A 179,445-nucleotide genomic window follows, 5' to 3' on the forward strand; every position below is an offset into this window, starting at 1 on the left:
CTGGCCGACGGCGTGACCTTCACCGGTCGCGGCGAACCAGACGCCACCGTGCAGGTGCGTGATGCCGCTGGCACCGTCATTGGTACGGGTGTGGTGGGCGCCGATGGCCTGTTCAGCGTCACCCTTAACCCTGCCCAGGCCAATGGCGAAGCGTTGGACGTTCGGTTGGTGGACGCAGCTGGCAACACTTCTGCGCCGCTGCAATTCGATGCCCCGGATATCACACCACCTGCGGCGGTGAGCAACATCGTGGTCGGCAGTGGCGGCCTGGCCCTGAGCGGGCGTGGCGAAGCCGGCGCCACCGTCGAAGTGCGTGATGCCAACGGCACGGTGATCGGCACAGGCGTAGTGGGTGCCAACGGCACCTTCCTGATCGACCTTGACCCGGCCGCGCAGCCCGGCGAACAACTGAGCCTTGTGCAGACCGACCCCAGCGGCAACGCCTCCGAAACGCTGCAGTTCGAAGTCCCGGTAACCACCGCCCCGGCCAGCCCCAGCGACCTGGTGTTCGCCGAGGACGGCACCCGCATCAGCGGCACGGCGCCTGCCGGCACCCGCGTGGAAGTGCACGACGCCAACGGCACGCTGATCGGCAGTGTCGTGGCCGGCCCAGATGGCAGCTTCACCGTCGTTCTGGCCCCGGCCCAGGCCAATGGCGAACTGCTGGACGTCGTGGCCATCGACGATGCGGGTGTATCGTCACTACCCACGCAAATCACCGCGCCAGACATTACCGCGCCGACGGCCCCGAGCGAACTGGCCGTCAACCCCGATGGCACTGTCGTCACCGGCCGTGCCGAACCGGGCAGCACCGTGCGGGTACTGGCCGCCGATGGCACTACCGTGTTGGGTAGCGTCGTGGTTGGCGCAACCGGCAGCTTCAGCATCACCCTCAACCCACCGCAAGTCGACGGCGAAGTGCTGCAAGTCACCGCCACCGATGCGGCAGGCAACACCTCGACGGCAGGCTCAGTCACCGCGCCAGACATCGACGGTGGCGACATCACGCCACCCGACGCACCCACCAATCTGGTGGTCGGCCTGGCCGGCAGCCAGCTGAGCGGGCGTGGCGAAGCCGGCACCACCGTGCAGGTACGTGACGCCGCAGGTACTGTGCTGGCAACCGGTACGGTCAGCCCCGACGGCACATTTACGGTGACCTTGGCTCCTGCCATGAACAACGGCAGCACCTTGCAAGTCACCCTCACCGATGCCGCTGGCAACGTCTCGCAACCCGGTTCAGTCACTTCGCCGGACTTGCAGGCCCCTGCGCAACCTACTGACCTGGCACTGGCCGAGGGCGTCACCTTCACCGGACGCGGCGAACCCGGTGCCACCGTGCAGGTGCGCAATAGCGCCGGCACGGTGATCGGCACCGGCCTGGTCAACGCTGACGGTACCTTCAGCGTCACTTTGTTCCCCGCCCAGGCCAATGGCGAGGCGTTGGATGTGCGGGTGGTGGATGCCGCCGGCAACAGCTCGGCGCCACTGCAGTACGATGCCCCCGACATCACCCCGCCTGCTGCTGTCAGCAATGTCGTGGTCGGTGCCAATGGCCTGGTGCTCAGCGGTCGCGGCGAAGCGGGTGCAACCGTCGAAGTGCGTGATGCCGGCGGTACCGTCATCGGCACCGCCACGGTCGGCGCCAACGGCATCTTCACGGTCAATCTCGACCCTGCAGCCCAGCCAGGCGCCGTGCTGAGCCTGGTACAAACCGACCCGAGCGGCAACGCGTCCGAAGCCTTGCAGTATGAAGTGCCAATGACTACTGCCCCCGATAGCCCAAGCGGCCTGGTGGTTGCCGCCGATGGCACCAGCCTCACCGGCTCTGCCCCGGTGGGCAGCCGTGTGGAAGTGCGTGATGGCAATGGCATCCTGGTAGGCCGCGTGGTGGTGGGCGGCGATGGCACCTTCACCGTCATCCTCAACCCGGCCCAGGCCAACGGCGAACTGCTGGATGTAGTGGCCATCGACGGCACAGGGGCATCGTCGCTGCCGGTGCAGGTCAGCGCGCCAGACATCACCGCGCCAGCCGCGCCAAGCGAACTCGCGATCAATGCCAACGGCACCGTTGTCACCGGCCGGGCCGAAGTGGGCAGCACCGTGCGCGTGCTGGCTGCCGACGGCACTACGGTGCTGGGCACGGCGGTGGTGGGTGCGACCGGTAGTTTCAGCATCACCCTCACACCGGCACAAGTGGACGGTGAAGTGCTGCAAGTCACCGCCACCGACGCCGCCGGCAATGCCTCCGGCGCCGGTAGCGTCACGGCGCCCGACATCGACGGTGTCGATACCACGCCCCCCCTGCCACCGACCAACCTGGTCGTTGGCCTGGCCGGTGGCCAGCTGAGCGGCCGTGGCGAAGCGGGTGCCACCGTGCAGGTGCGCGATGCCCAAGGCAACGTGCTGGCCAGCGGCACGGTCAACCCGGATGGCACCTTCCAGATCGCCCTGACGCCACCCGTCAACGATGGCAGCACCCTGCAAGTGGTGCTGACCGATGCCGCCGGCAATGCCTCCACGCCAGGCACGGTGGCCTCCCCAGACCTGCAGGCGCCTGCTCAGCCCACCGGCCTCGAGCTGGCCAGCGGCGTTACCTTGACCGGTAGCGGTGAACCTGGCGCCACTGTGCAGGTACGCGACACCTCAGGCACCGTGATCGGCACCGGTGTGGTCAATCCAAACGGCAGTTTCAGCATTACCCTGTCCCCCGCCCAGGCCAATGGCGAAGTCCTCGACATCCGCCTGGTGGACGCCGCCGGTAATACCTCTACGCCGCTGCAATTCAATGCCCCGGACATCACCCCGCCTGCGCAAGTCAGCAATATCGTGGTCGGTGCCGATGGCCTGACCCTGAGCGGTCGCGGTGAGGCCGGTGCCACCGTTGAGGTGCGGGACACCAATGGCACACTGATCGGCACAGGTACGGTGACCGGCAACGGCACCTTCGTGCTCGACCTCGACCCGGCCGCGCTGCCGGGCGAACGCCTGAGCCTGGTGCAGACCGACCCTAGCGGCAACGCTTCCCAAGCCTTGACCTTCGACGTACCGCTGGTGACCACACCGGCCAGCCCGAGCGACCTGGTGTTCGCGGCGGACGGCACCAGCATCAGCGGTTCGGCGCCAGTCGGCAGCCGTGTGGAAGTGCACGATGCCAATGGGAATCTGGTCGGCAGCATCGTGGTGGGTGCCGGGGGCACCTTCACCGTTGTGCTCACCCCAGCCCAGGCCAACGGCCAGCTGCTGGATGTGGTCGCCATCGACACCAACGGAGCCTCGTCACTGCCGGCACAGGTGACTGCGCCGGATATCACCGCCCCAGCCGCACCAAGTGAGCTGGCCGTCAGCGCCAATGGCAGCGCAGTGACCGGGCGCGCCGAAGCCGGCAGCACCGTACGCGTGCTGGCCGCCGACGGCACTACCGTGCTGGGCAGTGTCGTGGTGGGCCCCAGCGGGGCCTTCAGCATTGGCCTCACCCCGCCGCAAGTGGCAGGCGAACAGTTGCAGGTAACCGCCACCGATGCCGCAGGCAATGCCTCCACGGCCGGTACCGTTACCGCGCCGGTCATCGATAACGGCGGCGATACCACGCCGCCGGCGCCAGCCACCAACCTGGTGATCAGCGCCGATGGCCGCATGGTTTCCGGCCGCGGCGAAGTGGGTGCCACCGTCAAAGTGCTCGACGACCAGGGCCAGGTGCTGGTGAGCGGCACCGTTCAACCCGATGGCAGCTTCAACGTGCAATTGCCAACCCCAGTGGTGGATGGCTCCTCCCTGCAGGTGACCTTGACCGATGCTGCCGGCAACGTCTCCACACCTAGCCCACTGACTGCGCCAGACCTTGTGGCCCCCCTGCAACCAACGGGCCTGGTGTTGACCAATGGCGATACCCTGGCCGGCACTGCCGAAGGCGGCGCCCGGGTAGAGGTGAAAGACGCCTTGGGCAACCTGATCGGCAGCGCCATCGCCCAGCCGGATGGCAGCTTCAGCCTGACCCTGAACCCGCCACAGGCCAATGGCGAAACACTGTCCATTACCGTGACCGATGCGACAGGTAACACCTCTGTACCGCTGAGCTATGTGGCCCCGGACATCACGGCGCCGACACTCGTCACTGACGTGTTAGCCGCCGATGGCAGCCTGGCCGTGTCTGGCCGTGGCGAACCCGGTGCCACGGTGGAAGTGCGTGATGCGCAGGGCACGGTGCTCGGCACCGGCACCGTCGCGCCAAATGGCACCTTCGTGGTCGACCTCGAAACGCCGTTGGTGGCGGGCGAAACCCTGGTGCTGGTACAGACCGATGCCGCCGGCAATACCTCGGTAGGGCTTAGCGTGACGGTTGCCGATGCACCGCTGCCTGAGAGCCCGAGCGGTGTCGTGGTGAGCGCAGATGGCGCCAGCGTCTCCGGTACCGCACCGACGGGCACGCAGGTGCAGGTGCGTGACGCGCAGGGCAATGTGCTGGGCAGCGCGCAGGCAGGCCCGGACGGCAGCTTCACCATCAGCCTGACCCCGGCTCAAGCCAACGGCGAAACCCTGGATGTGGTGGCTGTGGATGGTGCCGGAAACGCGTCACTGCCGACCCAGGTCACCGCCCCTGACATCACGCCACCCAATGAAGCCACCCAACTGCAACTGAGCGCCGATGGCAGCCTGCTCACTGGCCGCGGCGAGCCGGGCACCACCGTGCAGGTCATCAGCGCGCAGGGTGTCGTGCTGGGCAACGCCCAGGTCGGCGCTGACGGTGTGATCAGCGTGGCGCTCAACCCACCGCAAACCGACGGCCAGGAACTGGACGTGGTGCTGCGCGACGCGGCCGGCAATACCTCGACCGCCACCGTCATCGCACCCGATCTGGATGGCCCGCTGCAACCTTCCGGGATGGCCATCGATACTGCAGGCATTCACCTGACCGGCCTGGGCCAAAGTGGCTCCATCGTCACCGTGCGCGATACCAACGGCAACGTGCTGGGCACCGCCATAGTGGGTGCAGACGGACACTTCGATGTCACCCTCAATGCGCCACAGCGCAATGGTGAGAGCCTGAGCGTCGAGGCCACCGACAACCTGGGCAACAGCGCCGGGCCGGTAAGCTTCACCGCCCCCGATTCCACGCCGCCGCAGGCGGTCACCAACCCGACCATCGATGGCACAGGCACCACCGTCACCGGTAGCGGCGAACCTGGCGCCACCGTGACCGTACGCGGGCCGGATGGCAGCGTGCTGGGCAGTGCCGTGGCAGGGCCGAACGGTGCATTCGAAATCACCCTCACTCCGCCACAGACCAACGGCCAGGCGCTGACCGTGGAGCAGCGTGACCCAACCGGCAACCTGTCGGCGGCGGCCGACCTCCCGGCACCGGACACCGAGTTGCCGGCGACCCCGACCGGCCTGACCCTGTCTAGCAATGGCAGGACCATTACCGGCAGTGGCGAGCCGGGTGCGCAGGTGAGTGTGACCAATACAGCAGGTACCGTACTGGGCACCGCCACGGTTCAGCCAGACGGCAGCTTCCTGGTGAGCATCAACCCGCCCCAGCTCAATGGCCAGACGCTGTCTGTGAGCCAGGCGGACAGCGCCGGCAACGACTCGCCCGCCGGCACCGTGACCGCGCCTGACTTCGAGGCGCCGCTGCCGGCGCAAGGCCTAGGCCTGGATCCGACCGGTACCCTGCTCAGCGGCCAAGGCGAGGCAGGCACCACCGTAGAGGTTCGCAACGCGGCAGGCGACCTGCTGGGTACTATTCAGGTGGCGCCCGACGGCACGTTCGAAGTACTGCTCGCCCCCGCTCAGACCAACGGCGAAGTATTGTCGGTGGTCTTGATTGATGGCGGCGGCAATACCTCGCCATCGGCCAGCTTCACCGCCGATGACAGCAGCGCGCCAACAGCGCCGGGCGGCCTCACCATCACCCCAGGCGGCAACGCCATCCAGGGTACTGGTGAAGCTGGGTCCACGGTGGAAGTGCGGCTTACCGACGGCACCCTGGTAGGTACCATTGTCGTACCGACAGGTGGCAGCTTCACAGTGCCACTCTCGCCCGCCCAACTGGACGGTCAGTCACTCAATGTGACCCTGACCGATACGGCCGGCAATGTGTCCCTGCCCGGCCAGATCAATGCGCCGGACATCACGCCACCGGCAGCGCCCACGGGTGTGCTGGTCAGTCCGGACGGCAGCACCGTCACCGGCAATGCGCCTGGCGCCACCTCAGTGTCCGTGAACGACGGGAATGGCAATGTGGTTGTGGTGGCCGTCAATCCGGACGGCAGTTTCAGCGTACCGCTGAATACCCCGCTGACCAATGGCCAGACTGTCACCGTGGTGGTGACCGATGCAGCCGATAATGACGCTGCTCCGGTCTCCGTCAACGCCCCGGACACCACCAACCCGGATGCGGCCACCGGCCTGACCGTGAGCCCGGATGGCAGCACCGTGGGGGGTAGCGCGGAACCTGGCAGCACCGTGGAAATCCGCAATCAGGATGGTAGCGGCGTGCGCGGCACGATAACCGTCGGGCCAGACGGCACCTTCGTGGTGGACGTCAACCCACCGCTGACCAGCAGTGAAACCGTCGATGTGGTGGTGATCGACCCTGCCGGCAACGAATCCCTCGAAGTGCCACTTGCCGGCCCGACCGGCACCGAGGTGGCCACACCTTCGGCCCTGTCCATCAGTGCCGACGGCTTCCTGCTGACCGGCCAGGGGACGGTAGGCTCGCTGATTACCGTGACCTCCGGGGGCACCACCCTGGGCACCGCCACGGTCGGCAGCGACGGCACCTTCCGTGTGTTCTTCCAGAGCGCCCAGCTCAACGCCCAGATCTTGCAGGTCAGCGCCAAGGCTACCGTCGATGGCCTGCCTTCGGTGCCAGCCATTGTCGTGGCCAACGACACCACCGCGCCAAACGCACCGACCCAAGTCGTACTCAATGCCACCGGCAGCACGCTGACCGGCCAAGGCGAAGTGGGTGCTACCGTGCGCGTGACCGATGCGCAGGGCAACCTCCTGGGAACCGCGCCCGTCGGCAGCAACGGCCTGTTCAGCATCGATTTCTCGCCAGCTGTCGCCAACGGCCAGAACCTGATCGTGACCCAGGCCGACGCGGCGGGTAACGTCTCGCTCGCGGCCACCCTGCAAGCCCCTGACCTGCAGGCACCGTTGGCCGCCAGCAACCTCAGCCTCAACAGCGCGGCCACCGTGCTCAGCGGCGAGGGTGAAGCCGGCGCCACCGTGACCGTACGCGATGCCAGTGGCGCCATCCTGGCCACCGGCACCGTCAACCAGAGTGGGCAGTTCCAGATCACCCTGCCCAGCGCGCAAACCAGCGGCAGCGCGCTGCAAGTCACCCTCAGCGATGCCGCCGGTAACATTTCCGGCCCGGCCAGCCTGGCGACGCCAGACCGCACGCCGCCTGCCGCCATCACCAACCCGGTGCTGAGCCAGGACGGCCGGCAGCTATCCGGCAGCGGCGAAGTGGGGGCTACCGTGCAGGTGCGCAACGCCGCTGGCACTTTGCTGGGCACGGCCACGGTGGGCGCCGACGGTCGCTTCACCGTGACCTTCGACACCCCGCAAGCCACCGGCCAGGCCATCGGCGTGACCCAAGTGGATGCCGCCGGCAACACCTCGCCAGCCGTCAATGTGGCAACCCCGGACCTGACCCCACCGGCCCCACTCACCAACGTGGTGCTGAACAACAACGGCCTGACCCTGACCGGCCTCGGCGAAGCCGGTGCCACGTCACCGTGCGCGGCCCGGATGGCACCATCATCGGCACAGGCCTGGTGGCCGCCAACGGCAGCTTCACCCTCACCCTCAACAGCGCCCAGCTCAACGCCCAGCACCTGAGCGTTACGCAAACCGACGCGGGCAACAACACCTCTGCCGCCGTGGCCGTTACCGCGCCGGACTTCACCCCACCGGCTGCACCGACTGCACTGGCCCTCGCCGCCACCGGGCTGCAACTGTCCGGTAACGCCGAAGCCGGCAGCACCGTAACCGTGCGCGATGCCAGCGGCAATGTGCTGGGCACGGCGACCACCGGCAGCAACGGCACCTTCCAGGTCACCCTGAACAGCGCCCAGACCAACGGGCAGACCCTGCAGGTAACGGCTACCGACGCGGCTGGCAACGTTTCACCGGCCGCGCCTTACACCGCAGCCGATACCACGCCGCCGGCGGCCGTGACCAACCTGGCGGTGTCTGCCAGTGGCACCACCCTGACAGGCAATGGCGAAGCCGGTGCGACCGTCACCGTACGGGCACCCGACAACACCGTGCTGGGCACCGCCACGGTCGGCAGTGACGGCCACTTCAGCGTCACCCTGTCGCCAGCCGCGATCACCGGTGAAAACCTGAGCGTGGTCCAGGCCGACGCCGCACAGAACGTCTCCCCGGCACAAAACGTCACCGCGCCGGGCCTTCTGGCACCGGCGACACCGGACAACCTGGTACTGGCTGCCGACGGCCTGTCGGTGACCGGTACCGCTACGGTAGGCAGTACGGTCAAGGTGTATGGCCCCAACGGCGTATTGCTGGGCAGCAGCCCGGTAGCCAACGACGGTACCTTCACCGTCAACCTCGACAGCGCCCAGGCCAACGGCGAACGGTTGGAGGTAAGCGCCACCGGCAGCGACGGCGCAGTGTCGCTGCCGGCGACCCTGCAGGCACCGGACACCACCGCACCGCAACCACTGACCAACCTGGTGCTGTCCAACGACGGCCTGATACTCACTGGGCGCGGTGAGCCAGGTGCCACGGTCACCGTGATCGGCGAAGGGGGGATCGACCTGGGCGCCGCCTTGGTGGATGCCAGCGGCAACTTCAGCGTCAACCTCAGCGCCCCGCAGATCAACGGTGAACAGCTCAGCGCCAGCCAGTCCGATGTAGCCGGCAACGAGTCCAACAGCGTCAGCCTGACTGCCCCCGACCGCGTGGCGCCAGATGCGGCTGGCAACCTGGCCTTCGCCGGCGGTGGCAGCCTGCTCAACGGTACCGGTGAAGCGGGGGCCGCTGTTCGCGTGCTGGCCGCCGACGGCACGGTGCTGGGCAACGCAACGGTCCGCGCCGACGGCACCTTCCAGGTCAACCTCGCCTCGCCTCAGGCCAACGGCCAGCAGGTGCAGGTGGTGCTGACCGATGCCGCCGGCAACCAGTCCGCCGCCAGCGCCATCACTGCACCGGACACCACGGCACCCGCAGCACCCACCGCGCTGGCAATATCCAGCGATGGCGTGACCATCACCGGCCGCGGCGAAGTGGGCGCGCTGGTCACCGTCACCAACCCGGCAGGCCAGCCCATCGGCAGCGCCACCGTCGATGCCAGCGGGCACTTCACCATCACGCTGAGCCCGGCCTTGGGTAACGCCGAGCTGCTCAGCTTCACCCAGGCCGATGCCACCGGCAACGTGTCGGCCGTGGCCACCCTGCAAACCCCGGACTTCACACCGCCAGCTCCCCTTACCGCCGTGGTGATCAACGCCGACGGCAGTGTGGTCAGCGGCCTGGGCGAAGCAGGCGCGACGGTCACCGTCAGCAATGCCGCCGGCACCGTGCTGGGTACCGGCACAGTGCTGGCAGACGGCACCTTCCGCGTCGAGCTGTCGCCCGCGCAAATCAACCACCAGGTGCTGTCGGTGCAGCAGGCCGACCCACCCGGCAACATCAGCTTGCCGGTCACCGTTCAAGCACCGGACCATACGCCACCCGCCGCCGCAACCGCGCTGCAGCTCAGTGTGGCAGGCGATGAACTGGGCGGTGTCGGCGAAGCGGGCGCTACCGTGCGCGTGTATGTCGGCACCACACAGATTGGCACTGCCGTGGTGGCTGCCAATGGCACCTTCGTGGTCGAACTCAATACCCCGCAACTGAATGGCCAACTGCTGCAGGTCACCCTGACCGACAGCAGCGGCAACGTATCGACGGTCAGCACGGTCACGGCACTGGACATCACCCCGCCGGCCACCGTGATCGCCAGCCTCAACGACAGCGGCACCCAACTGATCGGTACCGCCGAAGCCGGCACCCGCGTCACCGTGGTCAACAACAACGGCGACCTGCTGGGCCAGGTGACAGTCGACCCGGACGGCACCTTTGTGCTCGACCTGAACAACCCGCAAATCAATGGCCAGGTACTGACGGTGATCGCCCAGGACGCCACCGGCAACCCGTCGGCGCCCTTGCAGGTAACCGCACCAGACCTGACAGCGCCGGTGCAGCCAGGCAACCTGCTGCTCAACCCGGCAGGCACGTCGATGACCGGTACGGCGGAAGCCGGCTCCACCATCACTGTTCGCGGCCCTGACAACAGCATCGTGGGTACGGTGGTGGTGGGTGGCAACGGCGAGTTCACCGTTGTCATCAATCCGGCACAGAACAACGGCCAACTGCTGACCGTGGTGTCTACGGACGCGGCCGGCAATGCCTCGGTACCCGCCAGCTACCAAACCAACGACACCTCGCCACCCGCCGTGGTGACCAACCTGGCGATCGACAATACCTATAGCTCGTTGACCGGCAGGGGCGAAGCCAATGCCACGGTCACCGTCAGAGTCGGTGGCCCTACTGGCACCGTGATCGGGACCGGCGTGGTGGACGCCGCTGGCAACTTCCAGATAAACCTTTCGCCGACGCCGGGCTCAGCCGCCTTCCTCTCCGTGAGCCAGTCAGACGGTACCAATACCTCTGACGCCGTGACATACGTCACCCCTCTGGTGCCGCCACCCGAACCACCGACCAATGCGATTCTGGGCAGCGACGGCCTTACCTTGACCGGTACGGCCGCAGCCGGCGCAAGCATTCGCGTCTACGATGCCGCAGGCAACTTGATAGGTTCAGGCCTCGCCAACATCGGAACCGGTAGCTTCAGCATCACGCTGAACGCGGCTCAACTCAACGGCCAGCACATCTCGGTGACGGCAGTTTCGCTGCTGGGCGGCGAATCGCAGCCGTTCTTCCTGCAAGCGGCCGACATCACCCCACCGGCCAACCCGGTGGTTACCAGCCTGTCGGCCAATGGCCTGGTGCTCACCGGTACCGGTGAGGCCGGAGCCACGGTGACCGTGCGCGATGCCAGCAACAACGTGCTTGGAACGGCGTTGGTGAATGGCGGTGGCGTGTTCACCGTCAACCTCAACGCGGCGCAGCTCAATGGCCAGGTACTGGGCGTGAGCCAGACCGACGCTGCAGGGAACACGTCTGGCAGCACCAGCTACACGGCCGTTGATGTCCAGCCGCCAGCCGTGCCGACCAACGTGACCATCAACAGCCTAGGCACGGTGCTGACCGGTAACGGCGAAGCAGGTGCTACCGTCACCGTGCAAGGCCCGAGTGGCCAGGTGGGTACCGGCGTGGTGCAAGCCAACGGCACCTTCAGCATCACCCTGACCTCGCCACAGAATGACGGGCAATTGCTGGTGGTGCGCCAGACCGATGCAGCCGGCAACCTGTCCGCCAGCACCAGTTTGACTGCACCGGACACCACGCCACCCGCAGCACCGGTGGCGGCCATCAATGCCAACGGCACCTCGGTCAGCGGCTCTGGCCAGGTCGGCAGCACCGTCACCGTGCGCAACAGTGCCGGCACTGTCCTGGGCACCGCAACGGTGGGCGCCAATGGTCTGTTCGTGGTCAGCCTCACGGCCGCACAAATCGACAACCAGGCGCTCAGCGTCACCCTGACCGACAGTGCCGGCAACGTGTCTACCGCTACCGCGCTGACCGCACCAGACCTGACCCCGCCCGCAGTGGCCGGCAACCTGCAGATCAGTGCCGACGGCAGTACCCTCACCGGTACCGGCGAAGCAGGCGCCACCGTCACTGTGCGCAGCGCCAGCGGTACCGTGCTGCAAACCGCGACCGTACAACCGAACGGCAGCTTCACCGTGACCCTGAGCCCGCCTCAGGACAACGGCCAGGTCCTTTCGGTCGGCCTCACCGACACGCGTGGCAACGTATCGGGCAACGTCACCATCACCGCGCCCGATGTGGATGCCAACGCCCCGGTCATTGCCAGCGACAACCTGGCAACGGCAACGGTCAACCTGGTACCGGTCACCGCGACCAAGACCTACACCGACAGCTTCACCACGCTGCTGTCGGGCCTCACCAAGACCTACACCTGGACCGTAGCCGCTGGCACCACGGTGGACCCGACCCTGACACTGACCACCAACAGCGTACTGGCGCTGCTCAACAACTCCACATTCACCCTGCAAGTGAAAGACGCGACGGGCGCTTGGGTGACGCTGGCTACCGGCAACACCCAGGGCCTGCTCGACCTGATCGTGCTGCCGCTGGGGCTGCAGGTCGATATCGGTACACTGCAAGCCGGTGACTACCGCCTGACCGTGGGCAGTGGCGGCATTGGCCTGATCACCAACGTGACCACTTCGCTGGACATCACGGCCACCAGCCTGACCCAGTTCACCGGGACTGGCACCGCCACCACCGGCAACGTCATCACCGATGTGGGCACCGATGGCACTGTGGACGCACGTGGCCCGGACAGCGCCGCCGTGCTCCAGGTGTTCAAGGACGGCAGTTATGTCGCGGCCGGCAGCGCCACCACGGTACAAGGCCTGTACGGCACACTGGTGATCCGTGCGGACGGCAGCTACACCTACACGCCAAACGGCAGCCCGAGCAGTGTCGGCAAGGTCGATGTGTTCAGCTATCAGCTGGTGCACGCGAACGGCCTGTCCGACTCTGCCAACCTGTATGTACGTATCGACAGCCCGCAGGCCACGGAGGTGTGGAGCAACATCAACTACGGTGCGCCGGCCACGGTGGTGGATGCCGTCAACGACGTCGGCTTCAGCTACCTGACCCTGGTCAACCGTGTGGACACCAGCAGCAGCTCGCTGGGCACGCTGAGCCTGCCGGTGATCGGCACGCGCCAGGCTACCTACACCACCTCGGTTGCTGCCGATACCACGGCCAACCTGCAGGTGGTGGTCAACTCCACCAACCTGTTGAGCCTGCTCAACGGCACCACCATCGAGTTGCTCAAGCTCAATCCGGCCACCGGCCAGTATGTGCTGGTGCAGTCGGTGCCTGGCAGCTCATTGGTCAGCCTGCTGGGTGGCGGTGCGGCTTATACCTTCCAGAACCAAGGGACGGGCACCTACCACATACGCGTTACAGCGGGCGGCATCGGCTTGCTCAGTTCCCTCACCACCAGCGTGAACGCCACCACCACGCACCTCACCGAGTTCGTGGTCAGCAGCGCGACCACGGCAACCGGCAACCTGCTCGCGGATGACACCGTGGGTTCAGCCTTGACCGTGCTGAGTGTGCTGACGGCAGCCAACACCTTCACCATCCCGGGCTATAACGGAGTGAGCGTGGCGGGCACCTACGGCACGCTGCTCGTGCATGCCGACGGCAGCTACACCTACACCCTCAACTCTGGGCTCACGTCGACAGCCGTCGGCCAGCACGACACCTTCACCTACGAGCTGACCCACCCCAACGGCACCACCGACACCGCTACGCTCACCATCAATCTGGACAACGCCGCCGGCCTCACCAGCACGATGTCGTTGCTCTCCGATACCGGTGACGAAGGGGTAGCACTCGCCAGTGTGGCCGCTTCGGCTTCCACAGAGGTGATCGCCGGCACCGACGGCAATGACCACCTCGATGGCAGCCAGGGTGGCCATATCACCCTGCAGGGTGGCGCAGGGGACGACACCCTGGTGGTGGTTGACCAGAACTTCGCCAGCGTCGAGGGTGGCACAGGGACCGACACCCTGCTGTGGGACGGCGGCGATGCCAGCATCGACCTGGGCAACCTGGCCGACCGGGTGCATGACATCGAAGTCATCGACCTCAACGACACCAGCGCGGTCGCGCTGACCCTGAACCTGGCGGACGTGGTGGCCATCACCGAAACCGGCAACGACACACTGATCATCAAGGGGGACGACAAAGACACGGTTCACATGACAGACAACTGGACGCTGGTCGGGAACCAAACCGCCGACGGTATCGACTATAACCAATACACGGCCCAGGAGGATCCGAGCCATCACCTGTGGGTGCAGAACGGTATCCATGTGGTCTGAGGCCGCTGCAAACCCGCCGGGCACGCGCCCGGCGGCATGGACGACCAGCAAGTAAGGGAACTATGTGAAGCGAAGCAGTCCGCTGTCACCGCTGTTGCTGGGCGCCTTCGGGTTCCTGGTGCTGAACTTCCACCCGGCCGCCCAGGCAGCCGACGACATCGACCCACAACTGCGCCAGATCGGGCCATCGCTGCTACGCGATGCGCCCGAAGCGGTGCCCGCCCGCCCCGCTATCGGCATGGCCCCAGTGGCCAGTGGCGAGCGCCTGGGGCTGACCGACGCGGTGCTGCAAGCCGCGCAATGGCACCCCAGCATCGCCGAAGCCATCGGCAACCTGTACAAGCAGGGTGAAGGCATCAACGTCGCCCGTGCGGGGTATTACCCGCAGATTTCCGGCGGTATCCGCACCGGTTATGACACCGGTTACGGCGGTGACCGGAACAGCCAGGCACTGAACCTGTCGCTCAAGCAGATGCTCTACGACTTCGGCAAGGTCGACAATGCCGTCAGCGCGGCCCAGGCCGCCGCCGCCCGTGCCCAGGCCAACATCCTGCTGGTGGTCGACGAACTGGCCCGCGACACGGCCTACGCCTGGATCGAAACCCGACGCTACGAACAACTGATGACTATCGCCCGCGACCAGATTCGCGGGGTCGGCGACATTGCCAGGATGGCCCGCCAGCGCAGCGACATGGGCGCCAGCACCCGCTCCGACGTGGTGCAAGCCGAGTCCCGCGTGGAAAGCGCCCGCGCCACGCTGGAGGAATACCAGTCGCAATACGAACGTTGGCGTTCCACCCTGGCGGCCCTGATGGGGCGCGTTACCCCGCCAGCGCTGACCGAGCAAGCACCGCCCGAGCTGAACCAGGCCTGCAAACGGCCCTCGCAGGGCGATGACCGCCTGCCCGCCGTGCTGATGGCCCTGGCCCAGCGCGCCCAAGGTCAGGCCGAACTGGCCCAGGCCAAGGCCGAAGCCTACCCGACCCTGTCGTTGCAACCCCAGGTCAACCACTACCTGGACGACGACTACAACCGCGACAACGCACGCCTGGACCGCACCCAGGCCGGCATCTACCTGAACGTCGAAGTGCCCATCTACCAGGGCGGCGCCATCAGCGCCCGCACCCGCGCTGCCGGCCATGCGCTGACCGCCGCCGACTCTGCCGAGGATGCGGCACGCCTGCAGGCCCGTCGCGGCCTGGCCGAGGCCATGGCGCAAACCTCCGGGCTCGGGCGACGGCTGACGTCGCTGGAGGCACGCCAGGTCAGCATCCAGGAGGCGCGCATGCTCTACGGCCGACAGTACCTGGACCTGGGCACGCGGCCCCTGCTCGACCTGCTCAACGCCGAGCAGGAGATCTACCAGTCACGCTTCGAACTCGCCGGCACCCGCTCCGACCTGCTCCGCCTGGATGTCGACTGCCTGTACAACACCGGCGCCCTGCGCACGGCCTTTGGCCTTGAGGGGCGCAACCTGCAAGGGGTGGAGATCCAGCCATGACCGATTCCATCAATGTGACCCTGCCCAACCAAGCGCCCGCTGCTGCGCCCGAAGCGGCTCACCGGCCAGACCTTGGGCCATGGCTGGAGGTGATGCTGCAAGTAGCGCATCACTACCGCCTGGACGTGTCGCCACAACGCATTCGCCTGGCCGCCGTCGAGGACGCCCGCCCGCTGGACGAAATCCTCCGCCACATGGCGCGCCAGGCTGGCCTGGCCCTGCGCTTCGTGCGCTTCGATGCCAAGGGCTTGCGGCAATGGCGAACCCCGTTGGTGCTGGAGCTGGACGATGGCCAGCTGGCGGTGGTCGAGTCGGTCACTGAAGAGGACGACCTGGCGGTGGTATTTGCCGGCGACCAGGGCCTGACCTCACGCCTGCCGCGTGACAGCCTCAAAGGCCGCATTAACCGTGTCGCCCTGCTGCGCCCGGCGCGGCCGCTGCGCGACGTGCGCACCGACGACTACACCGCGCCCTACGACCGCCACTGGTTCGCCCGCATCGTGCTGCGCGACCTGCGCCCGTATGGGCAAGTGATGGTCGCCTCGCTGGTGGCTAACGTGCTGGCCCTTGCGGGGGTGCTGTTCTCGATGCAGGTGTATGACCGGGTAATCCCGGCCGAATCGCTGCCCACCCTGTACGTGCTGTTTGGCGGTGTGGTGCTGGCGTTGGTGTTCGACTTCAGCATGCGCCTGCTGCGCCTGAAGGTGACCGACCTGCTCGGCAAGCGCGCCGACCTGCGGGTGAGCGACCTGGTCTACGGGCATGCCTTGCGCCTGCGCAACTCGGTGCGGCCGAAGTCCACAGGGTCGTTCATCTCGCAACTGCGCGAGCTGGAATCGATACGCGACCTCATCACCTCCAGCACGGCCACGGTATTGGCCGACCTGCCGTTCTTCCTGCTGTTCCTGCTGGTGTTCTGGTTGATCGGCGGTGTGCTGGTGTTCATCCCGCTGGTCGCACTGCTGGCCATGGTAGTGCCCGGGGTGCTGGCACAGCGGCGCCTGGCGCGGCTGGCCAACGCCTCCATGCGCGAGTCGGCGCTGCGCAACGCCATGCTGGTGGAAAGCATCCAGGGCCTGGACGAAATCAAGGCACTGCAAGCCGAAGCGCGCTTCGAGCGGCAATGGAACCAGTACAACGCGGCCTGCGCCCACACCAACCTGCGCCTGCGCACCCTCACCAATGGCCTGGTGACCTGGACGCAGAACGTACAGGGCGCCGTGTTTGCCGTGGTCATCGTGATCGGCGCGCCCATGGTGATCGCCGGCGACCTCACCACCGGTAGCCTGGTGGCGGCGTCGATGCTGTCGTCACGGATGATGGCACCGCTGGCGCAACTGACCCATGTACTGACCCGCTGGCAGCAGGCCAAGGTGGCCCTGCAAGGGCTGGACAAGCTGATGCAGTCCCCGGTCGACCACCCCGAAGGCGAGGCCCGCGTACACCTGCCAGCCATTCGTGGCGAGTACCGCCTGCGCCAGGCCAACTTCCGCTACAGCGAAGAATCGCCACCGGTACTGAATATCGGCCAACTGGACATCCAACCGGGCGAGCGCATTGCCGTGCTCGGGCGCAATGGCGCCGGCAAGTCGACCCTGCTGCAAGCCCTGGGCGGGGCCATGGACCTGGTGCAAGGCGAAGTCAGCCTGGACGGCATCGCGATGGCCCACCTCGACCCTGCCGACCTGCGCCGTGACGTCGGCCTGCTGCCGCAATACGCTCGGCTGTTCCACGGCACCCTGCGGGAAAACCTCACCCTGGGCGCCGGCCAGGCCAGCGACCAGGAACTGGTGGCCGCGCTGGCGGCCACCGGCGCACTGGACTTCGTGCGCCGCCTGCCCAAGGGCATGGACCACCTGATTCTGGAAGGTGGCCTGGGTTTGTCGGGCGGCCAGCGCCAGGCCCTGGTGCTGTCGCGCCTGCTGGTGCGCCAGCCACAGGTTTTGCTGCTGGACGAACCCACCGCCTCGCTGGACGACATGACCGAGCGCAAGCTGCTGGATAACCTCGAACGCTTCTGCCAGGGCCGCACCCTGGTGATCGCCACGCACCGCCTGAGCGTACTGCAACGGGTCGACCGCATCCTGGTGCTCGACGGCGGGCGCATTGTCATCGATGACACGCGCGATGCCGCGCTGGCCAAACTGCAAGGAGCCCAGGCATGAGCAACCATGAACTTCCGGCCTCCTATCTGGATGGGCAGGACGACCAGGCGGTGTTCCGCGCCGGACGTATCATCACGATTTGCGCAGTGATGCTGGCCGCGTTCCTGGCCTGGGCCGCCTGGTTCGAGGTGACCGAGGTGTCCACCGGCACCGGCAAGGTCATCCCCAGCTCGCGGGAGCAGGTGATCCAGTCCTTCGAGGGCGGTATCGTGGCGCAGATGAGCGTGGCCGAAGGCGACTTGGTCGAGCGCGGCCAGGTGCTGGCACAGCTCGACCCGACCAAAACCGCCTCCAGCGTTGGCGAAAGTGAAGCCAAGTACCGCGCCGCCAAGGCCAGCCAGGCCCGCCTGCAGGCGGAGGTAACCGGCAAGCCGCTGACCTTCCCCGACAGCCTGCGCGACTCGCCCGAACTGATCGACGCCGAAACCGCGCTTTACCAGACCCGCCGCCGCGGTCTGGAGCAAACCCTGGCGGGCATCCAGGACTCACTGCAACTCGTGCGCAGCGAACTGAAGATCACCGAAAACCTGGCCAAGATGGGCGCTTCCAGCCGGGTTGAAGTGATCCGCCTTAACCGCCAGCGTTCAGAGCTTGAACTGAAAGCCAACGAAGCCCGCTCCGACTACCTGGTGCGGGCCCGGGAAGAACTGGCCAAAGCCAGCGCCGAGGCCGACAGCCTGTCGGAAGTGGTGCGCGGGCGCAGCGACTCGCTTACCCGCCTGACCTTGCGTTCGCCGGTGCGCGGCATCGTCAAGGACATCGAGGTCAACACCCTGGGTGGCGTGGTGCAGCCCGGGGGCCAGGTGATGAAGATCGTGCCGATGGACGAACGCCTGCTGATCGAAACCCGCATCGCCCCGCGTGACATTGCCTTCATCCACCCGGACCAGGCGGCCAAGGTCAAGATCAGTGCCTATGACTATTCGGTGTACGGCGGGCTGGATGGCAAGGTGGTGGGCATTTCGCCGGACACCTTGCAGGATGAAGTGAAGCCCGAGATCTACTACTACCGGGTGTTCATCCGTACCGAGCAGGACAGCTTGCAGAACAAGGCCGGCAAGCACTTTGCAATTGTACCGGGGATGGTGGCCACGGTGGATATCCGCACCGGGGAGAAGACCATTCTGGATTACCTGATCAAGCCACTGAACCGAGCCAGGGAGGCCCTGCGCGAACGCTAGAGTACGACGTGATTTTTGTGTTGCTGGTGCGACCGAGCGCCGCCCGCGCGGCGCATCGCGAGCTCCTACGTTTGTTTCCGGCCAATTTTTTCTGTGGGATTTGTGCGCGAACGCCTTGGCGCATGGCTCGATATCGTGTCGCACAAACAAGGCGGGCGCGCGGGCCTGGCACAGCCATAACTGGCCCGAAAAAAACGTAGGAGCGAGCGCAGCTCGCGATGCGCCGCGCGGGCGGCGCTCGGTCGAGTCGACAACAAAAAAAAAAGGCGAACCCATCAACTTCCATCACCACCCTAAAGCCATCCACCAAAGGGCCGATAACCGGTTATCCCCCGTTCCCCACCGAAGGTCACCATGGCCACGCAAAATGCCCGCGCGGACTCGCTGTCCCTGCTGCTGTTCACCCTGCGCAGCGGCAAGCTGATGGCAATCAACCTGCTCAAGGTCAGCGAGATCATCCCCTGCCCGCCGCTGACCAAGCTGCCCGAGGCGCATCCCCACGTAAAAGGCGTGGCGACCCTGCGCGGCCATTCGCTGTCGGTCATCGACCTGTCCCGCGCGATTGGCGAGCGACCTCTTGCCGACCCGGACGCCGGCTGCCTGATCGTCACCGAGATCAGCCGGTCGCGCCAAGGCCTGCATGTGCAGGCGGTCAGCCGCATCGTGCATTGCCTGAGCACCGACATCAAACCGCCGCCCTTTGGTTCAGGCAACCGCTCGTTCATCACCGGCGTAACCCGGGTGGACAACACCCTGGTGCAGGTGCTGGACATCGAAAAAGTCATCCATGCCATCGCCCCACCCGTGGCCGAACCGCCCCATGGCACCTTGAGCGAAGAAGACGCCAGCCTGCTGGCCGCCGCCAATATCCTGGTGGTGGACGACAGCCAGGTAGCCCTGCAGCAGTCAGTGCACACCCTGCGTAACCTGGGCATCGAATGCCACACTGCGCGCAGCGCCAAAGACGCCATTAACGTGTTGCTGGAACTGCAGGGTACGCCGCAGGAGATCAACATCATCGTTTCCGACATCGAAATGAGCGAAATGGACGGCTACGCCTTCACCCGCACCCTGCGCGAAACCCCCGATTTCCAGCACCTTTACGTGCTGCTGCACACCTCGCTGGACAGCGCCATGAGCAGCGAAAAGGCAACCCAGGCCGGGGCCAACGCCATCCTTACCAAGTTCTCCTCACCGGAGCTGACCGATTGTCTGGTGGTGGCCGCGCGTACCGTGGTGTTCACCGAGCGCTGATATATTCAGCGACAACTTCCCCGGCTTGCCGCCGGGGGTGAGTCGGGCATAATTCGCGCCCCTCGTAAAAAAACTGCCGGAACCGCGTATGAAGTTCTTCAGCTCCATCCTGATCAGCTGCGTCCTTTTCAGCGGTAGCGCACAGGCCTCCAGCAGCCAGGCCTGGAACGAGCAGCGCCAACAGATGCTCAAGGCCTGCCTGGCTGCCAGCCAGTTCAAGGACGCCCACGCCCGTGGCAAGCCCGCCGAGTTCGATGACCAGGTGGGCATGAACGCCCTGCTGATCGAAGGCGTGTACCCACAGAAGCACATGCAGCAGCGCACCGGCACCGAGTTGTGCCTGTACGATCGCCAGCACCAGCGTGCCTTTGTCAGCGAGTGGAGCCCGGAGGCCAAGTGAGCGACAGCTTGCGATTCGGCTGTACCGGTTGCGGCAAGTGCTGCACGGGCCACCATGTACCGTTGACGCTTGATGAAGCGCGACGCTGGGCGGACGATGCCGGTCAGGTAGTGGTGCTGATCGAGGCGTTCATCACCGACGGCCCCGGCATGCCGGCTGATCAGCGCGAACATGTACTGCGCCGCTCCCATCCCGTGCACTGCGGCGACGGCGAAGCACGCGTGTCGGTGACCTTTGCCGCCTTCAACCCCGGGCGCTGCCGCAACCTCGACGACAACGACCTTTGCACCATCTACGACCAGCGCCCGCTGGTCTGTCGCATCTACCCGGTGGAAATCAACCCACACATTCCGCTGCGCCCGGACAACAAGGACTGCCCGCCAGAAGCCTGGCAGCAGGGGCCGGAACTGATCCACGGTACGCAACTGGTCGATGCGGAGCTGGAAGCGCTGGTACAAGCCTCGCGGCAGGCCGACCGGGATGACATTGCGGCTAAGGTGGCGGTGTGCCAGGCGCTGGGCATGACCACCAGTGCGCTCAAGGGTAATGGTTTTACGGCTTACCTGCCGGACATGGGGGCGTTTGCCACTGCGCTGGCGCAGGTGCATGGGGATGACGGGGGACAGTGGACCTTGCATGTGCAGGATGAGGCGCTGGTCGCGAGCTTGCAGGGGCTTGGTTTGCGCACTACCAGCGAAACTCCGGTGTATTACGCGTTCATTGGCTTCTAGCCTGACTCACTGCGAAAAGGCATACACGGTAATTGTGGGAGCGGGCGTGCCCGCTCCCACAGGAATCGCGCAAACTTTCACACAAGCCAGTGGCGCACTGACCTTAAGACCCGAAACTGACAGCGCTGTCAGCCAGCGGTCACGCTGCCGACCCGGTTCGGGGGCTATAAAATTGAGTACAGACTACCGTTCCCTCCCCTCAGGCCAAGGTGCCCGCACCGATGCGACGTCCGTCCCGCTCTGTCATCCTCGCTGCCCTGGCGCTTCTTGTCCTGGTGGTCGCGGGCAGCTGGTACAGCCAGCGCCAGCCTGCACCCGCTGCCCGTGCGCAGGCGGCCATCCCCGTGCGCGTGGTCAGCGTCGCCCAGCAAGACGTGCCGCGCTACGCCAGCGCCATCGGAACAGTTCAGTCACTGCACAGTGTTGAAGTACGGCCACAAGTCGAAGGTGTACTCACCCAGGTGCTGGTCAAGGAAGGCCAGTGGGTCAAGGAAGGCGACCTGCTCGCCACCCTCGACGACCGCAGCATCCGCGCCAGCCTCGACCAGGCCCGCGCCCAGCTCGGCCAGAGCCAGGCACAGATCCAGGTGGCTGGCGTCGACCTCAAGCGCTACCGCCTGCTCAGCAGCGATGACGGCGTCTCGAAGCAAACCCTCGACCAGCAACAGGCGCTGGTCAACCAGTTGCAGGCCACGGTCAAAGGCAACCAGGCGGCCATCGCCAACGCCGAGGTCCAGCTTTCCTACACGCAGATCCGTTCACCTGTCACCGGGCGCGTCGGCATCCGTAATGTCGACCCGGGCAACCTGGTACGCACCAGCGACACCCAAGGCTTGTTCAGCGTCACCCAGATCGACCCCATCGCCGTCGAATTCGCCCTGCCGCAGCAGATGCTGCCAACCTTGCAAAGCCTGCTCAAGGCACCCACCCCGGCGCTGGTGCAGGCCTACATGGACGCCGACGGCGACCGCAGCCTGCTCGGCGAAGGCCACCTGGCACTGATCGACAACCAGATTTCCGGCACCACCGGTACCGTGCGGGTAAAAGCCGAGTTCGACAACAAGGACGGCCACCTGTGGCCGGGCCAGCTGGTCACCCTTCGCCTGCGCACCGCCGTGGAAGAAAACGCCCTGGTGGTGCCGCCACCGGTGGTGCAGCGCGGCGTCGACGGGCACTTCGTCTACCGCTTGGACGGCGACAAGGTCACCAGCGTGCCGGTGAAGGTGCTGTACCAGGACAGCGGGCTGAACATCATTGCCGGGGTCAAGCCAGGCGAGCGCCTGGTGCTTGATGGCCAGTCAAGGCTCAAGCCGGGCGCGCGGGTCGAGGTCACGCCTGATGCTCCTGCGCCGTCGGAAATGGCCGACCGCCGGAGCCAGCCATGAACACGCGCAACGGTTTTTCCGCCTGGTGCATCGACCACCCCATCGCCACCCTGCTGCTGACCTTCGCCCTGGTGCTGCTGGGGGCCATCGCCTTCCCGCGCTTGCCGGTGGCGCCGTTGCCGGAGGCAGACTTCCCGACCATCCAGGTGACTGCCCAGCTGCCCGGCGCCAGCCCGGAAACCATGGCCTCATCGGTGGCCACGCCGCTGGAGGTGCAGTTCAGCGCCATCCCCGGCATGACCCAGATGACCAGCAGCAGCGCGCTGGGGTCGACCACCCTGATCCTGCAGTTCACCCTCGACAAGAACATCGACACCGCTGCCCAGGAAGTGCAGGCCGCAATCAACACCGCCACCGCCCGCCTGCCGCAAGACCTGCCCAACCCGCCGACCTGGCGCAAGGTCAACCCGGCCGACAGCCCAGTGCTGGTGCTGACGGTCAGCTCTGACCAGATGCCCGGCAACGACCTCAGCGACTACACCGAAACCCTGCTGGCCCGCCAGCTGAGCCAGATCGACGGGGTGGGCCTGATCAACATCACCGGCCAGCTGCGCCCGGCAATCCGCGTGCAGGCGCAGCCCGAGAAGCTGGCCGCCATCGGCCTGACCCTGGCCGACCTGCGTCAGGCCATCCAACAGACCAGCCTGAACCTGGCCAAGGGCGCGCTGTACGGCGAGCACAGCGTGTCGACCATCGCCGCCAACGACCAGCTGTTCCACCCCGAGGACTACGCGCAACTGATCGTCTCATACCGCGACGGCGCCCCTGTGCACCTGAAGGACGTGGCCAAGGTGATCAACGGCGCCGAGAACGCCTACGTCAAAGCCTGGTCCGGCGACCAGCCAGGGCTGAACCTGGTGATCTTCCGCCAGCCCGGCGCCAACATCGTCGATACCGTGGACCGCGTGCTGGCCGCCCTGCCCAAGCTGCAAGAGATGCTGCCGGCCTCGGTCGAAGTGTCGGTGCTGCAAGACCGTACCCAGACCATCCGCGCCTCGCTGCATGAAGTCGAACTGACCCTGATGATCGCCGTGGCCCTGGTCATCGGGGTGATGGCGCTGTTCCTGCGCCAGTGGTCGGCGACCATGGTGGTATCCAGCGTGCTCGGCGTTTCGCTGATCGCCAGTTGCGCACTGATGTACGTGCTCGGTTTCAGCCTGAACAACCTCACCCTGGTGGCCATCGTCATCTCGGTGGGTTTCGTGGTCGATGACGCCATCGTCGTGGTGGAGAACATCCACCGCCACCTGGAAGCCGGCGATGATAGCCGAACGGCGGCGCTCAAGGGCGCCGGGGAAATCGGCTTTACCGTGGTGTCGATCAGTTTCTCGCTGATTGCCGCATTCATTCCGCTGCTGTTCATGGGCGGTGTGGTCGGGCGGCTGTTCAAAGAGTTTGCCCTGACCGCCACGGCCACCATCCTGATTTCGGTGGTGGTTTCGCTCACCCTGGCGCCAACCCTGTGCGCGCTGTTCATGCGCCGCCCACCCGCTGAACACAAGGGCGGCTTTGGCGAACGCTTGGTCAAGTGGTACGAAAAGGGTCTGAACCGCGCCCTCGCCCACCAGCGCCTGACCCTGGGTGTGTTTGGCGTGACCCTGGCGTTGGCGGTGGCTGGCTACGTGGCCATCCCCAAGGGCTTCTTCCCGTTGCAGGACACCGGTTTCATTCTGGGCACCAGCGAAGCGGCGGCGGATGTCTCGTACCCGTCGATGATCGAGAAGCATCAGGCGCTGGCCAGAATCATCGGAGCAGACCCGGCCGTGCGCGCGTTCTCCCATTCGGTGGGCGTTACCGGCAGCAACCAGACCATCGCCAACGGCCGTTTCTGGATCGCCCTCAAGCCGCGCGGCGAGCGCGATGTGTCGGCCAGCGAACTGATAGACCGGCTGCGGCCTAAGCTGGCCCAGGTACCGGGCATTGTCCTGTACATGCGCGCCGGCCAGGACATCAACCTCAGCTCCGGCCCGTCCCGCACCCAGTATCAGTACGTGCTCAAGAGCAACGACGGCGAGGCCCTGAACCTGTGGACCCAGCGCATGACTGACCGGCTGCGGGAAAGCCCGGCGTTCCGCGACCTGTCCAACGACCTGCAACTGGGCGCCAGCGTTACCCGCATCGACATCGACCGCCAGGCCGCCGCGCGCTTCGGCCTGACCACCACCGATGTCGACCAGGCCCTGTACGATGCCTTCGGCCAGCGGCAGATCAGCGAATTCCAGACCGACACCAACCAGTACAAGGTGATCCTTGAACTGGATGCGCAACAACGTGGCAAGGCCGAGAGCCTCAACTACTTCTACCTGCGCTCGCCGCTGAGCAACGAGATGGTGCCACTGTCGGCCGTCGCCCACGTGGCGCCGCCCAGCACCGGGCCGCTGTCGATCAGCCACGACGGCCTGTTCCCGGCGGCCAACCTGTCGTTCAACCTGGCCCCCGGCGTGGCACTGGGTGATGCAGTAAGCATCCTCGACCGCACCCAGCGGGAGCTGGGCATGCCCGACACCATCAGCGGCAACTTCCAGGGTGCGGCCCAGGCGTTCCAGAGTTCGCTGTCGAGCCAACCGTGGTTGATCCTGGCCGCGCTGGTGGCGGTGTACATCATCCTCGGCGTGCTGTACGAAAGCTTCGTCCACCCGCTGACCATCATTTCCACCCTGCCCTCGGCCGGCCTGGGTGCGCTGATATTGCTGTGGGCCATGGGCCAGGACTTCAGCATCATGGGGCTGATTGGCGTGGTGCTGCTGATCGGCATCGTCAAGAAAAACGGCATCCTGCTGATCGACTTTGCCCTTGAAGCCCAGCGTCATCAGGACCTGACGCCGGAACAGGCGATTCATCAAGCGTGCCTGACGCGCTTCCGTCCGATCATCATGACCACCCTGGCCGCCTTGCTCGGCGCGGTGCCGCTGATGTTCGGTTTCGGCACCGGTGCCGAGTTGCGTCAGCCACTGGGCATTGCAGTGGTGGGTGGCCTGTTGGTGAGCCAGGCCCTGACGCTGTTCACCACCCCGGTCATATACTTGGCCCTGGAGCGCCTGTTCCATCGCCGCCAGGCTGCCCGTGCGGCAGCGCCAAGTGCCAGCTAGGACAAGACCATGCGTGTGCTGATCATCGAAGACGAAGAAAAAACCGCCGACTACCTGCATCGTGGCCTGAGCGAACAGGGCTTTACCGTGGACCTGGCGCGGGACGGCATCGACGGCCTGCACCTGGCCCTGGAAGGCGACTACGCGGTGATCGTGCTGGATGTGATGCTGCCCGGCCTGGATGGCTATGGCGTGCTGCGCGCCTTGCGCGCGCGCAAGCAGACGCCGGTGATCATGCTGACCGCTCGCGAACGGGTCGAAGACCGCATCCACGGCCTGCGTGAGGGTGCCGACGACTATCTGGGCAAGCCGTTCTCGTTTCTTGAACTGGTCGCCCGTCTTCAGGCCCTTACCCGCCGTAGCAGCAGCCACGAACCGCTCCAGGTGCAGGTGGCAGACCTGTGGATCGACCTGATGGCGCGCAAGGCCACCCGCGCCGGCCAGCGCCTGGACCTGACTGCCAAGGAGTTCTCGCTGCTGAGCGTACTGGCCCGGCGGCAGGGTGAAATCCTGTCGAAGACGGCGATTGCCGAGCTGGTCTGGGACATCAACTTCGACAGCGATGCCAACGTTGTGGAAGTGGCGATCAAGCGCCTGCGCGCCAAGCTGGACGGGCCTTTCGACAACAAGCTGCTGCACACCATCCGAGGCATGGGCTATGTCCTGGAAAACCGTGCGGGGTAATTCCATCGCCCTGCGTCTGTCGGCGCTGTTCATCCTGGTCGCACTGGGCGTGTTCGTGTTGATCGGTTCGGCACTTTACCGCCAGGTCGACCACAGCCTGGACTTGCTGCCGCAAGCCGAACTGGACGCACGCTTCAGCGTGCTCGAATCCACCCTCAACCGCTTCGGTACGCCAGACCACTGGGCCAAGATCAACAACAAGCTCAACCTGCTGAGCGAAGAAGACAAACGCATCCGCTTCTGGGTGGTCAGCAGCAACCCGGCCTACGAGTACGGCCACCCCAGCGAGCTGGTACGCGCCTTCGCCGAAGGCCCGCAGGGTATGCGCGACCTGCGCCTGCCGGACCGCCCCTACCCTTACAAGGTGCTGGTCAGCGAACTGCCAGCACTGGGCGAGCGGCCACCGCTACGCTTTCTGATCGGCATCGACACCGAAACCTTCTGGCAGGCGCAGCACAGCCTGCTGGTGGCGATTGTCGGGTTGGCGGTGCTTGGCGTACTGCTGGCCTCAGTGCTGGGCTACTGGGTGGCGCGCATTGGCCTGCGCCCGTTGCTGGCGTTGTCCAACGAGGCCCAGGCCCTGGCCCCGCCACGCCTGGACGGGCGCTTGAAGACCCACGCGCTGGCCCCGGAACTGGCGCAGTTTGCCGGCGCCTTCAACGCTGCGCTCGACCGTGTCAGCCAGGCCTACTCGCGGCTGGAAGCCTTCAATGCTGACGTTGCCCATGAACTGCGCTCCCCACTCACCAACCTGATCGGCCAGACCCAGGTCGCACTCACCCGAGGCCGCAGCGCCGAGCATTATTTCGAAGTGCTGCAATCCAACCTGGAAGAGCTGGAGCGCCTGCGCAGCATCATCAACGACATGCTGTTTCTGGCCAGTGCCGACCAAGGCAGCAAGGCCACTGCCCTGACCCAGGCCTCGCTGGCCGAGGAAGTGGCGACCACGCTCGACTACCTGGACTACATCCTCGAAGACGCACAGGTCAGCGTGAACGTAAGCGGCGATGCTCACGCCCCCATCGAAAAAGCCCAACTACGCCGGGCGTTGATCAACCTGCTGAACAACGCCGTGCAGCATACGGCGCCGCACCAAGAGATCCGCGTGCAGATCGATGCCGGGCCGGAGCAGGTCAGCATCGCCGTGAGCAACCCGGGGCCGGCGATTGACGATGAGCACCTGCCGTTGCTGTTCGAGCGCTTCTACAGGGTGGATGCGGCGCGCAGCAACAGCGGTGGGGGTAACCATGGGTTGGGGTTGGCCATCGTCAAGGCGATTGCGCTGATGCATGGGGGAGAGGTGTTTGTGCGCAGTGCAGCGGGGGCCAATACCTTCGGTATTCGCTTGCCGATCCATACCTGACTGCAGAACGCGGTCCCTGTGGGAGCGGGCGTGCCCGCGAACACGGGCGAAGCCCGTGCCATACACTGCGGTGCCTGCTTCGCGGGCTCGCCCGCCCCCACAGAGAACCGTGAAAGCGCTCTAGACTGCGGATTTGCGGCGAAAGTCCTATTGGTTTTTCATAGATCGTTACCTTTTGCGCAACAGTGCTTATCGCACTCAGGTCTGTTTCCAGTGCATTGAAAGGACTAACTTTACCCCCGTCCTCATTAGCACTTGCACCGCAAGAAGGTAGTTTCAAATGTCCAACAGTATGGGTATTGCCAGCGTCTTCGTCCTGTCTTCCCTGTTGTTGTCGCCCCTGGCCATGGCCGAAGAATCCAGCGCTTTCGTCACCCGTAATGCAGAGCTCGCCGCCGTCCACCAAGAAGCCCGCGACGTTGTAGCTGCAAACAAGGCTGACGCCGCCAAAGATGCAAAACAGACAGCTTCCAAAGTTTCTGTCGATGCCAATGCCGACAGCTGATCAAGCGCTGTCGCTGCTCCAGATTTCCCTTGGCTACGCCATGGGCACCACCGGTGCCGATATGTTAGCCTTTTAAAGCCGCTGCCAATCAGCGGCTTTTTTTATGTGCTTTAACGCTCAGCCCGGCTGTAACGTCTACTTATAAGAAAGACGCACATTCAAAAATAAAAACTGCCCCACCGTCACACCAAAGGAGCTAGTACCGGTGCCTTCCGCGTTTCGTTTTACCCCGCTGTTCATTGCGTTGACTGCAACGATCCCTTTCGCCGCCCAGGCAGATGAAGACAAGGCTGATGGCTTCATCGAAGGGTCGTCCTTCAACCTGCATTTCCGTAATGCCTACTTCAACCGCGACAACCACAACGCCGGCGTGCGCGACACCCGCGAGTGGGGCCAGGGCGCGGTTGCGCGCTTCGAGTCGGGCTACACCCCGGGTGTGGTCGGCGTTGGCCTGGACGCCCATGCCATGCTGGGCCTTAAGCTCGACGGCGGTGGCGGCCATGCCGGCACCAGCATCCTGCCCGAGCATATCAAGGATGACGGCGAGCTGGGCGCTGCCCCGCACTCGTTCTCCACGGCGGGCGCTGCAGTCAAGCTGAAAGCCTTCGACACCGAGCTGAAAGCCGGTGACCTGTTCCTGACCAACCCGGTGATCGCTGGCGGCGAAACCCGCATGCTGCCGCAGACCTTCCGTGGCGTGAGCCTGACCAACACCAGCATCGACGGCCTGCTGCTCGAAGGCGGCCAGGTGAGCTTCACCCACCCGTACAACCAGAGCGGCCATCGCCGTATCGACACCTACTACGGCGCGCTGAACGAACACGACAAGAGCAAGCACCTGAACTGGGCCGGCGCGTCGTGGAGCGGTACCGAAAACATCACCGCCAACCTGTACGCCGCCGAGCTGAAGGACATCTGGAACCAGTACTACGCTGACTTCGACTACACCTACGTGGTCAACGACCTGGTCAGCCTGAACCCGGGCGTGCACTTCTACCACACCCAGGACACCGGCCAGGCCCTGCTGGGCAAGATCGACAACAACACCTACAGCGTTCACTTCACCGTCAACGCCGGGTTCCACAGCGTCACCGCCGCCTACCAGCGGGTCAACGGCAACACGCCGTTCGACTACATCAACCTGGGCGACAGCGTGTACCTGGACAACTCGCGCATGTACTCGGACTTCAACGCGCCGAACGAGCGTTCGTGGAAGCTGCAGTACGACTATGACTTCGCCGGCGTCGGCGTGCCTGGCCTGACCACCTCGCTGTCGTACTCGCGCGGTGAAGCTGACCTGACCAAGGCGGTGAAAGACACCACCCACTACGACTATTACCGTGAAGATGGCAAGAACGCCATGCACTGGGAACGTGACCTGGACGTGAAGTACGTGTTCCAGGAGGGTGACCTGAAAGACCTGTCGGTGCTGGTGCGCTATGCCACCCACCGTGGTAGCCAGGGTTATGCGTCGATCGACAGCAACAGCGACAACGATGAAGTGCGGGTGATCGTGGATTACCCACTGAACGTGTTCTGATCCCGTTTTTTAAGCTTCATACATAACCCCTGTGGGAGCGGGTTTACCCGCGAAGAAGGCACCGCGGTGTTGGGCACCGGCTTCGCCGGTGTTCGCGGGTGAACCCGCTCCCACAGGGTCTGGTGTGAATCTGAAATACAGCACACCGTGATTCCGTCGGACAAATCTTGTCCGACAATCCGTGCTTCCCTAAAATGTCGCCGCCGCGAATGGCCCTGCCCACGCAGTAGCGAGCATGCCCACCCGATTACCGCGTTTCGCATTCCTCAGGTCGCACCCCGAGCTGACCCTCAATCTGGGCAGTTGCCTTGCCGTGCTCGCCATCGTCGCCATCGTCAGCTACCTGCTGGCGCGTGAACGCGATAGCGTCGAGCTGTCGGCCATTCGCTCGTCCAACAACATCGTTCAGTTGATCGAAAGCGACATCCTGCGCAACGCCGAACTCTACGATCAGTCCCTGCAGGGCCTGATCTGGGCTGTCGGACGCAAGGAACTGCCGGAAATCCCCGGCCCGCTACGCCAGCGCCTGCTATTCAATGAAGCCTTCGTCGACCGCAAACGCGGTGATGTGCTGTGGCTGGACAAACAAGGCAACGTAGTGGGCGACTCCACCAGCAGCGTGCCGCGCAAGGCCAACTTCGGCGATACCGGGGTGTTCAAGGCGCATCAGAACAACGCCAATCTCGGTTTGCTGGTGGGCCCGCCGTTCAAGGCCAAACTGGGCGACCTGGACTGGTGTATCAGTTTCAGCCGGCGTATCTCTGGCCCCAATGGCGAATTCGCCGGGCTGGCGGCAGGGGCACTGCGCCTGTCGTACTTCAGCGAATTGTTCCAGCGCCTGGACATCGGCGACGACAGCAGCATCAACCTGTTCAATACCGACGGGCAGTTGCTCGCCCGCCAGCCCTCGCGCACGCAAGACCCACTAATCGGCACCAACTATGCCGGGCGGCCCAACTTCAAGCGTATTCTCAGCGAACAGAGTGGCAACTTCACGGCACGCTCCGGGAGCGACGGCAACTCACGCATCTACACCTTTGCCCGTGTCGCGCAGTTGCCGCTGATCGTACTGGTGGTTCACTCGGCAGACGAGGTGTTCCAGTCGTGGCGACGTACCGCGATTCTAGTCAGCGTCGCTACCGGCGTGCTTTGCGTGGGCATTCTCTGGCTGACCCTGCTGCTGGGCCGCGAACTGCGCCGCCGTCAGGATGCCGAGCAAGGCCTAGCAACCCTGGCTGCCACCGACAGCCTGACAGGCCTGGCCAACCGTCGCCGCCTGGACCAGGTGCTGCGCCATGAATGGGCTCGCGCGCAACGCAACCGCAAGCCCCTGGCCGTGCTGATGGTGGATGTGGACCATTTCAAGGCGTTCAACCAGCGCCATGGCCATGCCGGTGGCGACCATGCCCTGCGTGAAGTGGCCAAAACCATCGAAGCGTGCATCCGCCGCCCGGCCGACCTGGCTGCACGTTATGGCGGGGAGGAGTTTCAAGTGGTGCTGCCGGAAACCGACCTGGCCGGCGCCCGACTACTGGCCGAACGCATACGCGCCAGTGTCGAGGCGCTAGCGCCGTTTACCGATGATGCCCACGCGGTGACGGTGAGCATCGGTATCGGCCTGTCCGGCACCCAGCACGACCTGGCCAGGGTGCTGGGCGCTGCGGACGAAGCGCTCTACCGGGCCAAGGCCATGGGCCGCAACCGGGTAGAGGGGCCTGAGGCTTAAGAACGGGCGCGGGCAGCGTTGCGCAGGGCCTTGACCTGGTCATGGTTGCGCTGCACGCCCTGCAGCTGTTTTTCCACCAGGCTGTAGGTCATGTCGCTGGCGGTGCGGCCCAGTTTCACCAGCTTTTCGCGGGCTTCCTTATAGGCTTTGAGCGCGTGATCCTCGCCCCGCTCCACCTCGTTGAGTACCGCTTCATCATCCTTGCCGGTGACCATCGACTTCAGGTTGACCCAGCCACGGTGCAGGTCGCCGCTGATGCTGGTGGAGGTTTCCGGGTCGCCGCCCAGACGGCGCACTTCGCTTTGCAGTTCGCCTGCGGCATTGGCGCACTCACCGGCACGCTGGACGAAGAACGCTTTCAACTCTGGGTTCTTCACATCATCGGCCGAGGTCTTGAAGCCTTTCTCGCCATCCTTGCTGTACTCGATCAGGTCGTTGAGCACATCGATCACGTCTTTGTTGGGGTTGCTCATGGTACGAACTCCTTGGCAGTTGATAGTCATCTGTAAGGGAGCAGTGTTCGTGCCAAGCCTTATACAAAAAATAATTCCATTATTTTCAATAAGTTATGCAATTAAGATGAACACTGATGAGGGCGTTCTGCATGATTGCCGCTTGGGCCCTCGTGCAGATTGCAGTATGGTCGGCGCTTTTCCACAGCCAGGTGCATCAACGATGAAGCCGGAAACCCTCGAACTGCTGGTGACCCGGACCATGCCGTTTGGCAAGTATCAGGGAAGGATCATTGCCGACCTGCCGGGGGACTACCTGGCGTGGTTTGCGCGCAAGGGCTTTCCGGCGGGGGAGCTGGGTGGGTTGCTGGCGTTGATGCATGAGATCGACCACAACGGGTTGGGTGATCTGTTGGTGCCTCTGCGGCAGAAACATCGGCGGTGACCTGTGCTGGCCCCTTCGCGGGCTTGCCCGCGAAGAGGCCAGTAATGCCTCCAGAAGTCTCTAGCCTTTTACAGGAGCCTCCGCCAACTCCACCCGCTCGCTCTTCTTGATCACCGCATACACCACCGCCGTCACCAGGCTACCCGCCACAATCGCCAGCAGGTAAAGCAGTGCATGGTTGATCGCATTGGGAATCAGCAGCACGAACAAGCCGCCATGCGGCGCCATCAGCTTGCAACCGAAGTACATCGACAGCGCCCCGGTCAATGCGCCACCCACGACACTGGCCGGAATCACCCGCAACGGGTCCTTGGCAGCAAACGGGATCGCCCCTTCGGAGATGAAGCACAGCCCTAGCGCCAACGCCGCCTTGCCTGCCTCGCGCTCGCTCTGGGCGAACTTGCGCCGGGCCAGGAAAGTGGCGATGCCCAGGCCTATCGGCGGCACCATGCCGGCGGCCATGGTCGCCGCCATCGGTGCGTAGCTCGACGACGCCAGCAACCCCACCGAGAAGGCATAGGCGGCCTTGTTGATCGGCCCGCCAAGGTCGACGCACATCATGCCCCCCAGCAACAGCCCCAACAGGATGGCATTGGTGGTGCCCATGCTGTCGAGGAAGTGCGTAAGCCCTTCGAGCATGGCCGCCACCGGCTGGCCCACCACGTAGATCATCACCAGGCCGGTGAACAGGCTGGCCAGCAGCGGAATGATCAGGATCGGCTTCAGCGCTTCCAGACTGGTAGGCAGGCGTGCCCAGCGGGCAATGGCCTTGGCACTGTAACCGGCAAGAAAGCCCGCGACGATGCCACCGATGAAACCGGCCCCCAAGGTGCTGGCCAGCAGGCCACCGATCATGCCCGGCGCAAGCCCCGGGCGGTCGGCGATGGACCAGGCGATGTAGCCCGCCAACAGCGGTACCATCAGCTTGAACGCGGCCTCGCCACCGATCTGCATCAACGCCGCCGGCAAGGTGCCCGGCTCTTTATACGCCTCGATGCCGAACACGAACGACAGGGCAATCAGCAGCCCACCGGCCACCACCATGGGCAGCATGAACGACACCCCGGTCAGCAGGTGCTTGTACACACCGGTCTTCTCGCCCTTTGTCGTACTGGCAGCCGCTGCGGCATCGGCGGTGCTTTCCACCTTGGCTTCGGCCAGGGCCTTGTCCAGCGTGGCGCGGGCTTGCTTGAGGGCGATGCCAGTGCCACAACGGTAGATCCGTTTGCCGGCAAACCGCGCAGTGGGCACTTCGATGTCAGCGGCCAGCAGCACCACATCCGCCTCTGCGATGGCCTCGGCAGACAAGGGATTGCGCGCCCCGACCGAACCCTGGGTTTCGACCGTGAGTTGATAGCCCATCTGCTGTGCCGCTTGCAGCAAGGCTTCTGCGGCCATGAATGTGTGCGCGACGCCGGTCGGGCAAGCCGTGACCGCAACGATTTGCGTGACAGCGCTGCCAACAACGACTGGGGCGTCTGATGCCGCCACCAACGGCTGGGCATTGGCGGCTGCCTCATCGAGGAAGCCTTCACGGTCGGCCAGCGCCTGGGAAGGTGTGCTCTGGTACACGCGCTTGCCGACGAAGCGGGCCAGGTCCACTGCGCCAGTGGTGACGACCAGCACCCAGTCGGCCTCGGCGATCTGCTGCGCACTCAGTTGCCGCTCGGGGTGCCCAGCCTCCTGCACTTCGACACTGGTACTCCAGCCACGCCGCTGGGCAGCGGCGGACAACAAGCGTGCGCTCAGCACACTCGACACCTGGCCGTTGGGGCAGGCGGTGACAATGGCAATGTTCATCGGCAACCCTCTTGTTGTTCTGTCAGTTGCACGGCAGCTTCCAGACGCGCCAGTTGCTCGCGGTCACGGATGCCGAAGCCAACCTGGGTGACGGCCTGGGCGGCAATCGCGGTGGCGCGGGTCAACGTCTGCGCAGGCAGCTCGCCCTGCAGCAAGCCATGGACCATGCCGGCTACCAGCGAATCCCCCGCCCCCACCGTGCTGGCGACCCGCACCTTGGGTGGGCTGGCGTGTACGGCCAGGTCGCGGGCGAACCAGCTGACCCCCTGCTCACCTGCAGACACCACCACATGTTCGACGCCGCTGGCCAGCAGGTGCTCGGCGGCTGCACGTTGCTGCGCCGGGTTATCCACAGCCAGGCCGAGTACCTCGCCCAACTCTTCGGTATTGGGCTTGACCAGCCAAGGTGCGCTTTGCAGGCCCGCACGCAAGGCTTCGCCGCTGCTGTCCAGCGCGACCTTCAGGCCCGATGCCTTCAACTGGTCGAGTAACTGGCGGAACCACTCGGCATTGATGCCACGCGGCAGACTACCGGCCACCACCACCGCATCATGGCCTTGGGCGACCTGTTCCAGGCGGCGCAGCAACGCGCTACGCGCTGCCTCATCCACCTCCGGGCCCTGGCCGTTGATATCGGTGACGCGGCCATCGGCCTCGACCAGCTTGATGTTGCTGCGGGTTTCGCCCGGCACGCGAACAAAGCAGTCGGCAAAGCCGCGCCACTGGATCAGCGCTTCGAATGGCTGCAGGTTGTCCTGCCCGAGAAAGCCGCCGACGGTCACGCTGTGCCCCAGGTCGGCCAATACCTGGGCAACGTTCAGCCCTTTACCCGCAGCGTGGCTCTGTTGCACCTGGCTGCGGTTGACTTGCCCCGGGCGCAGGGTGTCCAGGCCGATGGTGATATCCAGCGCCGGGTTCAGGGTGAGGGTAAGGATCTTGGCCATTTCAGAAACGCTCCACCAGCGCGCGAACCGCCGCAGCGCTGTCTTGTTGCAGGGCCTCGCGCGCCAGGGCGCGGGCCGTCTGGTGATCGGCCTGGCGAACCAGGGCCTTGACTTCGGCGATGCTGCGCGCAGACACGCTGAGCTCGTCAACGTCCAGCCCCAGCAGCACAGGCACCGCCTGCGGGTCGGCCGCCAACTCGCCGCACACGCCTACCCACTTGCCATGGGCATGGGCAGCGCGCACGGTCATGTCGATCAGGCTGAGCACGGCCGGGTGCAAGCCATCGGCCTGGGCCGAAAGGCTTGGGTGGCCACGGTCGATGGCCAGGGTGTATTGAGTCAGGTCGTTGGTGCCGATGCTGAAGAAGTCCACTTCACGCGCCAATTGCGGCGCCAGCAAGGCCGCCGAAGGCACTTCGACCATGATGCCCAGTTGCAAGTCGGCCACCGGGGTTTCTGCACGCAAGCGCTCGACCATGGCCCGCGCCTCGCGCCACTCGTGTACCTGGCCAACCATCGGGAACATGATACGCAGCGGGCGATTGTCGGCAGCCTGCAGCAAGGCACGCAGCTGGTCTTCCATGATGTGCGGGCGCTGCAGCGTCAGGCGCACGCCACGCACGCCGAGGAAAGGGTTTTCTTCGGCGGCGATCGGCCAGTACGGCAGCGGCTTGTCGCCGCCGACATCGAGGGTGCGCACCACCAGCGGTCGCCCGTCCAGGCCATCGAGCACGCGGCGGTACTCGGCTTCCTGGGTCGCCACGTCCGGGGCCTGGGGGTGTGCCATGAAAATCAGTTCAGTGCGTAGCAGGCCGACGCCTTCGGCGCCCTGCTCCACCACCTTGGCGATGCCATTGCTGTCCCCGATGTTGGCGAACACCTCGACAGCGTGGCCATCGCGGGTCACGGCGGGTTCGAGGCGGTTGGCCCAGGCGGCCTGCAGGCGTTGCTCGCGGGCATCACGCTCGGCCAGGGCGCGTTGCAATTCTTCTTCCGGCGGCGCCACGTTGACCACGCCGCGCTGGCCATCGAGCAAGAGCGGCGTGCCGGGCTCAAGCAGCAGGACCGCAGCCCCCGCGCCCACCACTGCAGGAATGCCCAGCGCACGGGCGACGATGGCACTGTGGGCAGTGGCGCCTCCTTGAGCGGTGACGATGCCGGCGACCCGGCTTGGGTCCAGCCGCGCCACATCGGACGGGCCGACTTCGGTCATCACCAGTACGTAAGGTTGCTCCGGCTCAACCTGGGCCTGCACACCGCACAATTGCGCCAGCACGCGGCGGCCGATGTCGCGCAGGTCGGCGGCGCGTTCGGCCAGCAAGGCATCGTGCAACGCCTCTTGCTGACGGGCTGCGGCTTCGATTACCGCCATCCAGGCTGCCGCAGCACTTTCGCCTTGGGCAAGGCGCTGTTCGACATCGTCGGTCAGGGCCGGGTCGGCGAGCATTTCCTGGTGGGTGACGAAGATCTCGCCAATGGCTTTGTCGCTGCGCGTCACCAAAGCCTGCAGGTCGCTGTCCACCGCCGCTATGGCCTGACGCAGCTTTTGCCGCTCCAGAGCACTGGATTCGCCACGTAGCGGATAATCGAACTCACGCTCGACACACACATGCGCCGGGCCGCTGGCAATGCCGGGGGCAGCGCCCACGCCCTGGATACGGCTACCGGCCACGGGGGCTTGCAGCACGTCGGCCTCAACGCTGGCAATGGTTGCTTCACGTTGCGCCAGCGGCTCAACCTCTTCGCCCAGGCCCTGTTCGATGGCCGCCAGCAGCACCGGCAAGGCATCGGCGGCGATGCCCGGTTCGGCCACCAACTCCAGCGTCTGGCCTCGGCGGGCGCCCAGGCTGAGCAGCTTGCTCAGGCTCTTCACCGACACCGCCGGCTGCGCACTGTCGACCACGCGCACGCGGATCTCGCCCTCGAAGCCTTTGGCCAGTTGCGCCAACACCTTGGCCGGACGCGCATGCAAGCCATGCGGGTTGGCCAGCACGATGCGCGCACTGGGCCAATTTGCTGGCGCCTCGCCCCCCAGCACTTCCAGTACCGCACGGCTGCTGGTGGCCTGGTAGAGCATTTGCCCACGCCCTTCGATCAGCACTTCGCACAGGCGCTCAAGCAAAGCCTGATGGGCCGCGCCGAGGCTGGCCAGGCAGAACAGGCCATTGAGCGGCTGGTCACGGTAACGCAGTGGCTGCTGCGGGGTGATGAAGGCCAGGCCCGGTTGGCGCACCTGACGCTCGCTGTGCAGCCACCACAGGCCCTCGCCCAATGGCAGCGGCTCGGCCTGTTGCAGCACGGCGGCAAAACCGCTGTCGACACAGTCGGCGCGCTGCAGCAGGCGGGCACCGCGCCAGGCCAGTTCGTCGAAATCCTCAGCGGGAACGTTCAGGCCGACCAACTGCGCGTCCAGCGCCAGTTCCTGAGGCGCACCTTGCAGCAACTTGAGCAGCGCTTCGGCAGAGCTGGCCCGGCGTAGCGCTTCGGCCAGGTCGGTCTCACCCAGGGCACGGGTGAGCAGCTGCAGCAGGCGCAGGTGTTCATCGGAGCGTGCAGCAATGCCAATGGCCAGGTAGACCCTTTGCCCATCCCCCCAGTCTACGCCTTCGGGAAACTGCAACAGGCGCACGCCCGTGGCATGCACCAGATCGCGGGTTTGTGGCGTGCCATGGGGGATGGCGATGCCCTGGCCAAGGAACGTTGAGCCTTGGGCCTCTCGGGCCTGCAGCCCTTGCAGGTAACCCTCGGCGACCAGGCCGTCAGCGACCAGCCGGTCCGCCAGCAGGCACAACGCCTCGGCCTTGTCGGCGGCCGTCTGGCCCATGGCTATCTGCTCCTTGGCGAGCTCGAGCATGACCTTCTCCTTTTGCAGTTCCCGGTCGGGTACTGGAGTATTGTTGTGAAATTCACATGAAGGGCCAGTTCACAAGCTTCAAGTCTCAAGCTACAAGCTGTATGAAAAAAGCGAACCATGCACAGGCCGCATCTTCTTGTAGCTTGCAGCTAGCAACTTGCAGCTGTTCCGCCGAGGCAGAAAATTCGGCTGCTGAAACGTTTAATCTGACCAGGCGGCCACGTTACTCGATAATCTGCCCGGTAAAAAGCCCCATCCTGTCGGACAATTGCGACAATGGTCGTCTGCGCGTGATGCCTGCGCTGGGTCAAAATGCCCGGTCCGGCCTTACAGCCAGCCCCGGAAATAACAAGGAAAATTCGGTGAAACTCAGCGATATCGCCCGCCTGGCCGGTGTGTCCGTGACCACAGCCAGCTATGTCATCAACGGCAAGGCTGAACAGCAGCGCATCAGCAACACCACCGTCGAGCGCGTGCGTGCAGTGGTCGAAGCCCATGGCTTTACCCCAAACCCGCAGGCCGCTGGCCTGCGCAGCCGGCACACCCGCACCCTGGGCTTCATTCTCCCGGATCTGGAGAACCCCAGCTACGCCCGCATTGCCAAGCAGCTGGAGCAAGGCGCCCGCGCCCGTGGCTACCAGTTGCTGATCGCCAGCAGCGACGACCAGCCCGACAGCGAGCGCCAGCTGCAGCAACTGTTCCGTGCCCGCCGCTGCGACGCGCTGTTCGTCGCCAGCTGCCTGCCACCGGAAGACGACAGCTACCGCGATTTGCAGGACAAAGGCCTGCCGGTGATCGCCATCGACCGCCGCCTGGACCCTGCGCACTTCTGCTCGGTGATCAGCGACGATCGTGATGCCAGCCGCCAACTGGCCGCCAGCCTGCTCAGTGCCGCCCCGCGCAGCATTGCCCTGATCGGCGCCCGCCCTGAGCTGTCTGTCAGCCAGGCGCGTGCCGGCGGCTTCGACGAGGCGCTGCAAGGCTATGCCGGTGAAGTGCGCCGCTATCAGGGTGAAGCGTTCAGCCGCGCGTGCGGCCAGCGCCTGATGCAACAGCTGATCGACGACCTGGGCGGTCTGCCGGATGCCTTGGTGACGACCTCGTACGTACTGCTGCAAGGGGTGTTCGATACCCTGCAGGCGCGCCCTGCCGATTCGCGCCAACTGCAGCTGGGCACCTTTGGCGATAACCAGTTGCTCGACTTCCTGCCACTGCCGGTCAATGCCATGGCCCAGCAGCATGGCCTGATTGCCGCCACCGCGCTGGAGCTGGCACTGGCCGCCATCGAGGAAAAGCGCTACGAGCCGGGTGTGCATGCCGTTGGTCGTACCTTCAAGCAACGCATCACTGCAGCCTGACCATGCGCCTGATTGACACCCATACCCACCTGGACTTCCCCGACTTCGACACCGACCGCCCGCGCCTGCTGGCCAATGCGGCGGCGCGTGGGGTGGAACGCATGGTGGTGCTGGGGGTGTACCAGGCGAATTTCCAGCGGGTGTGGGACCTGGCCTGCACCGATCAGCGCCTGTTCGCGGCACTCGGCCTGCACCCGGTCTACCTCGACCAGCACCGCCCGGAGCACCTCGTTCAGTTGCGCGAATGGCTGGAACGCCTGCGCGGCGATACACGGCTGTGCGCCGTGGGTGAATTTGGCCTGGACTACTACCTTGAAGACCTGGACAAAACCCGCCAGCAGGACCTGTTTGAAGCGCAACTGCAGATGGCCTGCGACTTCGAGCTGCCTGCGCTGTTGCATGTACGCCGCAGCCATGCGCAAGTGATTGCCACGCTCAAGCGCTACAAACCGGTGCGGGCGGGGGTGATCCATGCGTTTGCCGGCAGCTACGAAGAGGCGCGCGAGTACATCAAGCTGGGCTTCAAGCTCGGGCTTGGCGGCGCCGCGACGTGGCCACAGGCACTGCGGCTACGCAAGACCCTGGCGCGGCTGCCCCTGGAGAGTGTGGTGCTGGAGACCGATGCGCCAGACATGGCGCCGGTGATGTACCCGGGTGTGAGGAACAGCCCGGAGCATTTGCCAGAGATTGCCGGGGCGCTGGCCGAGGTAATGGGAATTGATGTCGGGGAGCTGGCAGAAGCTAGCAGCCGCAATGCTTGTGAGTTGTTCGGCTGGTAGATGCTTTGTTGCCTGTCATGGCCTCTTCGCGGGCACGCCCGCTCCCACAGAGACCGCGGCAACCCTGAGTTCGGCGCCGTACCTAAGGGAGCGGGCGTGCCCGCGAAGAGGCCAGCAAATTCAGTTCAGACCAGCACCGTCCACAGCGCAAACCCGGCATACCACAGCACCGCACAACGCAGCAGCAGTTCCCACAAGCTGTCCAGCCGCCCCAACCCGCGCAGGCTGTCTTCTTCCTCGGGAATATCATCGGCAATGCGCCCGACCCTGGCCACCAGGTGCGCGGCACTGATGTGCCAGTTGAGCACCTCGTGCAACATCACGCGGGTGACCGAGAGGAAGTTGCCCACCAGGGCAAAGCTCAACGCCAGTACCCGCACCGGCAGCCAGTCCATGACGTGCCGCAGCTGTTCGGCCCGCGCCTTCAACGCAGGCTGCTTGCTGTGCTCGCCGCACAGCGCCAGCAGGCGATAAGCCAGCGCCGCCCCAGGCCCCAGCACGAAATACCAGAAGATCACCGCGAAAAAGCCCTGGTACACCTGCCACAGCAGGTTGCCCTGCACCCTTACCAGCAAGCTGTGCGGCTCGTCGGCGGCCAGCCCCAGGTCACGCTCTGCAACATGCAGCGCCGCCTGGTCATCACCACGCCGCCAGGCATCGCGGAACGGCCCAAGCGAGGCCTTGGCATCACCACGGCCCAGGCTATAGACCAGCACCAGCAGGTGCACCGGCAACGCCAACAGCCCATACGCCACCGGCTCCAGCACGTGCAGCAGCAACACCAGCAGCATGACCGGTGCCAGCACCAGAATGGCCAGCGTCCACCACGGATGTACCTTGCCGCTACGCTCCAGGCGCACCAGTTCGCCAAGGAAAAACCCGTCGCGCTGAACGCGGTGGCGCAGGGCCGAGAACTTCTCGACCCACAATGCCAGCAACAACACCAGAAAACTCATGCCTTGTCCTCGTTGTGCAACAACGCTTCGCGGTAGCGCGGCCAATCGAAGGACGGGCCGGGGTCGGTCTTGCGTTGCGGGGCAATGTCGCTGTGGCCCTGAATGCGGCTCAGGTCGATGGCCGGCCAGGCGCTACGAATGTGCCGGGTAAGTTGTTCCAGCACGGCGTACTGGGCGTCGGTATAGGCCTGGTCGTCAGTGCCTTCCAGTTCGATACCGATGGAGAAATCGTTGCAGCCTTCGCGCCCGTCAAAACACGAAACGCCAGCGTGCCAGGCGCGATCGAGCAACGACACGAACTGGGTCACCACCCCGTCACGCTCGACGAACAGGTGCGCCGACACGGTCAGGTGCTTGATGCTGTTGAAGTAAGGATGATCATCGGGGTCCAGGCGGTTCTGGAAAAACTGCTGGACCTTGCCGGTGCCGAAACAGGCTGGAGGCAGGCTGATGTTGTGGATCACCAGCAGAGAAATCGATTCGCCTTCAGGGCGGGCATTGAAGTTCGGCGAAGGGCAGTGGGTGATTCCGGTTCCGTGAAACCAGCCAGTGGCACGGTCCAATTGCATGGGGCAGATCCTGAAAACGCCGTGAACAGGTCAACAGTATGCCCTGCGCTCAACACCGTTTGCATGTGAATCATTGTAATGTTGCCGTCTACTGCACCCAAGGTTGCCGCAACCCGTCTAGCACCGCCCCCAGCGCCCGCTCGAACAACAAACCGTCATCCAGCATCCGTACGTCCCCTCGGCGCAATGCCTGGGCCAGGGCGGTGCTGTTCCACTCGCACACTTTCATGCCGGTACGGTTGGCGAATACCAGCCTGTCGTGACTACCGACGTGCGCCACCAGTTTGCAACGCAACGGTTCGCCGTCATCCATGACTTCAACCCAGCTGCCGATGCGCAAGCGCTGCACATGCTGCAGCGCTGCCGCCTGCCCATCGGCAAATTGCAGTGGTGCACAGGCCGGTTCTTCGGCCATCGCCAGCACGATGTCCTCGTCCACCCGCACTTCGGCAAAGGGCTTGTCATGGCCCGCCGGTAGCTCAGTGCCCGCACAGGCATGCAGGTGCAACTGCTCCAGTTGCAGGAAGAACTCTCGGGTTGCTGCCGAATCCAGCGCCACGCTGGCCAGGCCATCGCGCAGCGCCTTGAGCAGGCCCGGCACCTGCTGCAACAGTTGTTGCGGCTCATGCCCCGGGGTGATGCTGGCCAGTAGCGCATCCACGGTCTGCAGGGCATCGCGCCAGCCCTGGGAGGCTTCACCCTGCTTCAGCCAGGCCAACTGCAGTACCTGGCTCCAGGCTTGCACCAGCATCTGCACCACCACCAGGGGCAATACCCGACCGCGCAGGCGCTGGTTGAGCACCTGCTGCACCTGGTGCAGCGCCTGCAAGGCACGGGCCCGCCCCTCTTCGGCGTCGCGGGTGCGCTGTTCAAGCAGCTCGTTGCGCCGCCGTTCCTCCTGGTTGGATGCAAGAAACTCATCGAGAAGATCGGCAAACAGGCCAGCATCTTCGGCAAAATCATTGAGCAGGCGCTGGACTGTGCTTTCTACCCGCAGGTGAAGGCTGTCACGCAGGCCTTCGCTGCCGCACGCCCAGCCAATGGCCGCGCCCGCAATCTCGTTGATCAGCCGGCGCCCAGGGTGGCTGGCCCGGCTGAACAGCCCCTTGTCCAGCAAGGCTACCTTGAGCAAGGGAATATGCAGGCGCACAAGCAGTGCGCGCAGGCTGGCGGGCAGGTTGTCATCACGCTGGATGAACGCGAACACCAGGCCGACCAGATTGATCACGTCCTCATCGTCCACGGCGATGCGCCGGCGCGTGCCGCTGCGCACACTGACCCGCAACAGCAGTTGCTCAAGCTGCTGGCCAAGCTCGAAGTCATCTGCCTCGTGAGTGGCGGGTACATAGTGTTGCAAGTGCGACAGCAGGCGTATCAGGTCGGCCGTGCTGATCGGCTGGGCAGCAGCCACCGCCTGCAATCGCGGTGCGAACTGCCCGCGCAGCGGGGCCAGCAGAATTTGCAATGAGGCGAAATACGCTTGCCCTGCCGCGTCTGCCCCAACGTCCTGGCCTTGGCTCAACGGCCCTCGTCGTGTGCGCAAGCGCCTGTCTTCGGCGCGCCGGCGCGGTGCAGGCTGCAACTCCGGCAGTACACCGGCTGCGGCCAATAGCTGGTTGGCGTCGGCATAGAGGATGTCGGCATCACGCAGCACATAGCGCTCGAACAGCTTGAGCAGCACCAGCTTGACCCGTAAACCAACCCCCAGGTTGCGCCCCGCGTCCAGGAAGTACCCGCACAAAGCGGCCGGGCCCAACGGGTTGTGCTGCTCATGCAGGGGGCGATCGAGCAGCGCCTGCAAGCGCAGGCGCAGTTGCTGCAGGGCAATACCATCGCGTGACAGCACCCGCGCAACCATGCCCTCCATGGCCGCAGCCCGTTCCCGTTGGGCCTTGCTCCGCAAGCTGCACGGTTCGGCCAGGTGCGCCAGCGGGTCGGGCTGGCCGATGCGTGCGTAGGTGTCATGGAAGGTATCAAGAAAGCCGCGTTCGATGCTTTTGCGCTTGAGCCTCAGATCACGCATGGCTTCGAAGTACAGATGCTGGTCATAACGGTCGAAGGCCTTGTCAGCCATTTCGAAGAGCGTGTCATCGGCGTTGTCGAACAGGTCCTGCAAGCCTTGGCGCAACTGCAAGGCAGCCTTGTCGCGCACCTGCAGCAACAACACCGGAAGGCAAGGAAGAGGCATACGCCCCCCTGGGTCGATGGCCGCCGCCAAGGGCACCACCTTGCCTTCTTTCTGCATCCTGGACTCCTTGCAGGGTGTCTTGCCCGACAGGGGCTGATGATCGTCAAAGCTATGACGCCAAATACTGGGCGCTATTATCGGTAAAAAATCGCATCGCTGCCAGCGCCGTTTCGCCGAGCGGTTAATGACCCGAATGGGCTTGAATGGCTCACAACGCCGACCAACGGACATCGCCAAGGCGGCTGTACACACCAGCCCCCTGCCCTATAATCGCGGGCATCTAGCTAGTGGAGCCGAACATGCCGAACCTACGCCTCGCCGACCTGACCGCTGAAATCGAAGCCAACGTGCGCCGTGCACTGTTGGAAGACATCGGCAGTGGCGATATCACCGCGCAGCTGATCCCGGCCGAGCGCCTCGCCAAGGCGACCATCATCACCCGCGAAGACTGCGTGATCGCCGGTACCGCCTGGGTCGATGCCGTTTTTCGTCAGCTCGACCCACGCGTGGCGGTGCACTGGCAGGTGGCGGACGGTGAGCGGGCGACTGCCAACCAGCCGCTGTTCCACCTCGAAGGCCCGGCCCGTTCGCTGCTGAGCGGTGAGCGCAGTGCGCTGAACTTCCTGCAGATGCTGTCGGGGGTAGCCACCCGTGCGCGCTTCCTGGCCGACCTGGTGGAAGGCACCCAGGTGCGCCTGCTGGACACCCGCAAGACACTGCCGGGCCTGCGCCTGGCGCAGAAGTACGCGGTAACCTGCGGCGGCTGCGACAACCACCGCATCGGCCTGTACGACGCGTTCCTGATCAAGGAAAACCACATCGCTGCCAGCGGCGGCGTGGCCGAAGCCGTGGCCGCTGCACACAGTATTGCGCCAGGCAAGCCGGTTGAGATCGAAGTGGAAAGCCTGGATGAACTGCGCGAGGCGCTAGCCGCTGGCGCAGACATCATCATGCTTGATGAGCTGAACCTGGACGAAATGCGCGAAGCAGTGCGCATCAACGCGGGCAAGGCCAAGCTGGAGGCCAGCGGCGGGGTCAACGAAACGACCCTGCGTGTGATTGCCGAAACCGGCGTGGACTACATCTCGATTGGTGCCATGACCAAGGATGTGAAGGCGGTCGACCTGTCGATGCGGTTGAGCCTGTAAGCTGATTGCGGGCAATAAAAAACCGGCTTTTCAGCCGGTTTTTTTAGGGGTGTTACCCGATCAGAACGAGGCGTTGGCCAGGCCGTCCAGGTAACGTTCTACGTCCAGAGCAGCCATGCAGCCGGCACCCGCCGAGGTGATTGCCTGGCGGTAAACGTGGTCTGCCACGTCACCTGCAGCGAACACACCCTCAACGTTGGTGGCGGTAGCGTTGCCTTCACGGCCGCCGTTGACCACCAGATAGCCGTCTTTCAGGGTCAGCTGGCCTTCGAACAGCGAGGTGTTCGGGGTGTGGCCAATGGCGATGAACACGCCGTCGACCTTGATTTCGTCGCTGCTGCCGTCGTTGTTCTTCAGGCGCGCACCGGTCACGCCCATGTTGTCACCCAGCACTTCGTCCAGGGTGGCGTTGAGCTTGAGCTCGATCTTGCCTTCAGCCACACGGGCGTTCAGCTTGTCGACCAGGATCTTCTCGGCGCGGAAGGTTTCGCGACGGTGTACCAGGGTCACCTTGCTGGCGATGTTGGCCAGGTACAGCGCCTCTTCCACGGCCGTGTTGCCACCGCCAACCACGGCGACCGGCTTGTTGCGGTAGAAGAAACCGTCGCAGGTGGCGCAGGCCGAAACGCCCTTGCCCATGAAGGTTTCTTCCGACGGCAGGCCCAGGTAACGGGCGCTGGCACCAGTGGCGATGATCAGTGCGTCGCAGGTGTACTTGCCGCTGTCACCCTGCAGGGTGAACGGCTTGTTGGCCAGGTCGACGGCATTGATGTGGTCGAAGACGATTTCGGTTTCAAAACGCTCGGCGTGCTCTTGCATGCGCTGCATCAGGGCCGGGCCGGTCAGGCCGTGGGGGTCGCCCGGCCAGTTGTCGACTTCGGTGGTGGTGGTCAGCTGGCCACCGGCCTGCATGCCGGTGATCAGCAGCGGCTTGAGGTTGGCGCGGGCAGCATAGACTGCGGCGCTGTAACCGGCAGGGCCGGAACCGAGAATGATGACGCGCGAATGACGTACTTCAGACATGTCGAACTCCTGTCGAGCGGGCCGCACGGGCCGGCATCGGTGCACCGGCTGCGCCAGCTGGAAATTTAAAACGGACCCACGCAGCACTTGGGGAAGGCTACAACGCGCAGGCCCGAAAAGCGGAAAGTTGAGCGCACTGTAGCGAGGTCGCAAAGATTAAGGAAATATCCTTAGACAATCCACCTCATAGGCACCGTCTATTCGTTGATTTCATCGATATCCCAGACCCCGGCGCTTTTGTTACAGACCGTTTCCCGCTTGCCAGCTGCCTTTCGTCGGAGCGGCAAACTCGGTAAGGTCAGCGCGTTTTCCTTCTCTGCGGAGTCTCCCGATGCAAGCCCCTGTCCTCTCCGGCCCCCAATACCTGCGCGAAGGCCTGAAACTGGTGCTGAGCCCCAACCTGCGGTTGTTCGTGCTGCTGCCGCTGGCGGTCAACCTGCTGCTGTTCGGTGGCCTGATCTACTTCGCCGGCCATCAGTTCGGCCTGTGGCTGGACGCGCTCATGCCTACGCTTCCGGACTGGCTGAGCTTCCTCAGCTACATCCTCTGGCCGCTGTTCGTGGCCTTGCTGATACTGATGGTGTTCTTCACCTTCACCCTGGTGGCCAACATCATTGCCGCACCGTTCAACGGCTTTTTGGCGGAGAAGGTCGAGGTGGTGGTGCGCGGCCAGGATAACTTCCCGGCGTTCAGCTGGGGTGAGCTGGTGGCCATGGTGCCGCGCACTTTCAGCCGCGAAATGCGCAAGCTGGGCTACTTCCTGCCACGGGCTATTGGCCTGTTCATCCTGTCGTTCATCCCGGTGGTGAACGTGGTGGCCGCACCACTGTGGCTAATGTTCGGGGTATGGATGATGGCCATCCAGTACATCGACTACCCGGCGGACAACAACAAGATGAGCTGGCAGGACATGCTCGCCTGGCTGCGCAGCAAGCGTTGGCAGAGCCTGGGCTTTGGCGGGATTACCTACCTGGCGTTGATGATTCCGGGGGTGAACGTGGTGATGATGCCGGCGGCGGTGGCGGGGGCCACGTTGTTCTGGGTGCGGGAGCGCAACTGACCCCCGCCCCCATCAGATCAATCATTGCCTGGCCGGGGCTTCACTGCCCCAACCGGCTGGAAAACTGCCCCACCACATCCACCACCCGTTTCGCCCCGTCCTGGATTTCGACAATCACGCTACCCGTCTCGTCAGCCAGTGCCAGCCCCTGCTCGGCCTGGCGCTTGCTGGTGTCGATGATCGCCACCGCCGCCTGCGCCAGTTGCTCGTTCTGCTTCACCACCCGGGCGATTTCCTCGGTGGCGGTGCTGGTACGCGAGGCCAGTTGACGCACTTCGTCGGCAACCACGGCAAAACCCCGCCCCTGCTCGCCGGCACGGGCCGCCTCGATAGCGGCATTGAGCGCCAGCAGGTTGGTCTGCCCGGCGATGTCGCTGATGGTCTTGATGATGGAACCGATTACCCGCGACTGGGTATCCAGAGCCTGAATGCCCTCGGCCGCCTCCTGCATCGAGGCTTCCAGGCCACGCATCACGCTGACGGTCTGGGTAACCACATCGGTGGCCTTCTGGGCGCTGACATCGGTACCCAGCGAGGTGTTGTAGGCAACATCTGCTGCCTCGGCCACCGCCTGTTCCTGGTTGACCTGGTCGGTAATCACCGTGGCGAACTTGACCACTTTGTACAGCACGTCATGGGCGTCGAAGATCGGGTTGTACGAGGCCTCCAGCCAGATCACCCGGCCGTGGGCGTCGATGCGCTTGAAGCGCTCGGCAACGTATTCACCACGGCGCAGCTTGTCCCAGAACGCCTGATAGCCGGCCGAATTGGCCTCTTCCGGCTCGCAGAACATGCGGTGGTGCTTGCCGCGAATCTGTTCCAGGCGATAGCCGACGGTGGCCAGAAAACGGTCATTGGCAGTGAGGATGGTGCCATCCAGGCCGAACTCGATAACGGCGGTCGAGCGCATCAACGCCTTGATCAGGCTTTCATACTCGCGTGAGGTCTCGATGGTGCGGGTAAGGTCGCTAGAATGCAGGGTGAAGTACTTGATACGCCCTTCGCTGTTCTTCACCGGCTGCAGGATCGAGCGCAGCCAGGCTTCCTGGCCATTGCCGCGCAGCAGGCGGAAGGCACCGTTCAGGTGCTCGCCACGGGTGATCGCGCTTTTCATGCGTTGGTAGAAATCCAGCGACTTCACATGCGCGGGGACGATGTCCTCGATGTTGCGTCCAAGCAATTGTTCGGCACGGTAGAGCATCTCGCTCTCGAAGTTGCCGTTGACCATCTCGATCCGTCCCTGGGGGTCGAGTTGAAGTACCAGCATCTCGTTGTCGAGGCTACTCTTGACCTGTTCCACGGACATCAGGTCTTCGCGCAGTTGCCGGATTTCTTGCTTGAGCTTGCTGTTGAACATCACCGCACTCCTGGAGCGCATCACCTAGTCGAATGCATCTTCATCGGCTGCCGGTTGCACCTTCTTGAGTGCCGCACCAGGAAATATTCAAAAAGGCGCAAGCGTCGGCGGTCGGGCGTCATCTGCATGTCACATGGCCGTCACATTGGCGCAATCCAGCAGGCGGAAACTTTTTGTCATGAATACACCCGCCCTACGCGTTACCTTGGTCAGCGAAACCTTCCCACCCGAAATTAACGGCGTGGCCAACACCCTTGGCCGCCTTGGCGAAGGGCTGCGTCAACGCGGCCATGAGGTCGAGGTAGTGCGCCCGCGCCAAGCCGGCGAAGCACCCGTGCACAACGACCCGCACCTGATGCTGTGCCGTGGCTGGCCGCTGCCTGGCTACCCCGGTTTGCAGTGGGGCGAGGTGTCGATGCACAAGTTGCTGCGCCGCTGGCGCCGGCAGCGCCCGGATGTGCTGTACATCGCCACCGAGGGGCCGCTGGGTCTCAGCGCACTGCGCGCGGCCAGGCGCCTGGGGATCGCGGTGGTCAGCGGTTTCCACACCAACTTCCCGCAGTACTCCGGCCAGTACGGCCTGGGTTTGCTGGCGCGCCTGCTCACCCACTACCTGCGCTGGTTCCATAGGCGCACGGCGATCACCCTGGTGCCCAGTGTCAGCCAGCGTCTGGAGCTTGAGCGCCGTGGGTTCGAGCGCCTGGAACTGCTCGCACGGGGTGTCGATGCCTGCCTTTTCAACCCGTCGCGGCGCAGCCAGGCGTTACGCGAAAGCTGGGGGCTCGCCCCGGACGATCTCGCCGTGGTGCATGTCGGTCGGCTCGCTGTGGAAAAGAACCTTGGCTTGCTGCGGCCTTGCCTTGAGGCATTGCGGAAGACTTATCCACAGAAACGCCTGCGTCTGATCCTGGTGGGTGACGGCCCGCAGCGCGCCGCCCTCCAACAGCAGATGCCGGATGCTGTGTTCTGTGGCGCCCAGCGCGGCGAGGTACTGGCCGAGCACTATGCCAGCGGTGACCTGTTCCTGTTCCCTAGCCTGACCGAAACGTTTGGCAATGTGGTGCTCGAAGCCATGGCCTCGGGGTTGGCGGTGGTTGCCTATGACGAGGCGGCGGCTGCGCAGCATATTCGCCATGGCCACAGCGGTGCGCTTGCCATGCCGGGGGACCAGGCAGCGTTTGTGGATGCGGCTTGCTGGCTGTTGGAAGAAGAAGAGACGTTGCGCCGGGTACGGCTGAATGCGCGACAGCATGCCAGCCGCCAAGGTTGGCCGGCGATTGTCGAGCAATTCGAAATCTACTTGGATGCAGCGTCAAAAAGGGATGCCATACGCCTACTGAGCACTGACTCAATGGCAATGAAGATCAAGCCTGAGTCACCCTCAACGCGCATCTAGACGAGTTTCATGCCTACCCGTTTCCTTGTAGGCTCTCAAGTTATCCCTTGCCTCCTCCAGTCTTACGATATTTCTGGCTTCTCGCACATGTTGATTGGTCAGCACATCAACAATATAGCTTTTGCCTTCAGCGAAAATTATCTTGCTGCCTTCACCGCCCCGCTCAGCGCTTTGTATCCGCGACTGCGTTATCTGGTTGTTCTGTTTTTGAAACTTCAGGCTCTCGTCTAACATGCGCTCACCGACTTTGACGTCCGCTGGGCTGAGTGTGTGTTTTGCCACCACGGCCCCACGGGAGCCTAGAGGTGGCTTTTCCAGCTGAGCGATTCCTTTAAAGATTCTTTCTCCATGCTTAGCTTTAACATATTCATACATTACAGAATCTGCCGCGCTCACGGCCTTTCTTCCAATATGGTTGAGCACACTCTTGAGCCGACTCAGGATATGGCCAGAAGGATCACTGTAGTTGACCGGATCACCCTTGCAATAGGCATAGGGGTTGACTCCAGCCGCCCCGAACGGGCTCCAGTCATCAGCGGCGGTGAAACGCATTAATACAGGGCTGAATAAACGATAGCCATTACCCAACAGATATCCGCCCAGCGCCGTCTCAGGTAGCTGACCCGCGAAACCAGGTATCCCGGGATGCGGCATGTCATGCCCGTACGGTGAATAGCAGCGCGCTTTCATATTCTGCTGCGGGTTAATCAAAAGAACGGATGCCAGCACATCACAGGCGAGCAAAACGGGCATTGGGGAATTTTCCAACAGCACGGCGTGGGCTTGTGCATCTGTACTTATCAGACGCCGCTGCGCTTGCACATCATGGATCAGCGCCAGACGGTCCTGTTGATAAAACAGCTTGATCGCCATCTTCCAAACCTCGTATCCCAGGTTACGGATCTAAAGTTTGGCGACACCTGCCCCCTGACGGCTACTGGCAAAAATGTCAGTGCGCCTGCGTATGCAGGAAGGGCCGCGACGCGGCCCTGGATACTTACCCCAACGCCTTCTCGATCGCCTGCACAACCGCTGGATCATCCGGCGCCGTACGCGGCGAGAAGCGCGCCAGCACCCGCCCATCCTTGCCCACCAGAAACTTCTCGAAGTTCCAGGTGATGTCGCCGGGGAACTCAGCCCCCTCACCCGCCAGCAGGCGATACAACGAATGGCGCTGCGGCCCGTTGACCTCCAGCTTGCCCCCCAGCGGAAAGCTCACGCCGTAGTTGAGGCTGCAAAATTCCTGAATTTCCTTTTCGCTGCCTGGCTCCTGCCCGGCAAACTGGTTGCACGGCAGGCCAAGCACGTTGAAGCCCTTGTCCTTGTAAACCTGGTAGAGGTTCTCCAGGGCCTTGTATTGCGGCGTGAGCCCACACTTGGAGGCAACGTTGACCACCAGCACCACTTGGCCCTTGAACGGTGCCAGGGGCAGTTCCCCGCCGTTCAGCGCGTCCAGTTTCAGGTCGTGAAATGCACTCATGATGACATCCCCTCTCAGGTTCCCGGTTGCCGCAGGCGAATTCCGCCCACTAAAAAGGCGCTCGTCCAAACCGTCCACCTCCCGTAGGAAGGCAAATCGGCTTGCCCGAGCGCCTGGCGGCTTTCTGAGCTTAGCGCAGAAAATCAGTGGTGATGGCCACCTTCACCGTGGATGTGACGGTGAGCGATTTCTTCGTCGCTGGCGTCACGCACGTTGACAACCTTGACCTTGAAGGTCAGGCGCTGGCCGGCCAGCGGGTGGTTGCCGTCAACAGTGACGTCGTCGCCGTCGATGTCGCGGATGGTGACGATCTGCATCTGGCCATCCGGCGCCGAAGCGTGGAACTGCATGCCCACTTCCAGCTCGTCGACGCCTTCGAACAGGCTGCGGTTCAGGGTGCTGACCAGTTCGGCCAGGTATTCGCCGTAGGCGTCTTCCGGCTCGATGGAAACTTCCAGTTTGTCACCGGCCTGCTTGCCTTCCAGGGCTTTTTCCAGGCCCGGGATGATGTTGCCGGCACCGTGCAGGTAAACCAGCGGCGCGCCACCGGCGGAGCTGTCGATGGTCTCCCCGGCGTCGTTGGTCAGGGTATAGTCGATGGAGACAGCCTTGTTGGCGGCGATCAGCATGGGGCAAGACCTTTTGCAAAAGAATGTAGAGCGCACAAGTGTAACGAAGCCATCGTCCGATTGCGAACGTGCGGCGGACGAGCAGCGGCCCATCAGTCGGATCACCGGCTTCCACCAGGACGAAGAAGGCCACTGGGTGGCCGAACTGTCTTGTGGCCATACCCAGCACCTGCGCCACCAGCCACCGTGGCAGGCACGCCCCTGGGTGCTCGACCCGGCCCAGCGCGCGCAGCACATCGGCCAGCCTTTCGCATGCGGCTGGTGCGCACAAGGGGCCGATAGCGCTACCCTTGGCCGTTAATTTCTTGCACCGCTTATTTCGAGAAGCACGCATGCAGACATTTTTCATTGCGCCGACCGACTTCGGTGTCGGCCTGACCTCCATCAGCCTGGGCCTGGTGCGCACCCTGGAGCGCGCGGGCCTGAAGGTCGGCTTCTTCAAGCCGATCGCCCAGCCCCACCCGGGTGACACCGGCCCCGAGCGTTCCACCGAACTGGTGGCCCGCACCCATGGCATCAAGCCCCCGGTGCCCCTGAGCCTGGCCCATGTCGAGCGCATGCTCGGCGATGGCCAGCTGGACGAGTTGCTCGAAGAAATCATCCGCCTCTACCAGCAAGCCTGCGTCGGTAATGACGTGGTGGTGGTCGAGGGCATGGTGCCCACCCGCCACGCCAGCTATGCGGCGCGGGTCAACCTGCACCTGGCCAAGAGCCTGGATGCCGAGGTGATCCTGGTCTCGGCCCCGGAAAACGAAGTGCTGAGCGAACTGTCCGGCCGGGTCGAGTTGCAAGCCCAGCTGTTCGGCGGCCCGCGCGACCCGAAAGTGCTCGGCGTCATCCTCAACAAGGTGCGCACCGACGAAAGTATGGCCGACTTCGCCACCCGCCTGCGCGAGCACTCGCCCCTGCTGCGCGGCAACGATTTCCGCCTGCTCGGCTGCATCCCCTACCAGCCTGAATTGAACGCCCCGCGCACCCGCGACGTGGCCGAGCTGCTCGGTGCCCAGGTGCTCAATGCCGGCGACTACGAGCAGCGGCGCATGAGCAAGATCATTATTTGCGCGCGCACCGTGGCCAACACGGTGCCGTTGCTGACCTCGGGTACCCTGGTGGTCACCCCGGGCGATCGCGACGACATCATCCTTGCCGTCAGCCTGGCGGCGATCAATGGCGTACCACTGGCCGGGTTGCTGCTGACCAGTGACAGCAAGCCCGACGCGCGCATCCTCGGCCTGTGCCGCGGCGCGCTGCAGGCTGGGCTGCCGATCCTGTCAGTCAGCACCGGCTCGTACGACACCGCCAACCAGCTCAATTCACTTAACCGCGAAATCCCTGTGGACGACCGCGAGCGCGCCGAGTTTATTACCGACTTTGTGGCCAGCCACCTCGACGCGGCCTGGCTGCACCAACGCTGCGGCACCCCGCGTGAAATGCGCCTGTCGCCAGCTGTGTTCCGCTACCAATTGATCCAGCGGGCGCAACAGGCCAACAAGCGAATTGTCCTACCCGAAGGCGCCGAGCCCTTGCTGGTGCAGGCTGCGGCCATCTGCCAGGCCCGTGGCATTGCCCGCTGCGTGCTGCTGGCCAAGCCCGAGGATGTCGACGCCGTGGCACGCGCCCAGGGCATTACCCTGCCGCCAGGCCTGGAAATCCTCGATCCCGAGCTGATTCGCGGGCGCTATGTCGAGCCCATGGTCGAGCTGCGCAAAAGCAAGAACCTCAACGCGCCAATGGCCGAGCAGCAGCTGGAAGACCCGGTAGTGATCGGCACCATGATGCTGGCCCTGGACGAAGTGGACGGCCTGGTCTCGGGCCTGGTGCACTCCACCGCCAACACCATTCGCCCTGCCCTGCAACTGATCAAGACTGCGCCTGGCTCAAGCCTGGTGTCGTCGGTGTTCTTCATGCTGTTCCCCGAGCAGGTGCTGGTGTACGGCGACTGCGTGATGAACCCGCACCCGAGCGCTGCCGAGTTGGCAGAGATCGCCCGGCAGAGCGCCGAGTCGGCGCAGGCCTTCGGCATCGCACCACGGGTGGCGATGATCAGTTATTCCAGCGATTCAGCCAGCGATGAGGAAGTGGAGAAGGTGCGCGAAGCGACACGCCTGGCGCAAGGTGCAGCGCAGGCGTTGCTGATCGATGGGCCATTGCAGTACGACGCGGCGGCCAACCCGGCGATTGCACGGGACCTGGCGCCGGACAGCCCGGTGGCCGGCCGTGCCACGGTGTTCGTGTTCCCCGACCTGAATACCGGCAACACCACGCACAAGGCGGTGCAACGCAGTGCTGACGGGGTGAGCCTGGGGCCGATGCTGCAGGGGCTGCGCAAGCCGGTGAACGACTTGCCGCGCGGGGCTCAGGTTGACGATATCGTGCACACCATTGCGCTGACGGCGATTCAGGCCAGCGTAGTACGCTAGAAACAGGGGCTGCTGCGCAGCCCCGGCGATCAATCAGGGATACTGCTGAACCTGGCCTTGCTGCTGGTCATACTGCTGACCCGGAATCGGCTTCAGGTTCACTTCCACACGGCGGTTCTGCGCACGGCCATTGGCGTCGGCGTTGCTGGCGATCGGCTGGTCCGGGCCCATGCCACGTACCGAGATACGCGAGGCATCCACACCCTGCGAGGTCAGGTAGGTGCTGACCGCCTGCGCACGGCGCTGGGACAGGTCCATGTTGTGCTGGCGGCTGCCGGTGCTGTCGGTGAAACCGACCACTTCGATGGTGTTCTGGTTGAACTGCTTGAACGAACCGGCCAGGTTGTTCAGCGGCGAGTAGAAGCTAGGGGCGATGTTGGCCGAGTCGGTGGCGAAGGTGATGTTGCCCGGCATGATCAGCTTGATCTGGTCACCCTGACGTTGCACTTCCACGCCAGTGTTGGCCATTTGCGCACGCAGCTCTGCTTCCTGCTTGTCGGCGTAGTAGCCGTAACCGGCAGCAGCAGCACCCACCGCAGCAGCGCCGATCAGCGCACCCTTGCCACGGTTGTTGTGGTCGATGGCGGCACCGGCGATGGCGCCGGCCAGCGCGCCCAGGCCGCCGTACTTGGCGGTCTTGCTCATCCCCGTGGAGCCCTGCGCCTGACCCTGGTTGTCATAAGGGTTCTGGCCGGCACAGCCGGTCATCAGGGCAGCGGCAGTTGCGACGATAATCAGACGACGCATGGTGAACATGGACAAGCTCCTACTGAAATTCATAAATGCGGCAGATCTCAAAGGGATCTATGCCAGCCTTGGATTGCCTCGGCAACGAAAAATTCCATGAAAGTGCCTTCATGTGCCATCAGGCACGTACGAAGGGATTTTCGCGCATTTCATCGCCCAGCCGAGTATCGGGCCCGTGGCCAGTCACCACGATGGCCTCTTCGTCCAGCCGGTACAACCGCTCCTTGATGGAACGCACGATTGCCCGCTGGTCCCCACCCCACAAATCGGTGCGGCCAATGCCCCGGCGGAACAGGGTATCGCCCGCAATCAACAGCTTGGCATCGGCGAACCAGAAGCTCATCGAGCCCGGGGTATGGCCTGGCGTATGCAGGGCCACACCGCAACCGCAGGCCAGCTCTTCATCATCGCCCAGCCAACGGTCGGGTGACGGCACCGGAGTATAGGGAACGCCGAACATCTGGCACTGCATCTCCAGGTTGTCCCACAGCACCTGGTCGTCCTTGTGCAGGTGCAAGGTAGCGCCGGTCAGCTCCTTGAGCTTGCCCGAAGCGAGGAAGTGATCGAAGTGCGCGTGGGTGTGGATGATGCTCACCAGCGTCAGGCCGTGGGCCTGCAGGCGTGCCAGGATTTTGTCCGGGTCACCGCCCGGGTCGACGACGATGGCCTTTTTGGTCAAGGGGTCGCCGATCAAGGTGCAGTTGCATTGCAGGGGGCCTACTAGGAAGGTTTCGCGGATGAGGGTGGTCGGGGCAGTGTTCATGAAGGGCCTGTCTTGGACGCTGCAGCGCCTGTGAGATCGAGCGCCGCCCGCGCGGCGCATCGCGAGCTGGCGCTCGCTCCTACGTTTGTTTCGGGCCAATTGTACCAGCGAGATTCGCGCGCGCCCCCTCTGGCGCATACGTTGATACCGTGTCGTATGAAAAAAGGCAGTCGCGCGCGCCTCTAGCAGGGATAACTGGCCCGAAACAAGCGTAGGAGCGAGCGCCAGCTCGCGATGCGCCGCGCGGGCGGCGCTCGATCTCAAAGGCGCCACACATCTTAAGGCAGGAACAACCTGAACAACCCGCCCCCCAGCGCCCCGCCATTGGAAATTTCGATCCGCCCGCGCACCCCGCCGCTTTCATGCAACGCCGCAATCCGCGCCGCAAAATACAGCCCCAGGCCGGTACTGCCGCTGGTCGAGTCGATGCCCTGGATGTACTCCTCCTGGCGCTCGAGCATGTGTTTTGGATAACCCGGGCCATCATCGTTCACGCAGATGGCCAGCTGGTTGTCGGCCTCTTCGATCGTGATCAGCAAAGCGTGCCCGGCATAGCGGGTGGCGTTGGTGATGACGTTGGCGATCACCGAGGCCACCAGTTCGCGGTCGAAGAAACCCAGCGGGTTGTCGGTGTCGATGCGCCAGGTGGCGAGGATGTCGTTGTGCTTGAGCACTTCCTGGTGCGCCGCCAGCTGAGCTTCGATGAAATCGTCCAGTTCGTGGTAGTCCGGGCACACCGGCAACTGGTTGATACCCAGTTTGTACAGGCCCAGCAACTGCACCAGCATGCCGTTGAGGTGGCGAAACTCATGCTCCATGATGCCCTGCTCGGCACCACCGCGCAGCGCTTCGGGCAGGCGTTCTACCCACTGGTTGTGGGACTGGATCAGCGCCGACAACGAACTCTTGAGGTCGTGCACGGTGGAGGCGATCACCGTGGAAAAATCCAGCCCCTGATTGTCTTGATTCATGCGCCGAACACTCGGATGTGCAGTTTGCGGTAACGGTCATAGCGATTGTCGCTGGCAGGGATACCGGCCACGCTGGTCAAGGCGTCCTGGCATTCCTGCATGATCGCGGGCTGAGGGTTGTCACCGCCAATACGCAGCAGCGCCTGGGCGGTGTTGAGGGCGATGCTGATGTTCTTCGGCTGCATACCCAGCGCCTTGCGGAACAGTTGCAACGCCTCGCCAAGCTGCCCTCCTTGGTAACTGCGCACACCCTGGCGATTGAGGGTGACCGCTTCGGTAATGGCGTTGAGCACCGTGGGGTCGTCGGTCAGCTTGCCCACTTTCTCCATGACCTTGGGGTCATCACCATAACTTTCCACACAGCTTTTCAGCACGCCGATGGCGGCAGCTTCCTGCCCCATTGCCTGCAACTGTGCGGCAACGGTCAGGGCCGAATCGACCGAAAAAAACTGGTTCATCTTGTCCAGGCGCTGGATCGCCTGCTCGGTCAGCTTGGCAGCCGTTTCCGGGTCGCCCGCCTGCTGCAGGCTGGCGGCTTTCATCATCCGCGCACGCACCTGCAAACCCTGGTCTTCGGGGTTTTCCTTGGCCACTTCGCTGAGCGTGGTGTTGATCTCGACCCGGGTACGGGCGTCCAGACCGAAGCCTGCATTCTTGCTCATCAGGGCCTGCACCAGGCCCAGGTTGTTTTCGGCGTCCTTGTAGCGCGAGCTCTGCCCTTGGTTCACCGCATGGCGGAACGCCTTCGACGCGCTCTCGAAGTCTTCGTTTTCCAGCGCCAGCTTGCCCAGTGTCGACTGCCGACGCACCGACAGTGGCGACAGGCGTACCGCCTCTTCCAGCAGGTTTTGCGCACGTCGGGTATCGCCCTGCGCCACCAGCACTTCGGCCATGCCGTCGTAAAGCCCTGGCATGATCGGGAACGCCTTGAGTGCCTGCTCGTACACGCCCTGGGCCTGGGCATTCTGGCCACGCTTGTGCATCAGGGCGCCCAATGCAGCGTACACCCACGGCTGCGGGCGACTGGCCAGGATGGCCTTGAGGAACTTTTCCAGCTCCTCGAAGCGGTTGAGGTTGCGCAAGGCATCGGCCCGGTAGCGCAGACACAGGGGTGCCAGGCGCGGGTCCTTCTTGCACAGTTCGGCACAAGCCGCCAGCACTTCAGCCGGGCGACTGCGGTCCAGGGCCTGAAGAATCGGCTTGAGCAAGGTTTTGCGCTGATACAGCTTCTCGACGCGCTGGGCCAGGCCAACCCGGTTGAACGGTTTGGTCAGGTAGGCATCGGGCTCGTGCTCGATGGCACTGAGGACAATGGCTTGGCTGCTCTCGGCCGTGACCATGATGAACACGCACTCATGGCTGATGTGCTTGTCGATGATCAGGTCTTCGAGCACCTGTTGACCGTTCTTCTTGCCATCACCCAGGTGAAAATCCTGCAGGATGAAGTCATAGCGTTTCTGCGCACACATGCGCAGCGCCTGCTCGCCGCTGTCAGCGGTGTCCACGTCGCGCACGCCCAACTCGCGCAGCATGGAACGGGTCGACGTGCGAAAGTCGGTAAAGTCGTCGACGATCAGAAAGCTTTTTTGCCCGTACTGCAGCATCAACACGACCTGCCTTGGAATGATTGAAAAATCGCGCGAGGCGATGCCACCGATCGCTGTATCGGCAGCCGGTCGGGAAAGATGAGGGTAGCGCATTGGCGGCCACAAACCATGGCCTCAGGCCATCACTTTAGCGGGCAACGACCGGCAGGGCCAGCATCATGCCAGCAACCCCAGGGATTTGGCCTTGGCCACCGCCTGCGTACGCCGCTCGACGCCCAGCTTACTGTTGATGTGGCTGGCGTGGGTCTTGACCGTGTGCAGGGAAATGAACAGCCGCTCGCTGATCTGCTGATTGGAGCACCCCTGAGCGATCAGTTCGAGCACAGCCAGCTCACGGCCACTCAACGTCTCGCCGCTGCCCGTGCTGGCGCTTGGCAGCGGTGGCAGGCGCTTGAGCAGTTCGGCCTGAACCGGGCACGCGGCACCTGCCTGCAGTTGCTCGTGAAGCCATTGCGGGTGTTTTTCCAGCAGTGGCTGGAACGGTTGCAGCACGCCGCCACGGGCGGCCTCAAGCAAGCCTGGCAGCAACTGCGCGGCCTGCCCTTCGCGGCCTTCGTCCATCAGCAGGGAGAGCCATTGGCACAGGGCGCTGACGGTGAGCATCATGCCGCCACTGGCCTGCCCGCGCTCGACCAGGCTGGCCAGGCGTTGCACGGCGTCGTCGCCACGTAACTGGATACGCTCGAGCAGCGCCTGCTGCAGCGCAATGTGCAACGGCAGCAGTGGGTGGAACTCCGGTGCTGCCGCTGGCTGCTCACCGCCGTAGGTCTGGCCCAGGCGCAGCAGCCACGACTCGGCCAGGTCGGTGCGCCCCTGGGCCAGCCAGAGTTCGCATTTGACCAGGGTAATCATGGCCAGGTAGTAAACCGGGGGCACGTCCCAGATATGCATCAGGCGCTCAGCCTCGGCCAGTTCGGCAAAGGCCTCGGCAAAGTGCCCTTCCCGCCCATCGAGCGTGGCGATCACGCAATGGCCGATGAGCACACTGATATCCCGGCAGGCCCGTGCCTCGCCCAGCCCCGCGCGCAACCGCGCACGGCCCTGGGCAGGCTGCAGGCGCGAAACCAACAGATAGCCTTCGTAAAGCGTCAGGCGTGCGCGCACGGCATACAGCCGCTGTGCCGAAAGCCCTTGCAGGCGTTGCAGCCCTTGGCGCACTTCGTACAGCGCCCGCAATACTTCGCCACGGGCGTGCAGTACACGCGCCCGGTCGTAATGGGCCAACGCCTCGAACAACGGGTTGCCGACTCGCTGGGCCAGCTCCAGGGCTTCCCGGTTCCAGCCGCGGGCCCGCCAGAAATCACCATCGGCGATGGCCAGGTTGGACAGCATCGAGAGGCACACCAGGCGCTGGCCATAGCGCTTGCTTGGCAGGCTCTGCAGCGCTTCGCTGCAATAGGCCAACGTGCGCTCGCGGTCACCACGGCCTCGGGCAATCACCCCACTCAGCGCCAGCCACTGGGCCAGCATCGACTTTTGCGCGGTCGCCGAAGGTGCGGGCAGGAAGCGGCTGAGGTAGCCGGCAAGCTCCTCGGCCGCGTCCAGTTGGCAAGCCAGGCCCAACGCCCAGCTGTACAGCACGATCAGCCTTGGCGTGCTGATCAGCAGGCTGTCGGGCAAGTCCATCTTCCAGCGCAGCAACATGCCGACGTTCTGTTCGGCCAGCAGTTGCTCCTCGGACAGGCTCTGCACCAGGTCGGCGGCCACATCAAGGTGGCCGGCACGCAAGGCTTGCTCCACCGCCTCGTCCAGCAGGCCCTGGGCTTCGAACCAACGGCTCGCCCGCAAGTGCAAGCCGGCCAGCGGTTCGTTGGCCTGGCGACTGCGCAGCAAGTCGGAGAACAAGTGGTGATAACGGAACCAATGGCCGTGCTCGTCCAGCGGCACCAGAAACACCTGGTGCGCCTGGAGGAAACGCAGGATCTCGGCGCTGTCGTGGCGGCCCCGCACAGCATCGCAAAGTTGGGCGCAGAAGCGCTCCTGGCACGCGGTTTCGTACAGGAAAGCCTGCACATCGGCGGGCAGCATATCGATGACTTCTTCGAGCAGGTAGTCGCGAATCAGCCCTTCGCCACCATGCAGCGCCTGGGGCAAGGCCTGCTCGTCGGCGCTGTCGCTGGCCGCCAGTTGCCAGAAACGCAACCCGGCCACCCAGCCATCACTGCGCTGGATAAGGTTGTCCAGGGCCTGGCCACGCAAGCCCGTGGGCTGGCGACCGATTACCGCCAGCGACTCTTCGGCGGTAAGGCGCAAATCCTGTTCGTTCAGCTCGACAAGCTGACGCGACAGCCGCAGGCGCGCCAGGTGCCAGTCCGGGCGCTGGCGACTGGTAACCAGCAACACCAGGCCGGCCGGCAGGTGGTTGAGGAAGAACTGCAGGCAACGGTCAAGTACAGGCCCTTGGGCCAGGTGATAATCATCCAGTACAAGCAGCAAAGGTGTATCCGCTTGCAGGTACAACGCCAGCTCGTCGAGCAGGCCGTCAAGCCACTCTTCGAAGGCGAACGGCTGATGGCGCTGGCGCATTTTCAGCAAGCCCATGGCCTGGCCACCCAAGGCCGGGCAGTATTGCTGCAGCCCTTCGAGCAGGTGCTCAAGGAAGCGGCCTGGGTCTGCATCTCGCTGGCTCAGGCCAAGCCATAGGCTGCGCCAGTGTTCGGGCAGTGCCTCGCAAAACTCGATGGCCAGGGAGCTTTTGCCGAAACCCGCCGGGGCGTTGACCAGCAGCAGGCGACCGGCGAGGCCGGTGTACAGACGCTGGCACAGGCGCGGACGCGGCACATGCCCCTCCGGCAGGGGGGGCCGAAAGAAACGCCCGTCCAGCAGGCCCAGGGCCTGACTGGCGAATCCATGCGTACGGGACAGGTCTGTCATGGCCGGCTCGTTCTGGTTGGAAGACTACGGCGATATGGATGCTTGCGAGACTAGCCGGTAACGCAGCGCATTTGAAGATGATGGGCGCATTTGCCCCGGGAAAGACTGCGACAAAAAGCGACAAGGCTGATGGACAAGTGCTGGGGCGGGGGTTTGGGTGGGTATTCAGCAGATTTATTGCCTGTTCGGGCCTCTTCGCGGGCACGCCCGCTCCCACAAATCCTGTGCTGGTTTCGGCTACGGCGCAATCCTGTGGGAGCGGGCGTGCCCGCGAAGAGGCCGGGGCAGGAAATGGAAACGCCCCGGCAAGCCGGGGCGTTCTGGGGATCACACGGAGTCTTTCAGGTTACCGAATACCCGACTGCCGCAGCGCTGCTGGCTGGAAGTCAGCCTTGCTGGCACTGAAGCCAAAGTCGTAGGCACGCTTTTCTTCGTTCTTCATGCCTAGGGCCAGGTAGCGCCCCGATTGCAGGTCGTAGATGGTCTCCAGGGTGTACCACGGTACCTCATTGTTGTAATACGGCTGGGAATGAGCTTCGGAAACGCGCCACAACTGGTTGCGACCGTCGTACTGGTCGATCACCGCAGCCTGCCAGGTGTCTTCGTCGATGTAGAAGTCACGCTTGGCATAGATGTGGCGCTGGCCTGGCTTCAGGGTCGCGACCACATGCCACACGCGGCGCAGCTCGTAGCGGGCAAGGTCCTGGTTGATGTGCCCGGCCTTGATGATATCGGTGTACTTCAGCTTGGGGTCGTCCAGCTTGAAGGCGTTGGAGGCGATGTACAGCTCTTTCTTGCCTTCCAGCTTCCAGTCGTAGCGGTCTGGCGCACCGTTGAACATGTCCAGGTTGTCGGAGGTACGCAAGCCATCGGCAGCGGTACCCGGGCCGTCATACGACACCTGCGGCGCCTGGCGCACACGGCGCTGGCCGGCGTTGTAGATCCACGCCTTACGCGGTTCCTTCACCTGATCGAGGGTTTCGTGCACCAGCAGCACGGTACCGGCCAGTCGCGCAGGAGCGGTCACTTCCTGCTTGAAGTAGAACAGGATGTTGCCCGGGTTGTTCGGGTCGTAATCCTTCATCTTGTCGCGGAAGACGAACTGGTCGGAGAAGTACACCGGGTTGAACGAGCCGTTCTGCTGTGGCGTGGCCTGGGTCACCAGGCGGCTGACGCTGCCACCGCGGTAGCGGGTAATGTGGTTCCAGATCACCTCCAGGCCGCTTTGGGGAATCGGGAACGGCACGGCCGTGCGGAAGTTGTTCAGGCCGTTGCCGCCTTCCACCAAAGTGGTCTTGGTGGCGTTTTCCTTGATGGCCGCAAACACATCAGCCGGGACGGTCGAGCCGCGATGGGTTTTGAATACTGGGATCTTGAAGGTGTCCGGGTAGCGCTTGAGCATGGCCAGTTGGCCTGGCGAAAGCTTGTCTTTGTACTGCTCGGCGTTCTGCGCGGTGATGGTGAACAGCGGCTTCTCGCTGCCATATGGATCGGACAGGAAGCCCTTGCCGTCGACACTGCCTGCGCTCTTGGACAACGGCTCCCAAGGGCCGATCGAGCCATCGGCGTTACCGGCCTTTTCGGCGCCCATCGGGGTCAGGGTCCTGCCCAGCTTGGCCGCCTCGTCGGCGGATACCGCAGCCATCACGCTGGTCGCCAGCAGGGACAGGCCCAGTACACCGGCTTGCAGCAGACTTCTGGTCTTGTTCATGTCGTGTCGTCCTGGATCTGTGTGCTTAGAAGTTCACGCCGAAGCTGAGGGCGACGAAGTCGCGGTCATCCACGGTGGTGTACTTGCCGTCAAAGAAGTTGGTGTACGACAGGCTCGCCGTGTAGGTGTTCTGGTACTCGGCGTCCAGGCCCAGGCTGACCGCCTTGCGGCCCTCCTCGAAGTTACCGCCAGGGCCTGGCGAGTAGCCGGAGACATCATGGGACCAGGCCACGCTCGGCTTGAGGTTGACCCCGGCGAATACGTCGTTGTAGTCCCAGATAGCGCGGGCGCGGTAGCCCCAGGAGGTGCTGGTGGTGAAACCATCGCTGTTGCAGTTGCGCGACAGGTTGGCGGTAGAGCTTCCCAGGCCGGAGCCATTGATAGTGGAGCCGTTGAGCACCGTACACATGCCACCGGGCAGTTCGCCAGGACCGTAGACCGGGTCACGACCATAGCGTGCCTTGCTGGTGCTCTCCAAGCCGCCTACATGGGTAACACCAACTTCGCCCACCACGGTGAGCCGGCTGGCGCCCATGACCTGGTCGAAGAAGTGGGTAAAGGTAGTCTGGAACTGCGTGATCTCCTTGCGCTTGTAACCATGCAGGTCCTGCCCCGGCGTACCTTGAAGCACGGAGGCATTGCCGAAACCAGTCAGGGGCGTAACGCCAGCAAAGAGGATATCGGTAGAGTTCAGCTGCACCGGCGCATTGGGGCGGTAGCTAAGTTCACCACTCCAGGCAGTACCGGTTGGCAGAGTTGTGGAGAAGCTCAAGCCGTACAGGCGAATATCCTCAGGATACTCGACGAAGTACTGAGAGTTCCCCGCAATGAGCAAGGGGCGAAGCCCCGAAAGCGCTGTCGGCGTGAGGCTGTTGGCAAACGCGAATGCGGCCGGGGAAGCACCGGTCGCACTGAAGATCGGCGCGCGACTGTGGTAGTTCATGAAGTACGCACCAAACTCGGTATCCAGCGGCTCGAACATATAGCGGAAAGCCACACCGAACTGGCCACTGTCGCGGGCATCACGATCAGCACCACGCCTTACCAGCACCCCCTCTTCGTTGTAGTTGACATTGTTGGCGGCAAGCACGCCCCTGGCGATTGCGGGCAGTGCGTTGAGGGTTCGGCTACTGCTCAGCACACGCAGGTTGTCGGTACAGCCGTCGGCAATGATGTCCGGCTGCGAGAAGAAGGTGCCGCAGTTGTCGACAACCGTCTGGTCCCATTCGATCTGGTAGAAGGCCTCGGCCGACAGGTTGTCGGTCAGGCTTTGCGACACATAGAACATGTTGACCGGAATCAGGCCTTCCTTGATTTCGGCCCCCGGACGGCGAAATGCCGATACGTCGATGGGGTTGATCGAGTTGATACCGCCGCCGATGAAGGTACTTTCACCCCAGCTCACCACCTGCTTGCCCAGGCGCACCGAGCCTGGCTGATCGCCGATGGAGTAGTTGTGGTAGACAAAGGCATCGAGCAGTTCGGCGCCAGACGACTTGGCGCCCTCCTTGCGGTTGGAGTCGCTGATGTCCTTGAACTCACGGCTTTCGTCCTTCAGTTCGAAGTCGTACCAGTACTTGCCGCGCACGAACACACCGGTATCGCCGTACTTGAGCTCCAGGTCATGGATGCCCTTGAAGATCTTCGAGAAGGTTTCGCCCTTCTTGAAGTTCAGGTGGCCATCGTCGGAGGTCTGCGACAGGCCCTTGCCGCCGTTGTTGACACCGATCAGGTTCTTGTTGGGGTTGGCCGTCGACCAGCTGGCGCCGATGGAGAGCGAGGAGTCGAACTGGCCTTCGATTTCACCAATGTTGAAGCTGACAGCGAAAGCAGGACTTGCGAGCGTGGAAGCAAGGCTGACGGCCAAGGGCAACTTGGCCCGGCGCCAGAACAGGTTTGCAGATTTCATCGACGCTACTCCATGTACTTTTTTGTTATGGCAGTGAGTCCTTTCAAGAACGGCCCGAGCGACCGGTTTGCAGGTTTGCACCTGCGACGACACGGCTTGCGCGTGTCGCCCTCCCCCATTCCTGAAAATCCCCTGGCCCCGACTATAGCCAGCAAGGCACAGGCGCTTGATCCCTCTAAAGTGTGATTTGCGCTCCATGCCGCCAACTCGCTGCATTGTTGTCCCGGTTGCGGGCTGGCAGTGCTAAAGGATGGCGCATTTCAGCCGTTTGGCAAGGCGTGAAGGCCTCTAGCGTGCGGGTCGCGTTCTGGCGTTCGCGACCCGCACGGCGGTTACAGCGTGGACAGGAAAGCGCTGTTGCTGGCTTGCCACTGGACGATGTCCTGGCGGATGCGTTTCTTGTCGAGCTTGCCGACACTGGTCTTGGGAACTTCAGTAACAACGGCGATCTGGCTAGGGATCGCCCACTTGTTGATGTGCCCTTGCTCGACGAACGGCTTGAGGTGTTCCTTGAGCGCCTTGGCATCGATGGCCTGGCCGTCGCGCACCACCAGCAGGGCAAACGGCCGCTCGCCCCACTGCGGGTCGGCCACCCCGACCACCGCCACTTCACGTACGGCCGGGTGGCGGCTGATCAGGTCTTCCAGATCGAGCGAGGAAATCCACTCGCCACCGGTCTTGATCACATCCTTGATACGGTCACGGATGTCGATGTAGCCCATGCCGTCGAGGGTGGCGACGTCACCGGTGTGGAGCCAGCCGCCCTGCCACAGCTCCTCGCTCTTTTCCGGCTCCTTGAAATACCCCATGGTCAGCCACGGCGCACGCAGCACCAACTCGCCCTGGGTCTCGCCATCGGAAGGAAGGAAGTTGCCGTCGCCATCGACAATCGCCGCTTCGACCAGTGGCACCGGCACGCCGGCCTTGATGCGGTAGGTGATGCGCTCGTCCTCACTGCCAGCCTGCAACTCGTCGTTAAGGTGCGCGGCGGATATCAGCGGGCAGGTCTCGGACATGCCGTACGCTGCGGTTAGCTGGATACCCCGGGCCAGGGCTGCCTGGTAGAGCGAACGGTTGAGCGCGCTGCCGCCGATGATGATCTTCCAGCCGCCGAAGTCCTGGCCCTGCGAGGTCGGGCAGTTGAGCAGCATCTGCAGAATGGTCGGTACGCAATGAGAGAAGGTGACCTTCTCCTCGCGCCACAGCTTGACCAGCATGTCTGGCTCGTAGCGCCCGGGGTACACCTGCTTCATACCGAGCATGGTGGCGGCGTAGGGAATGCCCCAGGCATGCACATGGAACATCGGGGTAATGGGCATGTACACGTCGTTGCTGCCCAGCAGGCGCACGCTGTCGATACTGCCGGTGACCGAAGCCTCGGCCAGCGTATGCAGCACCAGTTGCCGGTGGGTGAAATACACGCCCTTGGGGTTGCCGGTGGTGCCGGTGGTGTAGAAGGTGGTGGCCACCGAATTTTCGTCGAAGTCGGGGAAATCGTAGTGCGGGCTGGCAGCGGCCAGCAATTGCTCGTATTCGCCCACCAGGTTGGGTAGCTCGGCGGTCTTGTCCGGGCCATCGGTCAGCAGCAGGGTCTTGTCGACGGTGGTCAGCTGCCCGGCAATACCCTGGTAGAGGCCGACGAAATCGCTGTTGACCAGCACCACGCGGTCTTCGGCGTGGTTCATGGTGTAGAGGATCTGCTCGGGCGACAGGCGCACGTTGATGGTGTGCACCACGGCGCCGATCATCGGGATGGCGAACATGCATTCCAGGTAGCGGTGGCTGTCCCAGTCCATCACCGCCACGGTGTCACCGGCCTTTACTCCGGCCTCGGTCAGCACAGTGGCCAGGCGTGCGATACGTTCGTTGAGCTGTGGATACGTCAGCCGCAACTGGTCGCGATAGACGATTTCACGGGTCTTTTCATAGCGGCTGCCAGACATCAGCAGGCGCTTGATCAGCAGTGGGTAGGCGTAGGCGCCCTCGGCGGGCTTGATGATGCGGGTCTGCAACATGGGTATCCCTTTTCTGAAAAGCGAGCCGGACAAGTCTGACAACTACTGTAGTGCCGCAATGTGACGGCTAAATCAGCCGAAGGAATGATTTGCGAGCCAAAGGTATGAGTGGCAGGCGTTGACGGGCGGTAACCCCGGGCTAGACACTGCGCCTGTAGACGCGGGCGTGCCCGCGAATGGCCATAACACCAATATCCCGCCCAGCCACCGGAGCCCCCCATGCCCAGCCCGCGTCGCGCCGTGTTTCTTGATCACCACTCCCTGGACCTTGGCGACCTCGACCTTTCGCCCCTGAAGCAGCAGTTCGATGAATTCGAGCTGTTCGCCGCCACCCGTCCCGACCAAGTGGCAGAGCGCCTGCAAGGCGCGGTCGCAGTGATCAGCAACAAGGTCATGCTCGACGCCTCCACCCTGGCCGCAAACCCGCAACTGAAGCTGATCCTTGTGGCCGCCACCGGCACCAACAATGTCGACCTGGCAGCGGCGCGCGCCCAAGGCATCACCGTCTGCAACTGCCAGGGTTACGGCACACCGTCCGTCGCACAGCACACCCTCGCCCTGCTGCTGGCCCTGGCCACCCGACTGTGCGACTACAACCAGGCAGTAGCCGACGGCCAATGGGCCAAGGCCAGCCAGTTCTGCCTGCTGGACTTCCCCATCATCGAGCTGGAGGGCAAAACCCTCGGCCTGCTCGGTCACGGCGAGCTCGGCGGCGCGGTGGCGCGGCTGGCCGAGGCCTTTGGCATGCGGGTACTGAGCGGGCAGATTCCCGGCCGCCCGGAACGTGACGACCGGCTGCCACTGGACGAACTACTGCCGCAAGTGGACGCCTTGACGCTGCATTGCCCACTGAACGAGCACACCCGGCATATGCTCGGTGCCCGCGAACTGGCCCTGCTCAAGCCCAGTGCGCTGGTGGTCAACACTGCCCGTGGCGGCCTGATCGACGAACAGGCGTTGGCCGACGCCCTGCGCCAAGGCCACTTGGGCGGCGCGGCCACCGATGTGTTGAGTGTGGAGCCGCCGGTCAACGGCAATCCGCTGCTCGAACCGGGCATCCCGCGCCTGATCATCACCCCGCACAGCGCCTGGGGTGCGGTAGAGTCGCGCCAGCGTATCGTCGGCCAGCTCAGCGAGAACGCCCAGGCCTTCTTCGCCGGGCAGCCACGCCGCGTGGTCAGCTGAGCCCGGCGCCCGCCTCTGCTACACTGCGCCACTTTTTCCAGGAGGCGTCGTCCATGGACCCGCGCAGTGAAGTGTTGCTCCGCCAGGCAGAGCTGTTCCAGGGGCCGCTGCTGATCGCTGGCGCCCCCGCCGACGGCCTGCTCGCCCAATTGCCTCAGGCCAAGGCCTGGACTTGGCACGCCGGCGAGCAGGCCATGCTCGACAGCCGCTTCGCCGGCCGCAGCCATTTCGGGGTCGAGCCGCCTGAAATGGCATTCGACAGCGCCGTGCTGTTCCTGCCCAAGTCCCGTGAGCTGGCGGCCTACCTGCTGAATGCCCTGGCATCGCGCCTGGCCGGTCGTGAGCTGTACCTGGTCGGCGAAAAACGCGGCGGCATCGAAGGCGCGGCCAAGCAGCTACAGGCCTTTGGCAAACCGCGCAAGCTGGACAGCGCCCGCCACTGCCAGCTATGGCAAGTGACCATCGAGCAGGCACCCGAGGCCAAGCCACTGGCAAGCCTGGCCGAGCACTTCGAGCTGGCGCTGGAAGACGGCCCTTTGCAGGTGGTCAGCCTGCCGGGCGTATTCAGCCACGGCCGCCTCGACCGCGGTACTGCCCTGCTGCTCAAGCACCTCGACGGTCTGCCAGTCGGCCATGTGCTGGACTTCGGCTGCGGCGCAGGGATATTGGGCGCCACGGTCAAGCGCCGTTATCCACAAAGCCGGGTAACGCTGCTGGATGTGGACGCCTTCGCGGTAGAAGCCAGTCGCCTAACGCTGGCTGCCAACGGCCTGGAGGGTGAGGTGATCAGCGGTGATGGCATTGATGCGGCACCTGCCGATCTGAGCCTGATTCTGAGCAACCCGCCGTTCCATACCGGGGTGCACACCAATTACCAGGCCTCGGAGAACTTGCTGAAAAAATCTGCCGTTCATCTGCGAAAAGGTGGGGAAATGCGCTTGGTCGCCAACAGCTTCCTGCGCTACCAACCGCTGATCGAAGGGGCACTGGGCAACTGCCAGGTACGCGACGAGGCCGACGGCTTCCGTATCTACCGCGCAACCCACGGATAAAAAACAGCACTTGCCGAAAGCGTTTTGCCTAGGCAGAATCCGCACCGTCCTAGGGGAGTAGTCTCCCGCGAGCGCACTGCTCGCCCGGTACGCGTCAACATACTTGGTCCACAGACCATGGCGCGTGCGACCCACCATGCCAGCCTGCATGGAGAGATCCGCGTAGACGGATCCAGGGTTTGACAAGACCTATGACACGCACACCTTACCCGGGGCGGGGAGGCTGTACGTGTCATAGCCGTGTCGACCCGCCCCCGTAGGAATCCTGATGCTGGAATCTCTGTTGGTCCCCACCGCTATCGTTGCCTTGGCCGAAATCGGCGACAAGACGCAACTGCTCGCTCTCATTCTTGCTGCCCGCTTCCGCAAGCCTTGGCCAATCATCGCCGGCATCATCGCCGCCACCCTGGCCAACCATGCGGCGGCCGGTGCCGTGGGCGCCTGGTTTGGCAGTTTCTTCAGCGACTCGGCCCTGCACTGGATCCTGGCCGCGAGCTTTACCGCCACCGCGCTGTGGACACTGGTACCGGACAAGATGGATGACGAGGAAAACCCGGCACGTCGCTTCGGGCCGTTCCTGACCACGCTGATCGCGTTCTTCCTGGCCGAAATCGGTGACAAGACCCAGGTTGCAACCGTGATGCTGGCTGCGCAGTATCCGCACCTGATCATGGTCATTATCGGTACCACGCTGGGCATGCTGATTGCCAACGTGCCGGTGGTTCTGGCGGGTAACTTCGCGGCAGACAAGCTGCCACTGACGCTGATTCGTCGCCTGGCGGCCACGGCGTTCTTCGTGCTGGCGATCGTGGCCGTCTATTCGGCGATGAAGGCCAGCGGCTGGATCGGCTAAATGCTGAAGGGGCCGCTCTGCGGCCCCTTGCAGCCTTACTGCTTGGCCGCTGCCTGATACAACGGCATCACTTTCGGAATCGCTGCCTGCAACGAAGCGATACGGCTTTCAGAAGCCGGGTGAGTGCTCATGAACTCTGGCGGTGCGCCTTCGGAAGCCTTGCTCATCTTGTTCCACAAGGTGATCGCGGCATTCGGGTCATAACCCGCACGGGCCGACAGTTCCAGGCCGATCAGGTCGGCTTCGTTCTCGTTGGCCCGGCTGTTGGGCAGGGTCATGGAGTAGTTCACCACGGCATCGGCCATGGCCATGGTGCCCTCGCCCAGGCCCAGGAGGGCACCGGCACCCTGGCGGGCCATTTGCACGCCATAGGCCTTGGACATCGCCTCACGGCTGTGCTCACGCAGGGCGTGGGCAATTTCATGCCCCACCACGGCGGCAATTTCAGCATCGGTGAGCTTGAGCTGATCGATCAGCCCGGTGTAGACAATGATCTTGCCGCCTGGGCCGCAGTTGGCATTCAGCTCGTCGCTCTTGATCACGTTGACTTCCCAGTTCCACTGCGCGGCATCCGGGCGGAACTTGGGCGCCTGGGCAATTAGGCGGTTGGCGATGACCTGCACGCGTTTGGCATCGGCGCTGGACTTGTCGAGCACACCCTTGCTCGATGCTTCGCCCAAGGTCTGCTGGTACGACTGGGCGTACATCTGGTTGACCTCATCGGTCGAAAGCATGCTGAACATGTACTGCTGGCGCTGTACGCCGACAGCACCGCCGCTGGTGGTGTTCACCGCCTGGCAGCCGGCCAGCAGGATGCCAGCACTCAACAGGCTGACAACAAAAGACTTACGCATGAAAACACTCCCTATCCACATGCGGCGTATCCTAGGCCGACTCGCCTGTGGCTGCCATAGCCGCAGGGAAGATTTTATCGACCAGCGCATCAGGCTGGGGTCAGGCACTCCGGCGCATCCAGCTTCGGGTCATTGACGAAATTGGCCAGGGCCCGCTCGCGCAGCTGTGCCGCAGGGCTGGCCAACAACTCGTGCAAGCGGGTAACCGGCGTATCCGGGTCGAGCCAGGCCGCCTGCCCCGCCTCATCCAGTATCAGCGGTCGACGCTGGTTCATGGCCGCCTGGGTCACCACCGCACAGCTAAGCCACACCTGATCCTGCACGGGATAGGCCTCCCACACCGCCGCAAAGTACAGCGACGAACCCTCCCCCGGGGTCAACCAGTACGGGCGTTTACGCACGCTGCCACGCCACTCGTAAAAGCCGTTGGCCGGCATCAGGCAGCGGCGCTGGCGAAACGCCTCGCGAAACATGGGTTGCTCGGCCAGCGTTTCGGCGCGGGCATGGGCGGGGGTGCGGGACAGGTCGGTAAGCCAGGCCGGGGTCAGCCCCCAGCGCGCCTTGGCCAGTTGCAGCTGGCCGTCGAGCTGGCGCTGGATCAGCACCGTGGCACCGGGAGCAATGTTCCATTGGGCCGGCTGGCCTTCAGGAAAACCAGGCAGGCTGGCCAGCGCCTGGGGCCAGCGAAACAGGGCGTAACGTCCACACATGGGCGAATTCAGAACCTAGCAGATCAAGGTACCGGGGAAACTCTCCGGTTCGTCGCCAACCAGTGGCTGGGCATCATTGTACGCATCGATCAGTTGCCGTGCGTACTCGGCCTGCTCATCCGCTACCGCAAGCCCCAGCAAGCCTTGCATCGGCAACTCGCCCACGCCGCCCATTAGGTCACGGCCCACCAGTTGCACGTCGACACCCTCACTGGCCAGCATCCCGATCAGCATTTCGGCTTCGAGCAGGTTTTCCGGTTCATAGATCCGCCGCATCAGTCGTTCTCACCGAAGACATCCAGCATCCACTCCTCGCCATGAACCTGCAGCACGAAGCGGATAGGCTTGCAGCATACCTGGCAGTCCTCGATGTACTCCTGATCGCCGCCGGACAGGTCCACCGTGGTTTCGACTTCTTCGCCACAATAAGGGCAATCGTAGATCGCAGTTTCCAGCATCGCGGCCTCCGGGGTGACTTATGCGTATAATTGCCGGTCTATTTACAGGGCCAGTGTGTGTCCGAGCCGTTTTTCGGAGCCCGCCCCTACCTTATTACCCTAGCCGTTTCCAACAAGAGAGCATGATGGGCGAATTCGATGCCATCCGACCGTACGACGACGCTGAGGTCCCTGCCGTTCTGGCACGCCTGCTCAGCGACCCGGCATTCCTCGATATCCTCACCCACTTCCGCTTCCCGCGTGCGGCCGGTGCTCTCGGCTGGTTGCTCAAACCGCTGATTGCCCGCCGCCTGCGCAAGGAATTCGCCGGCGTTACCTGCGTGTCCACCTTGCAGGACAAAGTCGAGTACTACGTCGACCAGACTATCGACCGTGCTACCGACGGCGTCACCTATTCGGGCGTGGAGCAGCTCAAGGCCGGCACTGCCTACCTGTTCCTGGCCAACCACCGTGACATCGTCATGGACCCCGCCTTCGTCAACTATGCGGTGTACCACGCCGGCCTGCCCACGCCGCGCATCGCCATTGGTGACAACCTGCTGCAAAAGCCCTTTGTCAGCGACATGATGCGCCTGAACAAAAGCTTCATCGTGCACCGTTCGATCAGCGGCCGCCGCGAGAAGCTGGCGGCTTACCAGTTGCTCTCGGCCTACATCAACCACTCGATCCGCAACGATGCCACCTCGATCTGGATCGCCCAGGCCGAAGGGCGGGCCAAGGACGGTGACGACCGCACCGACTCGGCGATCCTCAAGATGTTCCACATGAGCCGCAAGGACGAGCCGTTCGGCGCGGTGATCCAGAGCCTTAACCTGACGCCCGTGTCGATCAGCTACGAATACGACCCGTGCGACCAGGCCAAGGCCCGCGAGCTTTACATCCGCGCCACCACCGGCACCTACAAGAAGGCGCCGGGCGAGGATGACAACAGCATCGCCAAGGGCATTACCGGCTACAAGGGCCGGGTGCACATCAACTTCGCCCCACCGGTGACCGAATACCACGAGGACACCAAGCAGCTGGCGGCGGAAATCGACCGGCAGATCCTGGGTGGTTACCGGCTATTCCCGGTGCATTACCTGGCATATGCGATGTGGGACGCCAAAGATGAAGCGCTGCAGGTGCCAAGCGCCGAAAAAGTGTTCCCGGCTGATGAGCTGGCCAAGGCCAAGGAAGAATGGCAGCGCCGGCTGGATGCCTGCCCTGAAGAGCAACGGCCATACCTGGTGGTGCAGTATGCGACACCGGTGCGTAACCAGTACCAGGTCAGGCAACAAGCGCCGGTCGCCTGATAGATTGCTGGGGGCTGCTTTGCGGCCCCAATGGCTCTCAGACCCAGGTACTGAACCAGGACAGCAACAACGCCATCGCCAGGCACGAGAAACCGAGGATATAGAAGTACTTCGGCACCCGCAGGTCGAACGCGTCCACAATCCCCTCATCCACCGCCATGTATTCACGGGTCTCGGCATCACGCCGCCGCGCACTGTGCAGCAGCAACCCACCCGGACAGGTCAGCAGCAGCGCCAGCAGGTTGATCCACTTGGCGGGGTGGGCGGACAGAAACCCCCAGAGCACTTGCAAGGACATCAGGCGACCTCGGTGTGAGCAGCAACAAAGGCCCGCATTTTACCCAAGTTGCACCCCGGTACCCTGCGTGGGCGACAAAGTGTCATTAAATTTCATCTGTCATTAGCTCGTCATCAGAACAGGCCACCCTATCGGCCTTTCATGACCCGGAGCTTGTTCATGTTGCACGCCGAAAACCAGGACCGCCTTTACCTCGTCGCCCAGAGCGATGAACAACAGGCGCTGATCGATGGTTTTGCCATCAACGTGCAGGACCGCCAATGGCTCGTCTACTGTGCGCTAGGCGGGCACGTGCACGAAGACTTGCCCGAAGTAGATGCCGGAACCGGCTTCAGCCTGCTGGATTTCCACATAGAAGCGGCTTGAACCTGCACAGACAAAAAAACCCGCTGCCGGGCACCCAGGCAGCGGGTTTTCTTTTATTGCCGAAGGCTTACTGCCCCAACACCTGCCCGATGGTCGGGTCTTTGAACATACGGGTCAGCGCATCGCTCAGCACATCGCCCACCAGCTGGGTGTTGGTGTCCTGGTTCGGCGCCATGCCGAAACGCTGGTCCAGCGAAGCACCGTAACGGCCGCTGTAGCTGCGGCCGCCGTTGCGCACGTCGGCACGGAAAGTGGCGCCGATGGTGGCTTCGGTCACGTACAGGTTGTCTTTGGGCGACTGGTATTTCAGCTCGGCCAGGGTCACGGTCAGCTGCGGTGCGTTATAGGCATTTGGCGTCGGGGTAAAACCGAGCAGGCGCACGGCCGCTTCGGCCTGGGCTTGCAGCTTGGGCACCACGTCATTACCGCTGACGCTGATGGTGCTGGTTTCAGGGTACATGCCACCACGGGTACCCAGGGACTGCGAAGCCCGGCCGTCAACCACCCGGACCACCACCGGCTGGCCATGGCCGACCGGCGTGAGCTGGGCCTTGAGCGTGGGTTGCGGGTTGAGTTGTTGCGGGCTGTGGGCACAACCGACCAGGCTGAGGCTGGCCACGGCGATCAAACCGAACAACAGACGTTGCAACATGCGCGTTTCTCCAGAAAATGCGGCTAAGGCGCACAGTATACCTAGGCACGCATCGACCAGTCATCGGTCCGGCCCGCTTGTCACAATCGTTTCATGGCCTCGCCCTTATCCTTGCGCCAAGCCCTCACGCAAAGGACTCCCCGTCATGGCCTCGCTCTGGACGCTGCTCTTCCAACGCCCGCGCCACAATGCCTATGCCCGCCTCGATGCCCACGGCAAATGCGTGGCCTTCAAGCAATGCGGCCAGGCACCCAGCGGCAGCGACTGGGTCCGGATTGGTGAAATCCGGTTGGCCTGGCTGGGCCACGAACTGCCTGCCGACGCCCGGGTTTGCGCCCGCGCAAGCCGCCGCTGGCACCAGCGCATCCTCGCGGCCTGACAAACGCTGCAATAAAAACCACGAATGGCGACATTTCTGCCCGCGACATCGCTATAATCTCCCCCCGATTATAAGGACGTCTCCTGATCGGGCCCCGCACTCGCCGATTGACCCCGGCAACTTCACCGCTTCGCCCACAGAGAGCCTTCCACTCAGGTCTTGCATCGGCTGTCGTGCCTGCTTTTCCGGCCCTTCACACTGCATGAACCTGCGGGTTGCCATCGCGCAGTCCCCCTTTGAGGTTCACGTCTCCAAAAGAGCGTGAAAAAACGGTTTTCACAACTTCACAAGAGTGTGGCGAGCAAATGAACAGTCTGGCATGTGCAAAAGCGGCAGATGTGTCCCGAACAGCCCTGAACAGGCGGCAAATGCGCTCATCCCGTATGAGTGTCTGAACCGTTCCATAACGCACGCACGACACCTTGACCATAAGTCGAATTGCCGCACCTGTGGCAAACGGCGTTCAATACCCGAACCCGAAGACTGATTGGCGGTGTCCGCGGAAGTTGCAAGAACTGCGAAAAGTCGGACATGGCGACCCTGGCGAACCCAGGTCCTATGCTGTCAATTAGGTAGCTGTAGATTGTGGAGACGCGTTAAATGGCGCAGAACGAATCGGTTGATGTGGTACTGGTAGGCGCGGGCATCATGAGTGCCACCCTGGCCGTACTGCTCAAGGAGCTCGACCCGACCCTGAAGCTTGAGGTCGTCGAGGCGATGGACTCCGGAGCCGCGGAAAGCTCCAACCCCTGGAACAACGCAGGCACCGGCCACGCCGGTCTGTGCGAGCTTAACTACACGCCCCAGGCCGCCGATGGCAGTATCGACATCAAGAAGGCCGTGCACATCAACACCCAGTTCGAGGTTTCGCGCCAGTTCTGGGCTTACCTGAGCAAGAAGGGCAACTTCGGCTCGGCACGTGCGTTCATCAACCCTGTCCCGCACCTGAGCTACGTCGAAGGTGACAAGGGTATTTCCTTCCTCAAGAAGCGCTTCGAATTGCTCAAGCAGCACCATGCCTTCGCCGACATGGAATACACCGAAGACAAGGCCGTGATGAACGACTGGATGCCGCTGATGATGCCTGGCCGCCCAGCCGACCAGCACATCGCCGCTACCCGCGTGGCCAAAGGCACCGACGTCAACTTCGGCGCCCTGACCAACAAGCTGCTCAAGCTGCTGGGCGACTCGCAGGACGCACAGGTCAAGTACAGCAAGAAGGTTGTCGGCCTGCGCCGTAACGGCAGCGGCTGGACCGTGAGCATCAAGGACGTCAACAGCGGCGGCAGCCGTGAAGTGGACGCCCGCTTCGTCTTCCTCGGCGCCGGTGGCGCGGCCCTGCCGCTGCTCCAGCTGTCGGGCATCCCGGAAAGCAAAGGCTTCGGCGGCTTCCCGGTCAGCGGCCAGTGGCTGCGTTGCGACAACCCGGAAATCGTCAAGCAGCACCAGGCCAAGGTCTACAGCCAGGCCGCTGTGGGCGCCCCGCCGATGTCGGTACCGCACCTGGACACCCGCGTTGTGGACGGCAAGACTTCGCTGCTGTTCGGCCCGTATGCTGGCTTCACCACCAAGTTCCTCAAGCACGGTTCGCTGATGGACCTGCCGCTGTCGGTACGCATGGGCAACATCGGCCCGATGCTGGCCGTGGCCCGCGACAACATGGACCTGACCAAGTACCTGGTCAGCGAAGTGATGCAGTCGATGGAGCAGCGCCTTGAGGCCCTGCGTCGCTTCTACCCGCAGGCCAAGGCCGAAGACTGGCGCCTGGAAGTGGCTGGTCAGCGCGTGCAGATCATCAAGAAAGACCCGAAGAAAGGCGGCGTGCTGCAGTTTGGTACGGAGCTGGTCTCGGCCCAGGACGGCAGCCTGGCCGCACTGCTCGGCGCATCGCCAGGTGCTTCGGTCACCGTGTCGATCATGCTGGAACTGATCGAGCGCTGCTTCCCCGAGCAGGCCAAAGGTGCCTGGGCTGCCAAGCTCAAGGAAATCTTCCCGGCGCGCGAGAAGGCGCTGGCGACCGATGCCGCTCTGTACCACAAGATCAGTGCCGACAACGACGTGGCGCTCGACTTGGTGGAAAGCAGCCCGGCAGCCAAGCATTACGCTTAAGCCGGCCTGAAACGAAAAAACGCCCCTCGGGGCGTTTTTTTGTGCCTGGCCCGTTATCAGCCGCGGGCGTTATCGATGATCTCGATGTACTCCGGCGCATTGCGCTGGTCGGCAATCTGCTCGACGAAGGTCTTGCCGTGCTCGTCCTTGCCATCCAGGTCCAGGCCCGCTTCGACGAAGAAGCCGACAAAGCGCTCGAAGTCATCGACGCGCAGGCCACGGTAGGCCTTGACCAGCTTGTGCAGCGACGGCGAGGTCACGCCATCGGCCGGCTCGAACTGAAGAAACGACTTGATGTAGTCGTCGCTGATTTCGTCACCGATTACCTGTTTCTTGTCTTTACGCATTGCCGACTCCAACTGGACCATCACGGAATTTCGAAGGCCGGCAGTGTACCCCCCGCAGGCCGCGTGCCTCAACGCGTACGTACGGTACCGGTGTGCAGGTCGGCCCAGATATGACCGTTGCCATAGGTCAGAAACTGCACGTAGAGCGTTTCGTTGCGCAGCAGGTCCATGATCACCCGATAGTCGCTGACCGGGTAATTCAGGCTCAGAGTGCGGTTTTTTTCGTCATACACGGGTTTCTTCAGGCTCTTGGCCGCCTCACCATCGAACGTCAGCAGCACCTGGGCAATGGTCGCGCCCTTGCTCAGCGGCTTGCCTTTCAGGCGCACCTGCAACGAAGACGTGATCGGGATCGGCTGCTGATCGGACTGGCGCTGGGCACCCACCACCACGGAGTAGTCGGTCACTTGCAGCAATTGCTGGCCGGTCGGCGCCTCCTGGCGTAAAGACAGGTCGTCAGGTGGCAGGAACTGACTGTGCAGCGGTGCGGCGGCGAGTGGCAGGCTGACTGCCAGCAGGAGGGGAAGAATCGCACGCATGTGAGGCTCCTTGTATGAAGGAGCACTCTAGCATGCCGTGTGCAGGCACTATCAATCGAACTGCGCGCGCATCCAGGCCTGGTACTCGGCGACACCCTCTTCGCCTTCACGCGGCGCCCAGTGCGCATGCTCGCCCTCGCCCACTGGCCGATAAGGCCCGGCCTTGCATTCGAACAGCATGCTGTCTGGCTCCAGCACCACCAGGCCATGGTAGGTGCCCGGTGGCAGGTCCACGCCCAGGCAGTCGCCGCCCGCCTGCAGCACCCGCCTGGCGGTTACCACGCCCTGCTCATCGAAGATCAGCAGGCCCAGGCGGCCCTTGAGCACGATCAGGGCTTCAGCCTTGTCGTCGCTCAGGTGGCGGTGCGGCGGAATATAGGTACTCGGCTGCAGCCCCACCGCCATGCGGTGGCAAGGCTCTTCCATCTCATGGAAGGTGTGATGCTGCCGCCCGCGCGGGTTGGCGGCAGCCTTTTCGGCCAGCCCGGCGAACAGCGATTGGTCGATGAACGCAGGCTGGCGCACGGTCACAGCCCCTTGACGGCGAAGATGCCGTTCGCGTTGCGCCAGTAGCCTTTGTAGTCCATGCCGTAGCCGAAGATGTAGCGGTCGACGCACGGCAGGCCCACGTAGTTGGCCTTGAGGTCCGGGCTGGCCTTGCGGTCGTGGTCCTTGTCGATCAGTACCGCAGTGTGCACAGAGCGTGCGCCGGCATGCTTGCAGAACTCGATGATGGCGCTGAGGGTGTGGCCTTCGTCGAGGATGTCATCGACGATCAGCACGTCACGGTCGATGAACGACACTTCCGGTTTGGCCTTCCAGAACAGCTCACCGCCGCTGGTCTGGTTACGGTAGCGGGTGGCGTGCAGGTACGAAGCTTCCAGCGGGAACTGCAGGTGAGTGAGCAGTTTGCCGGCGAAGATCAGGCCGCCGTTCATCACGCAGAACACCACCGGGTTCTTGTCGTGCAGGTCTTTGCAGATCTGCTCGCCGACGTTGGCGATGGCCGCTTCGACTTCGGCTTCGTTGTACAGGCAGTCAGCTTCACGCATGACTTGACGGATATGCTCGAGATCGGCGGACATGGCGCTCTCCGGGGGGTGCATTTTGGAAAAGCGGGCAAAGGTACGCATCCGCTCGTCACAGATCAAGCATTTATGGACTAACGTCCTGAATGACCAGACGACAGCACAGGCTGAATAGATTAATCTAGCGCGGTTTTTTTGCCCGCCTTTCGGAGCCCCCCTATGCCCACTCGTGAGATCCGCCATCCGCTGATCCGCCACAAGCTCGGCCTGATGCGCCGTGCCGATATCAGCACCAAGAATTTTCGCGAACTCGCCCAGGAAGTCGGCGCGCTCCTGACCTACGAAGCCACCCAGGACCTGCCACTCGAAACCTACGAGATCGACGGCTGGTGTGGCAAGGTGCAAGTTGAAAAAATTGCCGGCAAGAAAATCACCGTGGTGCCTATCCTGCGCGCCGGCATCGGCATGCTCGACGGCGTGCTCAGCCTGATCCCGGGCGCCAAGGTGAGCGCCGTCGGCGTTGCCCGCAACGAAGAAACCCTGGAAGCCCACACCTACCTGGAAAAACTCGCGCCGGATATCAACCAGCGCCTGGCCCTGATCATCGACCCGATGCTGGCCACCGGCGGCTCGATGGTCGCCACCATCGACCTGCTGAAAAAGGCCGGCTGCAAAGAGATCCGCGCCATGGTGCTGGTTGCCGCGCCAGAAGGCATCGAAGTGGTGGAAAAAGCCCACCCGGATGTGCAGATCTACACCGCCTCGATCGACCAGCGTCTGAACGAACACGGCTACATCGTGCCAGGCCTGGGCGATGCCGGTGACAAAATCTTCGGCACCAAGCAAAAGGACGCCTGACCATGCAGGACGGCTTCAACGACCCGCTCTGGCGCCAGGTCGTTTCGGGCGCGCAGATGCTCTTCGTGGCATTCGGCGCGCTGGTGCTGATGCCATTGATCACCGGCCTCGACCCGAACGTCGCGCTGTTCACCGCCGGCATCGGTACCCTGCTGTTCCAGCTGGTCACCGGCCGCCAGGTACCGGTGTTCCTGGCCTCCAGCTTTGCCTTCATCACCCCGATCATCCTCGCCAAGGGCCAATTCGGCCTGGCCGAGACCATGGGCGGCGTGATGGCCGCAGGCTTCGTGTACACCTTCATGGGCCTGATGGTAAAAATCAAAGGCACCGGGTTCATCGACCGCATGCTGCCGCCGGTGGTGATCGGCCCGGTGATCATCTCCATTGGCCTGGCCATGGCACCGATTGCTGCCAACATGGCAATGGGCAAGGCCGGTGACGGCAGCGTGCTGCTACCGTACAAGACCGCCATGATGATTTCGATGCCGGCGCTGCTCACTACGTTGATCGTCGCCGTTTTCGGTAAAGGCATCTTCCGCCTGGTGCCGATCATCGCGGGCGTGCTGGTGGGCTTTGCCCTGTCATTCGCCTTTGGCGTGGTCGATACCGCCAAGATCGCGGCTGCGCCGTGGCTGGAGATTCCCAACTTCACCGCACCGGCGTTCAACTGGCAGGCCATCCTGTTCATCGTTCCGGTAGCCCTGGCTCCAGCGATCGAGCACATTGGCGGGGTGATCGCGGTGGGCAGCGTGACCGGCCGTGACTACCTGAAAAAGCCTGGCCTGCACCGCACCCTGCTGGGTGACGGCCTGGCCACTACCGCAGCCGGCCTGTTCGGTGGCCCGCCCAACACCACCTACGCCGAAGTGACTGGCGCGGTGATGCTGACCAAGAACTACAACCCTAAGATCATGACCTGGGCGGCGGTCTTCGCCATCACCCTTGCATTTATCGGCAAGTTCGGCGCGCTGCTGCAGAGCATCCCGGTGCCGGTGATGGGCGGCATTCTGTGCCTGCTGTTCGGCTCGATCGCGGCAGTGGGCATGAACACCATGATCCGCCACAAGATCGACCTGGCCGAAGCGCGCAACCTGGTGATTGTGTCGGTCACCCTGGTGTTCGGTATCGGCGGCGTGCTGATCGGCAGCGGTGACGGCCCGGATGACTGGGGCCTGAAAGGCATCGCCCTGTGCGCCATCGTGGCGATTGCCCTGAACCTGATATTGCCGGGCAATGATGGCTGGAAGCACAAGAAGCTGGATGATCAGTTGCCTTGATCCAGCTTTAACCTGAACCGACCTCTTCGCGGGGAAACCGCGAAGAGGTCGGTTCAGGCAACCATCAAATTAGGCCTTTTCGCACATCTGCGCCAACACCCTCACCCACTCGGGGTGATCATTCAGGCACGGCACCAGCACCAGCTCCCGCCCGCCAGCCTCGACAAACTGCTCGCTGCCACGCATGCCGATCTCTTCCAGCGTCTCGATGCAATCGGCCACGAACGCCGGGCACATCACCAACAACTTCTTCACCCCTGCCTTGCCCAACTCATCCAGCCGCGCTTCGGTATAGGGCTCGATCCACTTGGCCCGCCCCAGGCGCGACTGGAACGACACCGACCACTTGCCATCCGGTATGCCCATCTTCTGCGCAAAGGCCTTGGCTGTGGCCAGGCACTGCCCGCGGTAGCACACCGCACGCATCTCGGCGCTGGCATCCTTGCAGCAGTCGGCTGCCTGGAAGTCGTGTTTGCCGGTCGGGTCCAGCTTCTTCAGGTGCCGCTCCGGCAAGCCGTGGAAGCTCAGCAACAGGTGGTCGTAATCCTGCTCCAGGTACGGACGCGCGCTGGCGGCCAGCGCCTCGATGTAGTCCGGATGCTCGTAGAACGGCTGCAGCACGCGCATCTGCAACGGTAACTGACGCTCGTTGACCGTCTGCCTGGCCAGCTCGACCACAGTGGTCACCGTGCTGTCGGCGAACTGTGGATAAAGCGGTGCCAAGGTCACCTTGCGTACACCCTGGGCCGCCAGGCGCTCCAGCACGTCTGGCAGGGCCGGCTGGCCATAGCGCATGGCAATTTCCACCGGGCCGTGGGGCCAGTGTTCGACCATGGCCGCCTGCAGACGACGGGTCAGCACCACCAGCGGCGAGCCCTCCTCCCACCAGATCGAGCCATAGGCATGTGCCGACTGCTCCGGGCGCTTGACCAGGATCAGCGACACCAGTAGCCGCCGCACCGGCCAGGGCAGGTCGATCACGTACGGGTCCATGAGGAACTGGTTGAGGTAACGGCGTACATCGGCCACCGAGGTGGAGGCCGGGGAACCCAGGTTGACCAGCAGCAAGGCGTGATTGGTCATGCAGCGTCCTATGTCAGAGGCGGCTGGACAAGTTGTCCAGGGCCGATTGCAGATCGTTGAAGCGGAAGGTGAAGCCAGCTGCCAGCAAACGTACCGGGCGAGCCCGCTGGCCGCCCAGCAGCAAGGTCGACAGCTCGCCCAGGCCAGCCTTGAGCAGCAGTGCCGGCACCGGCAGCAACGCCGGTCGATGCAGGGCACGCCCCAGGCGCCTGGCAAACTCGCGGTTGCGCACAGGCTCAGGGGCGCAGGCATTATAAGGACCGCTGGCATCCTTGTGCTGCAAGAGAAAATCAATCAGGGCGACCTGGTCGTCTATATGGACCCACGGCATCCACTGCCGACCATCGCCCAAAGGCCCGCCCAGCCCTAGCTTGAAGGGCACGCGCAGCCGCGACAAAAAGCCGCCATCGCAGGCCAGCACCAGCCCGGTGCGCACCAGCACCACGCGGATGCCCTGTGCCTGGGAACGCAGGGCCGTTTCCTCCCAGGCAATACACAACTGGCTGGCAAAATCTTCACGCACCGGCGGTGTTGCCTCGGTCAGCTCGCGCTCACCGCCATCACCGTACCAACCGACCGCAGAGCCGGAGATCAGCACGTCTGGTCGCTGCTCGCGGGTACCCAGCCAGCTCAGCAACTGCTCGGTCAGGGTAACGCGGCTGGCCCACAGCAGGTTACGCCGGGCTGCTGTCCAAGGCCGGTCGGCAATCGGCGCGCCGGCCAGGTTGACCACCGCATCGAGGTGATCGTCCGCTTCCAGCTGCTCCAGGCGGGCAATGCCACGCACACCACTGCCACACATTTTCGGCACTTGCTCAGGTCGCCGGCTCCACACCGTCAGGCGATGGCCTTGACCAAGCCAGTGCTGGCAGAGGTGCCTGCCTATCAACCCGGTACCGCCTGTCAGCAATATATGCATGGCTGTGTCCTCGCAGAATGCGGCGGTGGTCTATTTTTAACATCAAGGCACTTTTTTGACCCGACGCTCTCGGATAAACATAGGCCAACCTGCCCGCCAAAGCGGAATAACCTTATACAAAAATTCTGGATTGTACAGGTTTGCCTGACAGCGTAGTCTGCTTACAGCAAGGTTTGAAGAGGCCATCATGACAGTACCTATCGCCATCATCGGGGCCGGTATCGCCGGCTTGTCAGCTGCCCAGGCCTTGCAGAAGGCGGGGCAATCCGTGCATTTGTTCGACAAAGGCCACGGCAGTGGCGGGCGCATGGCCAGCAAGCGCAGCGAAGCCGGCGCGCTCGACCTCGGCGCGCAGTACTTCACTGCCCGTGACCGGCGTTTCGTCGAGCAGGTACAACAGTGGGTTGCCGCTGGCTGGGCCGAGCAGTGGAAGCCGCAGCTGTACAATTACCGTGACGGCGAACTTACCCCCTCCCCCGACGAGCAGACGCGCTGGGTGGGCGTGCCCCGCATGAGCGCCATCACCCGTGGCCTGCTCAAGGATGTGACGGTGAACTTCGGCTGCCGCATCGCCGAGGTGTTCCGCGGCAAACAGTACTGGCACCTGCAGGACACCGAAGGCTGCAGCCATGGCCCCTACAGCCGCGTGGTGATCGCGGTACCGGCACCGCAGGCTACGCCGCTGCTGGCTGCCACACCAAAACTGGCTGCCGTGGCCGCTGGCGTGCAGATGGAGCCCACCTGGGCCGTCGCCCTCGCCTTCCAGGCGCCGCTGGATACGCCGATGCAAGGCTGTTTCGTGCAAGACAACCCGCTCGACTGGCTGGCCCGCAACCGCAGTAAACCCGGCCGTGACGAGCAACTCGACACCTGGGTGCTGCACGCCACGTCTGACTGGAGCCGGCAACACATCGACCTGCCCAAGGAAGAAGTGATCGAACAGCTGTGGGGCGAGTTCGCCGAGCTGGTCGGCTGCGTGGTGCCCGCACCTACCTTCGCCCTGGCCCACCGCTGGCTCTATGCACGCCCCAGCAGCAACCACGAATGGGGCGCACTGGCCGATGCCGACCAGGGCTTGTACGCATGCGGCGACTGGTGCCTTTCCGGGCGCGTCGAGGGCGCGTGGCTCAGCGGCCAGGAAGCGGCACGGCGACTGCTCGAACACCTGGAATGATGTAGCGCCGTACAAAAATAATGGTTTGCATAACGTCAGTGCTGTGCTGGAATAAACCTGTACAATTTTTTTGTCATGTACAGGTTTACCGGAGGCAGCCATGCACGACCCTTCCCCCCACAGCAAGCCGCGTATCGCCATCAGCGCCTGCCTGACGGGTCAAAGCGTGCGCTATAACGGCGGCCACAAGGCCTCCGACCTGTGCCTTACTCAACTGGAAAAACATTTCGACTGGCAGCCGGTGTGCCCGGAAGTGGCAATCGGCCTTGGTGTTCCCCGTGACCCTATCCGCCTGGTAGGCAACCCCGATCATCCCGAAGTGGTCGGCACCCGCAACCCCGGCATGGACCTGACCGGCCCGCTGCGCACGTATGGCGAACAAATGGCCGACGAGCTCGACGACATCTGCGGCTACATCTTCATGCAGAAATCACCGTCTTGCGGGCTGGAACGGGTCAAGGTCTATCAAGACAACGGTCACCCGGCCTTCCAGGGAGGACGCGGCGTCTATTCGCAGGCGTTCTGTGTGAAACGCCCGGACCTCCCCGTGGAAGAAGAAGGGCGCCTGCACGACGCCGTGCTGCGAGAGAACTTCATCAGCCGCGTGTATGCCTACGCCGAGTGGCAGCGCCTGCTGGCCGAAGGCCTTAGCCGTGGCGCGCTGGTGCGCTTCCATTCGCGTTACAAATACCTGGTGATGGCCAACAACCCCCAGGCCTACCGCACTCTCGGGCGCCTGCTCGGTAGCATGAGCCGCGATGACGACCCGCAAAGCATCGGCCCGCGCTACTTCAGCCAACTGATGCAGGCCCTGCGTCGCTGCGCCAGCCGCGGAACCCACAGCAACGTGCTGCAGCATCTCTGCGGCTATTTCAAGGACAGCCTGACGCAACAGGACAAAGCCGAGTTGCAAACAGTCATCAGCCAGTACCAGCAAGGCGTGGTGCCGCTGGTCGTTCCGCTGACCCTGCTCAAGCACCATTTACGCAACCACCCTGACCCCTACCTGCAGCAGCAAGCGTACCTGCAGCCACACCCGGAAAGCCTGGGCTTGCGCAATGCGGTCTGAGAGCTTGCTGCCCATCGGCGAACTGGCCCGCCGCACTGGCGTCAACCCGGTCACCCTGCGCGCATGGGAACGCAGATATGGCCTGCTAAAGCCCCAGCGCACTGAGAAAGGGCATCGCCTGTATCCGCTGGAACAGGTCGAACGGGTCGAGACCATCCTTGGTTGGCTGCATCGAGGGGCATCGGTCGGCCAAGTGCGCGAATTGCTCGAGCAACCCACCAGCACAACACCTCCAAGTGGAGACTGGCAGGCCAGGCAGTCATTGTTGATAGAGGCTATCGCCAACCTATCGCAACGTGCACTCGATCAACAACTCAACCAGGCCATGGCCCTGTACCCAGCCGTTACGCTGTGCGAGCAATTACTCATGCCGCTGCTCGACCTGCTCGACCTGCGCTGGCGCAATTACTTCAATGCGCAGCTGGAGCAGGTTTTTTTCCACAGCTGGCTGCGCAGCAAACTTGGCGCCCGGGTCTACCACGACAACCAACTGTTGCAGGGCCCTGCTGTGCTGCTGGTAGAAGACAGTGAGCGTGCCTTCAGCCCCGGGCTATGGCTATGCGCCTGGCTGTTGACCAGCAATGGCTTCCCGGTCGAGGTGTTGGAACACCCTGTCACCGGCCTGCACCTGCAACGCGCCGTAACCGCGCTCAACCCCCGCGCCGTGCTGCTGCACCTGGGGCCACGCATTGATGGCAAGGCACTGCAGCGCACCCTGCTCAGCCTGAACGTAGCAACCTTGGCCGGTGGCCCGACGCTGGCGCTGCATGAAGCCCAGCTGCGTGCCCTCGAACTGCCCAACCTCGCCCTGTTCGACACCCCCCAGGCGGCATTGCGTTTGCTCCAAACCCATAACCGCCAGCCTGTAGAGACCATTGCACCATGCACTTGACCTGGCTGCGCAGCGACCTGCGCATCAATGACAATACTGCACTCAGTGCCGCCAGCGAGCGCGGCCCGACCATCGCACTGTGGCTGGTCAGCCCCGGTCAATGGCAGGCCCACGACGATGCTGCCTGCAAAGTCGACTTCTGGCTGCGCAACCTGCGTGATGTGCGCCAGTCGCTTGAAGGCCTGAATATCCCGCTGTTGATCCGTACCATCGACACCTGGGACCAGGCCCCCCATGCCGTGCTCGAGGTATGCCGCCAACATCAGGTGCAAAGCGTGCACTGGAACGAAGAATACGGCATCAACGAGCAGCGCCGCGACGATGCCACCCGTGTCCTGCTGGAGAAGTCAGGTATCCAGGCCCACAGCTACCTCGACCAGCTGTTCTTCCGCCCTGGCACCCTCCTTACCCGCAGTGGTGGCTACTTCCAGGTCTTCAGCCAGTTCAAGAAAACCTGCCTGGAGCACCTGCACCGCAGCCTGCCAGCCATGGCCCACCGGGTGAAGCGCCAGGCACCGCTGCAGATCGACAGCGACCCTGTTCCGCACCATGTGGAAGGCTTTGAAATACCTGCACAGACCTTGCGTGAGCATTGGCCGTCAGGTGAAGCCGAAGCGCAGGCGCGGTTATCTCGCTTTCTCGACGAAACCATCGACGACTATCAGTCACTGCGAGACCTGCCGGCCAAGCCCGGCACCAGCCAGCTTTCCGCGTACCTGGCCGCTGGCGTGATTTCGCCACGCCAATGCCTGCACGGCGCACTGGCGAGCAACCGAGGCGAGTTCGACAGTGGCAGTACGGGCGTGCAAACCTGGATCAATGAGTTGCTTTGGCGGGAGTTTTACAAGCACATCCTTACCGGTTATCCGCAAGTCTCGCGCCACCGCGCCTTCCGCGCCCAGACCGAAGCCCTGCCCTGGCGCGATGCACCGGCAGACCTGGAGGCCTGGGAACAAGGGCGTACCGGCTTCCCGATCATTGATGCTGCCATGCGCCAACTGCTGCACACCGGGTGGATGCATAACCGCCTGCGCATGATAGTCGCCATGTTCCTCAGTAAAAATCTGCTGATCGACTGGCGTAAAGGCGAGCGGCACTTCATGCGCCACTTGATAGACGGCGACCTGGCCGCCAACAACGGCGGGTGGCAATGGAGCGCATCCACCGGCACTGACGCTGTCCCCTATTTCCGGATTTTCAACCCCGTATCGCAGTCGCAGCGCTTCGACCCGGACGGGCATTTCATTCGGCACTGGCTGCCGGAAATGTGTGAGGTGAATCGAAAAAGTATTCACGAACCAGTGAAATCTGTGGATCTTTTTGCTAATACTTTGTATCAACATCCTATTGTCGATCTCAGTAGCAGTCGTCAGCGTGCACTTGAAGCGTTCAAGGGGTTACCGCGCAGGCAGGATTAGGGGATTAAGTCGTGCCTAACTCACGCAGTTTTTGGGTGACAGGCGCCAGCAAGGGATTAGGTCTGGCTTTGGTGGTACAGCTGCTCGAACAGGGGCATCAGGTTGCCGCCAGCGCTAAGGAAAGTGACGAAGTAAATGCATTGGCAGCACAGCACGGTCGGCGTTTCTTGCGTCTGCCGTGGCAGTTGCATGTCGAAGGTAAGGCGGCGGATGCTTGCCAGCAAATCTGCCATGCGTGGTGCTCGCTGGATGGTTTGATCATCAACGCCGGCACCAGCGAATATGTGGCTGACGATGTGGCGGACACCGAGCTGTTCGAGGCGATCGTCTCCAGCAACCTGCTGGCGGGCGAGCTTTGCCTGGCCAGTGCGCGGTCGTTGCTGGCAAAAGGAAACTCGCCGCAGGTAATGGCGGTGTTCAACCGCTATTCGTCGTTGCAGTTGTATTCACCAACCCAGGTGAGCGCTGGCTGGAACAGCATGCCACAGTGGATGCGCGAGCAGCGCGAAGCGCTTGATGCGCAGGGGGTTCGGTTGACGGTCGTAGGACCACAGTCATTGAAGACATCTGTGACTGCGACGCCGGCTATACCCGAGGAATGGACACCACAGAGCGCAGCTAAAGAATTGCTCCGGCGTTGGCCATTGGGGGAGCCGGAACTGGTGCTGGAAACGTTGGACCTCAGTAGCCTGTGGCCGCTGCCACAAAGGTAGATGATGCAGTGCCTGAACTGGCCCTATCGCCGGCAAGCCAGCTCCCACAGGGTCATCACATTGCTTGAAATGTGCACATTCCTGTGGGAGCTGGCTTGCCGGCGATAGGGCCGGTGCAGGAAAAATCAGAGCGCCATGCGGTAATGCAGGCTGTAGCTCTCTACCCCGTCGTTGGGCTCTTTGATACCGGCGTTGGAGTAGTGAATCGCACGGACTCCGATCTCATGCCCACCGGCAAAGCGCAAGCCAAAGCCGATGCGGTCTTCGAACTGGAATGCCGAGCCCAGCTCGTTGCTTTCCAGTTCTGTGCTTGAGAACGCAGCCACACCAATCCCCGCCTCGATGTACGGCTTCACCGACTCGCCGGCAAATTCATAAACGAACACTGGCGCAAAAGACAAGCTATGGTTGCTCGCCGTCTTGTCGCCATCCCAATAGGTATAGGCCCCATCCCAGTAGCCAGTCAGGCGGCCAACGCTGGTTTGCCACCAGCTTGCGTCCCAGTTCGATTGCAGCCCCAACCGGTAGACCATGGTCGAATCACCGGTCTGCCCTACTGAAAACGAAACGTCGGCAGCTTGCGCCGACAGTGCTTGCCCCAGGGTGAAGACGGCAGCCGCCGCCAAGCCGAGCAGTTTCTTCATGAGAAACATCCTTCATTGCTGTTATTAGTGTCCGCCTCATGTCAGGCAAAGCGGTAGAAAGCGAAAGTGGCACGATAGTTCAGCTATTTTTCACGTTTTTTTTACAACGCAAAGCTTTGCACATCGTCGGACTTATGCCACAGCACAGGTAGGATATTTCTGAGGAGTTGAGGGTCAGCGCTGGTCCAGAAGCGGGTATCGCGGGCCGGCCCTTCGGCCAGCAGGTCTGCCGCCCCCAGCAACCGTTGCAGTTGACGCGCCACGGCGGCACCTGTGTCGATGACCGCCACGTCCGCCGGCACCAAGTCTGCCAGCAATGGGCGCAGGAACGGATAATGGGTGCACCCAAGAATCAGCGTATCGCAGCCCGCGGCCAGCAGCGGCTGGATATAGCCACGCAGCATCTGGCGCAATGCCGGGCTTGTCAGGTCGCCAGCCTCTATCAGTTCAACCAACCCAGGGCAAGGTTGGGTAATAACCTGCACATCGTTGGCAAAGCGGTCGAGCAAGGCGGCGAACTTGGCACTCTGCAAGGTTCCCGTGGTGGCCAACACACCGACCACCCCTGAGCGAGTAGCGGCCGCTGCCGGTTTCACGGCCGGTTCCATGCCCACCAGCGGCCAGGACGGATACAACTCTCGCAAGTCGGCCACCGCCGCCACTGTAGCGGTGTTACAGGCCAGCACCATGGCCTTGGCACCTTGCTCGTGGAAGAACCCGGCGATACGCCGGCAGCGGTCACGGATGTAGTCCGGCGATTTTTCGCCATAGGGCACATGGCCGCAATCAGCCACATACAGCAACGTCTCGTTGGGCAGCAGGCGCTGGATCTCGGCAAGCACGGTCATGCCGCCGACCCCCGAGTCCATCACGCCAATCGGCGCCGAACGGTTAGCCATCGCGCTTGCCACAAACCGAACAGGCCGGATCACGCTTGACGCGCAACTCACGGATGCGCGTGCCAAGGGCATCGATCAACAACAGGCGGCCCACCAGCGGCTCACCGAACCCAGCCAGCAGCTTCATCGCTTCCAGCGCCTGCAAGCTGCCCACCAGCCCCACCAGAGGGCCGATCACACCGGCTTCGCTGCACGTCAGCTCGGCTTCGCTGCCATGCCCGTACAGGCAGTGGTAGCAAGGGCTGTAGTCACGTCGTGGGTCGAACACCGACAACTGCCCTTCCAGGCGGATCGCCGCGCCGCTGACCAGTGGCTTGCCAGCCGCGACACACGCGGCGTTTACCGCCTCGCGGGTACCGAAGTTGTCGGAGCAATCCAGTACCAGGTCGACCGCCGCCACGGCGGCAGCGAGCGAGTCCTCGTCCAGTGCCTGGCGGTGGGCAACCAGGCTGATTTCCGGGTTGATCGCCTCCAGGCGCTGCAAGGCCGAGTCGACCTTGCTCATGCCCACGCTAGCGCTGTCGTGGATGACCTGGCGTTGCAGGTTGGTGAGGTCGACGGTGTCGAAGTCGGCCAGGTGCAGTTCTCCGACCCCAGCGGCGGCCAAGTACAACGCAACCGGTGAGCCCAGGCCACCGAGCCCGACGATCAGCGCCTTGCTCTGCTTGAGCCGCAACTGGCCATCAATGTCGATCTGGGCCAGCAGTACCTGCCGGCTGTAACGCAACAGTTCTTCATCACTCAGCATGGCAGGCGCCCCAGGGTAATGCGTTCATGGCCGCCCAGGTCCGTGCGGCTGGCAACCTCGATAAAACCGTGTTCCGCCAGCAAGGCGCGTACCGCTGCTGCCTGATCGTAGCCATGCTCCAGCAACAACCAGCCCCCGGGCAACAGGTGCGCAGGGGCCTGGGCAGCAATCACGCGCAGGTCGTCCAGGCCATCGACGCCAGCGACCAGCGCACTGCTGGGCTCGAAGCGCACGTCACCGGCCACCAGGTGCGGGTCTGCAGCTGCGATGTAAGGCGGGTTACTGACAATCAGGTCAAAACGCTCGCCGACCAGGCTGTCGAACCAGTGGCTTACCCGCACCTGGGCATTAGCCAGGCCCAGGCGCTGGCGGTTGCGCTCAGCCAGTGCAGCGGCCTCTTCCACCCGGTCAACCGCAGTCACCTGCCAGGCCGGGCGATCGCTGGCCAAGGCCAGGGCAATCGCGCCCGTACCGGTGCCCAGGTCCAGCACCTTGGCTGGCGAGGCGGGTTGCAGTTCGAGGGCCGTTTCGACCAACAGCTCGGTGTCTGGCCTGGGGATCAGGGTATGCGGCGCCACTTCCAGGTCGATCGTCCAGAAGCCCTGCTGCCCGAGGATATAAGCGACCGGCTCGCCGCCACGGCGTCGCTGCAGGTAACCCGCGTAAGTCTCGGCATCTTCGCTACTGACGATACGCTCGGGCCAGGTGTGCAGGTAACTGCGTGACTTGCCAATGGCAGCCGCCAGCAGCAGTTCGGCATCCAGCCGTTCGGTAGGCGATTCGGGCAACTGCGCGTTGCGCAGCAGGCTGGCGATGATGGTCATCAGTCCCCCAGGGCGGCCAGTTGATCGGCCTGGTATTCGGCCAGCAGCGGTTCGATCACCGCCTCCACGCCACCACTGAGGATGTCGTCCAGCGAGTACAGGGTCAGGTTGATACGGTGGTCGGTCACCCGGCCCTGTGGATAGTTGTACGTGCGAATGCGCTCGGAGCGGTCGCCAGAGCCCACCAGCAGCTTGCGTTCGCTGGCGATGGCATTCTGTGCTGCGCTGGTCTGCATGTCGTTGAGCTTGGCCGACAGCCAGGACATGGCGCGAGCCCGGTTCTTGTGCTGCGAACGCTCTTCCTGGCATTCGACCACGATGCCGGTAGGCAAGTGGGTGATGCGGATGGCCGAGTCAGTCTTGTTCACGTGCTGACCACCGGCACCGGATGCACGGTAGGTGTCCACGCGCAGGTCGGCCGGGTTGATTTCGATGGCGGCCTGTTCGTCCGGCTCGGGCAGCACCGCCACCGTGCATGCGGAAGTGTGCACACGGCCCTGGGATTCGGTCTCAGGTACGCGCTGGACGCGGTGAGCACCCGACTCGAATTTGAGCTTGCCGTAAACGTTTTCACCCTCGACACGGGCGATGATTTCCTTGTAGCCGCCGTGCTCGCCTTCGTTCTCGGACAGAATCTCCAGGCGCCAGCCACGCTTTTCAGCGTAGCGCGAGTACATGCGGAACAAGTCGCCAGAGAAGATCGCCGCCTCGTCGCCACCGGTGCCGGCGCGGATTTCGAGGAACACGTTGCGACCGTCGTTAGGGTCTTTAGGCAGCAGCATGCGTTGCAGCTGCGCCTCCAGCGTCAACAGTTGCTCTTTGGCTTCACGCACCTCTTCCACGGCCATTTCGCGCAGGTCCGGGTCACTGTCCTTGAGCAGCGCCTGGGCGCCTTCGAGGTCGTCCTGCACTTTGCGCCACTCTTTATAAGCAGCGTAGACCGGCTCGACCTCGGCGTACTCACGGGAATACGCGCGAAAGCGTGTCTGGTCGGAAATGACCTCGGCGTCACCGAGCAGGGCGGTGAGTTCTTCGAAGCGGTCCTGGAGGATTTCCAGTTTGTTCAGCAGCGACGCTTTCATTGCGGGGATTTGTCCGTGGAGCCCTCGTTGAGGGCAAAGAGTTCCTGGGCCATGGCCAGCGCATCGAGGCGGCCCTCGGCCGAGAGCTTTTTCAACTGCACGCTGGGCGCATGCAAGAGTTTGTTGGTCAGGCCCCGGGCCAGTTGGGCCAGCACGTCTTCGGGGTTGCCGCCGTTAGCAAGCAGGCGCTGGGCTTTTTGCAGTTCTTCGTCGCGCAGGCGTTCGCTTTGCTGGCGATAGGCCTTGAGCACATCCACCGCAGCCAGTTCACGCAGGCGCAGCATGAAGTCTTCGGCGCCCACCGACACCAGCTCTTCGGCAGCCTGGGCAGCGCCCTGGCGGCTCTTGAGGTTTTCCGCCACCACGTCGTGCAGGTCATCGACAGTGTACAGGTAGACATCGTCCAGTTCGCCGACTTCAGGTTCGATGTCACGCGGTACGGCAATGTCGACCATGAAAATCGGCTTGTGCCGGCGCTGCTTGAGCGCACTCTCGACCGCGCCTTTGCCCAGGATCGGCAACTGGCTGGCAGTGGAGCTGATGACGATGTCGCTGTTGGCCAGCTCCTGGGGGATGTCGGCCAGCAGCACGGCATGCGCACCGAACTGCTCGGCCAGCGTGCTGGCGCGCTCCAGGGTGCGGTTGGCCACGACGATACGACGTACGCCCTGCTCGTGCAGGTGGCGGGCGACCAGGGTGATGGTTTCGCCAGCACCGATCAGCAAGGCCTGGCTGCGACCCAGGTCGGCGAAGATCTGTTTAGCCAGGCTGACCGCGGCAAACGCCACCGAAACCGGGTTTTCGCCGATTGCGGTGTCGGTACGCACCTGCTTGGCGGCGCTGAAGGTGGCCTGGAACAAGCGCCCGAGCAACGGGCCGACGGTACCTGCTTCACGCGCCACGGCGTAGGCCGACTTCATCTGGCCGAGAATCTGCGGCTCGCCGAGCACCAGCGAGTCCAGGCCCGATGCCACGCGCATCATATGCTTCACGGCATCGTGCTCTTCGTGCACGTAGGCGCTGGCGCGCAGTTCGTCGAGGCTGAGGCGGTGATAGTCGGCCAGCCAGTGCAACACGGCGTCGGCGGACAGGTGGTCCTGCTCTATATAGAGCTCGCTGCGGTTGCAGGTCGACAGGATCGCCGCTTCGCGGCTGGATGTCAGTCGGCAGAGCTGCTGCAGGGCGTCTACCAGCTGCTCTGGGGTAAACGCCACGCGCTCGCGTACGTCTACCGAGGCAGTCTTATGGTTGATACCAAGTGCAAGAAAGGCCATGCAAGATCGCTGGTTGTGACGGGAAGCCGATAATTGTCCTCTTTCGCAGGTTTTTGGACAACCACCGTTCGCTAAGTGTTCGCCGATGCAACTGTTGTGATGCGGGCATCGAGCGCCGCCCGCGCGGCGCATCGCGAGCTGCGCTCGCTCCTACGTGTGTTTCGGGCCAATTATTCCTGTGGGATTTGCGCGCGGACGCCTTGGCGCATGGCGCAATATCGCGTCGTACAAACAAGGCGGTCGCGCGCGCCTGCCACAGGCGTTACTGGCCCGAAACACACGTAGGAGCAAGCGCAGCTCGCGATGCGCCGCGCGGGCGCCGCTCGATTTGCGCACAACCACACCTCTCAAGACATGCGCCTTGCCAACCTCACACATTCTGGAACCCTCCCCCCCCTCAAAGGTCGGAGTTAACCAGACGCAGCACAGGTGGGTTTTGCCCCCGCGCTTGTGTCATCATGCTCCGACCGCCGGTGAGTCCTCCTATAAGCCTTTCTATGAACAAACCATACGCATTGCTGCTTGCCTTCGCCCTGCTCCAGGGCTGCCAGAGCCTGGCCCCGCAAAAGGCCGAGCCTCCCGTCGCCGAGGCCGCAAAGAGCGAGGCCCAAAAGCCCATGGTGTATGGCTCGTTCAAGCAGGACACACTCTATAGCCTGCTGGTCGCAGAGCTGGCCGGCCAGCGCAACCGCTTCGACATCGCCTTGGCCAACTACACCGACCAGGCCGCCAAAACCCAGGACCCCGGAGTTTCCGAACGTGCCTATCGCATCGCCGAATACCTCGGCGCCGACGAGCCATCGCTGGACAATGCCCTGGTCTGGGCCCGCAACGACCCGCAAAACCTCGACGCCCAACGCGCCGCCGCCATCCAGCTGGCCCGCGCCGGCCGCTATGACGACGCCATGGCCTATATGGAAAAGGTGCTGCAGGGCCAAGGCGACACCCACTTCGACTTCCTCGCCCTGTCTGCCGCCGAAACCGACCAGAGCACCCGCGATGGCCTGCTGCAAAGCTTCGAGCGCCTGCTGGTGAAATACCCGAACAACGGCCAGCTGGTGTTCGGCAAAGCGCTACTGCTGAATCAGGACGGCAAGGCCGAAGAGGCACTGGAGCTGCTGGAGTCGCATCCGGCGCAAAACGGCGAAGTCGCCCCCATCCTGCTGCGCGCCCGATTGCTGCAGGCCCTGGACCGTGGCCCGGAAGCCCTGCCACTGCTACGCGGCGCTATCCGCGACAACCCGGATGACAAGCGCCTGCGCCTGACCTACGCCCGCACCCTGGTCGAGCAAGACCGCATCGCCGATGCCAAGGGCGAGTTCCTCAGCCTGGTCCAGCAGTACCCCGACGATGACGAACTTCGTTACTCCCTGGCGCTGGTGTGCCTGGAGAACAAAGACTGGGATGAAGCCGAAGGCTACCTGCAGGAACTGATCGAGCGTGACAGCAACGTCGACGCCGCGCACCTGAACCTGGGCCGCATCCGGGAAGAGCGCCACGACCCCGCAGGCGCCCTGCGCGAATACGCACTGGTCGGCCCTGGCCCCGATTACCTGCCAGCGCAACTGCGCCAGGCCGACATCCTGATTGCCAACGGCCGAGGCACCGACGCTTCGCGCCTGCTCGCCGAAGCCCGCGAAGCCCAGCCGGACCTCGCCATCCAGCTGTACCTGATCGAGTCGGAAAGCTACAGCAACAACAACAAGGACGCCCAGGCCAACCAGGTGCTTCAACAAGCCATCCAACGGTACCCGGACGACCTCAACCTGCTGTACACCCGCGCCATGCTGGCCGAAAAACGCGATGACCTGGCACAGATGGAGAAAGACCTGCGCGCCATCATCACCCGCGAACCAGAAAATGCCATGGCCCTGAACGCCCTGGGTTACACCCTGGCCGACCGCACTACCCGCTACAACGAAGCCAAGGCGCTGATCGACAAGGCCCACCAGTTGACCCCGGACGACCCGGCAGTGCTCGACAGCCTGGGCTGGGTCAACTATCGCCTGGGTAACCTCGACGAGGCCGAAACCTACCTGCGCCAGGCCTTTACCAATTTCCCCGACCATGAAGTGGCCGCCCATCTGGGCGAAGTGCTGTGGGCCAACGGCAAGCGCCGCGAAGCCCGCCAGGTGTGGGCCAAAGGCTTCGAGGCCCAGGCCGACAGCCCCATCCTGCGCAAGACCCTCCTGCGCCTGACCGGATCCGAGACCCTTTAACGCCATGTTCCTGCGCCATTGCATCACCTTCACCCTGATCGCCCTGCTGGCCGGTTGTGCCGGTTTCGGTAGCCGCGAGGCCCTGCAGGGCCACGGCAACCCACAACAGTGGCGCGCCCATAAAGAACAACTGAGCAGCCTCGATGGCTGGCAGATCAACGGCAAGGTCGGCATCCGCGCCCCGCGCGACTCCGGCAGCGGCACGCTGTTCTGGTTGCAGCGCCAGGACTACTACGACATCCGCCTTGCCGGCCCGCTGGGCCGGGGTGCCGCACGCCTGACCGGCCGCCCAGGTGGCGTGGTACTGGAAGTGGCCAACCAGGGCCGTTACGAGGCCACGAGCCCCGAAGCCCTGCTGGAAGAGCAGCTTGGCTGGCAACTGCCGGTGTCGCACCTGGTCTGGTGGGTACGCGGCCTGCCCGCCCCCGACAGCAAGAGCAAGCTGACCCTGGACGGTGACAGCCGCTTGGCCAGCCTCGACCAGGACGGCTGGCAAGTACAGTACCTGAGCTACACCGAACAGAACGGCTACTGGCTGCCCGAGCGCCTGAAACTGCACGGCAAGGACCTGGACGTGACCCTGGTGGTCAAGGACTGGCAGCCACGCCAGCTGGGGCACTGATCACATGCAAACGCTCACCCTGCCCGCTCCGGCCAAGCTCAACCTGTGGCTGCACATCATCGGCCGCCGCCCAGATGGTTACCACGAGCTGGAAACCGTGTTCCAGTTTCTCGAGCATGGCGACGAACTGAGTTTCGCCCTGCGTGACGATGGCGTGATCCACCTGCACACCGAGATAGACGCCGTACCGCACGACAGCAACCTGATCGTGCGCGCAGCCCGCAAGTTGCAGGAGCAATCCGGCACCCCGCTCGGCGCCGACATCTGGCTGACCAAAGTGCTGCCCATGGGTGGCGGCATCGGTGGTGGCAGCTCGGACGCCGCCACCACCCTGCTGGCCCTGGCCCACCTTTGGCAGCTGGACTGGGACGAAGACCGCCTGGCCGCACTGGGCCTGAGCCTGGGCGCCGACGTACCGGTATTCGTGCGCGGCCATGCGGCGTTCGCCCAGGGCGTGGGCGAACAACTCACCCCTGTAGACCCGGAAGAACCCTGGTATGTCGTGCTGGTGCCGCAAGTGTCTGTCAGCACAGTAGAAATTTTTTCACATCCACAGTTGACACGTGATTCACTCCCCCTTAAGATGCGCCCCGTTCCCAAGGGAAACAGTCGAAATGACTGCCAACCGGTGGTAGAGCAGAATTACCCAGAAGTTCGCAATGCGTTGAATTCACTGGGAAAATTCACTGAGGCTCGACTAACCGGCACTGGAAGTTGTGTGTTTGGGGCCTTCCCAAGCAAAGCCGAAGCTGATAAAGTTCTGGCCCTTCTTTCAGCGACCCAAACAGGGTTTGTGGCGAAAGGAAGCAATGTTTCGATGTTGCATCGCAAGCTGCAAAGTCTGGTCAAGAAGTCGAGCGCATAAGCGTTCGCAGCAACAGATACAGGGGCGTCGCCAAGCGGTAAGGCAGCAGGTTTTGATCCTGCCATGCGTTGGTTCGAATCCAGCCGCCCCTGCCATTTTCCTTATACTCATCCAGGTATACCCTCAGCCTTCAGGTACTGCGCGTGTCCAAGATGATGGTCTTTACGGGGAACGCTAACCCCGATCTGGCTCGGCGTGTCGTACGTCAGCTGCATATCCCTCTCGGTGACGTCTCTGTCGGTAAATTCTCCGACGGTGAGATCAGCACTGAGATCAATGAAAATGTTCGCGGTAAAGACGTTTTCATTATTCAGCCGACCTGTGCTCCGACCAACGATAACCTGATGGAACTGGTAGTGATGGCCGACGCCTTCCGCCGCTCCTCAGCATCCCGAATCACCGCCGTGATTCCTTACTTCGGATATGCCCGCCAGGACCGCCGTCCGCGTTCGGCACGTGTAGCCATCAGCGCCAAAGTCGTCGCTGACATGCTCACTGTCGTGGGTATCGACCGTGTTCTCACCGTCGACCTGCACGCTGACCAGATCCAAGGCTTCTTCGATATCCCGGTCGACAACATCTACGGCTCGCCCGTACTGGTCGACGACATCGAAGACCAGCGTTTCGAGAACCTGATGATCGTCTCCCCGGACATCGGTGGTGTCGTGCGTGCACGTGCAGTCGCCAAGTCCCTGGGTGTCGACCTGGGTATCATCGACAAGCGCCGCGAAAAGGCTAACCACTCCGAGGTTATGCACATCATCGGCGACGTCGAAGGGCGCACCTGCATCCTGGTAGACGACATGGTCGACACCGCCGGTACCCTGTGCCACGCGGCCAAAGCCCTGAAAGAACACGGCGCTGCCAAGGTTTACGCCTACTGCACGCACCCTGTCCTGTCGGGCCGCGCGATCGAGAACATCGAGAAGTCGGTACTGGACGAGCTGGTGGTGACCAACACCGTTCCGCTGTCCGCCGCTGCTCAAGCCTGTGACCGTATCCGCCAGCTGGATATCGCACCGGTTGTCGCTGAAGCGGTGCGCCGTATCAGCAACGAAGAATCGATCAGCGCGATGTTCCGCTAAGCGGAACGCGTGTTGATGTGAAGCGCCCCGCCCCAACATGTGTTGGGGCGGGGCTTTTTTGCCATCCCCGTTGGCGCTGGTCGCAAACGCCCTCGGGGGGCTATTTTGGAGAAGCAAAATGACTGATTTCATCCTGAACGCCCAAGCGCGTACTGACCTGGGGAAAGGTGCGAGCCGCCGCCTGCGTCACTCGCAGAGCATCCCAGCCGTTGTCTACGGTGGCGATAAAGAAGCTCAATCCCTGACCATCCTGGCCAAGGAAATCACCAAGCTGTTCGAAAACGAAGCTGCCTTCAGCCACGTTATCGAGCTGAACGTTGACGGCGTTAAGCAAAACGTCATCATCAAGGCCATGCAGCGCCACCCAGCCAAGCAGTTCATCATGCACGCCGACTTCGTTCGCGTTGTTGCTGGCCAGAAACTGACCGCTGTTGTTCCAGTGCACTTCATCAACGAAGAAGCACCGGTCAAGAAAGGCGGCGAGATCTCCCACGTTGTTTCCGAGATCGAAGTTTCCTGCGAAGCCAAAGACCTGCCTGAGTTCATCGAAGTTGACCTGGCCAACGCCGAAGTCGGCACCATCATCCACCTGTCGGACCTGAAAGCTCCGAAAGGCGTAGAGTTCGTAGCTCTGGCCCACGGTGATGACAAAGCTGTTGCCAACGTTCACGCTCCACGCGTTGCTCCAGAAGCAGAAGGCGCTGCCGAGTAATCTACTCGCACGCCGGCGTTGATCGGGTTACAGTGCCGCGCGCCCTGTAACCCACCAACTCCAAGGAAGAGCCCCTGACGTGACCGCCATCCAGTTGATCGTCGGCCTGGGTAACCCCGGCCCCGAATACGAACAGACCCGGCATAACGCAGGGGCTCTTTTCGTTGAACGCATTGCCAGCGCCCAGCGTGTTTCGCTGACCGCTGACAAGAAATATTTCGGCCTGACGGCTAAGTTCAGCCATCAGGGCAACGACGTTCGTTTGTTGATCCCCACCACCTACATGAACCGTAGCGGCCAGTCCGTGGCGGCCTTGGCCAATTTCTTCCGCATCAAGCCGGAAGCGATCCTGGTGGCGCACGACGAACTCGACCTGCCTCCGGGCGTTGCCAAGCTCAAGCGCGGCGGCGGCCATGGTGGGCATAACGGCCTGCGCGACATCATCGCGCAGCTCGGCAACCAGAACGACTTCCACCGCCTGCGGCTTGGCATCGGCCACCCGGGCGACGCCAAACTGGTCTCCAACTTCGTCCTGGGCCGCGCGCCGCGCGCCGAGCAGGAGAAGCTCGACGCCAGCATCGATTTTGCCCTCGGCGTGCTGCCGGACGTGCTTGCCGGCGACTTCGCCAAGGCGATGCGCGAGCTGCACAGCCAGAAGGCCTGATTTCCTTTAGAGAGGGGAATACCCATGGGTTTCAATTGCGGCATCGTCGGCCTGCCCAACGTCGGCAAGTCCACCCTGTTCAACGCCCTGACCAAGTCTGGCATCGCGGCGGAGAACTTCCCTTTCTGCACCATCGAGCCAAACAGCGGCATCGTGCCGATGCCCGATGCGCGCCTGAATGCGCTGGCTGAAATCGTCAAGCCAAACCGCATCCTGCCAACCACCATGGAGTTCGTCGACATCGCCGGCCTGGTGGCGGGTGCGTCGAAAGGCGAAGGCCTGGGCAACAAGTTCCTCGCCAACATCCGCGAGACCGACGCCATTGCCCATGTGGTGCGCTGCTTCGAAGACGAAAACGTGATCCACGTTTCCAACAGTGTCGACCCCAAGCGTGACATCGAGATCATCGACCTCGAATTGATCTTCGCCGACCTCGACAGCTGTGAGAAGCAACTGCAGAAGGTTGCCCGCAACGCCAAAGGCGGCGACAAGGAAGCCCTGGCGCAGAAGGCCATCCTGGAACAGCTGATCCCGCACTTCACCGAAGGCAAGCCTGCGCGCAGCCTGATGAAGAACATGAGCGCCGAAGACAAGGCGGTCATCCGCGGCTTCCACCTGCTGACCAGCAAGCCGGTCATGTACATCGCCAACGTGGCGGAAGACGGCTTCGACAATAACCCGCACCTGGACGTGGTCAAGGCCATTGCCGAGGAAGAAGGCGCGGTGGTGGTGCCGGTGTGCAACAAGATCGAAGCAGAAATCGCCGAGCTGGACGACGGCGAAGAAAAGGACATGTTCCTTGAGGCCCTGGGCCTGGAAGAGCCTGGCCTGAACCGCGTGATCCGCGCCGGTTACGAACTGCTTAACCTGCAAACCTACTTCACTGCCGGCGTGCAGGAAGTACGTGCCTGGACCGTACGCGTGGGTGCCACCGCACCACAAGCCGCTGGCGTGATCCACACCGACTTCGAAAAAGGCTTCATCCGCGCTGAAGTGGTGGCCTATGACGACTTCATCCAGTTCAAGGGTGAGAGCGGTGCCAAGGAAGCCGGTAAATGGCGTTTGGAAGGCAAGGATTACATCGTCAAGGACGGTGATGTGATGCACTTCCGCTTTAACGTCTAAGCGCTAGCCTGCTGTAACCACAAACCCCTTGAGGCTTACGCTTCAAGGGGTTTTGTTTTGCCCGTACATGTACGTGCTTTGTGGGAGATGCTTGAGGCGGGCTTCAGAAATCCCCGCGCAAACTCAGCATGTAGCTGCGCGGCGTGCCGTACGTGGTACCGCGCGTCCAGTAGCCGGTCGAGTCGAAGTACTTGCGGTCCAACAGGTTCTCCATGTCCACGCCCACCGTCCAGTGCTTATCGAGCTTGTACGCCGCCCGTACATCGAACACCGCCCGGCCGCTGTTGCTCACACCGTTGTAGGCATCGTAGTAATGGGACTGGGCCGACACGCCGCCCCCGACGCTGAGGCGGTTCCACTCACCGGGCAGGGTGTAGTTGGTATTCACCCGCAACAGGTGCTTGGGCGTTTGCGCCGAGATCGGCCCACCCGTCTCTGACTGCGTGGTGTTGAAGGTGTAGCCTGCTGCCACTTGCAGGCCTGGCAGCAACTCACCGCTGGCCTCCGCTTCGAAGCCCTTGCTGCGGCTGATGCCATCGCTGTTCACGTAGCAACGGCCGGCAACGTCATTCGGGCAATTGCCGTCGTTGGCGTAGTCGCGAGTGGCGACGTCTTTCTGCTCAATGTAGAACAGCGCGAAGGACAGGTTCAGGCGCTTGTCGAACAACTCCCCCTTGATGCCGGTTTCATAGTTGGAGCCGATGGCGGGGTCGAGCAACTTGCCGCCAGCACTGCGGTAGCTGGCTTGGGGCATGAAGATGTCCGCATAGCTGGCGTACAGCGACCAGTTGTTGTTCAAGTCGTAGATGGCACCTACAAATGGCGTGAACTCGTGCTTCTGTTCATTGGTGCTTTTACGCTCGCCATCCCAAGCCTCAGTCTTGTACCAGCTCAGGCGCCCGCCCAGCACCAGGCTCAGGTCCTCTGTCATGTGCAAGCGGGCATTGAGGTAGGTCCCGTAGCGGGTGTCGAAGGTGTCATCCTGGTAGTCCCAGCCTTGGCGCGAAGGCTCGGGGACAATGCTGTGGTCCGGGTCGAACACATTGAGCGGGATGGGGCTGTCCAGCTTTACCATGGCGTCCTTGTCGTTCATCTTGCGCCTGGACCAGTTGGCCCCCAGTGAGAGCTGATGGCTCAGACCGAAGGCCTCGAACTCGCCGTCCAGGTGGCCGTCCACCGCGTTGGCGGTGACATCGAACTTGTGAAAACTGGTGTCGTTGATCATCGGCCCCGTGGGGCTGCCGTACTCCAGCGTATCTTCTGCACTCCACTCGATGGCACTGCGGTTGTAGCGGCTTTCGGAATGCGACAGCGCCAGCTTGCCAGCCCAGCTGTCGTTGAAGCGGTGGTTCAGGTCGGCAAACACTTCATCGGTACGGGTTTGCAGCGTGGCCCAGTCCTGGCCCAGGAAGGTGGAACGCTTGAGGTGCGGATTGCTGCCGTCGGGGTTGTTCGGCAGGCCCAGCACACTGTAACCATCGATGCGCGAGGTTTGCCGGCGCAAGCCCAGGGCCACGGTAGTGGCGTCGCTCAGGTCGCCTTCGACAATGCCGTACAGCAACGGCCGCTTGGCCTTGCTGACATCGGTGAAGTAGCCACGGTCCTCGTAGGACGCCACCATGCGGCCACGCAAGGAGCCTTCAGGATTCAGCCTGCCACTGGCGTCCAGGTCGAGGCGGTAGTAATCCCAGGAGCCCGCGCGGGTGGTCACGGACAAACGCGGTTCAGCAGTCGGGCGCTTGCGCACCAGGTTCACCGCGCCCCCGGGGTTACCTGCCCCCACCAGCAGGCCCGAGGCACCGCGCAGTACCTCGACACGGTCGAACACCGCCATGTCGGGGATCATCCAGCCGGTGTAGGCATAGGCCTGCCCGGCCACGCCGTCGACCATGTAACTGTCGTCGGTGATGTCGAAGCCACGGGAACTGAAGTGGTGGTTGCCATAACCACGGTTGGCGCGGGTGATACCTGTGGTCTGGGCCATCACCTGGTCCAGTGACACCAGGTTCTTGTCGTCCATCAGCTTGCGCGTGACCACAGTCACCGACTGGGGGGTGCGCCGTAGCGACTGAGGGGTTTTGCCGATGGTCACGGCACCTGTGGTGTACGAGCCTGAACCCTCGGTGGTTTCGCCCAGGCCCACGCTATTGATATTGGTGGCCCCCAGCTCCAGCGCGCCTTTGGCATCGACCGCCGGCACCACACTGAAGGTGCCACTGCCGGTGACGATCAGTTGCAGACTGCTGCCCGCCAGCGCCTCTTGCACGGCTTGCAGGGCGCTCATCTCACCCTGGATGGCAGATGCCTGTTTGCCGACGACCAAGGCGGGGTCCAGCGACATCACCTGCCCGCCTTGGCGGGCAATGGCGTTGAGGGTGTGCGCCAGGCTGGCGGCGGGCAGGTCGAAACGCAGCAGCTGTTGCTGCGCGGAACCTTCTGCCCAGGCGAAGGCCGTTGGCACGGCGGCCAGGGTGATGGCAAGGGCGAGGGGCCAGGGTTTGAACACGTGGATACTCCTGAATTTTTGCTGTTATCAGGAGAGAGGTGGGACGAGCGAAAAAAACCGGACACGAATGATAAAAATTTTCATTCAATGACAGTCACCGTTAAAAGATCGGCGGCCATGAACGCCTCGTCAGCGCGCTTCGATCAGGGTCATCCAGGGGCCATAGCGCTCCACCCGTATCGGCATGGTCTCTTCAAGGGCAGCCAAGGTGCGCTCGCTGTCATCCAGCGGGAACACGCCCTGCACGCGCAAGTTGCGCACCTGTGGGCTGACGCGGATAAACCCGGGGCGATACGGGCGAAGTGCGTCGATCACTGCCGCCAAGGGTTCGTCCAGCACGCTGAGGTGGCCCTGGACCCAATCGGCGCGGTAGGCCTGGCCGGTAAGCAACGGCTCGATGCGTTGAGCGTGCAACAACGCCGCTTGGCCCTCCTGCAGATCCCGTTCGGTACCACTGGGCAGCGACGCGTGCACGGCATGCTCCAGCACCACTACACGTGTGGCATCGGCCAGTTGCTCGACCAGAAAACGCGTGCCCAACGCGCGTACATCACCTTGGTCGCTGCGCACGATGAACGGCCGGGCAGGGTCTGCCGCAACCTGCACCACCAGCCCTCCTCTGTACAGGCGTAGCAGGCGACGGCCGTCGGAAAAGGCCAGGTCGACCGCCGTGCCGGCATTCAGGGTCAGCCGGCTGCCATCAGCCAACGTCAGGCTACGACGCTCGCCAGTGCCGGTACGGATATCGGCAGTCAATGCCTGGCCGGTGTCGCTGCGGACTGCAAACCACAGGCTGCCACCCAGCAGAGAAAGCCCGGCCAATGCCCGTAGCACATCACGTCGGCCTGCTTCAGGTTCCAGCAAGGTATCGCGCAAGGTACCGGGGGCCCGACGCACCACCTCAAAGTGCCCGCCCAGGCCGCGCTGCAATTGCTCCCAGGCGTGGGCGTTGGCCGGGTCGTGCCCCAGCCACTGCTGGAACAGTGCCTGTTGCCGGGCGTCGTCACGCCCGGAGCGCAGGCGCACCATCCAGGCAATGGCCTGCTCGGCAGCCGGGCTCAGTGCATGGCGACTCATGATTGCACCCCACTCAGGTAGCACTGGCGCAAGGCCTGTGTCATGTAGCGGCCGACCGTTCGTTCGGATACATCCAGACGTCGGCCGATTTCCGCGTAGGTCAGGCCATCGAGCTGGCTCATGAGAAAGGCCCTCTTCACCACCAGTGGCAACCCGGCCAGGCTACGGTCGATGGCGTGCAGGGCCTCCAGCAGCAGGTGCGTTTCCTCTGGCGAGGGCGCCAGCGCCTCCGGCAGCAGCATCAGCCGCTCCAGATAGGCCTGCTCCAGGCGTCGGCGGCGGAGGCGGTCGGAGATCAGCCGTCGGGCAATGGTCGAGAGGTAGGCTCGCGGCTGCTCGATGGACGCGGGGTCGACCCGGGCGGCAAGTAGCTGGCAGAACGTTTCGGCAGCCGTGTCCTCGGCGTCCGGGCGGTTGCTCAGTTGCCGATGCACATGCCGCAGTAACCAGCGGTGGTGATCGCTGAAAAACAGACCCAGCTTGCTGGTGTGGGATGCGGGCACGGGCGGGACCAGAAGTTAATGAGAATTTGTCGCATCTTATAGATAGGGCGCCGGAAGCGCTACCCGTCTCCAACACCTATTCTGTCAATCAGCACCCGCCTCCCCCAGAGCCCGCACCATGCCCGAACCAACCCGCTTCGACTGGCAACGCTGGTTACCTGGCCTGGTCACCTTGCTCCACTACAAGCCAGCCTGGCTGGCCAAGGACATCGCCGCCGGCCTGGTGCTCACCACCATGCTGGTACCCGTGGGCATTGCCTACGCCGAAGCGTCTGGCGTACCCGGCATCTATGGCCTGTATGCCACCATTATCCCCTTGCTGGCCTATGCCCTGTTCGGCCCCAGCCGCATCCTCGTGCTGGGCCCGGACTCGGCACTGGCCGCGCCAATCCTGGCGGTGGTGGTGCAGTACGCCGCCAGCGACCCGCAGCGGGCAATCGCCATCGCCAGCATGATGGCGCTGGTCGCCGGGGCGTTCTGTGTGATTGCCGGGCTGCTGCGCCTGGGCTTCATCACCGAATTGCTGTCCAAGCCGATCCGCTATGGGTACATGAACGGAATCGCCCTCACGGTGTTGATCAGCCAACTGCCCAAGCTGTTCGGCCTGTCGGTGGACAGCCAAGGACCGCTGCGAGATATCTGGAACCTGATTCAGGCCTTGCTTGCCGGCCAAGGGCATTGGCCAAGCTTCATGGTCGGTGGTGGCAGCCTGGTGCTGATCCTTTTGCTCAAGCCCTTCAAGCGGGTACCGGGCATCCTCATTGCCGTGGTGCTGGCCACGCTGGCGGTGAGCCTGCTGGGGCTCGACCGGCAAGGCGTGAAGGTGCTCGGCGAGTTGCCCCAAGGGCTGCCCGGTTTTGTCTTGCCCTGGGTCAGCGACATCGACCTGGTGGAGGTGCTGCTCGGTGGCATCGCGGTAGCGCTGGTGTCGTTCGCCGACACCAGTGTGCTGTCGCGCTCCTATGCCGCGCGCCTGAAAATGCCGGTCAACCCAAACCAGGAAATGTTCGGCCTGGGTATAGCCAACTTGGCTTCGGGGCTGTTCCAGGGTATTCCGATCAGCAGCAGTTCATCGCGCACGCCGGTAGCCGAGGCTGCCGGCTCACAAACCCAGCTCACCGGCATTATCGGCGCGCTGACGGTCACCCTGTTGCTACTGGTGGCGCCCAATCTGATGCAGCACCTGCCCAACAGTGCCTTGGCCGCCGTGGTGATTGCCGCCGCACTGGGCCTGTTCGAGTTCACCGACCTCAAACGTATATTCCACATGCAGCAGTGGGAGTTCTGGCTCTCGTTCACCTGCTTTGTCGGCGTAGCCGTATTTGGCGCTATTCCCGGTATCTGCATCGCCGTGGCCATCGCAGTGATCGAGTTTCTGTGGGACGGTTGGCGGCCGCACCATGCGGTACTGGGCCGGGTGGATGGCACGCGGGGCTACCATGATGTGAAGCGTTATCCACAGGCCCGACGCATTCCAGGGTTGGTGCTGCTGCGTTGGGACGCGCCGCTGTTCTTCGCCAACGCCGAGCAGTTCCAGAGCACAGTGATGGCGGCAGTGGACGCGTCGCCTACCCCGGTGCAGCGGTTGATCATCGCGGCGGAGCCAGTGACCAGTATCGACATCACTTCGGCCGACATGCTGGCCGAGCTGGACCGGGCGCTGGAAGCACGGGGGGTGGAGTTGCAGTTTGCCGAGATGAAGGACCCGGTTAAGGATAAGATGCGGCGGTTCGGGTTGTTCCAGCATATGGGGGAGAAAGCCTTTCACCCAACGGTGGGCGCGGCGGTGGATGCCTACCTGGATGAGAGCGGGGTTGACTGGCAACCCTAGGCAGCCCGAACCCGGCGCCGATCGATCCAGATCAGCATGGCACTGGCATACACCGACACCGCCAGAAACAGTGCCATGCGCACGGCAAACGCCTTGTACACATCCTGCCCGCCAGCACTGTCCTGCACCGACTGCCCCAGCAGGATCAACATTGTCGTCAGGCAGCTCACCCAGTACGCCGGGCTCTGCCGGTTCGGCACCACCTGGTACAGCCGCCGCGCCTGCCAGAGCGCGAACAGCAGCACCCACAGAAAAAACATCCACAGGTGCACGAACAGGCTCAACGCGCCCCACATCAGTATCGCCAGCAACCCGGCGAGCAATGTTGAGCCAACCAGCTCACGGCTGGCGTCCCGCGCGCGGGTTTCGCCGGCCTGTTGCCCCACACTCACGGCCTTCATGATCAGCGGCATGTACTGATCCGGAGCAATCAGCGCCAGCAGGAAGGTCGGCATCACAATCAACGTGGCGCGCAACGCTACCCAGCTGACATGCTCGCGCGCCTGCTGCCAGTCGAGTTCGTCATTTTCGCCAGGGCGAAACAACCGCTCGGTGATCTCCAGGCTACGCGCCTGGCGCTCGGCGTTCTCGCGCGCGATATCCAGCCGTGCCTCGGCCGTACGCAGGGCGAAGTAGGTGTCGGCCACTTGTGCACGCAACAGCAGCATGGCATCGGCGTAGTTGGCCCGGGAAACGAAGTAGGCCGCATCTGCGCTTTCGATGGCGCGGCTGAAGCGCCCCCAGAAGTCAATTTCCCAACCGATGTCAAAGCCCACGCTGGATTGCCAGAACACCGAGTCGCGCGCGGCTGCAGCGCCGGACTGGTCTTGCTTCAGGTACAGGCTCTGCGCGCTCAACTGTTGCAACTGTGGATAACGCCCGGTCTGCACGATGGCCCGCTGGGCCCGGGCTTCGGCGATGCGCAGGCCTACCACGCGAAGGTTGGTGTTGTGGGCATCGGCCTCGGCAATCAGCGCGTCCAGCATTGGGTCGGCGAACACCGTCCACCAGCGGCGCAGGTCGGGCGCCGCAGCGCTGCGTCCTGCCTGCTCCAGCAAAGGCGTGCTCCAGCCGGCCAGCCAAGGGGCCTGGGGCTTTTCGAAGTCCGGGCCAACCTGGGTGCAGCCGGCCAGCACTACCAGCAGCCCTAGACCATAGCCGTGCGTGGGCATGGCAGCCCCTGGCTCAGGCAGCAGGTGGTGCCGGTTGCTCCGGCACCTGCAGTGCAACCCATTGCCAGAACAACACGTAGGTGACGCCAAGGATCACCGGGCCGATGAACAAGCCGATGATCCCTTTGACCACCATGCCGCCCAGCGCCCCGATCAGCACCACCGGCATCGGCACGTCCACCCCTCGCCCCAGCAACAGTGGCTTGAGCACGTTGTCGGCCAGCCCGGCAACGAAGGTGTAGATCGCAAACACGATGGTCGCGGCGGTAAAGCCTTCGACGTTGAACACATAGATGATCACCGGCACCGTGACAAGTGTAGCGGGCGCCTGGGCAATCCCCAGCATGAGGATGACGATGGCCAGCATGCCGGCCCCTGGCACCCCTTTGACCACGAAGCCGACGCCGATCAGCAGCATCTGGATGAACGCAATGCCGATCACACCCTGGGCCACCGCACGAATGGTCGCGGTGCACAACTTGGCCAATGGCTTGCCCCGCTCCTCACCCGACACCCGCATGGCGATGCGCTGTGCCGCGATTTCACCACGGTCACCAAAGGCCATGATCACCCCGGAGATGATGATCGCACCGATGAACAGCAAAAAGGCCCCCCCGGCACTGGCCGCCGCCCCCAGCACCGTGCGCCCGGCGCCCTTGAGCTGGGGCATCCACTGGTTCAGCACACTGGCCATGTTTTCGGAGGCCGCCAACCAAAGGGCATGCACCTTCGGCCCGATCAGTGGCCAGGCCGACACGGCGTCAGGTGGGGTCGGCACGCTCCAGGCTCCGCTTTTGAGCAACTTCACCAGGCTGTCCACCGATTCGCCGATGGACATCACCACCAGGTAGATCGGCACCAGCAGCACCACCAGTACCAGCACCACCACCAGCGCCGCCGCATACCCCTGCTTGAGGCCGATACGGCGCTGCAGGCGGCAATGCAACGGGTACAGGGTGACCGCCAGGATAACCGCCCACAGCATCAGCTCCAGAAATGGCTGGAACACCTGAAAGGCAAAGATCACCAAGGCAGCCACCAGGCCGGCTTTGATCAGCACATCGAGCAAGCCCCGCGACAGGGCGCTGTCCAGCATGATACCCGGTTGCATGCTTCACCTCCGAACATTCGGTTCGTCATGTGCCACGGTTCAGTCGCTCGTTTCCGGGGTGGCCTGCACGGGGCTGTCGTCTCGTAACTGCCGCGCCAAGGCCATCATCACCAGCGGTACCACCGCCATCGACAAGGTAATGGCCAGCACCAGCACGTCATGCACCTGCCGAGTCAGCACCTGATGTTCCAGCGCCAGCTTGAACACCACGAAGGCAAACTCGCCACCCGAGGCCAGCACCACGCCCAGGCACAACGCCTGGGCCTTGTTGAGCCCGCCAACCGTACGCCCGAGGCCATACAGCAAGGGCAGCTTGATGGCGACCAGCAACACGGTCAGGCCCAACACCATCAGTGGCATGCCAAACAACAGGCGCAGGTCGGCACTCATGCCCACGCCAACGAAGAACAGCCCCAGCAGCAGGCCTTTGAGCGGCTCGATCTGGGTTTCCAGTTCGTGGCGAAATGGCGACTCGGCCATCAGCACGCCGGCCAGAAATGCCCCCAGTGCCATCGACACGCCCACGTGCTCCATCAGCCAGGCGGTGCCCAGCACCACCAGCAAGGCCGTGGCCGTCGACAGCTCGGGCAAGCCCGAACCCACCGTCCACTTGAATACCGGGGTCAACAGATAGCGACCAAAGACAATCAGCACGCCTATGCCGACAGCCACTGCCAGCAGTGGCCAGGCCCCTTCGTCGGCGGTGCTGACATCGCCCCCGAGCAGCGGCACCACGGCAATCAAGGGAATGGCGGCAATGTCCTGAAACAGCAGGATGGCCACCGCCAGGCGACCTTGCGGCTTGCCCAGGTCCTTGCGCTCGGCCAGTACCTGCAAGCCAAAGGCGGTGGACGACAGCGCCAGGCCCAGGCCCAGCACGATGGCAGCGGGTTTCGATTGGTCGAACAGCCCGTACGCCAGCAGCCCAAGCAGCACCGCAGTAAGCCCTACCTGCAAGCTGCCGATGCCAAACAGCGCCCGGCGCATGGTCCACAGACGCCGGGGTGAGAGCTCAAGGCCAATCACGAACAGCAGCATGACCACGCCCATCTCCGACAGCCGCGCCACGTTGTCCGGGTTGTCGAGCAGGCCGAACACCGAAGGACCAATCAGGATACCCGCCAGCAGGTAACCCGGTACCGCCCCCATTTTCAGGCGCTGTGCCAGCGGTACCAGAAGCACCACGGCCAACAGGAACACCACCGTCGCCTGCAACAGGCTGCCGTCATGTGGCATGAGCTCTTACCCTCGCAGCTCCCCACAGGGAGGGGTTCAGAAGCGTTGTTCGACGAACTTGAACGGGTAGGCCACAGCCTTGTACTTGCCGATCTTGCCGCGCTTGGGCAGCTTCACCACCTGGTCACGGGTGATGTCCTTGTACGGAATCCGGCTGAGCAGATGGCTGATGATGTTCAGGCGGGCGCGGCGTTTATCGTTGGAATGGGCCATGAACCAAGGCGCCCAGGCAGTATCCGACGCGGCGAACATGTCGTCACGCGCCTGGGTGTAGTCATCCCAGCGGGTATACGACTTGAGGTCCATGGGCGAAAGCTTCCACAGCTTGCGGCCATCGTTGATGCGATCCTGCAGGCGGCGGGTCTGCTCTTCGGCGCTGACCTCGAGCCAGTACTTGATGAGGATGATGCCCGACTCGACCATGACCTTTTCGAACACGGGCACACCGATGAGGAACTTGTCGACGAGTTCGTCGGAGCAAAAGCCCATTACCCGCTCGACGCCCGCACGGTTGTACCAGCTGCGATCAAAGATCACTACCTCGCCCGCTGCAGGCAAATGCCCCAGGTAGCGCTGCAGGTACATCTGGGTTTTTTCCCGCTCGGTCGGTGCCGGCAGCGCCACCACGCGAAACACCCGTGGGCTGACGCGCTCGGTAATGGCCTTGATGGTGCCGCCCTTGCCGGCGCCATCGCGGCCCTCGAAGACGATGCATACCTTCAGGCCTTTGGCCACCACCCACTCCTGCAACTTCACCAGTTCCACGTGCAGGTGCTTGAGCGCTTTTTCGTAGGCCTTGCCGCCCAGTTTTTCTGGCTGTTCCTGGGTGAGTTTCTTCCTGGACGGCTTCGACATGACACTCTCCTGAAGGGGAATGAAGAGTCAGTATGGTCGATTCATGACGGTTTGCCGCTTCGCTTGCCGGTTGAAGGGGGCTGCAGTGCAGCCCCCCCAAAAACCTACTTGGCCGACTTGTTGTAGCTGGTCATCAGGTTGCGGTAATCCGGAATATGGTTGGAGAACAGGGTGCCCAGCCCTTCAATGTCATTGCGCCAGTCACGGTGCAGCTCACAGGCCACGCCGAACCAGGTCATCAGCTGTGCACCGGCAGCCTCCATGCGCCGCCAGGCGGAGTCGCGGGTGAGTTCGTTGAAGGTGCCGGAGGCGTCAGTGACGACGAACACCTCGAAGCCCTCCTCCAGCGCCGACAGTGCCGGGAAGGCCACGCACACTTCGGTGACCACACCGGCAATCAGCAGCTGCTTCTTGCCAGTGGCTTTTACCGCCTTGACGAAATCTTCGTTGTCCCAGGCGTTGATGTTGCCGGGGCGTGCAATGTAGGGGGCGTCGGGGAACTGTTCTTTCAGCTCTGGCACCAGCGGGCCGTTGGGGCCAGTCTCGAAGCTGGTGGTGAGGATGGTCGGCAGCTTGAAGTATTTGGCCAGGTCGGACAGGGCCAGCACGTTGTTCTTGAAGCGGTCGGGGTCGATGTCCCTTACCAGCGAGAGCAGGCCGGTCTGGTGGTCGACCAGCAGCACCGCAGCGTTGTTCTTGTCCAGACGCTTGTATTGGAAGGCCATGGCGGATCTCCTTGCTTCAGCGGGTTGGGAGTATCAGCGTAGGCAAGGATGCAGGGCTGCAGAGGCCGTCGGTCGGGTTGAGTGGGACCTTCACGCAGGGTTTCAAAGCACGCGTCGGGCTGGCTACCTACTTGGTCGGTTACTTGGTCGGTTGCCTGGTCGCTCCCTTCAGCTTTAAAAGGAAGCGCTACCATCACTTCACAAATTCCTGAACTGATTATTTGCCGCCAGCGATTTTTCCCCTCGCCAACCGCCACCAGAATCGCTTCACCATAATCACAAAAACCGTGAGGCCACTCCCGTGGACCAGACTCTCCAGGTACGGCAGGCGGCCGCCGACCTCGTCGCCGCGTTTGCCAGCAACGATACCGCCCGCTATTTCGCCTGCTTCAGCGAAGACGCCACCTTCCTCTTCCACACCTTGCCGCATCCGCTGCTGTCGCGCCGTGCCTACGAAGACCTCTGGGCCCAGTGGCAGGCAGAGGGTTTTACCGTGCTCGCCTGCGAGTCGGGCAATGCCCAGGTGAGCCTGCAAGGTGATGTGGCGATCTTCATGCACGATGTAGCCACCCATATCCGCATCGCCGGTGAAGAACACCCGTTGAGCGAGCGCGAAACCATCGTGTTCCGCCGCCACGGCGAACAGTGGCTGGCTTGCCACGAGCACCTGTCGGTCGTATCGCCGGCCTGATCATCTTTTTACGCGGCCCTGCCGCCCTGCCATCGCACCCACAAGAAGGCCCGCGCACTGCGCAGGCAACAACAACCGCGCTGGAGCATCACCATGAGCCACTCGACCGGTATCGAGACCAACGGCGTCGAACAGATCCCCGACGATCAACGCGACGCCTCCCCGCTGGACCTGTTCCGCCTGATCTTCGGCGGTGCCAATACCTTTGCTACCGCCGTGCTGGGCAGCTTCCCGGTGCTGTTCGGGCTGTCGTTCCAGGCGGGTGTGTGGGCGATTCTGCTCGGCGTTGCCGTCGGCGCGCTGATCCTTGCACCCATGGGCCTGTTCGGGGCGCTGAACGGCACCAACAACGCGGTGTCTTCAGGCGCACACTTTGGCGTGCATGGGCGTATCGTCGGCTCGTTCCTGTCGCTGCTGACGGCGGTGGCGTTCTTCTCGCTGTCGGTGTGGAGTTCGGGCGATGCTTTGATCGGCGGGGCCAAGCGCCTGGCCGGCCTGCCGGAAACCGACCTTACCCTCGGCCTGGCCTACGGCCTGTTCGCGGTGCTGGTGCTGGTGGTGTGCATCTTCGGCTTCCGCTTCATGCTGTGGGTCAACAAGATTGCCGTGTGGGCTTCGAGCCTGCTGTTCCTGCTGGGTATCGTCGCCTTTGCCGGACCGTTCGATGCCGGTTACGCCGGCAACGTCAACCTAGACCAGCCGGGCTTCTGGGCAGCCTTCGTCGGTGCCGCGATCCTGGCCATGAGCAACCCGGTGTCGTTCGGCGCCTTCCTGGGTGACTGGTCACGCTACATCCCGCGTGAAACGCCCAAGGCGCGCATCATGCTGGCCGTGATTGCCGCGCAGGGCGCCACGCTGATTCCATTCCTGTTCGGCCTGTGCACGGCCACCCTGGTTGCAACCCAGGCACCGGACTACATCGCCGCCAACAACTATGTAGGTGGCCTGCTGGCCGTGGCACCGACCTGGTTCTTCCTGCCGGTGTGCCTGATTGCGGTGATCGGCGGCATGTCCACCGGCACCACGGCGCTGTATGGCACCGGTCTGGACATGTCCAGCGTGTTCCCACGCTTGCTCAGCCGCGCCGGCGCCACGTTGCTGATCGGTGTACTGGCGATCGGCTTCATTTTCGTCGGCCGTTTCACCTTCAACCTGGTGCAGAGCGTATCGACCTTTGCGGTACTCATCATCACCTGCACCAGCCCGTGGATGGTGATCATGATCCTCGGCCTGATTACCCGCCGCGGCTTCTACCACGCCGATGACCTGCAGGTGTTCACCCGCGGCCAGCGTGGTGGCCACTACTGGTTCCTGCACGGCTGGAACTGGCGCGGCATGGGGGCGTGGATCCCCAGCGCGGCGGTCGGCCTGTGCTTCGTCAACCTGCCGGGGCAGTTCGTCGGCCCGCTGGGCGACCTGGCCGGCGGCATCGACCTGAGCCTGCCGGTCACCCTGGGGCTGGCTGGCGTGCTGTACCTGCTCTTGCTCAACCTGTTCCCTGAACCTGCTGGCGTGTATGGCCCTCAAGGCCCGCGTTGGGTGCGTTGCAAAAGCACCACGCACACGCCCGTGACCACTGCCGAAATGGCCTGACTGGAAACCGACCATGACCACTTCCCACTATATCGCCGGCCGCTGGGTCGAAGGCCAGGGCAGCGATTGCATCAGCGTCAACGACCCTGCGCTGGGCCAACCGTTCGCTGAATTCATGGCTGCCAGCGTTGCCCAGGTCGACCAGGCCGTGGCCGCCGCCCGTAGCGCCCTGCCCGCCTGGAAAAGCACCCGAGCCAGTGAGCGTGCAGCCTTCCTGCGCGGCTTTGCCGAACAGCTCGGGCAGCGCCGCGAAGCGCTGATCACCTTGCAGATGCGCAACAACGGCAAGCCGCGCCATGAGGCCGAAATCGACCTGGACGACGCCATCGCCACTTTCACCTACTACGCCGAACTGGCAGAACAGCTGCCCTCGAAAAACCGCGATGTACCGCTGGCCGTACCCGGCTTCACTGCCCGCACCCGCCTGGAGCCGGTGGGCGTGGTTGGCCTGATCGTGCCGTGGAACTTCCCGCTGGTGACCAGCGCCTGGAAGCTCGCCCCGGCCTTGGCCGCTGGCTGCACCGTGGTGCTCAAGCCGTCAGAAGTCACCCCACTGATCGAGCAGGCCTACGGCCAGATCGCCGATGCCCTGGGCCTGCCGGCTGGCGTGCTGAACATCGTCAATGGCAAGGCCGAGACTGGCGCCGCGTTGAGCAACCACAACGGCCTGGACAAGCTGTCGTTCACTGGCAGCAACAACGTCGGTAGCCAGGTGATGCGCAGCGCTTCGGCGCAGTGCCGGCCGGTAACGCTAGAGCTGGGCGGCAAGTCGGCCATCGTGGTGTTCGATGATTGCGATGTGGACCAAGCCGTGGAATGGATCGTCGCCGGCATCACCTGGAACGCCGGGCAAATGTGCTCGGCCACTTCGCGCCTGCTGGTGCAGGACGGTATTGCCGATGCGCTGCTGCCGCGCCTGCAGGCGGCACTGGAAAACGTGCGGGTGGGTAACCCGCTGACCGAAGAAGTCGACATGGGCCCGCTGACCAGCCAGGCACAATGGCTGAAGGTGGCCAGCTACTTTGCCACCGCACGCGAGGAAGGTTTGCAGTGCCTGGCCGGTGGCAAGGCGCTGGACCGGGACGGCTGGTTCGTCAGCCCGACGCTGTATGCCGATGTGCCAAAAGACAGCCGCCTGTGGAGCGAGGAGATCTTTGGGCCGGTGCTGTGTGCACGGCGGTTTGCCAGCGAGGAACAGGCGATTGCCGAGGCCAACGACAGCCGCTTCGGGCTGGTAGCCACCGTCTGCTCCGCTGACCTGGAACGTGCCGAACGCGTCGCCGATGCGCTGGAAGTCGGCCATGTGTGGATCAACTCGGTGCAGGCCGTGTTCGTCGAAACCTCGTGGGGCGGTACCAAAGGCAGCGGGATCGGCCGTGAGCTGGGGCCTTGGGGGTTGTCGGCCTACCAGTCGGTCAAGCATGTGACGCGGTGCCTCGGCTGATACTGCTGGGGCCGCGCTGCGGCCCTTTTCGCGATACAAACCCTCCCCGCGTGACTTTCCCCTCCCCCCGCAAAGTCCCACTTCCTGGTACCCCCACAATCACAACACCAGGCCGGACCACCCATGCACCCTCAACGCACTGCCTTGCACAACGAACTGCACGCCCGCCCGTCGCTGTATTTCGACGGCCCGGCGCATGTCTTCCACCTGGCCCTGCTCGGCGGTGATGCTGCCTGTGCGGCCCTGCTGCAGCGCTGCAGCCCGGATGCCCTGGACGCAACGGCAGCCCAAGGCATCACCCGCCTGGACGGCCACCCGTTCAAGTGGGAACGGCACACCGAGTTCTTCACCCTGACACTGGTAGTGCCCTGCACAGCTGCCGATACCGAGTGGCAAGCCCTGCCACCCGTGCTGGCCGAGGCCATCGCCCCGCAGGCGGCACAGATGATCAACGCCGTGCAGGTGCTGGTACGCGACGAGCAAGGCCTGGACCTGCCCCAGTACGGTTTCAAAGACCCCTGCGGCTCGTGCGTAGGTGGTGGCGATGCGGTGGTGTGGAGTGACTTCCGCCTGACCGAGGACGGCACCAACCGCTTCCTGTTCATCAACCGCCGCCTCAATGCCTACCGCCAGGGCCGCATGATCCGCCGCCTGCTGGAGATCGAGACGTACCGGATGATGGCCTCGCTCACCCTGACTACGGCCAAGGCCCTGAGCCAGGAACTGGATGCCTTCGACAAAACCCTGGTCACCCTTTCCGAGCGCAGTGCCGGCGGTGAAGGGCATGACTCCAAAGGGCTGCTGGAAGCCATTGCCCACCTGTCACGCCAGGTTGTAAGCCGCACGGTAAAAACCCGCCACCGCTTCGGCGCCACCCAAGCCTATGCACAACTGGTGTTCGAACGCCTGGGTGAACTGCGGGAGAGCCATGTGGGTGACTGTCAGCGCTTGGGGGTGTTCATCGAGCGTCGGTTCAAGCCGACCGTGCGCTACTGCGCGGCTACCGAGCAGCGGCTGGAACAATTGGCGAAGAACGTGGCGAACCTTGGCGACTTGCTGCAGGCGCGGGTGCAAGTGGAAATGGAAGAACAGAACGCCGGCATTCTGCACAGCCTCAATGCCCGGGCTGATGCCCAGGTAAAGATCCAGCGGGCAGTGGAGGGGCTGTCGATCATCGCCATCACCTACTACCTGCTGAATCTGTTCAAGCTGCTGTATGGCGGGCTGAATGTGCTGGGGTTAGGGCTGACGGCGCGGGATGGGTTATTGGCCATGGCGCCGCCAGTGTTGTTGGTGTTGCTGGTGATTTTGCTGCGGATCCGGCAAGCCAAGCAGCATTGAGGTCGGGGCGCTTGGCGCCCCCGCTCTTTACACCGACTCGTCAGCGGGGCGAGCGCCCTCTTGCACCAGCACCATGCTCTGTGGCGATGACAGCGCAATGCCTTCGTCGCGCAACCGCCCGAGAATGGTGAACAGCAGGTCACTGCGGGTACCCGATACCTGGCGCGGCCCGGCTACATAACCACTCACGCCAATCACCATTCCGCTGCTGGTCAAGTCCTTGAACGACACCGAAGTGGCCGGTGCATCCAGAATCGCCTCATGCTCGTGGTACGCCGCCAGCAGCAGCTCGCGCACACGGTTGGCATCGGTTTCCAGTGGCAGCGTCAGGGTAATGCCGACCACCCCCAATGCATTGCCCATGGTCACGTTGCGCACGTTCTGCGATATGAACTGCGAGTTGGGCACGATCACCGTCGAACGGTCCGACATCTGGATCTCGGTGGCGCGCACGTTGATGCGGCGGATATCACCCTCGACACCTGCCAGGCTCACCCAGTCGCCCACCTTTACCGGGCGCTCGGTCAGCAGAATCAGGCCGGAGATGAAGTTCTGCACGATTTGCTGCAAACCGAAACCGATACCGACCGACAGGGCACTGACCACCCAGGTCAGGCTGGTGAGGTTGATGCGCAAGGTCGACATCACCAGCATGGCCAGGAACAGGAAGCCCAGGTAACCCACCAGGGTCACCAGCGAGGCGCGCATGCCGGCGTCCATGTCGGTTTCCGGCAGCAGGCGATCACTCAGCCAGCGCTTGACCACGCGAATGGCGAACAGCCCACCGAAGAAAATCGCCAGGGCCAGCAGAATGTCCTGCGGCACGATGTTCAGGTTGCCGAGCAGCTTGCCACCGGTGCCGTCCCAGTCGCCCAGGCTCAGCAACAGTTCGCTGGGGCTGGTGCCCGATGGCATCAATACCAGCAACAGCGCCAGGAACAGCACGATGGTGCGGCCGATGCCGGCCAGGATGGTGCTGGCCTGTGCCTGATGGCGCGGCGCCAGGCCCAGGGTAGAAGCCAGTGCCAGGCCACCGGGCTGACGCGGCGACAACAGGGTTTCGCACAGGTCGCCAAAGAACGTGGTCAGCAAGTAGGCACAGGTGACGACCAGGCTGACCCACAGCAACTTGGCGGTGAGGAAGTAGGCAAGCGTCAGGTAACCGGTGAGCAGCGCCAGCAGAATCAACGACAACCAGATGACCATCACGAACGGGATCAGCCCGGCCAGGCCCGTGGGGCGCTCCAGGTCATGCTTGCGCAGGGTGCGGCGGTAACGCAGCAACGCGCCGGCAAAGATGAACGCCACCACCAGCGCGGTCAGCCCGTTGACGGCCACCGTCAGCGCCAGGCTGGCGCCGATCACGCTGTTCATCCGCTCCATGGTCATCATGACCATCAGTGCCAATGCCAGCACCTTGGGGAACCAGCCCAGCGCGCTGGCCACTTCGTCGTGGATCGGCGGCAGCCGCCAGGACGGACGCTGCAGCATCAACATGGCGCGGCCCAGGCCAGTGATGAAGGCACTGAACACCACCAGGGCGAGAATGTGGTTGGTCAGGCTGGCGATATCGCTGCCCAGCTCGGCGCTGCTCTCCAGCCCCCAGCGCAGCAGCGAAACAGAACCGGCGATGGTGCCCAGGGTTGCCAGGCTGACGCCCAAGGCCAAGGCACTGCGACGCAGGCGACCCTCAGGTAACCAGCCCACCATGGCATTGGCCAGCAAGCGCTCAAACAGCCCACGCACCAAGGTCCAGACCAGAATCGCCGCGACCAGGCTGGTAATGAACAGCCAGCGGTTATCGGCGCTGAAGGCACTGCTGATGGTATCGGCTGCCTCGCCGCGCAGGTCACGTAGGCGCGCCACGTCGTCCTGGGTGGGGCGGATGATGCTCTGCCAGAACGCCGGGCTCAGTGGCGAGGCCGCACGGCTGGTGATCTGCGAGTTGAACTGACTGCGGCGCAGGTTGACGATCTGCGTGGACAGGTCGCGTGCTGACTGGGTCAGCTTGGTGGCCTGATCCTGCTGGGCCACCAGCGCCTTCTTTTCGGCCTCCAGGGCTTTGCGCTGCTGGGTCAGGGTGGCGGCCTCGTCCGGCTGGACCGGGCCAATCACCTTCAGCTTGTCGTCGAGCTTTTCCACATCGGTGGTGCGCTGCGCACTCAAGGCGTCCGCCTGGCGCTGCACCTGCATCGCGGCCAGGCGCAATTGCGACAGCAGGTCGTCGTTGGCCTCACTGGTGACGCCCTGACGGACCTGATCCAACCGGTCGCTCAGTTGCTCGATGCTGGCGTTTTCATCCAGCGCTGGCGCTTCGGCTGCCGCCAGGTTGGACAATGGCGTGGCCGGGGCCGACCACGCCGGGCTGGCAAGCGCCAACAGCAGGACCATTAGGCCTGCGCAATAACGGGCAAGGCTGACACGCCTCATCGACTATTCCTCTTTACAACTCGATTTGGCGGGGGATTCTACGCGGCTTCAAGCCATCAGGAGAGTGCCGTCTCTCGTTTGAGTAGCTGCTGTTTGCGCTCGACGCCCCAGCGGTAGCCGCTGATGTCGCCGTCCCGACGCACAACCCGGTGACACGGGATGGCCACGGCAATGTGGTTGGCCGCGCAGGCCATGGCGACTGCACGCACCGCTTTGGGCGCACCGATGCGCTCGGCGATGTCGGTGTAGCTGACCCGGCTGCCGGCCGGCACCTCGCGCAGGGCCTGCCACACCCGCTCCTGAAACGCCGTGCCCTGTACATCCAGCGGCAAGGTCAGGCCCAGCGCCGGGGCTTCGACGAAGCCCACCACTTCGGCAACCAGCTGTTCGTAGGCGCTGTCGCCGCCAATCAGACGGGCTTTGGGGAACTGGTCCTGCAAGTCTTGCAACAGGGCCTCGGGATCGTCGCCCAACAGAATCGCGCAAATACCCTTCTCGCTTTGGGCCACCAGGATCGCGCCCAGTGAACACTGACCAATGGCGAAATGGATCGTTGCCCCGGTACCCCCAGCACGGAATTGCCGGGGGCGCATGCCCAGGCGCTGACCGGCGCTTTCGTAGAAGCGGCTGTTGGAGTTGTAGCCCGCATCGTAGATGGCGTCAGTGACTGAACGCTCACCGTCTTCCAGGTGCGCACGCACACGCCGGGCGCGGAAGGCGGTGGCGTAGGCCTTGGGGGTTACGCCGGTTTCAGCCTTGAACAAACGGTGCAGGTGGAAGGAGCTGACAGCCAGTTGCGCACTGAGCTGGTCGAGGCTGGGGGCAGGGTCGCAGGTTTCGATCAGGCGACAGGCGCGGGTGACCAACTGGCTGTGGCGGCTGGTGCTGGCTTTGCTGATGCAACGTTTGCAGGCGCGGTAACCGGCCGCTTCGGCGGCAACGGGGGTGTCGTAGAACTCGACGTTGCTGCGCTTGGCCATGCGAGACTTGCAACCGGGGTGGCAGTAGACGCCGGTGGTGCGCACGGCGTAGACGAAGTGGCCGCTGGCATTGGAGTCACGGGACTCGACGGCTTGCCAACGTTGGTCAGGGGTTGTGTAGTGGTTCATCTAGAAATTCCGGATAAGTGGTTGCCTGTACCGGCCTCTTCGCGGGCAAGCCCGCTCCCACAGGTACTCCACGGTGCTTGAGAATTGTTCACCCGCGAAAGGGCCGGCACAGGCAGTGCAAAAGCCTCAGGCCCGCCACAGGTACCAGGCCGCCACGGTACGGTAAGGCCGCCAGCCGCCACCCAGCGAGCGCATCTGCGCAGGCGTTGGCGCCTTCTCCAGCCCCTTGAGCCGTCGATAGCCCTCGCGCACACCAAAATCGTCCACTGGCAGAATGTCCGACCGCTCCAGGCTGTAGATCAGCAGCATCTCCACCGTCCACCGCCCTACCCCACGCAATGCCACCAGGCGCTCGATCAGGGCTTCATCAGCCATGGCCAATGCCTCTTCCCGCGTCGGCACCAGGCCTTCCAGCCGGGCCTGGGCAATGCCCTGCACCGTGGCCATCTTGCTTGCCGAAAACCCACAGGCACGCAGGGTGTCCGGGCTGACAGCCAGCAGTTGCTCAGGTGCCGGGAACGCAACCTGCGGGAACAGCGCCAGCAACCGGCCAAGGATCGCCTCTGCGGCGCGGGCATGCAGCTGTTGGTAGGCAATCGCCCTTACCAACGCCTCGTAAGGCTCACGCCCCGGTGTGGCCTGGTGCAGGCAGGGCCCAATGGCAGCAATGTGCCGCGACCAGTCCGGGTCGAGCGCAGCCAGGTAATCGGTCGCCTCGCGGTAGGCCTGCGGCGAAAGGTCGGCAAGAATCATGGCGGCTCCATCAAGTCGATTGCAGGTCCAGCTTAGCGCAGCCGTTCATCGGGCAAACGCCGGTTCTTGCTCGGCTAATTCCTGGCATACCATTGCTCCACGCCATCATCCCCGCATAGAATTGAGAACAATTCACAATCGCACACATCAAGGGACCGGGCCTTCGCTACGATGCAGATCAACGACACGCTCAAACCGGCCGAGGTCGCTCTGCTGTACCAGTCCCACCATGCCTGGCTGCGCGGCTGGTTGCGTAGCCGGGTCGGTTGCGGCGAGCATGCCGCCGACCTGGCTCAGGATACCTTCGTACGCTTGCTGCGCGCCCGCCAGGTATCACCGCTGAAAGAGCCGCGCGCCTACCTCAGCAGCATCGCCCGTGGCCTGATGATCGACCAGTTCCGCCGCCGCGCGCTGGAGCGGGCCTACCAGGAAAGCCTTGCGCACTTGCCCGAGGCTGAAGTGCCCAGCGAGGAAGAACGGTTGGTCATCCTCGATGCCCTGGAGCGCCTGGACCGTGCCCTGCACCAGTTGAAACCGCGTGTACGCCAGGCGTTTCTGCTGGCCCAACTGGACGGTTTGAGCATCGTGCAGATCGCCCACCAGCTGGACGTATCCCGCGCCACCATCGAGCGCGACCTGGCCAAGGCCCTGGGCGTCTGCTACCGGTTGCGCTATGCCGACACCTGACAGCACACCCGCGCAGGCACAGGTCGACCAGGCGATCGACTGGCTGGTAAAACTGCGTTTCGACCGCCCCAGCGCACGCACCGAGCAACAGTTCCGGCAATGGCTGGCCAGCCACCCGCACAACCCGCTGGCCTGGCAACGTGTCAGCCACCTCAGTAACGAGATGGCCGCGTTGCCCAAGGACCTGAGCCGGCGCACCCTGGATGGCGGCCAGCGCCAACGCGTCAGCCGCCGAAACCACCTTAAGTTGCTGGGGCTCTTGGCGGTGGGCGGCAGCCTGGGCTGGGCTGCACGCGAACCGTTGGGCCTGCCACAACTGCTGGCCGACAGCAGCACCGCCACAGGTGAACGGCGCCAATGGCAAGGCAGCGACGGCAGCCGCATCCAGCTCAACACCGCCAGCGCCATCGACTTGCGCTACAGCGCAGCGCAGCGCCGGCTGGAACTGATCCACGGCGAGGTCAGCCTGGACAGCAACCCGAATGACAACCGACCGTTCCGTATCGACACCCATGTCGGCGCGCTGACCACACTCGGCAGCCAGCTGTTGCTGCGCGAAAACAGCCAGGGCCTGCTGCTGTCGGTGCGTCGTGGTGAAGTTACGCTGTTCCCCTCCTCCGCGTCTGCGCGGCAAATCGAGCAGGGCGAAACCTTGCAGGTCGGGGCAAATGGCAGCATCCACGCAGTGACGCTGCACAGCGACCCATGGGGCTGGACCGACGGTGTTCTCAGTGTGCAGCAGATGCCATTGGCCGAATTTGTCGCCGAACTCGGCCGGTACCGTCCAGGCCTGTTGCGCTGCGCGCCTGAAGTGGCAAGCTTGAAAGTGTCTGGCACCTTTCAGTTGGCTGACACCGAGCGGGTCCTGCAACTGCTCACTCGCAGCCTGCCTGTGCGGGTCGACTACCGGACACGCTTCTGGGTAAACGTCGGCGCAGCCTGAAAGGTCATCATTGCGCTACAGCGCGGATGCGCCCAGCACGCCGATACGACTGCCTGGCAAAACACACGAACAACCCGGCCATCAGCGCCAGCGCCATGGGCAAGCCATGTGGCGCCACATTCATTGCCGCGCCACTGAGCAGCGGCCCGATCAGGCTCCCCACGCCCCACAGCAACCCTACGCTGGCGTTGGCAGTGACCAGGTCCTGGCCTTTGAAGCGTTGCCCGATCAACACCAGCGCCAAGGTGTAGATACCCCCTGCCACCGCGCCCAGTACCACCAACAGCGGCCACAGCAGCCAGGTAAGGTTCAACAGCCAAGGCAGGCCGATGCCGATCGCCATCGCCACCAGCCCGCACACCAGGTGCAGCCCGGTGCGCTCCACCCGGTCGGCCAGCCAGCCCAGCGGCAGTTGGAACAGCATGTCGCCAGCAAACACCACAGTCACCATCAGCGCCGCGACGCCCACGGCAAAGCCATGGCTGGTGGCATACACCGGCAACAGCGACAGCACCACGGCATCGAAGAACGAGAAGAACAGCACGGCCACGCACAGCGCCGGCGCCACACGGAAGAACCCGGCCAAGCCAAAGCTCTTTTCGCCCTCTTCATGTTCGACATGATCGTTGGGCACGGTCAGCACGATGCACAGCAGCGCCAGGCCATAGCAGGCGGTGACCACCCCGGTGATCCACGGGCTATCGGCACCCAGCACCGCCAGCATGGCTGGGCCGAGCACCTGAAAGCCGGTGAAGCTGGTGGCATACAGGGCCATGATCTTGCCGCGGTTGTGCTCCGGGCACAGCTCGTTGACCCACGACTCGCCGAGGATGATGGCAATCCCCATGCCCAGCCCGAGGCCCAGGCGCAGCAGCGCCAGCAGCCACAACGAACCGAATGCCGACTCGAGCAAAGCAATGCTGACCGTGCACAGGCTGAAACACAGCAAGTAGATGGTGCGCCGGGTGAGGTGACGGCAGCAGGCATCGACCAGAAACGCTGAGAGCATCATGCCCGCAGCAGGGATGGCCGAGATGATGCCGATTTCCAGGGTGCTCGCCCCCGCCTCATGCAGGCGCAACGACACCAGCGGCAAGCTGGCCCCCAAACTGAAACCCACGACCGACACGGCGAACAACAGGCCCGCCAGCAAACGCATGTTCATGTACCACTCCTTGCAAACAGAAAAGACGTGCAGACACAGGCGCGCACGCCAGGGTGGCGAGCGACGCAAAAGCGCAGATCAGTTCAGGCGAGGTGTGGCGAGAAGGTGAAGGCAAACAGCACGCTGCGGCGGCGCTTGAGCACCGTGTCGCTCGGCCACGCACGACGCAAGGCCTGGAAGGCAGGCTGACGGGCGTGTGGCAGGGACTGGGTACGGCGCATTGCTTTGACTACTACGCAGGTGGTTGGAAAAAGAGGCGGCACTCTAGGCCAAGGGTGTCAGGTCGTCAATCGTCGGGGCTGCAACGCAGCCCCAGTGATATCAGCGTTTACCCGTAGACGGCAAGAACACCGCCAACAAGCCGAACAGCGGCAGGAACGAGCATACCCCATACACATATTCAATGCCGCGCAGGTCCGCCACATACCCCAGCAGCGCCGCACCAATGCCGCCAAAGCCGAACATCAGCCCGAAGAAGATACCGGCGATCATGCCCACGCTGCCCGGTACCAGCTCCTGCGCATACACCACGATCGCGGAAAACGCCGACGCCAGGATAAAGCCGATCACCACGCTCAACACCGTGGTCCAGAACAGGTCGGCATACGGCAGTGCCAAGGTGAACGGCGTCACGCCCAAAATCGAGAACCAGATCACCGCCTTGCGCCCGATGCGGTCACCGATCGGCCCACCAAAGAACGTGCCGGCCGCCACCGCGCCGAGGAACAGGAACAGGTGCAGCTGCGAGCTGGCCACCGACACATCGAACTTCTCGATCAGGTAGAAGGTGAAGTAGCTGGTGAAGCTGGCCATGTAGAAGTACTTGGAGAACACCAGCAAGCCCAACACGATCAGCGCCGCGATCACCCGGTTGCGCGAGATGCCGTGGGTGGCTTGCACCGCCTTGCGCGCCTTGGCCTGGTTGAGGTGCTCCTTGTACCAGCCACGCAGCATCAAGGTCACGCCAAAGAAGAACAGCGCGGCCAGGCCGAACCAGGCGACGTGGGTCTGGCCGAATGGAATGACGATGGCCGCCGCCAGCAGCGGGCCCAGGGCCGAACCGGTGTTGCCGCCCACCTGGAAGGTCGATTGGGCCAGGCCGAAGCGCCCGCCAGAGGCCAAGCGTGCAATACGCGAGGTTTCCGGGTGGAACGTCGATGAGCCGATACCGACCAGCGCCGAGGCCAGCAAGATCATCGGGAAGCTGCCCACGAAGGCAAGCATCACGATGCCCACCAGCGTGCACAAGGTGCCCATCGGCAACAGGTTCGGTGTCGGCCGGCGGTCGGTGAAAAAGCCGACCCAGGGTTGCAGCAACGAAGCGGTGATCTGGAACGTCAGCGTGATCAGGCCGATCTGGGCAAAGCTCAGGTCGTAGTTGGCCTTGAGCATCGGGTAGATCGCCGGCAGCACCGACTGGATCAGGTCATTGATCAGGTGCGCCAGGGCGCAGAAACCAATGATGCGCATCACCAGCGGCGTGGCTTGGTTTGCCGTTGCGTGGGTGGACGCGGTGGAGGCACTACTGATGGCCATTTGCCTAAATCTCCGTCCTCAGGTTTGGGATCCGATTATCAGGAAACAAATAGATACATAGCTACCTTTTTTATCCCTCCGTCGCGACTTACTTGAAAATGGTTCTCAATATAATTAGCATCCTTGACCCATACCCCTGTCATCGTTGGGCGAAACGGCCCCTATCGTGAGCAGACCTACCCATGAGCCCGATGCCCGCCATGCAACTCCAGCCCGACCCACAGCAGGAAGCGCTGGAGTGGTTTTCGCTATTGCGCCAACCCGGCTGTGACGAAGCCCAGCGCCAGGCATTCGCGGCCTGGTGCCAGGCCCCCGATAACGCTCGCGCCTATGCAGAGCTGGAAACGTTCTGGCAGCAGTTGCAGCCACCACCCGCCCGCCCCCGCTCACGGCAGGTCACCGTGCGCCGCAGTCACCTGGGCAAATGGCTGGCACTTGTGTTCCTGCTTGTATTAAGCGCCGCAGCCTACCTCTACTGGCCGCTGATGCAGCGCCTGGCCAGCGAGCTGCACACCGACGTGGGCGAACGCCGCAGCACGCGCCTGGCAGATGGCACCACGCTTAACATGGACAGCGCCAGCGCCATGAACGTCGACCTGCGCGGCCGTACGCGTCAACTGCACCTGGTGCAGGGCCAGGTGTACCTGGAGGTTGTGCTCGATGGACGGGCGATGGAAGTGGAAGTGGGCAGCACACGCATCCAGGTGTTCGGCACTCGCCTGCAGGTCGCCCGCCATGCAGATCATGATGAACTCGTGGTAATCAGTGGCAAGGCCATGGTCACCCAAGGGGGGGATCAACGCATGGTCTCGGCGGGTGAGCGGGTTACCTTTGATGACATGCGTATCGACCCAGTGCAGAAAGCCGACCTGAAAACCGCCGATAGCTGGCGCAACGGCCGCCTGAAAGCCACCGACATGCCTCTGGGGCAGGTGCTGGAGCGCCTTGCCGGGTACCAGGGGCAACGCCTGTGGATGATGGATGAACACATGGCCCATCGGCGCGTAAGCGGTGATTTCAACCTCGACCGGCCACAGGAAAGCCTGCAAGCCTTGGCTGCGGCCCAGCATTTGCAGCTTCAGGGCGTGCTCGGCCACTGGCTTGTAGTGCGCTGAAACCGCGCCCGGCCGCTAAGTTTTTGAAAGCGTGCAAATTTTTTTTGAAATGAGTGTTGACAGGGGGGGCGTTCAAGAGAATAATGCGCGCCATCGGCTACATAGCTCAGTTGGTTAGAGCATAGCATTCATAATGCTGGGGTCCGGGGTTCAAGTCCCTGTGTAGCCACCAAACAAGACGAAGGGCTTACCGCAAGGTAAGCCCTTTTTCTTTGCCTGCGAAAAAGTTAGCGCCGGGCAATACCCTCACTTACAGCCAAGGCCGCCCCTGCTGCAATACAGCGCCAGAGCCAATGCCACGATCACGATCACGATCACGATCAGGGCTATCGCATTCAGCCCCTGACTCGAAAGGCACTGGTTGCAGATAAAAAGCGGGCTGGCTGCAGGCGCCTGCCATGGCCATCCCCCCGTCATGCAATCGACACTTCACCGTATGCCGGTTACGGCTACCGCAAGGCCAAGCCCGATCAGCGCCAGGCCTATGGCACGGTCCACCAGCATTTGCCGTTCGATCATGGCCTTGCGCAGTGCCGTGCTGGAGAAGAACACCGCCACCAGGCTGAACCACAGCCAATGGGTAAAGGACATGAACGCGCCGTAGGCGAAGTCCAGCACCAACGGGCTGCCGGGCTGGACGACCTGGGTGAACGCACTGATGACAAACAACATGGTCTTGGGGTTGAGGGCATTGGTCAGAAAGCCCGTTCGCAGGGCTTGCAGCACGCCACCAGCGGTTTGCCCTACACCCTCCAGGCTGATGCGCCGGGTATTGGTCAATGACTGGTAGCCCAGATAGATCAGGTAGCCCGCACCCAGCACTTTCATGGTGAAGAACAATGTCGGGCTCTGGCTGATGAGCACTGCAATGCCCAACACCGTGTACAGCACGTGCACCTGCACGCCCAGCGCAATGCCCACGGCAGCGGCCAGCCCGGCCCTTCGGCCCTGTGCATAACTGCTGCGGGTGACCATGGCGAAATCGGCGCCAGGGCTGATGACGGCGAGCAAGGTAAACAGGGCGACGGCGATGAGTTCGGTCATGCGGGAGGCTCTCGATAGGCGATGGAAATGCACAGACCGGGGGATTATCGATCGCTCATGAACATGGAAAAATCGATTTATAGTGGTGCATATCTGATAGTTTTTCTCACAGAGGTGTTTTGCCAGTACTGGCCTTTTCGCGGGCACGCCCGCTCCCACAGGCTTTTCACAGGCATCTGGAGCTGTGTTGTACCTGTGGGAGCGGGCGTGCCCGCGAAGAGGCCGGGCCTGAAAACATGCAAACCATGAAACTGCCGCCACTCAACGCCCTCCGCTACTTCGACATCGCCGCCCGGACCGAAAGCTTCGTGCGCGCCGCCGAGCACCTGCACGTCACCCACGGCGCCGTCAGCCGCCAGGTACGCCTGCTTGAAGAACACCTCGGCGTGGACCTGTTCGAACGCCGTAACCGGGCCATTTTCCTCACCCCAGCCGGCCGCGCCCTGCAAGGCACTACCCAGGCAATCTTCGAACAGCTCGAAGGCGCCGTGCAGCGCTTGCAACAACAGGCCCGCGACAATGTGCTGGTGCTGTCCTGCGAGCCGACCATCGCCATGCGCTGGCTGATCCCGCGCCTGCCTCGCTTCCATGCCGACCACCCCGACCTGCAGTTGCACCTGGTAGCCGCAGGCGGGCCGCTGGACTTCGCCCGTAGCGGTGTCGACCTGGCAATCCGCCGCGACGACTTTCACTGGGATAACCAGCTGTACAACCAGAAAATCTGCGACGAATGGATCGGCCCGGTGTGCCGCCCTACCGCCCCCAACCCGCTGAACGGCCAGCGCCTTCTGCACAGCACCACCCGCCCCGGCGCCTGGCCCACCTGGTTACGCCTCAGCGGCCAGCAGGCGCGGCATAACGAACGCAGCGACTACGAGCACTTCTACCTGTCGATCCAGGCCGCCAGCGCCGGCTTGGGCGTGGCCATGGCCTCAGCCCTGATGGTGCGCGACGAACTCGACAGCGGGCAGTTGCAGGCGCCCTTCGGTTTTGTGCGCGATGGTTCAGCCTACTACCTGCTCAGCCCACAGCCGGTCGAAGACGGCGGCAAGCGCCAGCGTTTTGCCGAATGGGTCACACGCGAATGCCAGCGCTGCCTGGCTCACTTGGGCTTGATGCAGAACGACGAGCCAGCGCTGCCATCGCCGCCCCAGGTGCGATAGCCGGCGGTGTCCACATGGATACGCCCGGACGGGTAGCGCCCCAGGCCCATGTTCCAGGCCTGGCCATACTGCTGCCAGAAGCGGCACAGCGGGTTGGGATCAGTCCAGGCCGGCAACAGGATATCGACGGCGAAGGCGCGGGTATGGGCACTGTTGGCAGCACCGCCCGCGCAAGTATTCAGGCGTGGGTTCCGGTAGGCGGAGACCACTTCGAACGGGCGCAGGATGCCTTGATCATCAAGCGTCTTGATCAGCGAGAGGGTCGAACGTACAGCCGACCAGTTGCTGGCAGGCGGCACGGCAAAGGGAGACGCCTGGCACAGCCTCCAGTCCGAGGCCGAGCGCAGCAACTGGTGGATAGGCACTACACCGTAAAGACGGGCATCCACCAGCATTTCACGGAAAGGCCGGGTTTGATGCTCGCCAGCCCATTGCGCGAACATCCACAGGTCGCGTTCGTCGGCATGTGCAGCACCAACAATCAGCAGGCCCGCCACCAGAAGCCGTTTTTTCATCCTTTATCCATCCGTGCATAGAGAACAAAGAAAACCAGGCCAGAGGTGGTAGCGGCTATGCTCGGTCAGTCCTCAAGCAGGGTGCACGCCATCACCAGCGCGTCTTCGCGTCCCCCGGCAACCGGATAATAGTCGCGGCGGCGGCCGATTTCGTTGAAGCCGTAGCGCTCATACAAACGATAGGCCGACTGGTTGCTGGCACGCACCTCCAGGAAGCACTCGCGACCATTGAGCTGGTAGGCCCGGGCCATCAGGTGCTCCAGCAGGCGCAGGCCCAGGCCACGGCCCTGGTTTTCAGGTTTGACGGTGATGTTGAGCAGGTGCGCCTCGTCGATGATCACGTTGATCACGCCATGGCCTACCTGCTGCTGGCCGTCGAACATCAGCCAGATTTCGTACGACTTGAGCGCATCCAGAAAGATCCCGCGGGTCCAGGGATGACTGAACGCGGCATATTCGATCTTAAGTACGGCATCCAGATCCGCCTCGGTCATCGGGCGGAAACTGATCGATTCACTCATTCAACGCGCTTCCAGCGCGCCATCAGCTGGCGCATGGCTTTCCAGACGTCCGCCTTGCGCTGCGGCTCGTCCATCAACAGTTCAAGGCCCGGCAGTGCCCAGGCATCGCCCAGGCCGTCGAGCGTCAGGGTTTGGTAATAGGCGTCGGCGTCGGCATTGGCGGCAAAGCGCAGCGCCGGCAGGCCGATCAGCCACAGGCAGGTGCTCGGGGCATCTTCGAGGCGCGCCTGGACAAAGCCCCGGACAAAATCACGCGCGGCTTCCGGCCCCTGGTCCATGTTGCCTCGCACCAGCAAGGGCCAGCGCACCGGTTCGCCGATGATCTGCGGGGCGTCAGGCAGGCCGGCGGCGCGCAGCATGTCCTTGAGCAGCAGGTAGGACGGGTCGCGGCTCTGGAACGGCTGGCCGGTGGCCAGTTCGACCAGCAGCAGGCAACTGCCGGCGCGCAGCAGTTGCAGCGAGAAACGCGGGGGCGGCACGGGGGCAGGTCGCGGCGGTGCGGGCTGTTCCTCGGCCTCGACAGGCTTGGCAGCCGGTTTGGGCGCACTGCCCGGGCGCGGGATTTCGATTTTTGGCCGCTCGCCGGAGCGAGCCTGAGGGGCGGCGGGCGCATTGTTTGCAGCCGGTGCCGGCCTGACCTCGAAATCGATGTCCTCGACCGGTGCCACCGGCAGCAGCAGCTCGGGGCGCGACGGTGCGGCGAACGCCAGTTCGGCGCGCGGCAGCCAGTGCACCACTTGCATGGCGGAAAGGTAGGCGCGGCGACGGGGTTCGGTCAGCAAGGGGCGGGTATCCAGGGGGCGAAAACAATTGGGCATTCTAACGTGTACGCCTTGGTTTTTGCAGCGCCTATCAGACCGAGCGCCGCCCGCGCGGCGCATCGCGAGCTACGCTCGCTCCTACGTTTGTTTCGGGCCAATTATTCCTGTGAGTTTTGCGCGCGTAGGCCTTGGCGCATGACGCGATATCGCGTCGTATAAACAAGGCGATCGTGCGCGCCTGGCACAGGCGTTACCGGCCAGAAACAAACGTAGGAGCGAGCGCAGCTCGCGATGCGCCGCGCGGGCGGCGCTCGATCTCACAACCAACCCAGAAACACCGCCATACACCCATAAAGCAAAAGGTTATCTGTCATTACAGACCAAGGGGTGAAAACCTCCCCCCCGGATGCAGTACAATCGCCCCCTTTTTCTTGGCAACGAGTCGAAGCCAATGATCGAACCCAAGCGCGTCCTGCGCGCCCTAGCCGAACACTGGGCCCTGATCGAGCCGCTGTGCGAGCGTTTCGACCAGGGCACCCTGAGCCTGGTCGAGCTGCGCCAGCATGTGGCCCGCCAGCAGGTCGAGAGTACCCCGCAGGACATCACCCAGCTGCTCGACGTATGGATCCGCCTGGATATCCTGGTCCCGGTGGCCAAAAGCCCGAACCGTTTCGAGCTCAACGCGCAGATCCACGACTTCCTCGCCTACCTGCGCCGCGAACACCGGCTGGGCCTGTGCCTGGAGATCGAAGCCTACCTGCGCCACCTGGAACGCCTGGCCGGCCACATCCAGGACGCCTTCGACAACCGCGACAGCGACGACCTGGCGCGCCAGCTGCGCCTGCTCGACATGCGTGTGCGCGATGTGCTGAAAAAGCTCGATAACGACGAGCAGGCGCTGGTGGCCGTGGCCGAACGGGCCAAGACCAGCAACCGCCAGATCCCGCTACGTCAGCGTTATGCCGAAGTACTGGCCACCTGGGACGAATACGTCGAGCCGATGATCCAGCTGGTGAACGCCGACGGCGCCTTCGAACAAGGCGTGCGCAAGGTCGAGACCGTGCTGCTGAAGCTGCTGGGCGAACAGGCCCGCCTGGGCCACCTGGTCGACGACGACATGCTGCTGCGTACCCACGCGCGCATCCTGGAAATGCAGACCAGCGCCCAGCTCACCCTGCGCCATGCCCGTGAACTGCTGCTGCCGCTGCGTGAAGAAGCCCGCCGGCACAACGCCGTGACCCGTGGCGCTGCGCTGGCCCTGTCGGTGATCCGGCGCAAGGGCATCGATGCCGTGCCGCAAGCGGCCATGCCGATGTTCACCCGCCCGCAAAGCACCTTCCTGGGCAGCGCGAGCCAGGTAGAGGCCTATGTGTACGCCCTGGCCCGCTTCGAGCCCAAGCCGGCGCGCTTCCCCAAAGCCCACAAGACCCAGTCCGGCGCCCTGCCCCGTGCACCGCGCACGGTCAAAGAGATGGCCGAACGCTGCGAACAGGCCCTGCCGCTGCCCGACCTGATGGTCTGGCTGCTGGAGCAGGAACCCGAGGGCGCCACCGACGAGCTGCTGTACTGGTTCTCGCGCCTGTCGCGGGAAAAGCGCTTCAAGCGCGAACGCCTCGACCGCCGCGAATACACCACCCAGGAACACTTGGTCAGCCTGCGCTCGTTCGCCCTGACCTCCAGCCGCGAAGACGCCACCAGCGCGCCTACCGAACCCAACGCGAGCCCAGCCCATGCATCTTGATCTTTCCGAACTGTCCCAGCTCGCACCGATCTTCCGCGAGCTGTTCAAAGGCTTCCACGTCAGCCGCCGCGACCCCGAGCTGTACGCCCAGCTGTCGAACTTCCAGGACCAGTACCGTACCCTGTTCAAGGCCCTGGGCTTCGAGCTGGTGTGCGATACCCGTGGTTTCTACTACTTCGTGCCGGACATGACCGCCGCACAGGTGAACAAGACCGCGCAGCGCCTGTCGCTGTTCACCTTCATTCTGGTCGAGCACCTGGCCGACCAGGGCCGCGACCCGATGGCCGTGCTCGATGGCGGCAGTATTGGCCGTGACGAGCTGCCCTCGCTGCTGGACAAGTACCGCGACCTGTTCCTGCAGGCCGAAGTGCAGACCGTGGACGAGCTGGAAGAAAAAATCCTGCGCCGCATGACCCAGCTTGGTTTCGCCTTTGAGGAAGGCGGCATCTACCGCTTCTTGCCGCCGATGCACCGCTTCCTTGATGTGTGCCTGTCGGTGCAGCAGGACCGCGACCTGGCCGCCACCCTGCACAGCGACCTGCCGCTGCCCACCCCGGTACTGGTCGAGGAAGAAAGCCCCGAAGAACTCAACCGCACCGACGACCCGCTGGACCTCAGCCCGTTCGACGGCGAGGAGAGCGAAGAAGAAGCCCTGGCCCGGGCCATCCGCGAAGAGCAACAGGAGATTGACGCATGAGCCAGGAACGCTACGGCATCCGCCGCTTTGCATTGCTCAACACTGCCGGCTACAGCCTTGGCCTGTTCCCGCTGGAGCACCCGCTGTCGGTCTACGGCGCCAACAACCTGGGTAAATCCGCGTCGATCAACGCCCTGCAGTTCCCGATCCTGGCGCGCATGTCGGACATGAGCTTCGGCAAGTACAGCCTGGAGCAGTCGCGTCGCTTCTACTTCGCCAGCGACACTTCGTACATTCTCTGCGAACTGAGCCTGCCGCACGGCCCGCACGTGATCGGCGTGGTCGGCCGCGGCCCAGGTGGCGGTTTCGGCCACCAGTTCTTTGCCTACAAGGGCGAACTGGACCTGGCCCACTACCAGAAGAACGACACCTGCCTGCGCCAGAAAGAGCTGTTCACCAACCTTGAGCGCCTGGGCATCAAGGCCTACGAGCTGAAGCCGGACGAACTGCGCCGCCTGCTGGTTGGCGGCCACACCTCGGTGCCGCTGGACCTGACCATGATCCCGCTGCGCTCCACCAGCGAGCAAAGCCTGAAAACCTTCCGCGCGCTGTTCATCAACCTGCTGCACATGCGCGAAATCACCGCCGCCAAGCTCAAGCAGCTGTTCCTCGACGCGTTCGAGCACAGCCTGCGTTCGGGCAGCGTCGACTACATCGCCGCCTGCGAAGAAGCGTTCCGCGACGTGCGCCGCATGGAGCAGGATTACAACGCCCTGGTCGCCGCCGGCCCGCTGGTCGAGGCCCTGGCCGGTGGCGTGGCCCAGCGCGACATCCTGCGCGGCAAGCTGCACCGCATTTCGCCCGTACTCGACACCCTGCTGGGCACCTGGCAGGAATACGCCATGGCGCGCAAGGAAGAGCTGGTCATCCAGTCCGAGCACTACCGTGGCGAGCAGGACCGCCTGCAGAACGACCAGCGCGGCGGCACCCAGGAGCTGATGCGCCTGGAGCGTGAAATCACCGGCATCCAGCGCTGGCTGGGCGAGCTGTCGGTGCTCAAGCACCGCTTTGCCCTGGTCGATGACGTCAAGGTGCTGGAGCAGCAGCTGCTGGCAGCCAAGGACGCCCACGACGAACTGGCCGGCGCCCTGGCCCAGTCGCGGCAGTTCAGCGCCGAAGACCTGGACGAGCGCGTACGCGACCTGGAAAAACGCCTGAAGCAGGTCAAGCAGCAGCTCGACCACGCCGACAACAACAGCTACGCCCGCCTGCGCGAAGAGTTCTCGCAAGCCGACGTCGACCGCCTGATGCGCCTGTTCAACGGCGCGCTGTTCAGCCTGCCGCTGGGCGACCGTGGCATCGAGCTGGACGACAGCGACCTGTGGGTAAAATCGCTGGAAGCGGTGCTCGACGGCTTCAAGGGCGAGCGCTTCGAAGCCCCGGGCCTGGCCATCGACCTGACCAACATCGACCCGCCGGCACTGCAGGCGCTGGCCGACCGTGCCGCCCTGCGCGACCAGAAAGAGCGCCTGGAAAAAGAGCTGAAACAGCTCAAGACCCAGCAAGCCGTAGCCGCCGACCGCTCTGCCTCCAAGGCGCAAACCGAAACCCTGTACCAGGAAGTGCTGGATGCGCAAAAGGCGCTGGAAGACTTCCGCCGCAGTGAAACCCTCAGCGCCGAAGAGCCAGAGAAGCTGGAGCAACTGTCGCAGCTGGAAGCTGCCCAGGACGAATTGAAGCGTTCCAGCGACGCCTTCACCGAGCGCGTCCAGCAGCTGTCGGCGAAGCTGCAGCTGGTCGGCCGCCAGATCGGCGACCTCGAGTCCAAGCAACGCACCCTGGAAGACGCCCTGCGCCGTCGTCAACTGCTTCCGGCCGACCTGCCCTACGGCACGCCGTTCATGGAAGCCATCGACGACTCGATGGACAACCTGCTGCCGCTGCTCAATGACTACCAGGACAGCTGGCAAGGCCTGCAGCGCGTGGATAACCAGATCGAGGCGCTGTACGCCCAGGTGCGCCTGAAAGGCGTGGCCAAGTTCGACAGCGAAGACGACATGGAACGCCGCCTGCAACTGCTGGTGAACGCTTACGCGCACCGCACCGACGAAGCCCTGACCCTGGCCAAGGCACGCCGCGCTGCAGTCACCGACATTGCCCGTACCCTGCGCAACATCCGCAGCGACTACGACAGCCTCGAGCACCAACTGGCCCTGTTCAACCGCGAGATCAACAAGCGGCAGGTGTCCAACCTCGAAAGCTTCCGCGTGGTGCTGGCGCCGAACAAGGAAGCGCTCAAGCACATCGACCAGATCATCCACAGTGCCGGCCAGTACGAAGAAGGCGAAACCCTGTCGGTGTTCGACCTGACCCAAAGCGCCGAGCAGGACAACAAGAACGAAGAAGCCAAGGAGTACTTGGCACGGCTGGTGGCGGCCAACCACAACCAGCTGGGCCTGAAGGACCTGTTCGAGCTGGCGTTCGAGATCACCAAGGTCAACGGCCAGCCGATCATCCACGCCGACATCGACGGCGCGGCGTCCAACGGCACCACCATGACCATCAAGGCGCTGACCAACATGTACCTGTTGCTGCACCTGATGGACCGTGACCTGGCCGGGCGCATTCGCCTGCCGTACTACCTGGATGAGGCAGCAGACATCGACGAACGCAACCAGGCAGCACTGCTGGAAACCAGCCTGCAGCTGGGCTTTGTGCCGATTCTGGCGAGTGTGAAGCCGCAGGTGTCGGCGCGCGTGGCGATCGACCTGGAAGGCGGTAGCGGGCCGAATGGCATCTACATCGACGAGGCGGACTGGAAGTTCATCAGCCGGCTGGATGAGGTGAAGGCGGTTGTGCGGGAGGATCAGGCCGAAGAGTTGGCCTGAGGTAACCAGGGCCGCTTTGCGGCCCATCGCGACCTGCGGTCGCTCCTACAGGGGTATCGCAATCTCCCGTAGGAGCGACCGCAGGTCCCGATAGGAGGCCGAATGGCCTCCCGGCGATCTACAAGGTTATCAATGCGCCCAAGGCAAGATCGGTATCGCGGTCACCGCATTCTGCGGGCTGCCTTCGATCATGCGGTCGCTGTACACCAGGTACACCAGCGTATTGCGCTTCTTGTCCAGGAAGCGCACCACCTGCATGGTCTTGAACACCAGCGAGGTGCGCTCCTTGAACACCTCCTCGCCGTCTTTCAACTCACCCTTGAAGTTGATCGGCCCGACCTGACGGCAGGCAATCGATGCCTCTGCCCGGTCCTCGGCCAGCCCCAACCCACCCTTCACACCGCCTGTCTTGGCCCGCGACAGGTAGCAGGTCACGCCCTCGACCTTGGGGTCGTCGAACGCCTCGACCACGATGCGGTCATTCGGCCCGAGGAACTTGAACACGGTGGACACCTGGCCGATTTCCTCGGCCCCGGCCAGCATGGGCAGCACCAGCGCTGCCACGCCGATCACCCGCTTGAACAGGCTCATACCAGCACCAGGTTGTCGCGGTGCACCAGCTCCGGCTCGGCGCTGTAGCCCAGCAGGCTTTCGATGGCATCGGACGGCTGGCCAATGATCTTCTGCGCTTCCAGGGCGCTGTAGTTGGCCAACCCGCGCGCCACTTCCAGACCGTCCGGGCCGACGCACACCACCATCTCGCCACGGCGGAAACTGCCCTGCACCGTCTTCACGCCAACCGGCAGCAAGCTCTTGTTGGCCTGGCGCAGCGCCTGCACGGCACCGGCGTCCAGCACCAGGGTGCCACGGGTTTGCAGGTGGCCGGCCAGCCACTGCTTGCGTGCAGCGAGCATGCCGCGCTCGGGCGACAGCAGAGTCCCCAGGCGCTCGCCCGCCTTGAGGCGGTCCAGTACGCGCTCGATACGGCCACCAATGATGATGGTGTGGGCACCGGAACGGGCAGCCAAGCGTGCAGCGCGCAGCTTGGTCTGCATGCCGCCACGCCCCAGGGCACCACCGGTGCCACCGGCCACGGCGTCCAGCGACGGGTCGTCGGCGCGGGCTTCGTAAATCAGCTGGGCTTCGGGGTTGTTGCGTGGGTCGGCGTCGAACATGCCATCGCGGTCGGTGAGAATCACCAGCAGGTCGGCCTCGACAAGGTTGGCCACCAGTGCCGCCAAGGTGTCGTTGTCGCCGAAACGGATCTCGTCGGTGACCACGGTGTCGTTTTCGTTGATCACCGGCACCACGCCCAGGTCGACCAGCGTGCGCAGAGTGCTGCGGGCGTTCAGGTAACGCTTGCGGTCGGACAGGTCGTCATGGGTCAGCAGGATCTGCGCGGTGTGCTTGCCGTGCTCGCCGAAGCTCGACTCCCACGCCTGCACCAGGCGCATCTGGCCGAGCGCGGCAGCGGCCTGCAGCTCGTTCATCGCGCTCGGTCGCGAAGTCCAGCCCAGCTGGCTCATGCCGGCAGCCACGGCCCCGGAGGAGACCAGTACCAACTCCACGCCTGCCTCACGCAGCGCGACCATCTGCTCGACCCAAACGGCCATGGCACCGCGGTCGAGGCCCTTGCCATCGGCGGTCAGCAGAGCACTGCCAATCTTCACGACCCAGCGCTTGGCGCCCGTCACCTTGCTTCGCATCTTCTTCCAACCTATGTCGAATCTGTAGATACCGTGGATACAAAAACGCCGCTCCAGAGAGCGGCGTTTAGTGTACTGCAACCGATCAGTCGCGCACGTAAATGATTTCCGGGCCGTCTTCGTCGTCCTCGAAATCATCGTCCCACCCGTCATCGTCGCCGATGTCGTGCACGCTCTTGACGCCGGTACGGCGCAGGGTACGCGCGTCGTCCAGGGCCTGCAGCTGGGCACGGGCTTCGTCTTCGATGCGCTGGTCGAGATCGGCCAGCTCTTCGGCGTAGGCCGGGTCGTTGGCCAGGCGGTCGGCGCGGTCTTCGAGGTAGCGCATCAGGTCGTGGCTGAGCTTTTCGGTGCCCTGCTTGGAGATGGCCGAAATCACGTAGACCGGGCCTTCCCATTGCAGGCGCTCGACCACTTCCTGAACGCGCGCGTCGCGCTCGTCTTCCATGACCATGTCGGCCTTGTTCAGCACCAGCCAGCGCTCACGCTCTGCCAGCGACGGGCTGAAGCGGGTCAGCTCGTTGACGATCACTTCGGCGGCATCGGCCGGGCTGCTTTCGTCCAGCGGCGCCATGTCGACCAGGTGCAGCAGCACGCGGGTACGCGCCAGGTGCTTGAGGAAGCGGATACCCAGGCCGGCACCGTCGGAAGCACCTTCGATCAGGCCGGGGATGTCGGCGATGACGAAGCTCTTCCAGCGGTCGACGCTGACCACGCCCAGGTTCGGTACCAGGGTGGTGAACGGGTAGTCGGCCACTTTCGGCTTAGCGGCGGAAACCGAGCGAATGAAGGTGCTCTTACCGGCGTTCGGCAGGCCCAGCAGGCCCACGTCGGCCAGCACTTTCATTTCCATCTTCAGGTCGCGCTGGTCACCTGGTTTACCCGGGGTGGTCTGGCGCGGTGCACGGTTGGTGCTGGACTTGAAGCGGGTGTTGCCCAGGCCGTGCCAGCCGCCTTGGGCGACCATCAGTTTCTGACCCGGGGTCACCAGGTCACCGATCACTTCCTGGGTGGAAGCGTCGATCACGGTGGTGCCGACCGGCACACGCAGGAACAGGTCGTCGCCTTTCTTGCCGGTGCAGTCGGTGCTGCCGCCGTTGGCGCCGCGCTGGGCCTCGTGGTGACGGGTGTAGCGATAGTCGACCAGGGTGTTGAGGTTTTCGTCAGCGACCATGTACACCGAGCCGCCGTCGCCACCGTCACCGCCGTTGGGGCCACCGTTCTCGATGAATTTTTCGCGACGGAAGCTCATGCAACCGTTGCCGCCGTCACCGGCCTTGACCCGAATGGATACTTCGTCAACAAACTTCATTAAAACCGCCTCTCGTCGGCAGACGAGCTGAATGACTCAAAAACATGAGGCTCTTGCAAAAATGAGCGCGGCGGCCCCGTACGACCGTAGAAACCAACGCCGGCAACCCAGACAAACAGCTTTGCAAGAGGCTCACCACAAACGAAAAAGCCCCGTCGCATGACGGGGCTTCTGGAGCGACGTCGCGATTAAGCGGCGACGATGCTCACGTAACGGCGCATGAACTCGCCTTTTTTCTCGAACTTGATCACGCCTTCGATCTTGGCGAACAAGGTGTGGTCCTTGCCCATGCCAACGCCGTAGCCAGCGTGGAATTCGGTGCCGCGCTGACGGACGATGATGTTGCCTGGCTTGATAACCTGGCCGCCATACATCTTCACGCCAAGGCGTTTAGATTCTGAGTCGCGACCGTTACGAGTACTACCACCAGCCTTCTTGTGAGCCATGGTTCAATTCTCCAAATAAATTCAGGGGATCTAGGGGATTAAGCCTGGATGCCGGTGATTTTGATCTCGGTGAACCACTGGCGGTGGCCCATACGCTTCATGTGGTGCTTACGACGACGGAACTTGATGATGCGAACCTTGTCGTGGCGGCCTTGCGAAACAACTTCGGCCACTACTTTAGCGCCAGCAACAACTGGAGCACCGATGGTGACTTCTTCACCGTTGGCGACCAGCAGAACGCGATCGAAGGTCACGGATTCGCCAGTGGCGACTTCCAGTTTTTCGATCTTGAGGAATTCACCTTCAGCGACTTTGTACTGCTTGCCGCCGGTAACGATTACTGCGTAAGACATGGTATTTCTCCGATAATCCTGCTCACCCAGCGCTTTATATGATGAGTATTGGCTGGCATGGCTGCATGGGGCTGGAACGGCCCTGTGCAATTGCGTAAGGCAGGTGCTGCCCAGGAAGTTAGGGTGCGCGATTGTACGCAACCCGGGTTTTGCTTGCAAGTGCCGCCCCCGGCCAGCAGGCACCGCGCCTTGACACACCGGGACCTGCGACCTAGCATGCCGCGCAACCTCACTGGAGCAGCCGATGCAACCCCAAACCTTCTACCGTGCGGTGGCTGATGATTTCAGCGCCGTCGACGAGATCATCAAGAAGCAGCTGACCTCGCGCGTGCCGCTGGTATCGAAGATCGGCGACTATATCACGTCCGCCGGTGGCAAGCGCCTGCGCCCCCTGCTGGTGCTGCTGTGCGGCAAAGCCCTGGGCCGCGAAGGCGACGACCTGCGCCTGCTGGCCGCCACCATCGAATTCCTGCACACCGCCACCCTGCTGCACGACGACGTGGTCGACATGTCCGGCATGCGCCGCGGCCGCTCCACCGCCAATGCCCTGTGGGGTAACGCGCCAAGCGTGCTGGTGGGCGACTTCCTTTATTCGCGCTCGTTCGAAATGATGGTCGAGCTGGGCTCGATGCCGGTCATGCAGATCCTGTCCAAGGCCACCCGTGTGATTGCCGAGGGTGAAGTACTGCAACTGTCGCGAGTACGCGATGCCAGCACCACCGAAGAAGTCTACATGGAAGTCATCCGTGGCAAGACCGCGATGCTCTTCGAAGCCTCGACCCACAGCGCTGCCGCGCTGGCCGAAGCGACAGACGAACAGCGCGAAGCCCTGCGCACCTTCGGTGACCACCTGGGTGTGGCCTTCCAGCTGGTCGATGACCTGCTGGACTATAAAGGTGACTCGCAAACCCTGGGCAAGAACGTGGGTGACGACCTGGCTGAAGGCAAGCCTACCCTGCCGCTGATCTACACCATGCGTGAAGGCACTGCCGAACAGGCTGCTCTGGTGCGCCAGGCGATCCAGAAAGGTGGCCTGGAGGACCTTGAGCAGATTCGCGTGGCCGTCGAGGAATCGGGTGCACTGAAGTACACCGCAGAGCTGGCCCGTGATTACGTGAAGCGTGCCATCGCGTGCCTGGAAGTGCTGCCGGCCAGTGAATACCGGGATGCGCTGGTTGAGCTGAGCGAGTTTGCTGTAGCGCGTACTCACTGACAGACCGAGTCGCCTTCATTCGCGGGTTTACCCGCGAATGCTTTTGTCCGGACATAATCCCTTCTGGAAAAATACCTTTTACAATGCAGGCCTTTAACCGCCCGTCTGTTTGTTTGAGGAACCGAAGTGAGCACTCTGCCACCCTGCCCTAAATGCAACTCCGAATACACCTATGAGGATGGCACTCAGCTGATCTGCCCTGAATGCGCCCACGAATGGTCGGCCAGCGGCGATGCCGAGGCGGCCAGCGACGAGGTGGTGAAAAAGGATTCGGTCGGCAACATCCTGCAGGACGGCGACACCGTCACCGTGATCAAGGACCTCAAGGTCAAGGGCTCGTCCCTGGTGGTCAAGGTCGGCACCAAGGTCAAGAACATCCGCCTGTGCGACGGCGACCACGACATCGACTGCAAAATCGACGGCATCGGCGCCATGAAGCTGAAGTCCGAGTTCGTCCGCAAAGTCTGATCACACAAAAATCTGCCAATTGGCGCTTGCTATTTAGATAATAAGAATTATTCTCATTGGGACTGCTACCCAAGGAGAATAGCCATGACTTATCTGATCGACGCCTGGCTTGACCGCCCTCACCCCTACCTGCGCATTCTTCATCGGGAAACCGGCGAAGTGTGCGCGGTGCTTGAAGAAGAAGCACTCGATGAACTGCGTGACCAGGGCGACCTGGACATGAGCGGGTTGAATTCGAGTGAACCGGGGGTGCTCAAGGAGCTGGTGCGGAATCTGTTTCTGTTCTGCTATGCGCGGGCGTTGCGCCCGGCGGGAACAGACTGGAATTGAGGCTGCCAGGGCCGGCCTCTTCGCGGGCAAGCCCGCTCCCACAGATACCGCATAAGATTTAAATCCTGCGCTATACCTGTGGGAGAGGGCTTGCCCGCGAATGGGCCGCAACGCGGCCCCAGCGGTATTACAGAACGTCGAGCAGCTCGACGTCGAACACCAGCACGCTGTGCGGCGGGATGCTGCCAACGCCTTGGGCGCCGTAAGCCAGCTCGCTTGGCACGTACAGGCGCCATTTGCTGCCAGCATTCATCAGCTGCAGGGCTTCGGTCCAGCCCGCGATCACGCCACCTACCGGGAATTCAGCCGGCTGACCACGGTCGTAGGAGCTGTCGAACACAGTGCCGTCGATCAGGGTGCCGTGGTAGTGCGTGCGCACGTTGTCTTCGCGGGTCGGCTTGGCGCCTTCACCGGCGGTCAGCACTTCGAACTGCAGGCCCGACGCCAGGGTCGTGATGCCTTCGCGCTTGGCGTTCTCGACCAGGAATTCTTTGCCAGCAGCAGCAGCGGCTTCGGCCTTGGCTGCGGCTTCGGCTTGCATCACGTCACGGATGACCTTGAAGCTGGCCGACAGGTCGGCTTCGCTGACGCGGCTGTCGGCGCCGTTGAAGGCATCTGTCAGGCCGGCCAGAATGGCCTCCAGGCTGACGCCTGGTGGCGGGTTGTCGCGCAGCTGGCCGCCCAGCTGACGGCCGATGCCGTAGCTGACGCGGGTTTCGTCGGTGGACAGGTTGAGTTCGGACATTGTCGTGCTCCACTGCAGGGCGCAGTGCAGCCGCGCCCTTGATGAAAAGGGCGAGCAGCCTAGCACACTGGGGCGCGGCGAGCAGCTACCAGGCCGAACGCTGGGAAATCGGCACCTTCAGGTCTTCTTCCGGGTGCGTGCCCATGCCGCACATTTCATCCTGCACCGACCAGTGCACCAGGTTCATCGAAACCATGGGGATGGTTTGCAGCAACTTGCGCGCATCCTCCACCGAGTGCACACGCAAGCGCTCACCACGGGGGTCGGACAAGGGGTGGGCACGGCCTTTGACCCGGGCCTCAAGCAGGTAATCACCGCCTTCGATGGCGATCAGGTTCAGTTCATCGACATGGCCAGCCCTGGCCTCGGTATTGAGCTGATGCAGGTTCATGAGAGCACCTCGCGACGGGAACCACGCATGAGAGCTCATTTTTTGTACAGGCTGGCTGAAAGCACAAGCCAGAAACAACACCGCCCGTCCGTTTTACAACGGACGGGCGGTGTAAGCAGCAGCCGGACTCAGTGCTTGGTCAGCTTGTCCAGGTAGCCCATGCAGAATGCCGACACCACGAAGGTCATGTGGATAATCACGTACCACATCAGGTAATCGGTGGAGATGTTCTGCGCATCCATGAACACCCGCAGCAAGTGAATGGACGAAATCGCCACGATCGACGCAGCAACCTTCATCTTCAGCGACGAAGAGTCCATCTTGCCCAGCCAGTTGAGCTTTTCTTTGCTCTCGTCGATATCCAGTTGCGAGACGAAGTTCTCGTAGCCGGAAATCATCACCATCACCAGCAAGCCGCCCACCAGCGACATGTCGATCAGCGACAGGATCACCAGAATCAGGTCGGCCTCGCTCAGGGCAAAGACGTTAGGCAGGACGTGGACCACTTCCTGGAAGAATTTCAGCGCCAGGGCCAGCAGGCCGAGGGACAGGCCGAAGTAGATGGGTGCGAGCAGCCAGCGCGAGGCATACATCGCATTTTCGAGAATACGTTCCATGGAAAGTTTGGGACTCGTCAGGTGACTGGAAAAACGACGGCGAGTATAGCCAGCCACCTGTTACAGCAAAAGCCCAAGGCAATCCGTCAGGTTTCAGGATGAAACTGGTAATCCCCCAGGTTCCGACACCGCTCGCCATTGATCCTGCGCAACTGCGCCTGCAGGTGCAGGCACCAGATCTGCGGGTCCTCGGCCACCTGGTACCCGTGCAAGGTCAGGCTGTCGACAATGGCATTGAGCACCGATTCGGCCACAAGCGGCCCATGGAAAGGCCCTTGAGCCTTGATCGCAGAGGGTTGTTCACCGGCCATTCCGGCGGCAAACAGCAGCGTCCACATGCCGTTGTCCCCAGCCAGTGGGCGGATGCTGCATTCGATGCGGGTCACCAGGCCCAGGCACTGGCGTGTGAGGCTGAGGTTGCGCATGGCCGCGTCCCCTCCAAAGAGCCTTGTTCAGCCTGTACCTCAGGCTGTTTCCATCCTGAACGCTGTACCGTCCTTAAGTTCCAGCATAGAAGAACCGTACAGAAAGATGGAAAACCGGCGCTGAACGGTAGCACATCGCCTCCAGCGCCGGATTATTGACTCAGGCCGGCTTGGCCTGGGCAATCACCTCTTCGAGGCGTTCCTTTTCTGCCTTCTCGATTTCTTCCTCGCTGATCATTTCGGCGATTTCGCGCAGGCGCTCCACCACACGGGCATTGACGCTGCCCTCGGTGAACTGGCCGTTGTCATCGAGCACCCCGGCCTCCTCGCCCACCAGCAGGCTCAGCGCCTCATCGGCCTGGCTGACCGCGTAGACGTGGAACATGCCGTTCTCCACCGCCTGAAGCACGCGCTCGTCGAGCATCAGGGTGGCAACGTTGGCACGCGGAATGATCACACCCTGCTCACCGGTCAGGCCACGCGCCTCGCAAAGGCGGAAGAAGCCCTCGATCTTCTCGTTCACCCCTCCCACTGCCTGCACTTCACCAAACTGGTTGATCGAGCCGGTGATGGCAAAGCACTGCTTGAGCGGCGTGCGCGACAAGGCCGAAATCAGCGTACAGGCTTCGCCCAGCGAGGCGCTGTCGCCGTCCACATAGCCGTAAGACTGCTCCAGCGCGATGCTCGCCGAAATCGCCAGCGGGAACTCCTGGGCATAGCGGCTACCCAGGTAACCGGTCAGGATCATCACCCCCTTGGAGTGAATCGGCTGGCCCAGGTTGACCTCGCGCTCGATGTCGACGATGCCGCTGCCGCCCGGGTACACGGTGGCCGAGATGCGCGCCGGCATACCGAACGCCGAGTCGCCCACTTCCAGCACGGTCAGGCCGTTGCACTTGCCAATGGCCGCGCCTTCGGTGTCGATCAGGATGATGCCGGCAAGCATGTCGTCCAGCACCCGCTGCGACACACGCCCGGTGCGGGTGGCCTTGGCCTTGAGCGCACGTTCGATGTGCCCGGCGTCGGTCATTTCGTCACTGGCCAACTGGCGGATGAAGTCGGCTTCGCTGACCAGCTGGAACAGGTCACCGATGCGCGCCGACAGGCGCGACTGGTTCTCTGCCAGGCGGGCGCTGTAGGTCGCCAGGCGCGCCACGGCGTCACTGGTCAACGGCGCCATGCCCTCTTCGTTGGTGCGGGTGCGCAACAGCTGGGCGAATTGCTCCAGGTTCTCGTCGACCATGGGCATGTCTTCGTCGAAGTCCACCAACACCCGGAACATCTCCTGGAAGTCCGAGTCGTGGTCCTGCAAGGCGTAGTACAGCTGGCGCGAGCCGATGATCACCAGCTTGACGTTGAGCGGAATCATCTGCGGCTGCAGGCTGACGGTGGCGACACGGCCCAGTTCACCGATCGGTGACTCCATCTTCAGCTTGCGCGACTGCAAGGAACGCTTGAGCGCATCCCACACGAACGGCTCGCCCAGCATCTTCTCGGCTTCAAGAATCAGGAAACCGCCGTTGGCACGGTGCAACGCGCCCGGGCGCAGCTGTCGGTACGAGGTGTACAGCGCGCCTTGGTCGGTGCTGTATTCGATACGGCCAAACAGGTTGTCGTAAGTCGGGTGCGGCTCGAATACGACCGGCGCACCACCGGCGGCATGGTGGCCGACCACCAAGTTGGGTGCGTACTGCTCTTCGAGCAGCTTGCGCGCGGCAGCGTCGGTCTTGCTGTCGTCGACCAATTGCTCGACCACGGTGCGCAGCAGGTTCAGTTGCACCGACTGCAGGTAGGCGCACACTGCGGCGTTCTCGGCATACTTTTCCGACAACGGCGCCAGCAACGGTTGCAAGGCCAGGGTAATGGTTTCTTCATTCAGCTGGCGCAGCTGGTTGTTCGACTCACGCTTCCATTGCGGCAGGCTGGCCAGCTCTTCGTTCAACTGCTCTTCGAGCTGGGCAATGTCCTCGTGGAACTGTTCACGCACGTCTTCCGGCAACTGGGCGAACTCGGCTTCATCCAGCGCCTTGCCGTCTGCCATCGGGGTGAAGGCAACGTTGCTGGCATCGCGGTACAAGGCCACGTCCTTTTCCAGCGAGGCGCGCTCGATCACATCCAGGGCGCGGTCATAACGCTGGTTGAAGGCACGGTCGATGGCGCCCTTCTTCTGCTGGTACGACGGGTGTTCGAACACGGCCGGGAAGGTGGCCAGCAGGTTGTCGATCAGCCCGCCCATGTCGGCGATGAACGCCCCGGCGCTGCCGGAAGGCAATTCCAGCGCACGCGGTTCACGGGTGTCGTCGAAGTGGTTGACGTAGACCCAGTCAGCCGGGGTCTGCTGGCGCTTGCCCTCGGCCTTGAGGTAGCGCTTGACGAACGAGAAGCGGCCGGTACCCGGCTCGCCCATCACGTACACGTTGTAACCGGGGCGTGGCATGGCCACACCAAACTGCAGGGCCTCGACAGCACGCTCCTGGCCCAGGACTCCGCGAAACGGCTCCAGATCGTCGGTATTGGTAAAGGCAAACTGCTCGGGTGAGAAACGCCGGGTCAGGGCTTCAGGCGCGAGACGCAGGCGCGCAGCGACAGGATCGGGCATTGGGTTTCCTTACTTCGGCGGGGCAGATAGGCAGCATTCTGGCGCTGCCCGCGCGCGCCTTGCAAGGCTCTGCGGGACTTTATGTCGCAGCCCATGCAGGTCATGTAGCAGCAAATTTTTCGCAATCAACAACGCAACCTTTAGATCGTGCCTAAACTCCAAGCTGCGCGGGTGGGTGAAATGCTTTCCCGACCTGGCAACCGAATTGCCAGAAACCCTGACCCTTGGTTAAGACAAAGAGAACAAATGCTATGAAACGGATTCTTCTGGGTACTCTGTTCACCGTGGTCTCGCTGAACGCCATGGCTGAAGCGCCAGGCGGCCCGAACTGCGGCTGGGGCAACATGCTGTTCGAAGGCCAGCGCGGCACGCCGGCACACTTCCTGGCCTCCACCACCAACGGCACCTCCGGTAACGCCACCTTCGGCATGACCTCCGGCACCAACGGCTGCTCCACCAAAGCCTCGCTGACATACGGCGGCAAGTCGTGGTTCGCCATGAACGGCATGATGAACGAGCTGTCCGAAGACATGGCCATGGGCCAGGGTGAAGCGCTGACCACGTATGCCGTGGTCCTCGGTGTAGCCCCGGAAGACCGCAGCTACTTCCAGTCGGTCGCCCACCAGCACTTCAACCAGATTTTCACCAGCGCCGATGTCACTGCTGAAACTGTTCACAGCAACACCCTGGCCGTTCTGAAGAACGACCCACGCCTGGCCAAATACGCTACCGAGGCCTAAGCCCTGCTGCTCCCGCCCCACCCGGGGCGGGTTTCGCCTTTTTCGGCATCGTCAAGAAGTAGTTGCCCGATATGCTCAAACGCCTCGCTGCCCTGGCGCTGTGTGCCTGCGCCCCTGTTCATGCCGCGCCCGTGCTGGATCAAAGCCGTCTCCAGCAACTGGCCAACACCCCTTACTGGATTGCCCTGGGCCATTACGAAACCGCCAAGCTCGGTGGCTGGCGCAGCTATGTGGACGACGATGCGTTCTTCCTTGCCAAGGACGGCGCACACCACCCTGACCAGGAGCTGCAGGCCACGGTCGACGCGCTGTATGCCCCGGCCAGCCTCGGCGACAAGCACGCCCAGTGTGTATTCCCTGCACGCACCCGCTGGCTCCGCGAACAGCTGGGTCTGCAAGGCCTGCCGCAACCGGATTGCCAGGAATTCAAGACCTGGTACCAGTCGATCGACCCGCACAGCGCCGCGTTGATTTTCCCGGCGGCCTACCTGAACAGCCCATCGTCCATGTTCGGCCATACCCTGCTGCGCATCGACCAGTCCAACACCCGCAACGACGACACCACGCTGCTGAGCTACGCGATCAACTTCGGTGCCTACATCGAAGGCAGCGACAACAGCATCCTGTACGCCTGGAAAGGCCTGATGGGCGGCTACCCGGGGCTGTTCGCACTGATGCCCTACCAGGAGAAGCTGTCCGAATACCGCAGCCTGGAAAACCGCGACCTGTGGGAGTACCAGCTGGACCTCACCCCCGAAGAAACCGGGCGTATGGTCGAACATGTGTGGGAGCTGAAGCAAATCCAGTTCGACTACTTCTTCTTCGACGAAAACTGCTCGTACCGCCTGCTGGAGCTGCTGCAAGTGGCCCGGCCGAGCCTGGACCTGACTTCGCAGTTCCCGTTGACCGCCATCCCGACCGATACCGTGAAGGCCGTGAAGCAGTCCGGCCTGGTCGCCAGCGAGACATACCGCCCTTCTCGCGAACGTGAATTGCTGGCCCGCGCCGAGCCACTGGACCACGGCGAAAAGCAGCAGGTGCTGGCCGTGAGTGCCGACACCGCACAATTGCAGAGCCCCGAATTCAAGGCCCTGCCCCGCGAACGGCAAGCGCTCGTGCAAGATGCCGCGTACCGCCTGGAGCGCTACCGGGCCAATGGCCAGGAACGCGACCCCGGGCAGGCGAAGCGCAGCTTCGAGCTGCTGCGGGCGATCAACGGCAACCCGCCGCCACCCTTGCAAATCGAACGCCCCGGCCTGCCCGAGGATGGCCACGATTCACGCACCTGGCAGCTGGGTGTGGGCACCCGTGAAGACCGCGCCTACGCCGAGTACGGCCTGCGCATGGCCTATCACGACCTCAACGACAATGCCTACGGCTTCCCGCTGGGTGCCCAAATCGAGATCCTGCAGTTGAAAGTGCGCCAGTACGAGGGCAACGACTGGCAAGTGCAGCGCCTGGACCTGGCCACCATCCGCTCGCTGACACCGCGTAACGAACTGCTCAAACCCTGGTCGTGGCAGGTGGCTGGCGGCCTTGAGCGCGTGCCGGGAAAACATGATGACGAAGTGCTGGTCAGCCATGTGAATGGTGGCGCCGGGGGGACCTGGCAGTTGGCCGACGGTTTGCTGGGCTTTGCTCTGGGCACCGTGCGGGTCGAACATCACAATGATTTCGCCGAATTCATCGCTCCAGCGGCAGGCTTCAATGGCGGCCTGCTGTGGCGAAACGGCTTGGGCAATCTGACGCTGGAGGCCAAAGGCGACTATTTCACCAATGGCGAAGTCCGCCGCAGTGTGAGCCTGAACCAGCAGTGGGAGATCAGCCAGAACCTGGGCGTGCGGTTAAGTGCATCGCGCGAGTTCAGCCACCTGGCGACGGCGCAGAATGAGGTGATGCTGGAGCTGAAGTGGTATCACTACTAGTGACCCAATCGACTCTTTGACACCGTTTTGACAGCTCCCCGACAAATCGCCACCTAGACTTCCCATTATCAATTGGAGGGCTGGGTGGTTATGTCGCGGTATTGGTTCGGCGTGTGCATGGCGTTGTTGCTCTCAGGTTGCGAAACCACCCACGAGCAGATGGTCAACCGTGGTTATCCGCCTGCCTATGCCGATGGTTTCCAGGACGGCTGCAGCAGCGGCCGCCAGGCCGCCGGGCTGATGGTGGGCAACTTCCGCAAGGACGTGCCGCGCTATCTGCACGAGCGTCAGTATGAAACCGGCTGGGACGACGGCTTTCGCCAGTGCCACGCCATGCAAAACAGCGAAGAACAGCGCGAGTACCATGAGCGCTTCTGGGACGAGCGCGAGCGGGAGTGGCAACAGGAAAAGGATCGCGGTGCCGCAAAAGCCTATCGCCACAACTAAGTCAGTCGCAAACGGACATCCCTTGAAACCGTCGGCCTGCCATGCTGGTCTTCAGCACAAGGAGGCCCAGCATGAGCCGAGCATTCGTCAACGAAGACCAAGCCGCCGCCCAGGCCGACCAGCCGGTAGAACGGCGCGTCAGCGAACAACCCAACTACGTCACTGCCAACGGCCTGCGCCAGTTGCAGGCACGCGTGGCCGAACTGAATGCCCTGCGCAGCGAACTGCAGGCGCAGGGTGAGCGTGCCGACAAACAGCGGCTGGCCGAGACCGAGCGGGATCTGCGTTACTTCAGTGCGCGGGTGCAGAGTGCCCAGGTGGTGCCGGCAGCGACTTCACGCAGCAAGGTGCAGATTGGTAGCCGGGTGCGGTTTGTGGATGCGCAGGATCAGGAACAGGTGGTGCAGCTGGTGGGCGAGGATGAAGCGGATGCGGGACGTCGGCTCATCAACTGGGGCTCGCCGCTGGGGCGGGCATTGCTGGGCGCAGGGCCTGGAGATGAGGTGGTTTGGCGGCGGCCGGTGGGGGATCAGGTGATCGAGATACTTGAAATTGAGGGTGAGAACTAAGGTCCATGGGGGCTGCTTCGCAGCCCCGGCTGACTAGAATCAGACCACGCCCTGCGCCAGCATCGCATCAGCCACTTTCACGAAGCCTGCGATATTCGCACCTTTGACGTAGTTGATACGGCCATCCGCCTCTTCACCGTAGTGCACGCACGCATGGTGAATCGACTGCATGATGTTGTGCAGCTTGCTGTCCACTTCACCGGCAGTCCACAGCAGGCGCATGGCGTTCTGCGACATTTCCAGGCCCGACACGGCCACGCCGCCGGCGTTGGAGGCCTTGCCCGGGGCGTACAGAATGCCAGCGTCCAGGAAGATATCCACAGCCTCGAGGGTGGTCGGCATGTTGGCACCTTCGGCCACGCAGATGCAGCCGTTGCGCAGCAGGGTGCGGGCGTCTTCGGCGCCCAGTTCGTTCTGCGTGGCGCACGGCAGGGCGATGTCGCACGGCAGGCTCCACGGGGTCTGGCCCTTGCGGAACTCCAGGCCGAACTGCCCGGCCAGCTCGCTGATGCGGCCGCGCTTGACGTTCTTCAGTTCCATCACCGCATCCCACTGGGCGTCGGTCAGGCCGGCTTCGGCATACAAGGTGCCTTCGGAGTCGGACAGCGAGATCACCTTGCCGCCCAGGTCCATGACTTTGCGCGCCGCATACTGGGCCACGTTGCCCGAGCCGGAAATCGCCACACGGCAGCCATCGATACGCTTGTCCTGGCGCTTGAGCATTTCTTCAGCGAAGTACACGCAGCCATAGCCGGTGGCTTCAGGGCGGATCAGGCTGCCGCCGTAGGTCATGCCCTTGCCGGTCAGCACCGAGGTGAACTGGTTGGCCAGGCGCTTGTACTGGCCAAACATGAAGCCGATTTCGCGGGCACCCACGCCAATGTCACCAGCAGGTACGTCGCAATCAGCACCGATGTGGCGGTACAGCTCGCTCATGAACGCCTGGCAGAAGCGCATCACTTCGGCGTCGCTCTTGCCTTTCGGGTCGAAGTCCGAGCCACCTTTGCCGCCACCCATGGGCAGCGAGGTCAGCGAGTTCTTGAACACTTGCTCGAAGGCCAGGAACTTCAGCACGCTGAGGTTCACCGACGGGTGGAAGCGCAGGCCGCCCTTGTACGGGCCGATAGCGCTGCTCATCTGGATGCGGTAGCCGCGGTTGACCTGCACCTTGCCCTGATCATCGACCCAGGAGACGCGGAACAGCACCGCACGCTCCGGCTCGACCATACGCTCAAGGATGCCGGATTGCAGGTAATGCGGATTGGCTTCAAGGAATGGCCACAGGGTGCGCAGCACCTCTTCCACCGCCTGGTGGAACTCGGGCTGGCCTGGGTCACGCTGTTGCAGGCGTGCAAGGAAATTGTCGACAGATTCGATCATGGTAGACATCTCACCGAAGGTTTTGGACTTATTGGTTTTTTCAGGAATGTACCAAGAAGCAATCGCACTGGAATAGGGCGCAATGTCGTTTTTTTGAAATTATTTGGTGCGTTTTATGTAAGTGTATACAAATTAACTGGCGAAACAGCCGTTTTCAGATTTCACCAAGGCACAAAAATGGGGCTCCGCAGAGCCCCATTCTTGTGCAACTCAAACCGGCTTACTGGGCCAGTTTTTTGTGCCGTACACGGTGCGGCTGAGCAGCAGCATCGCCCAGGCGCTTTTTGCGATCGGCTTCGTACTCGGTGTAGTTACCTTCGAAGAACACCACGTTCGAGTCGTCTTCGTACGCCAGGATGTGGGTAGCCACACGGTCCAGGAACCAACGGTCGTGGGAAATCACGATCGCGGCGCCCGGGAAGTCCAGCAGGGCTTCTTCCAGCGAACGCAGGGTTTCAACGTCCAGGTCGTTGGACGGTTCGTCGAGCAGCAGGACGTTGCCGCCCTCCTTCAGGGTCAGGGCCAGGTGCAGGCGGCCACGCTCACCACCGGACAGGTCCTTGACGAACTTCTGCTGGTCGCCACCCTTGAAGTTGAAGCGGCCAACGTAGGTACGCGACGGGATCTCGTAGTTACCGATGCGGATCATGTCGGAACCGTCGGAAATCTGCTGGAACACGGTCTTGGCACCGTCCAGGTCTTCACGGCTCTGGTCCACACAGGCCAGTTGCACGGTTTCACCGATCTCGATGCTGCCCGAGTCCGGCTGTTCCTTGCCCATCAGCATGCGGAACAGGGTCGACTTACCGGCACCGTTACCACCGATAACGCCGACGATGGCGCCTTTAGGCATGGCGAACGACAGGTTGTCGATCAGCACGCGGTCGCCGTAGCCTTTGGTGACGTTCTTGAACTCGATGACCTTGTCGCCCAGGCGCGGGCCAGCCGGGATGTAGATCTCGTTGGTTTCGCTGCGCTTCTGGAATTCCTGCGACTGCATTTCTTCAAAGCGCTGCAGACGGGCCTTGGATTTGGACTGGCGAGCCTTGGCGCCTTTACGCACCCACTCCAGTTCCTCTTTCATGGCCTTTTCGTGGGCGCTCTGCTGCTTGGATTCCTGCGCCAGACGTTCCGACTTGGCTTCCAGCCAGCCCGAGTAGTTGCCTTCATACGGGATGCCGGCGCCGCGGTCCAGTTCCAGGATCCAGCCGGCGACATTGTCGAGGAAGTAACGGTCGTGGGTAATCGCAACCACGGTGCCCGGGAAATCGTGCAGGAAGCGCTCCAGCCAGGCGACCGAATCGGCATCCAGGTGGTTGGTGGGTTCGTCGAGCAGCAGCATGTCGGGGGCCGACAGCAGCAGGCGGCACAGGGCCACACGGCGCTTCTCACCGCCGGACAGGTGCTCGATGCGGGCATCCCAGGCTGGCAGGCGCAGAGCATCGGCGGCGACGTCCAGCTGGCGCTCCAGGTTGTGGCCATCGGCGGCTTGCAGAATGGCTTCCAGCTTGGCCTGTTCGGCAGCGAGCTTGTCGAAGTCGGCATCCGGTTCGGCGTAGGCGGCGTAAACCTCGTCCAGGCGCGCCTGGGCGTCCTTAATCACGCTGACGGCTTCCTCGACCACTTCGCGAACGGACTTGTTAGGGTCCAGCTGCGGTTCCTGCGGCAGGTAGCCTACGTTGATGTCGGGCATCGGACGGGCTTCGCCGTCGAATTCCTTGTCGACGCCCGCCATGATCCGCAGCAGGGTCGACTTACCGGCGCCGTTCAGGCCGAGCACGCCGATCTTGGCGCCCGGGAAGAACGACAGGGAAATGTTCTTGAGAATTTCCCGCTTCGGCGGCACGACCTTGCTCAGCCGATGCATGGTGTAGACGTATTGAGCCAAAACCAAGCCCTCTAATCAGATAGGTAAAGACATCGACGATCGCCCCGGCGCGCTGGCCAGGGAGATGTGTGTTTGGGTGTCGTTGAACAAAGTCGACCATTCTACGCCAACGCACGGCGTTGCATAGGAGGGAGCGATGGTGGGCTGGGATCAGGATGATCCCGGGGAGAAATTCATTGCCTTCACCGGCCTCTTCGCGGGCAAGCTCGCTCCCACAGGTTCTCTACAGAGCCGAAGCAATCAGTGATTCCTGCGGGCTTGCCCGCGAAGAGGCCGGCACAGCAGCCGAAAATGGCTCAGACGTGACGCTGCCTGGCCTTGCCACGCGGCAACCGGCAACGGTCACCCTGCTCGGCCAGACGCGCAGCCCAGGCAGACTTCACGCTGAAGCCACCGCTGCGGGCAGGCTGCTGCGCGGCAACCTTGGCGGGTTTGGCGGCCGCAGGTGCCGTGCTGACCACCTTGGCTGCAGGCTTGTTGGCCGCAGCCACCGCAACTGCCGGCTCTGCTGCCGCGGTCTTGCGCAGTTCAGCGAGCGACGGGGCCTTGCTTTTGGCGGCGTTGGCCGCCTCGGGTTTGCTCAGCGAACGCTGGCAAGACTTGCAGGATACGTCCTCGGTCACGGCAGTGCTGACAAGGGTCTGACTGCTGCGCCCGCAGGCGGAATCGAGGCCATTGGAGGAAAAGTGAGTAACCAAAACCGAACATCTCCGATGCGTTGTCATGTGAAGCGGGCGCTATTCTCGCACAGGTTGCAGGGGCTTGCCGAACCACCGGGCAGGCACCATCGGTCAACATGGCTGGCACTTTGCCATAATCCTAGGCATGCTAGCCGGTTTCGGGTGTCCGGCCTTATAGTGCGCCACCGCGGTACGGCAGCCAGGCACCGGCACACACCGTGCATGATCCTTCCCTGCCATCGCCAGCCCAATCGCAGGATCAACGCTTGACCAACCTTACTCATCCGTCGCCATTGCGTTCCGCGCCACCCGCGCCCGCCGCTACCCTGCGCGGGTCGATCAAGGGTGCGCTGGCGCTGCTGGCCCTGATCCTGCTGGGCCTGCTGCTGTGGCAGCTGTTCGCCCAGTTCAACCACACCCAGTCCGACCTGCGCAAACAAAGCCTGGACGCCACCGCAGAGCTGGCCGACCACCTGAGCCTGAACATGGCGTTCAAGGCACAACAAGCCGTGAACGTGGTGCAGCCCTACGTCAATGCGCCGACGCCGGCCGCCCTGCCCAGCCTGCTGGATACCCTGCGCGAACGCCTGCCCGCCCTGCAGAGCATGGCCTGGCTGGACAGCGCCGGGCAGCTGCGCAGCGACAGCCTGGCGGGCAGCCCGGACCGCCAGTTGCTTGACGAGCTGCTGACGCTAAACCTGGGGCGCCCGTACTTCTTTACCAATTCGGCCGACAATCGAACCTTGTACCTGCTGCTGCGCCAGGCCGCCGAACAGGACCGCGGCTACTGGCTGCTGCGCCTGTCACCGGACTACTACCGCGAGCTCACCGTTCACCTCGATGGCGGTGGCCATCCGCTGTGGCTGCTGGAAAACAGCCGCAGCGGTGAAGTGCTGCAGCAGCACGCCCCAACCGACACCAGCCACGAGCCGTTGCAAAGCGTGATGCTGGCCTTCATCGACAACAGCACCTGGCAGCTGCGCGGCCTGTTCGACGCCAAGCTGACCCAGCAAAAATTGCTGCCCGCGCTGATCGGCAAATGCCTGTTGGTGCTGTTCTGTGCCCTGTTGCCGGTGTTGGCGCTGATCAACATGCGCCGCCGCCAGCGCGCGCTGCAGGAAGACCGCCGGCGCTACCAGGAAATCTTCGAAGGCACCGGCGTGGCCCTGTGCGTGCTCGACCTATCCAGCCTGCCCGGCCAGCTCGACCGCTACCACCTGCGCAACCACGCCGCACTCAGGCACAGCCTGGCGCTGGACCCGAACCTGCGCCGCTCGCTGCTGCTGGAGCTGAAGATTACCGAGGTCAACCAGGTGGCGCGCCAGCTGTTGAACATCGAATGCCACGAAGGGGCCTGGCAGCGGCTGATCGACGGCAGCGGCGATGGCCGCGACAGCGTCGGCATGCAACTGATCGACGCGCTGATCGAAAAACGCCAGGTGCTGGAGCTTGAAGTGCGCCTGCCTGCTCCGCTGGGTGGCGAGTTGCACCTGTGGCTGATGGCGCGCCTGCCGCAGCAGCGCCGCGACTACCAGGCCGTGATCCTCAGCATCAGCGACATCACCAGCCGCAAACAGGTCGAGCTGTCGTTGCTGGAGCGCGAGAGTTTTTGGTCGGACGTGGTGCGCACCGTGCCCGATCAGCTGTACGTGCAGGACGTCATCAGCCAGCGGATGATCTTCAGCAACCGTCACCTGGGGCAGACCCTGGGTTACGACCGTACCGAACTTGCGCAGATGGGCGACCGCTTCTGGGAGCTGCTGCTGCACCCCGAAGATGCCGCGCACTACCAGGCATTGCGCCAGCAACAGCGTGACAACGGCCATGATCAACCGCTGCACTGCCAGTTGCGCTTCCGCCACCGTGATGGCGGCTGGCGCTGCTATGACATCCGCGAACAGGTACTGACCCGTGACGCCGATGGCCTGGTAACGCGCATCATCGGCGTGGGCAAGGACGTGACGGTGCAGATCGAGGCCAGCCAGTCACTGCGCGACAGCGAACAGCGCTACCGCATGCTCGCCGAAAGCATCAGCGACGTGATCTTCTCCACCGACAGCCTGCTGCAGCTCAACTATGTCAGCCCCTCCGTGCAGAGCGTGCTGGGCTACCAGGCTAACTGGATTTTTGCCAACGGCTGGCAATCGATCATCGCCAACCCGGCCCAGCTCACCGGCATCTACAGCCTGATGGAACGCGTCAGCAACGCCATGGGCGACCCGGCGCAACTGGCCCAGCTGCGCAGCCAGCTGCCAACCCAACTGTTCCTGTTCGACTGCCTGCGCGCCGATGGCCGCAAGATCCCGATCGAGCTGCGCCTGGTGCTGGTGTGGGACGATGACCAACGTTTTGAAGGCGTGCTTGGCGTGGGCCGCGACATCAGCCAGCAACGCCGCGCCGAAAAAGACCTGCGCATGGCCGCGACGGTATTCGAGCACTCCACGTCGGCGATCCTCATCACCGACCCGGCCGGCTATATCGTCCAGGCCAACGAAGCGTTCAGCCGTGTCAGCGGTTATGCCGTCAGTGAAGTGCTCGATCAGCTGCCGGGCATGCTTACCGTCGATGAACAGCAGGAAGGCCACCTGCGCTATGTGGTCAAGCAGCTGCACCAGCGCGGCAGTTGGGAAGGCGAGGTGTGGCTCAAGCGCCGCGACGGCGACCACTACCCGGCGTGGGTCGGCATTACTGCAGTACTCGATGACGAGGGCGACCTGGCCAGCTACGTGTGTTTCTTCACCGACATCAGCGAGCGCAAGGCCAGCGAACAGCGCATCCACCGCCTGGCCTACTACGACGCCCTCACCCACCTGCCCAACCGCACACTGTTCCAGGACCGCCTGTACAACGCGCTGCAGCAGGCCGAACGGCAGAAGGCCTGGGTGGTGCTGATGTTCCTCGACCTGGATCGTTTCAAGCCGATCAACGACTCCCTCGGCCATGCCGCCGGCGACCGCATGCTCAAGGACATGGCCCTGCGCCTGCTGGCCTGCGTGGATGACGACGACACCGTGGCGCGCATGGGCGGCGACGAGTTCACCCTGCTGCTGCAACCGCGCCCCACCCGCGAGATGGCCCTTAACCGCGCCATTCACGTGGCCGAGAACATCCTCGGCAGCCTGGTGCGCCCGTTCGTGCTGGAAAACCGCGAGTTCTTCGTCACCGCCAGTATCGGCATCGCCCTCAGCCCGCAGGATGGCGGCGAACTGAGCCAGTTGATGAAAAACGCCGATACCGCGATGTACCACGCCAAGGAACGCGGCAAGAACAACTTCCAGTTCTACCAGGCCGAAATGAACGCCAGCGCCCTGGAGCGCCTGGAGCTGGAAAGCGACCTGCGCCATGCCATGGAGCAGAATGAGTTCATCCTCTACTACCAGCCGCAGTTCAGCGGCGACGGCAAGCGCCTGACCGGTGCCGAAGCGCTGCTGCGCTGGCGCCATCCGACCCGTGGGCTGGTGCCTCCGGGCGACTTCATCCCGGTGATCGAGGAGCTGGGCCTGGTGGTGGACGTGGGCGACTGGGTGCTGCGCGAGGCCAGCCGGCAGCTCAAGGCCTGGCACAAGGCCAAGGTGCGAGTGCCCAAGGTGTCGGTGAACATTTCCGCGCGGCAGTTCTCCGACGGCCAGTTGGGCACGCGCATTGCCAACATCCTTGAAGAAAGCGGCCTGCCGCCTGCGTGTCTGGAGCTGGAACTGACCGAAAGTATCCTGATGCGCGAAGTGAACGAGGCGCTGCAGATTCTTGCCAGCCTGAAGAACCTCGGCCTGAGCATTGCGGTCGACGACTTCGGCACCGGCTACTCGTCGCTCAACTACCTCAAGCAGTTCCCAATCGACGTGTTGAAGATCGACCGCACCTTCGTCGACGGCCTGCCCGAAGGTGAGCAGGATGCGCAAATTGCCCGGGCGATCATCGCCATGGCCCACAGCCTCAACCTGGCGGTCATCGCCGAGGGTGTGGAAACCCACGAACAGCTGGAGTTCCTGCGCGAGCATGGTTGCGACGAGGTCCAGGGCTACCTGTTCGGGCGGCCAATGCCGGCGCATCAGTTCGAGGCGCAGTTCTCCAACGAGACCCTGTTCATGTTCCATTGAGGGGTGCAACGCCCCCTCAAAAGCGGACTTTCGGGTCAACTACCTCGCCCGCGCAGCCCAGACACGGCGCGGGATGCAACATGAAGCCCATTGGTCCGCGACTTGATGCCACTTCATATGCCAGCCGCGAATCAATCGGTTAGAATGCCCCCCCAAACTACCCCGATCCTTGAGGACCGCCATGTTCAGCCGTGATTTGACCATTGCCAAGTACGACGCCGAGCTCTTCGAAGCCATGCAGCAAGAAGCTCTGCGCCAGGAAGAGCATATCGAGCTGATCGCTTCGGAAAACTACACCAGCCCGGCCGTCATGGAAGCTCAGGGCTCGGTCCTGACCAACAAGTACGCCGAAGGCTACCCAGGCAAGCGTTACTACGGTGGTTGCGAGTACGTCGACGTCGTCGAGCAACTGGCCATCGACCGTGCCAAGGAGCTGTTCGGCGCCGACTACGCCAACGTCCAGCCGCACGCCGGCTCCCAGGCCAACGCTGCCGTCTACCTGGCCCTGCTGTCGGCCGGTGACACCATCCTGGGCATGAGCCTGGCCCACGGTGGCCACCTGACCCACGGTGCTTCGGTAAGCTCCTCGGGCAAGCTGTACAACGCCATCCAGTACGGCATCGACGGTAACGGCCTGATCGACTACGACGAAGTCGAGCGCCTGGCTGTCGAGCACAAGCCGAAGATGATCGTTGCCGGCTTCTCGGCCTACTCGCAGGTTCTGGACTTCGCCCGCTTCCGCGCCATCGCCGACAAGGTCGGTGCCTACCTGTTCGTCGACATGGCCCACGTTGCCGGCCTGGTTGCCGCTGGCGTGTACCCGAACCCTGTTCCGTTCGCCGACGTGGTCACCACCACCACGCACAAGACCCTGCGCGGCCCGCGCGGCGGCCTGATCCTGGCCCGCGCCAACGCCGACATCGAGAAGAAGCTGAACTCCGCTGTCTTCCCGGGCGCCCAAGGCGGCCCGCTGGAGCACGTCATCGCGGCCAAGGCCATCTGCTTCAAGGAAGCCCTGCAGCCTGAGTTCAAGGCTTACCAGCAGCAAGTGGTGAAAAACGCCCAGGCCATGGCCAGCGTGTTCATCGAGCGTGGTTTCGACGTGGTGTCCGGTGGCACCCAGAACCACCTGTTCCTGCTGTCGCTGATCAAGCAGGAAATCTCCGGTAAGGACGCTGACGCCGCCCTGGGCAAAGCCTTCATCACCGTCAACAAGAACTCGGTACCGAACGACCCACGTTCGCCATTCGTCACTTCGGGCCTGCGTTTCGGCACCCCAGCCGTTACCACCCGTGGTTTCAAGGAAGCCGAGTGCCGCGAGCTGGCCGGCTGGATCTGCGACATCCTGGCTGACCTGAACAACGAAGCGGTTATCGACGCTGTACGTGAGAAGGTCAAGGCCATCTGCAAGAAGCTGCCGGTTTACGGCAACTGATTGGCGATTGCCTGATGTGAAGAAGCCCGGCCTAGTGCCGGGCTTTTTCGTTTGCGCCGCTGCAATCACGTATTACCCTGTGCCCCCATTCACTCATCGAGCACAGGCCGCACCTTGACCAGGGAACAACTCGAAACCCACCAGATCCCGATCTACTTCGCCGCCGTGCTTGCGGCCGTAGCCTTCGGCTTGATGGCCAGCGACAGCGCCAGCCAGCTGGAAGCCCTGGTCACTCCCGCCATCGCCGTGCTGATGTATGCGATGTTCCTGCAGATCCCTTTCCTCGACCTGCGTAAGGGTTTGGGCAACCGCCGCTTCATCACCGCGCTACTGCTCGCCAACTTCATCCTCGTGCCGCTACTGGTCTGGGCCATTACCCGTGGGCTGGTGGAACACCCGGCGATCCTCGTCGGCGCCTTGCTGGTGTTGCTTACGCCGTGCATCGACTATGTGGTGGTGTTCACCCACATCGGCAAAGGCGATTCGCGCCTTACCCTGGCCGCTACACCTGTGCTGCTGTTGCTGCAACTGGTGCTACTGCCGGTGTATCTGGCCTGGATGCTGGGAGACAGCAGCAACGTGGCAATCTCCATCGCCCCGTTCGTGGAAGCCTTTGTCCTGTTGATTGTGCTGCCAATGATCCTGGCCGTGCTCACCAGTGTCGGCGCTCGTCGCTCAGGCGCGGTTTGGGCCTGGAACAACGCCTGGGCGTGGTTGCCCGTACCGGCGATGGCCCTGGTGCTGGTGGTTGTGATCGCCTCGCAGATTGCTGTGGTGCTGCGAGATTTCGACCGTTTGCTACCGGTAATTCCGGTGTACATCGGCTTCATGTTGCTGGCGCCGGTGCTCGGGTTCATTTCGGCGCGGCTGCTGCGCCTGCCTGTTGCCGAAGCACGCTCGGTCACCTTCAGCGCCGCCACGCGAAACTCGCTGGTGGTGCTACCGCTGGCGTTGGCATTGCCCGAAGCGATACGCGGGTTGGCGGCTGCGGCGGTGATCACGCAGACACTGGTGGAGTTGGTGAGCGAGCTTGTCTATGTCAGAGCGGTGCCACGGGCCATACGCTGACCCGTGGCCAAGGATCGCGCCGGTCACGAGCGCCAAGGGTAGGCGGCAAACACCTGCACCTCGACCAGGTACCCCTCGCCCAGGTCTGCGCCCACGCACGCCCGTGGCGGTTTGGGAAAACCCTGCAGCCAGGTGTCGTACACCTCATTGACCAGGTCGAAATGGCGGTAGTCGGCAAGCCACAACTGAACCCTGGTCAGTTGCGCCTTGCCGATATCAGCCTCTGCCATCAGGCCGTCAATCGTGCTCAGCGCCTGGCGCAGCTGCCCCTGCACATCCTCCTGCAGGTTGCCCGCCACCACCCCCGCCGTTTCGAACAGCCCCCTGTAGCTGACCGCCAGGGACATCCGCTCGCCGGCCCCGAAACGTGTGATCATGAAGCCGCCTCCCCGCAGCCCATCTGGTTGAGGCAAACGACTTTGGGCTGGGTCATGTCTTCATAGGCGAACCGCACCCCTTCGCGCCCAAGGCTCCCATACTTGGAGCCACCAAATGGCATGGCATCGAAGCGGTAGTCGGACGAATCGTTGATCATCACCCCGCCAGCCTCAATACGCCGGGCCAGGCTCAACGCCAGCGACAGGTCGCGGGTGAACACGCCGGCATGCAGGCTGTATTCCGGGGCGTTGGCCTGCGCTAACGCCTGCTCGATGCTCTCGAACGGCGCCAGCATCACCACCGGTGCAAACACCTCTTCAAGCCACAGCCTGCTGGCGTGGTCAACACCCTCCAGCACTGTCGGGGCATAGGCGGCACCCTGACGCTGATGGCCGCAGAGCAGGCGAGCCCCACCCTGAAGGGCCTGGTTGACGCGTTCTTCGATCTGCCGTGCAGCGGCTTCGGTGATCATCGGCCCCATGTCGGTTGCGCGCTGCCCCGGGTCGCCCAGCACCATTGCCTGGGTCAGGGCGACGAAGCGCTGGCGAAACGCCTCATAGATCGAGGCATCCACCAGGATGCGCTGGGTGCCGATGCAGTTCTGGCCCGCCGCCCAGAACGCGCCCGACACACACGACTCGACAGTCGCTTCAAGGTCGCAGTCCTTCAGCACCAGCACCGGCGCATTGCCGCCCAGGTCCATCGCCAGCTTTTTCAGGCCAGCCCCCCGCGCAATCTGTTCGCCGGTAGCGAAGCCTCCGGTAAAGGAAATCATGCGTACTTCACGTATGGCCACCAGGGCCTTGCCCAGCTCGGCGCCCCCCGTGGCTACCGTGACGACGGCCTCCGGCAGCCCTGCATCAATCAGGTACTGCACCAGCTTCACGGCAGAAAGCGGGGCCAGCTCCGAGGGTTTCAGAATGACTGCATTGCCGCCTGCAATGGCTGGCCCCAACTTGTGCGCGACCAGGTTAAGCGGGTCGTTATAGGGGGTAATGGCCAGGATCAACCCCAGCGGCTCGCGGGTGAACCAGCCCTGGCGCGATTCAGAGCCTTCATAGGCATCGAAAGGCACCACTTCACCGGCATTGCGCCGCGCTTCTTCTGCAGACAGCTTGAGCGTGTTGATGCAGCGCTTCACCTCCTTCTCGGCCTGACGCAGGGTCTTGCCTGCTTCATCGACGATCAGGCCGGCAAAATCTGCAGCGTCGCGCTCGATGAGGCGGGCAGCCTGCTCCAGAATGCTGGCACGTCGATGCCGGGGTAGCGCGGCACTTTCGCGCACGCCGCCGCGAGCACGGGCGAGCAGGCTTGGCACCGCGTCGGCGCAAAGATTGGCAACGCTCCCCACCAGGCTGCCGTCGAAGGGGCTGAACACATCGATCAAGTCGGGTTGGCTATTGGCGACCCGGGACACGGAAGTCAGGCTCATGAACGTTGCTCCTCAGGCCGAACGGCCGGCGGTGTGAATGGCGACGATATCCGACAGCAGGGCAAATGCGGTTTCGACACGCCCGGCACCCGGGCCGGACACGGTCACCGCGCCCAGCAGCTCGGTGTTGAACGCAACCGCATTGATCGCACCGCAAATGCCCGCCAGAGGGTGCTGACCCGGCAACAGGCGGGCCTCGACACGGGCGCTCACCGAACCATCGGCTTGCCGGCTGGCGCTGCCAATCAATTTCCAACGCTGGCCCTGGGCCTGCGCCTGCTCGATAGCCGCGCTGTCGATGGCGCTGATACCGCTGCAGGCGACATCACTCACCTGCAGGCAGGCGCCGAGCAACTCATTGGCCAGAATGACCACCTTCAGGCGTACGTCATGGCCTTCCACATCGGCGGTCGGGTCTGCCTCGGCATACCCAAGCGCTTGGGCCTGGGCCACCGCCTCGGCAAAACCAAGCCCCTCCTCCATGCGTGTGAGCACGTAGTTCGAGGTGCCGTTGAGGATGCCCTCGAACCCCACCAGGCCTGCCCCTGCCAAGGTCTGGCGCGCCATGCGCAGTACCGGCGTGCCGCTCATCACCGCGCCTTCGTATTCGAACGACACGCCATTGGCCTTGGCCAAAGCCTTGAGCGCTTGGGCATGCAAGGCGACCGGCCCCTTGTTGGTGGTAACCACATGCTTGCCCGCTTCCAGCGCCCAGCGGCAGAAGGTTGCCGCTGGCTCGCCGTCCGTTGGGTTGGTGAATGTGGCCTCGGCGATGATGTCGGCGCCAGACTGCTTGATCACCGCCTCATTGAAGGCTTCAGCCGAACCTTGAGGGATTTGCGCCAACGCCCCCTTTTGAGCCGGCAACGCGGCCAGCGTGGCGGCATCCAGCCCATCGCGGTCGATTGCCGAACCCAGGAACAGATCGGTGACGCCCACGATCTTCAAGCCAAAGCCCAGCTCTTGCTGCCAGCGCGCGTTGCGTTCGGCAATCAGTTGGGCCAGGGCACGGTTCACGCCACCAAAGCCAACGAGTGCAATTTTGTATTCGGTCATGGTTTGCTGTCCTTTCCAGGCGGTTGGTCGATGAGGACAAGCGTAAGAGCCGTGCAATGCCAGTTGAATATGGCAATCCGCTGTATTTATTGGCCAATCTGGCCAGTGCCCCTGCACGCCTGAGCACCCCGCCGGAATGCAAAACGCCGCCAGGGTGCAAGCCCGGGCGGCGTGGGTGTAACGCGGGTCATCAAACGCAACAGCGCAGTTCAGATCACCGTGGCCAGCACAAACGATGTCACGGTGTTCTCGACCCCGGGCATGGCGGCGATTTCCTTCCACACATGGTGAACCCGCTCCGGGCTTGAGGCCTCGACGCGCAGCAGCAAGTCGAATTCGCCGCTGAGCACTTCGCATTGGATCACTTCGGGTATTTGGCGCAGCGCATCAAGCACCGCGTCACCGCGCATGCGGTCATAGCGGTAGACGAATATCACCGCGTTAATCAGTGACGTCGGCCGTCGGCCCTCACCGATGCGCAAGGTATAGCCCTGGATGGCCCCGTCGCGCTCAAGTCGCTCGATGCGCTGGCGTACCGCATTGCGCGACAGGTTCACCTTCAGCCCTAATTCAGCATGGGCAATACGCGCATTGGCGGTGAGCTCGGCAAGAATGCGCTCGTCCAGGGGGTCGAGGATGCGCTTCATCGCCCGGCCTGCAAGCGTGCCAACAACGCATGAACCCCCGCCAGGTCCTCTGGTTTCAGCAGTGGCCCGGCGCCGGCTGTGCCCTCGACGTCGGCCGGCACCTCACCGTGCCAGGCCCCCAGCTCCGCCAGCAGCCCGGCGGACTTTTCCGGGGCAAACTGCCCCAGTGTGACGATGGGCGCGCCAATGTTGCGCCGGTGTAAACGCCCGGCGAACACCCCTGTTGCGGCATGCGGGTCTACTGCGCTGCCGGTTTCGTGGAACAGCGTGATGATTTCCTCGCGAATCAACGCATCGTCCACGGCGTAGGAGTCAAATAGCATGCGTGCATGCAACCACTGGCGGTTGCCGATGCTCAGCTCGCCACAGGCCTCGAAATGCTCCATCAGCGCCCGGGTCGCCCCGCCATCGCGGTCATACAGCTCCCAGACGAAGCGCTCCAGGTTGGAGAACAGCGAGAAGTCCATGACCGGTGACAGCGTCTGGCTGGTGGAACCCCGGCTATAGCGATTGCAGTGAATGAACCGGTGCAAGGCATCGTTGCGGTTGGTGGAAACGATGATCTGGTTGATGGGCAGGCCCATCTTCTGGGCGATGAACCCTGCGTAGATTTCGGCAAAGCTGGCCGTGGGGATGCTGAAGCCCACGGGGCGTGTCCCCCCGCCCAACTGCAGCGCCGCATGGAAATAGAACACGATCTGCGCCAGCACGCCGACCCAGTTGGTCGAGTTGAAGCTCACCGGAATCAGCCCGGGGCATGGCCAGGCTCGCAGCAGCGCCGACACCAGCGACTGGCAGTCGTCAAAGCTGCCATCCACGGCCACGCAGCTGACGCTGTCGGACGCGGCACGGCGCATCACCGCTGCACGGTCAGCAGGTGTGCCCGCATTGGGATACAGCGCCAGCAAGCCCGCCGCCGGGCAATGCCGCAGGGCCTCGATCGCCGCCACCGCCGTATCGCCGTTACTGGCCCCCACCAGCATGACCCGCTCGCAATCCGGCCCCAGAAAGTGCCGGATGAGCCGCGCCTGCAACTGTGCGGCAAAGTCCTTGGAGGAGCGGGTAGGCCCGTGAAACAGCTGCAGGATCCATTCGTTATGGCCCAGCTGCTGCAACGGGGCGATGCCACGGTGCTTGAACCCGCGATAGCTGTCGCTGACCAGCGCCCTGAGGGTCGGTTCGTCGAGGGTATCGCCCACAAACGGTGCCATCACCCGCCAGGCCAGTTCGTCGAACGGCAACCACGACCAGCTGGCAATCTCCTGCGGGCTGAACACCGGCACCGAGGTGGGCACGTAAAGCCCGCCATCGTCGGCCAGGCCAGAAAGCAACGCCGTGCGGAAATCGACTCGTGTTTCGTTGCCGCGCGTGGATGTGTACTGCATCGGTGCTCCAGACAGGTACTTGAATTAACGGTGCGCCATGGCCACCAGCCAGTGGCTGAATGCCTGGGCATCCGGGGACAACGCTTCACCCAGGCCGCGTACCAGGTAAAACGATTCGCTCGCCTCGATGCGCGGGGTAAAGGGCGCGACCAGCCGCCCCTCCTGCAGCAAGTCCTTTACCAGCGACGAGCGCGCCAACGCCACACCCAGCCCCAACTCCGCCATGCGCAAGGTCGACACCAGCGTGTCGAACTGCAGACCGCTCGAAGAGTCGACCTGATCGGCGCCCACCCGCTCCAGCCAGTAGCCCCAGCCTTCCTCGTAACCCAGCACATGCAGCAACGGGGCACGGGCCAGGTCACGCGGCTCACGCAGCGGGCAATCGGCGGCCAGCGCGGGCGAGCAGACCGGTACCAGCACGTCGCGGGTCAGGCGTTGCGCCTCCACACCGGCCCACTGTCCGCTGCCCCAACGGATTTCCAGGTCATCCTCGGCATCCAGCTCCTTGACCCACAGGTTGCTGATGTAGCGGATGTCCACCTGGGGGTGCGAACGCCGAAAATCGGCCAACCGGGGCGCCAGCCAGAAGTGCAGGAACGACAGGCTGCCGCGCACCTTCAAGGGCCGACGCTGGCGTTGCCCGAAGATTTCGTTGGTGCCTACCGCCAGCCGGCTGATCGCGTCCTGCACCACCGGCAGGTAGGACTGCCCTTCTTCGGTCAGCCCCAGCCCACGCGGCAGGCGCTTGAACAGCGCTACTCCCAACTGGCTCTCCAGGTGGCGAATCTGCTGACTCACCGCCCCCTGGGTGAGGTGCAGCTCTTCTGCTGCATGGGTGAAGTTCAGGTAGCGCGCCGACACTTCGAAGGCTCTGAGCCAGTTCAAGGGGGGCAGGGTTTTCTGGGTCATCGGCGGTTTCTCGTGGCAACGTTCCGGTGGCCTAGTATCACCCTGCTCAGGCGGCCTCGGAACCAGGCGCCACGGTTTCCAGCGGCAACGGACGACGCTGGCGGAGTTTGCAGGTCAACCAGAACGCCAGGTAACACCAGGCGATGAAGGGCAAACCAAAGTACAGCGCCACACGCTGGGCCGGATCGAAGGCGATACCCACACAGGCCAGCACACAGCAGAAGATGGCTGCCAGCGGCACGAACGGGTAACCACGCACGCGGCACTTGAGGTCTTCAAGCTTGCCGCCATTGGCGATGTAATGACGGCGGAACGCAATCTGGCTGGCGGCGATGCTGATCCACACCACAACCACCGCCAGCCCGGAAATGGACACCAGTGCCAGGTAGATGGTGTCGGGCGCGAACACGCTGCTCAGCAGTGAGGCCATACCGCCCGCCATGCTCAGCACGATGGCATTGAAGGGCGTGCCGCGACGGGACAGCGAGGCATACCGGCGTGGCATGTTGCCTTGGGCGCTGAGGGTCCAGAGCATGCGCGCGGCTGCGTACAACCCGGAATTGGCCGCCGACAACAACGCGGTGATGATGACGAAGTTCATGATGTCCGCCGCGTAGGGGATACCAATCATTTCAAAGACCATCACGAACGGGCTTTCCACCACGCCGGCCTGTTCGCGCGGCAACAAGGTGGCGAGCACGAAGATGGTGCCGACGAAGAACAACGCCAGGCGAAGCACGGTGGTACGGATGGCTTTGGGTACGTTCTTTTCAGGGTCTTGGGTTTCGCCGGCAGCAATGCCGATCAGCTCGGTGCCGGAAAAGGCGAAGGCCACTGCCAGCAAGGTCATGGCAATCGACCAGAACCCCGTGGGGAACAGCCCTTCGCGGGTAAAGTTACCCAGCCCGACACTCTGCACGTGGGCAACCTCGAAGCCGCCCAGGATCGCACCACCACCCACCACCAGGAAAGCGATCACCGCCAGCACCTTGACCAACGACAACCAGAATTCGGTCTCAGCGAACGAACGTACCGAAATGATGTTGCTGATGAATACCGCAAGCCCGAACAGCGCACTCCATATCCATACCGGCGTGTCCGGGAACCAGCGCACCATGAGAATGCCGGCGGCGGTGAATTCCGAGCCAATGGCTACCGTCCAGGTCAGCCAGTACATCCAGGCCACCATGTAACCGGTGCCTGGGCCAATGTAGCGGGTGGCATAACTGCTGAACGAACCGACTTCCGGCATGTGTACCGCCAGCTCGCCCAGGCACATCATCACCAGGTAAACCATGATCGCGCCGAGCACATAGGCGATGACCGCGCCCAGCGGCCCCGCTTGGTTGACGGTGTAGCCCGACGTCAGGAACAGGCCGGTACCGATGACACCACCCAGCGCCAGCATGACGATATGGCGGGTTTGCATGTCCTGTTTGAAGCCATGTGCCGAAGCATTTCTCGTTGTCGTTGTTTGCAGGGACATTGTGGGTTTCTCATGAAAGTGGGCGGGCAAGGACGTTACAACGACCTCGTCTTGGCAGAGCGAAGCGAATGGCCTTGCATATTGTTTTTGTTCGACTTCATGAAGTGGCACTCACCACAAAGGGTGAGTGCTACGCGCCAGCCTCAGGCCTGCACCTGGCCCAGGCCGGCATACGCGTCACCGTGCAATTCCTTTGCTGCGGCCAACTCCTGGCGCACCGATGCACAGGCCTGTGCAAGGTCTGCCAGCAGGTCTTCGGTGTCCTCGATACCCACCGAAACACGCACCAGCCCTTCGGAAATACCCAGGGCCAGCCGTTCTTCGAGGGTGTTCTCCACATGGCTGGTGGTGCGGGCCGGGCCGTAGATGGTTTCTACCGCGCCAAGGTTGCCGGCACGGTGGGCATACTTGAGCCGTGGCAGCAAACGCGCAACGGTCGGCATACCGCCCTTGAGCACAAAGCTGACGATGGCGCCGAAGCCACGCATCTGCGCCTTGGCGATCGCATGGCCAGGGTGCTGGGGCAAACCGGGGTAGTTGACCGCCTCGACCAAGGGTTCGGTGCTCAGGTACTGCGCCAACACGAGCGCACTGGCCTGCTGCTGGCGCAGGCGCAGAGCCAGGGTCTTGATACCCCGGATGATCAGGTAGGCCGAAAACGGGTCCAGCGCCGCACCGTTGATCTCGCGGTAGTGGCGTACCTGCGCCATCAGCGGCTCCGCACCGCAGACCACACCGCCCAGCACGTCACCGTGCCCGGACAGGAACTTGGTGGCGCTGTGCACCACCACATCCACGCCCAGGGCCAGCGGGTTCTGGTTCAGCGGGGTGGCAAAGGTATTGTCGGCCACCACCACAGCGCCCACCTGCCGAGCGGCAGCGCTCAAGCGCCGGATGTCCAGCACTTTCAAGGTAGGGTTGGTGGGGGTTTCGAGGTACAGCAGGTCGCAGCCCGCAGCGATTTCGCGCTCCAGCGCCTCGGTGTCCAGCGTGTCGCACAGGCATACCTGCACGCCCATGCGGGGCAGGAACTCTTCAAAAATCTTGTTGGTACCGCCGTAGCTGTCTCGGGTCGATACCACGCGTTTGCCGCTGGAGAGGAAGGTATGCAGCACGGCACTGATGGCCGCCATACCGCTACTGAACGCCACCGCCGACTCGGACTGCTCCAGCTCGCACAGCTTCGATTCCAGGGTGGCTACCGTTGGGTTGCTCATGCGGCTGTAGATGTAGCCCGGCAGTTTGCCTTGAGCCACGTCGTACCAGGCGTCGATGTCGTTGTAGCCGTAGGCGGCACTGACCACGATCGGGGTCTGGGTGGCATTGTACGGGTGCTGCACCTGCTCCCCGCCCCACACCACGCGCGTACCGACACCGGCCGCTGCATTGCCCTCGATTTTTTCGTTGTTGTTCATATCCGGTTCCCGCACAGCTGAGTTGTGTACGCCGATTCAGGATCGGCCTTCAGCGGACTATAGGGACATGGCAGGAGACTGAAAAACGATGGAATCCGGGTCTGAGTGGCGTTTTTTTTAATGGCTGGGGACCGGGCGCTCGCAGCAGCCGCCCAGCCACCTGCCAGGCTTCACGCCAAATTGCGTTTCAGCTCGGCAATATGCTCCGGGCCGATACCACAGCAGCCACCGATCATGCTGGCGCCCCGTTTACGCCAGTCGTTGGCCCAGGCCAGATAGCCCGGCGGGTCAAGGTCTTCGCGCAGCTCATCCAGGCCGTCGTTGGCGGTAGCCTCCTTCGGCTGCGGCGGGAAGGCGTTGGCGTAGGCGCCGATCGCGATGTCGGCGTTGCGTTGCTCGATCACCACGCGCGCCACATCGATCGCAGCACCAATGACCTCGGGCTGGCTGCAGTTGAACAGCACCGCGGCGGCGCCCAGATCGACCACGGCGGCAATGGCATCTGCCACCGGCTCACCGGAACGCAGACGCGGGACTTCATCAGCGTCTTCGTCCTGCAGGGTGAACGACACCCAGAACGGCTTGCCGTCTGCCGGCAAGTGGGCGTGAATGGCCTGCACCTCGGCCACCGAACTCTGGGTTTCTGCCAGCCACAGGTCGACATGTGGCGCCAGGCCCTGCAGCAGCGGCGACAGCACCTCTGCCACGCGTTCGGGCTGGAACAGGTCTGGGCGATAGGAGCCGAACAGCGGCGGCAGCGACCCCGCTACACGGACCGGGTGCGGACCGGCATCTGCCGCGTGGCGCGCGAGTTGGCCTGCGGTATTGGCCAGTTGCCGGCCTTCTTTGGCAAAGCGCTCTTCGCCGATGTGGAACGGCACCACCGCATAGCTGTTGCTGGTGATGACTTGCGCTCCGGCGGCGATGAACGCTGCGTGCACCCCAACCACCGCCTCGGGCGCCTCGCTCAGCGCCAGTGCCGACCATTCGGGCTGGCGAAACGGCGCCCCACTGCGCTGCAGCTCACGGCCCATGCCGCCGTCGAGAATCACCATCGCTCGCTGTTTCATATAACTTCTCTGAAGGTTCTTATGAATTAAATTCATTAGTTAATGGACGTTTATAACTATTAAATACCCTATCACTCCTTAGCCCAACATATCAGGTATGTACATGCGATTTTCTACCCTGCTCGGTGCAGGCCTCGTGCTGCTCGCCACTGCTTCCCAGGCCTTTGCCGGCGCCACACTCGAGCGGGTTGAATCGCGCAAGGAACTGGTCAACGTGCTGATGGAAAGCTACCCGCCGTTTTCTTTCCTCAACGACCAGAACCAGCTGGACGGTTTTGACGTGGACGTCGCCAAGGCCGTGGCAGACAAACTCGGCGTCAAGCTGCGCCTCGAAACCCCTTCCTGGGACGTGATCGCGGCGGGCCGCTGGAGCGGGCGCTACGACATCTGCATCTGCTCGATGACCCCGAGCAAGGCACGCAGCGAAGTGTTCGACTTCCCGGTGGAGTACTACGCCTCACCTGCCGTGATCGTGGTCAATGCCAAGGACGAGCGCATCCACACCGCCAAGGACCTGGATGGCCTCAAGGTGGGCCTGACCAGCGCCTCAAGCTACGAAAGTTACCTGAACAAGAACCTGGTCATCGAAGGCGACGAAGACAAGAAGATCGAATACCCCTTCGACTTCGTGCAGATTGCGCCATACGACACCGACAACGTCGCCTTCCAGGACCTGGGCCTGGGCGCCGGCGTGCGCCTGGACGCCATTCTCACCAACCTGGTGACCGCGCAACCGCGTCTGGACCAGGACAAGCGCTTCAAGCTGGCCGGCGCCCCGCTGTATGAAGAGCCGAACTCGGTGGCCATCGAAAAGGGCGACGCCGAGTGGGATGCCAAAGTGCGCCAGGTGTTTGCCGAGCTGAAGGCTGATGGCACCCTGGCCAAGCTCTCGCAGAAATGGATTGGCGCCGATATCAGCAAATGAGCACCTTCCCCCCCTCCCCCAAGCCCGTGGTCAAGCCCACGGGCGCCGGCCTGTTCGGCTTTCGCACCCGGTTACTGCTGACCTGGCTGGCACTGTTCGGTCTGTTCGTTGCGTTTTTCCTCAGCTTCGATCTGAAGTTTTCGATCATTCTGGAGAAGTTTCCGAACCTTGCCGGCTTCCGGCTGGGGCCTAACGGCTTTCTGCAAGGTGCAGCGCTGACTCTGTTTCTGTGCCTGTGCTCGATGGTGGTATCGGTACTGTTCGGCTTTGCCGCTGCACTGGCGCGGTTGTCGAACAGCGCGGTGCTGGTGGGCATCGCCAGCTTCTACACCTCGTTCTTCCGCGGCACCCCACTGCTTATCCAGATTTTGCTGATCTACCTGGGGTTGCCCCAACTTGGCCTGGTACCTGGCGCCATCAGTGCCGGCATCATTGCGCTGTCGCTGAACTATGGCGCCTACCTGAGCGAGATCTTCCGCGCCGGCATCCTGGGCGTAGCGCGGGGCCAACGTGAAGCGGCACTGGCCCTGGGCATGCGCACGCCACAGATCTTCTGGCACATCACCCTGCCCCAGGCCATGCGGGTGATCATTCCGCCTACGGCCAACCAGTTCATCTCGATGCTGAAGGATTCATCGCTGATTTCGGTCATGGGGGTGTGGGAGGTGATGTTCCTTGCGCAATCGTATGGGCGATCGAGCTATCGCTATCTGGAGATGCTGACGACGGCGGCAGTTATCTACTGGGTGCTGTCGATCCTGCTGGAGCTGGTGCAGGCGCGGCTGGAGCGGCATTTTGGCAAGGCCTATCAGCGGTAGCCGGCAGGCACACGGCCAGCGATGGGGCGTGATGCGCCCCATCGTTCCCCCTGTCAGAACCGGTATTCCATGCTGGTCATGAAATTGCGCGGTTCGCCATACACCACCCAGCTGTCGGCATAGCCGTAGTACGTCTTGTCGAACACGTTGTTGAGGTTGAGCTTCACGCTCAGGTCGCGGGTAACGTCATACCGCGTCATCAGGTTCACCCCTGCGTAACTGCCTTGGGTGAAAGCTGGCCGCCAGCACGGCACTGGCCAATGGGCGGCGGTTGAAAACAGAATCGCGTGGGTGCTGGGTTGGCTGGAGCGGCGATGCTAGCGTTGTTGAGAATTGATCTCAAGCACGAAACAGCCGACGCTCCTAGACGATAGCCATGTTCGCCAGGTTTTCTCAGAAGTCAGGGGTGTAACGCACAGTCAGCATCAGGTTACGCGGATCACCAAAGCTGTTGGCCCCCCAGCTGTTGCTGATGTTCTGATAATAACGTTTGTCAAAGGCATTGTTCAGATTGGCCTGCACCTGCCATTCCGGCGTTGCTCTGTAGGCAAGCATGAAGTCGGTGATGCTGTACCCGCCTTGCTTAACCCCGAAGCTGGTGTAAGCACTGCTCTGTGTGCGCCAGCCACCGCCTACCGTCCAGCGCTCCAGCTCACCGGGCAAGCGATAAGTTGTGAAGGCCTTGAACAGGTTGTAGGGCGTGTCGCTGTCGAAACGCTCACCCTTCTCTGCCGAGGAAGTGGACTTGGTGTATTGCGCTCCAGCGTAAGTGTAACCGGCAGACACCTGCCAACCTGGCGCCAGCTCTCCGCCCACTTCCAGCTCCACACCGCGGGTTCGCACTTCACCGCTGGCCTCATAGCAGGCGCTGACGCCGGGGGAACACTGAGCTGCCGGCAGTGACTTGGCGAGGTTTTCCTGTACCAGCTGGAATAACGCCGCACTGGCATTGAGCGCACCACCGAAGTACTCACCTTTGATACCCGCCTCGTAGTTGGTGCCAGTCACCGGGTCCAGCAAGCTTCCGCTGGCGGTTTGAGCGGCCTGTGGCTTGAAGATTCGCGTCCAGCTTGCGTATACCGAATAGGTGTCGTTCAGATCGTAGATAACGCCGGCGTAGGGGGTGAATTCCCGGGTGGCCTTGTAGTCGTCACCGAAACTGTATTCACCCGAATGAGTAAGCTGTTCGTATTCGTACCAATCCAGACGCGAGCCGAGAATCAGCCTTAGATCTTCACGCAGATTGAAGCGCACCGTGGCATAGGCACTCGATTGTTCCTCATGACCCGAGCGCGACCAGTTGTTGTCGATGGCCGGCTTGGGGTAGGCACCAGGCTCAAAGTGCTGCGGGTCGATGATCACATCCGAACCAATGCCGGGGCCGCCAGGGCCATCGTTGGTTTCATCGCGCCGCCAGCTGGCGCCAACGACCAACTCGTGGGTAGCACCAAGCAGGCTGAAAGGACCAGATGCATAGGTGTCGAAGCTCTTCTGGGTATGCTGGTAGGTATAGCGGCCAATGTTCAAATGGTAGGCGTTGTGCTCGTCGGTGTAGACGCTACCGCCGAGCATGTCCATATCGCCGCGCAACCAGGTGGTGTTCAAGCGCAGCTTCCAATCATTGTCGAAGCGGTGTTCAACCTCGGCGAATGCGCTGCGGTTCTTCTTGTTCCAATAAGTCCAGTCAGGCGCCGTACGCGTCGAACGCGAAAAGTCGAAAAAGCTACCATCGGGATGAGTAGGCAGCCCGTTCCAGTCAGCCCCAGGGTTGTCTTCACGGTTGTACCAGGCGCCAAGCGTGAGCGTAGTGGCGGGGTCCAGATCATATTCGGTGATGCCATAAGACAGCTGCCGCGTATTGCCGTAGGCGTCGACGAAACTGTTGCGATCCTGGTAGGCACCGACGAAGCGGCCACGCACGCTGCCGCTGTCGTTCAACCTGCCGCTAACATCGACCTCACCCCGATAGTCGTCCCAACGCCCCGCGCTGCCGGTGAGCGAAAACTGTGGCGCCAGCGTCGGGCGCTTGCGTATCAGGTTAAGGGTGCCAGAGGGGTTACCAGCACCGACCATCAAGCCCGAAGCACCACGTACCACTTCCACGTGGTCGTACATGGCCAGCGTCGAGGTGCCTAGGGTATCGCTGTCGTAGGCCACGGGCAGGCCGTCGATCATGATGTTGTCAATGGCCGAACCGCGCGAATAGAACTCCGGACGCTCTCCACCGGTCTTGCGCAAGGACAAACCCGGTGTGTAAGTGGCAATATCTTCGAGCTTCTGCAGGTTCTGGTCATCCATACGCTGGCGGGTAACCACAGTCACCGACTGCGGCGTTTCACGCAGGGACATTGCCAACTTGGTGGCAGTGGAAACTCGACCCGTTGTATAGGCCCCGGTGCCTTCTGTCACATCCCCCAAGCCCTGACCGGAGATAGTGGTGCTCCCCAGGGTCACTGCGCCTGCAGCCGCTTCGGCCTGGCGCACCAGCTGGAACTCCCGCTCGCCCGTGCGCACGGCTTCCACACCGCTGCCAGCCAGCATCTGCGCCAGCGCCAGTTCCACACTGGTCGCATGAACCGCTTGGCTCTGCTTGTTGGCCGTGAGCGTGGCATCACCGCCAATCAACAGCCCGGCCTGGCTGGCCAGCAGGTTCATTTGCCGCGCCAGGGGCCCGGCCGGGATGTCGAACACCATGCCTTGCGCCGCAGCGCCGGTGTTGTCGGCCTGGGCAGCGGCAACATGGCCACCAAGGGCAAGGAAAATGGCAAGGGCCAGTGGATGACGGCGCAGGGAAGCAGAGTCGCGAAGCAGCATGAAAGGGGTCCTTCCGGAAGCAGGATGAAGTAGCGTCATCCCACCAAGCGCATGAGCACCTCAAAACCAGAAAAAGAATTTTGAAAATTTTTCAGCGTGCTTCGATCGAGACCCACCAAGGCAAGGTGCGCACTACTCGAATGGGCAACCCACGTTCGAGCATGACCAGGGTGCGGTCGGTGTCCTGCAACGGGAAAGTACCCACGGCGCGCAAGCTGTTCAGCGCGGGATCAATGCCAAGGTGGCCACGGCGGTAGTCGCGCAGCACATCGACCACCTGGCACAGCGGCATGTCTTCCGCCACCAGCACGCCACGGCTCCAGTCCTGGCGCAAGGCTTGTGCAGCCGCCGACTCGCCGGCCTGCTGCGCGTCGAACACCAGCATGTGCCCGGCGCCCAGCGTGGTTTGCACACCACTGTCGGAACAGGTGGCCTGCACGGCGCCTTCGAACACACTCAAGGTGGTTGTCAGCCCTTGGTCCCGAACGCTGAACCGCGTGCCGAGTGGTTGCATGCGCCCTGCCCGCGTCACGACGGCCAGGGGACGAGGGTCTTTGCCGGTTTCTATCAGGATTTCGCCACGATACAGGCGCAGTTGCCGTACATTTTCATCGAACTGCGCATCCAGCGCCGTGCCGCCGTTCAGCCACAGCCGGCTGCCATCCGCCAACGAGAGCGGCCGCACCTCGCCCAGGCCGGTGCTGTAGGTAGCAAACCAGACGCGCGGCGAGTCCACCCAACCCCGCTGCCAGCCGCCCCACCCCAACACCCCTGCCGCACCCGCCACACACAGGCTGCCAAGCACGGCCCGGCGCGATTGCTGGCCACGGCGAACGCTGTCGAACACTTGCCGGGCCTGCTCTGCCTGGCCGTCGAGGTTGCCAAAACGCTGGTTGATGTTTTCCACAAAGGACCAGGCCAGCCGATGGCGCGCATCTTCGTTCAGCCAGGCATGCCATTGTGCGTTGGCGGCGGGGTCGTTCTGCGCTGCGTGCAACCGCGCGAACCAGCCAGCAGCCGCTTGCAGCACGGCATGGTCGAGTGACGCCCGGCTCATGTCAGCGCGTCGTCCAGGTCCACTTCCAGTAGCAGGCACTGGTACATCGCCTGGGCCAGGTAGGTGTTCACGCTGCGCTCGCTCACGCCCAGTTGCTCGGCGATCTCGCGTTGCTTCATGCCCTGTAGCTGCGCCATGAAGAACGCCTCGGCCACCCGCTTGGGCATGCGCTCGAACATCGCCTGCAATTGCTCCAGTGTTTCGAGGATCACGGCCTGGTGCTCAAGCGACGGCACCAGGTGCTCGGGCTGGGCGGCCAACACTTCCAAATAGGCCTGCTCTACCCGCCGCCGCCGCCAGAAGTCCACACAGGCATTGCGCGACATACGCCCGAGGTAGGCGCGCGCGTGCTCCTGGTCATTGAAGGCGCGGGGTTTGGTGAGCAGCCGCACGAACACATCCTGCGCCAGCTCCGCCGCATCATGGGCATTGCCAAGCTTGCTCTGCAGCCACTGGCGGATCCAGCCGTGGTGGGCACGGTAGAGGGTCTCCAGTTCGAGGCCCGGGGCAGGAGCACTGGGAGGGGCATTCATGGGGGACGCCGTTGTGCTAATAGGAATTATTAGCAATAGTAGCTTGGATGAATGGGGTGGGCAATTGGGATGCTATCCAGTTCGAGCTCGGCAAAACCAAGGCATACATACCGAAATGGGTTCGGTGGATCCCGCTACACCTACTCGAACACCCTTTGCCCAACTGAATCAAGATTGTAGGAAACGTCTGGGATTAGCTCATCAATAGAGCCAAAACTCGCACTTCGTGATATGAAAACACCTGATTGCAAGTGTTTGTCTCAATCGCTCCGAGTTACGAACTCAGCGAGATGGGCACCGCATTAGTCATTAAGGTGGAATGAAATGCACGACATCAAAATTGAACGTGTTGCCAAGGCTATTGAGCTCAACGCAGGCCAACATCTATCTGACCTACGACAAGCACTCAAAGAAGCCAAGATGGCAACGGTAAGGTAACCACGCCAGAGCAAATTTTGAGCCGCCAGGCCGGCTCGCAAGCTAAAGAGCCAACTCCTCATTGCCCATGAGCTTTCACAGTGACTGGCCAAGATTTGATCACTGTTTCCAACGGTTCTATCGTCGACCACCTCATCGGCGATAGAACCATCCCCTCGTTCACAACGCCTTCATCTCAGCAATATCCCGCGCCACCTGATCGGCAGAATGATCAAACATCGCCTGCTCCTGCGCATCCAGCGGCAACTCGATCACCCTCTTAAGCCCCGCCTCTGCAAGTACACAGGGCACACCCATGGCAATGTCCTTGCGCCCGTACTCCCCTTCCAGAATGGCCACTGCCGGCAAAATGCGGTTTCGCCCATTGGCGATGGCATCCACCATCTGCGCAATGGCCACGCCTGGTGCATCGCAGGCGCTGCCCATTTTTTTCAAACCCAGAATCTCGCCGCCGCCCTTACGCGTGCGCTCCACAATTTGCTCGATCTGCTCATTGGACAGGAAGTGGGAAAGCGGCACCGAGCCGATCTGGCAGTAGCGCATCAGCGGCACCATGCTGTCGCCATGCCCGCCCAGCACCAACGCCGTGATATCCCGTGCCGAGAAACCGGTTTGCTCAGCGATGAAACACTTCATGCGCGCGGTATCCAGCACCCCCGCCTGCCCGAACACCTTGTCGCGCCCCAGGCCGCTGAGGCTCCAGGCACGATAGGTGAGCACATCGACCGGGTTGGACACCACCAGCACCGTTGCCGCCGGCGCATGCTGTTTGATGTCCGCCATGATGCCATCCAGTATCGGCAGGTTGATACTCAGCACATCCTGGCGCGACTGGCCGGGCTTGCGCGGCACGCCTGCCGTAATCACCACCAGCTCGGAGCCCTCCAGCATTTCAGCCTTGGCCCCGCCGCACACACGGGTATCGGAGCCGGACTCCACTGCGGCCTGCCACACATCCAGCGCCTTGCCCTGCGCCAGCTCACCCTGCACGTCCATCAACACCAGCTCACGGCACAACTCATCCCGGGCGATGATCTGCGCCGCCGCCTCGCCGACCAGGCCGGCACCCACGATTGAAAGTTTGTTCACCAGACACCTCCCAGCGGCGCGCGCCACCAGGAACACGCCTGCGTATAGAGAGAAGTATTGCCCGCCGGGGCTAAAAGGCCACTCAAATGTGATGCCTGACAACAGAGCGCCCCTTAGGCCGCCCCCACAGGAATGGCCCTGTGCATTTCTCTAGAGACGACCACCTGCGCTTGACAGTGTCCGGTCACAACCGAAATACTTTGAAACGATTCATATAGATGACCAAATAACAAGGTGAATCGCTCCATGAATACCCCACCCAACAATGCTCATTTGCCGTGTGCGGAACCTCCATCCGTAGGCCTCAGAGCCATTCCTCTCGACGTCGAATCGTCCGCCTTCAAATCCTGAGTGCCACCAGAGCGCCTGCCCAACCGAGATTCCTTGCATGACTCCTTTAGATATACAGCTGTTGCTGACTGCCTTGGTCAGTGTCCTGGTGCTGGTTGCACTCATCGTGTCGCGCCTGAAGATGCACCCCCTCCTGGCCTTGCTGGTGGTGTCCATCGGCGTGGGTTTTGCTACCCACATGGAGCCAGGCAGCATCGTCTCCCACCTGCTCACAGGCGCCGGCAAGACCCTGGGCGCAGTCGGCGTGGTGATCGCGCTTGGTGCGATGCTTGGCAAAATCCTGGCTGATGCGGGCGTCACCGAGCAGGTCGCTGATGTGATCCTCAAACGCACACCGGACCGCTTGATCCCCTGGGCCATGATGCTGGTTGCCTTTGTC

Annotated in this window: 149 protein-coding genes, 2 tRNA genes, 3 pseudogenes and 1 riboswitch; of the genes and pseudogenes, 70 read left to right on the top strand and 84 right to left on the bottom strand. The window is 63.2% G+C overall.

Features of this window, described 5'->3' with window-relative positions:
• The 14 genes and pseudogenes from ACF8MI_RS17175 to ACF8MI_RS17240 form a co-directional block, all read left to right on the top strand.
• Positions 1 to 14,069: pseudogene (locus ACF8MI_RS17175) on the top strand (BapA/Bap/LapF family large adhesin); the annotation flags it as partial.
• Between the two features lie 64 nt (positions 14,070 to 14,133).
• A complete protein-coding gene (locus ACF8MI_RS17180; protein WP_060500182.1) occupies positions 14,134 to 15,570 on the top strand; it encodes a TolC family outer membrane protein in 1,437 nt (478 codons plus the stop codon).
• A complete protein-coding gene (locus tag ACF8MI_RS17185) occupies positions 15,567 to 17,735 on the top strand; it encodes a type I secretion system permease/ATPase (RefSeq protein ID WP_104833402.1) in 2,169 nt (722 codons plus the stop codon). Before ACF8MI_RS17180 ends, ACF8MI_RS17185 begins: the two co-directional genes overlap by 4 nt.
• Positions 17,732 to 18,916, top strand: a complete 1,185-nt coding sequence (locus ACF8MI_RS17190) for an HlyD family type I secretion periplasmic adaptor subunit (protein WP_104833403.1) — start codon at positions 17,732 to 17,734, stop codon at positions 18,914 to 18,916. Before ACF8MI_RS17185 ends, ACF8MI_RS17190 begins: the two co-directional genes overlap by 4 nt.
• A 354-nt stretch (positions 18,917 to 19,270) precedes the next feature.
• A complete protein-coding gene (locus tag ACF8MI_RS17195; protein ID WP_156867376.1) occupies positions 19,271 to 20,170 on the top strand; it encodes a chemotaxis protein in 900 nt (299 codons plus the stop codon).
• Positions 20,171 to 20,258: 88 nt separating this feature from the next.
• Positions 20,259 to 20,570 carry a hypothetical protein gene (locus ACF8MI_RS17200; RefSeq protein ID WP_060500178.1) on the top strand — a complete coding sequence of 104 codons (312 nt, stop codon included), beginning with the start codon at positions 20,259 to 20,261 and terminating at the stop codon, positions 20,568 to 20,570.
• Complete coding sequence (locus ACF8MI_RS17205; protein ID WP_104833404.1) at positions 20,567 to 21,301, top strand: YkgJ family cysteine cluster protein; 735 nt, start codon at positions 20,567 to 20,569, stop codon at positions 21,299 to 21,301. The genes ACF8MI_RS17200 and ACF8MI_RS17205 overlap by 4 nt, the downstream gene beginning before the upstream one ends.
• Before the next feature lie 221 nt (positions 21,302 to 21,522).
• Positions 21,523 to 22,686: an efflux RND transporter periplasmic adaptor subunit gene (locus tag ACF8MI_RS17210; protein ID WP_060500176.1), complete on the top strand. Its 1,164-nt coding sequence runs from the start codon at positions 21,523 to 21,525 to the stop codon at positions 22,684 to 22,686.
• Positions 22,683 to 25,775 (top strand): multidrug efflux RND transporter permease subunit, encoded by a 3,093-nt coding sequence (locus ACF8MI_RS17215; RefSeq protein WP_200929099.1) that lies wholly within the window; start codon positions 22,683 to 22,685, stop codon positions 25,773 to 25,775. The genes ACF8MI_RS17210 and ACF8MI_RS17215 overlap by 4 nt, the downstream gene beginning before the upstream one ends.
• Positions 25,776 to 25,784: 9 nt before the next feature.
• Positions 25,785 to 26,459 (top strand): heavy metal response regulator transcription factor, encoded by a 675-nt coding sequence (locus ACF8MI_RS17220; RefSeq protein ID WP_012270545.1) that lies wholly within the window; start codon positions 25,785 to 25,787, stop codon positions 26,457 to 26,459.
• Positions 26,434 to 27,822 carry a heavy metal sensor histidine kinase gene (locus ACF8MI_RS17225; RefSeq protein ID WP_060500174.1) on the top strand — a complete coding sequence of 463 codons (1,389 nt, stop codon included), beginning with the start codon at positions 26,434 to 26,436 and terminating at the stop codon, positions 27,820 to 27,822. The genes ACF8MI_RS17220 and ACF8MI_RS17225 overlap by 26 nt, the downstream gene beginning before the upstream one ends.
• A gap of 280 nt (positions 27,823 to 28,102) precedes the next feature.
• Entirely contained in the window at positions 28,103 to 28,327 is a 225-nt protein-coding gene (locus ACF8MI_RS17230; protein WP_060500173.1) for a hypothetical protein, read from the top strand.
• Between the two features lie 205 nt (positions 28,328 to 28,532).
• Complete coding sequence (locus tag ACF8MI_RS17235; protein WP_060500172.1) at positions 28,533 to 29,867, top strand: OprD family porin; 1,335 nt, start codon at positions 28,533 to 28,535, stop codon at positions 29,865 to 29,867.
• A 235-nt stretch (positions 29,868 to 30,102) separates the two neighbouring features.
• A complete protein-coding gene (locus ACF8MI_RS17240) occupies positions 30,103 to 31,593 on the top strand; it encodes a sensor domain-containing diguanylate cyclase (protein ID WP_200929098.1) in 1,491 nt (496 codons plus the stop codon).
• Here ACF8MI_RS17240 and ACF8MI_RS17245 read toward each other — a convergent pair.
• Complete coding sequence (locus ACF8MI_RS17245) at positions 31,590 to 32,066, bottom strand: PA2169 family four-helix-bundle protein (protein WP_060500170.1); 477 nt, start codon at positions 32,064 to 32,066, stop codon at positions 31,590 to 31,592. The genes ACF8MI_RS17240 and ACF8MI_RS17245 overlap by 4 nt on opposite strands.
• 202 nt (positions 32,067 to 32,268) lie before the next feature.
• Between ACF8MI_RS17245 and ACF8MI_RS17250 the strand changes: the two genes are divergently transcribed.
• Complete coding sequence (locus ACF8MI_RS17250) at positions 32,269 to 32,490, top strand: DUF3820 family protein (protein ID WP_016713256.1); 222 nt, start codon at positions 32,269 to 32,271, stop codon at positions 32,488 to 32,490.
• Positions 32,491 to 32,550: 60 nt separating this feature from the next.
• On the opposite strand, the gene ACF8MI_RS17255 is transcribed toward ACF8MI_RS17250, so the two are convergent.
• The 3 genes from ACF8MI_RS17255 to ptsP are packed head-to-tail and all read right to left on the bottom strand — an operon-like array spanning position 32,551 to position 38,088.
• Complete coding sequence (locus ACF8MI_RS17255) at positions 32,551 to 34,290, bottom strand: PTS fructose-like transporter subunit IIB (RefSeq protein WP_200929097.1); 1,740 nt, start codon at positions 34,288 to 34,290, stop codon at positions 32,551 to 32,553.
• Entirely contained in the window at positions 34,287 to 35,234 is a 948-nt protein-coding gene (gene pfkB, locus ACF8MI_RS17260) for a 1-phosphofructokinase (protein WP_060500168.1), read from the bottom strand. The genes ACF8MI_RS17255 and pfkB overlap by 4 nt, the downstream gene beginning before the upstream one ends.
• A 1-nt stretch (position 35,235) precedes the next feature.
• The gene (gene ptsP, locus ACF8MI_RS17265; protein ID WP_200929096.1) at positions 35,236 to 38,088 is read right to left on the bottom strand and encodes a phosphoenolpyruvate--protein phosphotransferase; all 2,853 of its coding nucleotides are present in this window, start codon (positions 38,086 to 38,088) and stop codon (positions 35,236 to 35,238) included.
• A 362-nt stretch (positions 38,089 to 38,450) separates the two neighbouring features.
• Here ptsP and cra point away from each other — a divergent pair, with 362 nt between their 5' ends.
• Both cra and ACF8MI_RS17275 read left to right on the top strand, forming a co-directional pair.
• Positions 38,451 to 39,446 (top strand): catabolite repressor/activator, encoded by a 996-nt coding sequence (cra, locus tag ACF8MI_RS17270; RefSeq protein WP_060500166.1) that lies wholly within the window; start codon positions 38,451 to 38,453, stop codon positions 39,444 to 39,446.
• Positions 39,447 to 39,448: 2 nt separating this feature from the next.
• Positions 39,449 to 40,225 carry a TatD family hydrolase gene (locus ACF8MI_RS17275; RefSeq protein ID WP_104833412.1) on the top strand — a complete coding sequence of 259 codons (777 nt, stop codon included), beginning with the start codon at positions 39,449 to 39,451 and terminating at the stop codon, positions 40,223 to 40,225.
• 125 nt (positions 40,226 to 40,350) lie between these two features.
• Here the strand turns inward: ACF8MI_RS17275 and ampE are convergent, their stop codons facing one another.
• The 3 genes from ampE to ACF8MI_RS17290 form a co-directional block, all read right to left on the bottom strand.
• Complete coding sequence (ampE, locus tag ACF8MI_RS17280; protein WP_104833413.1) at positions 40,351 to 41,181, bottom strand: regulatory signaling modulator protein AmpE; 831 nt, start codon at positions 41,179 to 41,181, stop codon at positions 40,351 to 40,353.
• Complete coding sequence (gene ampD, locus ACF8MI_RS17285) at positions 41,178 to 41,750, bottom strand: 1,6-anhydro-N-acetylmuramyl-L-alanine amidase AmpD (RefSeq protein WP_060500163.1); 573 nt, start codon at positions 41,748 to 41,750, stop codon at positions 41,178 to 41,180. The genes ampE and ampD overlap by 4 nt, the downstream gene beginning before the upstream one ends.
• An 88-nt stretch (positions 41,751 to 41,838) precedes the next feature.
• Positions 41,839 to 43,995 carry a DUF1631 domain-containing protein gene (locus ACF8MI_RS17290; RefSeq protein WP_104833414.1) on the bottom strand — a complete coding sequence of 719 codons (2,157 nt, stop codon included), beginning with the start codon at positions 43,993 to 43,995 and terminating at the stop codon, positions 41,839 to 41,841.
• Positions 43,996 to 44,237: 242 nt separating this feature from the next.
• Here ACF8MI_RS17290 and nadC point away from each other — a divergent pair, with 242 nt between their 5' ends.
• The gene (gene nadC, locus ACF8MI_RS17295; RefSeq protein WP_200929095.1) at positions 44,238 to 45,086 is read left to right on the top strand and encodes a carboxylating nicotinate-nucleotide diphosphorylase; all 849 of its coding nucleotides are present in this window, start codon (positions 44,238 to 44,240) and stop codon (positions 45,084 to 45,086) included.
• A gap of 60 nt (positions 45,087 to 45,146) precedes the next feature.
• Here the strand turns inward: nadC and trxB are convergent, their stop codons facing one another.
• Positions 45,147 to 46,109, bottom strand: a complete 963-nt coding sequence (gene trxB, locus ACF8MI_RS17300) for a thioredoxin-disulfide reductase (RefSeq protein WP_003247318.1) — start codon at positions 46,107 to 46,109, stop codon at positions 45,147 to 45,149.
• Between the two features lie 331 nt (positions 46,110 to 46,440).
• Here trxB and cysZ point away from each other — a divergent pair, with 331 nt between their 5' ends.
• Positions 46,441 to 47,169: a sulfate transporter CysZ gene (gene cysZ, locus ACF8MI_RS17305; protein ID WP_104833415.1), complete on the top strand. Its 729-nt coding sequence runs from the start codon at positions 46,441 to 46,443 to the stop codon at positions 47,167 to 47,169.
• Positions 47,170 to 47,209: 40 nt separating this feature from the next.
• On the opposite strand, the gene ACF8MI_RS17310 is transcribed toward cysZ, so the two are convergent.
• Together ACF8MI_RS17310 and ACF8MI_RS17315 are read right to left on the bottom strand one after the other, a co-directional pair.
• The gene (locus ACF8MI_RS17310; RefSeq protein WP_371105378.1) at positions 47,210 to 47,641 is read right to left on the bottom strand and encodes a methyl-accepting chemotaxis protein; all 432 of its coding nucleotides are present in this window, start codon (positions 47,639 to 47,641) and stop codon (positions 47,210 to 47,212) included.
• 156 nt (positions 47,642 to 47,797) lie between these two features.
• Positions 47,798 to 48,547 (bottom strand): annotated as a pseudogene (locus ACF8MI_RS17315) (PAS domain-containing protein); the annotation flags it as partial.
• Between the two features lie 157 nt (positions 48,548 to 48,704).
• On the opposite strand from ACF8MI_RS17315, the gene ACF8MI_RS17320 reads away from it, so the two are divergent.
• Positions 48,705 to 49,922 (top strand): glycosyltransferase family 1 protein, encoded by a 1,218-nt coding sequence (locus ACF8MI_RS17320; protein WP_104833417.1) that lies wholly within the window; start codon positions 48,705 to 48,707, stop codon positions 49,920 to 49,922.
• Here the strand turns inward: ACF8MI_RS17320 and ACF8MI_RS17325 are convergent.
• The 3 genes from ACF8MI_RS17325 to ACF8MI_RS17335 all read right to left on the bottom strand — a co-directional run bounded on the left by ACF8MI_RS17325 (position 49,908) and on the right by ACF8MI_RS17335 (position 52,031).
• Entirely contained in the window at positions 49,908 to 50,795 is an 888-nt protein-coding gene (locus tag ACF8MI_RS17325; protein WP_200929094.1) for an RHS repeat-associated core domain-containing protein, read from the bottom strand. The two genes, ACF8MI_RS17320 and ACF8MI_RS17325, sit on opposite strands and share 15 nt — an antisense overlap.
• 124 nt (positions 50,796 to 50,919) lie before the next feature.
• Positions 50,920 to 51,402, bottom strand: a complete 483-nt coding sequence (locus tag ACF8MI_RS17330) for a glutathione peroxidase (protein WP_060500156.1) — start codon at positions 51,400 to 51,402, stop codon at positions 50,920 to 50,922.
• A 143-nt stretch (positions 51,403 to 51,545) separates the two neighbouring features.
• Complete coding sequence (locus tag ACF8MI_RS17335) at positions 51,546 to 52,031, bottom strand: peptidylprolyl isomerase (protein WP_060500155.1); 486 nt, start codon at positions 52,029 to 52,031, stop codon at positions 51,546 to 51,548.
• Between ACF8MI_RS17335 and ACF8MI_RS17340 the strand changes: the two genes are divergently transcribed.
• Positions 52,030 to 52,332 carry a DUF3565 domain-containing protein gene (locus ACF8MI_RS17340; RefSeq protein ID WP_025754816.1) on the top strand — a complete coding sequence of 101 codons (303 nt, stop codon included), beginning with the start codon at positions 52,030 to 52,032 and terminating at the stop codon, positions 52,330 to 52,332. The two genes, ACF8MI_RS17335 and ACF8MI_RS17340, sit on opposite strands and share 2 nt — an antisense overlap.
• A 31-nt stretch (positions 52,333 to 52,363) precedes the next feature.
• A complete protein-coding gene (pta, locus tag ACF8MI_RS17345; protein ID WP_060500154.1) occupies positions 52,364 to 54,451 on the top strand; it encodes a phosphate acetyltransferase in 2,088 nt (695 codons plus the stop codon).
• A 33-nt stretch (positions 54,452 to 54,484) separates the two neighbouring features.
• Here the strand turns inward: pta and ACF8MI_RS17350 are convergent, their stop codons facing one another.
• The 8 genes from ACF8MI_RS17350 to ACF8MI_RS17385 all read right to left on the bottom strand — a co-directional run bounded on the left by ACF8MI_RS17350 (position 54,485) and on the right by ACF8MI_RS17385 (position 67,048).
• The gene (locus tag ACF8MI_RS17350) at positions 54,485 to 55,207 is read right to left on the bottom strand and encodes an OmpA family protein (RefSeq protein ID WP_016501466.1); all 723 of its coding nucleotides are present in this window, start codon (positions 55,205 to 55,207) and stop codon (positions 54,485 to 54,487) included.
• 109 nt (positions 55,208 to 55,316) lie between these two features.
• The gene (locus ACF8MI_RS17355) at positions 55,317 to 55,961 is read right to left on the bottom strand and encodes an MBL fold metallo-hydrolase (protein WP_200929093.1); all 645 of its coding nucleotides are present in this window, start codon (positions 55,959 to 55,961) and stop codon (positions 55,317 to 55,319) included.
• Positions 55,962 to 56,239: 278 nt separating this feature from the next.
• Positions 56,240 to 56,932, bottom strand: a complete 693-nt coding sequence (locus tag ACF8MI_RS17360) for a sensor histidine kinase KdpD (RefSeq protein ID WP_104833420.1) — start codon at positions 56,930 to 56,932, stop codon at positions 56,240 to 56,242.
• A complete protein-coding gene (locus ACF8MI_RS17365; protein WP_060500151.1) occupies positions 56,929 to 58,536 on the bottom strand; it encodes a tetratricopeptide repeat-containing response regulator in 1,608 nt (535 codons plus the stop codon). Before ACF8MI_RS17365 ends, ACF8MI_RS17360 begins: the two co-directional genes overlap by 4 nt.
• Before the next feature lie 159 nt (positions 58,537 to 58,695).
• Entirely contained in the window at positions 58,696 to 61,413 is a 2,718-nt protein-coding gene (locus ACF8MI_RS17370; protein ID WP_200929092.1) for a LuxR C-terminal-related transcriptional regulator, read from the bottom strand.
• A 346-nt stretch (positions 61,414 to 61,759) separates the two neighbouring features.
• Positions 61,760 to 63,124, bottom strand: coding sequence for a DUF1329 domain-containing protein (locus tag ACF8MI_RS17375; protein WP_200929091.1), 1,365 nt, complete (start codon positions 63,122 to 63,124; stop codon positions 61,760 to 61,762).
• A gap of 25 nt (positions 63,125 to 63,149) precedes the next feature.
• Positions 63,150 to 65,033 carry a DUF1302 domain-containing protein gene (locus ACF8MI_RS17380; RefSeq protein ID WP_060500148.1) on the bottom strand — a complete coding sequence of 628 codons (1,884 nt, stop codon included), beginning with the start codon at positions 65,031 to 65,033 and terminating at the stop codon, positions 63,150 to 63,152.
• Between the two features lie 332 nt (positions 65,034 to 65,365).
• Positions 65,366 to 67,048, bottom strand: coding sequence for a fatty acid--CoA ligase (locus tag ACF8MI_RS17385; protein WP_200929090.1), 1,683 nt, complete (start codon positions 67,046 to 67,048; stop codon positions 65,366 to 65,368).
• Between the two features lie 219 nt (positions 67,049 to 67,267).
• On the opposite strand from ACF8MI_RS17385, the gene ACF8MI_RS17390 reads away from it, so the two are divergent.
• The 3 genes from ACF8MI_RS17390 (at position 67,268) to ACF8MI_RS17400 (ending at position 70,138) form a co-directional block, all read left to right on the top strand.
• Entirely contained in the window at positions 67,268 to 68,233 is a 966-nt protein-coding gene (locus ACF8MI_RS17390) for a 2-hydroxyacid dehydrogenase (RefSeq protein ID WP_156867366.1), read from the top strand.
• Positions 68,234 to 68,286: 53 nt separating this feature from the next.
• A complete protein-coding gene (locus tag ACF8MI_RS17395) occupies positions 68,287 to 69,285 on the top strand; it encodes a class I SAM-dependent methyltransferase (RefSeq protein WP_200929089.1) in 999 nt (332 codons plus the stop codon).
• 40 nt (positions 69,286 to 69,325) lie between these two features.
• A riboswitch (yybP-ykoY riboswitch) is annotated at positions 69,326 to 69,465 on the top strand.
• Positions 69,466 to 69,553: 88 nt separating this feature from the next.
• The gene (locus ACF8MI_RS17400) at positions 69,554 to 70,138 is read left to right on the top strand and encodes a TMEM165/GDT1 family protein (RefSeq protein WP_060500144.1); all 585 of its coding nucleotides are present in this window, start codon (positions 69,554 to 69,556) and stop codon (positions 70,136 to 70,138) included.
• A 35-nt stretch (positions 70,139 to 70,173) separates the two neighbouring features.
• Here ACF8MI_RS17400 and ACF8MI_RS17405 read toward each other — a convergent pair whose 3' ends face one another.
• From ACF8MI_RS17405 to ACF8MI_RS17420, 4 genes are all read right to left on the bottom strand, one after another.
• Positions 70,174 to 70,992 (bottom strand): M48 family metallopeptidase, encoded by an 819-nt coding sequence (locus ACF8MI_RS17405; protein WP_060500143.1) that lies wholly within the window; start codon positions 70,990 to 70,992, stop codon positions 70,174 to 70,176.
• Between the two features lie 89 nt (positions 70,993 to 71,081).
• Positions 71,082 to 71,702: an SOS response-associated peptidase gene (locus tag ACF8MI_RS17410; protein ID WP_060500142.1), complete on the bottom strand. Its 621-nt coding sequence runs from the start codon at positions 71,700 to 71,702 to the stop codon at positions 71,082 to 71,084.
• Between the two features lie 15 nt (positions 71,703 to 71,717).
• Complete coding sequence (locus tag ACF8MI_RS17415) at positions 71,718 to 71,978, bottom strand: putative signal transducing protein (protein ID WP_060500141.1); 261 nt, start codon at positions 71,976 to 71,978, stop codon at positions 71,718 to 71,720.
• A complete protein-coding gene (locus ACF8MI_RS17420; RefSeq protein ID WP_012270508.1) occupies positions 71,978 to 72,160 on the bottom strand; it encodes a CPXCG motif-containing cysteine-rich protein in 183 nt (60 codons plus the stop codon). The genes ACF8MI_RS17415 and ACF8MI_RS17420 overlap by 1 nt, the downstream gene beginning before the upstream one ends.
• 125 nt (positions 72,161 to 72,285) lie before the next feature.
• Here ACF8MI_RS17420 and ACF8MI_RS17425 point away from each other — a divergent pair, with 125 nt between their 5' ends.
• A complete protein-coding gene (locus ACF8MI_RS17425; protein ID WP_060500140.1) occupies positions 72,286 to 73,452 on the top strand; it encodes a 1-acyl-sn-glycerol-3-phosphate acyltransferase in 1,167 nt (388 codons plus the stop codon).
• 37 nt (positions 73,453 to 73,489) lie between these two features.
• Here ACF8MI_RS17425 and ACF8MI_RS17430 read toward each other — a convergent pair whose 3' ends face one another.
• Positions 73,490 to 73,750, bottom strand: coding sequence for a hypothetical protein (locus tag ACF8MI_RS17430; RefSeq protein ID WP_016713288.1), 261 nt, complete (start codon positions 73,748 to 73,750; stop codon positions 73,490 to 73,492).
• A 159-nt stretch (positions 73,751 to 73,909) separates the two neighbouring features.
• Here ACF8MI_RS17430 and ACF8MI_RS17435 point away from each other — a divergent pair, with 159 nt between their 5' ends.
• Positions 73,910 to 74,116, top strand: coding sequence for a hypothetical protein (locus ACF8MI_RS17435; RefSeq protein WP_003247353.1), 207 nt, complete (start codon positions 73,910 to 73,912; stop codon positions 74,114 to 74,116).
• Positions 74,117 to 74,183: 67 nt separating this feature from the next.
• On the opposite strand, the gene ACF8MI_RS17440 is transcribed toward ACF8MI_RS17435, so the two are convergent.
• The gene (locus ACF8MI_RS17440) at positions 74,184 to 74,768 is read right to left on the bottom strand and encodes a YajG family lipoprotein (protein WP_016713289.1); all 585 of its coding nucleotides are present in this window, start codon (positions 74,766 to 74,768) and stop codon (positions 74,184 to 74,186) included.
• A gap of 145 nt (positions 74,769 to 74,913) precedes the next feature.
• Here ACF8MI_RS17440 and ACF8MI_RS17445 point away from each other — a divergent pair, with 145 nt between their 5' ends.
• Together ACF8MI_RS17445 and mqo are read left to right on the top strand one after the other, a co-directional pair.
• Entirely contained in the window at positions 74,914 to 75,147 is a 234-nt protein-coding gene (locus ACF8MI_RS17445; RefSeq protein WP_060500139.1) for a hypothetical protein, read from the top strand.
• Positions 75,148 to 75,747: 600 nt separating this feature from the next.
• Positions 75,748 to 77,256: a malate dehydrogenase (quinone) gene (gene mqo, locus ACF8MI_RS17450; RefSeq protein WP_060500138.1), complete on the top strand. Its 1,509-nt coding sequence runs from the start codon at positions 75,748 to 75,750 to the stop codon at positions 77,254 to 77,256.
• A gap of 56 nt (positions 77,257 to 77,312) precedes the next feature.
• On the opposite strand, the gene ACF8MI_RS17455 is transcribed toward mqo, so the two are convergent.
• The 4 genes from ACF8MI_RS17455 to ACF8MI_RS17470 form a co-directional block, all read right to left on the bottom strand.
• Positions 77,313 to 77,603 carry a PA4642 family protein gene (locus tag ACF8MI_RS17455; RefSeq protein WP_051095858.1) on the bottom strand — a complete coding sequence of 97 codons (291 nt, stop codon included), beginning with the start codon at positions 77,601 to 77,603 and terminating at the stop codon, positions 77,313 to 77,315.
• 68 nt (positions 77,604 to 77,671) lie between these two features.
• On the bottom strand, positions 77,672 to 78,142 hold the full coding sequence (locus ACF8MI_RS17460) for a hypothetical protein (protein ID WP_060500137.1): 471 nt from the start codon (positions 78,140 to 78,142) through the stop codon (positions 77,672 to 77,674).
• A 51-nt stretch (positions 78,143 to 78,193) separates the two neighbouring features.
• Positions 78,194 to 78,667, bottom strand: a complete 474-nt coding sequence (locus ACF8MI_RS17465) for a WbuC family cupin fold metalloprotein (protein WP_060500136.1) — start codon at positions 78,665 to 78,667, stop codon at positions 78,194 to 78,196.
• A 2-nt stretch (positions 78,668 to 78,669) separates the two neighbouring features.
• Entirely contained in the window at positions 78,670 to 79,227 is a 558-nt protein-coding gene (locus ACF8MI_RS17470) for a hypoxanthine-guanine phosphoribosyltransferase (RefSeq protein WP_019099801.1), read from the bottom strand.
• Positions 79,228 to 79,389: 162 nt separating this feature from the next.
• Here ACF8MI_RS17470 and upp point away from each other — a divergent pair, with 162 nt between their 5' ends.
• Entirely contained in the window at positions 79,390 to 80,028 is a 639-nt protein-coding gene (upp, locus tag ACF8MI_RS17475; RefSeq protein WP_011532223.1) for a uracil phosphoribosyltransferase, read from the top strand.
• A gap of 2 nt (positions 80,029 to 80,030) precedes the next feature.
• Complete coding sequence (locus tag ACF8MI_RS17480; protein ID WP_016713295.1) at positions 80,031 to 81,305, top strand: uracil-xanthine permease family protein; 1,275 nt, start codon at positions 80,031 to 80,033, stop codon at positions 81,303 to 81,305.
• A gap of 69 nt (positions 81,306 to 81,374) precedes the next feature.
• Here ACF8MI_RS17480 and hemH read toward each other — a convergent pair whose 3' ends face one another.
• Both hemH and ACF8MI_RS17490 read right to left on the bottom strand, forming a co-directional pair.
• Positions 81,375 to 82,388, bottom strand: a complete 1,014-nt coding sequence (hemH, locus tag ACF8MI_RS17485) for a ferrochelatase (protein ID WP_060500135.1) — start codon at positions 82,386 to 82,388, stop codon at positions 81,375 to 81,377.
• A 13-nt stretch (positions 82,389 to 82,401) separates the two neighbouring features.
• The gene (locus ACF8MI_RS17490; protein WP_060500134.1) at positions 82,402 to 83,307 is read right to left on the bottom strand and encodes a TIGR01777 family oxidoreductase; all 906 of its coding nucleotides are present in this window, start codon (positions 83,305 to 83,307) and stop codon (positions 82,402 to 82,404) included.
• A 187-nt stretch (positions 83,308 to 83,494) separates the two neighbouring features.
• On the opposite strand from ACF8MI_RS17490, the gene ACF8MI_RS17495 reads away from it, so the two are divergent.
• The 5 genes from ACF8MI_RS17495 to ACF8MI_RS17515 all read left to right on the top strand — a co-directional run bounded on the left by ACF8MI_RS17495 (position 83,495) and on the right by ACF8MI_RS17515 (position 88,573).
• Positions 83,495 to 84,481 carry an NAD(P)/FAD-dependent oxidoreductase gene (locus ACF8MI_RS17495; protein WP_060500133.1) on the top strand — a complete coding sequence of 329 codons (987 nt, stop codon included), beginning with the start codon at positions 83,495 to 83,497 and terminating at the stop codon, positions 84,479 to 84,481.
• Between the two features lie 100 nt (positions 84,482 to 84,581).
• A complete protein-coding gene (locus ACF8MI_RS17500) occupies positions 84,582 to 85,550 on the top strand; it encodes a DUF523 and DUF1722 domain-containing protein (RefSeq protein WP_156867363.1) in 969 nt (322 codons plus the stop codon).
• Entirely contained in the window at positions 85,540 to 86,442 is a 903-nt protein-coding gene (locus ACF8MI_RS17505) for a MerR family transcriptional regulator (protein ID WP_060500131.1), read from the top strand. The genes ACF8MI_RS17500 and ACF8MI_RS17505 overlap by 11 nt, the downstream gene beginning before the upstream one ends.
• Positions 86,433 to 87,860 (top strand): deoxyribodipyrimidine photo-lyase, encoded by a 1,428-nt coding sequence (gene phrB / locus ACF8MI_RS17510; RefSeq protein ID WP_200929088.1) that lies wholly within the window; start codon positions 86,433 to 86,435, stop codon positions 87,858 to 87,860. The genes ACF8MI_RS17505 and phrB overlap by 10 nt, the downstream gene beginning before the upstream one ends.
• Before the next feature lie 11 nt (positions 87,861 to 87,871).
• Positions 87,872 to 88,573 carry an SDR family oxidoreductase gene (locus ACF8MI_RS17515; RefSeq protein ID WP_082426431.1) on the top strand — a complete coding sequence of 234 codons (702 nt, stop codon included), beginning with the start codon at positions 87,872 to 87,874 and terminating at the stop codon, positions 88,571 to 88,573.
• A gap of 125 nt (positions 88,574 to 88,698) precedes the next feature.
• Here the strand turns inward: ACF8MI_RS17515 and ACF8MI_RS17520 are convergent, their stop codons facing one another.
• The 6 genes from ACF8MI_RS17520 to hemA form a co-directional block, all read right to left on the bottom strand.
• Positions 88,699 to 89,217 (bottom strand): acyloxyacyl hydrolase, encoded by a 519-nt coding sequence (locus tag ACF8MI_RS17520; RefSeq protein WP_104833427.1) that lies wholly within the window; start codon positions 89,215 to 89,217, stop codon positions 88,699 to 88,701.
• 101 nt (positions 89,218 to 89,318) lie between these two features.
• The gene (gene murI, locus ACF8MI_RS17525; RefSeq protein WP_104833428.1) at positions 89,319 to 90,116 is read right to left on the bottom strand and encodes a glutamate racemase; all 798 of its coding nucleotides are present in this window, start codon (positions 90,114 to 90,116) and stop codon (positions 89,319 to 89,321) included.
• Positions 90,109 to 90,864 (bottom strand): molybdopterin-synthase adenylyltransferase MoeB, encoded by a 756-nt coding sequence (locus ACF8MI_RS17530; RefSeq protein ID WP_060500128.1) that lies wholly within the window; start codon positions 90,862 to 90,864, stop codon positions 90,109 to 90,111. The genes murI and ACF8MI_RS17530 overlap by 8 nt, the downstream gene beginning before the upstream one ends.
• Positions 90,858 to 91,688: a peptide chain release factor N(5)-glutamine methyltransferase gene (gene prmC / locus ACF8MI_RS17535; protein WP_019099809.1), complete on the bottom strand. Its 831-nt coding sequence runs from the start codon at positions 91,686 to 91,688 to the stop codon at positions 90,858 to 90,860. The genes ACF8MI_RS17530 and prmC overlap by 7 nt, the downstream gene beginning before the upstream one ends.
• Positions 91,688 to 92,770 (bottom strand): peptide chain release factor 1, encoded by a 1,083-nt coding sequence (prfA, locus tag ACF8MI_RS17540; protein WP_016713307.1) that lies wholly within the window; start codon positions 92,768 to 92,770, stop codon positions 91,688 to 91,690. The genes prmC and prfA overlap by 1 nt, the downstream gene beginning before the upstream one ends.
• The gene (gene hemA / locus ACF8MI_RS17545; protein ID WP_060500127.1) at positions 92,767 to 94,044 is read right to left on the bottom strand and encodes a glutamyl-tRNA reductase; all 1,278 of its coding nucleotides are present in this window, start codon (positions 94,042 to 94,044) and stop codon (positions 92,767 to 92,769) included. Before hemA ends, prfA begins: the two co-directional genes overlap by 4 nt.
• 497 nt (positions 94,045 to 94,541) lie before the next feature.
• On the opposite strand from hemA, the gene ACF8MI_RS17550 reads away from it, so the two are divergent.
• From ACF8MI_RS17550 to ychF, 8 genes are all read left to right on the top strand, one after another.
• Entirely contained in the window at positions 94,542 to 96,263 is a 1,722-nt protein-coding gene (locus tag ACF8MI_RS17550) for a tetratricopeptide repeat protein (RefSeq protein WP_104833429.1), read from the top strand.
• 4 nt (positions 96,264 to 96,267) lie between these two features.
• Positions 96,268 to 96,885, top strand: a complete 618-nt coding sequence (gene lolB / locus ACF8MI_RS17555; RefSeq protein ID WP_016713311.1) for a lipoprotein insertase outer membrane protein LolB — start codon at positions 96,268 to 96,270, stop codon at positions 96,883 to 96,885.
• Between the two features lie 4 nt (positions 96,886 to 96,889).
• A complete protein-coding gene (gene ispE / locus ACF8MI_RS17560) occupies positions 96,890 to 97,750 on the top strand; it encodes a 4-(cytidine 5'-diphospho)-2-C-methyl-D-erythritol kinase (RefSeq protein WP_060500184.1) in 861 nt (286 codons plus the stop codon).
• Between the two features lie 20 nt (positions 97,751 to 97,770).
• Positions 97,771 to 97,845 (top strand) — tRNA-Gln (locus ACF8MI_RS17565).
• Between the two features lie 48 nt (positions 97,846 to 97,893).
• Positions 97,894 to 98,835, top strand: coding sequence for a ribose-phosphate pyrophosphokinase (locus ACF8MI_RS17570; protein WP_003247410.1), 942 nt, complete (start codon positions 97,894 to 97,896; stop codon positions 98,833 to 98,835).
• 118 nt (positions 98,836 to 98,953) lie between these two features.
• Entirely contained in the window at positions 98,954 to 99,547 is a 594-nt protein-coding gene (locus ACF8MI_RS17575; RefSeq protein WP_060500186.1) for a 50S ribosomal protein L25/general stress protein Ctc, read from the top strand.
• Between the two features lie 79 nt (positions 99,548 to 99,626).
• A complete protein-coding gene (gene pth, locus ACF8MI_RS17580) occupies positions 99,627 to 100,211 on the top strand; it encodes an aminoacyl-tRNA hydrolase (RefSeq protein ID WP_012270476.1) in 585 nt (194 codons plus the stop codon).
• Positions 100,212 to 100,235: 24 nt separating this feature from the next.
• A complete protein-coding gene (gene ychF / locus ACF8MI_RS17585) occupies positions 100,236 to 101,336 on the top strand; it encodes a redox-regulated ATPase YchF (RefSeq protein WP_016713314.1) in 1,101 nt (366 codons plus the stop codon).
• Between the two features lie 103 nt (positions 101,337 to 101,439).
• Here the strand turns inward: ychF and ACF8MI_RS17590 are convergent, their stop codons facing one another.
• The 3 genes from ACF8MI_RS17590 to ACF8MI_RS17600 all read right to left on the bottom strand — a co-directional run bounded on the left by ACF8MI_RS17590 (position 101,440) and on the right by ACF8MI_RS17600 (position 105,422).
• Positions 101,440 to 103,842 (bottom strand): TonB-dependent siderophore receptor, encoded by a 2,403-nt coding sequence (locus ACF8MI_RS17590; RefSeq protein WP_060500188.1) that lies wholly within the window; start codon positions 103,840 to 103,842, stop codon positions 101,440 to 101,442.
• Positions 103,843 to 103,971: 129 nt separating this feature from the next.
• Positions 103,972 to 104,919 (bottom strand): FecR domain-containing protein, encoded by a 948-nt coding sequence (locus tag ACF8MI_RS17595; protein ID WP_200929087.1) that lies wholly within the window; start codon positions 104,917 to 104,919, stop codon positions 103,972 to 103,974.
• On the bottom strand, positions 104,916 to 105,422 hold the full coding sequence (locus tag ACF8MI_RS17600; protein WP_060500192.1) for a sigma-70 family RNA polymerase sigma factor: 507 nt from the start codon (positions 105,420 to 105,422) through the stop codon (positions 104,916 to 104,918). Before ACF8MI_RS17600 ends, ACF8MI_RS17595 begins: the two co-directional genes overlap by 4 nt.
• A 118-nt stretch (positions 105,423 to 105,540) precedes the next feature.
• Here ACF8MI_RS17600 and ACF8MI_RS17605 point away from each other — a divergent pair, with 118 nt between their 5' ends.
• On the top strand, positions 105,541 to 107,253 hold the full coding sequence (locus ACF8MI_RS17605; RefSeq protein ID WP_104833480.1) for a SulP family inorganic anion transporter: 1,713 nt from the start codon (positions 105,541 to 105,543) through the stop codon (positions 107,251 to 107,253).
• Here ACF8MI_RS17605 and ACF8MI_RS17610 read toward each other — a convergent pair.
• The 5 genes from ACF8MI_RS17610 to ycaC form a co-directional block, all read right to left on the bottom strand.
• The gene (locus ACF8MI_RS17610; protein ID WP_223623705.1) at positions 107,250 to 108,425 is read right to left on the bottom strand and encodes a TolC family protein; all 1,176 of its coding nucleotides are present in this window, start codon (positions 108,423 to 108,425) and stop codon (positions 107,250 to 107,252) included. The genes ACF8MI_RS17605 and ACF8MI_RS17610 overlap by 4 nt on opposite strands.
• 13 nt (positions 108,426 to 108,438) lie before the next feature.
• Complete coding sequence (locus ACF8MI_RS17615) at positions 108,439 to 109,536, bottom strand: AI-2E family transporter (protein WP_104833481.1); 1,098 nt, start codon at positions 109,534 to 109,536, stop codon at positions 108,439 to 108,441.
• A 39-nt stretch (positions 109,537 to 109,575) separates the two neighbouring features.
• Positions 109,576 to 110,772, bottom strand: coding sequence for a monovalent cation:proton antiporter-2 (CPA2) family protein (locus tag ACF8MI_RS17620; protein ID WP_060500200.1), 1,197 nt, complete (start codon positions 110,770 to 110,772; stop codon positions 109,576 to 109,578).
• Between the two features lie 36 nt (positions 110,773 to 110,808).
• Entirely contained in the window at positions 110,809 to 111,627 is an 819-nt protein-coding gene (gene ppk2 / locus ACF8MI_RS17625; protein ID WP_060500202.1) for a polyphosphate kinase 2, read from the bottom strand.
• A gap of 104 nt (positions 111,628 to 111,731) precedes the next feature.
• Positions 111,732 to 112,352, bottom strand: coding sequence for an isochorismate family cysteine hydrolase YcaC (ycaC, locus tag ACF8MI_RS17630; protein WP_060500204.1), 621 nt, complete (start codon positions 112,350 to 112,352; stop codon positions 111,732 to 111,734).
• Between the two features lie 301 nt (positions 112,353 to 112,653).
• Between ycaC and ACF8MI_RS17635 the strand changes: the two genes are divergently transcribed.
• From ACF8MI_RS17635 to ACF8MI_RS17650, 4 genes are all read left to right on the top strand, one after another.
• The gene (locus tag ACF8MI_RS17635) at positions 112,654 to 113,043 is read left to right on the top strand and encodes a nuclear transport factor 2 family protein (RefSeq protein WP_104833483.1); all 390 of its coding nucleotides are present in this window, start codon (positions 112,654 to 112,656) and stop codon (positions 113,041 to 113,043) included.
• A gap of 93 nt (positions 113,044 to 113,136) precedes the next feature.
• Positions 113,137 to 114,636 carry a cytosine permease gene (locus ACF8MI_RS17640; RefSeq protein ID WP_060500209.1) on the top strand — a complete coding sequence of 500 codons (1,500 nt, stop codon included), beginning with the start codon at positions 113,137 to 113,139 and terminating at the stop codon, positions 114,634 to 114,636.
• A 13-nt stretch (positions 114,637 to 114,649) separates the two neighbouring features.
• On the top strand, positions 114,650 to 116,080 hold the full coding sequence (locus ACF8MI_RS17645) for an aldehyde dehydrogenase family protein (protein WP_156867352.1): 1,431 nt from the start codon (positions 114,650 to 114,652) through the stop codon (positions 116,078 to 116,080).
• 123 nt (positions 116,081 to 116,203) lie between these two features.
• Positions 116,204 to 117,421 carry a DUF3422 domain-containing protein gene (locus ACF8MI_RS17650; RefSeq protein ID WP_060500213.1) on the top strand — a complete coding sequence of 406 codons (1,218 nt, stop codon included), beginning with the start codon at positions 116,204 to 116,206 and terminating at the stop codon, positions 117,419 to 117,421.
• Between the two features lie 27 nt (positions 117,422 to 117,448).
• On the opposite strand, the gene ACF8MI_RS17655 is transcribed toward ACF8MI_RS17650, so the two are convergent.
• The 3 genes from ACF8MI_RS17655 to ACF8MI_RS17665 all read right to left on the bottom strand — a co-directional run bounded on the left by ACF8MI_RS17655 (position 117,449) and on the right by ACF8MI_RS17665 (position 121,713).
• Positions 117,449 to 119,851: a DUF3772 domain-containing protein gene (locus ACF8MI_RS17655; protein WP_104833485.1), complete on the bottom strand. Its 2,403-nt coding sequence runs from the start codon at positions 119,849 to 119,851 to the stop codon at positions 117,449 to 117,451.
• A 56-nt stretch (positions 119,852 to 119,907) separates the two neighbouring features.
• Entirely contained in the window at positions 119,908 to 120,960 is a 1,053-nt protein-coding gene (gene ada, locus ACF8MI_RS17660) for a bifunctional DNA-binding transcriptional regulator/O6-methylguanine-DNA methyltransferase Ada (RefSeq protein ID WP_060500217.1), read from the bottom strand.
• Positions 120,961 to 121,086: 126 nt separating this feature from the next.
• Positions 121,087 to 121,713: a DNA-3-methyladenine glycosylase gene (locus ACF8MI_RS17665; protein WP_060500218.1), complete on the bottom strand. Its 627-nt coding sequence runs from the start codon at positions 121,711 to 121,713 to the stop codon at positions 121,087 to 121,089.
• Between the two features lie 171 nt (positions 121,714 to 121,884).
• Here ACF8MI_RS17665 and ACF8MI_RS17670 point away from each other — a divergent pair, with 171 nt between their 5' ends.
• Complete coding sequence (locus ACF8MI_RS17670) at positions 121,885 to 122,400, top strand: sigma-70 family RNA polymerase sigma factor (protein WP_060500220.1); 516 nt, start codon at positions 121,885 to 121,887, stop codon at positions 122,398 to 122,400.
• Positions 122,387 to 123,343, top strand: coding sequence for a FecR domain-containing protein (locus ACF8MI_RS17675; protein ID WP_200929086.1), 957 nt, complete (start codon positions 122,387 to 122,389; stop codon positions 123,341 to 123,343). Before ACF8MI_RS17670 ends, ACF8MI_RS17675 begins: the two co-directional genes overlap by 14 nt.
• 7 nt (positions 123,344 to 123,350) lie before the next feature.
• On the opposite strand, the gene ACF8MI_RS17680 is transcribed toward ACF8MI_RS17675, so the two are convergent.
• The 3 genes from ACF8MI_RS17680 to ACF8MI_RS17690 form a co-directional block, all read right to left on the bottom strand.
• A complete protein-coding gene (locus ACF8MI_RS17680; RefSeq protein ID WP_060500224.1) occupies positions 123,351 to 124,508 on the bottom strand; it encodes an MFS transporter in 1,158 nt (385 codons plus the stop codon).
• A gap of 83 nt (positions 124,509 to 124,591) precedes the next feature.
• Complete coding sequence (locus ACF8MI_RS17685) at positions 124,592 to 124,729, bottom strand: hypothetical protein (RefSeq protein ID WP_003247435.1); 138 nt, start codon at positions 124,727 to 124,729, stop codon at positions 124,592 to 124,594.
• Between the two features lie 100 nt (positions 124,730 to 124,829).
• On the bottom strand, positions 124,830 to 126,044 hold the full coding sequence (locus ACF8MI_RS17690) for an MFS transporter (RefSeq protein WP_060500226.1): 1,215 nt from the start codon (positions 126,042 to 126,044) through the stop codon (positions 124,830 to 124,832).
• A gap of 191 nt (positions 126,045 to 126,235) precedes the next feature.
• Here ACF8MI_RS17690 and ACF8MI_RS17695 point away from each other — a divergent pair, with 191 nt between their 5' ends.
• Positions 126,236 to 127,159 carry a FecR domain-containing protein gene (locus ACF8MI_RS17695; RefSeq protein ID WP_164525223.1) on the top strand — a complete coding sequence of 308 codons (924 nt, stop codon included), beginning with the start codon at positions 126,236 to 126,238 and terminating at the stop codon, positions 127,157 to 127,159.
• Positions 127,160 to 127,254: 95 nt separating this feature from the next.
• Positions 127,255 to 127,331 (top strand) — tRNA-Met (locus ACF8MI_RS17700).
• 257 nt (positions 127,332 to 127,588) lie between these two features.
• Here ACF8MI_RS17700 and ACF8MI_RS17705 read toward each other — a convergent pair.
• Positions 127,589 to 128,203 (bottom strand): LysE family translocator, encoded by a 615-nt coding sequence (locus ACF8MI_RS17705; protein ID WP_060500231.1) that lies wholly within the window; start codon positions 128,201 to 128,203, stop codon positions 127,589 to 127,591.
• Positions 128,204 to 128,448: 245 nt separating this feature from the next.
• Here ACF8MI_RS17705 and ACF8MI_RS17710 point away from each other — a divergent pair, with 245 nt between their 5' ends.
• Positions 128,449 to 129,366, top strand: coding sequence for a LysR substrate-binding domain-containing protein (locus ACF8MI_RS17710; protein WP_060500268.1), 918 nt, complete (start codon positions 128,449 to 128,451; stop codon positions 129,364 to 129,366).
• Here the strand turns inward: ACF8MI_RS17710 and ACF8MI_RS17715 are convergent.
• The 3 genes from ACF8MI_RS17715 to ACF8MI_RS17725 all read right to left on the bottom strand — a co-directional run bounded on the left by ACF8MI_RS17715 (position 129,306) and on the right by ACF8MI_RS17725 (position 131,184).
• Positions 129,306 to 129,881, bottom strand: a complete 576-nt coding sequence (locus ACF8MI_RS17715; RefSeq protein WP_156867350.1) for a D-Ala-D-Ala carboxypeptidase family metallohydrolase — start codon at positions 129,879 to 129,881, stop codon at positions 129,306 to 129,308. The two genes, ACF8MI_RS17710 and ACF8MI_RS17715, sit on opposite strands and share 61 nt — an antisense overlap.
• Before the next feature lie 65 nt (positions 129,882 to 129,946).
• Positions 129,947 to 130,402: a ribosomal protein S18-alanine N-acetyltransferase gene (gene rimI / locus ACF8MI_RS17720; RefSeq protein ID WP_060500236.1), complete on the bottom strand. Its 456-nt coding sequence runs from the start codon at positions 130,400 to 130,402 to the stop codon at positions 129,947 to 129,949.
• Positions 130,399 to 131,184, bottom strand: a complete 786-nt coding sequence (locus tag ACF8MI_RS17725) for an energy transducer TonB (protein ID WP_104835389.1) — start codon at positions 131,182 to 131,184, stop codon at positions 130,399 to 130,401. The genes rimI and ACF8MI_RS17725 overlap by 4 nt, the downstream gene beginning before the upstream one ends.
• A 430-nt stretch (positions 131,185 to 131,614) precedes the next feature.
• On the opposite strand from ACF8MI_RS17725, the gene mksB reads away from it, so the two are divergent.
• Genes mksB through mksF form a run of 3 tightly spaced genes read left to right on the top strand, consistent with a single transcriptional unit; the run spans position 131,615 to position 136,429 of the window.
• Positions 131,615 to 132,904 (top strand): Mks condensin complex protein MksB, encoded by a 1,290-nt coding sequence (gene mksB, locus ACF8MI_RS17730; RefSeq protein WP_016713342.1) that lies wholly within the window; start codon positions 131,615 to 131,617, stop codon positions 132,902 to 132,904.
• Positions 132,894 to 133,601, top strand: a complete 708-nt coding sequence (gene mksE, locus ACF8MI_RS17735; RefSeq protein ID WP_104833488.1) for an Mks condensin complex protein MksE — start codon at positions 132,894 to 132,896, stop codon at positions 133,599 to 133,601. Before mksB ends, mksE begins: the two co-directional genes overlap by 11 nt.
• A complete protein-coding gene (gene mksF / locus ACF8MI_RS17740) occupies positions 133,598 to 136,429 on the top strand; it encodes an Mks condensin complex protein MksF (protein ID WP_200929085.1) in 2,832 nt (943 codons plus the stop codon). Before mksE ends, mksF begins: the two co-directional genes overlap by 4 nt.
• 129 nt (positions 136,430 to 136,558) lie before the next feature.
• Here the strand turns inward: mksF and ACF8MI_RS17745 are convergent, their stop codons facing one another.
• The 5 genes from ACF8MI_RS17745 to rplU all read right to left on the bottom strand — a co-directional run bounded on the left by ACF8MI_RS17745 (position 136,559) and on the right by rplU (position 140,246).
• Positions 136,559 to 137,020 (bottom strand): CreA family protein, encoded by a 462-nt coding sequence (locus ACF8MI_RS17745; RefSeq protein WP_019096697.1) that lies wholly within the window; start codon positions 137,018 to 137,020, stop codon positions 136,559 to 136,561.
• Positions 137,017 to 138,135 carry a glutamate 5-kinase gene (proB, locus tag ACF8MI_RS17750; RefSeq protein ID WP_060500241.1) on the bottom strand — a complete coding sequence of 373 codons (1,119 nt, stop codon included), beginning with the start codon at positions 138,133 to 138,135 and terminating at the stop codon, positions 137,017 to 137,019. Before proB ends, ACF8MI_RS17745 begins: the two co-directional genes overlap by 4 nt.
• An 85-nt stretch (positions 138,136 to 138,220) precedes the next feature.
• Positions 138,221 to 139,447 (bottom strand): Obg family GTPase CgtA, encoded by a 1,227-nt coding sequence (cgtA, locus tag ACF8MI_RS17755; RefSeq protein ID WP_060500244.1) that lies wholly within the window; start codon positions 139,445 to 139,447, stop codon positions 138,221 to 138,223.
• Positions 139,448 to 139,635: 188 nt separating this feature from the next.
• On the bottom strand, positions 139,636 to 139,893 hold the full coding sequence (gene rpmA, locus ACF8MI_RS17760; protein ID WP_003247464.1) for a 50S ribosomal protein L27: 258 nt from the start codon (positions 139,891 to 139,893) through the stop codon (positions 139,636 to 139,638).
• A gap of 38 nt (positions 139,894 to 139,931) precedes the next feature.
• On the bottom strand, positions 139,932 to 140,246 hold the full coding sequence (gene rplU / locus ACF8MI_RS17765; RefSeq protein WP_003247466.1) for a 50S ribosomal protein L21: 315 nt from the start codon (positions 140,244 to 140,246) through the stop codon (positions 139,932 to 139,934).
• 244 nt (positions 140,247 to 140,490) lie between these two features.
• Here rplU and ACF8MI_RS17770 point away from each other — a divergent pair, with 244 nt between their 5' ends.
• The 3 genes from ACF8MI_RS17770 (at position 140,491) to ACF8MI_RS17780 (ending at position 142,257) form a co-directional block, all read left to right on the top strand.
• Positions 140,491 to 141,459 carry a polyprenyl synthetase family protein gene (locus ACF8MI_RS17770; protein WP_012270433.1) on the top strand — a complete coding sequence of 323 codons (969 nt, stop codon included), beginning with the start codon at positions 140,491 to 140,493 and terminating at the stop codon, positions 141,457 to 141,459.
• 126 nt (positions 141,460 to 141,585) lie between these two features.
• Positions 141,586 to 141,927: a zinc ribbon domain-containing protein YjdM gene (locus tag ACF8MI_RS17775; protein ID WP_009686103.1), complete on the top strand. Its 342-nt coding sequence runs from the start codon at positions 141,586 to 141,588 to the stop codon at positions 141,925 to 141,927.
• A gap of 84 nt (positions 141,928 to 142,011) precedes the next feature.
• Complete coding sequence (locus ACF8MI_RS17780) at positions 142,012 to 142,257, top strand: hypothetical protein (protein WP_016713350.1); 246 nt, start codon at positions 142,012 to 142,014, stop codon at positions 142,255 to 142,257.
• Positions 142,258 to 142,384: 127 nt separating this feature from the next.
• Here the strand turns inward: ACF8MI_RS17780 and ACF8MI_RS17785 are convergent, their stop codons facing one another.
• The 5 genes from ACF8MI_RS17785 to ACF8MI_RS17805 all read right to left on the bottom strand — a co-directional run bounded on the left by ACF8MI_RS17785 (position 142,385) and on the right by ACF8MI_RS17805 (position 147,034).
• Entirely contained in the window at positions 142,385 to 143,002 is a 618-nt protein-coding gene (locus ACF8MI_RS17785) for an FKBP-type peptidyl-prolyl cis-trans isomerase (protein WP_016713351.1), read from the bottom strand.
• An 85-nt stretch (positions 143,003 to 143,087) separates the two neighbouring features.
• The gene (locus ACF8MI_RS17790; RefSeq protein WP_060500246.1) at positions 143,088 to 143,393 is read right to left on the bottom strand and encodes a DUF6482 family protein; all 306 of its coding nucleotides are present in this window, start codon (positions 143,391 to 143,393) and stop codon (positions 143,088 to 143,090) included.
• 128 nt (positions 143,394 to 143,521) lie between these two features.
• On the bottom strand, positions 143,522 to 144,010 hold the full coding sequence (locus ACF8MI_RS17795) for a TIGR00645 family protein (protein WP_003247486.1): 489 nt from the start codon (positions 144,008 to 144,010) through the stop codon (positions 143,522 to 143,524).
• A gap of 86 nt (positions 144,011 to 144,096) precedes the next feature.
• Entirely contained in the window at positions 144,097 to 144,435 is a 339-nt protein-coding gene (locus ACF8MI_RS17800) for a hypothetical protein (protein WP_003247487.1), read from the bottom strand.
• A gap of 160 nt (positions 144,436 to 144,595) precedes the next feature.
• Positions 144,596 to 147,034, bottom strand: a complete 2,439-nt coding sequence (locus tag ACF8MI_RS17805; protein WP_019099374.1) for a Lon protease family protein — start codon at positions 147,032 to 147,034, stop codon at positions 144,596 to 144,598.
• Between the two features lie 251 nt (positions 147,035 to 147,285).
• On the opposite strand from ACF8MI_RS17805, the gene ACF8MI_RS17810 reads away from it, so the two are divergent.
• The 4 genes from ACF8MI_RS17810 (at position 147,286) to ACF8MI_RS17825 (ending at position 150,715) form a co-directional block, all read left to right on the top strand.
• On the top strand, positions 147,286 to 147,774 hold the full coding sequence (locus ACF8MI_RS17810) for a DUF3015 domain-containing protein (protein WP_016713355.1): 489 nt from the start codon (positions 147,286 to 147,288) through the stop codon (positions 147,772 to 147,774).
• A 71-nt stretch (positions 147,775 to 147,845) separates the two neighbouring features.
• On the top strand, positions 147,846 to 149,699 hold the full coding sequence (locus tag ACF8MI_RS17815) for a DUF4105 domain-containing protein (protein WP_104833489.1): 1,854 nt from the start codon (positions 147,846 to 147,848) through the stop codon (positions 149,697 to 149,699).
• A 90-nt stretch (positions 149,700 to 149,789) separates the two neighbouring features.
• Positions 149,790 to 150,146, top strand: a complete 357-nt coding sequence (locus ACF8MI_RS17820; RefSeq protein WP_016713357.1) for a hypothetical protein — start codon at positions 149,790 to 149,792, stop codon at positions 150,144 to 150,146.
• A gap of 71 nt (positions 150,147 to 150,217) precedes the next feature.
• Complete coding sequence (locus ACF8MI_RS17825; RefSeq protein ID WP_060500250.1) at positions 150,218 to 150,715, top strand: GreA/GreB family elongation factor; 498 nt, start codon at positions 150,218 to 150,220, stop codon at positions 150,713 to 150,715.
• A gap of 39 nt (positions 150,716 to 150,754) precedes the next feature.
• On the opposite strand, the gene gdhA is transcribed toward ACF8MI_RS17825, so the two are convergent.
• From gdhA to ACF8MI_RS17840, 3 genes are all read right to left on the bottom strand, one after another.
• On the bottom strand, positions 150,755 to 152,095 hold the full coding sequence (gene gdhA, locus ACF8MI_RS17830; protein ID WP_027609768.1) for an NADP-specific glutamate dehydrogenase: 1,341 nt from the start codon (positions 152,093 to 152,095) through the stop codon (positions 150,755 to 150,757).
• 220 nt (positions 152,096 to 152,315) lie between these two features.
• Complete coding sequence (gene ettA, locus ACF8MI_RS17835; protein ID WP_060500251.1) at positions 152,316 to 153,983, bottom strand: energy-dependent translational throttle protein EttA; 1,668 nt, start codon at positions 153,981 to 153,983, stop codon at positions 152,316 to 152,318.
• Positions 153,984 to 154,279: 296 nt separating this feature from the next.
• Positions 154,280 to 154,681, bottom strand: coding sequence for a hypothetical protein (locus ACF8MI_RS17840; RefSeq protein ID WP_200929084.1), 402 nt, complete (start codon positions 154,679 to 154,681; stop codon positions 154,280 to 154,282).
• 248 nt (positions 154,682 to 154,929) lie between these two features.
• Between ACF8MI_RS17840 and ACF8MI_RS17845 the strand changes: the two genes are divergently transcribed.
• From ACF8MI_RS17845 to ACF8MI_RS17855, 3 genes are all read left to right on the top strand, one after another.
• Complete coding sequence (locus tag ACF8MI_RS17845; protein ID WP_200929083.1) at positions 154,930 to 158,760, top strand: GGDEF and EAL domain-containing protein; 3,831 nt, start codon at positions 154,930 to 154,932, stop codon at positions 158,758 to 158,760.
• A 181-nt stretch (positions 158,761 to 158,941) separates the two neighbouring features.
• Positions 158,942 to 160,195 (top strand): serine hydroxymethyltransferase, encoded by a 1,254-nt coding sequence (gene glyA, locus ACF8MI_RS17850; protein ID WP_016713363.1) that lies wholly within the window; start codon positions 158,942 to 158,944, stop codon positions 160,193 to 160,195.
• A gap of 114 nt (positions 160,196 to 160,309) precedes the next feature.
• Positions 160,310 to 161,263: an arsenic resistance protein gene (locus tag ACF8MI_RS17855; protein ID WP_200929082.1), complete on the top strand. Its 954-nt coding sequence runs from the start codon at positions 160,310 to 160,312 to the stop codon at positions 161,261 to 161,263.
• A gap of 23 nt (positions 161,264 to 161,286) precedes the next feature.
• On the opposite strand, the gene ACF8MI_RS17860 is transcribed toward ACF8MI_RS17855, so the two are convergent.
• From ACF8MI_RS17860 to ACF8MI_RS17900, 9 genes are all read right to left on the bottom strand, one after another.
• Positions 161,287 to 161,640 (bottom strand): RidA family protein, encoded by a 354-nt coding sequence (locus ACF8MI_RS17860; protein ID WP_016713365.1) that lies wholly within the window; start codon positions 161,638 to 161,640, stop codon positions 161,287 to 161,289.
• Entirely contained in the window at positions 161,637 to 163,073 is a 1,437-nt protein-coding gene (locus tag ACF8MI_RS17865; RefSeq protein ID WP_104833493.1) for an aldehyde dehydrogenase family protein, read from the bottom strand. Before ACF8MI_RS17865 ends, ACF8MI_RS17860 begins: the two co-directional genes overlap by 4 nt.
• 12 nt (positions 163,074 to 163,085) lie before the next feature.
• Positions 163,086 to 164,129: a homoserine dehydrogenase gene (locus ACF8MI_RS17870; RefSeq protein WP_156867348.1), complete on the bottom strand. Its 1,044-nt coding sequence runs from the start codon at positions 164,127 to 164,129 to the stop codon at positions 163,086 to 163,088.
• A gap of 209 nt (positions 164,130 to 164,338) precedes the next feature.
• On the bottom strand, positions 164,339 to 164,776 hold the full coding sequence (locus ACF8MI_RS17875; RefSeq protein ID WP_016713368.1) for an Lrp/AsnC family transcriptional regulator: 438 nt from the start codon (positions 164,774 to 164,776) through the stop codon (positions 164,339 to 164,341).
• Positions 164,773 to 166,161, bottom strand: coding sequence for a threonine synthase (locus tag ACF8MI_RS17880; protein ID WP_200929080.1), 1,389 nt, complete (start codon positions 166,159 to 166,161; stop codon positions 164,773 to 164,775). Before ACF8MI_RS17880 ends, ACF8MI_RS17875 begins: the two co-directional genes overlap by 4 nt.
• A 24-nt stretch (positions 166,162 to 166,185) precedes the next feature.
• Complete coding sequence (locus ACF8MI_RS17885; RefSeq protein ID WP_060500264.1) at positions 166,186 to 167,070, bottom strand: LysR substrate-binding domain-containing protein; 885 nt, start codon at positions 167,068 to 167,070, stop codon at positions 166,186 to 166,188.
• Between the two features lie 46 nt (positions 167,071 to 167,116).
• Entirely contained in the window at positions 167,117 to 168,556 is a 1,440-nt protein-coding gene (locus ACF8MI_RS17890; protein WP_200929079.1) for an amino acid permease, read from the bottom strand.
• A 143-nt stretch (positions 168,557 to 168,699) separates the two neighbouring features.
• Positions 168,700 to 169,971 (bottom strand): cystathionine gamma-synthase family protein, encoded by a 1,272-nt coding sequence (locus ACF8MI_RS17895; protein WP_060500271.1) that lies wholly within the window; start codon positions 169,969 to 169,971, stop codon positions 168,700 to 168,702.
• A gap of 170 nt (positions 169,972 to 170,141) precedes the next feature.
• Positions 170,142 to 171,026 (bottom strand): homocysteine S-methyltransferase family protein, encoded by an 885-nt coding sequence (locus ACF8MI_RS17900; RefSeq protein ID WP_182408706.1) that lies wholly within the window; start codon positions 171,024 to 171,026, stop codon positions 170,142 to 170,144.
• Between the two features lie 118 nt (positions 171,027 to 171,144).
• Between ACF8MI_RS17900 and ACF8MI_RS17905 the strand changes: the two genes are divergently transcribed.
• Positions 171,145 to 171,966: an ABC transporter substrate-binding protein gene (locus ACF8MI_RS17905; protein ID WP_060500275.1), complete on the top strand. Its 822-nt coding sequence runs from the start codon at positions 171,145 to 171,147 to the stop codon at positions 171,964 to 171,966.
• A complete protein-coding gene (locus tag ACF8MI_RS17910) occupies positions 171,963 to 172,784 on the top strand; it encodes an amino acid ABC transporter permease (protein WP_060500277.1) in 822 nt (273 codons plus the stop codon). The genes ACF8MI_RS17905 and ACF8MI_RS17910 overlap by 4 nt, the downstream gene beginning before the upstream one ends.
• A 53-nt stretch (positions 172,785 to 172,837) precedes the next feature.
• Here the strand turns inward: ACF8MI_RS17910 and ACF8MI_RS17915 are convergent, their stop codons facing one another.
• The 5 genes from ACF8MI_RS17915 to ACF8MI_RS17935 all read right to left on the bottom strand — a co-directional run bounded on the left by ACF8MI_RS17915 (position 172,838) and on the right by ACF8MI_RS17935 (position 178,715).
• Positions 172,838 to 172,984, bottom strand: coding sequence for a TonB-dependent receptor (locus tag ACF8MI_RS17915; RefSeq protein ID WP_125474411.1), 147 nt, complete (start codon positions 172,982 to 172,984; stop codon positions 172,838 to 172,840).
• A gap of 193 nt (positions 172,985 to 173,177) precedes the next feature.
• A complete protein-coding gene (locus tag ACF8MI_RS17920; RefSeq protein WP_200929078.1) occupies positions 173,178 to 175,598 on the bottom strand; it encodes a TonB-dependent receptor in 2,421 nt (806 codons plus the stop codon).
• Positions 175,599 to 175,689: 91 nt separating this feature from the next.
• Positions 175,690 to 176,655 carry a FecR domain-containing protein gene (locus ACF8MI_RS17925; protein WP_060500279.1) on the bottom strand — a complete coding sequence of 322 codons (966 nt, stop codon included), beginning with the start codon at positions 176,653 to 176,655 and terminating at the stop codon, positions 175,690 to 175,692.
• A complete protein-coding gene (locus tag ACF8MI_RS17930) occupies positions 176,652 to 177,188 on the bottom strand; it encodes a sigma-70 family RNA polymerase sigma factor (RefSeq protein WP_156867346.1) in 537 nt (178 codons plus the stop codon). The genes ACF8MI_RS17925 and ACF8MI_RS17930 overlap by 4 nt, the downstream gene beginning before the upstream one ends.
• A gap of 597 nt (positions 177,189 to 177,785) precedes the next feature.
• The gene (locus tag ACF8MI_RS17935; RefSeq protein WP_182408702.1) at positions 177,786 to 178,715 is read right to left on the bottom strand and encodes a malate dehydrogenase; all 930 of its coding nucleotides are present in this window, start codon (positions 178,713 to 178,715) and stop codon (positions 177,786 to 177,788) included.
• A gap of 388 nt (positions 178,716 to 179,103) precedes the next feature.
• Between ACF8MI_RS17935 and ACF8MI_RS17940 the strand changes: the two are divergent.
• Positions 179,104 to 179,445: pseudogene (locus ACF8MI_RS17940) on the top strand (gluconate transporter); the annotation flags it as partial.

This window comes from Pseudomonas sp. yb_9, from assembly GCF_043103635.1.
GTDB lineage: Bacteria > Pseudomonadota > Gammaproteobacteria > Pseudomonadales > Pseudomonadaceae > Aquipseudomonas > Aquipseudomonas monteilii.

Excerpts from the sequence above, each read along its gene's own strand:
- rpmA (WP_003247464.1), bottom strand. The coding sequence starts at position 139,893 with ATGGCTCACAAGAAGGCTGGTGGTAGTACTCGTAACGGTCGCGACTCA.
- ACF8MI_RS17195 (WP_156867376.1), top strand. The coding sequence starts at position 19,271 with ATGGCCACGCAAAATGCCCGCGCGGACTCGCTGTCCCTGCTGCTGTTC.
- ACF8MI_RS17860 (WP_016713365.1), bottom strand. The coding sequence starts at position 161,640 with ATGATCACACGTTTCGGGGCCGGCGAGCGGATGTCCCTGGCGGTCAGC.
- ACF8MI_RS17695 (WP_164525223.1), top strand. The coding sequence starts at position 126,236 with ATGCCCGCCATGCAACTCCAGCCCGACCCACAGCAGGAAGCGCTGGAG.
- ACF8MI_RS17400 (WP_060500144.1), top strand. The coding sequence starts at position 69,554 with ATGCTGGAATCTCTGTTGGTCCCCACCGCTATCGTTGCCTTGGCCGAA.
- ACF8MI_RS17810 (WP_016713355.1), top strand. The coding sequence starts at position 147,286 with ATGAAACGGATTCTTCTGGGTACTCTGTTCACCGTGGTCTCGCTGAAC.
- ACF8MI_RS17865 (WP_104833493.1), bottom strand. The coding sequence starts at position 163,073 with ATGAGCCTGACTTCCGTGTCCCGGGTCGCCAATAGCCAACCCGACTTG.
- ACF8MI_RS17190 (WP_104833403.1), top strand. The coding sequence starts at position 17,732 with ATGAGCAACCATGAACTTCCGGCCTCCTATCTGGATGGGCAGGACGAC.
- ACF8MI_RS17930 (WP_156867346.1), bottom strand. The coding sequence starts at position 177,188 with ATGAATGCCCCTCCCAGTGCTCCTGCCCCGGGCCTCGAACTGGAGACC.
- ACF8MI_RS17520 (WP_104833427.1), bottom strand. The coding sequence starts at position 89,217 with ATGAAGAAACTGCTCGGCTTGGCGGCGGCTGCCGTCTTCACCCTGGGG.
- ACF8MI_RS17605 (WP_104833480.1), top strand. The coding sequence starts at position 105,541 with ATGCCCGAACCAACCCGCTTCGACTGGCAACGCTGGTTACCTGGCCTG.
- ACF8MI_RS17770 (WP_012270433.1), top strand. The coding sequence starts at position 140,491 with ATGCAACCCCAAACCTTCTACCGTGCGGTGGCTGATGATTTCAGCGCC.
- ACF8MI_RS17680 (WP_060500224.1), bottom strand. The coding sequence starts at position 124,508 with ATGAACATGCGTTTGCTGGCGGGCCTGTTGTTCGCCGTGTCGGTCGTG.
- ACF8MI_RS17480 (WP_016713295.1), top strand. The coding sequence starts at position 80,031 with ATGCAGGACGGCTTCAACGACCCGCTCTGGCGCCAGGTCGTTTCGGGC.
- ACF8MI_RS17905 (WP_060500275.1), top strand. The coding sequence starts at position 171,145 with ATGCGATTTTCTACCCTGCTCGGTGCAGGCCTCGTGCTGCTCGCCACT.
- ACF8MI_RS17610 (WP_223623705.1), bottom strand. The coding sequence starts at position 108,425 with ATGCCCACGCACGGCTATGGTCTAGGGCTGCTGGTAGTGCTGGCCGGC.
- ampD (WP_060500163.1), bottom strand. The coding sequence starts at position 41,750 with ATGCAATTGGACCGTGCCACTGGCTGGTTTCACGGAACCGGAATCACC.
- ACF8MI_RS17800 (WP_003247487.1), bottom strand. The coding sequence starts at position 144,435 with ATGCGCAACCTCAGCCTCACACGCCAGTGCCTGGGCCTGGTGACCCGC.
- mksB (WP_016713342.1), top strand. The coding sequence starts at position 131,615 with ATGATCGAACCCAAGCGCGTCCTGCGCGCCCTAGCCGAACACTGGGCC.
- proB (WP_060500241.1), bottom strand. The coding sequence starts at position 138,135 with ATGCGAAGCAAGGTGACGGGCGCCAAGCGCTGGGTCGTGAAGATTGGC.
- ACF8MI_RS17430 (WP_016713288.1), bottom strand. The coding sequence starts at position 73,750 with ATGTCCTTGCAAGTGCTCTGGGGGTTTCTGTCCGCCCACCCCGCCAAG.
- ACF8MI_RS17415 (WP_060500141.1), bottom strand. The coding sequence starts at position 71,978 with ATGCGGCGGATCTATGAACCGGAAAACCTGCTCGAAGCCGAAATGCTG.
- mksF (WP_200929085.1), top strand. The coding sequence starts at position 133,598 with ATGAGCCAGGAACGCTACGGCATCCGCCGCTTTGCATTGCTCAACACT.
- ACF8MI_RS17900 (WP_182408706.1), bottom strand. The coding sequence starts at position 171,026 with ATGGTGATTCTCGACGGCGGCATGGGCCGTGAGCTGCAGCGCAGTGGG.
- cgtA (WP_060500244.1), bottom strand. The coding sequence starts at position 139,447 with ATGAAGTTTGTTGACGAAGTATCCATTCGGGTCAAGGCCGGTGACGGC.
- ACF8MI_RS17885 (WP_060500264.1), bottom strand. The coding sequence starts at position 167,070 with ATGACCCAGAAAACCCTGCCCCCCTTGAACTGGCTCAGAGCCTTCGAA.
- lolB (WP_016713311.1), top strand. The coding sequence starts at position 96,268 with ATGTTCCTGCGCCATTGCATCACCTTCACCCTGATCGCCCTGCTGGCC.
- ACF8MI_RS17185 (WP_104833402.1), top strand. The coding sequence starts at position 15,567 with ATGACCGATTCCATCAATGTGACCCTGCCCAACCAAGCGCCCGCTGCT.
- ACF8MI_RS17875 (WP_016713368.1), bottom strand. The coding sequence starts at position 164,776 with ATGAAGCGCATCCTCGACCCCCTGGACGAGCGCATTCTTGCCGAGCTC.
- ACF8MI_RS17495 (WP_060500133.1), top strand. The coding sequence starts at position 83,495 with ATGACAGTACCTATCGCCATCATCGGGGCCGGTATCGCCGGCTTGTCA.
- ACF8MI_RS17575 (WP_060500186.1), top strand. The coding sequence starts at position 98,954 with ATGACTGATTTCATCCTGAACGCCCAAGCGCGTACTGACCTGGGGAAA.
- ACF8MI_RS17500 (WP_156867363.1), top strand. The coding sequence starts at position 84,582 with ATGCACGACCCTTCCCCCCACAGCAAGCCGCGTATCGCCATCAGCGCC.
- ACF8MI_RS17805 (WP_019099374.1), bottom strand. The coding sequence starts at position 147,034 with ATGCCCGATCCTGTCGCTGCGCGCCTGCGTCTCGCGCCTGAAGCCCTG.
- gdhA (WP_027609768.1), bottom strand. The coding sequence starts at position 152,095 with ATGATCGAATCTGTCGACAATTTCCTTGCACGCCTGCAACAGCGTGAC.
- upp (WP_011532223.1), top strand. The coding sequence starts at position 79,390 with ATGCCCACTCGTGAGATCCGCCATCCGCTGATCCGCCACAAGCTCGGC.
- ispE (WP_060500184.1), top strand. The coding sequence starts at position 96,890 with ATGCAAACGCTCACCCTGCCCGCTCCGGCCAAGCTCAACCTGTGGCTG.
- ACF8MI_RS17340 (WP_025754816.1), top strand. The coding sequence starts at position 52,030 with ATGGGGCAAGACCTTTTGCAAAAGAATGTAGAGCGCACAAGTGTAACG.
- ACF8MI_RS17375 (WP_200929091.1), bottom strand. The coding sequence starts at position 63,124 with ATGAACAAGACCAGAAGTCTGCTGCAAGCCGGTGTACTGGGCCTGTCC.
- ACF8MI_RS17615 (WP_104833481.1), bottom strand. The coding sequence starts at position 109,536 with ATGCAACCGGGTATCATGCTGGACAGCGCCCTGTCGCGGGGCTTGCTC.
- ACF8MI_RS17645 (WP_156867352.1), top strand. The coding sequence starts at position 114,650 with ATGACCACTTCCCACTATATCGCCGGCCGCTGGGTCGAAGGCCAGGGC.
- ACF8MI_RS17390 (WP_156867366.1), top strand. The coding sequence starts at position 67,268 with ATGCCCAGCCCGCGTCGCGCCGTGTTTCTTGATCACCACTCCCTGGAC.
- ACF8MI_RS17245 (WP_060500170.1), bottom strand. The coding sequence starts at position 32,066 with ATGAGCAACCCCAACAAAGACGTGATCGATGTGCTCAACGACCTGATC.
- ACF8MI_RS17785 (WP_016713351.1), bottom strand. The coding sequence starts at position 143,002 with ATGTCCGAACTCAACCTGTCCACCGACGAAACCCGCGTCAGCTACGGC.
- ACF8MI_RS17320 (WP_104833417.1), top strand. The coding sequence starts at position 48,705 with ATGAATACACCCGCCCTACGCGTTACCTTGGTCAGCGAAACCTTCCCA.
- ACF8MI_RS17220 (WP_012270545.1), top strand. The coding sequence starts at position 25,785 with ATGCGTGTGCTGATCATCGAAGACGAAGAAAAAACCGCCGACTACCTG.
- glyA (WP_016713363.1), top strand. The coding sequence starts at position 158,942 with ATGTTCAGCCGTGATTTGACCATTGCCAAGTACGACGCCGAGCTCTTC.
- ACF8MI_RS17920 (WP_200929078.1), bottom strand. The coding sequence starts at position 175,598 with ATGCTGCTTCGCGACTCTGCTTCCCTGCGCCGTCATCCACTGGCCCTT.
- ACF8MI_RS17365 (WP_060500151.1), bottom strand. The coding sequence starts at position 58,536 with ATGCTGCAGTACGGGCAAAAAAGCTTTCTGATCGTCGACGACTTTACC.
- ACF8MI_RS17685 (WP_003247435.1), bottom strand. The coding sequence starts at position 124,729 with ATGCGCCGTACCCAGTCCCTGCCACACGCCCGTCAGCCTGCCTTCCAG.
- ACF8MI_RS17370 (WP_200929092.1), bottom strand. The coding sequence starts at position 61,413 with ATGACAGACCTGTCCCGTACGCATGGATTCGCCAGTCAGGCCCTGGGC.
- ACF8MI_RS17490 (WP_060500134.1), bottom strand. The coding sequence starts at position 83,307 with ATGCATATATTGCTGACAGGCGGTACCGGGTTGATAGGCAGGCACCTC.
- ptsP (WP_200929096.1), bottom strand. The coding sequence starts at position 38,088 with ATGCTCGAGCTCGCCAAGGAGCAGATAGCCATGGGCCAGACGGCCGCC.
- ACF8MI_RS17895 (WP_060500271.1), bottom strand. The coding sequence starts at position 169,971 with ATGAACAACAACGAAAAAATCGAGGGCAATGCAGCGGCCGGTGTCGGT.
- pta (WP_060500154.1), top strand. The coding sequence starts at position 52,364 with ATGCAGACATTTTTCATTGCGCCGACCGACTTCGGTGTCGGCCTGACC.
- ACF8MI_RS17890 (WP_200929079.1), bottom strand. The coding sequence starts at position 168,556 with ATGTCCCTGCAAACAACGACAACGAGAAATGCTTCGGCACATGGCTTC.
- mksE (WP_104833488.1), top strand. The coding sequence starts at position 132,894 with ATGCATCTTGATCTTTCCGAACTGTCCCAGCTCGCACCGATCTTCCGC.
- ACF8MI_RS17255 (WP_200929097.1), bottom strand. The coding sequence starts at position 34,290 with ATGAACATTGCCATTGTCACCGCCTGCCCCAACGGCCAGGTGTCGAGT.
- ACF8MI_RS17225 (WP_060500174.1), top strand. The coding sequence starts at position 26,434 with ATGTCCTGGAAAACCGTGCGGGGTAATTCCATCGCCCTGCGTCTGTCG.
- ACF8MI_RS17290 (WP_104833414.1), bottom strand. The coding sequence starts at position 43,995 with ATGCAGAAAGAAGGCAAGGTGGTGCCCTTGGCGGCGGCCATCGACCCA.
- ACF8MI_RS17275 (WP_104833412.1), top strand. The coding sequence starts at position 39,449 with ATGCGCCTGATTGACACCCATACCCACCTGGACTTCCCCGACTTCGAC.
- ACF8MI_RS17200 (WP_060500178.1), top strand. The coding sequence starts at position 20,259 with ATGAAGTTCTTCAGCTCCATCCTGATCAGCTGCGTCCTTTTCAGCGGT.
- ACF8MI_RS17230 (WP_060500173.1), top strand. The coding sequence starts at position 28,103 with ATGTCCAACAGTATGGGTATTGCCAGCGTCTTCGTCCTGTCTTCCCTG.
- ACF8MI_RS17380 (WP_060500148.1), bottom strand. The coding sequence starts at position 65,033 with ATGAAATCTGCAAACCTGTTCTGGCGCCGGGCCAAGTTGCCCTTGGCC.
- prmC (WP_019099809.1), bottom strand. The coding sequence starts at position 91,688 with ATGACCATCATCGCCAGCCTGCTGCGCAACGCGCAGTTGCCCGAATCG.
- ACF8MI_RS17350 (WP_016501466.1), bottom strand. The coding sequence starts at position 55,207 with ATGTTCACCATGCGTCGTCTGATTATCGTCGCAACTGCCGCTGCCCTG.
- ACF8MI_RS17815 (WP_104833489.1), top strand. The coding sequence starts at position 147,846 with ATGCTCAAACGCCTCGCTGCCCTGGCGCTGTGTGCCTGCGCCCCTGTT.
- ACF8MI_RS17440 (WP_016713289.1), bottom strand. The coding sequence starts at position 74,768 with ATGTTGCAACGTCTGTTGTTCGGTTTGATCGCCGTGGCCAGCCTCAGC.
- ACF8MI_RS17325 (WP_200929094.1), bottom strand. The coding sequence starts at position 50,795 with ATGGCGATCAAGCTGTTTTATCAACAGGACCGTCTGGCGCTGATCCAT.
- ACF8MI_RS17880 (WP_200929080.1), bottom strand. The coding sequence starts at position 166,161 with ATGCAGTACACATCCACGCGCGGCAACGAAACACGAGTCGATTTCCGC.
- ACF8MI_RS17505 (WP_060500131.1), top strand. The coding sequence starts at position 85,540 with ATGCGGTCTGAGAGCTTGCTGCCCATCGGCGAACTGGCCCGCCGCACT.
- ACF8MI_RS17330 (WP_060500156.1), bottom strand. The coding sequence starts at position 51,402 with ATGAGTGCATTTCACGACCTGAAACTGGACGCGCTGAACGGCGGGGAA.
- ACF8MI_RS17355 (WP_200929093.1), bottom strand. The coding sequence starts at position 55,961 with ATGAACACTGCCCCGACCACCCTCATCCGCGAAACCTTCCTAGTAGGC.
- ACF8MI_RS17790 (WP_060500246.1), bottom strand. The coding sequence starts at position 143,393 with ATGAACCTGCATCAGCTCAATACCGAGGCCAGGGCTGGCCATGTCGAT.
- hemH (WP_060500135.1), bottom strand. The coding sequence starts at position 82,388 with ATGACCAATCACGCCTTGCTGCTGGTCAACCTGGGTTCCCCGGCCTCC.
- ACF8MI_RS17745 (WP_019096697.1), bottom strand. The coding sequence starts at position 137,020 with ATGAGCCTGTTCAAGCGGGTGATCGGCGTGGCAGCGCTGGTGCTGCCC.
- ACF8MI_RS17395 (WP_200929089.1), top strand. The coding sequence starts at position 68,287 with ATGGACCCGCGCAGTGAAGTGTTGCTCCGCCAGGCAGAGCTGTTCCAG.
- trxB (WP_003247318.1), bottom strand. The coding sequence starts at position 46,109 with ATGTCTGAAGTACGTCATTCGCGCGTCATCATTCTCGGTTCCGGCCCT.
- ACF8MI_RS17715 (WP_156867350.1), bottom strand. The coding sequence starts at position 129,881 with ATGAAAAAACGGCTTCTGGTGGCGGGCCTGCTGATTGTTGGTGCTGCA.
- ACF8MI_RS17250 (WP_016713256.1), top strand. The coding sequence starts at position 32,269 with ATGAAGCCGGAAACCCTCGAACTGCTGGTGACCCGGACCATGCCGTTT.
- ACF8MI_RS17240 (WP_200929098.1), top strand. The coding sequence starts at position 30,103 with ATGCCCACCCGATTACCGCGTTTCGCATTCCTCAGGTCGCACCCCGAG.
- murI (WP_104833428.1), bottom strand. The coding sequence starts at position 90,116 with ATGGCTAACCGTTCGGCGCCGATTGGCGTGATGGACTCGGGGGTCGGC.
- pfkB (WP_060500168.1), bottom strand. The coding sequence starts at position 35,234 with ATGGCCAAGATCCTTACCCTCACCCTGAACCCGGCGCTGGATATCACC.
- ychF (WP_016713314.1), top strand. The coding sequence starts at position 100,236 with ATGGGTTTCAATTGCGGCATCGTCGGCCTGCCCAACGTCGGCAAGTCC.
- ACF8MI_RS17550 (WP_104833429.1), top strand. The coding sequence starts at position 94,542 with ATGAACAAACCATACGCATTGCTGCTTGCCTTCGCCCTGCTCCAGGGC.
- ACF8MI_RS17925 (WP_060500279.1), bottom strand. The coding sequence starts at position 176,655 with ATGAGCCGGGCGTCACTCGACCATGCCGTGCTGCAAGCGGCTGCTGGC.
- mqo (WP_060500138.1), top strand. The coding sequence starts at position 75,748 with ATGGCGCAGAACGAATCGGTTGATGTGGTACTGGTAGGCGCGGGCATC.
- ACF8MI_RS17640 (WP_060500209.1), top strand. The coding sequence starts at position 113,137 with ATGAGCCACTCGACCGGTATCGAGACCAACGGCGTCGAACAGATCCCC.
- ACF8MI_RS17455 (WP_051095858.1), bottom strand. The coding sequence starts at position 77,603 with ATGCGTAAAGACAAGAAACAGGTAATCGGTGACGAAATCAGCGACGAC.
- phrB (WP_200929088.1), top strand. The coding sequence starts at position 86,433 with ATGCACTTGACCTGGCTGCGCAGCGACCTGCGCATCAATGACAATACT.
- ACF8MI_RS17620 (WP_060500200.1), bottom strand. The coding sequence starts at position 110,772 with ATGCCACATGACGGCAGCCTGTTGCAGGCGACGGTGGTGTTCCTGTTG.
- ACF8MI_RS17705 (WP_060500231.1), bottom strand. The coding sequence starts at position 128,203 with ATGACCGAACTCATCGCCGTCGCCCTGTTTACCTTGCTCGCCGTCATC.
- nadC (WP_200929095.1), top strand. The coding sequence starts at position 44,238 with ATGCCGAACCTACGCCTCGCCGACCTGACCGCTGAAATCGAAGCCAAC.
- ACF8MI_RS17405 (WP_060500143.1), bottom strand. The coding sequence starts at position 70,992 with ATGCGTAAGTCTTTTGTTGTCAGCCTGTTGAGTGCTGGCATCCTGCTG.
- ACF8MI_RS17425 (WP_060500140.1), top strand. The coding sequence starts at position 72,286 with ATGGGCGAATTCGATGCCATCCGACCGTACGACGACGCTGAGGTCCCT.
- ampE (WP_104833413.1), bottom strand. The coding sequence starts at position 41,181 with ATGAGTTTTCTGGTGTTGTTGCTGGCATTGTGGGTCGAGAAGTTCTCG.
- ACF8MI_RS17825 (WP_060500250.1), top strand. The coding sequence starts at position 150,218 with ATGAGCCGAGCATTCGTCAACGAAGACCAAGCCGCCGCCCAGGCCGAC.
- rimI (WP_060500236.1), bottom strand. The coding sequence starts at position 130,402 with ATGAGTGAATCGATCAGTTTCCGCCCGATGACCGAGGCGGATCTGGAT.
- ACF8MI_RS17210 (WP_060500176.1), top strand. The coding sequence starts at position 21,523 with ATGCGACGTCCGTCCCGCTCTGTCATCCTCGCTGCCCTGGCGCTTCTT.
- ACF8MI_RS17385 (WP_200929090.1), bottom strand. The coding sequence starts at position 67,048 with ATGTTGCAGACCCGCATCATCAAGCCCGCCGAGGGCGCCTACGCCTAC.
- ACF8MI_RS17655 (WP_104833485.1), bottom strand. The coding sequence starts at position 119,851 with ATGAGGCGTGTCAGCCTTGCCCGTTATTGCGCAGGCCTAATGGTCCTG.
- ACF8MI_RS17780 (WP_016713350.1), top strand. The coding sequence starts at position 142,012 with ATGACTTATCTGATCGACGCCTGGCTTGACCGCCCTCACCCCTACCTG.
- ACF8MI_RS17870 (WP_156867348.1), bottom strand. The coding sequence starts at position 164,129 with ATGACCGAATACAAAATTGCACTCGTTGGCTTTGGTGGCGTGAACCGT.
- ACF8MI_RS17420 (WP_012270508.1), bottom strand. The coding sequence starts at position 72,160 with ATGCTGGAAACTGCGATCTACGATTGCCCTTATTGTGGCGAAGAAGTC.
- ACF8MI_RS17820 (WP_016713357.1), top strand. The coding sequence starts at position 149,790 with ATGTCGCGGTATTGGTTCGGCGTGTGCATGGCGTTGTTGCTCTCAGGT.
- ACF8MI_RS17710 (WP_060500268.1), top strand. The coding sequence starts at position 128,449 with ATGAAACTGCCGCCACTCAACGCCCTCCGCTACTTCGACATCGCCGCC.
- ACF8MI_RS17690 (WP_060500226.1), bottom strand. The coding sequence starts at position 126,044 with ATGGCCATCAGTAGTGCCTCCACCGCGTCCACCCACGCAACGGCAAAC.
- ACF8MI_RS17335 (WP_060500155.1), bottom strand. The coding sequence starts at position 52,031 with ATGCTGATCGCCGCCAACAAGGCTGTCTCCATCGACTATACCCTGACC.
- ACF8MI_RS17460 (WP_060500137.1), bottom strand. The coding sequence starts at position 78,142 with ATGCGTGCGATTCTTCCCCTCCTGCTGGCAGTCAGCCTGCCACTCGCC.
- ACF8MI_RS17470 (WP_019099801.1), bottom strand. The coding sequence starts at position 79,227 with ATGTCCGCCGATCTCGAGCATATCCGTCAAGTCATGCGTGAAGCTGAC.
- ACF8MI_RS17360 (WP_104833420.1), bottom strand. The coding sequence starts at position 56,932 with ATGAATCAAGACAATCAGGGGCTGGATTTTTCCACGGTGATCGCCTCC.
- ACF8MI_RS17665 (WP_060500218.1), bottom strand. The coding sequence starts at position 121,713 with ATGATTCTTGCCGACCTTTCGCCGCAGGCCTACCGCGAGGCGACCGAT.
- ACF8MI_RS17310 (WP_371105378.1), bottom strand. The coding sequence starts at position 47,641 with ATGCGTGGCCTGGAAGCCTCGATGCAGGAGGCGGCCGAGGGCATTCAG.
- ACF8MI_RS17675 (WP_200929086.1), top strand. The coding sequence starts at position 122,387 with ATGCCGACACCTGACAGCACACCCGCGCAGGCACAGGTCGACCAGGCG.
- prfA (WP_016713307.1), bottom strand. The coding sequence starts at position 92,770 with ATGAAAGCGTCGCTGCTGAACAAACTGGAAATCCTCCAGGACCGCTTC.
- ACF8MI_RS17530 (WP_060500128.1), bottom strand. The coding sequence starts at position 90,864 with ATGCTGAGTGATGAAGAACTGTTGCGTTACAGCCGGCAGGTACTGCTG.
- cysZ (WP_104833415.1), top strand. The coding sequence starts at position 46,441 with ATGCAAGCCCCTGTCCTCTCCGGCCCCCAATACCTGCGCGAAGGCCTG.
- ACF8MI_RS17795 (WP_003247486.1), bottom strand. The coding sequence starts at position 144,010 with ATGGAACGTATTCTCGAAAATGCGATGTATGCCTCGCGCTGGCTGCTC.
- ada (WP_060500217.1), bottom strand. The coding sequence starts at position 120,960 with ATGAACCACTACACAACCCCTGACCAACGTTGGCAAGCCGTCGAGTCC.
- rplU (WP_003247466.1), bottom strand. The coding sequence starts at position 140,246 with ATGTCTTACGCAGTAATCGTTACCGGCGGCAAGCAGTACAAAGTCGCT.
- ACF8MI_RS17670 (WP_060500220.1), top strand. The coding sequence starts at position 121,885 with ATGCAGATCAACGACACGCTCAAACCGGCCGAGGTCGCTCTGCTGTAC.
- ACF8MI_RS17650 (WP_060500213.1), top strand. The coding sequence starts at position 116,204 with ATGCACCCTCAACGCACTGCCTTGCACAACGAACTGCACGCCCGCCCG.
- ACF8MI_RS17595 (WP_200929087.1), bottom strand. The coding sequence starts at position 104,919 with ATGAGTCGCCATGCACTGAGCCCGGCTGCCGAGCAGGCCATTGCCTGG.
- ACF8MI_RS17910 (WP_060500277.1), top strand. The coding sequence starts at position 171,963 with ATGAGCACCTTCCCCCCCTCCCCCAAGCCCGTGGTCAAGCCCACGGGC.
- ppk2 (WP_060500202.1), bottom strand. The coding sequence starts at position 111,627 with ATGTCGAAGCCGTCCAGGAAGAAACTCACCCAGGAACAGCCAGAAAAA.
- ycaC (WP_060500204.1), bottom strand. The coding sequence starts at position 112,352 with ATGGCCTTCCAATACAAGCGTCTGGACAAGAACAACGCTGCGGTGCTG.
- hemA (WP_060500127.1), bottom strand. The coding sequence starts at position 94,044 with ATGGCCTTTCTTGCACTTGGTATCAACCATAAGACTGCCTCGGTAGAC.
- ACF8MI_RS17215 (WP_200929099.1), top strand. The coding sequence starts at position 22,683 with ATGAACACGCGCAACGGTTTTTCCGCCTGGTGCATCGACCACCCCATC.
- ACF8MI_RS17435 (WP_003247353.1), top strand. The coding sequence starts at position 73,910 with ATGTTGCACGCCGAAAACCAGGACCGCCTTTACCTCGTCGCCCAGAGC.
- ACF8MI_RS17445 (WP_060500139.1), top strand. The coding sequence starts at position 74,914 with ATGGCCTCGCTCTGGACGCTGCTCTTCCAACGCCCGCGCCACAATGCC.
- ACF8MI_RS17410 (WP_060500142.1), bottom strand. The coding sequence starts at position 71,702 with ATGTGTGGACGTTACGCCCTGTTTCGCTGGCCCCAGGCGCTGGCCAGC.
- ACF8MI_RS17915 (WP_125474411.1), bottom strand. The coding sequence starts at position 172,984 with ATGACGCGGTATGACGTTACCCGCGACCTGAGCGTGAAGCTCAACCTC.